The organism is Ruegeria sp. YTSA135, assembly GCF_059610165.1.
Window position 1 is genome coordinate 394306 of the sequence record NZ_JBXWNC010000001.1, and the last position, 215197, is coordinate 609502.

205 protein-coding genes, 3 tRNA genes and 2 pseudogenes (1 of these 210 cut by a window edge) are annotated in these 215197 nt (G+C 56.6%); 102 read left to right on the forward strand and 108 right to left on the reverse strand.

Features of this window, described 5'->3' with window-relative positions; genetic code table 11:
* Positions 1 to 1142, reverse strand: partial view of a PQQ-like beta-propeller repeat protein gene (locus tag AC2FIT_RS01950; RefSeq protein ID WP_496826117.1) — the 5' portion only. It extends 181 nt beyond the left edge of the window; the window shows 1142 of its 1323 coding nt (coding positions 1-1142); it begins with the start codon at positions 1140 to 1142; its stop codon lies off the left edge, out of view.
* Positions 1143 to 1181: 39 nt separating this feature from the next.
* Positions 1182 to 1853 carry a hypothetical protein gene (locus AC2FIT_RS01955; protein WP_496826119.1) on the reverse strand — a complete coding sequence of 224 codons (672 nt, stop codon included), beginning with the start codon at positions 1851 to 1853 and terminating at the stop codon, positions 1182 to 1184.
* A gap of 225 nt (positions 1854 to 2078) precedes the next feature.
* Between AC2FIT_RS01955 and AC2FIT_RS01960 the strand changes: the two genes are divergently transcribed.
* Both AC2FIT_RS01960 and AC2FIT_RS01965 read left to right on the forward strand, forming a co-directional pair.
* Positions 2079 to 3311: an efflux RND transporter periplasmic adaptor subunit gene (locus AC2FIT_RS01960; RefSeq protein ID WP_496826120.1), complete on the forward strand. Its 1233-nt coding sequence runs from the start codon at positions 2079 to 2081 to the stop codon at positions 3309 to 3311.
* Positions 3308 to 7105 (forward strand): efflux RND transporter permease subunit, encoded by a 3798-nt coding sequence (locus AC2FIT_RS01965; protein ID WP_496826122.1) that lies wholly within the window; start codon positions 3308 to 3310, stop codon positions 7103 to 7105. Before AC2FIT_RS01960 ends, AC2FIT_RS01965 begins: the two co-directional genes overlap by 4 nt.
* 85 nt (positions 7106 to 7190) lie before the next feature.
* On the opposite strand, the gene AC2FIT_RS01970 is transcribed toward AC2FIT_RS01965, so the two are convergent.
* Together AC2FIT_RS01970 and AC2FIT_RS01975 are read right to left on the reverse strand one after the other, a co-directional pair.
* Positions 7191 to 8996 (reverse strand): ABCB family ABC transporter ATP-binding protein/permease, encoded by a 1806-nt coding sequence (locus tag AC2FIT_RS01970; RefSeq protein ID WP_496826499.1) that lies wholly within the window; start codon positions 8994 to 8996, stop codon positions 7191 to 7193.
* A 77-nt stretch (positions 8997 to 9073) separates the two neighbouring features.
* Positions 9074 to 10351, reverse strand: coding sequence for a LysM peptidoglycan-binding domain-containing protein (locus AC2FIT_RS01975; RefSeq protein ID WP_496826124.1), 1278 nt, complete (start codon positions 10349 to 10351; stop codon positions 9074 to 9076).
* Positions 10352 to 10477: 126 nt separating this feature from the next.
* On the opposite strand from AC2FIT_RS01975, the gene AC2FIT_RS01980 reads away from it, so the two are divergent.
* Positions 10478 to 11029 carry an LOG family protein gene (locus AC2FIT_RS01980; RefSeq protein ID WP_068332092.1) on the forward strand — a complete coding sequence of 184 codons (552 nt, stop codon included), beginning with the start codon at positions 10478 to 10480 and terminating at the stop codon, positions 11027 to 11029.
* Between the two features lie 36 nt (positions 11030 to 11065).
* Here the strand turns inward: AC2FIT_RS01980 and AC2FIT_RS01985 are convergent, their stop codons facing one another.
* A complete protein-coding gene (locus tag AC2FIT_RS01985; RefSeq protein ID WP_496826126.1) occupies positions 11066 to 11515 on the reverse strand; it encodes a host attachment family protein in 450 nt (149 codons plus the stop codon).
* Between the two features lie 374 nt (positions 11516 to 11889).
* The gene (locus AC2FIT_RS01990; RefSeq protein WP_224889338.1) at positions 11890 to 12489 is read right to left on the reverse strand and encodes a superoxide dismutase; all 600 of its coding nucleotides are present in this window, start codon (positions 12487 to 12489) and stop codon (positions 11890 to 11892) included.
* 100 nt (positions 12490 to 12589) lie between these two features.
* Between AC2FIT_RS01990 and AC2FIT_RS01995 the strand changes: the two genes are divergently transcribed.
* The gene (locus AC2FIT_RS01995) at positions 12590 to 13351 is read left to right on the forward strand and encodes an FkbM family methyltransferase (RefSeq protein WP_496826129.1); all 762 of its coding nucleotides are present in this window, start codon (positions 12590 to 12592) and stop codon (positions 13349 to 13351) included.
* Between the two features lie 867 nt (positions 13352 to 14218).
* On the opposite strand, the gene AC2FIT_RS02000 is transcribed toward AC2FIT_RS01995, so the two are convergent.
* The 4 genes from AC2FIT_RS02000 to AC2FIT_RS02015 all read right to left on the reverse strand — a co-directional run bounded on the left by AC2FIT_RS02000 (position 14219) and on the right by AC2FIT_RS02015 (position 19471).
* Entirely contained in the window at positions 14219 to 14785 is a 567-nt protein-coding gene (locus AC2FIT_RS02000; protein WP_496826131.1) for a sarcosine oxidase subunit gamma, read from the reverse strand.
* Entirely contained in the window at positions 14778 to 17792 is a 3015-nt protein-coding gene (locus AC2FIT_RS02005; protein WP_496826133.1) for a sarcosine oxidase subunit alpha family protein, read from the reverse strand. Before AC2FIT_RS02005 ends, AC2FIT_RS02000 begins: the two co-directional genes overlap by 8 nt.
* A gap of 43 nt (positions 17793 to 17835) precedes the next feature.
* The gene (locus tag AC2FIT_RS02010) at positions 17836 to 18165 is read right to left on the reverse strand and encodes a sarcosine oxidase subunit delta (RefSeq protein ID WP_068332111.1); all 330 of its coding nucleotides are present in this window, start codon (positions 18163 to 18165) and stop codon (positions 17836 to 17838) included.
* 61 nt (positions 18166 to 18226) lie between these two features.
* A complete protein-coding gene (locus AC2FIT_RS02015; protein ID WP_068332668.1) occupies positions 18227 to 19471 on the reverse strand; it encodes a sarcosine oxidase subunit beta family protein in 1245 nt (414 codons plus the stop codon).
* Between the two features lie 195 nt (positions 19472 to 19666).
* On the opposite strand from AC2FIT_RS02015, the gene ccmI reads away from it, so the two are divergent.
* From ccmI to AC2FIT_RS02030, 3 genes are read left to right on the forward strand one after another with little or no spacing between them, the layout of a single operon-like run.
* Positions 19667 to 20887 carry a c-type cytochrome biogenesis protein CcmI gene (gene ccmI / locus AC2FIT_RS02020; protein WP_496826136.1) on the forward strand — a complete coding sequence of 407 codons (1221 nt, stop codon included), beginning with the start codon at positions 19667 to 19669 and terminating at the stop codon, positions 20885 to 20887.
* Positions 20884 to 21348, forward strand: a complete 465-nt coding sequence (ruvX, locus tag AC2FIT_RS02025; protein ID WP_496826138.1) for a Holliday junction resolvase RuvX — start codon at positions 20884 to 20886, stop codon at positions 21346 to 21348. The genes ccmI and ruvX overlap by 4 nt, the downstream gene beginning before the upstream one ends.
* Positions 21349 to 21364: 16 nt before the next feature.
* Complete coding sequence (locus tag AC2FIT_RS02030) at positions 21365 to 21598, forward strand: DUF1289 domain-containing protein (RefSeq protein ID WP_496826140.1); 234 nt, start codon at positions 21365 to 21367, stop codon at positions 21596 to 21598.
* Between the two features lie 238 nt (positions 21599 to 21836).
* Here the strand turns inward: AC2FIT_RS02030 and AC2FIT_RS02035 are convergent, their stop codons facing one another.
* The 5 genes from AC2FIT_RS02035 to AC2FIT_RS02055 form a co-directional block, all read right to left on the reverse strand.
* Positions 21837 to 22565, reverse strand: a complete 729-nt coding sequence (locus tag AC2FIT_RS02035; RefSeq protein WP_496826142.1) for a SpoIIAA family protein — start codon at positions 22563 to 22565, stop codon at positions 21837 to 21839.
* Positions 22566 to 22600: 35 nt separating this feature from the next.
* Entirely contained in the window at positions 22601 to 23383 is a 783-nt protein-coding gene (locus AC2FIT_RS02040) for a hypothetical protein (RefSeq protein WP_496826144.1), read from the reverse strand.
* Positions 23380 to 24204, reverse strand: coding sequence for a sulfite exporter TauE/SafE family protein (locus tag AC2FIT_RS02045; RefSeq protein ID WP_496826146.1), 825 nt, complete (start codon positions 24202 to 24204; stop codon positions 23380 to 23382). Before AC2FIT_RS02045 ends, AC2FIT_RS02040 begins: the two co-directional genes overlap by 4 nt.
* Before the next feature lie 39 nt (positions 24205 to 24243).
* The gene (gene dusA, locus AC2FIT_RS02050; protein ID WP_496826148.1) at positions 24244 to 25281 is read right to left on the reverse strand and encodes a tRNA dihydrouridine(20/20a) synthase DusA; all 1038 of its coding nucleotides are present in this window, start codon (positions 25279 to 25281) and stop codon (positions 24244 to 24246) included.
* 156 nt (positions 25282 to 25437) lie between these two features.
* Positions 25438 to 26352: a LysR substrate-binding domain-containing protein gene (locus AC2FIT_RS02055; protein ID WP_496826150.1), complete on the reverse strand. Its 915-nt coding sequence runs from the start codon at positions 26350 to 26352 to the stop codon at positions 25438 to 25440.
* A 172-nt stretch (positions 26353 to 26524) separates the two neighbouring features.
* Between AC2FIT_RS02055 and ugpB the strand changes: the two genes are divergently transcribed.
* The 5 genes from ugpB to AC2FIT_RS02080 are packed head-to-tail and all read left to right on the forward strand — an operon-like array spanning position 26525 to position 31628.
* Positions 26525 to 27832, forward strand: coding sequence for a sn-glycerol-3-phosphate ABC transporter substrate-binding protein UgpB (gene ugpB / locus AC2FIT_RS02060; RefSeq protein WP_496826152.1), 1308 nt, complete (start codon positions 26525 to 26527; stop codon positions 27830 to 27832).
* A gap of 57 nt (positions 27833 to 27889) precedes the next feature.
* Positions 27890 to 28771 carry a sn-glycerol-3-phosphate ABC transporter permease UgpA gene (gene ugpA / locus AC2FIT_RS02065; protein WP_496759321.1) on the forward strand — a complete coding sequence of 294 codons (882 nt, stop codon included), beginning with the start codon at positions 27890 to 27892 and terminating at the stop codon, positions 28769 to 28771.
* 20 nt (positions 28772 to 28791) lie between these two features.
* Positions 28792 to 29628, forward strand: a complete 837-nt coding sequence (gene ugpE, locus AC2FIT_RS02070; RefSeq protein ID WP_170346227.1) for a sn-glycerol-3-phosphate ABC transporter permease UgpE — start codon at positions 28792 to 28794, stop codon at positions 29626 to 29628.
* 3 nt (positions 29629 to 29631) lie between these two features.
* Entirely contained in the window at positions 29632 to 30687 is a 1056-nt protein-coding gene (locus tag AC2FIT_RS02075; protein WP_496826155.1) for a sn-glycerol-3-phosphate import ATP-binding protein UgpC, read from the forward strand.
* Entirely contained in the window at positions 30687 to 31628 is a 942-nt protein-coding gene (locus AC2FIT_RS02080; RefSeq protein ID WP_496826157.1) for a glycerophosphodiester phosphodiesterase family protein, read from the forward strand. The genes AC2FIT_RS02075 and AC2FIT_RS02080 overlap by 1 nt, the downstream gene beginning before the upstream one ends.
* A gap of 95 nt (positions 31629 to 31723) precedes the next feature.
* Here the strand turns inward: AC2FIT_RS02080 and AC2FIT_RS02085 are convergent, their stop codons facing one another.
* On the reverse strand, positions 31724 to 32332 hold the full coding sequence (locus AC2FIT_RS02085; RefSeq protein ID WP_496826159.1) for a TetR/AcrR family transcriptional regulator: 609 nt from the start codon (positions 32330 to 32332) through the stop codon (positions 31724 to 31726).
* A 139-nt stretch (positions 32333 to 32471) separates the two neighbouring features.
* On the opposite strand from AC2FIT_RS02085, the gene AC2FIT_RS02090 reads away from it, so the two are divergent.
* The 7 genes from AC2FIT_RS02090 (at position 32472) to AC2FIT_RS02120 (ending at position 41335) form a co-directional block, all read left to right on the forward strand.
* A complete protein-coding gene (locus AC2FIT_RS02090) occupies positions 32472 to 32936 on the forward strand; it encodes a (2Fe-2S)-binding protein (RefSeq protein WP_496826161.1) in 465 nt (154 codons plus the stop codon).
* Positions 32937 to 32939: 3 nt separating this feature from the next.
* Entirely contained in the window at positions 32940 to 35126 is a 2187-nt protein-coding gene (locus AC2FIT_RS02095; RefSeq protein ID WP_496826163.1) for a xanthine dehydrogenase family protein molybdopterin-binding subunit, read from the forward strand.
* Between the two features lie 139 nt (positions 35127 to 35265).
* Complete coding sequence (locus tag AC2FIT_RS02100; protein ID WP_496826164.1) at positions 35266 to 36585, forward strand: glutamine synthetase family protein; 1320 nt, start codon at positions 35266 to 35268, stop codon at positions 36583 to 36585.
* A 70-nt stretch (positions 36586 to 36655) separates the two neighbouring features.
* Positions 36656 to 37336, forward strand: coding sequence for a type 1 glutamine amidotransferase (locus AC2FIT_RS02105; RefSeq protein ID WP_496826166.1), 681 nt, complete (start codon positions 36656 to 36658; stop codon positions 37334 to 37336).
* The gene (locus tag AC2FIT_RS02110) at positions 37336 to 38694 is read left to right on the forward strand and encodes a glutamine synthetase family protein (RefSeq protein ID WP_496826168.1); all 1359 of its coding nucleotides are present in this window, start codon (positions 37336 to 37338) and stop codon (positions 38692 to 38694) included. Before AC2FIT_RS02105 ends, AC2FIT_RS02110 begins: the two co-directional genes overlap by 1 nt.
* An 8-nt stretch (positions 38695 to 38702) precedes the next feature.
* A complete protein-coding gene (locus AC2FIT_RS02115; RefSeq protein WP_496826170.1) occupies positions 38703 to 40007 on the forward strand; it encodes an NAD(P)/FAD-dependent oxidoreductase in 1305 nt (434 codons plus the stop codon).
* A 113-nt stretch (positions 40008 to 40120) separates the two neighbouring features.
* On the forward strand, positions 40121 to 41335 hold the full coding sequence (locus tag AC2FIT_RS02120) for a DegT/DnrJ/EryC1/StrS family aminotransferase (protein WP_496826172.1): 1215 nt from the start codon (positions 40121 to 40123) through the stop codon (positions 41333 to 41335).
* A 3-nt stretch (positions 41336 to 41338) separates the two neighbouring features.
* Here the strand turns inward: AC2FIT_RS02120 and AC2FIT_RS02125 are convergent, their stop codons facing one another.
* The 4 genes from AC2FIT_RS02125 to AC2FIT_RS02140 form a co-directional block, all read right to left on the reverse strand.
* Complete coding sequence (locus AC2FIT_RS02125; protein WP_496826501.1) at positions 41339 to 42100, reverse strand: trypsin-like serine peptidase; 762 nt, start codon at positions 42098 to 42100, stop codon at positions 41339 to 41341.
* A gap of 11 nt (positions 42101 to 42111) precedes the next feature.
* A complete protein-coding gene (gene phaR, locus AC2FIT_RS02130; protein ID WP_068332171.1) occupies positions 42112 to 42663 on the reverse strand; it encodes a polyhydroxyalkanoate synthesis repressor PhaR in 552 nt (183 codons plus the stop codon).
* A 135-nt stretch (positions 42664 to 42798) separates the two neighbouring features.
* On the reverse strand, positions 42799 to 43245 hold the full coding sequence (locus AC2FIT_RS02135) for a phasin family protein (protein WP_496826174.1): 447 nt from the start codon (positions 43243 to 43245) through the stop codon (positions 42799 to 42801).
* A 129-nt stretch (positions 43246 to 43374) separates the two neighbouring features.
* A complete protein-coding gene (locus AC2FIT_RS02140; protein ID WP_496826176.1) occupies positions 43375 to 45171 on the reverse strand; it encodes a PHA/PHB synthase family protein in 1797 nt (598 codons plus the stop codon).
* Positions 45172 to 45283: 112 nt separating this feature from the next.
* Here AC2FIT_RS02140 and phaZ point away from each other — a divergent pair, with 112 nt between their 5' ends.
* Both phaZ and AC2FIT_RS02150 read left to right on the forward strand, forming a co-directional pair.
* The gene (gene phaZ / locus AC2FIT_RS02145; RefSeq protein WP_496826178.1) at positions 45284 to 46555 is read left to right on the forward strand and encodes a polyhydroxyalkanoate depolymerase; all 1272 of its coding nucleotides are present in this window, start codon (positions 45284 to 45286) and stop codon (positions 46553 to 46555) included.
* A gap of 3 nt (positions 46556 to 46558) precedes the next feature.
* Entirely contained in the window at positions 46559 to 47143 is a 585-nt protein-coding gene (locus AC2FIT_RS02150; RefSeq protein ID WP_496826180.1) for a DUF6151 family protein, read from the forward strand.
* Here AC2FIT_RS02150 and AC2FIT_RS02155 read toward each other — a convergent pair.
* From AC2FIT_RS02155 to AC2FIT_RS02170, 4 genes are all read right to left on the reverse strand, one after another.
* The gene (locus AC2FIT_RS02155) at positions 47134 to 47850 is read right to left on the reverse strand and encodes an alpha/beta fold hydrolase (RefSeq protein WP_496826182.1); all 717 of its coding nucleotides are present in this window, start codon (positions 47848 to 47850) and stop codon (positions 47134 to 47136) included. The two genes, AC2FIT_RS02150 and AC2FIT_RS02155, sit on opposite strands and share 10 nt — an antisense overlap.
* A gap of 82 nt (positions 47851 to 47932) precedes the next feature.
* Positions 47933 to 48547 carry a hypothetical protein gene (locus AC2FIT_RS02160; RefSeq protein WP_496826503.1) on the reverse strand — a complete coding sequence of 205 codons (615 nt, stop codon included), beginning with the start codon at positions 48545 to 48547 and terminating at the stop codon, positions 47933 to 47935.
* Positions 48548 to 48567: 20 nt separating this feature from the next.
* A complete protein-coding gene (locus tag AC2FIT_RS02165) occupies positions 48568 to 49563 on the reverse strand; it encodes an alpha/beta hydrolase (RefSeq protein WP_496826184.1) in 996 nt (331 codons plus the stop codon).
* The gene (locus tag AC2FIT_RS02170) at positions 49563 to 50312 is read right to left on the reverse strand and encodes an alpha/beta fold hydrolase (protein ID WP_496826186.1); all 750 of its coding nucleotides are present in this window, start codon (positions 50310 to 50312) and stop codon (positions 49563 to 49565) included. The genes AC2FIT_RS02165 and AC2FIT_RS02170 overlap by 1 nt, the downstream gene beginning before the upstream one ends.
* Positions 50313 to 50527: 215 nt before the next feature.
* On the opposite strand from AC2FIT_RS02170, the gene thrS reads away from it, so the two are divergent.
* The 5 genes from thrS (at position 50528) to AC2FIT_RS02195 (ending at position 55219) form a co-directional block, all read left to right on the forward strand.
* Positions 50528 to 52486: a threonine--tRNA ligase gene (gene thrS, locus AC2FIT_RS02175; protein WP_496826188.1), complete on the forward strand. Its 1959-nt coding sequence runs from the start codon at positions 50528 to 50530 to the stop codon at positions 52484 to 52486.
* 219 nt (positions 52487 to 52705) lie between these two features.
* Entirely contained in the window at positions 52706 to 53008 is a 303-nt protein-coding gene (locus AC2FIT_RS02180) for a BufA1 family periplasmic bufferin-type metallophore (protein ID WP_068332193.1), read from the forward strand.
* 71 nt (positions 53009 to 53079) lie between these two features.
* A complete protein-coding gene (gene bufB / locus AC2FIT_RS02185; RefSeq protein ID WP_496826191.1) occupies positions 53080 to 53937 on the forward strand; it encodes an MNIO family bufferin maturase in 858 nt (285 codons plus the stop codon).
* Positions 53934 to 54695: an HvfC/BufC family peptide modification chaperone gene (locus tag AC2FIT_RS02190; RefSeq protein ID WP_496826193.1), complete on the forward strand. Its 762-nt coding sequence runs from the start codon at positions 53934 to 53936 to the stop codon at positions 54693 to 54695. Before bufB ends, AC2FIT_RS02190 begins: the two co-directional genes overlap by 4 nt.
* Positions 54692 to 55219, forward strand: coding sequence for a DoxX family protein (locus tag AC2FIT_RS02195; RefSeq protein ID WP_496826195.1), 528 nt, complete (start codon positions 54692 to 54694; stop codon positions 55217 to 55219). The genes AC2FIT_RS02190 and AC2FIT_RS02195 overlap by 4 nt, the downstream gene beginning before the upstream one ends.
* Position 55220: 1 nt before the next feature.
* On the opposite strand, the gene AC2FIT_RS02200 is transcribed toward AC2FIT_RS02195, so the two are convergent.
* Both AC2FIT_RS02200 and AC2FIT_RS02205 read right to left on the reverse strand, forming a co-directional pair.
* Entirely contained in the window at positions 55221 to 55589 is a 369-nt protein-coding gene (locus tag AC2FIT_RS02200) for a hypothetical protein (RefSeq protein ID WP_496826197.1), read from the reverse strand.
* A 41-nt stretch (positions 55590 to 55630) separates the two neighbouring features.
* Positions 55631 to 55948, reverse strand: coding sequence for an ArsC/Spx/MgsR family protein (locus AC2FIT_RS02205; protein WP_496826199.1), 318 nt, complete (start codon positions 55946 to 55948; stop codon positions 55631 to 55633).
* A gap of 216 nt (positions 55949 to 56164) precedes the next feature.
* Here AC2FIT_RS02205 and AC2FIT_RS02210 point away from each other — a divergent pair, with 216 nt between their 5' ends.
* Positions 56165 to 56371: a cold-shock protein gene (locus AC2FIT_RS02210; protein WP_008758035.1), complete on the forward strand. Its 207-nt coding sequence runs from the start codon at positions 56165 to 56167 to the stop codon at positions 56369 to 56371.
* A 74-nt stretch (positions 56372 to 56445) separates the two neighbouring features.
* On the opposite strand, the gene AC2FIT_RS02215 is transcribed toward AC2FIT_RS02210, so the two are convergent.
* Together AC2FIT_RS02215 and thyX are read right to left on the reverse strand one after the other, a co-directional pair.
* On the reverse strand, positions 56446 to 56763 hold the full coding sequence (locus AC2FIT_RS02215) for a hypothetical protein (protein ID WP_496826200.1): 318 nt from the start codon (positions 56761 to 56763) through the stop codon (positions 56446 to 56448).
* Positions 56764 to 56816: 53 nt separating this feature from the next.
* Positions 56817 to 57728 carry an FAD-dependent thymidylate synthase gene (gene thyX / locus AC2FIT_RS02220; protein ID WP_496826202.1) on the reverse strand — a complete coding sequence of 304 codons (912 nt, stop codon included), beginning with the start codon at positions 57726 to 57728 and terminating at the stop codon, positions 56817 to 56819.
* A 175-nt stretch (positions 57729 to 57903) separates the two neighbouring features.
* Here thyX and AC2FIT_RS02225 point away from each other — a divergent pair, with 175 nt between their 5' ends.
* The 3 genes from AC2FIT_RS02225 to AC2FIT_RS02235 are packed head-to-tail and all read left to right on the forward strand — an operon-like array spanning position 57904 to position 59740.
* Entirely contained in the window at positions 57904 to 58332 is a 429-nt protein-coding gene (locus AC2FIT_RS02225; protein ID WP_496826204.1) for a VOC family protein, read from the forward strand.
* A 17-nt stretch (positions 58333 to 58349) separates the two neighbouring features.
* Positions 58350 to 59033 carry a DUF1194 domain-containing protein gene (locus AC2FIT_RS02230; protein WP_496826505.1) on the forward strand — a complete coding sequence of 228 codons (684 nt, stop codon included), beginning with the start codon at positions 58350 to 58352 and terminating at the stop codon, positions 59031 to 59033.
* Positions 59030 to 59740, forward strand: a complete 711-nt coding sequence (locus tag AC2FIT_RS02235) for a DUF1194 domain-containing protein (RefSeq protein ID WP_496826206.1) — start codon at positions 59030 to 59032, stop codon at positions 59738 to 59740. The genes AC2FIT_RS02230 and AC2FIT_RS02235 overlap by 4 nt, the downstream gene beginning before the upstream one ends.
* Here AC2FIT_RS02235 and AC2FIT_RS02240 read toward each other — a convergent pair whose 3' ends face one another.
* From AC2FIT_RS02240 to AC2FIT_RS02250, 3 genes are all read right to left on the reverse strand, one after another.
* Positions 59741 to 60238, reverse strand: a complete 498-nt coding sequence (locus AC2FIT_RS02240; protein WP_496826208.1) for a MarR family winged helix-turn-helix transcriptional regulator — start codon at positions 60236 to 60238, stop codon at positions 59741 to 59743.
* Between the two features lie 78 nt (positions 60239 to 60316).
* Positions 60317 to 60574, reverse strand: coding sequence for a succinate dehydrogenase assembly factor 2 (locus AC2FIT_RS02245; RefSeq protein ID WP_205626520.1), 258 nt, complete (start codon positions 60572 to 60574; stop codon positions 60317 to 60319).
* Complete coding sequence (locus AC2FIT_RS02250) at positions 60571 to 60963, reverse strand: helix-turn-helix domain-containing protein (RefSeq protein ID WP_475183264.1); 393 nt, start codon at positions 60961 to 60963, stop codon at positions 60571 to 60573. The genes AC2FIT_RS02245 and AC2FIT_RS02250 overlap by 4 nt, the downstream gene beginning before the upstream one ends.
* Positions 60964 to 61054: 91 nt before the next feature.
* Between AC2FIT_RS02250 and AC2FIT_RS02255 the strand changes: the two genes are divergently transcribed.
* Together AC2FIT_RS02255 and AC2FIT_RS02260 are read left to right on the forward strand one after the other, a co-directional pair.
* Complete coding sequence (locus tag AC2FIT_RS02255) at positions 61055 to 62257, forward strand: pyridoxal phosphate-dependent aminotransferase (RefSeq protein ID WP_496826210.1); 1203 nt, start codon at positions 61055 to 61057, stop codon at positions 62255 to 62257.
* A gap of 13 nt (positions 62258 to 62270) precedes the next feature.
* Entirely contained in the window at positions 62271 to 62672 is a 402-nt protein-coding gene (locus AC2FIT_RS02260; protein ID WP_496826212.1) for a hypothetical protein, read from the forward strand.
* A gap of 7 nt (positions 62673 to 62679) precedes the next feature.
* Here AC2FIT_RS02260 and AC2FIT_RS02265 read toward each other — a convergent pair whose 3' ends face one another.
* Positions 62680 to 64044 (reverse strand): MATE family efflux transporter, encoded by a 1365-nt coding sequence (locus AC2FIT_RS02265; RefSeq protein ID WP_496826214.1) that lies wholly within the window; start codon positions 64042 to 64044, stop codon positions 62680 to 62682.
* Between the two features lie 94 nt (positions 64045 to 64138).
* Complete coding sequence (gene ppk2, locus AC2FIT_RS02270) at positions 64139 to 65062, reverse strand: polyphosphate kinase 2 (RefSeq protein WP_496826216.1); 924 nt, start codon at positions 65060 to 65062, stop codon at positions 64139 to 64141.
* Positions 65063 to 65183: 121 nt separating this feature from the next.
* On the opposite strand from ppk2, the gene AC2FIT_RS02275 reads away from it, so the two are divergent.
* The gene (locus tag AC2FIT_RS02275; protein WP_496826218.1) at positions 65184 to 66062 is read left to right on the forward strand and encodes an alpha/beta fold hydrolase; all 879 of its coding nucleotides are present in this window, start codon (positions 65184 to 65186) and stop codon (positions 66060 to 66062) included.
* Here AC2FIT_RS02275 and AC2FIT_RS02280 read toward each other — a convergent pair.
* Positions 66059 to 66667, reverse strand: a complete 609-nt coding sequence (locus AC2FIT_RS02280; protein ID WP_496826220.1) for a carboxymuconolactone decarboxylase family protein — start codon at positions 66665 to 66667, stop codon at positions 66059 to 66061. The genes AC2FIT_RS02275 and AC2FIT_RS02280 overlap by 4 nt on opposite strands.
* A gap of 157 nt (positions 66668 to 66824) precedes the next feature.
* Here AC2FIT_RS02280 and parE point away from each other — a divergent pair, with 157 nt between their 5' ends.
* The 4 genes from parE to AC2FIT_RS02300 all read left to right on the forward strand — a co-directional run bounded on the left by parE (position 66825) and on the right by AC2FIT_RS02300 (position 70199).
* The gene (gene parE, locus AC2FIT_RS02285; protein ID WP_496826222.1) at positions 66825 to 68783 is read left to right on the forward strand and encodes a DNA topoisomerase IV subunit B; all 1959 of its coding nucleotides are present in this window, start codon (positions 66825 to 66827) and stop codon (positions 68781 to 68783) included.
* Positions 68780 to 69310: a DUF5677 domain-containing protein gene (locus AC2FIT_RS02290; protein ID WP_496826224.1), complete on the forward strand. Its 531-nt coding sequence runs from the start codon at positions 68780 to 68782 to the stop codon at positions 69308 to 69310. The genes parE and AC2FIT_RS02290 overlap by 4 nt, the downstream gene beginning before the upstream one ends.
* A gap of 53 nt (positions 69311 to 69363) precedes the next feature.
* Positions 69364 to 69663 carry a hypothetical protein gene (locus tag AC2FIT_RS02295; RefSeq protein ID WP_496826226.1) on the forward strand — a complete coding sequence of 100 codons (300 nt, stop codon included), beginning with the start codon at positions 69364 to 69366 and terminating at the stop codon, positions 69661 to 69663.
* A 254-nt stretch (positions 69664 to 69917) separates the two neighbouring features.
* Complete coding sequence (locus AC2FIT_RS02300) at positions 69918 to 70199, forward strand: DUF1496 domain-containing protein (RefSeq protein ID WP_496826227.1); 282 nt, start codon at positions 69918 to 69920, stop codon at positions 70197 to 70199.
* A 126-nt stretch (positions 70200 to 70325) separates the two neighbouring features.
* Here the strand turns inward: AC2FIT_RS02300 and AC2FIT_RS02305 are convergent, their stop codons facing one another.
* The 8 genes from AC2FIT_RS02305 to AC2FIT_RS02340 all read right to left on the reverse strand — a co-directional run bounded on the left by AC2FIT_RS02305 (position 70326) and on the right by AC2FIT_RS02340 (position 79037).
* Positions 70326 to 71165, reverse strand: coding sequence for an EamA family transporter (locus AC2FIT_RS02305; RefSeq protein ID WP_496826229.1), 840 nt, complete (start codon positions 71163 to 71165; stop codon positions 70326 to 70328).
* Positions 71166 to 71234: 69 nt separating this feature from the next.
* On the reverse strand, positions 71235 to 72380 hold the full coding sequence (locus AC2FIT_RS02310) for an iron-containing alcohol dehydrogenase (RefSeq protein ID WP_496826231.1): 1146 nt from the start codon (positions 72378 to 72380) through the stop codon (positions 71235 to 71237).
* Positions 72377 to 73759, reverse strand: a complete 1383-nt coding sequence (locus AC2FIT_RS02315; RefSeq protein WP_496826233.1) for an aldehyde dehydrogenase family protein — start codon at positions 73757 to 73759, stop codon at positions 72377 to 72379. Before AC2FIT_RS02315 ends, AC2FIT_RS02310 begins: the two co-directional genes overlap by 4 nt.
* 94 nt (positions 73760 to 73853) lie before the next feature.
* Positions 73854 to 75206, reverse strand: coding sequence for a glutamine synthetase family protein (locus AC2FIT_RS02320; protein ID WP_496826235.1), 1353 nt, complete (start codon positions 75204 to 75206; stop codon positions 73854 to 73856).
* Between the two features lie 91 nt (positions 75207 to 75297).
* Entirely contained in the window at positions 75298 to 76332 is a 1035-nt protein-coding gene (locus AC2FIT_RS02325) for a TRAP transporter substrate-binding protein (RefSeq protein ID WP_496826237.1), read from the reverse strand.
* A gap of 52 nt (positions 76333 to 76384) precedes the next feature.
* Positions 76385 to 77704, reverse strand: coding sequence for a TRAP transporter large permease (locus tag AC2FIT_RS02330; RefSeq protein ID WP_496826239.1), 1320 nt, complete (start codon positions 77702 to 77704; stop codon positions 76385 to 76387).
* A complete protein-coding gene (locus tag AC2FIT_RS02335; protein WP_496826241.1) occupies positions 77701 to 78285 on the reverse strand; it encodes a TRAP transporter small permease subunit in 585 nt (194 codons plus the stop codon). The genes AC2FIT_RS02330 and AC2FIT_RS02335 overlap by 4 nt, the downstream gene beginning before the upstream one ends.
* Positions 78282 to 79037, reverse strand: coding sequence for an N-formylglutamate amidohydrolase (locus AC2FIT_RS02340; protein ID WP_496826243.1), 756 nt, complete (start codon positions 79035 to 79037; stop codon positions 78282 to 78284). The genes AC2FIT_RS02335 and AC2FIT_RS02340 overlap by 4 nt, the downstream gene beginning before the upstream one ends.
* 155 nt (positions 79038 to 79192) lie before the next feature.
* Between AC2FIT_RS02340 and AC2FIT_RS02345 the strand changes: the two genes are divergently transcribed.
* Both AC2FIT_RS02345 and AC2FIT_RS02350 read left to right on the forward strand, forming a co-directional pair.
* Positions 79193 to 80062 carry a MurR/RpiR family transcriptional regulator gene (locus tag AC2FIT_RS02345; RefSeq protein WP_082677364.1) on the forward strand — a complete coding sequence of 290 codons (870 nt, stop codon included), beginning with the start codon at positions 79193 to 79195 and terminating at the stop codon, positions 80060 to 80062.
* Between the two features lie 67 nt (positions 80063 to 80129).
* Positions 80130 to 80885 (forward strand): annotated as a pseudogene (locus AC2FIT_RS02350) (hypothetical protein); the annotation flags it as partial.
* Positions 80886 to 80892: 7 nt separating this feature from the next.
* Here AC2FIT_RS02350 and AC2FIT_RS02355 read toward each other — a convergent pair.
* Positions 80893 to 81567, reverse strand: coding sequence for a TIGR04283 family arsenosugar biosynthesis glycosyltransferase (locus AC2FIT_RS02355; RefSeq protein WP_496826245.1), 675 nt, complete (start codon positions 81565 to 81567; stop codon positions 80893 to 80895).
* Between the two features lie 73 nt (positions 81568 to 81640).
* Between AC2FIT_RS02355 and ygfZ the strand changes: the two genes are divergently transcribed.
* Together ygfZ and AC2FIT_RS02365 are read left to right on the forward strand one after the other, a co-directional pair.
* Entirely contained in the window at positions 81641 to 82378 is a 738-nt protein-coding gene (gene ygfZ / locus AC2FIT_RS02360) for a CAF17-like 4Fe-4S cluster assembly/insertion protein YgfZ (RefSeq protein WP_496826507.1), read from the forward strand.
* Positions 82379 to 82483: 105 nt separating this feature from the next.
* Positions 82484 to 83428, forward strand: coding sequence for an ABC transporter transmembrane domain-containing protein (locus tag AC2FIT_RS02365; RefSeq protein ID WP_496826247.1), 945 nt, complete (start codon positions 82484 to 82486; stop codon positions 83426 to 83428).
* A 54-nt stretch (positions 83429 to 83482) separates the two neighbouring features.
* Here AC2FIT_RS02365 and efp read toward each other — a convergent pair whose 3' ends face one another.
* Positions 83483 to 84046, reverse strand: coding sequence for an elongation factor P (gene efp / locus AC2FIT_RS02370; protein ID WP_068332270.1), 564 nt, complete (start codon positions 84044 to 84046; stop codon positions 83483 to 83485).
* 217 nt (positions 84047 to 84263) lie between these two features.
* Here efp and AC2FIT_RS02375 point away from each other — a divergent pair, with 217 nt between their 5' ends.
* Together AC2FIT_RS02375 and AC2FIT_RS02380 are read left to right on the forward strand one after the other, a co-directional pair.
* Complete coding sequence (locus AC2FIT_RS02375; protein ID WP_037310273.1) at positions 84264 to 84584, forward strand: DUF6280 family protein; 321 nt, start codon at positions 84264 to 84266, stop codon at positions 84582 to 84584.
* 161 nt (positions 84585 to 84745) lie between these two features.
* Positions 84746 to 86203 (forward strand): cobyric acid synthase, encoded by a 1458-nt coding sequence (locus tag AC2FIT_RS02380; RefSeq protein ID WP_496826249.1) that lies wholly within the window; start codon positions 84746 to 84748, stop codon positions 86201 to 86203.
* A gap of 3 nt (positions 86204 to 86206) precedes the next feature.
* Here the strand turns inward: AC2FIT_RS02380 and AC2FIT_RS02385 are convergent, their stop codons facing one another.
* The 3 genes from AC2FIT_RS02385 to AC2FIT_RS02395 all read right to left on the reverse strand — a co-directional run bounded on the left by AC2FIT_RS02385 (position 86207) and on the right by AC2FIT_RS02395 (position 89193).
* Positions 86207 to 86950, reverse strand: a complete 744-nt coding sequence (locus AC2FIT_RS02385; RefSeq protein WP_496826251.1) for a hypothetical protein — start codon at positions 86948 to 86950, stop codon at positions 86207 to 86209.
* Between the two features lie 74 nt (positions 86951 to 87024).
* Positions 87025 to 88443 carry a TolC family outer membrane protein gene (locus tag AC2FIT_RS02390; RefSeq protein WP_496826253.1) on the reverse strand — a complete coding sequence of 473 codons (1419 nt, stop codon included), beginning with the start codon at positions 88441 to 88443 and terminating at the stop codon, positions 87025 to 87027.
* Between the two features lie 96 nt (positions 88444 to 88539).
* Positions 88540 to 89193, reverse strand: a complete 654-nt coding sequence (locus tag AC2FIT_RS02395) for a protein-L-isoaspartate O-methyltransferase family protein (RefSeq protein WP_224889403.1) — start codon at positions 89191 to 89193, stop codon at positions 88540 to 88542.
* 228 nt (positions 89194 to 89421) lie between these two features.
* Between AC2FIT_RS02395 and AC2FIT_RS02400 the strand changes: the two genes are divergently transcribed.
* Positions 89422 to 89495, forward strand: a tRNA-Cys gene (locus tag AC2FIT_RS02400).
* Positions 89496 to 89717: 222 nt separating this feature from the next.
* Positions 89718 to 90701 carry a hypothetical protein gene (locus AC2FIT_RS02405; RefSeq protein WP_496826255.1) on the forward strand — a complete coding sequence of 328 codons (984 nt, stop codon included), beginning with the start codon at positions 89718 to 89720 and terminating at the stop codon, positions 90699 to 90701.
* Between the two features lie 173 nt (positions 90702 to 90874).
* Here AC2FIT_RS02405 and AC2FIT_RS02410 read toward each other — a convergent pair whose 3' ends face one another.
* Positions 90875 to 91831: an NAD(P)-dependent oxidoreductase gene (locus AC2FIT_RS02410; RefSeq protein WP_496826256.1), complete on the reverse strand. Its 957-nt coding sequence runs from the start codon at positions 91829 to 91831 to the stop codon at positions 90875 to 90877.
* Positions 91832 to 91933: 102 nt separating this feature from the next.
* Here AC2FIT_RS02410 and AC2FIT_RS02415 point away from each other — a divergent pair, with 102 nt between their 5' ends.
* The 8 genes from AC2FIT_RS02415 (at position 91934) to mdoH (ending at position 103019) form a co-directional block, all read left to right on the forward strand.
* Positions 91934 to 92818, forward strand: coding sequence for a LysR substrate-binding domain-containing protein (locus AC2FIT_RS02415; protein WP_496826258.1), 885 nt, complete (start codon positions 91934 to 91936; stop codon positions 92816 to 92818).
* A gap of 702 nt (positions 92819 to 93520) precedes the next feature.
* Positions 93521 to 93979: a DUF302 domain-containing protein gene (locus tag AC2FIT_RS02420; RefSeq protein ID WP_496826509.1), complete on the forward strand. Its 459-nt coding sequence runs from the start codon at positions 93521 to 93523 to the stop codon at positions 93977 to 93979.
* Positions 93980 to 94058: 79 nt separating this feature from the next.
* The gene (locus tag AC2FIT_RS02425; protein ID WP_496826260.1) at positions 94059 to 95678 is read left to right on the forward strand and encodes a thiamine pyrophosphate-binding protein; all 1620 of its coding nucleotides are present in this window, start codon (positions 94059 to 94061) and stop codon (positions 95676 to 95678) included.
* Positions 95665 to 96849: a CaiB/BaiF CoA transferase family protein gene (locus tag AC2FIT_RS02430; RefSeq protein WP_496826511.1), complete on the forward strand. Its 1185-nt coding sequence runs from the start codon at positions 95665 to 95667 to the stop codon at positions 96847 to 96849. The genes AC2FIT_RS02425 and AC2FIT_RS02430 overlap by 14 nt, the downstream gene beginning before the upstream one ends.
* A gap of 185 nt (positions 96850 to 97034) precedes the next feature.
* Positions 97035 to 98405, forward strand: coding sequence for a tetratricopeptide repeat protein (locus tag AC2FIT_RS02435; protein WP_496826262.1), 1371 nt, complete (start codon positions 97035 to 97037; stop codon positions 98403 to 98405).
* 35 nt (positions 98406 to 98440) lie between these two features.
* Positions 98441 to 99658 (forward strand): OpgC family protein, encoded by a 1218-nt coding sequence (locus AC2FIT_RS02440; RefSeq protein WP_496826264.1) that lies wholly within the window; start codon positions 98441 to 98443, stop codon positions 99656 to 99658.
* Complete coding sequence (locus tag AC2FIT_RS02445; RefSeq protein WP_496826513.1) at positions 99655 to 101154, forward strand: OpgD/OpgG family glucan biosynthesis protein; 1500 nt, start codon at positions 99655 to 99657, stop codon at positions 101152 to 101154. The genes AC2FIT_RS02440 and AC2FIT_RS02445 overlap by 4 nt, the downstream gene beginning before the upstream one ends.
* Entirely contained in the window at positions 101151 to 103019 is a 1869-nt protein-coding gene (gene mdoH, locus AC2FIT_RS02450; RefSeq protein ID WP_496826266.1) for a glucans biosynthesis glucosyltransferase MdoH, read from the forward strand. The genes AC2FIT_RS02445 and mdoH overlap by 4 nt, the downstream gene beginning before the upstream one ends.
* Here mdoH and AC2FIT_RS02455 read toward each other — a convergent pair whose 3' ends face one another.
* Positions 103020 to 103835, reverse strand: coding sequence for a CE1 family esterase (locus tag AC2FIT_RS02455; RefSeq protein ID WP_496826268.1), 816 nt, complete (start codon positions 103833 to 103835; stop codon positions 103020 to 103022).
* Positions 103832 to 104305 (reverse strand): rhodanese-like domain-containing protein, encoded by a 474-nt coding sequence (locus tag AC2FIT_RS02460; RefSeq protein ID WP_496826270.1) that lies wholly within the window; start codon positions 104303 to 104305, stop codon positions 103832 to 103834. Before AC2FIT_RS02460 ends, AC2FIT_RS02455 begins: the two co-directional genes overlap by 4 nt.
* Positions 104306 to 104525: 220 nt before the next feature.
* On the opposite strand from AC2FIT_RS02460, the gene AC2FIT_RS02465 reads away from it, so the two are divergent.
* From AC2FIT_RS02465 to selD, 7 genes are read left to right on the forward strand one after another with little or no spacing between them, the layout of a single operon-like run.
* Positions 104526 to 107393, forward strand: coding sequence for a monovalent cation/H+ antiporter subunit A (locus AC2FIT_RS02465; protein WP_496826272.1), 2868 nt, complete (start codon positions 104526 to 104528; stop codon positions 107391 to 107393).
* Complete coding sequence (locus tag AC2FIT_RS02470) at positions 107393 to 107752, forward strand: Na+/H+ antiporter subunit C (RefSeq protein ID WP_068332315.1); 360 nt, start codon at positions 107393 to 107395, stop codon at positions 107750 to 107752. Before AC2FIT_RS02465 ends, AC2FIT_RS02470 begins: the two co-directional genes overlap by 1 nt.
* Complete coding sequence (locus tag AC2FIT_RS02475; RefSeq protein WP_224889415.1) at positions 107749 to 109290, forward strand: monovalent cation/H+ antiporter subunit D; 1542 nt, start codon at positions 107749 to 107751, stop codon at positions 109288 to 109290. The genes AC2FIT_RS02470 and AC2FIT_RS02475 overlap by 4 nt, the downstream gene beginning before the upstream one ends.
* Positions 109290 to 109787 (forward strand): Na+/H+ antiporter subunit E, encoded by a 498-nt coding sequence (locus AC2FIT_RS02480; RefSeq protein ID WP_496826515.1) that lies wholly within the window; start codon positions 109290 to 109292, stop codon positions 109785 to 109787. Before AC2FIT_RS02475 ends, AC2FIT_RS02480 begins: the two co-directional genes overlap by 1 nt.
* Positions 109784 to 110053 (forward strand): K+/H+ antiporter subunit F, encoded by a 270-nt coding sequence (locus AC2FIT_RS02485; RefSeq protein WP_068332324.1) that lies wholly within the window; start codon positions 109784 to 109786, stop codon positions 110051 to 110053. Before AC2FIT_RS02480 ends, AC2FIT_RS02485 begins: the two co-directional genes overlap by 4 nt.
* A 7-nt stretch (positions 110054 to 110060) precedes the next feature.
* Entirely contained in the window at positions 110061 to 110447 is a 387-nt protein-coding gene (locus tag AC2FIT_RS02490; protein ID WP_496826275.1) for a Na+/H+ antiporter subunit G, read from the forward strand.
* A 6-nt stretch (positions 110448 to 110453) separates the two neighbouring features.
* Positions 110454 to 112613, forward strand: a complete 2160-nt coding sequence (gene selD / locus AC2FIT_RS02495) for a selenide, water dikinase SelD (RefSeq protein WP_496826277.1) — start codon at positions 110454 to 110456, stop codon at positions 112611 to 112613.
* Here selD and mnmH read toward each other — a convergent pair.
* Together mnmH and AC2FIT_RS02505 are read right to left on the reverse strand one after the other, a co-directional pair.
* Positions 112604 to 113656 (reverse strand): tRNA 2-selenouridine(34) synthase MnmH, encoded by a 1053-nt coding sequence (mnmH, locus tag AC2FIT_RS02500; protein ID WP_496826279.1) that lies wholly within the window; start codon positions 113654 to 113656, stop codon positions 112604 to 112606. The genes selD and mnmH overlap by 10 nt on opposite strands.
* A gap of 44 nt (positions 113657 to 113700) precedes the next feature.
* Positions 113701 to 114366: an SOS response-associated peptidase gene (locus AC2FIT_RS02505; RefSeq protein ID WP_496826281.1), complete on the reverse strand. Its 666-nt coding sequence runs from the start codon at positions 114364 to 114366 to the stop codon at positions 113701 to 113703.
* A 55-nt stretch (positions 114367 to 114421) separates the two neighbouring features.
* Here AC2FIT_RS02505 and AC2FIT_RS02510 point away from each other — a divergent pair, with 55 nt between their 5' ends.
* Positions 114422 to 116074: a tetratricopeptide repeat-containing sulfotransferase family protein gene (locus tag AC2FIT_RS02510; RefSeq protein WP_496826283.1), complete on the forward strand. Its 1653-nt coding sequence runs from the start codon at positions 114422 to 114424 to the stop codon at positions 116072 to 116074.
* A 59-nt stretch (positions 116075 to 116133) separates the two neighbouring features.
* Here the strand turns inward: AC2FIT_RS02510 and AC2FIT_RS02515 are convergent, their stop codons facing one another.
* Complete coding sequence (locus tag AC2FIT_RS02515; RefSeq protein WP_496826285.1) at positions 116134 to 117711, reverse strand: bifunctional metallophosphatase/5'-nucleotidase; 1578 nt, start codon at positions 117709 to 117711, stop codon at positions 116134 to 116136.
* 109 nt (positions 117712 to 117820) lie between these two features.
* Here AC2FIT_RS02515 and AC2FIT_RS02520 point away from each other — a divergent pair, with 109 nt between their 5' ends.
* From AC2FIT_RS02520 to arsC, 4 genes are read left to right on the forward strand one after another with little or no spacing between them, the layout of a single operon-like run.
* Positions 117821 to 118159, forward strand: coding sequence for a DUF952 domain-containing protein (locus AC2FIT_RS02520; protein WP_496826287.1), 339 nt, complete (start codon positions 117821 to 117823; stop codon positions 118157 to 118159).
* The gene (locus AC2FIT_RS02525; RefSeq protein ID WP_496826289.1) at positions 118156 to 118587 is read left to right on the forward strand and encodes a DUF1330 domain-containing protein; all 432 of its coding nucleotides are present in this window, start codon (positions 118156 to 118158) and stop codon (positions 118585 to 118587) included. The genes AC2FIT_RS02520 and AC2FIT_RS02525 overlap by 4 nt, the downstream gene beginning before the upstream one ends.
* The gene (locus tag AC2FIT_RS02530) at positions 118584 to 119642 is read left to right on the forward strand and encodes a quinone-dependent dihydroorotate dehydrogenase (protein ID WP_496826291.1); all 1059 of its coding nucleotides are present in this window, start codon (positions 118584 to 118586) and stop codon (positions 119640 to 119642) included. The genes AC2FIT_RS02525 and AC2FIT_RS02530 overlap by 4 nt, the downstream gene beginning before the upstream one ends.
* The gene (gene arsC / locus AC2FIT_RS02535) at positions 119639 to 119980 is read left to right on the forward strand and encodes an arsenate reductase (glutaredoxin) (RefSeq protein WP_496826293.1); all 342 of its coding nucleotides are present in this window, start codon (positions 119639 to 119641) and stop codon (positions 119978 to 119980) included. Before AC2FIT_RS02530 ends, arsC begins: the two co-directional genes overlap by 4 nt.
* Here arsC and AC2FIT_RS02540 read toward each other — a convergent pair.
* The 3 genes from AC2FIT_RS02540 to AC2FIT_RS02550 are packed head-to-tail and all read right to left on the reverse strand — an operon-like array spanning position 119977 to position 122237.
* Positions 119977 to 121293 (reverse strand): MATE family efflux transporter, encoded by a 1317-nt coding sequence (locus AC2FIT_RS02540; protein ID WP_496826295.1) that lies wholly within the window; start codon positions 121291 to 121293, stop codon positions 119977 to 119979. The two genes, arsC and AC2FIT_RS02540, sit on opposite strands and share 4 nt — an antisense overlap.
* 6 nt (positions 121294 to 121299) lie before the next feature.
* Positions 121300 to 121818 (reverse strand): PaaI family thioesterase, encoded by a 519-nt coding sequence (locus AC2FIT_RS02545; RefSeq protein WP_496826297.1) that lies wholly within the window; start codon positions 121816 to 121818, stop codon positions 121300 to 121302.
* Entirely contained in the window at positions 121818 to 122237 is a 420-nt protein-coding gene (locus AC2FIT_RS02550) for a PaaI family thioesterase (RefSeq protein WP_496826299.1), read from the reverse strand. The genes AC2FIT_RS02545 and AC2FIT_RS02550 overlap by 1 nt, the downstream gene beginning before the upstream one ends.
* A 113-nt stretch (positions 122238 to 122350) precedes the next feature.
* Here AC2FIT_RS02550 and AC2FIT_RS02555 point away from each other — a divergent pair, with 113 nt between their 5' ends.
* The 8 genes from AC2FIT_RS02555 to AC2FIT_RS02590 all read left to right on the forward strand — a co-directional run bounded on the left by AC2FIT_RS02555 (position 122351) and on the right by AC2FIT_RS02590 (position 130162).
* A complete protein-coding gene (locus tag AC2FIT_RS02555; protein ID WP_068332359.1) occupies positions 122351 to 122719 on the forward strand; it encodes a MerR family transcriptional regulator in 369 nt (122 codons plus the stop codon).
* A 270-nt stretch (positions 122720 to 122989) separates the two neighbouring features.
* A complete protein-coding gene (locus tag AC2FIT_RS02560) occupies positions 122990 to 123391 on the forward strand; it encodes a MerR family transcriptional regulator (RefSeq protein WP_068332361.1) in 402 nt (133 codons plus the stop codon).
* 46 nt (positions 123392 to 123437) lie between these two features.
* On the forward strand, positions 123438 to 125219 hold the full coding sequence (locus AC2FIT_RS02565) for an acyl-CoA dehydrogenase C-terminal domain-containing protein (RefSeq protein WP_496826302.1): 1782 nt from the start codon (positions 123438 to 123440) through the stop codon (positions 125217 to 125219).
* A gap of 56 nt (positions 125220 to 125275) precedes the next feature.
* On the forward strand, positions 125276 to 125488 hold the full coding sequence (locus AC2FIT_RS02570) for a hypothetical protein (RefSeq protein ID WP_068332367.1): 213 nt from the start codon (positions 125276 to 125278) through the stop codon (positions 125486 to 125488).
* A gap of 130 nt (positions 125489 to 125618) precedes the next feature.
* Positions 125619 to 126257 carry a glutathione S-transferase family protein gene (locus tag AC2FIT_RS02575; protein WP_496826304.1) on the forward strand — a complete coding sequence of 213 codons (639 nt, stop codon included), beginning with the start codon at positions 125619 to 125621 and terminating at the stop codon, positions 126255 to 126257.
* A gap of 11 nt (positions 126258 to 126268) precedes the next feature.
* A complete protein-coding gene (locus AC2FIT_RS02580) occupies positions 126269 to 127480 on the forward strand; it encodes an acetyl-CoA C-acetyltransferase (RefSeq protein ID WP_496826306.1) in 1212 nt (403 codons plus the stop codon).
* The gene (locus AC2FIT_RS02585; RefSeq protein WP_496826308.1) at positions 127480 to 127968 is read left to right on the forward strand and encodes a cupin domain-containing protein; all 489 of its coding nucleotides are present in this window, start codon (positions 127480 to 127482) and stop codon (positions 127966 to 127968) included. The genes AC2FIT_RS02580 and AC2FIT_RS02585 overlap by 1 nt, the downstream gene beginning before the upstream one ends.
* A complete protein-coding gene (locus AC2FIT_RS02590; protein ID WP_496826310.1) occupies positions 127961 to 130162 on the forward strand; it encodes a 3-hydroxyacyl-CoA dehydrogenase NAD-binding domain-containing protein in 2202 nt (733 codons plus the stop codon). The genes AC2FIT_RS02585 and AC2FIT_RS02590 overlap by 8 nt, the downstream gene beginning before the upstream one ends.
* Positions 130163 to 130228: 66 nt before the next feature.
* Here AC2FIT_RS02590 and AC2FIT_RS02595 read toward each other — a convergent pair whose 3' ends face one another.
* A complete protein-coding gene (locus AC2FIT_RS02595) occupies positions 130229 to 130987 on the reverse strand; it encodes a Hint domain-containing protein (RefSeq protein WP_496826312.1) in 759 nt (252 codons plus the stop codon).
* 173 nt (positions 130988 to 131160) lie between these two features.
* On the reverse strand, positions 131161 to 131823 hold the full coding sequence (locus AC2FIT_RS02600) for a sulfotransferase family 2 domain-containing protein (RefSeq protein ID WP_496826314.1): 663 nt from the start codon (positions 131821 to 131823) through the stop codon (positions 131161 to 131163).
* A gap of 159 nt (positions 131824 to 131982) precedes the next feature.
* Between AC2FIT_RS02600 and AC2FIT_RS02605 the strand changes: the two genes are divergently transcribed.
* Positions 131983 to 132999, forward strand: coding sequence for a hypothetical protein (locus AC2FIT_RS02605; RefSeq protein ID WP_496826316.1), 1017 nt, complete (start codon positions 131983 to 131985; stop codon positions 132997 to 132999).
* A 6-nt stretch (positions 133000 to 133005) separates the two neighbouring features.
* Here the strand turns inward: AC2FIT_RS02605 and upp are convergent, their stop codons facing one another.
* From upp to AC2FIT_RS02640, 7 genes are all read right to left on the reverse strand, one after another.
* The gene (gene upp / locus AC2FIT_RS02610) at positions 133006 to 133638 is read right to left on the reverse strand and encodes a uracil phosphoribosyltransferase (RefSeq protein WP_496826318.1); all 633 of its coding nucleotides are present in this window, start codon (positions 133636 to 133638) and stop codon (positions 133006 to 133008) included.
* Entirely contained in the window at positions 133635 to 134621 is a 987-nt protein-coding gene (locus tag AC2FIT_RS02615) for an adenosine deaminase (RefSeq protein ID WP_496826320.1), read from the reverse strand. The genes upp and AC2FIT_RS02615 overlap by 4 nt, the downstream gene beginning before the upstream one ends.
* On the reverse strand, positions 134618 to 135829 hold the full coding sequence (locus AC2FIT_RS02620; protein ID WP_496826322.1) for a phosphopentomutase: 1212 nt from the start codon (positions 135827 to 135829) through the stop codon (positions 134618 to 134620). Before AC2FIT_RS02620 ends, AC2FIT_RS02615 begins: the two co-directional genes overlap by 4 nt.
* Positions 135826 to 137133, reverse strand: a complete 1308-nt coding sequence (locus AC2FIT_RS02625; protein WP_496826324.1) for a thymidine phosphorylase — start codon at positions 137131 to 137133, stop codon at positions 135826 to 135828. Before AC2FIT_RS02625 ends, AC2FIT_RS02620 begins: the two co-directional genes overlap by 4 nt.
* Positions 137134 to 137137: 4 nt before the next feature.
* Positions 137138 to 137554 carry a cytidine deaminase gene (locus AC2FIT_RS02630; protein WP_496826326.1) on the reverse strand — a complete coding sequence of 139 codons (417 nt, stop codon included), beginning with the start codon at positions 137552 to 137554 and terminating at the stop codon, positions 137138 to 137140.
* 66 nt (positions 137555 to 137620) lie between these two features.
* Positions 137621 to 138718, reverse strand: a complete 1098-nt coding sequence (locus AC2FIT_RS02635) for a cupin domain-containing protein (protein ID WP_496826328.1) — start codon at positions 138716 to 138718, stop codon at positions 137621 to 137623.
* On the reverse strand, positions 138687 to 139382 hold the full coding sequence (locus AC2FIT_RS02640; RefSeq protein WP_496826330.1) for a hypothetical protein: 696 nt from the start codon (positions 139380 to 139382) through the stop codon (positions 138687 to 138689). Before AC2FIT_RS02640 ends, AC2FIT_RS02635 begins: the two co-directional genes overlap by 32 nt.
* Positions 139383 to 139564: 182 nt before the next feature.
* Here AC2FIT_RS02640 and AC2FIT_RS02645 point away from each other — a divergent pair, with 182 nt between their 5' ends.
* From AC2FIT_RS02645 to AC2FIT_RS02655, 3 genes are all read left to right on the forward strand, one after another.
* Positions 139565 to 141838: an NADP-dependent malic enzyme gene (locus AC2FIT_RS02645; protein ID WP_496826332.1), complete on the forward strand. Its 2274-nt coding sequence runs from the start codon at positions 139565 to 139567 to the stop codon at positions 141836 to 141838.
* Positions 141839 to 142099: 261 nt separating this feature from the next.
* Positions 142100 to 143989: a propionate-CoA ligase PrpE gene (prpE, locus tag AC2FIT_RS02650; RefSeq protein WP_496826334.1), complete on the forward strand. Its 1890-nt coding sequence runs from the start codon at positions 142100 to 142102 to the stop codon at positions 143987 to 143989.
* Between the two features lie 93 nt (positions 143990 to 144082).
* Complete coding sequence (locus AC2FIT_RS02655; RefSeq protein WP_496826336.1) at positions 144083 to 145522, forward strand: amidase family protein; 1440 nt, start codon at positions 144083 to 144085, stop codon at positions 145520 to 145522.
* 253 nt (positions 145523 to 145775) lie between these two features.
* Here the strand turns inward: AC2FIT_RS02655 and AC2FIT_RS02660 are convergent, their stop codons facing one another.
* Entirely contained in the window at positions 145776 to 146537 is a 762-nt protein-coding gene (locus tag AC2FIT_RS02660) for an NAD kinase (protein WP_496826338.1), read from the reverse strand.
* A gap of 167 nt (positions 146538 to 146704) precedes the next feature.
* Between AC2FIT_RS02660 and glyA the strand changes: the two genes are divergently transcribed.
* Entirely contained in the window at positions 146705 to 148000 is a 1296-nt protein-coding gene (gene glyA / locus AC2FIT_RS02665; RefSeq protein WP_496826340.1) for a serine hydroxymethyltransferase, read from the forward strand.
* 59 nt (positions 148001 to 148059) lie between these two features.
* Here the strand turns inward: glyA and AC2FIT_RS02670 are convergent, their stop codons facing one another.
* Positions 148060 to 148434 (reverse strand): hypothetical protein, encoded by a 375-nt coding sequence (locus AC2FIT_RS02670; RefSeq protein ID WP_496826342.1) that lies wholly within the window; start codon positions 148432 to 148434, stop codon positions 148060 to 148062.
* Positions 148435 to 148483: 49 nt separating this feature from the next.
* On the opposite strand from AC2FIT_RS02670, the gene AC2FIT_RS02675 reads away from it, so the two are divergent.
* A complete protein-coding gene (locus AC2FIT_RS02675; protein WP_496826344.1) occupies positions 148484 to 149284 on the forward strand; it encodes an alpha/beta fold hydrolase in 801 nt (266 codons plus the stop codon).
* Between the two features lies 1 nt (position 149285).
* Here AC2FIT_RS02675 and AC2FIT_RS02680 read toward each other — a convergent pair whose 3' ends face one another.
* The 5 genes from AC2FIT_RS02680 to AC2FIT_RS02700 all read right to left on the reverse strand — a co-directional run bounded on the left by AC2FIT_RS02680 (position 149286) and on the right by AC2FIT_RS02700 (position 157911).
* The gene (locus tag AC2FIT_RS02680; protein ID WP_496826346.1) at positions 149286 to 149663 is read right to left on the reverse strand and encodes a rhodanese-like domain-containing protein; all 378 of its coding nucleotides are present in this window, start codon (positions 149661 to 149663) and stop codon (positions 149286 to 149288) included.
* A 79-nt stretch (positions 149664 to 149742) separates the two neighbouring features.
* The gene (locus AC2FIT_RS02685; RefSeq protein ID WP_496826348.1) at positions 149743 to 151095 is read right to left on the reverse strand and encodes an HlyD family type I secretion periplasmic adaptor subunit; all 1353 of its coding nucleotides are present in this window, start codon (positions 151093 to 151095) and stop codon (positions 149743 to 149745) included.
* 11 nt (positions 151096 to 151106) lie between these two features.
* On the reverse strand, positions 151107 to 153455 hold the full coding sequence (locus AC2FIT_RS02690) for a type I secretion system permease/ATPase (protein ID WP_496826350.1): 2349 nt from the start codon (positions 153453 to 153455) through the stop codon (positions 151107 to 151109).
* A 36-nt stretch (positions 153456 to 153491) separates the two neighbouring features.
* Positions 153492 to 155438 (reverse strand): type I secretion protein, encoded by a 1947-nt coding sequence (locus tag AC2FIT_RS02695; protein ID WP_496826352.1) that lies wholly within the window; start codon positions 155436 to 155438, stop codon positions 153492 to 153494.
* A gap of 130 nt (positions 155439 to 155568) precedes the next feature.
* Entirely contained in the window at positions 155569 to 157911 is a 2343-nt protein-coding gene (locus AC2FIT_RS02700; RefSeq protein ID WP_496826354.1) for a hypothetical protein, read from the reverse strand.
* Positions 157912 to 158511: 600 nt separating this feature from the next.
* On the opposite strand from AC2FIT_RS02700, the gene AC2FIT_RS02705 reads away from it, so the two are divergent.
* The 3 genes from AC2FIT_RS02705 (at position 158512) to AC2FIT_RS02715 (ending at position 161268) form a co-directional block, all read left to right on the forward strand.
* Positions 158512 to 159264 (forward strand): helix-turn-helix transcriptional regulator, encoded by a 753-nt coding sequence (locus AC2FIT_RS02705; RefSeq protein ID WP_496826356.1) that lies wholly within the window; start codon positions 158512 to 158514, stop codon positions 159262 to 159264.
* Positions 159257 to 159754: a hypothetical protein gene (locus AC2FIT_RS02710; RefSeq protein WP_496826358.1), complete on the forward strand. Its 498-nt coding sequence runs from the start codon at positions 159257 to 159259 to the stop codon at positions 159752 to 159754. The genes AC2FIT_RS02705 and AC2FIT_RS02710 overlap by 8 nt, the downstream gene beginning before the upstream one ends.
* 380 nt (positions 159755 to 160134) lie before the next feature.
* Positions 160135 to 161268 carry a response regulator gene (locus AC2FIT_RS02715; RefSeq protein ID WP_496826360.1) on the forward strand — a complete coding sequence of 378 codons (1134 nt, stop codon included), beginning with the start codon at positions 160135 to 160137 and terminating at the stop codon, positions 161266 to 161268.
* A 58-nt stretch (positions 161269 to 161326) separates the two neighbouring features.
* Here AC2FIT_RS02715 and AC2FIT_RS02720 read toward each other — a convergent pair whose 3' ends face one another.
* Positions 161327 to 162664, reverse strand: a complete 1338-nt coding sequence (locus tag AC2FIT_RS02720) for a cytochrome P450 (protein ID WP_496826362.1) — start codon at positions 162662 to 162664, stop codon at positions 161327 to 161329.
* 296 nt (positions 162665 to 162960) lie between these two features.
* Between AC2FIT_RS02720 and AC2FIT_RS02725 the strand changes: the two genes are divergently transcribed.
* Positions 162961 to 164373, forward strand: a complete 1413-nt coding sequence (locus tag AC2FIT_RS02725; protein ID WP_496826363.1) for a sensor histidine kinase — start codon at positions 162961 to 162963, stop codon at positions 164371 to 164373.
* A 45-nt stretch (positions 164374 to 164418) separates the two neighbouring features.
* Here the strand turns inward: AC2FIT_RS02725 and AC2FIT_RS02730 are convergent, their stop codons facing one another.
* The gene (locus tag AC2FIT_RS02730; protein WP_496826365.1) at positions 164419 to 165066 is read right to left on the reverse strand and encodes a class I SAM-dependent methyltransferase; all 648 of its coding nucleotides are present in this window, start codon (positions 165064 to 165066) and stop codon (positions 164419 to 164421) included.
* An 87-nt stretch (positions 165067 to 165153) separates the two neighbouring features.
* Here AC2FIT_RS02730 and AC2FIT_RS02735 point away from each other — a divergent pair, with 87 nt between their 5' ends.
* Complete coding sequence (locus AC2FIT_RS02735) at positions 165154 to 166059, forward strand: LysR family transcriptional regulator (protein WP_496826367.1); 906 nt, start codon at positions 165154 to 165156, stop codon at positions 166057 to 166059.
* Positions 166060 to 166215: 156 nt separating this feature from the next.
* On the opposite strand, the gene AC2FIT_RS02740 is transcribed toward AC2FIT_RS02735, so the two are convergent.
* The 3 genes from AC2FIT_RS02740 to AC2FIT_RS02750 all read right to left on the reverse strand — a co-directional run bounded on the left by AC2FIT_RS02740 (position 166216) and on the right by AC2FIT_RS02750 (position 168324).
* A complete protein-coding gene (locus AC2FIT_RS02740) occupies positions 166216 to 167337 on the reverse strand; it encodes an adenylate/guanylate cyclase domain-containing protein (RefSeq protein WP_496826369.1) in 1122 nt (373 codons plus the stop codon).
* A 70-nt stretch (positions 167338 to 167407) separates the two neighbouring features.
* Positions 167408 to 167815 (reverse strand): universal stress protein, encoded by a 408-nt coding sequence (locus AC2FIT_RS02745; protein ID WP_496826371.1) that lies wholly within the window; start codon positions 167813 to 167815, stop codon positions 167408 to 167410.
* Positions 167816 to 167874: 59 nt separating this feature from the next.
* Entirely contained in the window at positions 167875 to 168324 is a 450-nt protein-coding gene (locus AC2FIT_RS02750; RefSeq protein ID WP_496826373.1) for a hypothetical protein, read from the reverse strand.
* 642 nt (positions 168325 to 168966) lie between these two features.
* On the opposite strand from AC2FIT_RS02750, the gene AC2FIT_RS02755 reads away from it, so the two are divergent.
* Positions 168967 to 170187, forward strand: a complete 1221-nt coding sequence (locus AC2FIT_RS02755) for an APC family permease (protein WP_496826375.1) — start codon at positions 168967 to 168969, stop codon at positions 170185 to 170187.
* A 45-nt stretch (positions 170188 to 170232) separates the two neighbouring features.
* Positions 170233 to 171849: an MFS transporter gene (locus AC2FIT_RS02760; protein ID WP_496826377.1), complete on the forward strand. Its 1617-nt coding sequence runs from the start codon at positions 170233 to 170235 to the stop codon at positions 171847 to 171849.
* Here the strand turns inward: AC2FIT_RS02760 and AC2FIT_RS02765 are convergent, their stop codons facing one another.
* The gene (locus AC2FIT_RS02765; protein WP_496826379.1) at positions 171850 to 173442 is read right to left on the reverse strand and encodes a trypsin-like peptidase domain-containing protein; all 1593 of its coding nucleotides are present in this window, start codon (positions 173440 to 173442) and stop codon (positions 171850 to 171852) included.
* Positions 173443 to 173616: 174 nt separating this feature from the next.
* Positions 173617 to 174120 (reverse strand): Hsp20/alpha crystallin family protein, encoded by a 504-nt coding sequence (locus tag AC2FIT_RS02770; RefSeq protein WP_496826381.1) that lies wholly within the window; start codon positions 174118 to 174120, stop codon positions 173617 to 173619.
* 269 nt (positions 174121 to 174389) lie between these two features.
* Here AC2FIT_RS02770 and AC2FIT_RS02775 point away from each other — a divergent pair, with 269 nt between their 5' ends.
* Complete coding sequence (locus AC2FIT_RS02775; RefSeq protein ID WP_496826383.1) at positions 174390 to 175694, forward strand: ferredoxin reductase family protein; 1305 nt, start codon at positions 174390 to 174392, stop codon at positions 175692 to 175694.
* A gap of 212 nt (positions 175695 to 175906) precedes the next feature.
* On the opposite strand, the gene AC2FIT_RS02780 is transcribed toward AC2FIT_RS02775, so the two are convergent.
* The 9 genes from AC2FIT_RS02780 to AC2FIT_RS02820 are packed head-to-tail and all read right to left on the reverse strand — an operon-like array spanning position 175907 to position 185209.
* The gene (locus tag AC2FIT_RS02780) at positions 175907 to 176731 is read right to left on the reverse strand and encodes a 3-oxoadipate:acetyl-CoA acetyltransferase (RefSeq protein ID WP_496826385.1); all 825 of its coding nucleotides are present in this window, start codon (positions 176729 to 176731) and stop codon (positions 175907 to 175909) included.
* Position 176732: 1 nt separating this feature from the next.
* Positions 176733 to 177617 (reverse strand): intradiol ring-cleavage dioxygenase, encoded by an 885-nt coding sequence (locus AC2FIT_RS02785; RefSeq protein WP_496826387.1) that lies wholly within the window; start codon positions 177615 to 177617, stop codon positions 176733 to 176735.
* Between the two features lie 39 nt (positions 177618 to 177656).
* Complete coding sequence (locus AC2FIT_RS02790) at positions 177657 to 179414, reverse strand: FAD-dependent oxidoreductase (RefSeq protein ID WP_496826388.1); 1758 nt, start codon at positions 179412 to 179414, stop codon at positions 177657 to 177659.
* 13 nt (positions 179415 to 179427) lie between these two features.
* On the reverse strand, positions 179428 to 180513 hold the full coding sequence (locus AC2FIT_RS02795) for a branched-chain amino acid ABC transporter permease (RefSeq protein WP_496826389.1): 1086 nt from the start codon (positions 180511 to 180513) through the stop codon (positions 179428 to 179430).
* The gene (locus AC2FIT_RS02800) at positions 180513 to 181376 is read right to left on the reverse strand and encodes a branched-chain amino acid ABC transporter permease (protein ID WP_475183544.1); all 864 of its coding nucleotides are present in this window, start codon (positions 181374 to 181376) and stop codon (positions 180513 to 180515) included. The genes AC2FIT_RS02795 and AC2FIT_RS02800 overlap by 1 nt, the downstream gene beginning before the upstream one ends.
* The gene (locus AC2FIT_RS02805) at positions 181373 to 182083 is read right to left on the reverse strand and encodes an ABC transporter ATP-binding protein (RefSeq protein ID WP_496826391.1); all 711 of its coding nucleotides are present in this window, start codon (positions 182081 to 182083) and stop codon (positions 181373 to 181375) included. The genes AC2FIT_RS02800 and AC2FIT_RS02805 overlap by 4 nt, the downstream gene beginning before the upstream one ends.
* Positions 182083 to 182802, reverse strand: a complete 720-nt coding sequence (locus AC2FIT_RS02810; protein WP_496826393.1) for an ABC transporter ATP-binding protein — start codon at positions 182800 to 182802, stop codon at positions 182083 to 182085. Before AC2FIT_RS02810 ends, AC2FIT_RS02805 begins: the two co-directional genes overlap by 1 nt.
* 45 nt (positions 182803 to 182847) lie before the next feature.
* The gene (locus AC2FIT_RS02815; RefSeq protein WP_496826395.1) at positions 182848 to 184122 is read right to left on the reverse strand and encodes an ABC transporter substrate-binding protein; all 1275 of its coding nucleotides are present in this window, start codon (positions 184120 to 184122) and stop codon (positions 182848 to 182850) included.
* Between the two features lie 25 nt (positions 184123 to 184147).
* On the reverse strand, positions 184148 to 185209 hold the full coding sequence (locus tag AC2FIT_RS02820; protein ID WP_496826397.1) for a maleylacetate reductase: 1062 nt from the start codon (positions 185207 to 185209) through the stop codon (positions 184148 to 184150).
* A 104-nt stretch (positions 185210 to 185313) separates the two neighbouring features.
* Here AC2FIT_RS02820 and AC2FIT_RS02825 point away from each other — a divergent pair, with 104 nt between their 5' ends.
* From AC2FIT_RS02825 to AC2FIT_RS02835, 3 genes are all read left to right on the forward strand, one after another.
* Complete coding sequence (locus AC2FIT_RS02825) at positions 185314 to 186240, forward strand: LysR family transcriptional regulator (protein WP_496826399.1); 927 nt, start codon at positions 185314 to 185316, stop codon at positions 186238 to 186240.
* A gap of 203 nt (positions 186241 to 186443) precedes the next feature.
* Positions 186444 to 187163: a vWA domain-containing protein gene (locus AC2FIT_RS02830; protein WP_496826401.1), complete on the forward strand. Its 720-nt coding sequence runs from the start codon at positions 186444 to 186446 to the stop codon at positions 187161 to 187163.
* A complete protein-coding gene (locus tag AC2FIT_RS02835) occupies positions 187163 to 187837 on the forward strand; it encodes a DnaJ domain-containing protein (RefSeq protein WP_496826403.1) in 675 nt (224 codons plus the stop codon). Before AC2FIT_RS02830 ends, AC2FIT_RS02835 begins: the two co-directional genes overlap by 1 nt.
* Before the next feature lie 137 nt (positions 187838 to 187974).
* Here the strand turns inward: AC2FIT_RS02835 and AC2FIT_RS02840 are convergent.
* The 3 genes from AC2FIT_RS02840 to AC2FIT_RS02850 form a co-directional block, all read right to left on the reverse strand.
* Positions 187975 to 188060: transfer RNA gene (locus tag AC2FIT_RS02840), tRNA-Leu, on the reverse strand.
* Positions 188061 to 188472: 412 nt separating this feature from the next.
* Entirely contained in the window at positions 188473 to 189783 is a 1311-nt protein-coding gene (locus AC2FIT_RS02845) for a GH1 family beta-glucosidase (protein WP_496826405.1), read from the reverse strand.
* A gap of 1 nt (position 189784) precedes the next feature.
* A complete protein-coding gene (locus AC2FIT_RS02850) occupies positions 189785 to 190816 on the reverse strand; it encodes a LacI family DNA-binding transcriptional regulator (RefSeq protein ID WP_496826407.1) in 1032 nt (343 codons plus the stop codon).
* Between AC2FIT_RS02850 and AC2FIT_RS02855 the strand changes: the two genes are divergently transcribed.
* From AC2FIT_RS02855 to AC2FIT_RS02900, 10 genes are all read left to right on the forward strand, one after another.
* Entirely contained in the window at positions 190815 to 191018 is a 204-nt protein-coding gene (locus AC2FIT_RS02855) for a hypothetical protein (RefSeq protein WP_496826409.1), read from the forward strand. The genes AC2FIT_RS02850 and AC2FIT_RS02855 overlap by 2 nt on opposite strands.
* A gap of 14 nt (positions 191019 to 191032) precedes the next feature.
* The gene (locus AC2FIT_RS02860) at positions 191033 to 192391 is read left to right on the forward strand and encodes an ABC transporter substrate-binding protein (RefSeq protein ID WP_496826411.1); all 1359 of its coding nucleotides are present in this window, start codon (positions 191033 to 191035) and stop codon (positions 192389 to 192391) included.
* A 54-nt stretch (positions 192392 to 192445) separates the two neighbouring features.
* On the forward strand, positions 192446 to 193471 hold the full coding sequence (locus AC2FIT_RS02865; RefSeq protein WP_496826413.1) for a carbohydrate ABC transporter permease: 1026 nt from the start codon (positions 192446 to 192448) through the stop codon (positions 193469 to 193471).
* Positions 193472 to 193474: 3 nt separating this feature from the next.
* Positions 193475 to 194623, forward strand: coding sequence for a carbohydrate ABC transporter permease (locus AC2FIT_RS02870; RefSeq protein WP_496826415.1), 1149 nt, complete (start codon positions 193475 to 193477; stop codon positions 194621 to 194623).
* A 9-nt stretch (positions 194624 to 194632) separates the two neighbouring features.
* Complete coding sequence (locus AC2FIT_RS02875; RefSeq protein ID WP_496826417.1) at positions 194633 to 196288, forward strand: alpha-amylase family glycosyl hydrolase; 1656 nt, start codon at positions 194633 to 194635, stop codon at positions 196286 to 196288.
* Between the two features lie 3 nt (positions 196289 to 196291).
* Complete coding sequence (locus AC2FIT_RS02880) at positions 196292 to 197377, forward strand: ABC transporter ATP-binding protein (protein ID WP_496826419.1); 1086 nt, start codon at positions 196292 to 196294, stop codon at positions 197375 to 197377.
* A 554-nt stretch (positions 197378 to 197931) separates the two neighbouring features.
* A tRNA-Thr gene (locus tag AC2FIT_RS02885) sits at positions 197932 to 198007 on the forward strand.
* Positions 198008 to 198290: 283 nt separating this feature from the next.
* Entirely contained in the window at positions 198291 to 199319 is a 1029-nt protein-coding gene (locus tag AC2FIT_RS02890; protein WP_496826421.1) for a DUF262 domain-containing protein, read from the forward strand.
* A complete protein-coding gene (locus AC2FIT_RS02895) occupies positions 199316 to 200026 on the forward strand; it encodes a hypothetical protein (protein ID WP_496826423.1) in 711 nt (236 codons plus the stop codon). Before AC2FIT_RS02890 ends, AC2FIT_RS02895 begins: the two co-directional genes overlap by 4 nt.
* Entirely contained in the window at positions 200023 to 201078 is a 1056-nt protein-coding gene (locus tag AC2FIT_RS02900) for a DNA cytosine methyltransferase (protein WP_496826425.1), read from the forward strand. The genes AC2FIT_RS02895 and AC2FIT_RS02900 overlap by 4 nt, the downstream gene beginning before the upstream one ends.
* 213 nt (positions 201079 to 201291) lie before the next feature.
* Here the strand turns inward: AC2FIT_RS02900 and AC2FIT_RS02905 are convergent, their stop codons facing one another.
* The 14 genes from AC2FIT_RS02905 to AC2FIT_RS02970 form a co-directional block, all read right to left on the reverse strand.
* Entirely contained in the window at positions 201292 to 201441 is a 150-nt protein-coding gene (locus AC2FIT_RS02905) for a hypothetical protein (RefSeq protein ID WP_496826427.1), read from the reverse strand.
* Between the two features lie 50 nt (positions 201442 to 201491).
* The gene (locus AC2FIT_RS02910) at positions 201492 to 201836 is read right to left on the reverse strand and encodes a hypothetical protein (protein WP_496826429.1); all 345 of its coding nucleotides are present in this window, start codon (positions 201834 to 201836) and stop codon (positions 201492 to 201494) included.
* 205 nt (positions 201837 to 202041) lie between these two features.
* Complete coding sequence (locus AC2FIT_RS02915) at positions 202042 to 202329, reverse strand: hypothetical protein (RefSeq protein WP_496826431.1); 288 nt, start codon at positions 202327 to 202329, stop codon at positions 202042 to 202044.
* 1 nt (position 202330) lies between these two features.
* Positions 202331 to 202768: a hypothetical protein gene (locus AC2FIT_RS02920; protein WP_496826433.1), complete on the reverse strand. Its 438-nt coding sequence runs from the start codon at positions 202766 to 202768 to the stop codon at positions 202331 to 202333.
* A complete protein-coding gene (locus AC2FIT_RS02925) occupies positions 202765 to 203424 on the reverse strand; it encodes a hypothetical protein (RefSeq protein ID WP_496826435.1) in 660 nt (219 codons plus the stop codon). Before AC2FIT_RS02925 ends, AC2FIT_RS02920 begins: the two co-directional genes overlap by 4 nt.
* A 169-nt stretch (positions 203425 to 203593) precedes the next feature.
* Complete coding sequence (locus tag AC2FIT_RS02930; RefSeq protein WP_496826436.1) at positions 203594 to 203968, reverse strand: hypothetical protein; 375 nt, start codon at positions 203966 to 203968, stop codon at positions 203594 to 203596.
* Between the two features lie 199 nt (positions 203969 to 204167).
* Positions 204168 to 205514 carry a phospholipase D family protein gene (locus AC2FIT_RS02935; RefSeq protein ID WP_496826438.1) on the reverse strand — a complete coding sequence of 449 codons (1347 nt, stop codon included), beginning with the start codon at positions 205512 to 205514 and terminating at the stop codon, positions 204168 to 204170.
* Between the two features lie 169 nt (positions 205515 to 205683).
* The gene (locus tag AC2FIT_RS02940; RefSeq protein WP_496826440.1) at positions 205684 to 205971 is read right to left on the reverse strand and encodes a hypothetical protein; all 288 of its coding nucleotides are present in this window, start codon (positions 205969 to 205971) and stop codon (positions 205684 to 205686) included.
* Positions 205964 to 206605 carry a hypothetical protein gene (locus tag AC2FIT_RS02945; protein ID WP_496826442.1) on the reverse strand — a complete coding sequence of 214 codons (642 nt, stop codon included), beginning with the start codon at positions 206603 to 206605 and terminating at the stop codon, positions 205964 to 205966. The genes AC2FIT_RS02940 and AC2FIT_RS02945 overlap by 8 nt, the downstream gene beginning before the upstream one ends.
* A 591-nt stretch (positions 206606 to 207196) precedes the next feature.
* A complete protein-coding gene (locus AC2FIT_RS02950) occupies positions 207197 to 209482 on the reverse strand; it encodes a VapE domain-containing protein (RefSeq protein WP_496826444.1) in 2286 nt (761 codons plus the stop codon).
* A 1-nt stretch (position 209483) separates the two neighbouring features.
* Positions 209484 to 209723, reverse strand: a complete 240-nt coding sequence (locus AC2FIT_RS02955; protein WP_496826446.1) for a helix-turn-helix transcriptional regulator — start codon at positions 209721 to 209723, stop codon at positions 209484 to 209486.
* Between the two features lie 181 nt (positions 209724 to 209904).
* Entirely contained in the window at positions 209905 to 210318 is a 414-nt protein-coding gene (locus tag AC2FIT_RS02960) for a hypothetical protein (RefSeq protein WP_496826448.1), read from the reverse strand.
* On the reverse strand, positions 210318 to 210506 hold the full coding sequence (locus tag AC2FIT_RS02965; RefSeq protein ID WP_496826450.1) for a helix-turn-helix domain-containing protein: 189 nt from the start codon (positions 210504 to 210506) through the stop codon (positions 210318 to 210320). The genes AC2FIT_RS02960 and AC2FIT_RS02965 overlap by 1 nt, the downstream gene beginning before the upstream one ends.
* Before the next feature lie 102 nt (positions 210507 to 210608).
* The gene (locus AC2FIT_RS02970) at positions 210609 to 211727 is read right to left on the reverse strand and encodes a site-specific integrase (RefSeq protein WP_496826452.1); all 1119 of its coding nucleotides are present in this window, start codon (positions 211725 to 211727) and stop codon (positions 210609 to 210611) included.
* Positions 211728 to 212018: 291 nt separating this feature from the next.
* On the opposite strand from AC2FIT_RS02970, the gene AC2FIT_RS02975 reads away from it, so the two are divergent.
* Positions 212019 to 212528: a hypothetical protein gene (locus AC2FIT_RS02975; RefSeq protein WP_496826454.1), complete on the forward strand. Its 510-nt coding sequence runs from the start codon at positions 212019 to 212021 to the stop codon at positions 212526 to 212528.
* Positions 212529 to 212653: 125 nt separating this feature from the next.
* A pseudogene (locus AC2FIT_RS02980) lies at positions 212654 to 212896 on the forward strand (IS6 family transposase); the annotation flags it as partial.
* Positions 212897 to 212951: 55 nt separating this feature from the next.
* On the opposite strand, the gene AC2FIT_RS02985 reads toward AC2FIT_RS02980, so the two are convergent.
* From AC2FIT_RS02985 to AC2FIT_RS02995, 3 genes are all read right to left on the reverse strand, one after another.
* On the reverse strand, positions 212952 to 213377 hold the full coding sequence (locus tag AC2FIT_RS02985) for a MarR family winged helix-turn-helix transcriptional regulator (protein ID WP_496826456.1): 426 nt from the start codon (positions 213375 to 213377) through the stop codon (positions 212952 to 212954).
* Positions 213378 to 213440: 63 nt separating this feature from the next.
* On the reverse strand, positions 213441 to 213929 hold the full coding sequence (locus tag AC2FIT_RS02990; protein WP_496826458.1) for a nucleoside deaminase: 489 nt from the start codon (positions 213927 to 213929) through the stop codon (positions 213441 to 213443).
* Between the two features lie 326 nt (positions 213930 to 214255).
* Positions 214256 to 214858 carry a DsbA family oxidoreductase gene (locus tag AC2FIT_RS02995; protein ID WP_496826460.1) on the reverse strand — a complete coding sequence of 201 codons (603 nt, stop codon included), beginning with the start codon at positions 214856 to 214858 and terminating at the stop codon, positions 214256 to 214258.
* Positions 214859 to 215197 lie beyond the last annotated feature (339 nt).

A 215197-nucleotide genomic window follows, 5' to 3' on the forward strand; every position in this document is an offset into this window, starting at 1 on the left:
ATCGGGCCATAATGTGCAAAGACCGGACCGCGACGATTCGGCCTGTCCTTTACGAAACCCGGCAAGTCTTGCGTCCAAATGACAGAACCGTCCGAGATGTCCAACCGCACCAACTGGCTGCGGTCACTGATCAGGAACAGGCTGTTGCCCGCAGGCCAAACGGTATCCACGGCACCTTCGTTCGCAGTCCACAGTCGCTCGCCCGATCCGGCGTCAAATGCAACGGTACGGCCCGAATGGTTACCGATATAGATCGTGTCGCCCACAACCATCGGCCCCCCGGTCACGTCCACGATCTGCGCCGCCGCACGTCCGCGGCGTCCCCCCGCGACCGAAGCGTTCCAGCGCCGAATTCCACCCCTGCGGAAGGTTGCTGCAATATCGCCAGAGCCGAACGCAAAGACCGAAAGATCAGACGCAATCACCGGGGCCGGAGCCCCCAAAACGTTACCAACGCTGGGCGAGCCCTGAATCTGCCAGGCAATACGACCATCTTTTGTACTCACCGCCCAGCCGGTTTCATCGCCCGCAACAAGGTACAGCAGACCGTCATTGACCAATGGTGCGCCGCTGCCGGTGGCGTTCAGGCGGTTCTGCCACCTGATCGCTCCGGTTTTTGCATCCAGCGCCGACAGCCGGCCAAACCCTGAAGACACGTAAAGAGCACCGTTGGCATAGGCCATCCCGCCGCCCGTCGCATCCGAGTCACCGTCAGATGCCGGGATCAGGTTCGTGCTCCAGGCGACCTGCCCCGCGGGTGTGACGGCGGAAACGGTCGCGCCAGCGTCCAGCGTATAGATCAGCCCCCCGGCGACGACAGGCTCAGCCGTGATGCGGCGCTTGCGGGAATCCCCGTCTCCGATAGAGGCAGACCAAATCCGCTGTGGCGTCGCGCGCAGGGCCGCGTTGTTCGTCCGATATGCAGGAGTGCCGGGGCTTTGCGACCACCCGGCATTCGCAGACTGTGCGGGCAGGCTTATCGGTTTCGAGCCACGTGTCACAACCGCAGCATTGTCCGACGTGGGGCGAATATCCTCGCGCGGACCGGGCAAGATAACCTCGGGTTCTTCACAGGCCGCGAGCACCATCAGAGATAGCGCCCCAACCGACAATCCAACGCGGGAGAAAAGACTTGTCACCATGATGCTCCGAACTCGCCTGTCATTCTTTTTGCCACCGCGTCAGCCCTGCTGGGCCACCAGCGGCTCCGGTTCGCCGCCAAGGGCAACAATCAACTGAGCCGCGCGCTGCTGAAGATCCACGCCGACCTCTGCATCCTGTCGTATTGCCTGCAGGCGGTCGATTGCAGCGTCAGCATTCCCCTCAGCCATGTCGATGAGCGCCAGCTGTTCTTCGGCCAACAATCGCAGCGGTGCGCCGGGAGCGGCCAGGGCTTCGAACTGCTGCCGGCGGTCCGCCACCGGCAATGTGTCATTTTGCAAAAGCAGTGCCTTGAACGAAGCGATAGCGCGGTAGATTTCCGGCAAATCCCCTTGAACGGAAATCGCGTTCAGGCTTTCAACCGCTTCCTCGCGTGTCCCTGCTTCGATCTGAGATGAAGACAACAACATGTTCAGAACCGCAACGCCACCGGGTGTGGGTGCATCAATACTTGCAAGGCTGCTGGCGCGTTCAACTGAGTCATTCTGCGACAAAGCGCTGAGAATCTCATCACCAAGCTGCTCTGCCTGACTTGTCGCGCGCGCTTTTCTGAACTCGTTGAATGCAGCCCCACCCACAATCAGAACAACGGCCAGAACTCCGATCCAACCCCATCGACGCAGCAACAGAAACAAACGATCGCGCCGGACCTCTTCGGTCACTTCATCAATGAAACTGTCGACGTCGCTCATGCCTGCTCCTCGGGCTGCGTGCTTTTCGTATGGCGCCATGTCATACCCCGGCGTTCCCGCCAAGCCAAGGCCCGGAATTCGCGCATTTTCGCGTCGTCATGCCGCCCTTGCGAAAAAAAGCAAACCAAACTATTCAGTTCAGCGTAGAAAAGGTGCATGCCTGACCCCAATTATTAACATGCGCGCCACAGTAAAAATGGCATATAGTTCCAAACGAGGCCCCGTATGCGTCTGATTTCATTCATAAATGCGATTTTGGTAGTTGCAGTATTATTTTTGCTGATCTTCGAACGCGACGCATTGTTTGCCTTTGCAGGTCGCGGTGAGGCTGCGCCAGACGCAGCAAACGCCAGCGAATCTGCTGCTGATCCCACTTCGGAGCAGCAAGCCATTGGCGTGGTCGCCCTGCGCTCGGTTGCACGAGAAATTGATAGTGCCCTGACGTTGCGCGGCCAGACGAAGGCCAATCGCCAAGTCGAAGTGCTGGCTGAAACGAGCTCAACCGTGATTTCAGAACCCAAGCGAAAAGGCGCGTTTGTCGAGGCAGGCGATCTGCTGTGCGAACTGGACCCAAGCACCCGCCCTGCCGGCCTGGCCGAAGCCAGGGCTGCCAGGCTAGAAGCTGAAAGCCGCATCCCCGAGGCCGAGGCGCGTCTGGAAGAAGCGCACGCCCTTGTGGCCGAGGCACAGATAAATTTGACCGCCGCCCAGCGCCTTTCGGAAACCGGATTTGGTTCGGAAACCCGGCGAATTTCCAGCGAGGCTGTCATGAGGTCAGCTGAGGCCGGTGTAAAAACTGCTGAGGCCGGACTGGAGGCAACACGCGCCGGGATCGAGGCCGCCACGGCCGAGGTCGAGGCCGCGCAACGTGAGATCGACCGCCTGACCATCGAAGCGCCTTTCCGGGGGGTTCTGGAAAGCGATACCGCTGAACTGGGCAGCCTGATGCAGCCCGGATCGCTTTGTGCAACCGTTATTCAACTGGACCCGATCAAGCTGGTTGGGTTCGTGCCCGAAGTTGATGTGAACAAAATCATTGTCGGTTCCGAGGCAACGGCGCAACTGGTCACTGGCCTTCAGGTCACAGGCCGCGTGACGTTCCTGAGCCGGTCCGCCGATGAAACGACACGTACGTTCGAGGTCGAGATCACCGTGCCCAACCCTGAGCTGACGATCCGCGACGGTCAAACTGCCGATATCCGCATCTCGGCCGAAGGGACTAAGGCCCATCTGCTGCCTCAATCTGCGCTGACCCTGAACAACGAAGGGCAGGTCGGTGTTCGCACCGTGGGCGCAGGAAACATCGTCGAATTTATGCCGATCAAGCTGCTGCGGGACACGGCCGATGGGGTCTGGGTGGACGGTCTGCCGGAGACATCTGATATAATAGTTGTCGGGCAAGAATTCGTGACACAGGGTGTTATGGTCAATCCCACTTTTAGGGAACACACGCAATGACAGGTCTTGTCGCTTGGGCCGCCAACAGGGCCCGTATGGTTCTTGCCTTCATCGCGATCTCGCTAATCGTCGGTGGGTTTGCCTATGTCGGCCTACCCAAAGAGGGCGAACCGGACATCGAAATCCCGGCCCTGTTCGTGTCGGTCCAGTTTCCCGGTATTTCTGCCGAAGATTCTGAAAACCTTCTGATCAAGCCGATGGAAACCGAACTGGCGGATCTGGACGGTTTGAAAGAGATGACCGCCACCGCCGCCGAAGGTTATGCCGGGATCGCGCTTGAGTTTGATTTCGGCTGGGACAAAACCGCGATCATGGCAGACGTGCGCGATGCAATGAATACCGCGCAGGCAGATTTCCCCGAAGGCGCCGAGCAATACTCACTGACCGAGATCAACCTGTCTGAGTTTCCCATCGTCATCGTAAACCTGACCGGTACCGTACCTGAACGCACAATGACGCGCATCGCCAACGACTTGCAGGATGATCTTGAATCGTTGGATTCCGTGCTCGAAGCAGGTATTGCCGGTGATCGTGACGAGTTGCTGGAGGTCATCATCGACCCCCTTCGGCTGGAGTCCTACAACGTGTCAGCCGATGAGTTGATCAACGTTGTGCGGAACAACAATCAGTTGATTGCCGCGGGTGAGGTCGATACCGCGCAGGGGACATTCTCGGTCAAGATCCCCTCTTCGTTCAAAACCACCGAGGATGTGTACAGCCTGCCCGTAAAGGTCAACGGCGATCGCGTTGTAACGATGGGTGAGCTTGCGCAGATCAACTACACATTTGAAGACCGGGAAGGTACGGCGCGTTTTGACAACGAGTCCACTGTGGCTTTGCAGGTGGTCAAGCGCAAAGGTTTCAACCTGATCGACACGGTTGCCGACGTGAAAACAACCTTGGCCGCTGCGCAGGAAAAGTGGCCCGCAGAACTGCGTGCCGCTGTGGACGTTGGAACATCAAACGACCAAAGCCGCATCGTCGATTCAATGGTGCGCCAGCTTGAAGCCTCGGTCCTGACGGCTATTGCGCTGGTGATGATCGTGGTTCTGGCGTCGTTGGGAACGCGCGCTGCGCTGTTGGTGGGTTTTGCGATCCCGACCTCATTCCTTCTGAGTTTCGCGTTTCTGGCCGTTATGGGCGTCAGCATTTCGAACATGGTGATGTTTGGGCTGATCCTGGCTGTGGGTATGCTGGTTGACGGGGCCATTGTTGTGGTCGAATACGCAGATAAACGTATCAAGCAAGGCATTGGCCCGATGCACGCCTATGTCGAAGCCGCCCAACGGATGTTCTGGCCCATCGTGTCGTCGACTGCCACCACGCTCTGCGCCTTCTTGCCCATGCTGTTCTGGCCGGGCGTTCCGGGCGAGTTCATGAAGATGCTGCCGATCACGCTGATCTTCGTTCTGTCGTCATCGCTGATCGTTGCATTGATTTACTTGCCCGTCGTGGGCGGTGTTTCCGGTCGTCTGAGCCGGGTTTTTGACCGTACCTCCAAATGGCTGCGTGCCGTTGCTCCTTGGTGGGTGCGCGCGGTTATGGTGCCCCCGGCGCTCTACATGATTTTCCTTGGGGCGATGCAGATGTTAAACCCCGGCTATCTGCTGCCCGAAAACGCGCCCGGCGGTGTGATCTTTGGTGCCCTTCTGTTTATCGCGGGCGGGTTTGCCGGATCAGTCACCCTCAGCGCGGCCCGGATCGAACGCAAGCGCGAAGAACGCGTACACAGCGCACGCGAGCGAACGCCGTTTGGCCGAGTGATCAAGTTCCTGGTGGGCAACCCGATCATGCCAATCGTCTCGATTGTGGTCGTCATCTTCGGCGTGATGGGCGTGATGTCATATTACATGGCCAACAACCGGGGTGTTGAATTCTTCGTTGAAACCGAGCCAGAGCAAGCGACAGCCTACGTTCGCGCGCGGGGCAACCTGTCGCTACAGGAAAAAGACGCGCTGGTCGTGGCTGCCGAAGCGGTGATCAGCGCCCATCCGGCTGTCACAAACGTGTTTGCCTTTGCCGGTGAAGGTGGTTTGAGCCAGAACGATGGGGGCCTTTCCGCACCTGCTGACACGGTAGGACGTGTTCAGTTCGAGATTACACCGTGGGAAGACAGACCCAATGTGTCTGAGCCTGTGTTCTTTGGCCTGTTCGAACGTCAGATCATCGACCCGGAGTATGACGGTGATTACGTTCTGGATGAGTTAAACGCCGAGCTTGCAAAGCTGCCGGGTTTCATCGTCGAGATTCAGCCGCTGGAACAAGGTCCCGCCTCGGCCAAGCCCGTGCATCTGCGCATAAAGGGTGACGGGTGGGAAGAGCTGACCGCTGCTGCCCAATCCGCCCGCGCGATGTTTGAGGAAACGCCGGGCCTTATCAAGATCGAAGACACCTTACCCCTGCCCGGCATCGACTGGCAGATTGACGTGGACGTCGCCAAGGCGGGTCGCTTTGGCTCTGATGTCGCCACTGTGGGCGCGATGGTGCAGCTTGTCACGCGTGGCATCCTGCTGGGTGAGATGCGCCCCGATAACACCGATGAAGAGGTTGAAATCCGCGTGCGCCTGCCCGAGCAGGACCGGGTGTTGTCGACCCTCGACTCGCTCAAGGTTCGCACGCCTGACGGCTTGGTGCCGCTGTCCAACTTCATTACCCGCCAGCCGGTGGCCAAACTGGCCGAAATCAACCGGATCGATCAGCAACGGTATTATGATGTGAAAGCGGATGTGGAACCCGCGCTATCCAAGGTAGTCGTTGACGGTCCAGGTGGACAAAAGCAACAATTGGCCGTCATCCGCGCGGTTGAAGACGACGCAGAGCCCAACGGCGCAGCCATCATCGGCACCAATGGCGCGACGTATGAGCTGTTTCAACTGACTGAAGCAGAGACCGTAGAAGATGTGCGTGATGCGATCGAAACAGGCGCTGCACGTCTTGAGCTGATCAACCCGAACGAGCGGATCGCGGCCCTGACTGAGTGGCTGAACACCGGTCCCTTCTCGAACGCGATCAGTTGGGAATGGACAGGTGATCAGGAAGATCAGGCCGAGTCCGGTGCCTTTTTGGTAAACGCCTTTATGGGCGCGTTGGGTCTGATGTTCGTGATCTTGCTGGCGCAGTTCAACTCGTTCTACAACTCGGTTCTGGTGCTGTTGGCGGTCGTGTTGTCGACCACTGGGGTGCTGATCGGCATGATTGCGATGCAGCAGCCATTTTCGATCATCATGACGGGCACGGGCATCGTCGCGCTGGCAGGGATCGTGGTGAACAACAACATTGTTCTGATCGACACCTACCAAGAATACAGCCGCTATATGCCCCGGATTGAGGCGATCATCCGCACGGCAGAGGCGCGTATTCGCCCCGTCCTGCTGACTACATTGACCACGATGGCTGGTCTGACGCCTATGATGTTTGGCCTTTCGCTCGATTTCATCGGTGGTGGGTATTCGATCAACAGCCCCACCGCCCTATGGTGGAAACAACTTGCCACTGCGGTTGTGTTTGGCCTTGGCATCGCGACGGTTCTGACACTGATCGTGACGCCCTCGTTGCTGGCGCTGCGGGTGTGGGTGTCCACCTATATTGTGTGGCTGGGTAAACTTCTGGCGCGTGCGACGGCCGGCCGGTCCAGCCAGATTGCGCAGGACATGGCGATTGGCAAGGCGGCGCGTCAGGCGCAAACGACCGAGGTGATATGGGAAGATGACGCTCCGCCAGAGTACGACCCGCACTCAAAACCCGAGTGGGACCCGGCCCAACCGCCCACATCACCACTGAAAGCGGCAGAGTAAAGCAAACGGCGAACCTTCGGGTTCGCCATTTTCCTTTGTGTCACGCGCCGGATTACCTTAGCCCGGCCAGAACGGGTCAGTTCGATTAAACGGTTTCGGCGTCAGATTGCTGGCGGCGCCACAATTGTGAATAGCGACCTTCGCGTTGCAGCAGTTCATCATGGGTGCCTTGCTCAATGATCTCACCCTGTTCCAGCACGACAATTACGTCCGCCTCTGCAATGGTGCTGAGACGATGCGCGATTGTCAGCACCGTGCGCCCTTCCCCAGCCCGCGCCAAAGCGTCCTTGATGTCTTGCTCGGTATCCGTATCCAACGCCGAAGTTGCCTCATCCAGCAACAGGATCGGCGGGTTCTTCAACAGGGTACGGGCAATGCCGACCCGCTGCTTTTCACCGCCCGACAGCTTCAACCCGCGTTCCCCAACTTTGGTGTCGTAGCCCTCGGGCAATGAAATAATGAAGTCATGAATTTGGGCGGCTTTTGCGGCGGCCTCAACTTCGTCCTGTGTGGCCCCGTCGCGGCCATAGGCAATGTTATAGCGGATCGAGTCGTTGAACAGCACCGTATCCTGCGGCACCACGCCGATAGCGGCGTGCAGGCTGTCCATAGTCACGTCGCGCACATCTTGCCCGTCAATCTTCAACGCCCCGCCGGTCACGTCATAGAATCGAAACAGCAACCGTCCAATGGTGGATTTGCCCGAGCCTGTCGCTCCCACTATGGCAACGGTCTGCCCCGCAGGCACGGTTAGCGAGATGCCTTTCAAAATTTCCCGACCAGAATCATAACCAAAATGAACGTTGTCCAACGTCACTTCACCGCCTTTGACAACAAGATCCGATGCTCCGTCCTTGTTAGTGACCTCTGCAGGTTGCTCAAGCAGGTCGAACATCTGCCCCATATCCACCAACGACTGCCGGATTTCCCGGTACACCGTGCCCAAAAAGTTCAGCGGCACAGTGATTTGGATCATGTACGCATTTACCATGACGAAATCGCCAACCGTCAGGGTTCCCTTTTGCACCCCCAGAGCCGCAAGCACCATCACACCTATCAATCCACAGGTGATCAGAAACGACTGACCGAAATTCAGGAAAGCCAGCGAGTATGCCGTTTTCAACGCTGCCCCTGCATAGGCTTTCATCGACGTATCATACCGTTGAGCTTCGCGCTGTTCTGCATTGAAATACTTGACAGTTTCAAAGTTTAAAAGGCTGTCGATCGCGCGCTGGTTGGCCTCGGTATCCTGATCGTTCATTTCGCGTCGCAGTTTTACCCGCCACTCGGTCACTGCGAAGGTGAACCAGATATACAGCGCGATGGTGACAGCCACGACAACCAGATACCACACGTCGAACATCCACATCAGGATGATCGCAACCAGCAGCAACTCAAGGATCAGCGGTCCGATAGAGAACAGCAGGAACCGCAAGAGGAACTCGACGCCCTTGACGCCACGCTCGATAATCCGGCTGAGTCCTCCGGTCCGGCGCGTCACGTGGTAGCGCATTGATAGCTGGTGAATGTGCTGAAACGTTTCCAATGCCAGCGCACGTAAGGCCCGCTGACCCACCCTGGCAAACGCAGCATCGCGCAACTGCTGAAAGCCAACAGTCATCATTCGCGCAACCCCATAAGCCACCGTCAGGCCCACGGCACCCAAAGCCAGCGGTGGAACACCTTCGCCTGCCAGCCCGTCAACCGCACCCTTGTACAGGATCGGTGTGTAAACGGCGATGAGCTTAGCCAGAATCAGCATCGCCATGGCAATGCCGACCCGACGTTTTACCCAAGGCTCATCCTCGGGCCAAAGATATGGCGCGACCTTACGAATCGTGCGCCATCCGGACTGGCGCTCGTCAACTTCTTGAAGGTCATTTGAATACATCGGGGCTATCGTCTCATCACGGTTCTGATCTGCGATCAGAGATAGCCCAGGCCCATCCAAGGGCCAAGGGCGCAGGATTAATCAGGTATTGTAAAAATCTGGCCGGGATAAATCAGGTCCGGATCACGGATCGAGTCCCTGTTGGCTTCGAACAGCCGCACATAGAGGATACCGTCGCCGAACCGTTCACGCGAAATGGCCCACAATGTGTCGCCCCTTTGCACAGTGACCGACCGGATTGGCGCGTCATTCGGATCAATCGCGGGCTCGTCCGTCGCCTCAGCGGCGCGCAGGATTTCCGGCGATTCCCGCTTGAACGGGGTTTCCAGTCGGCTGACCACGGTGCCATCTGCGCCAACCTCATCTACCCGCAGGGTATAGACGCCGGGTTCTACGCCTTCCAGTTCACTGCGCCATTTGCCATCATTCGCCGGGGATTGATCATCCACAAGCCGGTTGTTGAGGTAAAGACGCACCACCGAGCCATCCGGCACCCGCCCGGTCAGTTCCACCTCTCCCGCATCGGAATAGCCGATCGTGTCCAGCGCCACCTGATCCGGCGCTTGCGGCAGGCTGGTCGGTCCCTGTACCAATTCGACACCGTCCTCACCCGAGCGCAGGATGGCAACCTGTTGGTCCGTCGCCTCTGGCGTCGGCGCCTCAGCAACTTGTGGTGCCTCATCCTCGACCAACTGACTATCGGTGTCGGCTGTGCTGGAAGTCGCGGATTGATCCGTTTCAGCAACTTCGGCGACCTCCGCCGTATCAGCCTCGACTGCTTCAGCGGTTGAAACCGGTTCCTCTACGGGCTCTGGCCGCGGTAAGGCTGCGATTACGTAATCATCCGATCGTACAGGTTCCTCACCCCGCGTTTCCAGCGTCAGGCCACGCGCACTATCGGAAAACGGGATTGAAACGAACTCGGCAAACTGCCCGCTGGCGTCGACCGTGAAGCTGTGCACCGTCTCACCATCCAGCAGCACGTTTACCTCGGCACCTGGATCGGCAGAGCCGGAAAGAACCGCAGAGCCATCCGGTTCGACAAAAATCTGATCTAGCAAAAGCGTCACTTGCGGCGCGACGTCGTCCTGCGTGTTGTCATCCGGCGGGGTTTCGGTTGCCTGCTCTTCCTCGACGGGTGTTGTGGGTTCTTCTACCGCCGGATCGGTCGCTACCGGCTCGGTGCTGTCCTCTTGGGATCGGGCCGCAACTTCGGTCTCTGGCGCTGGCGCGTCCGGGCCGCCACCGATCATGCCGGTCAGATACAATCCACCGGCCCCGACAACAACTGCGATACCGGCGATCAAGCCCCAGACAAAAGTTCCTGAGCTTCCGCTTCCCGACTCGGCGTTCATTTTTTTCCTTTCACTCCGCAGCGCAAATGCTTTGACTGTAATACATTCTGCCTGACGGTTGAGCCAATCTATCAATCCCGCTATCAGGGGTCAAAACCTCAGGCGCAACCCCGGAGAGCGATCACAATGTTTCAGAAGTCTGTTTGTGTGTATTGCGGGTCACGAAATGGCACCAATTCCACCTATGCCAACGCCGCAAGAACATTTGGGACGATGCTGGCGCAAGAAGGTTGGCGATTGGTTTACGGAGCGGGGGACGTTGGCCTGATGGGCGAGGTTGCCCGCGCTGCGCAGGCCGCCGGGGGCGATACATTTGGCGTTATCCCTGTTCACCTGTTGCAACGCGAGGTTGGCAAGACCGACCTGACCCGTTTTGTGGTCACGGAAACCATGCATGAACGTAAAAAAGTCATGATCATGAACGCGGACGCCGTTGTCGTCCTTCCAGGAGGGCCGGGGTCACTGGACGAACTTTTCGAGGCACTGACTTGGCGGCAGCTTGGCCTTCACGACAAACCGATTCTGGTAATGAATGTGGATGGATACTGGGACGCGTTGCACGAGCTTGTACAACGTGTCATCGGTCAAGGCTTCGCGGATGGATCGCTGGCCGAGTTCATCACATGGGTCGATGATCCGACATCGGCGATGACTACGCTGCGGGGCTACCTGACCTAAACGGATTGTGATCGACCACCAGCCGCACGACCGCGATCAAACCGCAAGACCTGGGCGGTTTCTCAACAGGTTTTCAACTTTGTGCAAGGGCTGATTGGTGAGGGATTTGTCGACCTCGGCCACGACTTTGGCCAGCACGTCGCTGTGCAGACGTCGGCGCAGCAGGCCCAGCACGTGCGGACTTGCGACCAGAACCAGCTTGTTGAAAGCACCCTTCAGGCCATTTCGGTTCAGCAGGTTGGCGACGTCTTGCACAAAGAGGGATTTGGCGTGGATTTTCCAGTTCGGCTCTTCCATCTCGGTATCCTGATGCGGCCCAGTATCCAAGCGCTGCCCAGCCCGGTCTGCGCGCCCAGCGAGCGCATCCCGTTCCTCGACCGAGACAACAACCAGATTGGGGTCTTCGGCATCGGTGATGTTCTCAACAAACAGCGCCTTCTCTCCATCAGAAATGACAATCCAAGTTCCCTGTTCAAGTGCGACCATCGCGCCCTCCGTTTATGAATTGTATGGCCATCGCTTTTGCATCAAATCAGGCTCGACTTTTCCACGCACGCCGATGCGTTGCGTGTTGCCCGAATGAATTTTTGTGCAGCGGAACTCTCCCCCCGCTTAACCTTAGGTAAGCATTGCCGGGCCGCGTACAATCCCGTCTCAGAATGAAACTGCTCTAATCGGCAGGTTTATTCCTGTCAGTCAAAGGGCATGTTGTCTGCTCAACATAAAAAAACCAATTGCGCTGCTTGCCTTAAGTGTCAGCGCCCTCTCGTTTGTTTCAAACTATGGAAACGAACTTCGCACAAAAAAGCCCGCCGGCGTTTCCGCCAGCGGGCCCCGAACAAACCCCGATGGGGACGGATTTACATCCGCGAGGCGACGTTTTCCCAGTTCACCAGATTGTCGAGGAAGTTCGACAGGTAAGCCGGACGCTTGTTGCGGAAATCAATGTAGTAAGAGTGCTCCCACACGTCGCACCCCAGCAGCGCGGTCTGGTTGAAACACAGCGGGTTCACGCCATTCTCGGTCTTGGTGACAGCCAGCGAGCCGTCCGCGTTCTTGACCAGCCACGCCCAGCCCGAACCGAATTGACCGGCACCGGCGGCGCTGAACTGCGACTTGAACTCATCAACCGAGCCAAAGCTTTCAACCAGGGCTTTTTCCAGCTCACCCGGCATGGCGTTGTCGCCGGGGCCCATCATTTCCCAGAACTGGTTGTGGTTCCAAAGTTGGCTGATGTTGTTGAAGATACCATTTTGCGCGACGGCCGACTTGTCGTAGGTGCCAACGATGATCTCTTCCAGCGACTTGCCGTCCCATTCGGTCCCGGCGATCAGCTTGTTGCCGTTGTCCACATAGGCCTTGTGGTGCAGGTCATGGTGATATTCCAGCGTTTCCGCGGACATGCCCTTGGCTGCCAGCGCGTCATGTGCATAAGGAAGATCAGGAAGTTCAAAAGCCATCTCGGCCCCCTGTAAAATAAAAGTTGCGGTTCGCAAGGGTTAAATGCTTTGGCAACCGCCTTAGGTCAAGGGGCGAGACAAGAAAACCCGGAGGTCCGCGATGCTGACACAGGCGCGCAAGATGTTCTACCGCGCCCGCGGATACTATGCGGGCAACCTGAACGGAGAACCGTTTCGTCTTGATCCCTATCATTCGAAATTCTGGCGCAAGGCCTCGGCCGGTGCATGGGAGCCAGAGACATTTGCCGTGCTGGATCAGTACCTGAAACCCGATAGCGACTATCTGGATATCGGCGCCTGGATCGGGCCTACGGTCCTCTACGGTGCCCGGCGCGCACGCCATGTCTGGTGCTTTGAGCCCGACCCTACGGCGTTCCGCCATCTGGCGTGGAACCTGGACTTGAACGACATCCACAATGTCTCGGCCTTTGGAGTTGCCTTATCAGATCGCTTTGGGGTGGCGCGTATGGCCTCGGTTCGCGGTGAGCCGGGAGACTCAACCAGTTCACTGCTACATGACGGGGCGCACGGGTCCGATGCACTGACCATTGCCTGGGACCAGTTTGAGGCAGCAAACGATCTGTCAAAGGTTTCGCTGGTCAAGATGGACATTGAAGGGGCCGAGTTTACGGTGCTACCAACCCTGGTACCCTGGCTGAAAACTCACCGTCCTGCGCTTTATCTTTCGACACATGCGGGTCTGCTTGATCCGGAAACACGACAGGATCGCATGGGGGGAATCGCAGACGTTCTTTCCTTCTACTCTATTTGCCAATCAAGCGCCAAATCCTGTCGAGGCTTTGAGTGTCTAACCGAAGGCTCAGCCCTTTCCGGGTTTGAGACATTTTTGCTGACAGGCTGAGCGCAGCAATAAGCCTGTCAGCAGTGTGACGACCTAGTATAGGCTTTCAGAAGGGATCGGTTTACAGGCGCCCTGACCATGTGGACGCATCACAACGTTGGCCTGCGGGAAACTGGCCCTCATCATTATGGCGTTGCTTTGCGGATTTAGTGTTGCTGTATAAGCAACCCTGTAGTCGCCTGTCGCCTGCGCACGCAACGTAAGGCGCCACGACAAGCGGTATTCCCCTTTTCGCGTTTTCTTGAAATCCACGTCTGCCGGAGTTGCCGAAGCAATATTTGCCAGTTCATTGGACGCACGAATTGCCCCATCATAGGCCCTTGCGCGCTTGTTTTCTACATCAATGCTCTAAAGAACCTTGCGCGGAATCCATCCGCGATCCTGCGTACTTCTGAGATCGCATTCGTAGCTTTTAACTTCCGCTTGAACGGCGACCGCGGACAAACCAAAAGCCAACACAACAGAAATAAGTTTCACTATATCTACCTCTTTCTTGCGTCTTTCCGCCTTCACTCTGCGGTCCTCACTCGCCCCATTGCGGGTGCAAAACTTGAAGGAACAGATGGATTTGAAGGGTTGTTGAGGCTACTCATCACACTGCCCAGCGAAACCCTGAGCTTGGTCCAGAAACTGGTCACACCACAAAAAAGTTAGTTTCCCATTTTAAGATCAAATTCTTAGGATTGACGCTATTTCGCATCAAGCGCGAGTTGAAAGGAACACCTTCTGCTAATAGATGCAAGAAAATTTTCTCAGGACCGCAGGCGCAGATGCGGGCTGATCTGGGTCGACTGAATTTGACTGCCCCTGACTAAAAAACCGCCCGGGATTAGCGGGCGGTTCCATTTTGCAATAATAAGGTAAAGGTCAGTAAAACCCAACCTCACTGCCCGGTTGGGCCGCGACCTTCAGCAGCTTGAACACATAATCCGCAGCCGACCGGAAACAGACGACGTGGAAAGTTTCAGCGTCCTCCATCCAGAACGCGCCTGCCACTTGTGCCAAACGCGAACGGCGAATTTGACCGGGCTGGAATATGTCGGGCGACAGATCGACCGGTGCCAGTTTACCCAGCACTTCGCGCGCATTGGGTCCGGAAACACGGAATACCGCCCGTGCGTCCGAGACGTTCACCGCCAATGCGTGGATTCCACTCAGCGCGCCCGCGATATCGGCCACCTTGGCGTTCACTTCGGCGTAGGGAACAAGCACAAGCAACTCGTCCGGTGACATCCAGCAAACGCCTGTGTCGCCTTTGACCAGAGCCTCACGCTGCCCGGGCACTTTTTGGCCAGTGGCATCCTTTACGGCTTTGGCCAATACCTTGTCCGACAAGTCGCCACGTAAGGTTATCATTCCCTGCAGGCCGCATTCCTCGACCCTAGCGATGCCTTCATAGCTGGCGTGGTTCAGTGCGCTGATGGGTTCAGACATTCTGCTTCTCCCCGTCTTTGTCATAGAAGATCGGGTCCACGATCTTGGCTTTGTAGGTTTTGCCGTCAGTGCCCGGGAACTCGACAATCTCGCCCATACGGTCCGGGCCGTGCTTGATCAGGCCCATGGCGATACCGCGGTCCAGATTGGCCGAATAATAGGTCGATGTCACACGCCCGATCATGTTGCGCTGGCCGTTGGCGTTGACGCCCGAACCGACTGCGTAAGCTCCGTCGGGGATGACAGAACCATCCACAGTCTCAAGACCTACCAGTTTCCAGCGGTCGGGATCGGCCATGTGGGCGCGCGAATGGGCGCGTTTTCCCAGATAGTCCTCTTTCTTTTTGGACAGCGCCCAGTGCAACCCCAGGTCCTGCGGGATTACTGTGCCGTCGGTCTCGTCCCCGATCATGATAAAGCCCTTTTCGGCCCGCAGGATGTGCAGACACTCGGTGCCGTAAGGCATCACGCCGAACTCTTTTCCTGCGTCCATCAAAGCGTTCCAGAACGCCTGCCCCTGCGACGCGGGAACGGCAATTTCAAAGGACAGCTCACCCGAGAACGAGATGCGGTACGCGCGGCAGTCAAAGTCACCGATCTTACCATCGCGCCACTCCATGAACGGCAACGCATCCTTGCTGACATCCATACCGCCCAGCTTTTCCAACACCTTGCGGGCATTGGGGCCGACAACAGCCACCTGCGCATATTGTTCTGTCACGTTGGCGACATAGACTTTCCAGTCCCACCACTCGGTTTGCAGCCACTCTTCCATATGAGCATGGATACGTTCGGCTCCGCCAGTGGTTGTGTGACATAGCCACGTATCCTCGTCGATCCGGGCAACGACGCCGTCGTCAATCAGGAAACCGTTTTCGGAACACATCAGGCCATAGCGGCATTTGCCGACCTTCAGCGTGGACATCATGTTGGTGTACATCATGTCGAGGAACTTGCCTGCATCCGGGCCTTTGACAATCAGTTTGCCCAGCGTCGACGCATCCAGCAGGCCAAGGTTCTCGCGCGTATTTTTAACCTCGCGATTCACAGCATCATGAACAGATTCCCCGGGGCGAACGTAAGCATATGTCCGGCGCCAGTGGCCAACAGGTTCCCAATCCGCGCCGTTCTTGTCATGCCAGTCATGCATCGGAGTCCGGCGGATCGGCTGGAACACCTCACCGCGCGCCTCGCCGCCAATCGCGCCCATGGAGATCGGCGTATACGGCGGCCGGAACGTGGTGGTGCCAACCTTGGGAATTTCTGCATCCAGCGCATCAGCAAGGATCGCCAGTCCATTGATATTGCTCAACTTACCCTGATCAGTCGCCATGCCCAGAGTGGTGTAGCGTTTGGTATGTTCAACGCTCTCATACCCTTCGCGCGCAGCCAGTTGGACGTCAGAGACTTTGACATCGTTCTGGAAGTCCAGCCACGATTTCATGCGCAGGCCGATCTCGGCATTGGCGGGCATCAGCCAGACCGGCTCCATTGCGGCTTCAGACGTGCTTTCGCCCTTTGGCGCTTTGGTACTTTTTGGTTTGAACCCGGCGGCCTTGGCCGCAGCTTTGCCTGCCGCGTCAGCGTCGGTCAGAACCTCGGGCAGTGCCAGAGGTCCATTTGAGCTGCCAGCCGCCAGAACAAACCCCTCGCCATTCGCACCCAGCGGAGGGCGCGAATGATCGGGGCGGAAGTGCGCCTGCGCCTCATCCCAGATCAGTTTGCCACCGCAATGCGACCACAGATGCACAACCGGAGACCAGCCACCCGACATGGCAACAGCGTCGCACTCAACCTCTTCGCGTGCGCCGCCGATCCCCTCCTGATTGCAAATCGCAACCTTTTTGACGCGCTTGCCACCTTTGACCTTCGCGATGGCTTTACCGGGGTCGACCCGGATGCCAAGTGCGCGCGCCTCTTCGGCCAAAGGGCCGGCTGTCGGACGCGCATCCACGACACGCAGAACGTCAACTCCGGCCTGTTTCAGGATGATCGCAGTGCGGTAGGCGTCGTCATTGTTGGTTGCGACAATCACCCGCTCACCCGGAGTGACGCCCCAGTTCACAACATAGTCGCGCATGGCCGAGGCCAGCATCACACCCGGCACATCGTTGCCCGCAAAAGACAACGGACGTTCGATTGCGCCGGTCGCGGTGACGACCTGCTTCGTGCGAATGCGCCACAGGCGGTGACGCGGGCCTTGCGTACCGGGCGCGTGATCGCTCAGGCGTTCGTATCCCAGCACATAGCCGTGATCATAGACGCCCGCCCCCATGCAGCGATTGCGCATCGTCACGTTATCCATTGTTTCCAGTTCGGAAACCAATTGTTCCACGAACTTATCCACAGGGATACCATCAACTTCCCCGCCATCCACAGGCGCGCGCCCGCCCCAATGCGCGGTCTGCTCGATCAGCAGAACCTTGGCACCGGATCCGGCCGCGGTCTTCGCCGCCTGAAGGCCCGCGACACCGCCGCCGATCACCAGGACATCGGTGAAGGCGTAGAAATGTTCGTAAGTGTCCGCGTCACGACTGTCCTTGTCGGGCGCCTTCCCCAATCCTGCAGATTGACGAATGAACGGCTCATAGACGTGTTTCCAGAACGGTTTGGGGTGGATGAACGTTTTGTAATAGAATCCGGCAGGCAAGAACCGAGCCAGCGCGGTGTTCACCGCACCGATGTCATATTCGAGGTTCGGCCAGTGGTTCTGCGAATTTGCCGTCAGACCGTTGAACAGTTCGGTCGTTGTGGCGCGCTGGTTCGGCTCGAACCGGTTCCCCTGCCCCAGACCAACCAGCGCGTTCGGCTCTTCTGCGCCGCTGGCGACCACGCCGCGCGGACGGTGGTATTTAAACGACCGGCCCACCATCATCTGATCATTGGCCAGCAAAGCCGAGGCAAGCGTGTCGCCCTCATAGCCCTGCATTGAATTGCCGTTAAAGGTAAAGGTGACCTTTTTCGACCGGTCAATCAGCCGGCCTTGTTTTGCGAGACGGGTGCTCATGTTGCGGACCTTTCGCAGGCGGAATTACGGATGGCGGCGCGGATCATTCAAACTCTCTCCAGGACCAGCCGGGGCGCTTGGCGGTAATCGCGTCCTTGATGTCTTGCGGGGGTTCCGTTGTCTGTGCCGGGTAGGTTCCATAGACTTCCAACGTTTCCGTGTCGCGCGCAGCAATAAACCATTTGCCGATACCATAGGCATGCAGCCAAAGTTCGAAATGCACGCCTTTACGGTTTTCACGAACGAACATGTAGGTTTCAAAGTCCTCGTCCGAAGACCCCGGACCAAAGCGTTTCCGATGCGCTTCGCCACCGCAATGTAGTTCGGTTTCATCCAGCATGGCACCGGTGAACGGGCATTTGAGTGTCAGCATATCGCGGTCCCCTTTTCGAAGCAGGAGCAAGAAATCGAGGTGTAGGTGCAGAGCGACGACATCAGTGCGCCACCCCTGCGGCTACGCTTTCGTCGATAAAGCGACCCTCTTTGAAACGGTCCATCGTGAAGGCTTCTGTCAGAGGTGAATGGCCGGTCGCCATCAATTGCGCCATCCCCCAGCCCGAGCCCGGAATGGCCTTGAACCCGCCTGTCCCCCAACCGCAGTTGATAAAGCAGTTGCCCAGCGGCGTCGTCGAAAGGATGGGCGAGCGGTCGCCGGTCATGTCCACGATCCCGCCCCACTGGCGCAGCATCTTTAGGCGCGAGATCATCGGGAAGGTTTCGACCAGTGCCCGCACGGTTTCCTCAATATGGTGGAAGCTGCCGCGTTGGGTGAAATTGTTGAACCCGTCAGTGCCGCCGCCGATCACCATCTCGCCCTTGTCGGACTGAGACATATAGCCGTGCACGGTATTGGCCATCACGACCACATCCATGCAGGGCTTGATCGGTTCAGACACAAGCGCCTGAAGCGCCACAGACTCCAAAGGCAGGCGGAAGCCCGCCATCTCGGCCAACTGGCCGGAATGTCCCGCAACAACGATGCCCAGCTTTTCGCAGTCAATCGCGCCTTTGGTGGTATCGACGCCGACAACGCGGCCATTTTCTGACCGAACACCGGTGACTTCGCATTTCTGGATGATGTCCATCCCCATGGCCGAGCACGCACGGGCATAACCCCAGGCCACCGCATCGTGACGCGCTGTACCGCCGCGTTCCTGCCACAACGCCCCCAGAACCGGATAGCGGGGACCGTCAATATTGATGATCGGCACCAGTTCCTTGACACGTTCGGGTTCGATCCATTCGGTCTTGACGCCTTGCAGGGCATTCGCGTGCGCCGTACGCTGATAGCCGCGGATTTCATGCTGAGTCTGCGCCAGCATCATCACGCCGCGCGGGCTGAACATGATATTGTAGTTCAATTCCTGGCTCAGGTCCTCGTACAAACCGCGCGCCTTTTCGTACAGCGCTGCTGAGGGATCCTGCAGGTAGTTCGACCGGATGATGGTCGTGTTCCGGCCGGTGTTTCCGCCGCCCAACCAACCTTTTTCGATGATAGCGACGTTCTGGATACCGTAGTTCTTTCCCAGGTAATAAGCGGTCGCCAGACCGTGCCCCCCGGCACCGACGATTATCACGTCGTACCGCTTCTTAGGTTCGGGCGAGCGCCATGCGCGCTCCCATCCGGTGTGATAGCGCAGAGCCTCCCGCGCCACAGCAAAGGCTGAGTAATGTTTCATGAGCGAATCCATCCGGTTCGATAATTGGCGCAGATATGCAGCGTGTGAACAGTTTACCCGTGCCGGACAACGCCACAATATCGAACTATTGCGACATGGTGCCCATTATTGCGCAATCTGAATGGCTCGCGGCCATTTGTCCCTTTTTTCGGCGGGCCTACAGGTCTAAGTCAGGGCAGCCATATCGGAGAAGCCATGTCGTTCCTGGTCGTAACAATTTCAAGCGCCCTGCTGATAGCGGCGGTATTGGGCTTTTCTTTGCTTCGCGCCCGAAAATCGCGCGAGCCTGCTGCGGCCTATGACATGCGCGTCTACCGCGAACAGTTGGCAAGCGTGGACAAGGATCTGGCCAGAGGGGTCATCAGCGAGGCCGACGCAGACCGGGTACGAACAGAAATCTCTCGTCGCATTCTGGCAGCAGATGCCCAGATGCAGACTGCCAGCCAGGAAACGGGGCCGCCACGCTGGGCGAGCCTGGTTGCGTTTTCCACAGTTGCGCTTGTCGTGGTGGGCGGGGCCATCGTGATGTATCAGCAGATTGGCGCCGCCGGACGGCCGGACCTGCCCCTGACCCTGCGCGTTGAACGGGCTGAAACCCTCCGGGCTGAGCGCCCCAGCCAGGCCGAAGCCGAGGCTGCAACCCCGCACGCACAACTGCCGCAGTTGGATGAGAATTATGCAAATCTTCTGAACCAGTTGCGCGAAACCGTTGCTGCACGTCCTGATGATTTGCAGGGCCACATCCTTCTGGCCCAACATGAGGCGAACGCCGGAAACTTCCCTGCGGCCTATAAAGCCCAGCAACGCGTGATCGAACTGTCGGGCGAAGCGGCACCGGCAGATGCCTATTCGTACATGGCAGAAATGATGATCCTATCCGCCGGCGGCTATGTCTCGCCCGAGGCGGAAGAGGTACTGAGGCAGACGCTCAGCCGCGATCCCCGCAATGGCCCGGCGCAATATTACCTTGGGCAAATGATGGTGCAAGTGGGCCGCCCGGACATCGGCTATCGGATCTGGGTTGACGCGCTGCGTAACGCGCCCGCCGGTGCCCCGTGGGCTGACGCGATCCGCGAGCAGCTTGACGAACTGGCCTTCCGCGCAGGCGTCTTCAACGCACCGGATATTCCTGTCGCATCCGGCCCCAGTCAGGATGACATCGACGCCGCCGCCGAACTCAGCTCCGAGGAGCGGCAAGAAATGATCCTCGGCATGGTCAACCAGCTTTCGGATCGACTTGCCACCGAAGGCGGACCGCCGCAAGACTGGGCACGGTTGATCGCAGCCTTGGGTGTTCTGGGCGAAGGGCAGCGAGCCATCGAAATTAGAAACGAAGCCATGGACGTTTTTGCGGGCGATGCAGACGCGCTCAAAATAATTGACGCCGCCGCATTTCAGGCCGGAATCGCGCAATGATTTACAACGAATTCGAAGAGTTCGCAGCGGCGCTGCCGCCAATGACTGCCCTGATCGGGTTGGACTTGGGCGAAAAGACGATTGGCGTTGCCGTCTCAGATCGGATGCGCGGCGTGGCCAGCCCATTGGAAACCGTACGGCGCAAGAAGTTCACCCTCGATGCCGCTCGCCTGCTTGAAATCATTGCAGATCGCGAGATCGGCGGTGTCATTCTGGGCCTGCCAAAAAACATGGACGGGACCGAAGGCCCAAGATGTCAGTCAACCCGCGCATTTGCCCGCAACCTGTCGCGCCTCACCGAAGTTTCCATCGGTTTCTGGGACGAACGGCTAAGCACGGTTGCGGCAGAAAAGGCACTGCTTGAGGCGGATACGACACGAAAACGTCGCGGACAGGTTATCGACCACGTCGCTGCCGGTTATATTCTGCAAGGAGCGCTGGATCGGCTGCGCTTTCTGTAATGGGCGGAGTACGTCAATGACGAACATGGTTTGGAAAAGGAACGAGGTCGAAAGCCCTTGCGTCCAACTGTGCGTCGTACATCCGGCCGAGCGGATCTGCACAGGCTGCTACCGCACCTTGGACGAAATCTCGCGTTGGTCCAAGATGGACAGCGCCGAACGCGCAGAAATCATGGAAGAGCTGCCATCGCGCAAGCCTCGTCTGGCAAAACGCCGTGGCGGTCGCGCGGCGCGCCAGAAGCAGTCATAGCCAGTATCTCGGATAGCAGGTTGTCCCGACCGGCGCCGCTGTAGGTTTGTCTGAACTTCGAGGGGAAAGTTCGTAACACTTGTGCTGAGTGAGTGGCAGCCCACAGCGGCGCTTTCGATATGTATTCCGCCGAGTGGTAGATCGGAAGAATGCAATTGACGTAGACTTTTTCGACCCACCGATCAATCATCGGAAAGCTCACCGATCGGTAAACCTTGCGTGAGTGTCATGCGCGCCCTCATCCTGCGGCTAGCCAAGATTTGGCATTCTCAATGTCTTCGGATGCAAAGAACTGCGTTCTCGCTCCAAGTACATGGCTGGCTGCCCTTTGTGCCATGCGCTGCCACGCCTTGTCGCCGACGATGGCCGCGCGATCCAGCAGGCCGACATGCTTTCGGACCAGTTGAAAATGCGATGCAAGCGCTGTCAGCCCCTGCCAACCGTCAAACTCGCGCAGGTCGACCAACAAACGAAACGCAGCTTTGCCCTGCAAGATGTTGTCCATATCCAGCTCGGCCCGTGCGTATTCCTCTGGGTCGAGTTTTCCCAGCAGGCTGACCTGGATACAAGAGCCGCCCAGATCAATCACGTGGATCGCGCCCAGTGACTCGCGCATCCAGCGGCGCGCCGCTTCCAGTTCGGACAGTTCAAAAACCTGAACGGGGCATGGCAGGATCGGAGCAGCCAGGCGGACACTTGTCTGCACCCAGCTTTGATCGGCAGCGACCGCGATACGGTCGAACCCACGCCAATGACTGAGACCAAGCTTCGTATCTGCCCAGGCTGCACCAAAATCATAGCCCTTGAATTCCGACTGTACCACGGCCAGCAGACGCACCGTGTCATGCTCGGCCAAAGCGGCCTCGATTGCGGGCACCAGAACCGTGGTGTAATCGTTGCTGCTGACCTCGCCGGACAGTTCGACTTCGATCAGCGCGCCGTCAGAGCTTGTGTGAACAGTCATCATCGAGAACACCTCCAAACCTTAAAAATGGCGGAAGGTTAGGCGGTTTCGATCCATTCGGCCACTCCCCCGGCGCATTCCGGGCGAAAATAAGCGATCATTCGTCCGTCTGCCCCAGCCGAGGCATTGCTACCCCACGGGGCCACCCCATGCAGGCAATGGCGGTGCAACACATAGGACTCGCCCGGTTTCGCGGGCAGTTCTATGCGGGGGCAAGTTTCGAACACCTTACGCCGCGCGGCTTGGTAGATATTGGTCACATCAATTTCATGCAAACTGCCCCGCGCGTGTCCGTCCAGCGCGCGTCGAAAAGCGGACCGCAGGATTTTATGGCTACCCTCCCAAAAAACCATGGGGGCTGCGTCTTTGCTGGCGGCATTCAACGGTATGCCCAGTATCCAGGCGTGGGGTTCATCGACGCGCCGCCGACGGTCTGGCCCCATCGGCCTGAGCCCGTCAACATGAGCCGCATCGCGCTTTAACCGATACCGCCCGGCACCTTCACTTTCACCATGCCGTGGGCGCGGGTAGCCTGGATAGATGACCGAGACCTGGCCCTTGTGCAATGGAAGTGTGCCATACTGCTCGGTCAAGAAACTCATTGCCTGCCCGGACAGCGGTGCTGACTGTCCCACCCTGCCCTGCGGGTCGTTGTCAAGTGCGTCAACACCGATGAACCACGTCCCCTCGCAGTCGAGCCATTGAGCATGTGCCGGGTCGGTGACAGACTTGCGCGCTGCGGGCAATGCATGCCCGACCCAATCCGCCAGCAAAGGATCGTAGGGAAACTTGACCCAGCCCTTTTCATCAAAATCACTCATAGCCCCAACGCCTTTCGCAACATGTTCAGTGCGACCAGCGTCAGGAACACAGCAAAAACACGCTTTAGTGGTTTGGGGTCCATCGCATGGGCCAGCTTAACCCCCAATGGCGCAGTGATCGTGGTCATGGCCACAACAATCGTAAAGGCGACCAGATTGACCGCACCAATAGTCAGAGGCGGGCGATGTTCCGGCGCGATTTCCAGAAAAAGGAAACCCAAAACCGAAGGCACCGCGATGATCACACCAAACCCTGCAGCCGTGGCAACTGCCCGATGAATAGGCGTGTTGAACAGGCTCATGAGCGGCACGCCAAAACTGCCACCCCCGATCCCCATCAGCACGGAAAGAAACCCCACCAGCGGCGACAGCACCGCGCGGCGGATACCTTTGGGCATGGCATCGCCCAGACGCCACTCGGACTTGCCCAGCCCCAGATAGGCACCGATGACCATCCCCAACACACCGAATAAGGCTTGCAAAGCCTCGGTCCGCAGTGCCGATGCCACCAAAACACCGATGATCGCACCAATCGCGATCCCAAGCCCCCAGCCGCGCAGAATATCCCAATCCACTGCGCCTTTCTTGTTATGCGCCAAAACCGAGCGGATCGACGTGACGATGATCGTAGCCAGCGACGTCGCCAAACACATTTGCATCAATTGCGGGCCACCGTAGCCCAGCGTTTGGAAGGCATAGAAGAACGCCGGCACCAGCACGATACCTCCGCCGACCCCCAGTAATCCGGCCAGCACACCTGCCAGCGCCCCGATTACAAGCAAAAGGCCCAGCATCTGGGCCAGCAACATCGTCTCGGGCATTCTTCCCCCATACCGGCCCTTGGCCGTATTTTAGTTCGTTCAAACCTCGGCCAAAGGCGCAACGTGCTCTAACGCTTGCATCATCACCTCGGGACCTGCGCCCTGATGCACAGCGCCCTCGGATAAGGCCCGGCGCCACGCCCGCGCTCCGGGACGTCCAGCGAACAAGCCCAACATGTGACGGGTGATTTGATGCAAACGGCCGCCCGCGGCAAGGTGTGCTTCGACATAGGGCACCATTTTTTGAACAACTTCAATCGGGTCCGTCGCCTGACCGCATCCGAAGATCACAGGATCGGCCGCGGCCAGAATATCGGTTGGCTGGTGATACGCCGCGCGGCCGATCATCACGCCGTCCAGTCCGGCCTCAAGATGCGAGCGCGCCTGTTCCAAGGACGTAATCCCACCGTTGATCGAGATATGCAGATCGGGAAACGCCGCCTTCATCCGATGCACCAAATCGTAGTCCAAAGGCGGAATGTCCCGGTTCTCTTTCGGGCTGAGGCCTTGCAGCCACGCCTTGCGGGCATGAATCGTCACCCGCTCGCAACCTGAAGCGCGGATCTGTTCCAGAAATGCGGGCAGAACCTCGTCCGGGGTCTGCTCATCCACGCCGATGCGGCATTTGACGGTGACGTCAACTCCTACCACCTCACGCATTGCAGCGACACATTCCGCAACCCGGGCAGGATCTTTCATTAACACCGCCCCGAACGTGCCAGATTGCACCCGATCCGAGGGGCAGCCGCAGTTCAAGTTGATCTCATCATACCCAGCATCGGCCCCAAGCCGCGCCGCCTGCGCCAGTTCCTGCGGGTCCGATCCACCCAATTGCAGGGCGACCGGATGTTCCTGAGGACTATAGTCCAACAAGTGCATCGCCCCACCGCGAACCAATGCGGGTGCAGTCACCATTTCGGTATATAACAAAGTCTGCCTGCTAAGCAGTCGATGTAAGTATCGGCAATGTCGATCCGTCCAATCCATCATGGGTGCAACGGACAGGCGCGTAGACTCAAGGACAGTGAGGTTTTCGGCCGATTGCCCACGTACTTCAGTGTCTGACGGTGCGGGCATGACTGGTTACCGGTTTAGTCTCAAAATGGCTTAAAAGGGTGGCGTCGTGGACGGGATACTGCACCGGGTCAAGTTCTGCAACTCACGAACCAGTGCTGTTAGCGTGGAAAGCCCACCTTCAGTCATGCAGCGCTCTGCGATCAGACTGAACCTGTTTCACTGGTTTCGTGAGTCAGTCCTGAATGGCTCCAAGCTGTCGCTGAAATACTCGATGAATTCCAGCGTAACCAAGGACGGCTGCTTTAGCACTGGTCGCACCAATGAAAGAGTATGGGTCAACACCGGCCTGAATGGTCGATAGCTTAACCCCCTCCCCTTGTATTGGATCGCATCCAATTCGCTTACAATGGAAACACCAACGCCCTTGATCGCCAGCTCACAAGCCGCAGTGAACTGTCTGACTTCGATATGAGAGTTCAGAGCGACACTAGCGGCTTGGAACGCCTTTGAAATACGTCCGAAAAAGTCGCTGTCGCGCCGGGTGTGGATAATGTTCTGATCTGCAAGGTCCGCCGGCGTGACTTCCGAGAGATTTTCCAGCTTATGATGTGATGGGAACACGCAGACGGTTCGCACGTCTATATCCCTGCTTTCAACGGCTGGATGACCGTTGAACCCATCGGTGATTCCGAAGTCATATTGCTCACCAATCATCCATTCCAGAATGCGCTCTGGCCTGTCTGGTTCAATTGTCATGGTGACGGCTGGTCGGTCTTTCAGAAAACTGGCGACGACCCCCGGCAGGTGGCTGGTGGCAAACCCGGGCAAACAGGCAACACGGATATGCCCCGCCTTTCGTTGCGTAATATCCTGGCTGACATCTGAAATCTGCCCCATCAATTCCAGCACACGTTCGACGCTGGGCTGAAGATACCGTACCTCTTGGGTTGGCACCAAACGGCCCTCGCGACGGTCAAATAGCTGAAAACCCAATGATTTTTCGAGGTCCGACAGCAATCGACTGACCGCAGGCTGGCTGACCCCTAGATCGGCCGCCGCTGCCGTGACCGAGCCATTGGTCGTTACGGCCATCAAAGCCTCTAACTGGCGAATTCTAAGAATTTGACTCATCCCCAATCCAAATCTGCCGCTTTACGCCATAACATTATGTTATTTTTTTATCCAGTAGAATGGTCTTGAATTATATTTCTGTAACGTTAACGTCGTGAAATCGTCATGTGTGCCGTTTACCCGTTGCGGTCGGTATTCAACGAAGCATCACACCTGATGCATGGGAGGAATCATGAAAAAGAATCTGCTTGGCGCTCTTGCCGTAACAACTGCCTTGTCCCCAGTGGCGGCAATGGCGCAAACCGAAGTTCAGTTCTGGCATGCCTTCACAGGCCGCCTGGGTGAGCTTGTGAAAGCTCAGGTTGAAGAATTCAACGCCAGCCAGGATGAGTTTGTCGTGGTCGAAAGCCACAAGGGCAATTACTCGGAAACACTGAATGCAGGCATTGCCGCGTTCCGCGCGGGTGAGCAGCCGCACATCCTGATGGTTTTTGAGGTTGGCACCGCAACGATGATGTCAGCCGAAGGCGCGATCAAGCCGGTCTATGAGGTGATGGCTGAAAGCGGTGCGTCGTTTGACTCGGATGCCTATATCGGCGCTGTCAAAGGCTATTACACGACCACCGATGGCGACATGCTGTCCCTGCCCTTCAACTCTTCGACCCCGGTGCTTTGGGTTAACCGCGACGCGATGGAAGCCGCGGGCGTCGATCCAGATACCGACCTTTCCACCTGGGAAAGAGTCGGCGAGGTTCTTGATCAGCTCAAGGCCGGAGGCGAGGAATGCCCGCTGGTCACTGCATGGCAAAGCTGGATCCATCTTGAGAACCTGTCAGCATACCACGATGTTCCTTTCGCATCGCAGGACAATGGTTTCGCCGGTCTGGATACCGAGCTGATGCTGAACGGTCCGGTTCAGGTTGCGCATCTGACGGCGATGGGCGATTGGGCCAAGGATGGGAAGTTCATCTACACCGGTCGCAGAAATGAAGGTGGAGCGAACTTCCGAGCCGGGGAATGCGCGCTCTTCACCGAAAGCTCGGCCGGGTATGCCGGTATCAGCTCGGAGGCTGAATTCGAGTTTGACGTGCGTCCATTGCCCTACTGGGAAGCAGTCGTGAGTGAGCCGCAGAACACCATTATCGGTGGTGCCTCACTGTGGGTGATGGAAGGCCACGAAGCTGACGAGTACAAGGGCGTTGGTGAATTCCTCAGCTTCCTGTCATCGTCGGACGTTCAGGCGGCATGGCACCAGAACACCGGTTACCTTCCGATTACAGCGGAAGCTGGTGAAGCCACGCGAGCCGCTGGCTTTTATGACGAAAACCCCGGCACCGATATCGCCGTGATCCAGATGACAGCGAAAGAGCCGACAGCAAATTCGAAAGGTCTGCGTCTGGGGTCGTTCGACCAGATCCGTGGCATCATCGACGAAGAGCTTGAGGCCATCTGGTCCGGTGAAAAGACCGCTCAGGAAGCAATGGACAGCGCAAAAGAACGCGGTGACGCGCTGCTGCGCCGGTTCGAATCTGCCAATTAACAAAACGCAATCCGGTGCGGGCTCTTCGGAGCCCGCATTTGCTAGTGGGACATCAGGATGGAAAAACGCGTCACCTTTCGCGGCTGGCTTTTGCCATTGGCGCTGATCGCCCCTCAGGTCATTATTTCCGCTGTTTTCTTCTTTTATCCCGCAGGACAGGCTGTTTGGCAGTCTTTGTTCATCCCCGACCCGTTTGGGCTATCGTCTCAATTCGTCGGCCTGGGCAACTTTGAATTCCTGCTGAGCGATAAGTTCTACCGCGCATCCTTCGTGACGACTGCAGTTTTTTCAACGCTGGTCACCTTGTGTTCGATGATCCCCGCCTTGTTTCTGGCGGTCATTGCGGATCGCCTGATCAAAGGGTCGGGCGTGTACCGTACGCTGCTGATCTGGCCCTACGCTGTCGCCCCTGCGGTTGCGGGCGTGCTTTGGCTGTTCATGTTCAACACGCGCGTCGGCGTCGTGTCGTGGTATCTAGGGCAACTCGGCTATGACTGGAATCACGTTTTGAACGGGACCGAGGCCATGGGTCTTGTGGTTGTTGCTTCGGCTTGGGGGCGTATCAGTTATAACTTCCTGTTTTTCTTCGCCGCCCTCCAGTCCGTCCCGAGATCGGTGATTGAGGCTGCAGCGATTGACGGCGCGCATTTCTGGCGCCGGTTCTTCACGATCGTGCTGCCGTTGCTGTCGCCGACGGCGTTCTTCTTGCTGGTGGTGAACGTCGTTTATGCCTTTTTCGAAACCTTTGGTGTGATCCACACAATCACCGGTGGCGGGCCGCAACAATCGACGACAATCCTTGTCTACAAGGTTTTCTCGGACGGGTTTGTGGGGCAGGATCTCGGCTCGTCTTCGGCGCAATCGGTCATCTTGCTGATCGTCGTGGGCCTGTTGACGGTCATCCAGTTCAAATACGTGGAAAAGAGGGTGCATTACTGATGGCAGCCCAACAACACGGAATGGTCGAAAAACGCGGCGCGGGCATCTGGTTGTCCCATGCTTTGATGATCCTCGGTGTCCTGATCATATTCTTCCCGATATGGCTTGCCTTCGTGGCTTCGACCGTGACCCAGGCCGAGATCGTCTCACCGCCGATGCCAGTCGTGCCCGGCGATCAGTTCTGGGTGAACTACAAGGCGGCGCTGTTCTCGGGGGTAAATGTGCCCGTGGCCACGATGCTGTTCAACAGTCTGGTGATGGCAATCGGAATTGCAGTCGGCAAAATCATCATCTCTCTGCTGTCGGCTTTCGCGATCGTCTATTTCCGCTTTCCCGGACGAACGACGTTCTTCTGGCTGATCTTCCTGACCCTGATGCTGCCGGTCGAAGTCCGCATCGTACCGACGTTCGAAGTTGTCGCCGGGTTCGGCATGCTCAACAGCTATTACGGGCTGATCTTTCCCCTGATCGCCTCGGCCACGGCAACCTTCCTGTTCCGTCAGTTCTTTCTGACCATACCCGACGAACTGGCCGAGGCCGCCCGGGTCGACGGCGCGCGACCGATGCGGTTCTTTGTTGATATCGTCGTCCCCATGAGCCGGACCAACATCGCCGCACTGTTCGTGATCCTGTTCATCTATGGGTGGAACCAGTACCTTTGGCCGCTGCTGATCACGACCGATCCCGAGATGAATACCATCGTGATGGGTATCAAACAGATGTTTCCGTCCGGTGACGACTTTGCACATTGGCCGACGATCATGGCGACGTCCATTCTGGCGATGATCCCGCCGGTCATCGTGGTGGTGTCGATGCAAAAGCTCTTTGTCCGCGGCCTTGTCGATAGCGAGAAGTAAGAAATGGCGACAGTTACCCTAGAGAATGTCAAGAAAAGCTTCGGCCCGACGGATGTTATTCATGGCATCGACATTGATGTGTCAGATGGCGAGTTCATCGTGATCGTCGGACCCTCAGGATGCGGGAAATCCACGCTTCTGCGGATGGTGGCGGGTCTTGAAACCGTATCATCCGGCGAAATCCGGATCGGGGCGGAACGGGCCAATGACAAAGAGCCAATGGATCGTGACATCGCAATGGTGTTTCAGAACTACGCGCTCTACCCGCATATGTCCGTGCGCCAAAACATGGGCTACGGCCTGAAGATCGCCGGGTTGCCCAAGGCTGAGATTGATCAAAAGGTGACCAAGGCCGCAAAGCTGTTGCAACTGGAACCATTGCTGGACCGTAAGCCCAGGCAGCTTTCCGGTGGCCAACGCCAGCGGGTTGCAATGGGCCGGGCGATTGTACGCGAACCGGCTGTTTTCCTGTTTGATGAACCGCTTTCAAACCTGGACGCCAAACTGCGTGTGCAAATGCGCCTTGAAATCCGAGAGCTGCAGGAGAAGCTGGGGATCACCTCGCTTTACGTGACGCACGATCAGGTCGAGGCCATGACAATGGCGGACAGGATGATCGTGATGAATGGCGGTATTGCCGAACAAATCGGCACGCCGCTTGAGGTTTATGAAACCCCGCAAACTCTGTTTGCTGCGCAATTCATCGGTAGTCCGGCGATGAATGTGTTTGATGCGCATCGTACGGATGGCGCGATCAGGATTGGCGATATCGCGGTTGGCCCCTCTCAGGGTCCCGATACTGCGTTAAAGCTGGGGATACGGCCAGAGCATCTGTTACTGGATGAAAACGGTCCGCTTGAGGTCACGGTTCAAATGGCCGAACCCCTGGGGGCAAACACCCTGTTTCACGGTCACCTGACCGGAACCGAAGGCGCGATCACGATTAGCCTGCCGGGCGTGCATCTGGTCGAGGGCCATCATTCAACAATGCGTTTCACTGTCGCGCCAGAACATATGCATCTGTTCGACGCCACATCCGGAAAAAGGCTGGAAAGCTGATGGCGTTCCCGCAGGTCGAGGCATTTCGCGGCGGTGAAAACCTGATCCGTGTCGTGGGCCATCGCGGCGCGCGCGGCATTTTACCCGAAAACAGCATGATCGGGTTCGATTTTACACTGTCGATTGGCGTTCCCCTGCTTGAGTTTGATGTGGTCCTCACGGCGGACAACGTGCCGGTCATCACGCATAACCACCATCTTCACGCCCCGACATTCCGCGATGCTGACGGTCAGTTCCTTATCGGAGAAGAGACCGAGGTCTCCTCTCTGACGTTCGAACAGATCCAGAAGTTCGACATCGGTCGATTGGACGGGCAAACAGCCTATGGCCAGCGTTTTCCGGATCAGGCCCAGTTGGACGGGGTGCGTGTTCCAAAACTTGTGGACCTGCTCGATCTCATCAACGCCCCCGAACACGGCAATGCCTATCTGATGCTGGAACTCAAGTCGGACCCTGACTTGGCTCATGACACATCGTACAGAGAAAGCTTTGTTGGGCGTGTACTCCAGGATGTCCGTGGCACTGGCTTATCGTCGCGCACGATTATGCACAGTTTCGATTGGAATCTGCTGGCAGAGTGTCAGCGACAGGCTCCGGACTTTCCTTCGTCTTATCTGACGCAGCTTCCCGAAAACGCCGATGATCCCGGCGAAGATTCATCGAAAACCATTTGCCCGGATTTTCGCGGTCGACGAGATGACATCCCTCATTTGGTCAAAGACGCAGGGGGGGCGTTTTGGTGTCCTTATTTCTCGGATGTGACAGCTGAAAGCGTGGCGCTTGCCAAGGACCTTGGGCTTTGCGTTGTGGTTTGGACGGTAAACGAGCCGGAAGATATCAGCAGGATGATCGATCTGCGCGTGGATGCAATCGTGACGGATTATCCGGGGCGGGTACAAAGGCACCTATCGGATTTGGGTATGAATTGGCAGACTGCATAACTGGTGCAGGTTTTTCAGTATTGAACTCGCGGATGTAAACGTAACCGTGCCACCACGGAGTACCTTGGCTCGCATAGGTCGCAAGAGGGTTAATTCTACTTTTGAACGCCATAGCGGCTGATCATCATTTCAACGCTGCTTTCTATGGTCTCGGCCATCTCGGCCTCGCTCAGAACTGCGCCGGTGAACAAAAGTGGCCAGAAGGCACGTGCCTTGATGAGGCCAATAAACTCATGCCCCGCTTGTACCGGGTCGTCGATCCGTAGCTGGCTATCCTCCGCCGCGTCCCGCAGCATGGCGATGAACGCCGCGGTCTTGTCCAGCTTGCTTTGCGCTTCGGCGGCCAGGGCCGGACTGCGCAAGGTTTCGCTTATCACCATTCGGGCCATCGCGATCACTTCCGGCATCATCAGGATACGGCCTTCGGCCCAGGCGAGCGCGGTCAGTTGTTCACGGATATCACGGCCTTTTTCATACCGTATTTCCACCACTTCGGCAAAGCGGCTGGACAGCTCGACCACGATGGACTGAAACAGGTTTTCCTTGCTTTCAAAATACTTATACAGCGTTCTTTTGGACACCTCTGCCCGTGCCGAAATGCGATCCATACTGGCCGCAGCAAAGCCCTTGTCCTGGAACTCGGCCACGGCAGCTTCAATGATCTGCGCGTACTTGGACGCGTTCGGAGCACTGCACACAGTCATATCAAAGCTATAGACCTATTGACGAATGATCGTCAAACACCAAGTAAACTTATGAGTTTACAGTGATGGCCTTTTGTGTCACTGGTAAACCCGCCAGTTTACCGATTCAGGTAACCAGCCCAACACGGAGAGTCCTCTCATGGCATTGACATTGAAATTAAATGGCGAGACCCACACGGTTGACGCCGAACCCGGCACGCCCCTGCTGTGGGTTATTCGGGATGAACTGAAGCTTACAGGAACGAAATTCGGCTGCGGTGTCGCCTCGTGTGGCGCGTGCACCGTGCATCTGAAAGGCGAGCCTGTACGCTCGTGCCAGACCTATATTGAAGACGTTGAAGACGCAGAAATCACCACAATCGAAGCCGTTGGTCAGGACAAGATCGGCGCGGCAGTTCAGCAGGCTTGGGTCGAATTGGACGTGGTTCAGTGCGGCTACTGCCAGTCTGGTCAGGTGATGTCCGCAGTCGGGCTGCTATCCGAAAACCCCAAGCCTTCGGTCGAAGAAATCGACAGCTATATGTACGGCAACGCCTGCCGCTGCGCCACTTATCAACGCATTCGCGCCGGTATCCAGCGCGCGTCCGAAATACTGGAGGCCTGATCCATGACCATCAACACCGCTCGCCGTGGGTTTCTGAAGGGTGCCGCGGCTGCCGGTGCCGTGCTGCTGGTTGGCGCTCGCCCTGATGGTGCGCTGGCGGCTGCCTCGTCCGAGGCCACTCAGTTCAACCCTTTTGTAAAGATCGACGCGGATGGCACAGTGACTGCCATCGTCAAACACTTTGAAAAAGGACAAGGCCCGGCAACCGGTCTGCCGACGCTGATCGCCGAAGAAATCGGCCTTCGCATGGATCAGATCAAGTACGACTTCGCGCCCTCTGATCCTAATGTCTACAACAACCTGTTTTTTGGCCCCTTCCAGGGCACCGGCGGATCGACCGCGATGGCAAACTCTTGGCTGCAATACCGTCAGGCGGGTGCCGCCGCGCGCGAAATGCTGATCAATGCAGCCGCCCAAAGCTGGGGTGTTGACGCCTCTGGAATCTCAATCGAAGAGGGCATCGTCAAAGCCCGAGACAAGTCCGCACCGATAGCGGAATTTGTTGCCGCAGCCGCTCAGCTGGACGCACCTGCCGAACCGCGTTTGAAAGATCCGTCCGAATTCCGCCTGATCGGCAATGACGCCGTGCGGCGCAAGGACTCGGCCATCAAGGGGAACGGTCAGGCCATCTATGGGATGGACCTGCATTTGCCCAACCAGATGGTTGCGATGATAAAGCGCCCTGAATCGCGTGGCGGGATTGCCAACGGTTTTGACGACAGCGCCTCGAAAGAGGTTAAGGGCTATATCAGTGCAGCCGTTTTGCCGAACAAGGCCGGCGTGGCCGTTTTTGCCGAAAACACCTGGGCCGCAATTCAGGCGCGCGACGCGCTTGCGGTCGACTGGGATATGTCCGGCGCCGAGACCCGTAACTCAGATGACATCAAGACCGAGATCATGGCCGCGCTGGACGCTGAGCCGACCTACAATGTGAACAAGGCGGATGTTGCAGCCGTGTCAGCAGCCATCGACGGGGCGGACAAGGTGATCGAAAAGACCTTTTACTTCCCGCTGCTCGCACATGCGCCGATGGAGCCGCTGAACTGCACCATCGAACAAACGGCGGATGGCAGCATCGTGTTGCATGACGGAGCGCAAATGCCGACCGGCCCGCACATGGCTTATCAGCAAATCTTCGAGCTTCCGCCCGAAAAGATTCAGATCAAAACGATGCTGGCGGGCGGATCGTTCGGGCGGCGCGCAACACCAGATGCGGATTACCAGGTCGAGGCTGCATTGGCATTTGCCGTCACCGACCGTTCGCGTCCGGTAAAGCTGGTCTGGACACGCGAGGATGACATCCGCAGCGGCTACTACCGCCCTGCCTTCGGCCACAAGGTCCGGGTGGGTCTGGACGCCGATGGCAACATCGTGGGTTGGCAGCATCAGATAGCGGGGCAATCCATCATCAAAGGCACTCCGTTCGAATCTGTTATGGTGCATGACGGCGTTGACCACAGCTCGGTCGAGGGCGTCGCGGACAGCCCCTATGCCATCCCCGGCATGGCTGTAGGTTTGACGGATACACCCAAGGCTACGACCGTTCTATGGTGGCGGTCCGTCGGGCACACGCACACGGCCTACACGATGGAAACCATGATGGACGTGGTGGCCAAGGCCGCAGGCCGTGATCCGGTTGAATTCCGTCTGGCGCACCTGTCGGACGCCAGCAACCCGGATCAGGCGCGGAAGGCCGCCGTGCTGAGACTGGCAGCTGAAAAGGCTGGTTGGGGCAACGTCCCGGAAGGGCGGTCTCTAGGTGTAGCGGTGCATAAATCCTTTGGGTCCTATGCAGCTGAAGTCGTTGAGATTTCGGGTGATCCGGACAGCGGCATCAAGATCGAAAAGGTTACCTGTGCTGTCGATTGCGGCATCGCGGTAAACCCGGACATCGTGCGCGCACAGATGGAAGGCGGCATTGGTTACGGAATCGGCCACGTCATGCGTGATCAGATCACGCTGACAAGCGGAGCCGTAGACCAGTTCAACTTTCCGGACTATGAGCCGCTACGGATCGGTGATATCGCCGCGATCGACGTACATATCGTACCCTCCGCCGAAGCGCCCACCGGCGTGGGTGAGCCCGGCACGCCGCCTTCCGCCCCCGCGCTTGCGAACGCAATCAAAGCCATGTCAGGTATGCATGTCGCTGTGCTGCCCATGGATGAAAACGGCATAACCTTCGTATAAAGCCCGCGCTCTGCGCCCTGCCCTTTGGGCGCAGAGCATTTTTCGCTGCTGAGTCGCTGCACTGATAATTTGATCAAATTTAGTGACAAGACACGCGGTCTCGATTACATCTCGGACAAGATGATGGATGGAGACCCCGATGGACCTGAGCACTCTGCACAGTTTTCGCGTTGCTGCCTGCGATCTGAATGGTCAAATGCGCGGCAAGCGCGTGCCGCCGTCATATTCGGACAAGCTATCCAAAGGGGCAGTGCGGATGCCTTTTTCTGCGCTGAACGTCGACCTTTGGGGCGCGGATATTGCTGGCAGCCCGCTGGTCTTCGAATCCGGTGATGCGGATGGAATGTTGCTGCCGACAGATCGCGGGCCGGTGCCGATGCCCTGGCTGGCCGTGGACACAGCTCTGGTACCAATGTGCCTGCATGATGATTCCGGTGCGCCTTTCGCCGGAGACCCCCGGCACGCCTTAGCCTCGGTACTGCAACGCTACGCCCAACGCGACTGGTCCGTCGTCGCCGCAACCGAGCTGGAGTTTACGCTGCTGGACGCCTCTGGCCCGCAGCCTCAGCCCCCGGTCAACCCGGTTACCGGGCGTCGGTTGACGGACGAGGCAGTGCTGTCCATGGCAGAAATGGATGCTTTCGATTCCTTCTTTACCGACCTGTATGACGGCTGTGCCGAAATGGGCATTCCCGCACAAACCGCCATTTCCGAAAGCGGCATTGGCCAGTTCGAAATCAACCTGAACCATCAAGATGCCATGCGGTGTGCCGATGATACATGGCTTTTCAAGGCGTTGACGCGTGGTCTGGCACGCAAACATGGGTTCACTGCCACGTTCATGTCCAAGCCTTACGCCGAAGACGCAGGAAACGGGATGCATGTCCATTTCTCTGTCGTGGACGGCAAGGGCCGGAATGTATTCGACAATGGCGGCCCCAAAGGCACCGATTTTCTACGCTGGGCTGTTGCCGGGTGCCTGGCAGCAATGCCGGGCAGTACGCTGATATTTGCACCCCACGGAAACTCTTACACCCGTCTCGTACCCGGTGCACATGCGCCTACCGGCGCAAGTTGGGCCTATGAAAACCGAACCGCCGCCGTGCGCATTCCCGGAGGAGCCCCGGCCGCGCGTCGGATCGAACACCGCGTCGCGGGTGGCGATATCAACGCTTACCTGATGCTGGCCGCCGTTCTTGGTGCCGCGTTGAACGGGATTGAGGACGAGGTCGACCCCCCTGCCCCCATCTCGGGCAATGCGTATGAGATCGACGGCCTGCCGCAATTGGCAACAGACTGGGCGGACGCCATTGCAGCCTTTGAAACCGATCCACAGGTTGCGCGCATCTTCTCGGCCGATCTGATCCGTTTTTTAGCCATGACAAAGCGGCAGGAAATCCGACGCTTTGGCGACCGCCCGCCCGAAGACCACTGGCTCAGCTATCTTGAGGCGGTGTGACCCCTCTTGCCCGCTTGAATTGGGTGGGCTACAGTAAATTTGATCAAATTTAGCGACCCGTGATACACTCATGAAAATCGGCATCCTTCTGACCGGCCACCGACCGGACGCATTGCAAAACGAGTTCAGCGAATATGACGCGATGTTTCGCGACCTTCTGGATGGCAATGGCTTTACTTACGAAACCTTTGCTGTCGTGGATGGCCATTTCCCCAAAGATGAATCTCAGGCCGACGGCTGGATCATCACCGGTTCGCGCCATGGCGCATACGAGGATCATCCCTGGATTCCACCGCTGGAAACCCTGATCCGCGACATACAGAAAAGCGGCCGTCCTTTGATCGGTGTTTGCTTTGGCCACCAGATCATTGCGCAGGCCTTGGGTGGCAAGGTCGAGAAATTCAAGGGCGGCTGGGCCGTCGGGCGCACTGACTACGCATATGACGGTCAGACTGTGACGCTAAACGCGTGGCATCAGGATCAGGTGGTCGCCCTACCCGAAGGCGCGCGTGTTCTGGGCTCGAACGCGTTCTGCGAAAACGCCATGGTGGCCTATGGCGACAATATTTGGACTGTTCAGGCGCATCCCGAATATGGCGACGGGTTCATTCAGGGCCTGATGGACACGCGCGGCAAGGGCGTTGTTCCCGATGATCTGATGCAAGCCGCCGCAAATCGCCTGCCCGCCGCAAACGACAACCCGAAGATCGGACAACTCATGGCGGAGTTTCTGAAGAAAGAGAGGGCCTGATGGCCGACTGGAAAGATCAACTGCCGCAGGCTGCACGCACCTATATCGAAGGTCAGCGTCTGGATGAGGTCGAGTGCATCATCGCTGACCTGCCGGGCATCGCGCGTGGCAAGGCTGTTCCGGCATCCAAATTCGCCCGACAGGACTATTTCCATTTGCCTGACAGCATCTTCTACCAGACCATCACAGGTGACTGGGGCGAAGCCGCGGGCGAGGATGGGTTCATCGAACGCGACATGATCCTGAAACCCGATTTCTCGACCGCATCAGCCGCCCCTTGGACTGGCGACTGGACGCTTCAGGTGATCCACGACGCCTATGACCGGGATGGAGAGCCTATCCCCTTCAGCCCCCGCAACGTGCTGAAACGGGTGGTGCAGCTGTACCGCGACAAGGGCTGGAAGCCGATTGTTGCGCCTGAGATGGAGTTCTTTCTGGTCGCACCCAACGTCGATCCGGCGCAAGGCATCAAGCCGATGATGGGCCGATCGGGGCGTCCCGCAGCGGCGCGGCAGGCGTATTCAATGACAGCAGTGGATGAGTTCGGCCCGGTCATCGACGACATCTATGACTTTGCCGAACACCAGGGGTTCGAGATCGACGGCATCACGCAAGAAGGCGGTGCCGGTCAGTTGGAAATCAATTTGCGCCACGGTGATCCTGTCAAACTGGCTGATGAGGTCTTTTATTTCAAACGCCTGATCCGCGAGGCCGCGTTGCGTCACAATTGCTTTGCCACCTTCATGGCAAAACCAATCGCGGATGAACCCGGCTCGGCCATGCACATCCACCACTCGATTACCGATATTGAGACCGGGCAGAATATCTTTTCTGGCCCGCAAGGGGGCGAGACTGACGCGTTCTACAACTTCATCGCCGGGTTGCAAAACCATCTGCCTGCAGGTCTGGCCGTAATGGCGCCTTATGTGAATTCCTACCGACGCTACGTGAAAGACCACGCCGCGCCGATCAATCTTGAATGGGCCCGCGACAATCGCACCACCGGTATCCGCGTACCTCTGTCCGGACCCGAGGCGCGGCGCGTGGAAAACCGCATCGCCGGGATGGATTGCAACCCCTATCTGGGAATCGCGTTGTCGCTGGCCTGTGGCTATCTGGGGCTGACCCGTCAGGAACGCCCCCGCCGTCAGTTCTATGGCGATGCTTACGAAGGAGAAGGCGACATCCCGCAGGTAATGGGCAACGCGCTGGATCTGTTCGACGAAGCAACCGCACTGCACCAGGTTCTTGGCCCCGAGTTCGCCCGCGTCTACGGCATCGTGAAACGGGCTGAGTATGAGGAGTTCCTGCAGGTGATCTCTCCGTGGGAGCGTGAGCATCTGCTGATGAACGTCTGAGGCACGTAATGAACCTGCTTTATTCCAACGACCGAAAGGCCGAGTATCCGGCCAGTTGGTACGCGGCGACCGCAAATCCGATAGATCGGTTTCCGGTCTTATCCGGCGATGCCAAAGCCGATGTCTGTGTCGTCGGTGGCGGCTATACCGGCCTGTCCGCGGCGCTGCACCTGGCAGAGGCCGGGTTCAACGTCGTACTGCTTGAGGCGCACCGCGTAGGCTTTGGCGCCTCAGGTCGCAACGGTGGCCAATTGGGCAGCGCCCAGCGGATGGATCAGGAGGATCTGGAACGGTTGGTCGGCGATGAGGATGCCGCCAAGCTTTGGGATCTGGCCGAGGATGCGAAAGATCTGGTGAAATCGTTGATTGCGAAGCACCGGATCAACTGCGACCTGAAGCCCGGCGTCGCCGTTTTGGGCCTGTCGACCTCTGAGCGGAATGAGTTGCATGAACACGCTGCCCATTTGTCGGATCGGTATGGCTATGACCAGATCGAGTTACTTGACGATGCGTCCGGGCACGGGCTTTGCCCTTCACCAACCTATCGTGGCGGGTATTTGGACATGGGCGCCGCGCATCTACATCCGTTGAACTATTGCCTGGGGCTGGCGCAAGCGGCGGTAAAGGCTGGGGTGTCCATCTTTGAAAGCACCGAGGTCACCGCTATTGAGGAAGGGCAACCTGCAAAACTGCGTACTGCGAATGGCACGATCAGCGCGGATCACGTCATTCTGGCCTGCAACGGGTATCTTGGCGACCTGAACCGCAACGTGGCCGCGCGGGTCATGCCGATAAACAACTTCATCGCAGCGACTGAACCTTTGGGTATCGACGCGGCGCGTATCTTGACCAAAGATATCGCGGTGGCCGATACTAAATTCGTTGTGAATTACTTTCGACTCAGCGCCGATGGCCGCCTTTTGTTTGGGGGTGGCGAAAGCTATGGATACCGTTTTCCCGGCGACATCGCGGCCAAGGTCCATAAACCGATGGTTGAGATTTTTCCGCACCTGCGCGATGTGAAGATCGACTATGCCTGGGGCGGGACGCTGGCCATCACTATGCGGCGTATGCCCTATCTGGCACGGGTCGGGTCAAATATCCTTTCCGCGTCGGGATATTCCGGCCATGGGGTCGGTACGGCCACTCATGCTGGTCAACTGATGGCACATGCCATTCAGGGGCAGGCCGAAGGCTTTGATACACTATCGCGCGTACCCGCCCTTCCGTTCCCCGGCGGCCCTGCGCTGCGTAGCCCGCTTCTGGTCCTAGCGATGACGTGGTTTGCCCTGCGGGATCGCCTCGGCCTGTAACCTCAGCGAAGTACGACAGATTGGTGAAAATTCGCCCACATGGCGATTGAGGGGTTTCTTTGTCTCAGGATTAGCTTTATCTTTCCCAAAGATAGAATTCGGGAAAACCAAATATGACGCTTCCTCCAAACGTTCATGATGCCGAACCCATCCCCGCAGCCGCAAGAGAAGCCATTGACGCCCTGATGCAGTCAGGCGACCTGTTTCGCTATACCGCGCCACAGGATGCGCCGGTGGCATTGCTCGAAGCGGAGTTCGCAGAACTTCTGGGCACGAAATACGCGCTGGCGGTTTCGTCCTGCTCTGCCGCTTTGTTCCTGTCGCTCAAGGCACTTGGCCTGCCACGCGACGCACGGGTGCTGATCCCCGGCTTTACATTCGCTGCCGTACCGTCCTCGATCGTGCACGCAGACTGTATTCCGGTGCTGTGTGAAGTTGGCGATGACTATCGCATCGACATGACCGATTTCGCCGCCAAGCTGGACAATGTGCAGGCGGTCATCATCAGCCATATGCGTGGCCACACTTCGGACATGGACGCGATCATGGCCCTGTGTAACGCACGCTATATCCCGGTGATCGAGGATGCAGCGCATTCGCTGGGAACCACCTGGCATGGGCAGAACATCGGCACCATTGGCAAGGTCGGCTGTTTCTCGTTCCAGTCTTACAAGATGATCAACGCTGGCGAAGGTGGCATTCTGATCACCGATGACGCCGACCTCGTGGCCCGCGCCGTGATCATGTCGGGCGCTTACGAGCATAACTGGAAGAAACACAAAGGCCCGCGCGGCGACAACTCGCCCGAGTTAGAGCAAGCCTTTGCCCGCTGGCAGAACCAAGTGCCGCTGTATAACCTGCGGATGAACAACCTGAGCGCAGCCGTGATCCGCCCGCAATTGCCGGAACTGGCGCGCCGCGTGCGCGATGGCCTTAGCAACCACGATTATGTGGCCGAGCGCTTGAACACGTCGCCCCATATCGACGTCCCTGCCCCGCTGGACCCTGAACGTCGCGCACCGGACTCGATCCAGTTTAATCTGGTTGGAATGGACGAAGGTGAAATCCGCGCTTTTGCCGCCGCTTCCGAAGCTCGCGGTGTTAAGGTTCAGGTCTTCGGGCTTAGCGAAGACAACGCGCGTGCGTATTGGAACTGGCAATTCCTGCCTGAAAAGTTCGATTTGCCGAAAACGCGCGACATGTTGATGAGGGCGTGTGATGTCAGACTGCCCGTGCGGTTGACGCGGGCCGAACTGGACGTGATCGCCGATATCCTGCTGGCCTCGGTCGGTGAGGTAACTGGCCCGGTTCCCGCCTACGGCACGTGAAGCCTATTCAGCGTCAAGGCCAAAACCATCGACAGATAAGAACAGCGCCGTAACCCCGTCCGGGGTTGCTGCGACTGAAGACAGAATTGCCACAACCTGAGGGCCGGTTGGTGTGTCCGCCAATAGCGGTGCACCTGAGTCTCCCATCATGACGGGACAGACGGCCAGCAGAACCCCTTCGGCGACGGTTTGAGCGCGACAGTCATCGGTCCGGCTGAGCACGTGGGGCCGCAATCCGGGATAGCCAGCCACGAACGTGGTCGCACCATCCGGCTCCGCAAGCGGCAGAAACCCTACGACCTGCCCAAGCGGCTCGCTGAGTTCAAGAATGGCCCAGTCCAATTCCGCACGGCTTTCGAAAGCGCCTTCTACACCCTGCTCAGGATGCGTCCGGTAGTCCTGAACAGCTGAGACAGCAACAGCTTTCCCGCGTTGATAACCAGCCGCAAACCGAATGCTGGCCGGTGGAATCCATCGCTTGCGTTGCGCATTGTAAAGGCAATGAGCCGCAGTCAGAACCAGCCGGTCCGACACCAGAACACCTGTGCAATGGGACCGCTGATCCCGGCTGGCAAAATTTATCCGCCCAATCGCATACCAAGGCGCAGTGTCTGCATCCAGAATCTCGCGTGCGCGAATGGCGTCGCACCCGTCAGCAGACTTTGTACCCAGCGTGCATACCGAAGACCAATTTTCCGAGAAAACGCCCTGCGACAGCACGGGCTGGGTCCAAAGTACAGCAGCACCCAGGATCAGCCAGCGCATCACCCCACGCGTCAGTTCAATTTCGAGAGCTTTTGCTGCAATTCAGCCAATTGCTTCTTTATATCGTCCAGATCTTCTTTGGATTCGGGCGCATCGCCCTCTTTATCCGGTCCTGACCAGGCACCCGAAAGACCGCCCGTCATCGCCTTTAAAAAGGCCTGTTGCTGCGCTTTCATGGCTTCGAAACCCGGCATCTGTGACATCGGGTTCATCGCGTTCATGTTTTCCATCATCTTGCTCTGGCTTTCGCGCAGCATCTCGAACGAGCTTTGCAGGAACTGCGGCATCATCCCCCCACCGGGGATCATGTAGCTGCGAACCAGATCATTCAGAACATTGACGGGAAGGACATTTTCGCCCCGGCTTTCATGCTCGGCAATGATTTGAAGTAAATACTGCCGGGTCAGATCATCCCCGGTTTTCAGATCAATGATCTGCACTTCACGACCGTCGCGGATAAACGCCGCGATATCTTCGAGCGTGACGTAGTCGCTGGTCTCAGTGTTATACAGCCGACGGCTGGCATAGCGCTTGATCAACAGCGGTTTTTCTTGTTCTGACACCGTTTACCCTCCCCAAGGATGATGCGTTGCAGCAGAGGTTATGCGAGCGCAGAACAAAAAGAAAGGGCAGGTCAAAGGACCTGCCCAACGCGATTGCACCAGATGGGAGGAACGGGTGCGCTTCGCGGCCTTATCTTACTTGGCAGTTGCCGCTTTCTTGGCAGCAGCTGTCACGTCGTTGGTTGCTTTTTTGACGACAGCGGTTGCGTCTTCAGCAGCTTCTTTGCCGGCAGCCATCAGCAGCTCGATGGTTTCGGTCTGCAGCTTCTTGGCAACCTCAGCGAAAGCGGCCATGTTTTCAGCAGCAACTTCAGCCGACGCGCTTGCGAAATCTGTTGCAGCTTTTGCGTAGTCAGCAGGCTCTGACTTTGCTTTCGACATTTCAGTCAGTTTAGCCAGGGTGTCTTTGGTCCATTTGCTCGAAATCTCAGCCGATTTCTCGGCGGCTTCCAAAGCAACGCCCGACAGTTTTTCGTTCAGCGACGCTGTCGATTTGAACGCACCTTCCAGTGCGGTAGTGTCAACTGGGAATGCGCCCATCATGTCTTTCAGAGTGGCGGTAAAGTCTTGAGTCTTTGCCATTGTCCTAATCCTTATTGCCGAACCGAGCCCACCCCGGTTTTCTTCAGCTTGAGGACAATATGAATGCTGCGACGCAGCATTTCAAGTATTTTTTGCTGCACCGCAGAAATTTTTTGTTTCAGAATGGAATCAGGCGTTTGGGTCGGCCACTACATACGTTCCGGGTGCCGGCGCCAACCGAGGGTGTTTCGAATCACCAGTATCGCGGGCAGGAACCTGCTTGCCTGAACGCTTCTTGAGCCAGGCCTCCCACATCGGCCACCAAGAGCCTTCGTGGAAGTCCGCCTCTTTCAGCCACGTATCTGCCTCTGCCGTCAGATCCGGGTTCGTATAGTGGCCGTACTTCCTTTTGCTGGGCGGATTAACGATCCCTGCGATGTGACCGGATTCCGAGACAACAAACGTCTTGGACCGCGACCCCATCATCTGCACCCCGCGGTAACAGTCTTTCCACGCCGCGATGTGGTCCGTCTCGCAGGTGATTGCCATAATCGGCACATCCACGTCACGAACATGCAGCTTGTGGCCCAAAAGCTCGAATCCGTCCTCGGCGAATTCGTTGCGCTGGCAAAGGCCACGCAGATACTGAACTGTCATCTTGGCCGGAAGGTTGGCCCCGTCCCCGTTCCAGAACAGCAGATCAAAGGCCGGCGGCACCTCTCCCATCATATAGCTGCGGATCGCCGGGCCGTAGACCAGGTCGCGCGAGCGCAGAAACGACATGGTGCGCCCCATAATCCAGGATCGCAATACGCCTTTCTTGGTAACTTCTTCCTCGACCCCGTCTATGAAATCATTCTGCAGGAAGGGCGTGAACTCACCCTGATCGGAAAAGTCCGTGAGCGCGGTAAAAAGGGTCGCCGATTTGATCGACTTGTCGCCGCGTTGTTTCAGCAACGACAGAGTCAGACTCAGCGTCGTGCCCGCGATACAGTACCCGATCGCGTTAACCTGTTTGACCTTGCAAATCTTCTTGGCAACATCAACCGCAGTCAGGAAGCCGTCCTGGACGTAATCCTCCATCCCCGTATCTGCATAGCTTTCATCCGGGTTGACCCAACTAACCACGAACAGGGTATAGCCCTGTTCGGTGATCCATTTGATCATGCTGTTCTGTGCCTTGAGGTCGAGAATGTAGAACTTGTTGATCCAGGGCGGGAACAGCACGACCGGCGTTTCATGCACGGTCTGCGTTGCAGGCTTGTACTGGATCAGTTCCATCATCCTGTTGCGATAGACCACGTCGCCCGGTGTGGTCGCCAAGTTTCCACCGACCTCGAAAGCGTCCTCATCGGCAAGCTTAACAACCAATTCGCCATCATTGGCCTCAAGGTCCGCAACAAGGTTTTCCAGCCCCTGAATGAGCGACTGCCCTTCTGTCTCGACAGCCTTTTCCAGCGCATCCGGGTTGGTCGCCAGAAAATTCGTCGGCGCCATCATGTCGATAATCTGCTGCGAGAAATACTGCAGACGCCGTTTGTCCTTGGCATCGAGATCCTCAACCGAAGCCACCGCCTGCGCGATGGCTGCTGAATTGGTCTGGTATTGCTGGCGGATCAGGCGGAAGTAAGGGTTTGTCTCCCACATTGGGTTGGAAAACCGCTTGTCTTCCAGTGGGATCTCATCGACCTCGCCGGTTGTGATCGCCTGCTGCGCCTCGGCAAAGTTCAATACCGACTTGCCCCAGTACTCAATCTGCTGTTCAAGCAACTTGGCGGGATTATGCCATGCCTCGGACCAATATGCCGTTGCTGCTTTTGCAAAAAGCTCTTGATTCGGGGCGTCCAAGGCCGGGGTATGCGGCTGTTTTACCGCCATGACTTCGATCAGCCGCTTGGAAAGCTGTTCGACCTTTTCCATATTTTCTTTAAGTCGTTCAATGTTTTGTTCAGTAACTTCTGGCATTTGGTCTTCACTTATTGTCATTTTAACAATTCCCCCCTAACCTTGCTGCTATGCAGAATAACGCCGTGGGTGTCGGGGGGCAAAGCGGTGAATGGTCCGAACTTTAAGGCTGACATTCAGGAGGCCCCTTTCCATGCGCTATATGATGACGTACGACCTGATGGAGACGGTGCGCAACACTAACCAATGGATGGGTGCAACCGCCAGCGCCATGGCATCCTACCCCGCTTTCTCTATGGCACCCAATCCTGTCTTTAGCATGATGGCCGCCTGGGGCGAAGTGACCGAGCGTACGTTCCAGCGCATGGTAGTCAAACCGGACTGGGGCATTCGCACCTTTACCTGCGAGGATGGGAAGGACCACCTTGTAGATGTCACCACGGTTGTTGAACGTCCGTTTGGTGACCTTGTGCATTTCCGTGTGAACGGCCGCGAAGAGCAGCCGCGCAAGGTGCTTTTGGTTGCGCCGATGTCCGGCCACTATGCGACTCTGCTTCGGTCGACCGTGAAAAGTCTGCTGGTTAACTGCGAAGTCTATATCACTGACTGGCATAACGCGCGCGACATCCCCGTGTCCGAAGGTAAGTTCGATGTAGAGGACTATACACTCTATCTTGTCGATTTCATGAAAGAACTTGGCCCTGACACGCATGTTGTGGCCGTTTGCCAACCTGCGCCTCTCACATTAGCCGCGACTGCCTACTTGGCTGAGGTCGAGCCAAAGGCACAACCCAGTACCCTGACCTTGATTGGCGGGCCCGTCGACCCGGACGCCACACCTACCGATGTCACCGATTTCGGTCGTCGTGTCACTATGGGGCAACTGGAAGAGACGATGATCCAGCGCGTCGGTTTCAAATACAAAGGCGTTGGCCGGATGGTCTATCCGGGTCTTCTTCAATTGGCGTCCTTCATGTCCATGAACGCGGAGCGCCATTCTAAGGCGTTTTCTGACCAGATTCAGCGGGTTATGCGGGGTGAGGCCTCGGATCACGATGCGCATAACCGGTTTTACGACGAATACCTCGCCGTCATGGATATGACCGCTGAGTTCTATCTTTCGACGGTCGAGCGCGTGTTCAAAAACCGCGAGATTGCCCGAAACGAATTTGTCGTCGCTGGTCACAAGGTGGATATCGGTAAGATCACCGATGTCGCGGTAAAGACCGTCGAGGGCGCGAATGATGATATCTCGGCCCCTGGTCAGTGTATCGCGGCCCTTGATCTGTGCACCGGTCTGCCGGATTCCAAAAAGGCCAGCCATGTCGAACCCGGTGCCGGCCACTATGGTATTTTCGCTGGCCGCAGCTGGCGCGACAATATCCGGCCGCTAGTGATTGATTTCATGAACGCCAATACGCGCAAACCGCGTCGGCGGGCCGCCAACAAGAATAAAGTCGCTTAAAAAATGGGGTCAACAGCGGGCGAGGGAATGGCCTTCTCCTGCAATTGCGGCGCGTTGCAAGGGCATATCACGGCTACCGGCGTACAATCTGGCACTCATGTCGGCTGTTTCTGTCGTGATTGTCGCGCGGCCCAGTTGTATTTTGGGCAACCTGATCCGGCCCCCGGCCCTGTCGATATCCTGCAAATGAGCCCGGAAGAAATCCGGATCGACAAGGGGGCTGAGTATATTGCGTTAATGCAACTCAGCCCCAAGGGAATGTTGCGCTGGTATGCGAAATGTTGCAATGCGCCGCTTGCAACCACGGCGCGCACGGCAAAGGTTCCGTTTGCCGGATTTATCACAAATCGGATCGTCGACCCCAGCGGGCTTGGCCCAATGACCACGCGGGGATTTGTGCCCCAGCCAGACGGTAAGCAGAAACACGAAAACCTACGCTATGCGGCGGTTGGGATGCTCAGGCGCCTCGCCAAGTCCTGGGTGTCCGGCAATTGGAAAAACACGCCGTTCTTTGATTGTGACAGCGGTGAGCCGGTCGCCAAACCAACCATACTCAGCAAGGCTGAGCGGGCAAAGCTCTATACATAGGCCGCCCGTACCGGTGTACTGAGCCATTCCGTCAGCGCCTGATTTACAACTTGTGCTGCTTCGAGCGTTGGAAGGTGCCCAGCCTCCTCCACAACCCTAAGCTCGGCATCTGGAATAAGTTCAGCCATGAAGGCGTGCTTTCGCTGCGGTGTTATCGTGTCATATGCACCGCAAAGCACCAGCGTTGGCACCTTGATGTGTCTTAATTCGCCCTGCTGATCCGGTCGTCTTTGCATGGCTCGGATTTGACGTTCAAAAACCTCAGGTCCGAAGTCCAACGCCATCAAAACGACCTCGTTCAGAATTGGAATACGCTGAGGTCCGGGTGCCAAAGCCTCAGACCCGATGATCTTGCGCATCACCTCTTCAAGCCGGCCCATTTTGGCCCCCACCACCAGTTCTTCGCGCGCCGCCGCTGCCTGCGGAGCATCAGCCTGTGCATCGGTCGCCATCAGACACAGCCGAGACACCCGATCCGGTGCGCGTCGAATTAGCTCCAACGCAACCACACCGCCCATGCCCAAACCGCCCAGAGCAAACCGATGTGGCAACTGATCCAGCAAGGCCGATGCAATTTCTTCGACGCGTTCGCCTATTGAAATCGGTGCAACTGTTACGGCGCGGGATCGTGACAAGCAGGTGAGCTGAGGTTCAAAAAGACGTGCATCGCACATCATTTCAGGCAGTAAAACCAGCGGCTCGATCACGCGGGGCCTCGTAACACTTCCGATATTCGAATAGTCTTTCCCAACAAGATGAGAGGTTTTGCACCCCCGGGCAAGTTAAACTTCAGGGATAAGAAATACCTCGAAAGGGTGGGAAATCCGAATATCTTGCGCGGCGTGCCTTTCGGTTTTCACCCGGCTCCTCTCCGGGACGCAGCAGACAGCCGCGCGGTGCGATATAGCTGTCGATGCGACGATGCGGCTTGGGCCGCCAAACCAGATTAAAGGCGCAGAGCTTGGGAAAGAACCAAATCTCGGAATAGTCCAGATGATCATGCATCCACCATGCCAGATCACGCCAATCGCGCCCGGCATCGTATTGGTCGGCAAACCACGGAATAACAATCGAGGCCCCGGCAATGCGCGCGTCGCCCTCTCCCCTGTCCCAGATGTGACATTCCAGCGGGTTATCGTTGCGGGCGCAGTTCAGCCGGTTTTCATTCCCGAACCGGTTCAAAGAGGGTGAGCGATACCCGGACCGGACCGCCACCCGCCCGAAGGTTTCCGCCAACGGGTCCAGCAAGGTTTGACATAGTGCGCGCCCGGTTTCGATGGCAAGATCAGGATTGTCGGGAAGGTTTTGTTTTTTATGGAAATTCCCGATCTCTGAATACAGGAAATCCCGCATGAAAAAATGCCGGGACAGGCGCACGCGGCCGAGCGTCTCAAGGCTCCACATGCTGCCCGGTTTACGCATCTCTACTCTATACCTATTCCGTTCAGCCACTCCAGAATGCCCGTCACAGCGGCGTCAGTCTGCCCCGGAGACATCAGCCGCCCCGCGATCACATGCGATGCAGGATCATCCCCCGGCCCCATCGTCACCAGCTCTACCGTCGCAGGGCCGCCCCATGCCTCGGCCACTTTGTGGGTCAGGTCGGGCCGCACCACCTGATCGTTATCCGAGAACCAAAATAGCGCCGGCACCTTTGTGCCTGAAACGTCCTGTGCATAGACGGTTTCGACCAACGCTGTCATCGGCACCACCGCCTCCCACGGGTAGACCGATGTCCAGTACGTGTTCTTTTCCGGGTCTGGGCCAGAGACATCGCGGGTTTCCCCCATCACCATCGGCAGCCAGCCGCGTGCCCAAGGCAAACCAGGTATCCAGGCGCCCGGCGTGTTCACACCGAAGTTGGGCGAGACAAAGACGATCCCGGCTACGCCCTTACTCAGCCCCTCATCCAACGCGGCAGCTACGGCCAAGGTGCCACCGGTCGAGGTCGAGATGACAACAACCTTATCGCCAACCGCCCGCGCCGCTGCTAATCCTTCGGCCATGTCAACCATCCAGCCCGATGCCGTTCCTTCGGCCAAGGCATCGCCGTGCTGTCGCCCGTGGCCTTGCAAGCGGGTATAGACAAGGTTGGCCCCCAGCGCGTCTGCCACCAAGTCGGGCACCGGGCGGATTTCCTCGGACGAGGCCGAGAATCCGTGAACGTAGAGCACCGATACCGGCGTGCGCTGCTCTTTAAAGCCGTCTTGCCAGATCACGCGCTTTTCAACGCCCGGAACGATGTCGTCATAGGCAGACTCGGTACTTTCGAAGTAAACTTGGACGCCTTCGCCAAACTTGCGCGGATCAAAGCGCGGGTTCAGATTAACTTCTTCACGCGGGCCAAGCCAATAGATCAGCCCGCAAATCACAATTAGCGCAAGCAGCGCGCGCCCAAGAAGCCATCCGATACATTGCATCAGCCTTTCCCCATGACTTCAAGCACGGCCTGTTCGATCAGGCTCAAACAGGGGCCATCGGAAAAGCGGTGATCCGCATCCTTGACCAAAAGTAGCTGCATATCCGGTCCAGTCGCGTGGTTCAGCAACCGCACGGCCGTTTCCGTTGACACCGCCGTATCCGCCGTTCCTTGCAAAAAACGCACCGGAAAAGGCAAGCTCAAAGGGTCACGCAACACAAGGCGCTGCCGCCCATCCGTGATCATCCGTTTGGTGATAATGTAAGGCTCCATGTAGTCCGAGGGCAGCTCAACGTGACCGACGCTATCCAGCGCCGCCTTTTGCTCATCACTGAACGACGCCCAATACCCATCCTCGGTAAAGTCCGGTGCAGCGGCGATGGTGACCATGCCCGCAAACCGCTCGGGCATCGCCTTGGCCAACAACAGCGCCTGCCACCCTCCCATGGATGATCCTACAACGATCAAAGGCCCGTCAGTTAGTGCAGTAACAGCAGCAACCGTATCCTCGTGCCAATCCCCGATACAGCCATCGGTAAACGCCTCAGAGCTTTCGCCGTGGCCAGAATAATCAAACCGCAGGAACGCCTGCCCGCGAGCCTGCGCCCAGGCGTCAAGATGCACCGCCTTGGTGCCCTCCATATCCGATTTGAGGCCACCTAGGAAAACAATAGTCGGACCTATGCCCTCGCGCTTGTGATAGGCCAACCGTCGTCCCTGCGATGTTTCCAAAATTTCCGCTGCTGGCATGAAACCCTCTTTTCTTTTGCAGCATCATGCACGCAACGCGCCCAAGCGCAATTCCCGGATCCCACTTCATCTGGCCCTAAATATCCCGGGGAGCGCGAGGGGCTGGCCCCTCGCCACCACCCTTGACACACACGCCACCACCTGCCACATGGGCCGAACACACATAACCCGCAACCGGGCGTTCAGTGGGCGCCAAACCGACGAGGAGAGCCGATATGGCCCTGGATGCAAAATCCGTCTCACTCACCTTTCCCGATGGCAATGCACGATCATACGACGCAGGCGTTACACCGGCGCAGGTGGCTGCCGATATTTCAACCTCGTTGGCGAAAAAGGCCATCTCGGCCACGGTGAATGGTCAGCACTGGGATCTGCAATGGCCCATCGAAGCCGACGCGGACATCGCCATCCACACCATGAAGGATGAGGTTCAGGCCAATGAACTGATCCGCCACGATCTGGCGCATGTCATGGCCCGCGCGGTACAGGAAATCTGGCCCGCGACCAAAGTCACTATCGGCCCCGTTATCGAAAACGGCTGGTACTACGACTTTGACCGCGAAGAGCCTTTTACGCCCGAAGATCTTGGCCTCATCGAGAAAAAGATGAAAGAGATCATCAATAAGCGCGATCCCGTCACCACCGAGGTTTGGGACCGTCACCGCGCGATCGAGTTCTACAAGGCCAATAATGAGCCCTACAAGGTCGAGTTGATCGAATCGATTCCGGGCGATGAGCCGCTGCGCATGTACTGGCACGGCCATTGGCAGGATCTGTGCCGTGGCCCGCATTTGCAACACACCGGCCAACTTCCGGGTGATGCCTTCAAGCTGATGTCTATCGCGGGCGCATATTGGCGCGGCGATAGCGACCGCGCGATGCTGCAGCGTATCTACGGCGTGGCATTCACCGGCAAAGAAAAGCTGAAAGCCCACCTGAATATGCTGGAAGAGGCGGCAAAGCGCGACCACCGCAAGCTGGGCCGCGAGATGAACCTCTACCACATGCAGGAAGAAGCCCCCGGTCAGGTCTTCTGGCATCCTAACGGCTGGAAAATTTATACCACCTTGCAGGATTACATGCGCCGAATGCAGGAGCGTGACGGTTATGTCGAGGTGAACACACCCCAGGTGGTCGACCGCAAATTGTGGGAGGCTTCGGGCCACTGGGACAAGTATCAGGAGAACATGTTCATCGTCGAAGTGGACGAAGAGCACGCCCGCGAAAAGGCAATCAATGCACTGAAACCGATGAACTGCCCATGCCACGTGCAGGTGTTCAATCAGGGCCTGAAATCTTATCGCGACCTACCCCTGCGCATGGCCGAGTTCGGGTCGTGTGCGCGGTACGAACCTTCTGGCGCCTTGCACGGCATCATGCGCGTTCGTGGCTTCACGCAGGACGATGGACACATCTTCTGCGCCGAGGATCAGATCGAATCCGAAACCGCCAAGTTCATCGCATTCCTGTCCAGTGTCTATGCCGATTTGGGTTTCCACGACTGGACGATCAAACTTTCCACTCGCCCGGAAAAGCGGATTGGTACAGACGAAAGCTGGGATTTCGTGGAAAAGGCTCTGGGCGATGCCTGCAAGGCGGCAGGTTATGACTACGAACTGCTGGAAGGCGAAGGCGCGTTTTATGGTCCCAAGCTGGAATTCACGCTAACCGATGCCATCGGCCGGACATGGCAATGCGGCACCTTGCAAGTCGACCCGAACCTGCCGGAACGGCTGGATGCCAACTTTATTGGCGCCGACGGGGCAAAGCACCGCCCCTACATGCTGCACCGTGCGTGTTTGGGCTCGTTCGAGCGCTTCATCGGCATCCTGATCGAAGAACACGCGGGCAAGCTGCCCTTCTGGCTTGCGCCGCGTCAGGTTGTTGTCGCCTCGATCACGTCCGAGGCCGACGACTACGTCATGGAAGTGGTCGAGGCCCTCAAGTCAACCGGTGTGCGTGCCGAAGCAGATATCCGCAACGAAAAGATCAACTACAAGGTCCGCGAACACTCGGTCAGCAAGGTTCCGGTTATCCTGGCCGTGGGTCACCGCGAGGTCGAGGAACGTACTGTGACAGTCCGCCGTCTGGGTGAAAAACAAACGCAGGTTCAATCGCTTGAGGCTGTAACAAACGAGCTTTCCAACGCCGCCACCCCGCCTGATCTGATGTAACATTGGCACCAAATTGCCGAAAATCCGGCCCTGATTGCGGGGCCGGGTTGAAATATTTGTCATTTTTCAATTCTAAAACAGTCTGTTAACTTGCAATAGGGCATGACTTATCCTGACGGGCTTGTGAGACACGGGCTCGTGAATTCAACTCTGCCCGACAAGCCATTACCTTTGTTATCGTTAAAACAGACATACGCAGTCACCAAAAGGAACACCGAGATGTCGAACACAGCAAAAACCCTAGTTATCGCAAGCGCCGTAGCAGCAGCAGTTGCAGGCACCGCAACCACCGCAACCGCTCAGGCCAAAGAAAAGTGCTACGGCATTTCGCTGGCTGGTGAGAATGACTGTGCCGCGGGTCCCGGCACCACCTGCGCAGGCAGCTCGACTGTCGACTATCAGGGCAACGCATGGACCCTTGTTGATGCAGGCACCTGCGCAGATATCGAACTGCCGGCACAAGCCGATGGTACTCCGCGCAAAGGTTCGCTGGAAGCACAAGACCGCGACCTGCCGGCATAAGAACTTGTTCTAAAAATTCGAGGGCGGGCCATAACGCCCGCCCTTTGTTCTTCGTAATCGAGGATCTGGCAATGTTGGATGATGCACTCAGGTCAAACCGTCTGCCCGCGGCGCCGGGCGTTGGATACAAACCGCAGCATTTTGCGCAGATACTTGAACAGGCGCAGCCCGTCGCGTGGCTAGAGATTCATGCCGAGAACTATATGGGCGATGGTGGGCGGCCTCTTGCCCAGCTACGGCATCTCTCCGAAAAGTTTCCGATTTCGGTTCATGGCGTCGGCCTGTCAATCGGGGGGGAAGGTCCGCTGGATGCCGAGCATCTGGCACGTCTGAAGCATTTGCTCGGCTGGCTGGACCCTGCCAGTTTTTCTGAACACTTGGCCTGGTCAACGCATGACAGCCATTTCCTGAACGACCTTCTACCTCTTCCTTATGCGGACGCAACGCTGGCCCGCGTCTGTGAACATATTGATCAGGTACAAGAGGTTGTGGGGCGGCAAATGCTGCTTGAAAACCCCTCCAGCTATCTCGCATTCGAGGAAAGCACCTGGTCCGAACCTGATTTCCTGCGCGAGGTCTCACAGCGTACCGGATGTGGATTGTTGCTGGACGTAAACAATGTGTTCGTATCGGCCACCAACCTGGATTTCTCACCGCAGGGCTATATCGACGCCTATCCCTTAGATAGAGTTGGCGAAATTCATCTTGGCGGCCATGATGAGGATCAGGATGACCACGGCCACCCCCTGTTGATCGACAGTCACGGGCGTGAGGTTGTCGACCCGGTCTGGGCGCTGCTGGACTACGTTCTTGAAAAGTCCGGCCCCAAACCATTGCTGGTTGAATGGGACACCGATGTCCCTGACTGGCCCGTATTGCGGGCTGAAGCTGACCGCGCGCAGGCAGCACTGGATCGAGTACCGGCATGACCGTTTCTCAGACAGCTTTTCACGCTGCGCTGCTGGACCCGTCTGCAGCCATCCCAGAGGGGCTTCTGGACGCTGCCGCACACCCCGCTGGGCGCCGGTTCAACGTATATCGGAACAACGTGGCGGCTTCGCTCACAGAAGCGATGCATCAGGCCTTTCCTGTTATTGCGAAACTGCTTGGGGCGCAAAACATGGATGGCTTGTCCGGAATCTATCTGCGCCAGCATCCGCCCTCATCACCCCTGATGATGTTCTATGGCGAGGCGTTCCCGGACTTTCTGGCCGGAATAGAGCAGCTTTCACATCTTGGCTACCTACCTGATGTCGCACGGCTAGAGCTGGCCTTGCGTCGCGCCTACCACGCTGCGGATAGCCAGGCTGCCCCGGCGGATGCGCTGGCGCTTCCACCCGAGGATATCATGAACGCGCGCTTGGAATTTGCCCCGTCGATGCAGGTTCTGCGCTCTGACTGGCCAATTTATTCCATCTGGCGTTTCAACTCCGAAGAAGGCGCACCAAAACCCGAACCCGGTGCCCAGGACGTTCTGATTACACGGCCCGAATATGACCCGCTTCCACAGCTACTGCCAGCCGGTGGTGCGCAATGGATTGCGGGCCTTCAGGCCGGAAAAACCATTGGTGTCGCGTTTGAAGAAACAGCGGCACAATCCCCCGAGTTTGACCTTGGGGCCACTCTGGCGCTTCTTTTACAAGGCGGCGCAATAACTTCTGTGATTATCGAAAGGCTGGCAAAATGACTGCCCTGATCTCATTACACAACAACACTCTGGGACGACTGGAGTTGACCTCTGACTGGTTGACACCAACGTTGGCCCGGGTGGTCTTTGCGGCAACAATGCTGGTGTATTACTGGAACTCCGCAATGACGAAACTGGGCAACGGTTTCTTTGGCTTCCTGTTCCCATCCGACGGCGCCTATGTACAGATCTTCCCCAAGGCGATGGAAGCGGTCAGCTATGACAGCTCGCAATTGGGTCTTATTCACTGGGCGATCGCCCTGGCAGGCACCTGGGCTGAATTCCTGCTGCCAGCAATGATCGTTGTCGGTCTGCTGTCGCGCTTTGCGGCACTTGGTATGATCGCATTTGTCTGGGTGCAGACCATTGTGGACGTCACCGGCCACGGTGCTGCGCTGGGTAGCTACTTCAGCAATGCGACGACCTTGCTGGACGATCGTACAATCTGGTCGTTCCTGTTTCTGGTGATCGTCATCAACGGTGCCGGTCCGCTTTCACTGGACCGTATCCTAAAGATCAAGTGATCTAAAAATGCGCCTTGGGCTGGTCCGGTTTACCCGCGGCTAGCCCAAGGAGGCCCGCCACGGCCGCGAACGCAACCGGGAACATGGTAAACACGTTAAAGCCAAACGCGTAGTACATCCCGGCTGCTGAAATCAGTAACAACACGCCTCCAAACAGTGCCCGTGCATGGGCCATCGCACCACCGGCAATTGCCAGCAACGGCGCGATGATCGAAGCGATCTGTATGACCTGCGCGTTGTCGACCTGCTCGGCAAAACCCTCGATCTCTCCGTACCGGTCGATCAGTTCGACGTATCCATAGCCGAAAAAGCCAACGATCATACCGATCAGACCGGCGATGACGCCCAAAATCATAGCTGCGTTGCGCATTCATTACCCTCTTACTTGCGACAATTCACATAATTACCCGTTTACTCGACGCCAAGACCTGCCCGTGTCTGCGGCGACCATCCCAGGAAAAGCTCTCCGTCACGCTCAATCAAAGGGCGCTTCATCAGGGTTGGATGATCTGCCAGCAGCTCTAGCGGCGGCCGCGCGCGCTGAGCATCGTCCAATCCGCGCCATGTTGTTGAGCGTGTGTTGAGCAAAGCCTCGCCGAAACGATCCAGCGCCTGTTGCAACACATTCTCAGGCACACCGTCGCTGCGAACGTCGAAGAACTTGACATCTGTAAGTGTTTTCAATGCTTTACGGCAGGTATCACAGGTTTTCAGGCCAAAAAGGCGCATATCTTGGGTCTTCCTTTTTTTGATTGAATTTTCAGCATTTTTCTACGCGCACGTCGGTAATTCTTGATTTTTTACTTTACCGTGCAATGTTGAAAAAGACGAAATACGCATTTCGGGCTGTATCGCATGTGCGGCACGGCTATGATTTGCGGCGACGTCAATCACTGCCCCCACCAATTTTGTGGGACAACGTGCAAGTAGAAGGAGACACGGGAAATGCCAACTGGCACCGTGAAATGGTTTAATACCACTAAAGGCTACGGCTTTATTGCGCCTGATGAAGGCGGCAAGGACGTATTTGTTCACATCTCGGCCGTTGAACGGTCTGGGCTGACTGGGCTGGCTGACAATCAGAAAGTCTCGTACGAGTTACAAGACGGACGTGACGGTCGCCAAATGGCAGCTGATTTGAAGCCGTTGTAAAACAGCCCCGCATAGAGCGGGCGGTCAAAATAGGCCAACGGCCAATTGACGGCCGTTGACCGCTTCCCAAAAGGTCAAAGCGCCTTACCCTCGTGCCGGGTCTTCAGCGGCATGAGTGTACCAGTCGTGACCCATCGCGACGATACATGAGTTACGGTGGCATAGGTCATAAACATCGTCCAATCCCCTGATTTGCTCGTCCAAACCTCCATCACTTGCTCGGGGCTGCGGACGCCGGTTGCTGTGCGTTTTGCGCGGAATTGGCGGGTCAGTTTTTCGTGCATACGAGAAGTTGGCTCATAAATCACCTCGGCAATCGGGGATTTTGCATATGCTGCCGGTACCAACGTCAGGCACAGGCAGACCATACTTATCGCAGCAGTTCGGATCATACCTCGTTTGTAACGGTTTTACGCCGATTTGTATAGACAAACGATATGCGAAATTAAGCCTTTCGAATAACCGCCTCGAACTCACGCCATTCCCGCGCAGTCATTCTGGAATTTTCCTGTGTCACCGCCTCACCCGCCAGCATCCTGCGCAGGCAGTCGACCATTTGCGCTGAAAGATTGACCGCGCCCAGACGGTAATCTTCAAACGCTTTGTAGGCGAAGGGCACCCAGTCGGCGACGATCTTGCACATAGTCTCGGCGTAGACGCGGATTTCGTATTGGGCGTGCGGGTCGGCCCGCAGACGCAGGAAGTGGAACAGATTGTGCAGGTCAACCTTCCAGTACCACTGTGTGTAGATATTGGCGGGCAGGTTCATCCGTGCCAGTTCACGTGCCAGCCCCTGTTGGCCATCCTGGCTGATCATTGCTTCGTAATTATCATAGCAGCGCGCGCTATCCGCCTTGAGGATATCCAGAACTCGTACCGCCTCTTCACCTTCCAAAGCAGAGCCGCGGCCCTGATTGTTGACTTCGGATTGTGCTGCCACGTGATCGGGTGCCGGAATATAAAACTCACGATCCAAAATCGAGTAGCGCGCAGAGTATTCGTTCACATTCGCCGTACGATGGCGAATCCATTGCCGGGCAACAAATACGGGCAATTTGACATGTAGCTTGACCTCACACATCTCGAACGGGGTCGAATGCCAATGACGCATCAGATAGCGGATCAAGCCTTCGTCATTCTGAACGGATTTGGTGCCCTTGCCGTATGATACCCGTGCCGCCTGACAGATCGCGGCGTCATCACCCATATAGTCAATTACACGCACAAATCCGTGGTCCAGCACCTGATGCGCTGTATACAGGTGCTCTTCCATACCCGCAGCCACAACGCGGCGTGTGGGATGCGATTGCGCCCGTTGCGCTTCGATCTCGGCCAGTTGGTCAGAGGACAGCGGCATGAAATTTCCTTTCCAGCAATGAGTCGTGTACCACTATATATCGGCAATACTTCGACCGGAACCGCGATATGTGCGCTCATTTTCTGTTACGCAAAAATGTGTCCCTGCTGCCCCTCGACACCCTTAGTCCGCGCGCTAAGGTGCCCTGTATTACCTGAACAGAAAGGAAGCCACTATGGGGTTGACATATCTTCACACCATGGTCCGCGTGAAGGATCTGGAGAAGTCGATGGCGTTCTACGAACTCCTGGGTCTGAAGGAAACGCGCCGCTATGACAGTGAACAAGGGCGATTCTCGCTGATCTTCATGGCACCTCCGGGGCAAGAGGACCGGCCGATCGAGCTTACGTACAACTGGGATGGGGACGACGCGTTGCCCAGCGACAGCCGTCACTTCGGACATCTCGCCTATGGCGTCGACAATATCTACGAGACCTGCCAGCACCTTCAGGACAACGGTGTGGTTATCAATCGCCCGCCGCGGGACGGCCGCATGGCCTTTGTTCGCTCACCCGACAATATTTCGGTCGAACTGCTGCAAAACGGGGATGCGCTAGAGCCCGCAGAGCCTTGGGCCAGCATGGAAAGCACCGGCCACTGGTGAATCGGTGGCTGACAGCAATGGGGTTGGCTGCGTTGGCCAACCCGCTTCGGGCTGAAACCTGCCGCCTTGCCCTGGCCTTGGCCATGGATATCTCTACCTCGGTAGATGCGACAGAGGACGCATTGCAACGACAGGGGTTGGCAGCCGCTCTGGTCGCCCCAGAGGTAACGCAGGCGTTTTTTTCTTCCCCCATGCCCGTAGCCTTGGCCGTGTATGAATGGAGCGGGCGCACAAACCAGCGCATTATCCTGAACTGGACAATGATCAGCACTCAGGCCGATCTGTTGGCGGCTGCGGCGACAGTGCAGCAATCGGTTCGGTCTGACAGTGGATCGGCCACGGCAATGGGGTATGCTCTGGCTTTTGGCGCCACACTGATGCAGCAAGCGCCCCCCTGCCTGTTCCAGACCATTGATCTATCCGGCGACGGGTCAAACAATGACGGATACGGGCCGGCTTCGGCCTATCGGCATTTCCCTTTCGAGAACACAGTGGTCAACGGGCTGGTCATCAACGCCGCCGATTTTGAAGGTGAGTTGTACCTGATCCCGTTTTTCGAAAACAACGTTCTGTACGGCCCGGGTGCCTTTCTTGAAATTGCGCAAGGGTTTGAGGATTTTGAACGTGCCATGCGACGCAAACTGGAGCGCGAATTAACCAGCTTGCAGATCGGCGCATTGCAGGAGTTGGCGCCAAAATGATGCGGGTCTTGGCGGCATTCCTAAGTGTGATTGCCGGGTCAGCCGCTGCGGAATGCCGTCAAGCTTTGGCGTTGGGGCTGGATGTATCCGGATCCGTGGACAATGCTGAGTACCGCCTGCAAGTGGACGGACTGGCAGCCGCATTGCAACGGCCAGAAGTCACTCAGCTGATTCTGTCCGAAACTGCCCCGCCCGTACGCCTGGCGATTTTTGAGTGGAGCGAGCCCGGCCATCACCGTTTGCTGCTGGACTGGACAACCATTCAAGCAGAAGCAGACCTTGAACAGATCGCTTTGGTGCTGACCAACACACAGCGCAGTACCGCGCCACATGGAACTGCTGTTGGGGCAGCAATGCTTTACGGGGCCGAGCTGCTGTCACAGCAGGCAGGGTGCTGGAGGCGGACGCTGGACCTCTCTGGCGATGGCAAACACAACCTTGGCACCCACCCGCGCGACGCCAAGAAAACGCTTCGATCCTCAGGTGTAACCATCAATGGTCTTGTCATCGGCGCTGATGATCCAAGCCACGGTGACAAGCGTTATGTGCAGGTCGGAGAGCTTTCTGCCTACTATAATACCTGGGTCATTCTCGGCCCAAATGCCTTTGTCGAGGTCGCATTGGGGTTCGATGCCTTCGAAGATGCCATGACCCGGAAACTGATGCGGGAACTCAAAGGATTAGTCTTGTCCGACGCACGCCCCTGATCAGTAGATGTACCGGATTTGATCGGTCCAGTAGCGTTCCACCCTGCGCAGAGATGTTGTGATGTCGTCGATACCTTCCAGCCCCAAGACCCCACGGGTCTGCAACCCTTCGGCGTGGCGTGCAAACAGGTCAGATACGATATCGCGGATTTCCCGGCCGCGCGGTGTCAAGCGAACCCGGACCGAGCGCCTGTCGATTTCGCAACGTTGATGGTGCATATAGCCCATCTCGACCAGTTTCTTGAGGTTGTAGCTAACATTGCTGCCTTGGTAATACCCTCGGCTTTTCAGTTCGCCCGCCGTTACCTCATGATCGCCGATATTAAATAGCAAAAGGGCCTGAACCGCGTTGATCTCTAGTATGCCGACACGCTCAAACTCATCCTTGATGACGTCTAAAAGCAAACGGTGCAGCCGCTCAACCAAGGCAAGCGCCTCAAGATAGCTGGTCATGAAACCATTGATTGCCGGCGCGGAGACCTGCATTTCCATACTCATCCGACCCTCCGATTCAGTCGCGCTGTTTCAGGCAGCATGAAACGAATTCCCCAAGAATCGGTTAAACTGGAATTTCTTTTATTTTTGAAAAGTTTGAGCGATATCCGCAATCAGGTCCGCATAGGCCTTGGGTGAAGGAACCTGCCCTGTGACCCATTGATACAGGTCCTGATCGTTTTCATGAAGCAGTGCGTCGTACAAATCCAGACCGGCCGCGTCCATCGCCGCCAGATTGCGCTTGGCATAGGCAGAAAGGATCAGGTCCATCTCTTTGATCCCGCGGCGCATCGAACGCATCTGCATGCGCTTGATCATGACGTCCCGTGTTTCGGTCACTTTCCTTGCTCCAGCATCAAGCGAAGTTTTTTCTCAAGCCGGGCTGTTCGTTCAGCGCAAGCCCGCATCTCGCCGCGGATCGCACGCAGCTCTGCCACCGCACTTCCCAGTTCAAGATTTGTTTCACCGTCTTCGATTGGGGCTTCCATGCCCTCGCCCTCACCAGTCAGCAGCCACATGATCGACACGTTGACCATCCCGGCAATCATTGACAGGCGGTTCGCGCGCGGTTCGGACAAATCGTTTTCCCAGGCCGCAATCGTCGCTTTTTTGACCCCAAGACGCCGCGCCAATTGAGATTGTGTCATACCCGCCGCTTCGCGCGCACCCGCCAGCCGGTCGCCCAATGTTGCCGCTTCTGGTCCAAACCAATCATTTTCGTCATTCATCGGGGTCTCCAATCCAGTATTTCATATCGCTTGATCGTCATTCTGGCGCACCCTATGACAGTCAGGTTGAACATACAAACCGAGGCCTTCCATGAGTTTCCTGTCTGCGACACTGTCACGCGTAAAACCATCCCCCACGATGGCGATAACGGCCAAGGCCGCCGAATTAAAAGCAGCAGGGCGCGACATCATCGGCCTGAGCGCAGGTGAGCCTGATTTTGACACGCCGCAAAACATCAAGGACGCAGCCGTTGCAGCCATCGCAGCGGGAAAAACCAAATACACCGCTCCTGATGGCATACCTGAGTTGAAACAAGCCGTCTGCGCCAAGATGAAGCGTGATCACGGATTGGATTACACGCCAGCACAAGTCTCGATCGGGTCTGGTGGCAAACAGACGCTGTATAACGCGCTTATGGCTTCGATGAACGAAGGTGACGAGGTCATCATTCCCGCCCCCTACTGGGTCAGCTACCCGGATATGGTCCTGCTGGCCGGGGGCACACCGGTCATTGTTGAAACGGCGCTGGAAAACAGATTCAAACTGACCGCCGAACAGCTTGAGGCCGCGATCACGCCAAAGACCAAGTGGTTCATCTTCAACTCTCCGTCAAACCCAACCGGTGCCGGCTACAGCCGCGATGAATTGAAGGCGCTGACCGATGTGCTGAAGCGCCACCCGCATGTCTGGATCATGTCCGACGATATGTATGAACACCTGGCCTATGACGGGTTCGAATTCTGCACTCCGGCAGAGGTCGAACCAAGCCTTTATGACCGGACGCTGACCTGCAACGGTGTGTCGAAAGCCTATGCCATGACCGGCTGGCGCATCGGCTATGCGGCTGGCCCGGTCGAGATCATCGCTGCGATGCGCAAGGTTCAGTCGCAGTCAACGTCAAACCCCTGCTCGATCAGTCAATGGGCCGCAATCGAGGCGCTGAACGGTACACAGTCTTTCCTGGCCCCGAATAATGAAACGTTCAAACGTCGTCGCGATCTTGTGGTTGGCATGTTGAACAAGATCGAAGGTATCACCTGCCCGACACCTGAGGGTGCGTTCTATGTCTACCCGTCCATCGCCGGGCTGATCGGCAAAACGACCCCGGCGGGCACGTTGATCGACACGGACGAAGCGTTCGTCACTGCCCTGCTGGAAGAGGCGGACGTTGCCGTTGTATTCGGTGCGGCCTTTGGCCTGTCACCGAATTTCCGGGTCAGCTATGCAACGTCGGACGAGGCTCTGACCGAGGCCTGCACCCGCATCCAGCGCTTCTGCGCATCGCTAACCTGATCCGGAGACATTGATGACCGCTGAACTGCCCGAATACTACTTTCGAATCCGCGAGAATGGCGCGGCCGTTTTCAGGATCGACACTGAAAACCGCCAGCGACGGATCGAGATGGATCAGATCGCGGTCATCAATATCCGCAATGGCGAGGTTAAGCCGCAGGGCCAGCGCACCCTCAGCGAAGCCGATCAGGCCGAAATCGCACGTTGGATGGAGGAGAGAAAAGCTCTGCTTGCGCAGCGTGATATTGACGATATTCACCGCGCGGTCGACTATTTGAACCTGACCACGCAATGGGCACAATCAAAGGCCACGGATCAGCAGCTTGAGGATGTCACCGACCGATTGCTGCTGGCGATGCACGATCTGCGTTCGGTTCTGGTGCGCAAAAAGGCAGACCGTTTGAGCAAGGGCTAAGCAAAAGTCACACTGCGGGCAAGGCTATCGTTCGAACTGATCGAAGCCAGAACCGCGCCATCAGCAGAACGGCAGCACAGGCGAGGCCAAGGACTAGGCCCAGCCACACGCCGATTCCGTTCATACCCCGAACGAAGCCGAAATAGTAAGACGCGGGAATCCCCACAACCCAATAGCTGAGCCCCGCCATCACCATCGGAATCTTGGCGTCCTGCAAGCCGCGCAGCAGGCCCAGCGCTATTACCTGCGCTCCATCCACCAACTGGAACAGCGCGGCCATCGCCAACAAGCCAGTACCAATAGCCAGAATCTGGGGCCGCAGCGGGTCGTCAGGCTCCATAAACAATGAAATCAACGGCTCGGCGCAGGTCAGGAACAGGATAACCGTCAGCACGGACATAACCAAGGACATCCCAGTCACTGCAATCGCACCCTTTTCCAGATGTGGACGATCTCGCCGGCCCAGAGCGTTCCCGGCCCGGATCGTTGCCGCATTGGACAGGCCCAGATGAACCATGAATGTGGCCGAGGCGAGGTTCAGTGCAATCCCATGCGCGGCAAGCGGCACCTGCCCAAGCCAGCCCATCATGATGGCCGACATCGCAAACAAGCTGACCTCAGCAAGCGTGGTCAGGCCAATCGGCACACCAAGACGCAGAACGCTTACAAACATCTCCCAATCCGGACGCCAGAAACGCTGGAACAGGTTGTGCTCGGGCAAAACGCGCACAGCGTAGATCACAACAAAGATCAGGGACACAATCTGCGTCAAAACCGAAGCGATTGCCGCCCCCATGACCCCCAGTTCCGGCGCGCCCCAGTTGCCGAAGATCAGCGCATAGTTCGTAACCGCATTGACCACAGCAGCGGTAACGGTGATCCATAAAACGATCTGGGTGCGTTCCAACGCGGCCAGATAGGACTTCAACACCATCACAATCAGCGCGGGAAACAGCCCCCAGCCCGCAATCCGCAGGTATTTCGACGCGGTTTCAGCAACTTCCGGTTCCTGTTTCAACGCAATCAGGATTGGGTATGACCACAATAAAAGGGGTATCATCAGGGCCGCATAGATCAACGACAACCACAACCCCATACGGGTCGAGCGTCGGATGCTGGTCTCATCCTCTTCGGCCGCTGCGGTTGCGACCATGGGCATCACGGCCCACCCAAATCCGGCTCCAAACAGGAAGAGCACGAAGAAATAGCTGCTGGCCAGCGTCACGGCGGCCAGCGCCTCGACCCCATACCAACCCAGCATGATCGTATCGGTCAGGCCAATTGCGAACTGCGCCAGGTGTCCACCGATCAGCGGCAGACCCAAAACGGCTATGGCCCGGAAATGTCCGCGATATGTCATGACCTTGTTCATTGGCTCAGCCTTATGCCCGGCCAATGGCCGGGACAAGAGGCGATCAATGAAATTTCAAGACCAGCCTATTCTCGCAATGAGGTGGCGCAGTTTGTTAACGCGCATCGGGATGGAGGGAGTTTCCCAGAATATGTTCGGACCGATGGATGACGTGATGTGCCTGTCCCACGATCAGCGGATCAGGTTGCCCGACGATATCGTGATCCTTGTCAGGATAGTCAAGCGTCGACAGAAAATGGCGCATCGTGTTCAGACGGGCGCGCTTTTTGTCATTTGATTTAACGATTGTCCAGGGCGCATCGGCGGTGTCGGTGTAGAAGAACATCGCCTCTTTCGCCTCGGTATAGTCGTCCCATTTATTAAGGCTGGCCTTGTCGATCGGTGACAGTTTCCACTGTTTCAGTGGGTCGGTCTCACGGCTTTTGAAGCGTCTCTGCTGTTCCGACCGTGTGACCGAGAACCAATATTTGTACAGCTGAAGCCCGGATCGCACCAACATCCGCTCCAATTCAGGCGTTTGCCGCATAAACTCCAGATATTCGTTTGGAGAGCAAAAGCCCATCACGCGCTCAACACCTGCGCGATTATACCAAGAGCGGTCGTAAAAGACCATTTCACCGACGGTGGGGAGTTCTTGAATATAGCGCTGATAGTACCACTGCCCCTTCTCCTCCCACGTAGGTTTATTTAGCGCCACGACACGCGCCTGACGGGGGTTCAGGTGCTCCATGAACCGTTTGATCGTGCCGCCCTTGCCTGCGGCATCGCGACCTTCGAACAACAGAACAAATCGCTGCCCCGTCTCTTGTGCCCAAAGCTGCACCTTAAGCAGCTCGGCCTGCAATTGGGCTTTCTGCGCCTCATAGCTGCTGCGTGCCATCTTGCGGCCATAAGGGTATTTGCCGCTTTCGAATGCCTGCCGAATACGCTCGGGGCTGGGCTGCGATGGCTCAGGTGTGGGTTCGGGGTTAATTTCGACAGACAGGTCTGCATGTTCGATTGGTGTCGCGGCGTCCATTCAGTTCTTCCTTTTTTGCTATCCGACCGAACCCCTAGCAGAAGAAGCGATTCTGCGCTTTGACGCGGGTCAAGTTGACAATTGCTTCTACACAGTGAGGCTACCTGCGGGAGATCACAGCATGGATGCAAAACTCATCGACCTGAACGGCCGGTCCTTCTATCTGCGCAGTTGGGGAAAACCCGACTCGCCGCCCCTGCTGATGCTGCATGGCTTTCCCGAATACGGCGAGGCGTGGAGCGATCTGGCCCCGTATCTGTGCGACCGGTTTCATTGCCTTGCCCCGGATCAACGCGGCTATGGGCAAAGCTGCTGTCCGGAAGGTACCGAGAACTACACGCTGTCAAAGCTTGTTTCTGACATGGCAACTCTGGCCCAGCGCTTTAAGACACCACTTACCGTTCTTGGTCACGACTGGGGTGCATCGGTTGCCTATGGGCTGGCCATGTTCCGACCCGATCTGGTCAGCCACCTAATCATCGCCAACGGTGTCCATCCGGCACCGTTTCAGCGGGCTATGGCTGCCGGAGGGGCACAATCCAAGGCGTCGCAATACATCAACGCGTTTCGCAAACCGGATGCGGCGGCGCAGTTCTCGGCGGATAACTTCGCCCAGCTTGAGGTTTTCTTTCGTCACGGCGTGGGCGTCGATTGGCTATCAGAGTCTCGGATGCGCGCGTACCGCACCGAATGGGCCCGGCCAGGCCGGCTTGAGGCAATGTTGAACTGGTACCGCGCATCCCCTCTGGTCGTCGCGAAACCCGGATCGCCGCGCACTGACCTGCCCAACCTGCCGGCAGAGCGCCTTATGGTGCGCTGTCCGCACCTGCTACTATGGGGGCCGAAGGACAAAGCCCTTTTACCAGAGGCAACCGCCGGGCTTGAGGTCTTCGCCCCCGACCTGACCCGAATCGACATCCCCGACACCGACCACTGGCTACATCATCAGCGGCCCGGGGCTGTCGCGCAGGCTATTCTGGGCTGGATGGCGACAGCCTAGCGGTGCCCCCAATCCGCGGGATCGTCCGAGTTGTTGGGCGACAAGCCCAGAATGTCGCCTTTGGTCGAGCATCCCAATCCAAGAACCGTGCGGTTTGCATAAGAAAAATAGGCGCAGACCTGATTGATCTCGAGGATTTCGCCGTCATCCCAGCCAGCGTCCCGCAGGGCTTGGATATCTGCGTGAACCATACCTGCCGGTGTTTCGTTCAGTTTTCGCGCATAGTGCATCGCGGCGATCTGCGCCCCATCCAACGGCGCAGTTTCCGGCGTCTGGGCCTCAATCGCTGCACGGATGGCATTGCCCCGGTCCGTATCCGCCAACAACCGTTGCAAGCCGCTGAAATGATGCTCAACGCAATATGTGCATTGGTTCAGGGAACTGACCCAAACACCCAACGCCTCAAGAAACCACTTCGGGACCTTGTTGGCTGAATGGTGCAGCACGTTTTTGTACAGTGCCATATGCCCTTCCATCGAATGCGGGCGCAGGGAATGCGCCATCATGATGTTGTCCACGTTGTTGTCTGGCCCCGTGACCCGCTCATATAGCTTCCTCAGCTTGCCCGTCGCGTCCTGAAACGGAATGGTCTTGATCCAGCTCATCGCCTGCTCCTTCAATTGCAAGGGGCAGATGACCGCGCTGAAACGGGAATTGCAAGCCATCCAATGCGCTTTGTTTCACACAACACCTCGGGCCCCTCTTCCCCCGGACCACATCACCTGCCATAATGGGAGACAACCTAAAAACAAGAGCAGCACCATGCCCGACGATCTGTTGACGCCCAGCGCGACCTCTACCTACGACGCCTCTTCTATCGAGGTGCTCGAAGGTCTTGAACCGGTTCGCAAACGCCCCGGCATGTATATCGGTGGCACGGATGAACGCGCCTTGCACCACATGGTCGCGGAAATTCTCGACAACTCGATGGACGAAGCGGTCGCCGGTCACGCCAACCGGATCGAGGTTGAGTTGCACGCCGATTACGCCCTGACGGTGCGTGACAACGGGCGCGGTATCCCGATCGACCCGCATCCGAAGTTTCCCGACAAATCCGCGTTGGAGGTGATCCTCTGCACTCTCCATGCAGGCGGCAAGTTCTCGGGCAAGGCCTACCAGACCTCGGGCGGTCTGCACGGTGTGGGCGCATCGGTCGTGAACGCGCTATCGGATTCGATGGTTGTGCAAGTGGCACGGGACAAAACGCTGTTCGAACAACGCTTTTCGCGCGGTATCCCACTTGGCCCAGTGGAAAAGGTCGGCGCGGCCCCGAACCGGCGCGGTACCACTGTCACTTTCCACGCGGATGAGGACATCTTTGGCCACCACCGGTTCAAGCCCGCGCGGCTGTTCAAATCCATCCGTTCAAAGGCCTACCTGTTCTCGGGTGTTGAAATCCGCTGGAAATCCGCCATCGACGACGGCGAAACCCCGACCGAGGCAAGTTTTCACTTCCCCGGCGGTCTGTCCGACTACCTCAAGGAAACGATGAACGGCTCGTCCACTTATGCCGAGCAGCCCTTTGCCGGCACCGTGGACTTTCAGGAAAAGTTCAGAACCCCCGGCAAGGTTGAATGGGCGATCAACTGGACGCCTTCGCGCGACGGGTTCATTCAGTCCTACTGTAACACCGTCCCCACGCCCGAAGGCGGCACCCACGTGGCCGGATTCTGGGCGGCGGTTCTCAAGGGGATCAAGGCCTACGGAGAGCTGATCAACAACAAAAAGGCCGCGCAGATCACCCGTGATGACCTGATCACCGGCGGCTGTGCGTTGGTGTCGTGCTTTATCAGCGAGCCTGAATTCGTGGGCCAGACCAAGGACCGCCTTGCAACGGTCGAAGCACAGCGGCTGGTCGAAAACTCAGTCCGCGACCATTTCGACAATTGGCTGGCAGCGGACACGAAATCCGCCGGGGCGATCCTCGACTTCCTGATCCTGCGATCCGAGGAACGGTTGCGCCGCCGTCAGGAAAAGGAAACCGCCCGTAAATCTGCCACCAAGAAACTGCGCCTGCCCGGTAAGTTGGTGGATTGCTCCAGTTCGACCCGCGACGGCACCGAACTGTTCATTGTCGAGGGCGACTCGGCGGGTGGTTCCGCTAAGATGGGCCGGGACCGCAAGACACAGGCGCTGTTGCCGCTGCGCGGCAAGATCCTGAACGTATTGGGCGCGGCCTCTTCCAAGTTGGGCACCAATGCCGAGATCAACGACCTGACCCAAGCGCTGGGCGTGGGGCTTGGCACCAAGTTCAACGTCGACGATCTGCGCTATGACAAGATCATCATCATGACTGACGCGGATGTGGACGGGGCGCATATCGCCTCGCTGCTGATGACGTTCTTCTTCACCCAGATGCGACCGATGATCGACGCGGGCCACCTGTATCTGGCCTGCCCGCCTTTGTATCGCCTGACCCAAGGCGCCAAGCGCGTCTATTGTCTGGACGAGGCCGAGCGGGATGAATGGCTTGAGAAAGGACTGGGCGGCAAAGGCAAGATCGACGTCTCACGCTTCAAGGGTCTGGGCGAAATGGACGCCAAGGACCTGAAAGAGACCACGATGGACCCGGCGTCGCGCAAACTGATCCGCGTCACCATAGACGAGGACGAACCCGGCGAAACCGGCGATCTGGTTGAGCGCCTGATGGGCAAAAAACCCGAACTGCGGTTCCAGTACATTCAGGAGAACGCGCGGTTTGTGGAGGAGTTGGATGTTTGAGTAAAGCTGCAGGCTTTTCCAAGCAAACTCCAACACTGCATGGCGTTCAATCTGCTCAATTGACTGCTGTCTCGAAAATTCGAGAGCAAATTCTCTCGTATTTTCGAGATACTCACATTGTGTCGCCAGCCGTAGGCACACTGTATCGGTTGATGACGTTTGCTAGCGAAAGAAGTCAAAGCATATCTTTTTTGACCAGTTGGGGGTACATCTGGGATGCCGAAATACTTCTACGCCCTTTCACAGAAACCTGCTCCAAGATTTGGTTTATTTGTTACACCCCAACCGCTGAACAGCCGGAATTGGTCGAAGAGTTTTGGACGGACCTTGAACACGTTCACGCACATCAACAAAGACATAAGGCTCAATTTGCTCAGAGTTTAGCGAACGAACACGGGATGCATCTCGATCAGCGTATTTTTGAAGCCCTCCGCGATGACACAATTTTCGAGTTTGGTGGCCAGAACAAGCAAAAACGAAAACAATTAAAGCAAAAAAGTCATTTTCCGAAATTATTGATTTCTTAGATAAGCGCAGCTTTGAAGGTTCCCCGACAATAGGTTTTCGCGCCTTGGCCCACATGTACGGACTTCAAAGTCATTTGGTACATGGCGACAACAAAGCACTCGATTTAATGCTTGATGAACAACTGCGCGACCCGTCAGAAACAAAACTGAAACAGGATGCACAAGTCTGTCGGATAATGTCAGATCAACTACATTTTTGGATGTTTTGCCAAATGGCTCTATCAAAGCACTTCGGCAGGGAGATAAAGTTCTCGGAATTCCAACCTTTACTGGATGGCTTTGAAAGCGAAGCCAAAGTCTTTAGGCAAGCATTCTCCGATTCACAGGAGCAATTCTATTCAAGTTATGAATAGAAAGACTTCAAACTACAGGAGAAAACTGCGCCCGCCCATGGGAACGGGTCGGGCGCTTGCTTGACGCTTTACATCAAGCATTGGCCGGATAGCGCGAGACCGCCTCACCGGCCACCCTCCAACACCCCCCCTTACCTAACCCGTTGATCCCGTTCACAGTTACCCTCAACCCGTCATCCAAGAACGACATTTGAGGTTCTCGAGCGTCCACGACCCAATTTGAACACGAACAGATTTTCGAACGGGAGGACGACATGAAGACACCAACTCTGGCACTGGCTTTGACCCTGCTGGCCGCGCAAGCGCCCGCGCAGCAGATGCTCAGCACCGCATCCCCTATTCCGGAGGGCGCGGAATCTCGGTTCTGCTATTACGACGGCATGGCCTATTCCGAGGACGCCTTTGTTCTGATGGTCGGCGACAACACCGTCACCAGCACGGTCAGCACGGTGCAAGAGCGTCTGCTGCGCTGTCATCGCGACGATGACGGCACGTTGAAGTGGCGACCGCAAAGCACATTCTCGACCAGCAACTGACCGCCTTAGCCCGGTTTGCTTTTCAGCCAGTCCGCCGATCTACGCGGCATATGTTGGGTGACACGACCTCTCCTGCGACCTGACTAGCCAGATTAGGTGCACGTTCGGCACGGCCACCTTACACGGCTAAACCGCCAAGCCGATCAGCGCCACACCAATGGCCATCAGGATCGCAGCGCCCAGACGCCGTATCCAGTTGCCCTCGTTCAGAAAGATGAAGCCGATCAGGGCCGCAAATATAACCGAGGTTTCCCGAAGCGCAGATACAGCACCCAGCGGCGCGAAGTTCTTGGCATAGAGCACCAGCCCATACGCCGCCATTGACACCAAACCGCCCAACAGGCCAACCACCCAGACTTTCAGGGGAAGGTTTGCAAGTGCTTTGCGCCTGCGGATACCTACGAAACCGGCAATAAACAGGTGCAGAAACGCCCCCCACGCCCAATAGCTGAGCGTATTCCCCGACAGCCGCACGCCGATCCCGTCAAACACGGAATAGATCGAAATACACACTCCAGTCCCCAGCGCGAACAAAAGGGCCGAGCGTCCAACACCTGATCGAAGCGCATTCCAGTTGCTAAGCTGAATCCCTACCGCGATGAGTGCAATTCCGAGCCACGCTTGCAGCGGCAGCACCTCGCCCACCAACGCCATTGCCCAAAGCGACACCAGTGCCGGCACGATCCCCCTGGCAATGGGGTAAACGACACTCAGGTCGCCATGCTGATAGGCTTGGCCCAGCATGTAGTAGTACCCGAAATGGACAACGGTCGAGATCAGGATGTAAGGGACGCTTTCTGCACTCGGCAACGGCAGCGCCAAAACCATCGCACCCCCGGCGATGACGTGACCCAGCGCCACCAGCCCCAATGTCGTCGTCCGGTCGGCTGCGGATTTCACGATTGCGTTCCACACAGCATGCAACAGAGCTGCCGCCAGGACTATGGCGATGACAAACGGGGTCACATGTGAACCTTTCGCGCAAAACCGGCCCGCAAGACGGACCGGTTTTTTAGTGGCACACTGGTGAAAAGATCACAACGCGGCTTTGAACAATGCGGTCAGGTTCTCTTCGGTCAACTCAATCGGGTTTCCGCCACAGGACGGGTCGATAATCGCGCCCTTGACCAGTTCGGGGATCGAAGCCTCGGTCACGCCCAGATCGGACAGCTTGCGCGGAATGCCCAGAGCATCGTTAAAGTCCTGCACAAACGCCCGGAAGCCGTCGAACCCGCCGTCAATGCCAAGATAGGCCGCTGCAGCGCCAAACCGGTCGGCGATGGCGGGTGCGTTGAACTCCAGCACGGCGGGCATGCAAACCGCGTTAGTGGTGCCGTGGTGGGTGTTGAAGACTGCGCCAATCGGATGGCTCATGGCGTGGATCGCACCAAGACCTTTCTGGAAGGCGGTGGCGCCCATGGCAGCCGCGCTCATCATCTGGGCGCGGGCTTCGATGTCGGTGCCATCGGCATAGGCGCGCGGCAGATATTCCTTGACCAGCCGCATACCTTCCAGCGCGATGCCCTGGCTCATCGGGTGGTAGTGCGGGCTGGAATAAGCCTCAACGCAGTGCGCAAAGGCATCCAGGCCGGTCCCGGCGGTGATGAATTTCGGCATGCCCACAGTAAGTTCGGGGTCGCAGATCACCACGGTCGGCAGAACCTTGGGGTGAAAGATGATCTTCTTGGCGTGAGTTTCGGAATTGGTGATGACGCTGGCGCGGCCCACCTCAGACCCCGTCCCGGCGGTTGTGGGCACGGCGATGATTGGCGCGATGGCGTCGGCATCGGCACGCGTCCACCAATCGCCGATATCCTCGAAGTCCCAGACGGGCCGTGTTTGACCGGCCATGAAGGCCACCATCTTGCCCAGATCCAGACCCGAGCCGCCGCCAAAGGCGATCACACCGTCATGGCCGCCCGCGTTGTAAGCCGCAACCCCGGCAGCGAGGTTCTGTTCATTGGGGTTCGGGTCCACTTCGCTGAACAGGCCATTGCCCAGACCGGCAGCCTCCATGATATCCAGCGTGGCTGCGGTGATTGGCAGATCGGCCAGCCCCTTGTCGGTGACCAGCAGGGGCTTTTTCATGCCAGCGGTTGCGCAGGCCTCGGGCAATTCCTTGATCCGGCCAGCGCCGAACTTGATCGCGGTCGGGTAGGACCAGTTTCCAACAAGGCTCATGATGTCACCTTTTTCAGATGGTAGGATTTGGGACGGGTCAGGTTGTGATAGCCGATCACGGACAACCCACCACCGCGCCCGGTGTTCTTGCACCCTGTCCAGCACAGTCCCGGATCAAGGTAATCCGCGCGGTTCATGAACACTGTGCCAGTCTCAACAGCGTCGCCCACCTGCGCGGCGCGGTCCACATCGCGCGTCCAGAGCGAGGCGGTCAGCCCGAACTCGCTGTCATTCATCAGCGCAATCGCCTCCTCATCCGAGGATACTTTCATGATGCCGACAACCGGGCCAAAGCTTTCATCCCGCATCACCCGCATGTCGTGGGTGACATTGGTCAGGATCTGAGGAGTCAGATACGCGCCGCCGTCATCTTCAGGGAAGGTGTCGATATGGGGCATGGCCCCGGCTTCAACCGCCTCGGCGATCTGGGCGCGCACCTCTTTGGCAAAACGCACATTGGCCATGGGGCCAATCGTCGTTTCAGGGTCCAGCGGATTGCCCAGCTTGTACCCCTTCACGATCTCAACCGCCTTGGCGACAAACGCGTCATAAAGGCTCTCATGAACGTAAATCCGCTCGATCCCGCAGCAGCACTGGCCCGAGTTGAACATGGCACCGTCGATCAGCGTGTCGACCGCAGCATCCAGATCGGCATCCTCCATGACATAGCCGGGGTCCTTGCCACCCAGTTCGGTACCCACGCCGGTAAATGTTCCCGCCGCCGCGCGTTCCATCGCCTGACCACCGCCCACTGAACCGGTGAAATTCACAAAGTCGAACGCATTTCCCGCGATCAGATCGTTGGTCACATCATGGCTCAGAAACACGTTCTGGAACACATCCTCGGGTACGCCCGCAGAATGGAAAGCCCGCGCCATACGCTCACCTACCAGCAACGTCTGCGTCGCATGTTTCAAGATCACCGCGTTGCCCGCGATCAGCGCAGGCGCAACCGTGTTGATCGCCGTCATGTACGGATAGTTCCAAGGCGCCACCACGAAAACCACGCCATGCGGGATACGCTTAATATAGCGCTTGAAAGTCTCATCCTCACTCACCGGGATATCCGCCAGCGACTCCTGCGCGATCTGGGCCATATGGCTGGCGCGCTCGTTGAAACCGCCGAACTCACCGCCATAGCGCACCGGACGGCCCATCATATGGGCTAGTTCGAGCACGATCTCGTCATTCATCGCACCAATTGCAGCCACGCCTGCCATCACCAGGTCGATCCGCTCTTGCAGGGGCCGAGCAGCCCAACCTGCCTGCGCCGCCCTCGACCGCTGCGCTGCCTCAAGTGCCGCCGCACGCGACAGCGTTTCGCGCTCGGCAAAAACCGACCCATCGATCGGCGAGATGCATTTCAACATCTGACCCATGGTCACTCCATTCTATATTGAAACAGGTCCCCTGCTTCATCTGGCCAAAAATATCCCGGGGAGCGCGAGGGGCTGGCCCCTCGCTTCCGCCAGTTCAGGCCCGCTCAAACCCGCGGGTAACTTCCCAATCCGTCACGACACGCTCAAATTCCTCGATCTCGACCTCGGCAGCGCGTGTATAGTGATCGACAACATCATCCCCAATGGCCGCCCGCAACATGGCCGAGCCATGCAGCGCATCCCGCGCCGCACGCAAGGTGCCGGGGATAAGCCCGGTTTCGCCTTGGTAGACGTCCCCCTTGGTGGGGGGTTGCAACTCCAGTTCTTCTTCGATGCCCGCAATCCCTGCGGCCAGCATCCCGGCTATCGCCAGATAGGGGTTCATGTCCGAGCCCGGTATACGGCATTCGATGCGAACGGCCTTGGTCCCGTCACCGCACAGGCGGAACCCAGCCGTGCGGTTGTCCACCGACCAGATAATCCGTGTCGGGGCAAAGGTGCCCTTCATGAACCGTTTGTAGCTGTTGATGTAGGGCGCCATGAAATAGGTATAATCGGCAGCGTACTTCAGCAGGCCGGCCATATAGTGTTTCATCAGCGTCGACATGCCCAATTCGTCCGCCTCATCAAAAAACGCTGGCCTGCCGTCGGCCCATAGTGACTGGTGCACATGGCTGGAACTGCCAACCTTGTCATGATGCCATTTCGGCAGGAAGGTGGCCGCGTGACCATGTTGCCAGGCGATCTCTTTCACCGCGTTCTTGGCGATCGAATGATACTCGGCAGTCTCCATCGCGGGCGCGTATTTGATGTTCAGTTCTTCCTGCCCGGTCTCAGCTTCGCCCTTGGAGTTCTCGACAGGAATGCCCGCGTTCCACAGGTGGTTGCGGATCGGGCGCATTACGTGCTCTTCCTTGGTGGTCTGAAGGATGTGATAGTCTTCGTTATAGCCCGAGATCGGCTCAAGATCGCGGAACCCTTCCTTGCGGATCTGGTCAAAACTTTTCTCGAACAGGAAGAATTCCAGTTCGGTCGCGCACATCGCGTCATAGCCCATCGCCTTCAGACGGTTGACCTGCTTTTTCAGGATCGACCGGGGCGCGTGCGGCACTTCTTCGTGCGTGTGATGATCCAGCACATCGCACATCACCATCACCGTCCCTTCAAGCCAAGGCACCGGGCGCAACGTATCCAGGTCAGGCTTCATCACATAGTCGCCATAACCACGTTCCCAGCTGGTCGAGGCATAGCCATCAGGCGTCGCCATCTCAAGATCGGTGGCAAGCAGATAGTTGCAGCAATGCGTTTCCTCCCACGCGCCAGCCACGAAATGACCCGCATGAAACCGCTTGCCCATCAAGCGACCCTGCATATCCACCATACACACCAGAACCGTGTCCACGGACCCATCAGATACCTGCGTCTTGAGATGTTCAAACGTGAGCATGTGCCACCCTTATCCTTGCCGATGCCTGATCATCAGCCCTGTTTTCCGTTTGACCCACCCCGAAACCGGGGCGGGTCGAATTGGCGACCCCTTAACCGTAACGGTAGGGGCGTCCAGCTTTCTGCATATCAGCGTTGTACTTCTTGATGATTTCGACAACCTTCGCCTTTGTCTCAGATTCGGCTGCGATTTCATCCCAGAACGCCACGGCGGCGGCCTCGACCTGTGCCCATTCCTCGTCCGGGATCGAGGTCAGCTGCATCTTGTCGCCATTCACTCGCAGCGATGCCTCGCCGCCCCAATACCACCACTGACGGTAGTAATGCGACTGGTCGGTGCAGACGCGGAACAGCGTCTGCAGGTCTTCCGGCAGTTCATTCCAGCGGTCCATGTTGGCAAAGAACGACCCTGCCCAAGCACCCGAGATGTTGTTGGTCAGGAAATAGTTGGTCACATCGGCCCAACCAACAGTGTAATCTTCGGTGATGCCCGACCATGCGATGCCGTCCAACTCGCCCGTCTGCACGGCGACTTCGATATCTTCCCACGGCAACGTGACAGGCACCACGCCGAACTGGGACAGGAACCGGCCCGCAGTCGGGAAGGTAAAGACGCGCTTGCCCTGCAAATCCGCAAGACTGTTGATCGGATCCTTGGTGGCAAAATGGCACGGATCCCACGCACCGGCACTGATGTGTTTGACGCCGACCTTTGAGTATTCTTCGTCCCAGATCTCGTTCAGACCGTACTGGTTGAACAGCACGGGAACATCCAGAGAATAGCGGGATGCAAACGGAAAATACCCGCCGAAAACGGTAACTTCGGTGGGCGACGCCATCGAGTCATCGTCCGATTGAACCGCGTCGATGGTTCCCTTCTGCATGGCACGGAACAGCTCGCCGGTGGGAACAAGCTGATCGGCGTAGAACAGCTCGATCTGCATCCGGTCGCCGGCGATCTGGTTAAACATCTTGATCGCCGGGTCGATCACATGCTCAGCCAGCGCCGGACCAGCATAGGTCTGCATCCGCCATGTGATCGTGCTCTGCGCCAGCGCGGGCGTGGCCAAAGGCGCAGCGGCGACGCCAACACCGGCAGTCTTCAGAAACTTGCGTCTTGTAGTCATGTCAATTTCCTCTCTGTTGAAATTACCTGTGCCCATTCACCGGGCATTCTTGTTAGTTTCCATAGACATAACCGGGCAGCCAAAGGGCAATATCCGGAAATACCATTATTATTATCAGGGCCAGCACCATCACACCGACAAACGGAATGATCGAGCGGTAGATGTCCTTCAACCCGATTTCGGGCGGCGCCATTGCACGCATCAGGAACAGGTTATAGCCAAACGGCGGTGTCATATAGGCAATCTGAGTGGTGATCGTATAAAGCACCCCGTACCAGATCAGATCAAACCCCAGCGCGCCCACCAGCGGTACGTAAAGTGGGGCAACGATAACCAACATGGCCGTGTCGTCCAGAAACGTACCCATGACGATAAAGCTCAGCTGCATCAGGATCAGGATCATCCACGGCGACAAACCAAGCTGTTCGGTAAACAGGTTCTCGATGGCCTTGACCGCACCCAGCCCGTCAAACACCGCCCCGAAACCCAGCGCCGCCAAGATGATCCACATAAACATGCAAGAGATCGCGAGCGTCTGCTTGGTGCAGTCTTCAAAGATTTTCCATGTCATCCGGCGTTTGATGACTGACACGACCAAAGCGGTCAGCGCGCCGATGGCCGAGCTTTCGACCAGCGAGGTCCAACCATTTACAAACGGCACCATCATCGCGGCGAAGATGATCAGCGGCAGCGCTCCTGCCCCCAGAAGCCGGATTTTTTCGGACCACGGCACCTCATGCGCGTCTTCCATCGCAGGGCCAAGCTGTGGCTGAATGCGGCAGCGAAGCCAGATATACACGATAAACAGACCCGCCATCAGCAAACCCGGCAAGATACCGGCCAGCCAAAGCTGCCCGACCGGCTGTCGCGCGATCATGGCGTAAAGCACCAGCACGACCGAGGGCGGAACAAGGATACCAAGGCTTGACCCGGCCTGGATGACCCCGGTCACCATCGTCTTGTCATAGCCACGCCGCAACAGCTCGGGCAACGCGATGGTTGCACCAATGGCCATACCCGCGACACTCAGACCGTTCATGGCCGACACCAGAACCATCAGGCCAATGGTTCCAATCGCCAGCCCGCCATTTACTGGCCCCATCCAGACATGAAACATTCGGTACAGGTCATCGGCCAAACGACTTTCCGACAGCACATAGCCCATGAAGATGAACATTGGCAGTGTCAGCAGTGGATACCACTTCATCAATTTCATCGCCGCGGAAAACGTGATGTCTTGCCCCCCGGTTCCCCACAGCGCCAACGCAGCGATCGTCGCAACCGCACCGATTGCACCAAACACACGCTGCCCGGTGAACAGCATCAGCATCATCAAGGCAAACATGAAGATGGCGATAAATTCCTGGCTCATGCCCGCTGCACCCCGATCTCCTGCCCGTTGAGCCGGGCTATGTCTTTGAAAAACTCCGATATCGCCTGCAGCAGCATCAGGAAAAAGCCGAACACCATGATGGCTTTGATCGGCCAGATATAGGGGCGCCACGCTGTCGAGGATCGCTCAAGCCGTCCGATCTCTTCGCTGCCCGTCAATAGGCCTATGAAGTACGAAAGTGGCTGATCCCCCCAATACCCAAGACTATACGCGGTTGAGCCCAACCCGCCGTATAGAAGAACACCCAGATAAAGGATCAACAGAAGAACCGTGAAAGCGTCGAACCACGCTTTCTTGCGCGGGCTCCAGTTGTGATAAAACAGGTCCATCCGTACATTCGACCCCATCTGGATCGAATATGGCCCGCCCACAATGTAATAGGTCACCATCGCGAACTGCGCCATTTCAAGCGTCCAAAGCGATGGCAAAAAGAAGGTCTTCGAGATCGAGGACCACAGCAGGATTCCCATCAACGCGAACAGGCCCCACATCATCACGCGACCGATCCGATAGTTTACCGCGTCAACAACGCGCACATATGCCGCCATCGCCCCGATCATGCCGCTCCCCTGTCCTGGAACCCTGCCAGCGTTTGGGTGACCCAGGACACAAGATGCTCGGCCATTATGCGTTGCTGGTCCGGTGTGCGGATCAAATCATTCCGAACCTCGATCATCACATTCGGCAACCCGTTCGGCAGAGCCTGCGCATTCAATGTGTGCGCCACCCCGTCAGCGGCCGAATAGGGTTCGTTCAAACGCGTTACATATGGCAGATCATCAGGCACCGTTGCCATCATCGCCGTTGCGAACCGGTCGTCGCGCCCGTGCAGGATGCCCAGCTCAACATCCCTTTGGCGGCCATGATAAACCGGGGTAAAGCTGTGCACAGTTACCATCAGCTTTAGCGCGGGACGGTGTTTCTTGATCTGGTCTGACACTGCAGTCGAAAACGGGATGTAGATGTTTTTGATGCGGGCTTGCCGCTCATCCGATGTCATCGCAATGTTGGCAGGAATGTCGTAGTGTTCGCTTTTGACCGGCATGGCGCCTGCGGCCTCAGGAGGGCGGTTGCAATCATAAACAAGCCGCGAAACTCCACCGTGGACCAAGGGCGCTTGCAACAGTTCCGACATGTACTGCGCAACACCCAACGCACCCGGGTCCCAGGCGATGTGACTGCTCAGCGTTTCGGACGACAGTCCCATATCACCCAGGTATTCAGGGATGCGGTTGGACGCGTGTTCGCACACCAGCAGCACCAAAGCTGTGCCGTCCGCCTTATCCGTGTGAACAACAGTTCCAAAGTCCAATGTGTCGTCCTGCGATTCCGTGAAAGAAGCTTGCGGAAAAAATTCCACACGATGCATTCCCCTGTCAATAATTTTCCTGTACAAATTCGATCACACCTTATCGTGCTGAAAAATTTTTGACATGCGCGATTAAAACCCATGCAGGAGGACCCAGGGTGCGGGTAACGGACAGGCTGCTGGCCCATCGGGATGAAATGACCCCATCCGAAAGGCAATTGATAAGCGTGCTGCTGGACGACTATCCCATGGCTGGTCTGGGCAGCATCACCGAACTGGCCAGTTCGGCCTCGGTTTCCACCACGACCGTCGCGCGCATGCTGCAAAAGACCGGGTTCGATGGCTATCCGCAGTTCCAGGCCGCCCTGCGCGGTGAAGTGAAAGAGATGATCTCGGGACCCGCTGCAAAGCGGAACGTCTGGCAGAACGACCTGCCCGAGGAACATATCCTGAACCGTTATTCCCAGCAGGCGCTGGCCAATCAAAAACGCACGATTGATGAGGTCGACCCGGCAGAGTTCGACAGTTTCTGCAATCTGCTTAGCGACCCCAAGCGGCGCATCTTTATCACCGGAGGCCGTATCACCGGGGCGCTGGCGCAATACCTGTACCTGCATCTGCAAATGATACGCCCTGACGTGCGGATGCTTCCCTTTGCAGCCTCTTGGACGCATGACCTGCTGGACGTGCGCAAAGATGACGTGTTGATCGCGCTGGATGTGCGGCGCTATGAGAATTCGACAATGTTGATCGGGCAATTGTGCCAAGAGCGTCAGGCCAAGATCGTTCTATTCACTGACCAGTGGCGTTCACCCATTCACAGGTTGGCCGAGCATACTTTTGCCGCACGGATCGCTGTGCCTTCTGCGTGGGATTCGATGTCTGCCATCCTGATGCTGATGGAATGCGTGATAGCCGAGGTTCAGGAACGCCTATGGGATTCGGTGAAAGAGCGCACAGACGAGCTGGAACAGGCGTTTGACCGTACAAAACTGTTCCGGAAGTTCGGACAAAGCTCTGGGCCTTAGTTCCAAACTGATACAATAGAATGTGATGACTGTTGCCACCGGGCCGGTGGGTCGTCACTTTGGGCGCATGACCTTTGTGACCGAAAATCAACTGCCGCTACTGCTCCTGTCCTTTCTGATCGGGACAGTGGGCACTGCTTTTCTGTTTCGCAAGCCAGCCGGACACCGGGCATGGAAACTTGCAGACCTCGTGTGGGTCGTTCTGGGCGGGATCGGTGCACTGGTTGCGGTTTTGGCAGGTCTGTACACGTCAGATAGCTCACGGCTGGATAGGCAGATCGACGTGGCCTATGCCGCGACGCTGGCCTTTGACCGCGACGCCGCCCGGTTCCGTTTGCGGTTCTGCGACCCGGCCTACGACCGGGACATGGCCGTACTGTGTGACAAGGTCGAGTTCCTGTCGGCCTCAACCGCCAACAATGCCGATCTGCCCTTGTTTATTGCTGTGACGAACGAGGTCGCCCCGCTTCAGGGCATACAGTTTCTGTTCGGCCGCAAGGCAAAAAAAGAGCATGATGATCTGCGTACCATGGCTGCAAAAGCTGATGCGTTCGACATTGATCAATTTCTGGTTTTCACCACGCTCGACGACGAAACCCAAGCCGCAATTGACAACATGCGTCGCAAAGTGCCTGCAATTGCAGGGGATTACCTGATCCTCGCCCAAAGCTACGATGACCTGATTGCACAGGTCGGCAAGCTGAAGGATGAATGGGAATACCTGCAGGCCAATGCGCATATTCTGGTGCTACAGATCGTTGCCCTGTGTCTGGTCAGCTTTGCCGCGCCCTTCCGTCTGGGCAAGTCCATCGTTGAACTGCGCACAGTTTTCAGCGCCGATACGCCTGCGCAAGCTTATTCGGATCAGCCCCAAGAAAATACCGCGTCAGCGTCCAAAGATTCCGCGCGCCCCGACGCAGCCAACCCGCCCGTGCATAGCGGTCCGCACTCGTGACCGCGTGGGGACTCAGCAAGGTTATTCCGGGCAAAACCCGCACCAGTGCGACATCCTCCATCAACGGCTGATCCGGGTAACCCCCGACCGTTTCATACAATCGACGCGGCACCAGCAATCCCTGATCACCGTAAGGCAGGCCAAACATTCGGCTGCGCAGATTGGCCCACCCGGCAACCCAGCGCGGCATGAAACCCTTTGCCTGAAAAGCAAGGCGAAAAGCCGCGGATTTGCCCGAGGGTAAATGTGCGCTGACTGCGGTGCTCCACCCCTGTTGCAACTGCGTATCAGCATGCAAGATCAACATCCAGTCACCTGAGGCCTCGGCGCAGCCCCGCCGCAACTGCCCCCCGCGTGAGGTCGCGCCGGTGACGATCTTGGCGCCCGCCGCATTTGCAATTTCAAGTGTCAGATCGGTCGATCCACCGTCGGTTACGATCAGTTCTCGGATCAGCCCTGCGTGTAAACCCTCGGTCACGGCTGACAGAGTATCCGGCAAGCTGTCAGCCGCATTCAAAGTTGGAATTACAATGCTGATCGGTGCTGGCACGGTGGATACCCTCTGGTCATGGCGGCGCGAACTCATATATCACGAGGCCAAGGAAAAACACGAGGACCACCCAATGCCCAATCGCCGCATCCTACGCCTGAGCGGGTCGGACACTGACAGCTTTCTACAGGGTCTGGTCACAAATGACATTGCCGGTCTGGAAAACGGCTTGGTTTATGCGGCTTTGCTGACCCCTCAGGGCAAGTATCTGGCGGATTTCTTCCTCAAACGCGATGGCGACACGGTGCTGCTGGATGTGGCCGACACCATTGCTGACGACTTCATCAAACGGCTAACCATGTACAAGCTGCGTGCCGATGTCAGCATTGAAGACAGCGGTCTGAGTCTGCAACGCGGGACCGGTGCCCCGCCCGCAGAAGCCCTGCCTGATCCACGCCACCCGGATATGGGCTGGCGGGCCTACACGGACCAGGCCGAAAGCGACGACGGCACCGATTGGGACGCCATTCGCGTGCGTTACTGCATCCCCGAAACCGCGATCGAACTGACCGCCGACAGCTATATCCTTGAATCGCGGTTCGAAGACCTGAACGGTGTCGATTTCAAAAAGGGGTGCTACGTCGGACAGGAAGTCACCGCGCGCATGAAGCACAAGACCGAACTGCGCAAAGGTTTGAGTGTCGTCCGGGTCGACGGCTCTGCTCCGGTAGGGACCGAGATCACATCTGGCGGCAAACCGGCTGGTAAGCTATTCACCCAATCGAATGGCCGCGGAATCGCCTATTTGCGCTTTGATCGTGCGACCGGAGAGATGCAGGCAGCAGACGCCACAGTCACATTTGACCGATGATATGTTGCCAATCCGGCACGACTTTTACGCGGCCAATCGCAGCACCGTTTGAACCGGACCCGCGACACTGACAAACTGCGACAAGTTCACTGAACGGGTGCGCATATGTTAAAGTTGTATCAGGCAATCTGGCGAGCCAGCGCCGGGCGGCAGATCATCCTGATTATCCTGTCGATTGCCATCGCGGGGCTGGCGGCCGTACCGCTGGAGTTTCAGCGCGATATCATTAACCACCTGACATCGGACAGTATCGAAACCGAACGTCTGACCTATCTTGCCGGAGGCATGATGTCGGTCATCCTGCTGAGTCTTGCCTTGAAATGGTTACTAGGATTTAGGGCGGGCACACTTGGCGAAGATATGATCCGCCTGATCCGTCAACGCCTGCTTGCTCGTGCATCAGACGTGGAGGACACGGAAGGCTCGGTGAAAAAGGGCACAATGACCACTGCCATCTCGGCCGAGGCGGAAGAGCTGGGAAAGTTCGCAGGCGGAGCTTTTTCGGACCCGGTGGTGCAAATCGGAACGCTTATCAGTGTTATCGGCTACATCTCATCCACGCAGCCGTGGCTTGGCCTGATTGCCTTGTCCATGATCATACCCCAGATAGTCATCGTGTTGATATCGCAACGTAAAGTGAACGTTTTCGTCGCCGATCGTGTCCGAATTCTACGCAATGCCACTGACAAGCTGACGATCGAGGACGTCGACTCGGTCGCCCGCGACATTGATGCCCGGTTTGACGAAATCTACGAAACCCGCCGCCGCATGTTCTTGTGGAAATTATCCGCGAAATTCCTGCTCAGCGTCATTAACGGTGCAGGCACTGTGGGCGTCCTGATGCTGGGTGGCTTTCTGGTTTTGCAGGGCAAAACAGACGTCGGGACCGTAGTCGCCGCCACCAGTGGCCTTAGCCGCATTCAGGGGCCCACCGGTTTTCTGATCGCCTTTTACCGGCAGGTCAGCGCCAACCGTATCAAGTATGAATTGATGCTGGAACTGTTCGGTCCGAACCCCGAACGCTATCGGCTTCGCAAGCAAGCACAATAAAAGACCGCGCGCCTCTGGCCTTCGCGGTCTTTTCACCTTTCGGCAAATGCGGGCTTAGGCGCGTTCCGAGTATTCCATGGTTTCGGTATTCACGACAATCGTTTCGTCCTGGCCGATGAACGGCGGCACCATGACCTTGACCCCATTGTCCAGGATCGCAGGCTTGAACGAGTTCGCAGCAGTCTGCCCTTTGACCACCGGCTCAGTCTCAACAATTTTGCAGGTGACTTTTTGAGGCAAGGTCGCGTTGAGCGCCTCGCTTTCATAGAACTCAACCACGATGGTCATGCCATCCTGCAGAAACGGGCGACGCTCACCCAGCAATTCGGCAGGCAGTTCGATCTGCTCATAGGTCTCAGAATCCATGAACACCAGCATCCCGTCGGATTCGTAAAGAAACTGCTGATCCTTCTGTTCAAGGCGCACACGCTCAACCTTGTCGGCCGAGCGAAATCGTTCGTTCAGCTTTGAACCATTTCGCAAGTTGCGCAGCTCAACCTGTGCAAAAGCACCGCCTTTACCGGGCTTTACATGGTCAACTTTTACCGCGGCCCATAGCCCGTCGTTATGCTCAAGCACATTGCCGGGTCGAATTTCGTTCCCATTTATCTTGGGCATTACATAAATCCTTTACAAACGGTTGATGCGTCAGTTCCCGTCCCTATATCTGCCGGGATAATTCGTGGCAAGAGAACCAGATTTGGCGCTGCACGGCAGCGAGCTATGCAAATGACGCAACGCAACTATGCATTTTAGATGTATCCGAATCGCACCTAATAGGTCATAAGGACCGTCACGCCGAAAACGCAAGAGCAAGAACAACAAGGAAAACGAGATGAGAGATTTCGTTGACGGCACTGCCTTTAACAATGAGCAAGGCAATCGTGCTCGGAAACTTTTCGCAGCCGTGGTGTTGGCTGCACTTGATGACGCCATTGCTGACGACAAGAAATATGGCAATGGACCGGAACAAATTGCCCGCTGGGCACGGTCGCGCGATGGGCGCGAGGTGCTTTCCTGTGCGGGCATTGACCCAAATGAACGGGTTGTAAGCGGATTGATGGAGTTCGTCGGACGTGGTGTGCGCACCTCGGTCGCGCTGTCGCGTGAAGAAAGCGAACGCCGCAATGCCGCTCAGCAGGCTGAGGCTGCCTAGACTAAGGCGTCCTTTGTATGAAAAAACGCGCCCCTACTCATTGGGGCGCGTTTTTCTTTTGCGGTCCTGAATGGACAAAACCACTGCGAAAAAGCTGGTATCCGGGGCTTTCCCTTTGACATCAAGTCAGGTCATCTGCGCTCAACGCACAGGAGACGACCATGGTTCGCGCCATTATGATTCAGGGGACCGGCAGCAATGTCGGGAAATCGGTTCTGGTGGCCGGGCTGGCGCGGGCGTACACCCGGCGTGGGCTCCGGGTTGCACCGTTCAAACCCCAGAATATGTCAAACAACGCCGCCGTAACCGAAAACGGGGGTGAGATTGGGCGCGCGCAAGCCCTGCAGGCACGTGCCGCGATGCGCCCGACGCATACGGATATGAACCCGATCCTTTTGAAGCCCGAGACCGACACCGGTGCTCAGATCATCGTTCAGGGTCAGCGGAAAGGGACAATGAAGGCCGGTGACTATCGCAAAGATAAATCCAAATTGCTGGGCGCTGCGCTTGAAAGCTTTGACCGGCTATGCAGCGATGCCGATCTGGTTCTGGTTGAAGGTGCGGGCAGCCCGGCTGAGACCAACCTGCGCAAGGGCGACATCGCCAATATGGGCTTTGCCTGCGTTGCCGGTGTGCCCGTGGTTCTGGTTGGTGACATTCATCACGGTGGCGTTATAGCGCAGATCGTGGGTACGCAGGCGGTTCTGGACGCCGGTGATCTCGCGATGATCAAGGGCTTTGCCATCAATCGGTTCAGGGGCGATGTAAGCCTGTTCGACGAGGGGCGTGATGACATTGCTGCGCGCACGGGCTGGCCCTGTCTGGGCGTCGTGCCGTGGTTCAACGACGCGTGGCGCTTGCCTGCCGAGGATATGATGGACATCCGCTCACACAGCGGCGGCACCTGCAAGGTCATCGTGCCGCAGCTCGAGAGGATGGCCAATTTCGATGACCTTGATCCGCTGTCAGCCGAACCGGGTGTCACGGTTGAAATCATACCCCCTGGACGCCCCCTGCCCGGCGACGCCGATCTTGTGCTGCTGCCAGGCAGTAAATCCACAATCGGTGATCTTGCGTTTTTTCGCGCGCAGGGCTGGGATATCGACCTCTATGCCCATGTCCGTCGGGGCGGTCATGTACTGGGCCTGTGCGGCGGGTTTCAAATGCTGGGCAAAACCATCGCCGACCCCGAGGGGGTCGATGGCAGCCCGGGCACAGTTGATGGGTTGGGCCTTTTGGACGTAACCACCACTATGGCAGGAAAAAAGCAGGTCACGTTGCGGACCGCACGCTCGGTTCCCGACAACGATCCAGTTACCGGATATGAAATCCACATGGGCCGAACCGAAGGTCCCGATTGCAATCGCGCCTGGCTTGAGATTGATACCCGTCCGGAAGGCGCCGCCGACAAAACAGGCCGCATTCGCGGCAGCTATCTGCACGGCATATTCTCATCCGACGCCTTCCGCGCCCGCTACCTGAAGGAACTGGGCGCGGTATCCGACCTACTTTATGAGGATGGGGTCGAGGAGACGCTGGACGCGCTGGCCGACCATCTTGAACAGCACATGGATCTTGACCACCTGCTGAATTTGGCCCAGCGACCCAAACGTCCGTAGGATTTACTCCACTTCCTGTTCGGCCAGCACGCGATAAATTTCGCGCCGCACCATTTTGCGCACGTTGCGAGTGATGCGCTGGCCTAAAACACCCTGCAATTCTTCCCGTACAACCTGGGCAATCAACTCTCGCAAAGCGTCATTGTCCAGTTCCGGCGCGGTTTGGTCTACATCGACCGTGGGAGCTTCTGCAGCTACAGCTTGCGGGTCGCGGACAAAAGTGGCCTTGGTTTCAGACTTCTGCTCTTCTGGCTCAGGATCCGACAAGCTGGAGCTGTCCGAGACGATAAACTCGTCTTCCAAATGCCAGCGAAGCGGGGGAGTCGTCGTGCCAGAGTACGCGTCATCGCTGTCGCCGTCCGGCTCCCACTGATCCTCGGTATGGGCAATGGCAGCCTCCAACGCTTCGATCTTGGCGCTCAGGCCACCAGAAGCGTCAAGCTCGGGCTCGACTTTGATCTGCTGTTCTGCTGCTGGCTCGGCATGATTGATGATGTCAGAGGTCCGCAAAAGCATCGGCTGAACAGAATCCTCTGCCCTATAGCCGGGTTCTGGATTTTCGCGCTTCGGGTGTGCGTCCGGTGTCATTTCGCCAACACGCAATGCGTCTGTAAGCACCAACCTGCCGGGCTTTCGCGACCCAACCGGCGCAAAAGCACTTTGGGCATCCCTGCTGTCTTCGCTGACCAAACGTTTAATCGAGGACAAGACGTCCTCGATTCCCGTTTTTACGACTTTATCCGTCATTGTTCTCTACCGCTCTATCCTCAGGATAGAGTGTAGCTAATCAAGTCGGGCGTCACAACAGGTAGTATCGGGCCTCAGTCGCGACGCAACGCTTTGAGGACGCGATCCAGATCTTTGCTCTGTCGGCTGACCTGGGCAGGAGCCTTTTTCACCAGGTTGTAGTAGAGCGTGGGATCATAAATCTGTACAGCCAAGCCCAGACGTTCCGCCGTCAGCAGACCCTGTGCCTGCAAAAGCTGATAGGCTGATCGTGTGCGTTCAACACGTGATCTTACCTCGGCCAGCTGCGCATCCAGCAAGTCCTGCTGCGCATTCAAAACATCCAAGGTGGTCCGTGCGCCAAGTGTCGCTTCTTCCCGGATACCATCAAACGCGACCTGTGATGCACGAACACGTTCCGTCGAAGCCCTCAAACTGGCGGAAGCTGCCTGAAACGAGGCAAAAGCATCGACTACGCCTTGCGTAATGTCCTTTTGTACGTTCAGAAGGTTGGCGCGTGACGCATCCCGTGTTGCCATTGAGCGACGCACGCTGGCAGCCAACCGGCCACCCGCATAGATCGGCTGCTCAAAGCGCAGAGCGATTGATGCATCTTCAAGATTGTCGTCATTGTCATAGCTTTCACGGATGCCAGCATCCGCAAAAAGCCGGACATTTGGTCCAAGATTGGCGCGTTGCTGCTGCACCTGCAAGTCAAGAGCGCGTACTTCGTGCTGCGCAGACAGAATGGCAGGGTGGTTTCTTTGTGCCAGTGCAACCGCCTCAGCCTCGGACCCTGGCAAACTGGGCAAACCCGGCAGGCCTGCCGTGCGCCCCGGCGCGTTACCTACTGCATTGACGTATTCCGCCTGAGCCTGCGCTAGAAACCCGCGTTCAACCGCCAGATCAGCCTGTGAGCTTGCAAGCTGTGCTTCGGACAAAGCGACGTCAGTACGAGTAACCTCACCCACATCGAACCGATCCTGGGACGCCCGCAATTCCTCGGACGACACGTCGACGTTGTTCAGACGAATCTGAACCGCCTCTTCTTGTTCGAGAACAAACAAGTAGGCGCTTGCCGCACGAAACAGAACAAATTGCTCAACATCCAGCAGAGCTTGTCGGGTCGACAAAACGATTTCCTGCGCAGACTGCTTGCCCAACACCGAGAAGCCGCCATCATAGACCAACTGGCTCAACGTGAGTCCGGTGAAAAAGGTAGACGGCTCGTCGCGCGTGACAACATCACTCACTGTAGAGCGCGTATAGTCCTGACTAACCTCGACCGCCCAGTTGATGATCGGACGCAGCGCAGATAATGCAATCGCTACATCTTCGTCAGCCGCACGCAGCAACGCGCGGTTTTGCTCCAGCAGACCGCTGGTGTTATAAGCCCCGATAAAGGCGTCTGTCAGGTTATCAGCCCAAACCGCACGCCCCGGCACAGCACTGAGCGCGATCCCCGCAGTCAGTGCAAGTGCCTTAACAAACCTTCCCCCTGTCCTTGAACGCATACCCAATTCCTTCTAAAAACAAAATTACGCTGCCCTGAGCGCAGTTTGCGCGTTTGTTTTCAACTAATCAAGGCAGCAGAACAATATGCGTAAGAACTATAGCGAAAATGCACACTCAGTGCAAAATGCCTTTAAAACCGGGGCATTGGCATTGAATGCGTAGCGCCACGTTACTTGTCCGCCAGATTTGTGGCCGATCCGAACGGTGCCAAGCTTTCCTTCCACGAACAAACAGGCGATGCGCCCACGATCTTTCAACTGTTCGATCAGCGCGTCGGGTACTTGCTCGACCCCGCCCTGAATCATGATGACATCATAAGGTCCGTGCTCGGTCGCGCCTTGTTCCAACGGACCGACGTGTACAATCGCGTTATCCGCTTCGGCTTCCATCAAAAGGGTCTGAGCCTCTGCCGCCAGAGCCTCATCCTCTTCCACAGCAACGACCAACTGCGCCATGCGGGCTGCAACGGCGGTTGAATAGCCCAGCGCGGGGGCGATATCCAAAACCACCTCGTCGTTCGAGATGTTCAACGCATCCAGCATTTTTGCAAGTGTCCGCGGCTCAAGCAGACAACGTCCGCCCCCAAGATCGATGATACCCTCGGCATAGGCCGCTTCGCGATGCGAATCCGGCACGAAATTCTCCCTCTGGACGGTTAGCATTGCGTCAATGATGGGGAATTTCGTGACATCCGAAGGTCGGACCTGTGTATCAACCATCGTACGGCGTCGGGTTGCGAAATCTGTCATTTGATCGCTCATGTTAGTCCCAAGGATGCTTGGCTTGTGCCATATCCGGACAAAACCGGCAACGGCTGTGATGTCGAAAGTTGAACCGAAGTCCAGACGCGTAGAGTTCAACCTTAGTAAGCCCAGACACATGAGCGCGGATTTTTACATCCAACCCACTGGACGCCCCCTGAGAAAGGTGTTAAAACGCCTGACACACCACGTCAAGTAATTGATTTTACTTAAAAAGGCGAGTTGGCGGAGTGGTGACGCAGCGGATTGCAAATCCGTGTACACCGGTTCGATTCCGGTACTCGCCTCCATAAAAGTTAACACCGAAAAATCCTAACCATCTGATACTGTTTGATTTCAAGCGGTTGTCCTGTTTTTATGCGTTAACTTTCTCAAAAATCCCGCAACATTTCCCGCAACAAGGTTTTGATTGACTATTTCAGAAACCACCCCCTCAAAAATTACCACTTCTTATTGATCGAAGAACGGGCAGCCGCCCTACCAACAAACACTCAACATCATCGGCTTAATCAATGACTGAACTTCTACTTATGGAAGGTTACATCGGCGGAACCGTCATCGAAATTGAAGAGAAACGTTTCAACGAAATCCTTCATGCAAAAAACGTCATCAAACCTATTTGGGATGTCGAAGACACCTTCTCTCTTTTGGCAAATGCTTTCCTAGAATTTGAAGAATTCCTTCTGAGCACGGGCATGAGGTATTTCTATCAAAGAGACATGCAGCGCGATGTTGATCACTTCTTTGACGATGCCAGGCAAAAAGTGAATCTGAAGCTGATCTCCGTTCTAACGGCATCCCGTGTATATGAAGAACAAATGCACCGACGAATGTCAGCGCTATCCAAACTTATAGGAACGGTGATTGATCTTAGCGGCAGCTTCTCGTCTGTTTTTGATGACAGCCTAGAATACCGCGTAATGTACGCGCTTCGGAACCATGCATTGCACAACCAACTTCCGCTGGGCGGCATCACCTTTAGCAATTCAAACCTGTCGTCTACCGGTGACATAAGAGACGACGCTCCTACTCGGCATCGCGTTACAGTTGATCCTCGAATTTCTGTAGAAGAATTCTGCAACTCCGACAAAGTGAGAGCATCAACTCGGAAGGAAGTGGATGACTTGGGTTGCGAATACCTGGATCTAAAGTTTTTTGCGCGGGGGTTCGTTTCCTGTCTCGCCCGCTGCCATGCTGATTTCCGAGCAGCCACCGAGGCAGTACTGGGGGAATCTTTGAGGGCATTACAGTTTGCTAACAATGACTTACAAAGTGCAAAGGGTGACGAGCCTAGGCATGCGTCGATAGTACGACGAATTGATGGGCGCAAAGTCGAGGACCACTACATCGACTACTCCAAAAAATCTCGGATTAGGGATGTTCGAAAGTACTGGACTGGATTGCAGTGGCTTCAAAGGGCCTACGTGTCATCTGAAGTAAGACAGGCAAAAGACACTTACCCTAATCAACATGAAGAGATTTGGATCGCCAAATAAGCGATCCAAATCCCGCAACAAATCCCGCAACATTTTGGACGACACCAAACCAAAGAAACAGTGTTAACATTTGATATAAAAAGATAATTTCATTGCGGTAGTTCGATTTCAGAACAGGTACTCGCCTCCACTCCTCTGAAAACACTGACTGTTTCAAAACCACGTGTGGTGCGTCATTCGGCCCGGCGTCCTTGCGGAATGACCTCGTAACCGGGCATTTCCGGCTCGTCATCCGTCATTTCGGTTGGAAATCCCGGAGCGGTGATGTCCAGCCCCGTGGCTTCTTCCAACCGCTTGATAATATTTGGCGACAGTTCACGTTCGCCGTAGCGGGCGATCCCATCATTGAAGATTTGAATCATCACCGGATTGATTTCCAAAGGCACACCAGCGCGGTCGGCAACGTCCTGAAACAGGCCGATATCCTTTTTCACAAGGTCCATAGTGAAAGATATGTCACGGGACCCGTTCAGAATGACCTGGCTTTCGGTTTCATGGACAAACGAAGTGCCCGACGAGATCTTGATCGCCTCGAAGGTCGTGTTCAGGTCCATTCCGGCAGCCTTTGCTGTCACCAGCGCTTCAGCGCAAGTGATCAGGTTGGCTGTGGCCAGATAGTTCGTAAGCACCTTGAGGACCGAGGCAGTTCCCAGATCACCTGTATGCAGCACGCGCCGCCCCATCGTGGTCAAGAACGGTAAAATACGCTCAAAGGTTTCCCGATCGCATCCAGCGAAGATCGAGATATTGCCCGTCGCCGCCCTGTGGCATCCACCTGAAACGGGGCAATCCACGGCTGCACCTCCGCGTTCGATGACCATCGCGCCAAGGCGTTTGACTTCAGCCTCGTCCGTCGTCGACATCTCCATCCAGATTTTGCCCGGCCCGACTTCGGGCAACATTTCCTGCATCACCGCGTCCGAGGCTGCGGGCGACGGCAGGCAGGTGATGACTGCATCGCAATCCCGCATCATCTGCGCGGGGGTTTCTGCCGCTTTTGCGCCCTTGGCCACGAATTCGGCCACCAGATCGGGGTTAAGGTCATGGACCGTCAGGTCAATTCCGTTTCGCAACAGCGATCCCGACAGCTTGCCGCCCACATTTCCTAAACCGATAAAACCGACTCGCATCTCTTCCTCCTGACGGTCGCAGTTCGGGCAAGTATCCGTTTTGCTTGCTGGGAAAGAAAATGAATAATAAGTCAAGTTATGGTCAAAAAATTTTGGTGATAAATGGACCGGCTACCGAACCCCGCATGGCTACGCAGTTTCGAATCGGCCGCGCGGCACCTGAATTTCACGACGACAGCGCGGGAGCTTAGGCTGACGCAGACGGCGGTCTCTCTTCACATTCGTTCGCTCGAAGCCGAACTGGGGCAGAAACTGTTCACCCGAAACGCGCGAAGACTGGAGCTGACTGAGCTGGGGCAGTCCTATTCCCTGACGGTCCGACGGGCCTTGGCCGATATCGCACTGTCGACCAACAGCTTGTTCGGCCCTGCATCCCACCAGACCCTGACAATCCGCGCTGCGATTTCCACGGCGACCTACTGGATCGCCGCTGAACTGCCGGGATTTACCGAACAACATCCGGATATCCCTGTTCGCGTGGTCTCACACATCTGGAATGACAGCGTGGCGCCCGGTGATGTAGACGTGGAAATCCGGCTAGGATACGGAGATTGGCCGGGGGTGCGGTCCGAAAAACTGACCGAAGAAAAACTGGTTCCGATATGTCGCGCCACGGGCCGTACACCGGACCTTGAGAAGCTTAAAGACGCGCCGCTCATTCACATCCTCGGATATGAGGACAATTGGGCGCGCTACTTTCAGGCCAATGGCATTGCTGCACCGGATAAAGCGTCGCGACATTCGGTGGATACATCAGTCGCAGCCCTGCAACTTGTGATGGCAGGCGCCGGGTTCGCGACAATTCTGGAAAGGTTTGCCCGAAACGCGATCCGGCAGGGCGTGCCGATTGCCATCGCGGGCCCGGCGGTTCCCTTTGCGCAGTCGCACTATCTGATCAGTTCGCATGCGACGTCCCAACCAACGGCGGCCGCCGGTTTGTTCTGTTCCTGGCTGCGCGACGGACTGGCCGCAAACGTCACTGATTGACACGGGCTTGTTGCTTTTCCGACCCGAAAGAATTCACTTTGCGCCTCGCGCTCGACGACCCCGCGGCCGGCACCGCACGTGCGATACGTTTTGTCCGTTCATTTGTGGATGAAAAGGGAATGCGTCAGCAGATCGACCGTCAAACGCAGCCGCCGCTTTGTCTGTGAAAATCTTGATAAAGCCGAACATGTCGACATCTTCATCGAAGGTGTCACCAAATACCATGCAACCGAACACGGCCCGGTCAAATGGCGCGAAAGACCTTAGCATTTCTGCAAAAAAACTGCGCGGCCCTTAGCTGCGCAGGCGGCATTGGCGCAGATGTCCCAAATCTTCGGGCTGACTACACCGCGGAACTGGCGGCCTAACGGTTGTCCGACTGACGCGGTGCAACAGGTCAAAAAATAACTTGGCAATACTCACCCGAATGCCCGGTATGAAGCAGGAGCTGCTGATCACGGGGGCGTTTGCAGGGTGTGGCTGAGTAAATCCCGGCAAGCCGCTTAAGGGCTCGGGTCCAACATGGCTGGATCATGGATATTTACTTGCAGAAATAGCACGAGCGCTGGGTTGCAAAGCTGTTTGCCGCCCTTGATCCATCTATCGGCACTTGGCACCAGCCTGAATGCGCGCGGAAATGTGCGTGCGCTGCTCGTCGTTTTCTGGCACAACCACATATAGCTTACTTAACGAGGCACTATGATGCGCGCGCTTTGGGGTTTTCTCTGCCTTCTGGCCCTGCCCGTCTGGGCCGAGGAGCCACTGCCAGGCTGGGCGGTTTATCCAACTGGCAAAAGCTTTGGTGATCTTGTTACCGACACCAAGGCGGCTGTGAAGGACAACGGATTGATCGTTGTCACCCAGGCCGGCCCTACCAACGCTGCCGCTGCGCGTGGGATTGTCATTCCCGGAAATCTTGTAATCGGCGCGTTCAATAATGACTATGCCGTGCGCGTTCTGGAAACCTCGGTCGACGCGATGATCGAGGCTCCGATCAGGTTCTACGTGACCGAAAATGAAGACGGGACCGCAACACTGTCTTACAAAACCCCCAGCTTTGTGTTCGCACCCTATGCGGACGAGGGCGGAGAGACCCTGAAACACATTGCACAGGAACTTGACGCCAAGTTTCAGGCGGTGGCGGACTCAGCAGTCAAATAGTCACACTGCCGTGAACCTGCTTGCGCCCGGGCGCGTCCTCCGCATTCTCCTGTCTAACAGAATTTTCGGAGCATGACTGATGCAAGACCTTCCCCCCCGTGCGGCTGATCTTTTGGCCCAACGACTCTACGAGGCAGGATGCCGCCACGCGTTCGGTATGCCAGGGGGCGAAGTGCTGACCCTGGTGGATGCGTTGGAACAGGCGGGGATCACCTTTCACCTGACCAAGCACGAAAACGCGGCCGGGTTCATGGCCGAGGCCGTTCACCACCGCGATCGCGCGCCTGCCATTCTGGTCTCCACCCTCGGCCCCGGAGCCATGAACGGGATTAACGTTGTCGCCAATGCGCTGCAGGACCGGGTGCCAATGATCGTGTTGACAGGTTGCGTAGATGCAGATGAGGCACTGACCTACACCCATCAGGTCATGGATCACGCGCAGGTTTATCGGTCGATCACGAAAGGGACGTTTACGCTGACCGCGCAAGGGGCGGATATCATTGCTGACAAGGCGGTTTCCCTCGCGAACCAACCTCGCCCGGGGCCGGTGCATATCGACATTCCGATCTCGGTCGCGGATACGCGCGTGTCTGGCGTCAAACGCCGTCGTCTGGCAAAGCCTGCCGCCGTCGCACCCGAGGGCAATTGCGTAGAGAAAGCGCGCCGCTGGGTGGCCGAGGCGGAACGACCAATCGCGATCATTGGTCTGGATGTGCTCTATGACAACTCGCGAAATGTGGTGCAGGCGTTTCTGGAGCATTTCAACATTCCGTTTGTGACCACATACAAGGCCAAGGGCGTCCTGCCCGAGGATCACCTTCTTTGCCTTGGCGGTGCGGGTTTGTCGCCGCTGGCCGACAAGCATCTGGTTCCATTGGTCGAACAAGCCGATCTGGTGCTTTGCCTCGGGTATGACCCGATCGAAATGCGCCCCGGCTGGCGCGAAATCTGGGACCCCGCGGAAAAGCGCGTCATCGACATCTCAGCCATGGTCAACGATCACTACATGCATCAGGCCGGGTTGAACCTTGTGGCCCACACCGGTGCCACGCTGGAAGCCATCGCCAAGGGCAACCCCGCCCGCTCGACCTGGCCTGAAGGCCAGCCCCAGCAAGTCAAGGCTGCGTTGGCAGAGGCCTTTCCCACGGATGATGACTGGGGCCCTGCGGCCGTCATCGCCGAAGCGCGCGCCACTCTGCCTGCGCATACTCTGGCAACTGCTGACAGCGGCGCGCACCGCATCCTGCTGAGCCAGATGTGGGATTGCCATGAAGAGCGTGGGCTAATTCAATCCTCGGCCCTTTGCACCATGGGATGCGCGGTTCCAATGGCCATTGGCCTGAAGCTGGTCGAGCCAGACCGCCCCGTGATCAGCTTTTCGGGCGATGCCGGGTTCCTCATGGTCGCCGGAGAGCTATCGACAGCTGCCGAGATGGGGGGAAATCCGATCTTCCTGGTTTTTGTCGACGCTAGCCTGGCCTTGATCGAACTGAAACAGCGGAAGCGTCAGATGGGCAATACGGGCGTGGACTTTGACCGTCACGACTTTGCCGCCATGGGCCGCGCATTTGGCGGAAACGGTCGCACCGTCCGCAACAGGGAAGAGTTGCGTGCGGCGCTGAACGAAGCCATGAAGGCCGAAACATTCACCGTAATTGCGGCTGAAATTGATCGTGGGGGATATGATGGCCGGATCTGAAGGACCGCTGAAGGGTATCAAGGTTCTGGACCTCAGCCGCATTCTGGCAGGGCCGACCTGTACGCAGTTGTTAGGTGATCTGGGGGCCAGCGTGATCAAGATCGAAAACCCCACCACAGGAGGTGACGATACGCGGCAATGGGGCCCTCCTTACGTTGAGGACGCGGATGGCAATCGCTCGGACCTAAGCGCCTATTTCATGGCGGCCAACCGCAACAAGAAATCCGTGGCCATCGACATCGCCACACCCGAAGGTCAGGCGCAGGTCAAACGGCTGGCCGCGCATGCCGACATCTTTATCGAAAACTTCAAACCCGGCGGGCTGGCGAAGTATGGGCTGGATTATGCGTCCTTGTCACAGGAATTTCCCAGCCTCGTGTATTGCTCGATCTCCGGCTATGGCCAAACCGGACCGAACGCCTCCAAACCGGGCTACGACCTGATGGCGCAGGGCTATGGCGGGATCATGTCGCTGACGGGTGACCCTGACGGCGCGCCGATGAAAGTGGGTGTTGGAATTGCGGACGTTATGTGCGGAATGTACGCCTCGGTCGGAATTCTGGCCGCCTTGCGGCACCGAGATCAAACCGGCGAAGGTCAGCAAATTGACCTTGCTTTGGTTGATACCCAGATCGCGTGGTTGATCAATGAAGGCGTGAACTATCTGACCTCGGGTGATGTCCCGCAGCGGCGCGGCAACGGGCATCCCAACATCGTGCCTTACGATGTCTATGAAACCGCCGACGGCCACGTTATTCTGGCTGTTGGAAATGACGGTCAGTTCCGCCGGTTTTGCGATTTCATCGACCACCCCGATCTGGCGGATGACCCGCGCTATGCCACGAATCCTGCCCGGCTGGAGCATCGCGAAGCGCTGAACGCGGTTCTGCGTCCCGCGCTGCAATCCCGCGACACCGCCGCTGTCATTGCCGGGTTGGAAGCGTGCAAAGTACCGGTTGGCCCGGTCAAGACGCTGGATCAGGTTTTCGCAACGGATCAGGTCGCTGCCCGGCAGATGCAAATCGCCATGCAGGCCGGACCGGGCGAGGTTCAATTAATCGGGAATCCACTTAAACTTTCGCGCACGCCGGTCACCTATCGCAACGCGCCGCCAGAATTCGGGGCGGACACACAAGCTGTTCTAAACGCTGAAAATCCGTTCGATGACTGAAACACTGTGCCTAATTCGGCGGCATGTTGCTGAAACATGCCGTTGAATCGGCGGTTTTTTTCAAGTTTTCCACACACAGCCTTTCACCAATTCGAGAGCGATGGCGATACTGATACGACGCCGTCGGAGTCTCTGCTACATCAACGAGTATAGATGCTCTTGCTTGAATGGATCGGACCAAACGCATGAAACAAGATGTTTTCGGACAGATGAACACCCTAAGCCACCCGGCGAGCGTCGAGGCGTGGAACGGTGTTCTGCTTGGGTTCATGGCGCATTCGGCCAGTACCCCCCAGCATTTGGGGAAAGTGCTTGAGCTTGAGCCCGACTTTGCCTTAGGTCACGCGATCAAAGGCCTGTTCATGGTTCTTTTGGGTCGGCGTGAGATGATGGCGGTTGCGGTCGATGCGCTGGCGGCCGCCAAGGCCGCGATGGAAAAGCAACCGGTCTCGGCGCGTGAAAGCCTCTACGTGCAGGCACTTGAACTCTACCTTGCGGATCTGCCATCGCAATCCATCCAGAAATTCGAAGAAATCCTGCTCGCCCATCCCCAAGATACTTTGGCGATGAAGCTCAGTCACGCGACGCGTTTTGTTCTGGGCGACGCGACCGGGATGCGGCGGTCGATTGAGCGGGTTTTGCCAGCCTACGAGGCCAACCATGCCGGACGCGGTTACCTGCTGGGCTGTCATGCCTTTGCGCTGGAGGAAACTGGCGCCTACGAGCAGGCCGAGATTGCCGGGCGCCAGGCGCTTTGGATGGTTTCGGACGATGCATGGGGCTTGCATGCGGTGGCCCATGTGCACGAGATGAAGGGTAACGCTCAGCTTGGTCTGGATTGGCTGGCCGGGCGCGAAGAGGCATGGGCGCATTGCAACAACTTTCGTTATCATGTCTGGTGGCACAAAGCGTTGATGCACTTGGATCTGGGTCAGGTCGATCAGGTGATGGAGCTGTATGACAACTACATCCGGCAAGACAAGACCGACGACTACCGCGATATTTCGAATGCCACCTCGTTGCTGTCGCGGCTTGAGTTGGAAGGCGTCGATATTGGCAACCGCTGGGAGGAACTTGCCGACCTCAGCGCCGCGCGAACCGAAGATGGCTGCCTGATTTTCGCCGATCTGCACTATTTGCTGGCCCTGACGGGTGACAACCGCAGTGAAGCGACGAGCAAAATTTTGCATCGAATTCAAAATGACGCTCAACGCAACCAAGGGGACACGCCGATCCGCATGTCCGACCCGGGTATCGCGGCTGCCAAAGGGCTTGAGGCCTTTGGCGAGGGCCTCTACGGTGCCGCGTTCGACTTTTTGTCAAGCGCGCGCAATAGTATGCAACTGGCAGGTGGCAGCCACGCCCAACGTGATGTCTTCGAGCGTATCACGATTGACTCAGGCCTGCGTGCAGGCCGTCTGGATGCTGTCGAGCGTATCCTGGACGATCGCCGCACCAAACGGTCTGGGGGCGAGGATAACTTTGCCTTAGCGCGCCGCGCATTGATCGACGCGGCCCGCGGCAACCGCGACGCACAAAGCGTCCCTGCGGAATAAAAAACAAAAAAAGACCAAAGAAGGACAGACTACGCATGGCGACTGCATCGCCCGTCTCTGATTTTGCGCCTGTGACTGCTTCGGCAGCCGCACCCGTCCGCGTGCGTGACCCAAGGCTGGATTTCTATCGCGGCATCGCGATGTTCATCATCCTGATCGCCCATATTCCGAATGATCCGTGGGCCAAGTGGATTCCGGCACGGTTCGGCTTCTCGGACGCGACCGAAATCTTCGTGTTCTGCTCGGGCATGGCCTCAGCTATCGCATTCGGCGGCGCGTTTGCTCGGAGAGGCTGGTGGATGGGCACGGCTCGCGTAGCCTTCCGCACCTGGCAGGTCTACTGGGCGCATATTTGCCTGTTCTTCTTTGTCGCCATGAGCATGGCCGCACTGGATCAGACGGGTTTCTTTGAGAAAACATACATTTCCTCGCTGAACCTACAGCATTTTTTCAACGATCCTGCTCCTCAGATTGTTGGGCTGTTCACGCTGACCTATGTGCCGAATTACTTTGATATCCTGCCGATGTACCTTGTTGTTCTGGCGATGATGCCCCTGTTCATGGGGTTGTCTCGTATTGGGTTCTGGGCCGTGGCTGCTACGTCTGTCGCGATCTGGTTGATCGCTCAGACCGGCGTACTTGCGTTGCCGGCTGAGCCGTGGTCGGACCGCCAGTGGTTCTTCAACCCGTTTGGCTGGCAATTGCTTTTCTTCACCGGGTTCGCCTTCATGCGCGGCTGGATCCCGGCCCCACCTGTGTCAAAGACGCTGATCTGGGCGGCGACCCTGTTTCTGATTTTCTCAATGCCATTCGGCTCGTGGAAAGTGTTTACGTGGATCAACGGAGTCGCTCCCGACCTGGCCGATGAAATCCGCAAGGTTTGGCCCGTCACCAAGGAATTCCGTAACAAGACCAACTTCGGTCTGTTCCGCTACATTCACTTCCTGTCCTTGGCCTACCTGGGTTGGGTCGTGGCCGGTGAACATGGCCGCCGTCTGATTGCAACTGGCCACGGCGCGGCTGCGAAAATTTGGCAGTTCCTGCTGACCGTTATCACAAAGGTTGGGCAGCAATCGCTGGCCGTATTCGTATTTTCCATGGCAGCAGCACGACTTATCGGCGTGGGTCTCGATCTGAGTGGGCGGAATGTTGCCAGTGTCTTTGTCGCCAACATGATTGGCTTTGCGATGATCATCGGCGTGGCATACATGGCAGCTTGGTTCAAGTCACATCCATGGAAGACAAAGAAATGAACCTGACTCGTCGCGCATTTCTGGCCTCAACTTCGGCGCTTGCTTTCGCCCCGGCCACGTTTGCCTCTGGCGGAGAAATTCCTTTTGACCGCAATGCTGTTATCGAGATGGCCCTTGATCTGGCAAGCCGCCGCTATGCCGAACGCGAGATGGTGCCACAGGAATGGCTGGACCTGACCTATCAGCAATACCGCTCGATCCGGTTCCGGCTAGACCGCGCGCTTTGGTACGAAACCGACACGCCGTTCAACGTCGATTTTTTTACGCCCGGCCTGTACTTCCCACGCACGGTTAAGGTCATGACTGTCGAAAACGGTGTGTCCGCTCCGGTCGCCTTCGATCTGGGGATGTTCGACAAATCCGAAGACGTACCGCAACTGCCGATAGACGACACGCTGGGCTTTTCCGGCCTGCGTCTGCGAACGGAAATGCACCGCCCCGGCAAGACCGATGAGTTCTGCGTGTGGCAAGGTGCCAGCTATTTCCGGGCGATTGGCCTGCATGAGGTGTACGGGCTATCCGCCCGCGGCCTTGCCCTAAAGACCGGCGATCCTGATGGCGAGGAATTTCCCGAATTCATCCGCTTCTGGCTGGAACGCCCGAAGCCCGGACAGCGTAACATGGTAGTTCACGCGCTAATGGACAGCCCCAGCGTGACCGGTGCCTACCGGTTCAACGTCACGGCAGGTGCGGATTGCGTGATGGATATCGAAGCCACGCTTTTCCCGCGCGAGGATCTGACGCATGTGGGCATCGCACCGGGGACGTCAATGTTCCTGTTCGATCAGACCAACCACAGCCGGTTTGACGATTTCCGTCCCGCAGTGCACGACAGTGACGGGCTGCTGATACGAAATGGTGCCGGAGAGGTGCTTTGGCGGCCACTGGCGAATCCGACACGGCTGCAGATTTCTTCATTCGTCGATACGAACCCGCGTGGGTTTGGCCTGATGCAGCGCAAGCGCGCATTCTCGGACTACGCGGATCTTGAGGCGAATTACCACAAGCGCCCCGGGCTGTGGGTCGAACCCAATGGCGACTGGGGTAAAGGCACAGTCACACTGGTCGAGATTCCGGCGGATCAGGAGATCTATGACAATATCGTCGCCTATTGGCGGCCCTCTGAACCCTATGCAGCAGGCAGTCAGGTCGATCTGTCTTACCGCCTGATCTGGGGCGAAGAACCGCAGCGGACATCAATGCCGCGCGTCATCAACACCGCAATGGGCGAGAATACATTCGGCGAAGGACGTCTGGCTGTCATCGACTTTGAAGCCTCTGACCTGTTCGACGACCCCGAGGAGATGACCATTTTCGTGGATTCGCCACATGCCGAAACGTCCGAGGGCGTTCTGCAGCGCAACCCTGACACTGGTGGGCTGCGGCTGGCATTTTCGTTCGAACCGGGCGATCGGGACCACGTGGAATTGCGCGCGCAGCTTTTGAAAGACAAAGAGCCGGCCTCAGAGGTCTGGCTTTATCGTTGGACCACATGACACGCGACCTGCATATCATGCCACCCAAGGCACCGCTGCCTATGCCTGCGCAGAACTTTAGCGCGGGCTTTACAGATGCGCAGGTGCCTACCGGGAAACAACCCTCAGCCGGGTTTTGGCGCGCACTGGCGTTTTCGCCAGCTATGGCGGCCACACTGGGCCTGTTGTGGGTCATGACCGATTGGTTCGGCGCCGAAGGGATCAACCTGATCGAGGCTATCCTTCTGGCATTGATCTCATTCAATTTCTTCTGGATTTCCTTTACCGTCTGCACCGTGCTGCTGGGCATGTTGTCCTTGTCACGGCAGGAGCAGCCTAAACGTGAAAGCCGTCCGCAACCATTGCGCGTCGCGTTGTTAATGCCGGTTTACAACGAGGTACCGTGGAACGTGCTGGGCAACGCCCGCACGATGCTTGAGGATTTGCAGGCACGAGGCGGACAGCACCACTATGCCATGTTTATCCTGTCGGACACCCGTGACCCTGAAATCGCGGCGCAGGAACAGGCCAGTATCGAGGCATTGCGCACCACCCTCGCCCCCGGTCTGGAACTCTATTTCCGTCGTCGCGCGGAAAATACTGACCGCAAGGTCGGTAACATCTCTGACTGGGTCAACCATTGGGGTGCCGACTGGGATGCAATGCTGGTGCTGGATGCCGACAGCCTGATGACCGGTCGCGCCATCCTGCGTTTGACGGATGCGCTGGCCCGCGACCCCGGTGCGGGATTGATCCAAAGTTATCCGCAATTGATCGGTGCGCAATCTGTCTTTGCCCGGATGCAACAGTTTGCCAACGGCGTCTATGGCATTGCGTTCGCCGAAGGTCTTGCTCGTTGGTGTGGCCAAGAAGGCAACTACTGGGGCCACAACGCGATTATCCGCACCAAGGCTTTTGCCTCAAGCGCCGGTCTGCCCAAGCTTCGTACGTTCAACGGTCAGGAAAAACTGATCATGAGCCATGATTTTGTCGAGGCCGGACTGCTGCGCCGTGCGGGTTGGGGTGTTCGGTTCCTGCCGCGAATTCGTGGGTCCTACGAGGAAACACCACCAACGCTGATCGACCACGCATTGCGCGACCGTCGATGGTGCCAAGGCAACCTCCAGCATCTGAAATTGCTTGGCGCAACCGGTTTCCGCGCGGTGTCACGGTTCCACATGTTCCATGGTGCAGTGGGTTACCTCATGTCCCCGCTTTGGTTTGCGCTGCTGGTGATGTGGGCGCTGATTGGTCAGGGGGAGGACGCCTCGGTCCTGCATTACTTCAGCCCCGACAACCCGCTGTTCCCACAATGGCCCGAAATGTCGGAAACGCGGCATGTGCTGATTATCCTGGTCATGTATGCGATGTTGCTGGCACCAAAGATCTTGGGTGTTTTGGCCCTGCCCCTCAGCGGTGTGCACTATGCGGAGTTTGGTGGCCGATCCAAGTTTCTGACCTCATTCCTGGCCGAAGTGATCTTGTCGATCCTCTATGCGCCAATCCTCATGGTACAGCAGATGATCGCGGTGTTCCGCACCGTTTTGGGCATTCAGAACGGCTGGTCCCCTCAGATGCGTGACGGCGGCAGCTATAACCTGCGAACCTTGATCTTGTGTCATGCGCTGGAAACGGTCAGCGGCATTGCGCTTAGCGTTGGTATTCTGTCAGGTCTCGTATCGATATGGCTGGCCCCGATTGCCATCAGCCTTGCGCTGGCAATTCCCTTATCCGCGCTGAGTGGCGTTTCGGCCGGCGCCGCGCGGCACATGGTCGGGATGAAAGAGGATTTTCGAGAGCCAGCTATTACCCGGATGGCCCGGCGTCACCGGAATGAGTTGAAGCGGTTTATCGAAGGCAAAGGCACTATGACTCCTGCCGAGTGATTAGCCACCCGGCAGACCTTCGTACCAGTCCACCATCATGTCAGCCCATCCCTTTGGTACAGTATGTCCGCCGGGGAACAGCGCGAGTTCCAGCATGCTGCCATCGCTGCATCCACTCCAATAGCGGCGCATAAACTGGCCAGTGACTGAAAAGCCACTTGGTTTGCTATCGACGCATTCGTTAGCGATCCGCCAGATTTCCAGACCTGCGAAAATATCGCCTTGATGAAACCGGCCACCACCTAAGATGCGGCCCTCTAACGGTACAACGTTGTCCGTCCAGCCATGAGTATGAAACATCCGAACCGGTCCGTTGCAGTTTTCAGGTTGCGGGCGCCAGAATCCCCCTGACACGGGCACATAGGCCGAAAACGTGTCCGGTGCCGCGCAGGCAAGATAATAGACCATGAATGCGCCAGCCGAGAACCCGCCCAAAACGGTTTGATCAGCATCTACCCCGAATCGGTCTGAGGCATCCTGAACAACTTCGGTCAAAAAGGCGGCTTCGTCGCGCCCTTCCCAACCCGGAAAGAAATTCCAGCTTTTGCGGCCATTGCGGTCTGATCCCTCGGGCGCCATCACCGCATAGCCACGCGCCAGCAGCGGCTCGACCAAATTGCGGTTTTTCAAGATTCCTTTGGCTGATCCGCCATACCCGTGCAAGAACACCAAAAGCGGTGGGTTTTCCGCTTTGGGCAGTTCGATATGATAGCCGCCCGAGGCGGTTTCGCAGATGCCCTCGCGATCTGCGCAAGCGGCAATGCCTGCTTGTCCGGTCATTGCCAGTATCGCAGCAGTAGTAAGTGTCCGGATCATCCCCAGTCCCCTACGTCTTGTTGAACCGGCAACCCGGCGCGAACCCATCCCGGCCCCGCCGCGGACCCTAGCATGCCTTCTGGCACATCGATTACGTTTGTAAATCCTGCCTCGGTCAATCTGTTGCTCAGCCTGGCCGACCGAACGCCACGGGCGCAGATCAGCGCAACCTTGGCACCCCGGTTGCCGCCCGTCAGTTGCGCCAACGCCTGTACGAAATCATCGCGGCGCATGTCCAGTGGATGCGCCCCTTGTCCGACGCCAGTGGCCCGCCATTCGCGCGGCGTCCGGATATCGACCAACAGAATTTGACCAGAGACCGCCTGTTTGTGCGCGTCCGCGGCACTAATCGTGCCACCGGCATAGTCAGGCGGGATCAGACGGTACTCCCGGACAGCAAACCCACCGGCGATCAGTGTCCCTGCCCCCAGCAAAACCCACCTTCGAGATCGATTTACCTTACCCGTCATGCGGTACCCTTTTACGCCGATAGGGCGTTCTATCACGACACTGAGCTTTGCGCTGTGATGGAATCCGGCCCATGGATCAAGTTCGCGTCATTGTAGCGCAGCTATAATGCAACCAATATGTACCTTTTAGAACAGGTCGAAACCTTGCATTTTCTGAACAGTCATTAAATTATCCATTCTAAATCTATAACATTGACCGCACAGCCCCGGAGTATCGCAGTTGTCCCTATTCCTTATCGCGGCCCTTCCCTTCCTCGGAGCTGTACTACCAGCCCTGCTGATCCGGGCAGGTCGAAACGCAGCAGCCTCGGCCGCGGGGCTTACGACCTTTTTGGCCCTTATGGGTCTTTTGATCCACATACCGTCCGTCATGCGCGGAGATGTCGTGACCGCACGGTTCGAGTGGATACCTGCGCTGGGACTGAATGCGAATTTCATGCTGGACGGGCTTGGATTTCTGTTCGCGCTTCTGATCCTCGGGATCGGATTGCTAATTATCCTGTACGCTCGGTTCTACCTGTCTCGTGAAGACCCGATGGGGCAGTTCTACACCTATTTGCTGCTGTTCCAAGGTGCGATGGTCGGGATCGTTCTGTCGGACAATATTCTGCTTTTGCTTATTTTCTGGGAGCTTACCTCGCTCAGCTCATTCCTGCTGATCGGCTATTGGAAGCACCTGCCTGAAGGGCGGCAAGGCGCGCGAATGGCGTTGGCCGTAACCGGTGGTGGCGGGTTGGCGATGATTGCCGGGATGCTGATCCTTGGCAATATCGCAGGATCTTTTGACCTAAGTGTCATTTTGCAGAACAAAGAGCTGATTCAGGCATCGCCCTATTACTTGCCAGCCTTGATCCTGATCCTGCTGGGCTGTTTTACCAAATCTGCACAGTTCCCGTTTCACTTCTGGCTGCCGCACGCAATGGCAGCACCTACGCCTGTTTCGGCCTATCTGCATTCGGCAACGATGGTGAAGGCCGGACTGTTCCTGATGGCGCGGATGTGGCCGGTTCTGGCTGGGACGGACGCTTGGTTCTACATCGTGGCAACCACAGGCTTGATCACAATGCTGCTGGGCGCATGCATTGCCCTGTTCAAAGATGACCTAAAGGCGCTACTGGCGTTCTCGACCGTATCGCATCTGGGCCTTGTGACGATGCTGCTGGGTTTTGGCACGAAGTTCGCCGTTGTGGCGGCTGTGTTCCACATCATCAACCATGCAACCTTCAAAGCCGCGCTATTCATGACTGCCGGGATCGTGGATCACGAGACGGGCACCCGCGACATCAAACGTCTGGGCGGGCTGCGTCACCTGATGCCGTTAACTTTCACCATTGGCACCACTGCCGCCCTGTCAATGGCTGGCCTGCCACCGCTGAACGGGTTCCTGTCCAAGGAAATGATGTTGGAAGAGACGGTTCACACCACGTGGCTCAATTCGCATTACGTGGTACCCGGGCTGGCCCTGCTGTCAGCACTGTTCTCGGCGGCATATTCCTTCCGCTTTGTCAGCCACGTCTTCCTTGGACCGGAACGCACGGATTATCCCCATCATCCGCATGACCCGCCTGTTGGCTTATGGCTGGCCCCGGCTTTCCTGGTGGTGCTGGTTGTTCTGATCGGACTGTATTCGGCAGCCATCGTAGGACCGCTGGTTGCAGTTGTCTCTAGCGCCGTGCTTGGCGGGGCGGAACTGCCTTACTACTCGCTGAAACTGTGGCACGGCTTTACCCCGGCGCTTTACATGTCGGTCGTGGCCGTTGTCGGAGGTCTGGTCCTGCTGTCCCTGTATCGCCAAAGCAATGCCCTGTGGAACGCTCTGCCCCGACCCGAAGCCAAGGTTATCTTTGAGGCCATCATAGGCGCGCTGACCACACTCAGCCGTTGGATCACTGACACACTGCATAACGGCGTGCTCAGCCGATATGCTATCATCGTTGTCGCGTTTACCGTTGGACTTGGCTATTACGCCTACGCGTCAGGCACAATTAGCCCGGTAACACGCCAGCCACTGCCAGCTCCGCCTCTTCCTATTATCGGCTGGATATGTCTGGTCGGTGCGACGTTGGCGATCATGTGGTTCCACCGCAACCGCCTGCTGGCGCTGGTGCTGATCGGCGTGGTCGGTTTGATCGTCTCGATGGCGTTCAACTACCTGTCGGCACCGGATCTGGCGCTGACGCAGATTTCGGTCGAAGTGGTCACGATGATCCTGCTGCTGCTGTCGCTGAATTTCCTGCCCACAGATACCCCGCGGGACAGCAGCCCGGCGCGACGCTGGCGTGATGCGGCGATCTCGGTTGTGGCGGGTGTTGGTACCGGGGCCTTAATCTATGCCGTGATGCTGAGAGATTTTGCCTTCCCGACGATCTCGGACTTTCATCTGGCCAACTCGTACAAGGGGGGCGGTGGCACCAACGTCGTCAACGTGATCCTCGTGGACTTCCGGGGTTTTGACACCTTTGGCGAGATTATTGTTCTGGGCATCGCCGCCCTGATCATTTTTGCCCTGACCGAGTCCGTTCTAAGCACAAATGTTCGCGGTTATCTGCTGAACCGCAAGCCGCACTGGCCGCAGTCGGGGGATTCACATCCCCTGATGATGGTGGTAGCAACCCGAGTGATGATGCCGATCGCCCTGATGGTTGGCGCTTATATCTTTTTCCGCGGCCACAACCAGCCGGGTGGTGGCTTTATCGCAGGACTTGTCGTCGCAATCGCATTCCTGATGCAATACATGGCCAGCGGCTATACCTGGGCGATTGAGAGGCAACGGTTTTTCTACCATGGCACCATTGGCTGGGGTGTTCTTATCGCAGCTGCGACCGGGATCGGGGCATGGTTCAACGAACGCCCATTCCTGACCAGCGATTTTGGTTATATCCACTGGCCGCCGCTGGAAGAGTTCGAATGGGCCACCGCACTGCTGTTTGACACCGGTGTATTTCTTGCCGTGCTCGGCGCGGTGATGTTGGCGCTGGACAGCCTCTCGCGGCTGGCATGGCAACCCGGAATGGCACAAGAGTTCCCAATGGATATCAATCCGCTGAGGAACGACCCTAAAGTTGACGAATTGAAGGAGCAGGCCTGATGGAAGCGCTCGTTGCCTCTGCCGTAGGCGTCATGACCGCTGCGGGGATTTTCCTGATCCTGCGTCGCCGCACATTCCCGGTGATCCTGGGGCTTTCCCTGATCACATACGCCGTGAACGTGTTCCTGTTTGCTACCGGACGTCTTGCGTTGGATGCGCCCGCCGTTCTGAACAAATACGAAGAGGTTCCCTATACCGATCCTCTTCCGCAAGCGCTGGTCCTTACGGCAATCGTTATTTCTTTTGGAATGACGGCTGTGGTCGTGATGGTCGCGCTGTCTGCCTATCTGTCCTCGAAAGATGACCACATCGACATGACTGCTCAAGACAGCGTAGACGCGCCGGGAGAAGACGCATGAACCATTGGATCGTTGCGCCGATCGTCCTGCCCGCGATTCTGGCTCCGTTTATTATCATGGTGTTGCGGTATCACCTTGATCTTCAGCGCATCTTCTCGGTCGCGGGTGTTGTGGCCTTGCTGGGTATCGCGCTGACCATCACCGCGCAGGCCGCAGGCGGCGATATTCAGGTGTATGAGCTGGGCAATTGGCCCGCACCGTTCGGCATCGTTATGGTGCTGGACCGTCTGTCGGCAATGATGGTCCTGTTGACCGCGCTGATTGCCCTGCCGATTGTTCTCTATGCTATAGCATCGGGGTGGGATGATCGTGGCAAACACTTTCACGCCCTATTCCACTTTCAGCTTATGGGCGTCTGTGGTGCGTTCCTGACCGGCGACGCCTTTAACCTATTTGTGTTCTTCGAGGTGTTGCTGATTGCCTCTTACGGGCTGATGACCCACGGTGGCGGCTCGGTTCGGCTAAAGGCCGGAGTACAATATGTTGTTTACAACCTGATTGGCTCGACCCTCTTTCTGTTTGCGCTTGGTGTACTTTACGGTGTCACCGGCACGCTGAACATGGCGGATATGGCGGTTCGCGTGGCGGAACTACCTGCCGAGGATACCGCTTTGCTGCGTGTGGGTGCGGTGCTTTTGCTGCTGGTGTTCTGCATCAAGGCCGCCGTGTTGCCACTGCATTTCTGGCTGCCAGCCAGCTACGCAAACGCACCGCTGCCGGTGGCCGCGCTGTTTGCAATCATGACCAAAGTGGGCGCGTATTCCATCGTGCGGATGTACACGCTTGGGTTCGGTCCAGAGGTCGAAGCGACCCAAGGCCTTGTCGGGACATGGCTGCAACCCGCCGCTCTGCTCACACTCGCCGTTGGGGCAATCGGTATTCTTGGCGCGCAGCATATTGCACGGATGGTGGCGTTTTGCGCCATCGCTTCGATGGGTACCCTTCTGATCGCGATCTCATTGTTTACGGAAACTGCCACTGCTGCTGCGTTGTATTACATCTTTCATTCGACACTTGCGACGGCGTTGCTTTTCCTTGTGGCCGATCTGGTGATGGAGCGTCAGGGCGGCGCCATTGAACCAAAGGCTCCGATGCCCCAAAGCGGGCTTGTCTCTGCCCTGTTTTTCGTCGGTGCAATCGCGTTGGCGGGCATGCCCCCGCTGTCAGGCTTCATCGGCAAACTGCTTGTGCTGGACGCAGCGCGAGACGCCCCCGATGCGGGTGCGATCTGGGCTGTGATCCTCATCGGTTCGTTCATCACCATCGTCGGCTTGGCACGTGCAGGCACCATGATTTTCTGGAAAAGCCACGATGCCCAATACAATCCGGTCCCTAAGGTAGAAGGTGAAGAAGCCCTTGTCGCTGCCCCGCCCGAGCCAAACCCCGGATTGGCCTTTACAGCCGTGTTCGGCGCGGTTCTAGGCCTTGTGATGCTGACCCTGTTCGCTGGTCCTGCATTGAACTACGCTGGAAAAACAGCCGAGCAATTGTTTACACCCGAAGACTATATTTCGGCCGTTCTGGGAGGAGAAGAATGATGAGACTTCTGCACCGGATTTTCCCGCACCCTCACCTGACCTTCCTGCTGACAGTCGTGTGGGTTCTGCTGGCCAATAACGGGTCACTCAACTCGGTCGTGTTTGGCCTGCTGTTGGGGATCATCATTCCATTCATCACGCAGCCCTACTGGCCCGATCGCCCCAAGCTGCGCAACTGGCCGATGGTTGCTGAGTATATGCTGGTGGTCCTGTGGGATATCGTAATCGCCAACATCACCGTCGCCCGGATCATCCTGTTCAAACGCGACGCGGACCGTCAGCCCAACTGGGTCCGTATCCCACTGGAACTGCGCACGCCCGAGGCGATAACCGTTCTGGCCGGAACCATCACCATGACCCCTGGCACGGTCAGCTGCGATTTGTCCGCGCAAGGGCACAGCCTACTGGTCCACTGCCTGGATGCCCCCGACACAGACACGGTGCGCGACCAGATAAAAAACCGGTATGAACGTCGCCTGAAGGAGATATTCGAATGATCGAAGTTGCCATCTGGTTTGCTTTCGCCTGTTTTGGCGCAGCCATCATGCTGTGCCTGTGGCGGATCATTTCGGCTGAAGGTGTTGGCACGCGCGTTCTGGCGCTGGACACGATGGTGATCAACACCATCGCTCTTTTGATCCTCTACGGGCTTCACTTGGGAACCGAGGTCTTTTTTGAGGCCGCCATGATCATCGCCATGCTGGGTTTTGTCTCAACCGTGGCCTATGCGCGTTTCATGCTGCGCGGCAATATTATCGAGTGAGGGCGACATGGAATTTATCTTTGAACTGCTGATCGCCTTCTTTCTGGTCATCTCGGGCATTTTTGGCTTTGTCGGCTCGTACGGAATGATCAAGCTGAAAGACCCGATGTCGCGCCTGCATGCGCCGACCAAAGCAACAACGCTGGGTGTCGGCGGCGTTTTGCTCGCGTCGATCTGCCACTCGGTCTTGCTTGAGGGGAAGCTGTCCCTGCATGAGTTGCTGATTACCTTGTTCCTGTTTCTGACTGCACCGATCACGGCTCTGTTCATTGCCAAATGGCACATACACCGGCATGAAAAACCCGATGATCTGCCGAATGCCGGCGAGGATGAGCGTTGGGCCACCCACGCGGTTGAGCAGGTCGAAGACGTCCCAGACCACAGCAAGACCTGAGATTCCATGCATCACCCTCCGCTGTCCCTGACCCGTGATCTGGTTCTGATTGGCGGAGGTCATACGCACGCGTTGGTGCTGCGCAAGTGGGGTATGAACCCCCTACCCGGCGCGCGGGTAACGGTTATCAATCCTGGCCCTACAGCGCCCTATTCCGGGATGCTGCCCGGTTTCGTTGCGGGACATTACGAGCGCTACGAGCTGGACATTGATCTGGTGCGCCTGGCCCGTTTTGCAGGTGCTCGCGTTATCCTTGGGCCGGTTGAGGGCATCGACGCCGAACAGCGGCAGGTTCACGTGCCAGGAAGGCCGCCTGTTGAATTTGACGTGGCTTCGGTCAATGTGGGGATCACATCCGATATGCCTGCCCTGCCGGGCTTTGCCGAAAACGCGGTTCCGGCCAAACCGCTGGGGCCGTTTGCATCCCGTTGGGCAGACTATCAGAATGGCAGCGGCCCCGCCTCGGTTGCCGTGATTGGCGGCGGTGTCGCGGGGGTCGAGCTGGTGATGGCAATGGCCCACGCCCTGCGGTCCAAGGGCCGTGCGGCGCAGGTAACACTGATCGACAATGCCGATGCACTGACAGCAACAAAAGCCAAAGCAGCAGCAACGATCCGTCAGGCGATGACCGATCTAGGCATAGACGTGATCGAACAGACATCGATTGCGCGTATCGAGAAGGATCATATCATCCTTGAAACCGGCCAGCACGTTCCTGCTGCGTTCGTGACCGGTGCCGCCGGTGCCCGCCCGTATGACTGGGTTGCGGATACCGGGTTGGATTTGCAGGACGGCTACATCCGGGTGAATAGCTATCTTCAATCCAGCGAACCGGTCATCTTTGCCGCTGGGGATTGCGCCCATCTTTCAGAAAACCCACGCCCCAAGGCCGGGGTCTATGCGGTGCGTGAGGCTCCGGTTCTGTTCCACAACTTGCGGGCGGCTTTAGGGGCCGGGGAGATGCGGCGATACAAGCCGCAGAAAGACTATTTGAAGCTGATCTCGCTGGGCGGTAAATCCGCGCTGGCCGAAAGGTTTGGCACCTCGTTCAGCGGTCCGTTGATGTGGAAATGGAAAAACCATATCGACCAGAGCTTCATGAACAAGTTCCGCGATCTACCGGCAATGGCGCGCCCGGATTTGCCGCGTCACCATGCAGACGGGTTGCAAGAGGCATTGGGCAACAAGCCAATGTGCGGTGGCTGCGGGGCAAAGGTCGGACGCGGCGCGCTGCAATCCGTTCTGGGCTCCCTGCCCTCTCCAAACCGTAGCGATGTGATACCTTTGCCCACCGACGACGCGGCCTTGCTGACAACGGGTGGCGCGCGTCAGGTCATGACGTCTGACCATTTGCGCGGGTTTACGGATGATCCGGTGTTGATGACACGTATCGCTGCCGTACACGCGCTGGGGGATATTTGGGCCATGGGCGGCAGCCCGCAAGCGGCAACCGCGACGATCATCCTGCCACGCATGTCGCCCGATCTTCAGCGCCGCACCCTAGCCGAGATCATGGCCACCGCCGCAGAGGTGATGGGCGATGCAGGGGCCGCGATCGTGGGTGGTCACAGCTCGATGGGGGATGAGATGACCATCGGCTTTACCCTGACCGGCCTGTGCGAGACCGATCCGATTTTGCTGTCCGGCGCGCGCGCCGGCGACGCCTTGATCCTGACAAAGCCGCTGGGCAGCGGCGTGCTGATGGCCGCCGAGATGGCAGGTCAGGCAAACGGCGCCTGGGTTGCCAGCGCATTCCGGCAAATGGTCCAGCCCCAGGGTGAGGCGGCGCGCATTCTGGCCGGAGCGCACGCGATGACGGATGTCACCGGGTTTGGTCTTGCCGGGCATCTGCTGGGCATGTGCGAGGCGTCGGATTGCGGCGCTGTGCTGGATCTGGACGCGATCCCATTAATGACCGGCGCGCTGGAATTGTCTAATCGCGGTGTCAGATCCACGATTTTCGATGATAACCGCGCAATCGCGCCGGATCTGCGCACGGGCGGCAAAGCCGACTTGTTGTTCGACCCGCAAACCGCCGGAGGTCTGCTGGCTGCCGTTGCCACCGAACAGGGGCAGGCGCTGTGTGAAAAGCTGCGGGACGCGGGCTATCCGGCAAGTGTTGTTGGCCATGTAACCAGCAAACCTGGCCTGCGCCTTCAAAGCTGATCCAGAAATTGCCCTATCCGCACGGCGGCGTCATTCAGGCCCGCCTCATCCAAGGTGGGTATGTTCACCTGTGCGAGTATCTCTGCATTTTGAGAGCGGTTGGATTTTGAATATGACAGGTCGTAATGCTGTTCCATCAACGCCCGTGTCAGCGCCTGCTTATCCCCGGCGTCGATCAGGGCAAGCCAGCCGTCGACGACTGCTTGCCCGCGATGAACGCGCAGCAGAGACAGGCGTTCCCGCAGCCGATCCGCGTCTGACAGGATATCGTCATAGGCACTGGCCAGATAAGCGCTGCGTGCCGCAATCGGCGCTGATATCCAGATACGCGGCGCGGCGCGCAATGCTGTCCAAAGGCTTGGTGGCAGGATACGCGCACCGATCTTGGACGACTCGGCCTCGACCACAACCGGGTGCGCTGGATTTAAAGCGTTCAAAGCCGCGGCCAGAGCGGATTCGAACGCTTTCTGGCTGGGCTGACCGCCCGGCATCTCGCCCAAAAGCGAGCCTCGGTGATTGGCCAGCCCTTCAAGGTCAAGCACCTGCACATCGCGCGATTTCAGATGCCCCAACAAGTCGGTCTTGGCCGTACCCGTATACCCATCCAGCGCAACCAGCTTATACGGCAAGGGATCGTCGTAAAGGTATCGCTTCACCAGACGGCGATACGAGCGATAGCCGCCTTCGACGACTTCTGCCCGCCAGCCGATCTGTTGCAGCATCCAGGTAAATGACCCCGACCGCTGCCCGCCGCGCCAACAATAGACCAGAGGTTTCCAGCCGCCGTCATGATGCGACAGGCTGTGTTCGATATGATTGGCGGCATTTCGAAAAACCAAGGCCGCGCCCAGCTTACGCGCCAGAAACGGGCTTTCCTGCACATAGATGGTACCCACACGCGCGCGCTCTTCGTTGTCCAGAACCGGCAGGTTAATCGCGCCTGGCAAATGGTCTTCGGCATATTCGGCCGGGCTGCGCACGTCGATCACCGTGTCGAACGCGTGCGCATACAGGTTTTGCAGGTCAGCGAATTTCAGAGCCATTCAAACGGTCTATCCTGCGATCAATGGAATAGGAAGGTGCGCCGTTAGGCTGGGATCGGTTTAATCAGGTCAGGCCCGCTGGCGCGGTTCGAGTTCACCGCAGGGTCAACGCGGTAGAAATCCAAAACATCTTCGGCCCCGGGTTTCATCAAACGCGCGGCCCCCTTGCCAGCCTCACCCAGCCAAAGCGGCCAGTCGTCCTGATCGAGGATGAGTGGCATCCGATGGTGAATGGCGCTGAGATGGCGATTGGCTGGCGTTGTTACGATCGCGCAGGTGCCTTGGCGCGCGTCTGCAGCGCCCCAATCCTGCCAAACCCCCGCGAAGGCAATCGGCGCGCCGTCTTTTCGATGAATGTACCAGGGCAGACGCGAACCCTGTTCGGTCTTGGTCCATTCGTAGAACCCCGTCGCCACGATCAGGCACCGCCGGTCACGACAGGCCGCCCGGAATGCAGGCTTTTCCGCCAGCGTCTCGGCCCGTGCATTGATCAGCAATGGCCCTGCGGTCTCGGTCTTGTACCAATGCGGCAGAAATCCCCAGCGTAGGGGGTCCAGCCTGCGCCCGGTCTCTCCGCTTCGCACGACATGGACCTGATTTGTTGGGCATACGTTGAAGTTTGGAACGGATGGCAGCGTATTCGCTGGCCGCGCAGAAAACAGCTGCGCCATCGCGTCGTTGGGAAGGGTTATTGCAAACCGTCCGCACATGAGTAATGAACCATCAATAGTTGTTTCATAAAGGCACAGGGTGTCACGGGGTCTCATGCAGAATCAAACAGCGAAAACCCTTAAAGGCAAGGCAGTAGCGGCTTTGGACGCAGGCAAGCTGCAGCAGGCGTTGAAAAAAGCGCAGCTCGGCGCAAAGAAATTCCCCAATGACGCGGATTTTCACGCGATTTCGGGCTTTGTGCTGACCGAGATGAAGCAATACAAGAAGTCCATTCCTCACTTCGTTGAGGCGTCGCGGATGAAGCCCGACGATCCGCAATTCGTGGAAAATCTGGCCAACGCGCTGATGCAGACAGGGCAAATTACCAAAGCGCTGGAGTATATTGAGCAAAAGCTGGAAAAGTTCCCCAATAATCAGGAACTGAACCGCGTTCTGGATGAAATTCATCTCAAGGGCGACAACTGGCGCATGATGATCGAACATGCGAGCAAGAAGCTGGAAAATGAGCCCGATGACGTGAAACTGCTGGCCAAGCGCGCGCGGGCTTACGCAAAGATCGGGTTTGTCGAGGAAAACACGCGCGATATCGCCCGAGCGTTTGAACTGGCCCCGGATGATATAAAGATCGCCTTCCAAAAGTCTTTGAACCTTCACCAAAGCGGTGACAAGAACGGATCAAAAGACCTCTTGCAAAGCATTTTGCAGAAGGAACCGGGGCATATATCGGCCCTGCTGCAACTGTCGACGGTTGCCACCAAAGAGGACGCGCCACAGCTTTTAGACGCAGTTGAAACCGCAGTCTCAAACAGCGAGATTCAACATCACGAGCTGGCGTTTGCACAGGCACATCTGATCTCGAAGATCAGCGGGATGGATGCGGCGATGCCGGCGTTTGAGCAGGCCAATGCCCTTCAGCATGAGGGGAATCCCTATAACGTCGACGCCGAAGAGGAAAAGCTGAACAGGGTTATCGGCCTGTTCCCGGTGGATCAACCGATTCCCAGCTCGGGTATCAGCGACGTGCCGGTTCCGGTGTTTGTCGTGGGGCAACCCCGATCAGGCACGACATTGATGGAAATGATGCTCAGTTCGGCCCCGGATATCGCCGGCTGCGGGGAATTAACAATCGGGGCAGACCTTGCCCGCGAATATACGTCGCAAGGTAAAAGCTTTGGTTCGGAAGACGCAGCAAAATACGCAGAGGATTTCCGCAAGCTGATGCCGCCGATCCCCGACGGATCGGTCGCTTTTGTCGATAAGCTGCCGCATAACTATCAGATCATCGGCTTCCTTTTGTCTGCCTTCCCCAATGCAAAGATAATCAATATGTTGCGTGACCCGCGCGATGTTGGATTGTCCAAGTGGATCAGGCGGTTCCCGGCGGGTGGGATGCGGTATGCCTCGAACCTGTCGGCAATCGCGCATTCTGCGAATATGTACCGCCGTTACATTGCCCATTGGAATGCCGTCTTCCCGGGCCAAATTCTGACCGTTCCATATGAAAAACTGGTGGCCGATCCAAAGACCTACAGCCAGAACGTCGCCGAATTCTGTGATCTGGAATGGAGCGAGACCATGATGCACCCGGAAAAAAACACCAAACAGGTTCGAACAGCCAGTATCGATCAGGTGCGCAACAAAATTTCGACCAAATCAGTCGGCGGGTGGCAGAGCGTTTCCGAGCACCTTCAGCCCATGCTAGACGGTTTCGACCCAAAGCTCTGGCCGGAATACGATTTGGCGTAACTGGCAATGACGAAGGCCGCAACCAAAGTTGCGGCCTTTTTCTTTAACTTCGCGTGGGCTTATTTCTGCTTGATACGCCCGTCGACGTAAGGTTGGTAAGGCGCGTTTTGCGCCAGATACTCAGCCGTCACATCCGCCAGATCTGGTCCAAAATCATAGGCGTTTTTGTCTTCGCCTTCGAACATATGATAGCCGTCTCCACCGTTGCGGACATAGTTGTTCGTGACCACCAGATAGGTCGCCGCCGGATCAATCGGGACAAATCCGTCACCATCTGCCACCATGACCTCGGTAATCCGGCCTTCGTTCGGTGCAACCGAAGGGTCCCACGTGAACGTCATACCTGCAACTTGCGGAAAGCGGCCCTTGACCTCTTCGACCTGGCTGACGCCGTTTTCCAGTGCGTCAACAACGCCCTGACCGCTGATCTCGAAAGTTGACAAGGTGTTCTGGAAGGGTAGCACCGTCAGCACCTCACCCATTGTCACCTCACCCGAGTCAATCGAGGCCCGCAATCCGCCCGAGTTGGCGATGGCGATCTGTGCACCCTGATCGGCAACCCGTGCCAACATGGCATCAGCCACAAGATTGCCCATCTCACACTCCTGAACGCGGCAGATCGAACGGTCACCTTCGATCGAAGATGCGGCGCTGGCCACAACCTTGTTTCGGATTTCATCCAGTGGAACAGCAAGTTCGGCGATGCGATTCAGCGCGGCCTGATCCTCTGTCACGGTATTGTCCATGATCAACGGTTCACCGACGGCAGAGACGACATTGCCGTCATCATCAAAGGTCACGTTTAACTCACCCAGGAATTTGCCATAGGCATAGGCCTGCACAATCTGCACGTTGTTCACCACTGTTGGATACGGCCCTGCGGCCTTGTCGGATGTGTTCGACAGATAGGTGTTCGAGTGTCCGCCCACGATCACGTCTACCCCGGTGGTTTTCTGTGCAATGCGCCGGTCAACCCCAAAGCCCGAATGACTCAGTACGACGATCTTGTTCACGCCTTCCCCGGTAAGTTTGTTCACCTCGGCCTGGACTGCGGGCACCGGGTCAGAAAAACTGATATTCGGGCCGGGCGAGGCGATGTCGTGCGTATCTTCGGGCGTCAAACCGATTAGGCCGATCTTTTCGCCGCCCACCTCGATCACAGTGGATTTCTTGATCTTGTCGGTCAGCAGTTCCTCATCCGCTATATCCGCATTGGACATCAGCACAGGAAAATCCACGGAATCGATGAAACCGCGCAACACCTCGGGTCCGTCATCGAATTCGTGGTTGCCGACGGTCATCGCGTCATAGCCCAGCTTGTTCATGAACTCGGCCGCGACTTTGCCCTTGTAGTAGGTATAGAAAAGCGAGCCCTGAAACTGATCGCCCCCATCCACGAGGATTGAGTTTTCGGCCCGTCCGCGCGCCTCTTCCACCGCCGTCACAAGGCGTGCCGAACCACCGAAACACTTCCCCTCGGTGTTGTCTTCATCGCCGCAAGCACTGTCATATTTGTTGATAGGCTCAAAGCGCGAATGAAAATCGTTCGTATGCAGGATCGTCAATTTGTATTCGGCGGCGGCCATGCCTGCAGTCAGCCCCAGAACCGCGACTGACGCCAGAAAACGGGTGAACATCTTCATACTCCTTGTTTTTTGATTGGCGTGATGTTGCGCGCCCTGACAGGAAGAGTCAAAGGGGGAATACCACCTTGATTCTACCCATCTTGCGGGGCATCACGGCAGCATGCTGATTTACAAGATTTTCCGGTCCGGTGAATGGGCTGCGTTACAGGAACAAGGCGCGTCGGACGGCGCACCGATTGATATCGCTGACGGCTATGTTCACTTCTCGACCGCCGAACAAGCTGCCGAGACAGCCGCCAAGCATTTTGTCGGGGTCCAGGGGCTTACCCTGTCGGCCTGCGACGCGGATGCGATGGGCGACGATCTGAAATGGGAGGTTTCGCGCGGCGGTGCCCTGTTCCCTCATCTCTACCGCCAGATTCGGATGACCGATGTTGTCTGGTCGCGCCCCTTGCCCTTTGACGGGCAAGCCCATCGATTCCCAAAGGAGATGGAATGACCACTTTCATCGACCCCGACCGCGCCCAGTTCGAAGCGTTCAAATCGCTGGACCGCGACCATCCGATCGAAATGCTGAACCTTGTGAAGTTTCGTGAAAACGCCGAGTATCCGACCGGGCACGAACTGGCGGATGCCGGGCTGAGCGGAGCGCAGGCCTATCGAAAATACGGGTCCGAAACGGCCCCGATCATCGCCCGCCTAGGGGCGTCGATCCTGTGGCGCGGGGCATTTCAAACCACGCTGATCGGTCCACAGGATGAAACTTGGGATGCGGTCTTTATCGCCCGCTACCCAACGGCACACGCGTTCTTGGAAATGGTGACTGACTCGATCTATCAGGCCGCTGTCATTCACCGGCAGGCCGCAGTAGAAACCTCACGCCTGATCCGGTGTGCGCCGACAGAGGGTGGAGAGGCTTTCGGATGAAGCTGACTGAGAAACTAGGTCTTGCTGTCCTGCACAGAATGGACCCCGAAGCCGCCCATGGCATGTCGATCAAGGCATTGAAAGCCGGATTGGCCCCGATGCCGGGGGCAGTAACGTCGCGGCGCCTGAAAACAACCGTGGCAGGGCTGGATTTGTCCAATCCCGTTGGTCTGGCAGCAGGTTTTGACAAGAACGGGGAGGCTCTGGCGCCGTTATCCCGCACCGGCTTTGGCTTTATCGAAGTTGGTGCCGTCACGCCTCGCCCACAGCCCGGCAACCCCAAACCTCGCCTGTTCCGTCTGTCCGAGGACAAGGCCGCCATCAACCGCTTTGGCTTTAACAACGAAGGGATGGAGGCCATGGCCCTCCGTCTGGCCAGTCGCCCCAAAGACGCCGTGATTGGCCTGAACCTTGGTGCAAACAAGGACAGTGATGACCGCCCCGGTGATTTCGCCAAGGTGTTGGCCCGTTGCGCCGCGCATCTAGATTTCGCCACGGTCAATGTTTCTTCGCCCAACACCGAGAGACTGCGGGATTTACAAGGCAAGGCGGCGCTTGGCGCGCTGTTGGGCGGTGTGATTGAAACCCGAAACGACTTGCCCCGCCCCATCCCGATTTTTCTGAAAATCGCGCCTGACCTGTCCGAGGCCGAGCTGCAAGACATTGCCGATGTGGCGTTGGAAACCGGTGTGGACGCGGTGATCGCCACCAATACCACCCTCAGCCGCGACGGTCTGGTAAGCGCTCACAAGGGTGAAACAGGTGGTCTTTCCGGCGCTCCCCTTTTTGAAAAATCGACGCGGGTTCTTGCGCAGCTCAGTGCACTGACCGGGGGTAAAATCCCACTGATCGGTGTCGGTGGCATTAGCAGCGCACAACAGGCCTATGCCAAGATTTGCGCCGGGGCATCTGCCGTTCAGCTATATACCGCGCTGGTCTACGGGGGTATCTCATTGGCGGCTGAGATTGCTGAAGGGCTGGATGAACTTTTGGCGCGCGATGGGTTTAATTCTGTCGCGCAAGCTGTTGGAAGCAAAAGAGAGGACTGGATATGATCACGTACTGGCACAATCCCCGCTGTTCGAAATCCCGTACCGGGCTGGACCTGCTTGAGCAGAACGGCGCGCAAGTTGAGCTGCGCAAATACCTTGAGGATGCACCCTCGGTCGGTGAACTGCGCGAGGTGCTCAACAAACTTGGCATCGAACCAATCGACATGATGCGGACGGGGGAAAAGCGGTTCAAGGAACTGGGTCTGACCGAATCCTCACCGGCGGATGAATTGATTTCCGCAATGGCCGAGAACCCAATCCTGATTGAGCGCCCCCTTGCCATTGCAGGTGACAAAGCTGCCATCGGGCGTCCACCGGAAGAGTTGCTGTCGCTGCTTTAACCCACCTGCGCCTCAAGCCTTGGATAGCGCCAGCCCAAGGTAACACCGCGCGCGATGTTCAGCACCATCAGCGCGGCCCAAAGGCCATGGTTGCCCAGCGCCGGCACCAGAACAAACAAAGCGACCACGTAGATCGCAACCGACTGGATCATCGCGTCGCGCATGGCGCGGGTCCACGTGGCACCGATATAAATACCATCGAACATCCAACTGGTCACACCGATGATTGGCGCCAGCGCGACCCAGATCAAATATTCGCGCGCGGCGATGCGCACCTCGGATGAAGTCGTCATCACGTCGATCAAGACCGGCCCGGCAAAGAAGAATGCTGATCCCAGCAACACCGCGCCGCCTACCCCCCATTGCGATGTCATGATCGACGCACGCCGCACCCGATACCGGTCGCGCGCACCGACTGCACTGCCGACGAGCGCTTCGGCAGAAAAAGCGAACCCATCCAATGAAAACGCTGTGATTTCAAGAAATTGCAGCAACACCTGGTTGGCGGCGAGGTTCACATCCCCCAGATCCGATCCAACAAACAGAAACGTGGTGAACGAGCCGGTCAGCAAGACCGATCGGATCATGATATCGCCATTCACCTGCATCATCCGACGCAGCCGCGCCCCGTCGAATATGCGCGGCCAGTCGCGCCATTGGTTCCCACCGAACGCATTGCGACATAACCAAAGGCCCAGCGCCAGCCCGGTCCATTCGGCAATCAGAGTGGCGATTGCAACCCCCTCAACCCCCCAGCCAAGGCCCAGAACGAACCACAGGTTCAGCACGACATTCAGCCCGTTCATCCATACCTGCAAAACAAATACGCCCCGGGTCCGTTCAACCGCGATAAGCCAGCCCGTGACGGCATAAAGAGCAATCGTCGCTGGTGCGCCCCAAATACGGATCTGCAGGTAATCGCGCGTCAACGCTTCGACCTCGGGGCTCGCAGGCGACAGGGCAAACGCACCCAGGAACACCCACACCTGGACAAGGATAAACACCATCCCTGCCGAACCGCCCAAGAGCAGCCCGCGCATCAACAGCGCGCCAGTTTCCGCCGCATCACCGGCCCCGCGTGCCTGTGCCGCCAGGCCCGTCGTACCCATGCGCAGAAAACCAAAAATCCAGTAAATACTTGCCAGAATGACAGCACCCATTCCCACCGCTCCGATCGGTGCCGCCTGCCCCATCTGACCAACCACACCGGTATCGACCGCGCCCAGAATTGGGACTGTCGCGTTGGACAAAACGATCGGAATTGCGATCTTCAACACCCGTCTATGCGTAAGGGGTGCCGAGGTATCCTGCATCGCAGTCTACTCTTTTTTCGGATCGGATTGCGGCATCAGGAAATGCCCTGTGGCCTGCGCAATCGGGCGCGCGTGATTGTCCTGCCAGGCCTCAACCCGGACCGAAGCGTATCTGCGGCCAGACCGGCTGACGAAAGCCCGGGCATAGGCATCCCGAGGCAAGCCAGAGCGCAGGTAATCAACAGTGAAATCGACGGTTTTCGGGAACCGTATCGTTTCAGCCTCGAACAGGTCTTCAGGATCAATCTCACCGCTTTCGATACGGGGAAAGAAATACTCCCAACTCAGCGTAATCACAGCGGTGACTTCCAGGAATGCCGCCGTGACGCCCCCGTGCAGTGCGGGCAATAGCGGATTTCCAATCAGCTTATCGTCAAAGTTCAACACGCCTGTCAGCTCATCCCCGCGTCGGTCGAAGGTAATGTTGAGAAAGCGGATATAGGGCACCCCCTCGACAATCGCGTTCAGGGCCGCGTCACGGCGTTGCTTGACAACCTGCATGGGTTCGGGACGAAGGCGCGCCATCACAGCCCCTCCACCGTGAAGGCTCCTGCGGCGGTCGCCACCGGTCTGTCCCGATCATCGTCCATCGCAGTTGCACGGACAAAGGCGACGTTGCGGGTAATGTGATAGCAGATGGCGTGGGTCGTTATGTTTTGCCCCGGCGTTGCGGCGCGCATGTAGTCGATCCGCAGGTCTATCGTGGCCGTCGCGCCCGGGGCCGAGGGGTGGCTCATGACAGCAGCACCACAGCAGGTATCCAGCGCCGCGAAAACGGCCCCGCCGTGGATCACGCCGGTTCTGGGATCTCCGACCAGATCAGGGTTGTATGGCATGGTGATTTCAGCCTCACCTTCGCTGATTGTGGACAAGTTAAGCCCAAGCGCCTTGGCATGCGGGATCGCCTCAATGAACCGGCGCGCAATCGCTACTTTGTCGACCATGTGTATGTATCCCTTCGATTTCACCCTTTATGAGCCTGTGCCCAGCAAAAGAGCAAGGCCGCCTGTTGCGCTTGTCGCCACGACGCCCTAGTTTGCAGGCGAGGAGACCCGAAATGACTGACAACCGTTTGTCATTAAACGAGATGTGCGAAAAGTTCGATGTAACTAAGCGCACCTTGCGATATTATGAATATATCGAGTTGTTGAACCCCGAGCGCGAAGGCCGCACCCGTTACTATGGGCCACGTGAATGCGCGCGGATGAAATTGATCATGCGCGGACGGCTGTTTGGCTTTTCATTAGAAGAAATTCGTCAATGGCTGTTGATTTACGAAGATCAAGGGAACCGCGCTCAGATGGCCGAGTTCATCAAGCTGGCTGACCGGCAAATGCCGGAGCTGGAAAAACAGCGTCAGCAATTGGACGAGGCGATGGAAGAACTCCAACGCCTGCGCGAACAGACAGCTAAATCCCTTGGCTGATCCCTTTCGGGGTTAGAATACCGGTATCGCTTGCCTATCCGCCTGGGCTTTTGGCCCTGTCTGACGCTGTGTGTCGCTAAGCCATCCTTTAAAATTCCGTTACGTCACGCCTTGAACCGAAGGCAAACCGCATCTTGACGCAAGAGGAAGTTACGTAAACTTTCAGAGTGACGTAGCGTTTGCATTACGTGAACGTCATCTACGTGTTGTAACCTGCGCATCAACTGCGCACCTGACTGTTTAGACGCCAGTGACGAAAGTACTGAAACCATGACCGAAGATCTTATGACCATCCGTGAAATGTGCGAGACATATGATGTCACGCCGCGCACCTTGCGTTTTTACGAGGCCAAGGAGCTTTTGTTTCCAATCCGCGAGGGGCAGAAACGTCTGTTCACCAAACGTGACCGGGCGCGTCTCAAGCTGATCCTGCGCGGCAAGCGTTTCGGTTTTAGTCTGGAAGAGATCCGGCAGCTACTGGACCTGTACCATGTGGGCGACCAGCAAATGACCCAGATGACCCGGACCTTCGAAATCGCAAGGGAACGTCTGGCAGATATGGAAGCCCGCCGTGAAGAGCTGACCCAAGCCATTGACGATCTGAAAGAACAGCTGCGCTGGGGCGAGAAAGTCATCGCCTCGATGAAGAATGAGAAAAAGGCCGCTGAATAACCCTCACGGCCTTATCCCCGGACATCTGAATTTAAGGGAGCTTCAAATGCCCGTCTATAATGCGCCTACCAAAGACACTCAGTTCATTTTGCACAATGTTCTGAAAGTATCGGAATCTGACATTCCGGGATACAGCGAACTGGAGGCTGAATTCACTGGCGCCGTGCTTGAAGAAGCCGGCAAGGTCGCCACTAATGTTCTGCACCCGCTTAACGTTGTGGGTGACACCGAAGGGTGTCGGCTGGAAAATGGCATCGTGTACACGCCCACAGGATTCAAAGGTGCCTTCGAGCAGATGAAAGAAGGCGGCTGGACCGGTCTCGACATGCCCGAGGAATACGGTGGCCAGAACATGCCATACGTTATCGGCACCGCAGTGGGCGAGATGTTCTCGGCCGCGAACCAGGCCTTCACAATGTACCAGGGTCTGACGCACGGTGCCGCATCCGCCATTCTGGCGCACGGCACTGACGAGCAAAAGAACAAATACCTGCCCAATATGGTTAGCTGTGAATGGACCGGCACCATGAACCTGACCGAACCGCATTGTGGCACGGATCTGGGCCTGATGCGCACCAAGGCGGAACCGCAGGGTGATGGCAGCTACAAGATCACCGGCCAGAAAATCTTTATCTCATCCGGCGATCACGACATGGCCGACAACATCGTTCACCTGGTGCTGGCCAAGATCCCCGGCGGCCCCGAGGGCATCAAGGGCGTGTCGCTGTTCATCGTGCCCAAGTTCATCGTCAATGAAGATGGGTCTCTGGGTGAACGCAATGGTGTTTCGGTCGGCAAGATCGAAGAAAAAATGGGCATCCACGGAAACTCGACCTGCGTCATGAATTACGACGACTCCACAGGATGGCTGCTGGGCGAGGAACACAAGGGCATGCGCGCCATGTTCACAATGATGAACGAAGCGCGTCTGGGTGTGGGCATGCAGGGTTTGGCCCAAGCCGAGGCTGCGTTCCAGAACGCACTGGAATATGCCAAGGATCGGCTGCAGGGCCGCGATGTGACAGGTGTGAAAAACCCGGACGGCCCCGCCGACCCGCTGATCGTACATCCCGACATCCGCCGCAACCTGATGGATCAGAAAAGCTTTACCGAGGGCGCACGCGCGTTCATCCTTTGGGGTGCGACCATGATCGACAAGGCGCACAGGTCGAGTGACAAGGATGCGGATGGTCTGATCTCCTTGCTGACCCCGGTCATCAAGGGCTTCCTGACAGATCAGGGCTATGAAATGACCGTTCAGGCCCAGCAGGTTTATGGCGGGCATGGCTACATCGAAGAATGGGGCATGTCGCAATACACGCGCGACGCCCGGATCGCGATGATCTACGAAGGTGCAAACGGCGTTCAGGCGCTGGACCTTGTGGGTCGAAAACTGGCGCAGGACGGCGGCAAGCACGTCATGGCGTTCTTCGAAATGGTCAAAACCTTCTGCAAGGAAAACGGTGGCCAAAACGAAGCCTATGACAAGGCGTTTATCGAACCGTTGAAAGCTGCGTCGAAAGACCTGCAAGCCGCTGGCATGTACTTCATGCAGGAAGGTATGAAGAATCCGAACAACGCGCTGTCTGGCTCTTATGACTTCATGCATATGTTCGGCCATGTCTGCCTGGGCCTTATGTGGGCGCAAATGGCAAAAGCCGCGCAAGACGCTCTGGATGGCGGTGCCTCGGACACGGAGTTCTACGAGACCAAGATCAATACGGGCCGTTTCTACATGGCGCGTCGCCTGCCCGCCACGTCCATGCACCTTGCGCGCATTCAGACTGGCGCTGATACGGTCATGGCGCTTGAGGCAGCAAACTTCTGATCGCAGCCCGGCCCGTGGGCACCCGCCCCCGGGCCGGACTTTCGGAGGAGAGAGAAATGCCGAAACGATTTCGCCTGACACGCCGCTTTCCCGTCGCCATGACCGAGGACGGATACCGTAAGCTTCGCGGCTTCGCCCATGAAGCTGGTCTTGACGAAGGTGAGGCGTTGTCTTTCCTGTTCGAAAACTTCGACAACATCATTCATGAGGATAAACTGACCCGCCGACTGCGCGCCTTCAATTCCGAGCTAGAGGCGCGCAAGCGCTGACAGCTTTCGTCAAACTTGCTTTCGATATGCGTGTTTTCAGCAAGACGAACCCTGCCTACCTGAATGGTTCAGCTTTCTCGAAATACGCGTGTTTCGGCACCGCACCACACGCCTTTGGAAGGACGATCCTATGACCATCAAACTTCACTGCTTCGGAGAAAGCGGGAACTCTTACAAGGCCGCTTTAGCGCTCGAGTTATCCGGCCTTGAGTGGGAACCTGTGTTTGTCGATTTCTTCAACGGTGCAACGCGCACGCCCGAATATCGGGCCGAAGTCAATGAAATGGGCGAAGCGCCCGTCATGATAGATGGCGATTTCCGCACCAGCCAGTCCGGAGCCATTCAGGCCTATGTGACCGAGAAATCGGGTAAGTTTGGCGGCAAGGACCGGGATGAGAATTACGAAATCTTCCGCTGGGTTCTGTGGGACAACCACAAACTCAGCTCGATGGCCGGGGTCACCCGGTTTCTGATGAACTTTCTGCCACCCGAGCACCGCAATGCCGACGTGATCGCATTCAACCAAGGCCGTCTGAAAGGCGCGTATCAAGTTCTGGAGAGCCACTTGAGCGGGCGCGACTGGATCGTCGGTGACGGTGTCACCAATGCCGATATCAGCTGTTGCGGCTACCTGTATTATCCGGAACCGTTTGGCTTTGACCGCGCCGACTGGCCCAATATCAACGCCTGGCTGACCCGATTGTCGGAACAGCCCGGCTGGAAACACCCCTATGACCTGATGCCCGGCAACCCGTCGGATCGAGCTTAAGGAGAAGACCCATGACCGAAGCTTATATTTATGACGCCCTGCGCACCCCGCGCGGCAAGGGCCGCAAGGATGGCAGCCTGCACGAGGTAACCTCGGTGCGCCTGTCCGCCTTGACCCTGAACGCGATCAAGGAACGCAACAACCTTGAAGGCCACGCCGTTGAGGATGTGATCTGGGGCAACGTCACGCAGGTGATGGAGCAAGGCGGCTGTCTGGCGCGCTCGGCGGTTCTGGCCTCGAATCTGGATCAGTCGATCCCCGGCCTGGCAATCAACCGCTTCTGTGCCTCGGGCATGGAAGCCGTGAACCTGGCCGCGAACCAGGTCAAAGGAGGCGCAGGCGAAGCGTATATCGCGGGCGGAGTCGAGATGATGGGCCGTGTGGCCATGGGCAGCGACGGTGCTGCGATTGCCGTTGATCCGACGCTGGCGATGGAGACCTATTTCGTGCCGCAAGGTATCTCGGCCGATATCATTGCCACCGAATATGGCTTCAGCCGCGACGACGCCGACGCACTGGCTGTAGAATCTCAGAAACGCGCGGCAGCGGCTTGGGAAGACAACCGTTTCGAAAAGTCGGTAATCACCATCAAGGACCAGAACGGCCTGACCATTCTGGACCGCGATGAATACATGCGCCCCGGTACCGACATGCAGAGCCTCGGCGCGTTGAACCCGTCCTTCCAGATGATGGGCGAGCAGATGCCGGGTTTCGACAAGGTGGCGATGCTGAAATACCCGCACCTGGAAAAGATCAACCACATCCATCACGCGGGCAACAGCTCGGGCATCGTGGATGGTGCGGCGGCTGTTCTGATCGGCAACAAGGAATTCGGTGAGAAATACGGCCTGAAACCGCGTGCTCGCATCAAAGCGACCGCCAAGATCGGCACTGACCCGACTATCATGCTGACCGGCCCGGTTCCGGTGACCGAAAAGATTCTGGCCGATAACGGCATGAAGATCAGTGACTTGGATCTGTTCGAAGTGAACGAAGCCTTCGCCTCGGTCGTGCTGCGGTTCCAGCAGGCGTTCGATGTCGATCCCGAACAGGTCAACGTCAACGGCGGTTCAATCGCGATGGGTCACCCGCTGGGCGCGACCGGTGCAATGATCATCGGCACGCTTTTGGATGAGCTGGAGCGTCAGGACAAGGAAACCGGTCTAGCCACGCTCTGCATCGCGTCCGGCATGGGTGCCGCAACCATTATCGAGCGGGTCTGATGCCCAAGCTGGATCCCTCTCAGATCCCTTTTCAAGGGGGATCGTCCTATCCCGGTAAGCTGGCCGAGGCGACTGCAGGTCGTTTCGTTCAGCGGATCGGGGATGCGGGCGGTCTGACCCAATACGGGGTCAACATCGTGCGGCTGGAACCGCAGGGCATGTCCTCGCTGCGCCACTATCACATGCAGCAGGATGAGTTTGCCATCATGCTCAGCGGCACATGCGTGCTGATCGAAGACGATGGTGAGCATGAGATGCAGCCCGGTGACTGCGCCGCTTGGCCTGCAGGTGAGGCCAACGGCCATCAGCTTGTGAACAAAACCGATGCGCCCGCGACCTTTCTGGTGGTGGGCACTCGGACCCCGACCGAGACCGGCTATTACAGCGACATAGACATGATGGTGAAGGATGATGAGAACGGATTCTCTTTCACCCGAAAAGACGGTAGCCCGCTGACGGCTGACCAGATTGGAGATGACAATGACTGATTTCACTCTGACCAAAGACGCAGACGGCGTCGCATTCATCACCTGGGACGCGCAGGGTAAGTCCATGAACGTGCTGACCCGCGAGGCCTTTCAGGAGGTCAGCCAACTGATTGATCAGGCGCTGGAGGATGACGAGGTCAAAGGCATTGTGATTACCAGCGGCAAGGAAGGCTCGTTCGCCGGCGGTATGGACCTGAATACCTTGGCGACCATTCGTCAGGAAGCTGGTGACGAACCGGCGCAGGCTCTGTTCGATTTCGTGATGGGCGGCCACCATATCCTGCGCAAGATGGAATTGGCGGGCATGGACCCCAAGACCAAGAAGGGCGGCAAGCCGATTGCCTGCGCAATCAACGGCACCTGTGCCGGGATCGGGACCGAGATCGCTCTGGCCTGTCATCACCGCGTCATGACCGACAACCCGAAAGCCAAAATTGGCTTGCCGGAAATCCTGTTGGGAATTTTCCCGGGTGGCGGCGGCACTATGCGCTATAGCCGCATGGTTGGCGCGATGGCGGCGGCCCCTGTCCTGCTGGAAGGCAAGATGATGGACCCGAAGAAAGCTAAGGGCGCGCAGCTGATCGACGCCGTGGCTGATGATCCGGTTGCGGCCGCGAAAGAGTGGGTTCTGAACGCCAAGGATGCCGATCTGGTCAAGCCTTGGGACGCGAAGGGTTACAAAATGCCTGGCGGGGCACCCTATCACCCTGCTGGCTTCATGACCTTTGTCGGCGCCAGCGCAATGGTGCACGGTAAAACCCAAGGTGCTTTCCCGGCGGCCAAGGCTCTGTTGAGTTCGATCTACGAAGGCGCGCTGGTCGATTTTGACACCGCCCTGCGGATTGAGGCGCGGTGGTTCACCTCGATCCTGATGAACCCATCCTCGTCGGCCATGATTCGCTCGCTTTTCCTGAACAAGGAAGCGTTAGAGAAAGGCGCAGTCCGTCCCAAGGATGTGCCCGATCAGCGCGTCAAAAAGGTTGGCGTTTTGGGTGCTGGCATGATGGGCGCTGGTATCGCGCTGGTTTCGGCTCAGGCTGGGATGGAGGTTGTTCTGGTCGACCGTGATCAGGCTGCCGCCGACAAAGGCAAGGCCTACAGCGAGGCCTATCTGGACAAGGGCATCAAGCGCGGTAAAGCCACGCCTGAGAAGAAAGAAGCCCTGTTGTCCCGCATCACAGCCACACCGGATCTGGATCACCTGAAAGGCTGCGATCTGATCATCGAAGCCGTGTTCGAAGATCCGGGCGTAAAGGCCGAGATGACCAAGAAGGTCGAGGCGATCATCCCGGAAGACTGCATCTTTGCCTCGAACACCTCGACCCTGCCGATCACCGATCTGGCCAAAGCATCCGCACGGCCCGAGCAGTTTATCGGCATCCACTTCTTTTCACCGGTTGAAAAGATGTTCCTGGTTGAGATCATCAAGGGCAAGGAAACCGGTGATCGCGCCGTAGCCAAGGCGCTGGACTACGTGCGCCAGATCAGAAAGACCCCGATCGTCGTCAACGATGCGCGCTTCTTCTACGCGAACCGTTGCATCATCCCCTACATCAACGAAGGTGTTCGGATGATTGCCGAGGGTGTGAACCCGGTGCTGATCGACAATGCTGCGCGTCAACTGGGTTTCCCGGTTGGTCCGATCCAGCTGACCGATGAGACCTCGATTGACCTGGGCGCTAAGATTGCGCGTGCCACAAAGGCAGCGATGGGCGATGATTATCCGGAAAGCCCATCCGATGACGTCATCTTCTGGATGGAGGAACAGGGCCGTTTGGGCCGCAAGGCCAATGCGGGCTTTTTCGACTATGACGAAAAGGGCAAGCGCGTCGAATACTGGAAAGGCCTGCAAGAGAAATACCCGCATGCCGAAGACCAGCCCGACCTGATCGAAGTGCAGGAACGCCTGATGTTTGCGCAGGTGCTTGAAGCGGTCCGCGCGCTGGAGGAAGACGTTCTGGAAGACATCCGCGAAGGCGACGTCGGCGCGATCCTCGGTTGGGGCTTTGCACCGTGGTCGGGCGGCCCCTTCAGCTGGTTGGACATTATCGGTACGCCTTATGCCGCGGAGCGTTGCGATCAATTGGCCCAAGCCTATGGCGAACGGTTCGCCTGCCCGCCGTTGCTGCGCGAAATGGCTGAAAAAGGCCAAAGCTTCTATGGTCGCTTCAACCCCGAAGCCAAGGCCGCCTAAAGAAAAACGCTGGCGCGTGCCCCCTCGCGCCAGCGTTTGCTTGCTGTCTCAGATACAGCTTCCCATTCAGGTTCTGATCACGGGACGACCCGGGCGTCCGGGACGACGAGCCCCCCTGACCGGCCTTGCCGGAACAATGGCGTGATCGAAAATCGGTGCGGGCAAAGACCCCAGAGAATTCGCCAGAACGGCAACATCTCTGCGCTTTGCTGTCAGAGAAATCAATTCCGCTGCAGCCTCGGACCCGACAACCTTATAAGACGCGCGACCGGGAATGTTGCGCGATCCAAAACGCCCCGAGGGGCAGAAGGCGCGAAACCCGCCTTCGATATAGATCACCTCATCCTGATCGAAGAACAGGGTTGAGATGTCAAAATACGATGCTGGAACATCTGAAGTGATCCGAAACATACCGCGCAGCAACCGTGCCGATACAACCGGCAGACTAAACGGAAGCGCGATAAGGTCATGATAGAGCTTGGTAGTGTCCAAAGCCACGCCCTGCTCAGGCATCAGCCAGACCGGCCGGTCATTATAGGCCATGTGCGATGGCACGCGGATCGGCATATTCTCGGCCTTGGTTTCATCCGGTGACACAGTGATGCAATCCGTTGCAACGCGGCTTACCGCCTGAAACCCATTATCCATTGTGCGTATCAGGTCACCGGGCTGTATTTGTTCTACAGGCTTCCACCCACCATTCGTGGAAACCCTGGTTCCATGGACCAGACCGCCCCGGCGCGCACTCAACGCGGCCTGCGGTTCAGCCGTACCCCGGGCGTCAGGGCGTGGGGGAAAACTTATGACACTCTCAACTTTCTCCAAAAACCGAACTCACTATTTACTCAAAACAACTAAGAACGATGAGTACCATAGGACCCGACGCGGTGACTTATTTTTGACATATTAAGGACAGATTTAGGCCATTTCTGCCGCCATATGCACAGAAAATCCAAACAACATTAGAGGAAAAATGCTCATTAGGATAGATTTGGAAACTATGCGTCGCTCGCCGGATCAAACGCATACCCGAATCTTGCGATATCCTCATTGCAGGCTTCGGCGACAACCGAAGCCGACCGATCGGTGTAATAGTGACGATAATCTTTCTGTCGCTGTGACCGGTTCAACCCAGGCAAGGTCAGGTGGAACCCAAGGTGATCGAACAAGGCGTTCGCATCCTGAGTGAACTGTTCCAGACGGATATAGAACCGACACTGCTCGACCCCATCAGCGCGGGTCATGTACCGCCGGGCGGGGTTCCGTCGAAATGATCGTACCGTTTCAGGGTGCAGAACAAACTCATCAAATTTCAACCTCTGCACCAGCGAAACTGCGGGGTGGTCAAAGCGTTGAACACGCAGCCAGTAATAGTAACTGACGATCCGGTCCCACGGGTTACGCACCATTGTGAACGTGGTCAGGGATTGAAGTTCGTCTATCGACAGAACCCCGTCGATATCGGCCAGGGTTGAATGCTTCCACAATCGTCCCCTACCCGTCAAAGCCTTGGCCCTTTTGCGTCGTTTTACAGCTTTGGGCGTATCTCCCAACAGGATGTCATCTTTCATCGCACGATCTTCCAAAGCCTGCGCCAAAGACGTGCCGCCCGTCTTTGGAATATGAACAAAGACGTAGCGACGCCCGCGCGAAATGATCATGCTGCCTCTCCGAGTGCTACGGCGCTTTTTGACCGCCAAACATACATCGCGACCGCGCGTTGCGATATCCAGCACATTTTCAAAACGGCGCGCAACAGGTTTGCGCCTTTGGATTTTCGCATGTTAAGCTGACGAAAAATAATCACGAGCACCCTCACCTTGAAAACGGCCCTTAAACAGTACCAGCGGATCGAGGCCACCGGTCTGTGGCGCCCCTCGCCGGATATGCAACGGCGCGAGGTGGTGGTGTCAATTGGCGAGGCCACACTGACGATCTCGGACTTCAACGAACAGGCGTTGACGCATTGGTCGCTGGCTGCGCTCGAGCGGCAGAATCCCGGTGGGTTTCCGGCCATATTCAACCCGGACGGCGATCCGGCTGAAACGCTGGAACTGGCGGAAACCGAGACCACGATGATCGAGGCGATCGACCGGCTGCAACGGGCCATCGAACGGGCGCGGCCGCATCCCGGCCGGTTGCGTTGGGTCACCGTCGCAGGGGTGTTCGCCGCCGTGGCCGCCTTGTTGCTGCTGTGGCTACCGGTTGCCTTGCAGAACCATGTCATCTCGGTTGTGCCGAACATCAAACGGCAGGATATCGGAAATACGATCCTTCGCCGCATCGAACGGGTCTCGGGCCGCGCTTGTACGTCAAACGACGCACAGGCCGCTTTGGGCCAGTTGGCTGCCCGCACTGGTGTTCGGAAAATCGTCATTCTGCCCGCGGGGGTGCAAACCACTCTGAGCCTGCCCGGAGGAATTGTTCTGCTGAACCGGGCGCTGGTCGAAGATCACGAGGACCCCTCGGTTGCCGCAGGCTATATCATCGCAGAGCGTGCCCGTACTGAGGCGCAGGATCCGCTGGATGACCTGTTGGATCGTACCGGCGTCACAACGGCTTTCCGGCTGCTGACAACCGGAGAACTGACGCCTGAGATCATCGACACTTATACCGAGCAGGTTCTGTCAGAACCACGCCCATCCTTGCCCGACGATGATGTGTTAGAGGTGTTTGCACAAACGGCGCTTCCTTCAACGCCATATGCCTATGCGGTGGATGTCACCGGTGAAACGGTTCTGGGCCTGATCGAGGCGGACCCAATGGCCGGCCGCCCTCTGCAACAGGTTCTGCCGGACCGCGACTGGGTCCGGCTACAAAATATCTGCGGGGAATAAGCGAATCTATTTGGTACCGAACATCCGGTCCCCTGCGTCACCGAGACCGGGCATGATGTAACCTTTCGAGTTCAACTCGCGATCAAGTGCGGCAGTTACGATCTTAACATCGGGATGCGTTTCTTTCATCCGCTCCACGCCCTCGGGCGCGGCCAGCAGACAGAGAAAGCGGATATCGGTGGCCCCGGCCTCTTTCAGCAGGTCAATCGCAGCAGCCGAACTGTTGCCCGTGGCCAACATCGGATCAACGGCGATGACCAGACGGTCCTTGAGCCCTTCGGGCGCCTTGAAGTAGTATTGAACCGGTTTCAGAGTTTCTTCATCGCGATAGAGCCCTACAAACCCAACACGGGCCGAGGGGATCAGTTCCAGCACCCCATCCAGCATGCCGTTCCCTGCCCGCAGGATGGAAACCAGGGCCAGCTTCTTACCGGCCAGAATTGGGGCATCCATTTCTTCCATCGGGGTTTCGATATTACGGGTGGTCAGCTTTAGCTCACGCGTTACTTCATAGGCCAGCAGCAGGGTGATTTCACGCAACAACTGACGGAATCCGGCGGTTGACGTGCCCTTGTCACGCATGAGCGTCAATTTGTGCTGGACCAACGGGTGGTCAACGACGGTCAGGTGTTCGCTCATGTTCTCTCCAGTCTTTTCTTGACCCGCGCACGGGTGTCTTCATCGCAAAAAGCAGCCGCCAGGGCGGTGTGGTTTATGACAGCAAAATCCTCGGCTTTCCAATCGAAGGCTTTGCCCAGCATTTCATATTCGCGCCGCATTGTGGTGTGAAAAAACGGCGGATCATCCGTGGAAACGGTGACTCTGACACCCGCATCGCGAAGTTTCGCGATCGGGTGGGTGTCAAAATCGGGAAACAGGCCCAGAACCACGTTTGAACCCGGGCAGACCTCAAGCGTGATCCCGCGGTCTACCAGTTCGCGGACAAGGTTCGGGTCCTCGATGGCGCGAACGCCGTGGCCGATCCGTTCGACCCCCAAGTAACGGACCGCATCGCGCACACTTTCGGGGCCGCCGAATTCACCGGCATGCGACGTTAGCCGCAAACCGGCTTCGCGGGCGCAGTCAAAGGCCCATTTGTAGTCGCCTTGTGCACCAATGGATTCGTTGCCCCCCATCCCAAATCCGGTGATCCAGCTTCCGGCAGTTTCAGCAGCGCATCGGGCACTGATCTTTGCTTGTTCCGGCCCGAAATGGCGGACGCATGTAACGATTCCGCGCAGGGTGATATCGAATTTACGCTCGGCCTCATCTGCCGCGTCCTGAATAGCGCTGAGGTAGTCGCGCCAGGCGTTCACGTCCCCGCCACCACAAAAATCGGGGCTGAGGAAAGTTTCCGAATAAACCACACCATTTGCCGCGCTTTCTTCGAGGATCGCCAAGGTCAGGCGGTGGAAATCTTCGGGTGTCTTCAGCACCTCACACGCAGCTTCGTACACGCTGAGAAAATGTGTGAAATCGCGAAAGTCATAGCTGCCGTCCGGCTTGAAGATACCGCTCAGGTCGATGCGTTTTTCACGCGCAAGTTGGCGGATAAAGGCGGGCGGTGCCGCGCCTTCGTGATGCAGGTGCAGCTCGATCTTTGGCAGGTCTTCTATGGTCATAGGAAGCTCTTTCCCGGCCCCTGTGCCGGAATTTTCAAATGATGCGCGATGCTGGCGGCGATGTCGGCGAAATTCACCGCTCCAATCTGGCCCGCCTGTTTTCCAGCGATCAGAACCGGCACTTGTTCGCGTGTGTGATCGGTGCCGACCCAGCTGGGATCATTTCCGTGATCGGCGGTCAGCAGCATCAAGTCACCGGGGCGCAGCTTTTGCAGGATCGTGCCAATCTCGTGGTCAAACCATTCCAATGCGCGGGCGTATCCGCTGATGTCTCGGCGATGGCCATAGAGGCTGTCGAACTCAACAAAATTGGCGAATGTCAGGCTCCCCTCTTCGGCCTCATCGACCAGATCGGACAGGTGGCCCATCAAATCGGCATCCGGTCCTTTGTGCAGCGTGTCGATCCCCTGCATCGAGAAGATGTCGCCTATCTTGCCGACCGCATGCACGCGCCGCCCGGCATCCTGTGCCCAATTGGTCAGAACCGGTGCGGGCGGCAGGATGGCAAAGTCCTTGCGGTTGGTGGTACGGGTGAATCCCTCTTCCGGTGACCCGATGAAAGGCCGCGCGATAACGCGCCCCACTTTCATCGCATGCAGGCGCGGCGCAAGCGTTTTGCACATCTGCAAAAGCCGGTCGAGGCCAAAGCTTTCCTCATGCGCGGCGATCTGGAACACGCTGTCGGCGGAGGTATAGCAGATCGGCCAGCCAGTTCGCATGTGCTCAGCCCCCAGTTCTGCGATGATGGCGGTGCCAGAGGCATGGCAGTCACCCAGAATACCCTCGGTTCCCGCGGCCTCAGCAGCGGCGCGGCTGAGTTCGGCCGGGAAAGACGGTGTCGTGTTGGGGAAGTAATGCCAGTCCCAAGGCACCGGCAGCCCGGCCAGCTCCCAATGACCCGAAGGGGTGTCTTTGCCCGCCGAATGCTCGCGCGCGCACCCCCAAAGGCCTGTTGGCGTGGCCTGCAAACCGGGCGTCTCCTCACCCGAAGCAAGACGTGTCGCGGCCCCCAATCCCAAGGCATCAAGATTTGGCACGGACAGCGGACCCGATCGGCCCTGTTCCGCCCGACCCTCAGCACAGGCCTGCGCAATATGAGCAAGAGTATTTGCGCCGGTATCGGGCGTCTCACCGTTGAAGAAATTGCCTGCGTCCGGCGCACCACCGATGCCCACCGAATCCATCACGACCAAAAAGGCTCGGGTCACGGGGAAATCCTTTCGTGGACAAGCGTTGGGGACGTGATCGCGTCCGGGCCAATCGTGATGGCGCGCAACACCGTCTGTGCGACTTCCCGTGCTGCGTCCTCACGCGCGGCATGAACAACCGCCAATGGTGCGCCCCGATCAACTTTGTCGCCCAGCCGAACAATGCCTGACAGGCCAACGGCCGGGTTTATCACATCATCTTCAACCTGCCGCCCGCCGCCCAGCGCGACCACCGCAAGGCCAAGTGCTTCGCCATCTATTGCAGAGACATAGCCGCTTTCAGGGGCAGGAACTTCTAGAATCACGCTGGCTTCGGGCAGGTAACGGCTCCAGTTTTCAACGAATTGCAGCGGCCCGCCAACTGCTGCCATCATACGGCCAAAGCGCTCGGCCGCGCGACCGTCACGTATCACGTCCGTGATTTTGTCGCGCCCCTCGTCCACCGTTTCGAACATCCCGGCATCCGCCAGCAAAACCCCGCCCAGCTCTGCCGAGATTTCGACAAGAGGTGCGTCATGCGCTTGAGTCAGAACCATCATCACCTCGGCCACTTCCAACGCATTGCCCAGCGCCGGGGCCAGCGGTTGATTCATATCGGTGATGACCGCCGAAGTCCGGCATCCTGCTGCATTCGCCGTCTCGGTCAGTGCCTGCGCCAATTCGCGTGCGTCCTGCAGTGTTTTCATGAACGCACCCGATCCGACCTTAACGTCCAGAACCAACGCCTCGGGGCTGGCGGCCAGCTTTTTTGACAGGATGGAGGCGGTGATCAGATCAAGGCTCTCTACCGTTGCGGTCACATCGCGGATTGCATAAAGCCGTTTGTCCGCAGGCGCGATCTGCCCGGTTGCGCCAACAATGGCTGCGCCGGTGTCGCGCAAGATCTGCATCAAACGGTCTTGTCCGATCTGAGTGGTAACGCCGGGAATAGCCTCAAGCTTGTCCAGCGTCCCCCCGGTGTGCCCAAGCCCGCGACCCGAGATCATGGGCACATATGCTCCAAGCTCGGCCAGCGCAGGTGCTAGGACGAGGCTGACACTGTCGCCCACCCCACCGGTCGAGTGCTTGTCAACCACCGGACCGTCGAAATCCCAGCTCAGCACATCGCCGCTGTCGCGCATGGCAATGGTCAGGTCAGCGCGCCCCTGCTGACCCAAGCCCCCCATGCAGACCGCCATTGCAAAGGCTCCGGCCTGCGCATCACTCACGCCACCATCGGCGAGACCCTGCGCGAACCAACGCAGTTCTTCACCATTTGGTACTTGCGACCTACGAAGCTTGGCAATGATCGAGCGGGCGTCCATCTGCTCAGACGTCTTTCATATGCGAGGCGTCAAAGGCACCCGGCAACAGATCACCAATCGTTGTTTCGAATTCGACCCCGTCGACGGTCGCAAGCGTCACCTTGACGTCACGCTTGCCAAACTCGGCCATTTTCTGACGGCACCCACCGCATGGCGGCACAGGTTGCGGAGATGACGCAACAACGTAAACCTCGGTCAGGGAAAGCTCACCCGCAGCCACCATGGCCGCAATTGCGCCCGCCTCGGCACAGGTGCCTTCGGGGTAGGCTACGTTTTCGACGTTACAGCCGGAAAAAACCTCACCTGACGCAGAGCGGATCGCTGCGCCGACCTTGAACTTGGAATAGGGAGCATAGGCTTTTTCCCGAACAGCCAGGGCTGCGTTCTTCAGCGGCATTGTGATTCCCCAATTTTTGATCATCTGGTCAGAAGTGCATACACTAAATGCATTCGCCCAAACAGTTGAAGCCCCCGGACAGATGTTTCCTTAGCCAAGCGTCGTATTGAACGTGCCCGGAAGCGTCACCTCAAGCAGCTCGACATCTTCTGACGGATCAGACAGGCGCGTGCGCATACCGGGCGGGATCACGAACGCATCGCCTTGTTCCAACCGGTACGGTTCGCGGCCTTCGCCTTCAAGCGTGACTTCTCCATTCATGACAAAGGAAAAGTGAATATCCGTATCGTGGGACGCCCAGACCGGATCGCCCTGCCCTTTGCGCACAACCTGCACCCCGGCAACGCCCTTGGTGTTTTCGGCAATCGTCGTGTCGCGGCAGATATAACCCGGCAGTCGGAACGGCCCCCATTCGGCACCCTCGGCCTGATTAAAGACGAATCGCTGGCCCTGCCATTCCCGATCGGGACGGTAATGTGGCGTGGGCAATTCCATGTCGTGATCAATTTCGGTAACGTGTTCGGCCGGAACGCCGATCTCGATCACCTGCACATTGTCTGACGCTTCAAGCACACGATGGCGAATTTCGGGGGGTTGGATAAAGCAGTCGCCTGCGGTCAGGCGCATCTTATCACCCTGATCCTCGTACACCACGTCAACCCAGCCGTGGATGCAGAAGATCAGTTGAAACCCGACCTTGTGGAAATGCACCATGTCCGGCACCGGACCCCCGTCAGGGATACGGATATGACTTGCGATGATAGACCCGCCCAGCCGATCCGGCACCAGATCGCGATAGTGCATCCCTGCCCGCCCGATAATCCACGGTGCCTGATCCTTGAGCCTGCGTACGACGAAAGAATGCACCGTATCAGGCATGACCAAAGGCGGGTTCAGCTCGTCGATTTCAACCCGTGTGCCATTGGGGGCCACCAAGCTGCGCTTTCCGTCCGCAAACTCATCCGGAGCATCTGTCAGGATTCTGACTGTCCCGGGCGCTTCGGGCGCGTCCTTGACAATTCGCACGCGCAAACCGTGACCGGAAAAAACGGCAATACGTGGGTCATCGGCGGGATAGATCATGTCCATCCGCATACCCAGAACCTTGGTGTAAAACGGAATATCGTTGCGCAGCTCCTGCGTTGGCAGGCGGATTTCAGCGCATGTTGTCTTTGGCGATTTGCTCATCTGATGTCTCGTCGATCTTGGTTTTCGGCCATCCGATCAGAACGGCAGCCAAAATGCCAATCGAAAAAAACATCTCAAGCGTTTCTTCCAGAGCGAACAGGCGGATTACCATGACCATTGTCATTTCGTCAACGAACGCACTGCTGATTTCTTCCAAGCCCTGCGCAACAACAGCCAGCATGCCAGCCAGAATGAAGACCATAAGAAACGGCGCGCGGATTTTTAGCGCCCGCCAAGCATTTGGTGCGCCGTGCCAGAAAACACCGCCCAAAACGACAGCGGCAAGCACTACCCGTACAAGCGTCATATCCAGCATGACATCGAGGCCGTTTAGAATCTGATATGGCAAGCTGCCCGTTGCATAGACATCGGCCTCAAGCTCTCGCTCCGCCAACAAAAGGCAAACCACGCCTATGTAAAGACGGCTAATACCACGGTACCGAACAAGGGCCGCCACGCCAGCAGCCAACAACGCCGCGGCCGAACCTGTTTCGATCAGACCGCCTTCTTGATTGAATGTGGCAGCCTGCTCCGGCCAGATCGAGATCGCACAAAGGATTCCCACAGCCAGGGCGAGGACAGCGTAAAACGCAACGCGACCGGCACCAAACCCGTTCTTACTAGTAAGGGCGGTGTCCGGCCCATGGTCTTCACTATAGCTCATACCGGCCTTCTCGAAACGTAACGGCGAGGATACAAAAGTTGCCGGAATGTAATAGTTCTGCGACTGAAATCAACCGAAACGACTGAAATCGGTACATCCATCCGATGAGGTGACCTGACGTAGCCAAGCTAAGAAAAATAGTTTAAGGCTAAATCAAATTTTTGAACGGAAGTGAATCGTCAATGTCTGATACACCCAGCCTGCGGCAGGCCGCGCTTGAATATCACGCCAAACCAAAGCCCGGAAAGCTGGAGATCAAGGCGACAAAGCCGATGGCAAACGGTCGTGATCTGGCGCGCGCCTACTCCCCCGGTGTGGCTGAGGCCAGCCTTGAGATCAAGGCGGATGCGGCAAATGCCGAGCTTTATACCGCGCGCGGAAACCTTGTGGGCGTTGTTTCCAACGGAACAGCGGTGCTGGGGCTGGGCGACATCGGCGCGCTCGCGTCAAAACCGGTGATGGAAGGCAAAGCGGTCCTGTTCAAAAAATTCGCCGGCATTGACTGTTTCGATATCGAAGTTGACCAGTCCGACCCGGAAAAACTGGCCGAATTTGTCTGCGCGCTGGAACCGACATTTGGCGCAATCAACCTTGAGGACATCAAAGCCCCCGATTGCTTTGTTGTTGAGAAAATCTGCCGTGAGCGGATGAATATCCCGGTTTTTCACGACGACCAGCATGGCACAGCCATCGTTGTAGGGGCCGCCGCCAAGAATGCTTTGCATGTGGCAGGCAAGAAGTTCGAAGACATCAAGGTCGTCTCGACCGGTGGCGGTGCGGCAGGGATCGCCTGCTTGATGATGCTGGTAAAACTGGGGGTGAAGCGCGAGAATATCTGGCTCTGCGACATTCATGGTTTGGTCTACGAGGGCCGCGCCGAGGACATGAACCCGCACAAGGACCAGTTCGCTCAGAAATCTGATTTGCGGACGCTGGACGATGTGATCGGCGATGCAGATTTGTTTCTTGGTCTAAGCGGGCCGAATGTTCTCAAGCCCGAAATGGTCGCAAAAATGGCCAAAGCACCGATAATTTTTGCCCTAGCCAACCCAACCCCCGAAATATTACCCGAAGCCGCGCGGGAAGTTGCCCCGGATGCGATCATTGCAACTGGTCGCAGCGATTTCCCCAATCAGGTCAACAACGTTTTGTGCTTCCCCTTCATCTTCCGGGGCGCGTTGGACGTCGGCGCGACGGAAATCAACGACGAAATGCAGATCGCCTGCGTTGACGGCATCGCCGAGATGGCCCGCGCCACAACCAGCGCCGAGGCTGCTGCGGCTTACAAAGGTGAGCAACTGACCTTCGGACCAGACTACCTGATCCCGAAACCGTTTGACCCGCGTCTTGTGGGGGTCGTTTCTTCTTCCGTGGCCAAGGCCGCGATGGAAAGCGGGGCCGCCAAACGTCCGATCGAAGATATCGAGGCGTATAAAGAGAAACTGAACCAGACGGTGTTCAAATCTGCCCTGCTCATGCGCCCCGTGTTTGAAGCTGCTGCAGCGGCTTCGCGTAGGATCGTGTTTGCCGAGGGCGAAGACGAACGCGTTCTTCGCGCGGCGCAGGCCATTCTGGAAGAAACCACTGAAACCCCGATTCTGATCGGTCGTCCCGACGTGATCGGCACCCGGTGCGAGCGTCTGGGCCTGAAGGTGCGTCCCGGTGAAGATTTCCAGATCGTGAACCCACAAGATGACCCGCGATACTACGACTACTGGAGCTCGTACCACGAGATCATGCAGCGCCGTGGTGTCACACCTGATCTGGCCAAAGCCATCATGCGCACGAATAATACCGCCATTGGAGCGATCATGGTGCACCGAGGTGAGGCCGACAGCCTGATCTGTGGCACATTCGGTGAATATCGCTGGCACCTGAACTATGTTGAGCAAGTCCTGGCGGATGGCGAGCTGCGCCCGCATGGCGCCTTGTCTCTTATGATTCTGGAAGATGGCCCCCTGTTCATCGCCGACACCCATGTTCATCAATTGCCAACGCCGGAAGAACTGGCTGAAACCACACTTGGCGCAGCCCGCCATGTTCGTCGGTTTGGGATCGAACCCAAGATTGCCTTTTGTTCGCAATCGCAGTTCGGCAATCAGGCCGAGGGCTCTGGTAAACGGCTGCGCGCTGCACTCAAGATTCTGGATTCCGAACCTCGGGACTTTACCTATGAAGGTGAGATGAACCTTGACGTGGCTCTGGACCCGGAACTGAGGTCTCGGATTTTCCCGAACTCTCGCCTTGAAGGGGCGGCGAACGTTTTGATCTTTGCCCATGCGGATGCGGCCAGCGGGGTGCGCAACATCCTCAAGATGAAGGCCGACGGGCTTGAGGTTGGACCGATCCTGATGGGCATGGGCAACAAGGCACATATCGTGACCCCGTCCATCACGGCACGCGGATTGCTAAACATGGCGGCGATTGGTGGTACCCCGGTTGCGCATTACGGTTGATCTGTAATGGCTCAATTGGCCCACGGGTCGTTGAGCCTGCCCCATTGGTGATTCTTTGCACGCGAAAGTTTGCAGTTTTGCAAAACTTGTCAGCCAGTGCCCCAAAAAATGACCCGAGCAACTTGTTTGCAAAACTTTGCAAGTGTCTCAGGCAAATTCTGCAAATATTTTGCGATAAAGTGACGCTTCGTCATTTCCGTTGCTTGTGTGGTGCCCCCCCGCAGCCTTACACAACTTACGGAGATTAAGGAGGAGGTCATCGTGGCATATCAGGACGTATACGAGAGCTGGAAATCCGACCCCGAAGCATTCTGGATGGAAGCCGCCAAGGGGATCGATTGGGTTCAACCACCGACCAAGGCGTTGTTTGACGAAAACGCGCCGCTTTACGAATGGTTCTGCGATGCCAGGGTCAACACTTGCTGGAATGCTGTGGACCGCCATGTCGAAAATGGCCGTGGAGAGCAGACAGCAATCATTTATGACAGCCCGATCACCCACACCAAGCGTGAGATTTCCTATGTCGAGTTGCGCAACCGTGTCGCCACACTGGCCGGAGCGTTAAGGGCCAAGGGCGTCGAAAAAGGCGACCGGGTCATCATCTACATGCCCATGATCCCCGAGGCACTTGAGGCGATGCTGGCCTGCGCGCGTCTGGGCGCGGTGCATTCGGTGGTCTTTGGCGGGTTTGCAAGCAATGAGCTGGCCCTACGGATCGACGACGCCGAACCCAAGGCAATCATCGCCGCCTCATGCGGGATGGAACCGGGCCGCGTGGTGCACTACAAACCCCTTCTGGACGACGCCATCGAGATGGCCAGCCACAAGCCTGATTTCTGTGTAATCTTCCAGCGCGAACAAGAAGTCGCGCACTTGATCGAAGGTCGGGATTACAACTGGCATGGGTTCCAGTACGGTGTGGAACCGGCTGACTGCGTGCCGGTGGATGGCAACGATCCGGCCTATATCCTCTATACATCTGGCACCACCGGTTCGCCCAAGGGGGTTGTCCGTCCGACCGCGGGGCATTTGGTGGCGCTGAACTGGACGATGAAGAACATTTATGACGTCGATCCCGGCGATGTATTCTGGGCGGCGTCAGATGTTGGCTGGGTCGTCGGGCACTCGTACATCTGCTACGCACCGTTGATCCACGGAAACACCACGATTGTTTTCGAAGGCAAACCCGTCGGCACCCCTGACGCCGGCACCTTCTGGCGCGTGATCTCCGAGCACGAGGTCAAAAGCTTTTTCACCGCCCCCACCGCCATCCGTGCCGTGAAACGCGAAGACCCAAAAGGCGAGATGCTGGCAAAATATGACCTGTCGAACCTGCGCGCCCTGTTCCTTGCGGGCGAGCGCGCTGACCCGGACACAATCGAGTGGGCTCAGAAATCGCTTGGGGTTCCGGTCATTGACCACTGGTGGCAGACAGAAACCGGCTGGGCCATCGCCGGTAACCCTTTGGGGATCGAGGAATTACCCATCAAGCTCGGCTCGCCTGCCAAGGCGATGCCCGGCTATGACGTGCAGATCCTGGACGAAGGCGGCCACCCGATGAAACCCGGCGAACTGGGTGCAATTGCCGTCAAACTACCGCTGCCGCCCGGCACTCTGCCAACTTTGTGGAACGCTGAAGAGCGCTTCAAAAGCTCTTACCTGAACCAGTTCCCCGGCTATTATGAAACCGGTGACGCGGGCATGATCGACGAGGACGGTTACCTGTATATCATGGCGCGCACTGATGACGTCATCAACGTAGCGGGTCACCGTCTGTCCACCGGCGGGATGGAAGAGGTTCTGGCCGCCCACCCGGATGTTGCCGAATGCGCCGTGATTGGCGTGTCGGATCAACTCAAAGGTCAGATGCCGGTTGGCTTTCTGTGCCTGAATGCCGGATGTGACCGTGATCATGGCGAGGTCGTGCAGGACGTGGTCAAACTGGTGCGCGAAAAGATCGGCCCTGTCGCGGCATTCAAGCAGGCTGTTGTTGTGGATCGTCTGCCCAAGACGCGGTCGGGTAAAATTCTGCGCGGGACGATGGTGTCGATTGCGGACAGCAAAGAATACAAAATGCCCGCAACTATCGACGATCCGGCCATTCTGGACGAGATCACTGCCGCACTGAAATCCATCGGGTTCGCGCAGTAAGAACATTTCAGGCGGCTATGGCCGCCTGACCCGCGCCTTTCGCTTGCAACGGAATTCAACGCGCCTACTGTCTGATCAAGACAGTGAGGCCAAATGACAACCGAAGACTACTGGCGCCTGAACGCCACCGACCTGACCACCCTGACCCGCACCGGAGACATCAGCGCCGAGGACGCCGTTCAAAGTGCGATTGACCGTATGCACGAGGTCAACCCAGACCTGAACGCCGTCGTCGAAGACCTAAGCACCGAGGCACTGGACAGGGCGCGTTATCTGGATCGGTCGCGAGCGCGCGGAGCACCTGTCGGGCCGCTACACGGTGTGCCCGTAACGATTAAAATCAACGTCGACCAAAAAGGTCATGCCACGTCGAACGGCGTTGTCGCGCTGAAGGGCTTGATCGCGCCAGATGATGCGCCAGTGGTGAGAAATCTGCATAACGCCGGAGCCGTTGTGATCGGCCGGACGAATACGCCGGAATTCTCGTTTCGCGCGGACACCGACAACCCGTTGCACGGCAGGACCCATAATCCGTGGGGTCGGCATATCTCGCCCGGCGGGTCCTCGGGCGGTGCCGGTGCGGCGGTGATGGCGGGGATTGGCGCTTTGGCGCATGGCAACGACATCGGCGGCAGCCTTCGGTTTCCGGCGGCGGCCAACGGGGCGGTCACGATCAAGCCGGGTCTTGGCCGCGTGCCAGCATGGAACCCAAGCCAACAGGCCGAGCGCGGGCTACTGGCGCAATCCATGTCGGTTCAGGGTTTAATCACCCGCTCTGTTGCGGATCTTCACCTGTCGATGCCCAGCCTGATCGCCGCAGACCCGCGCGATCCTTTCCACGTTCCGATACCTTGGCGCGGCGAACCCTTGGACGGCCCGATCAAGGTTGCTTTCACCAAAGACACTTTTGGCTATGCCCTTCACCCCGAGGTCGAAAAAGCCCTGGACACCGCGCGCGACGCGCTGTCAGACGCCGGATATCAGGTGGAAGAGGTCTCGCCCCCAGATGTGTTCGAATGTGGTCGGACTGGATACCGAACCCTGATGGGTGAGGTCCTGACCCTGATGAAAAGCGATATTGAGTCTTCGGGCTCGGAAACCATCCGGGATATTTTTGACGTCTACTTTCAGGAATTCCCTCCCATAGTCGGCACCGAACTGGTTCAGATGTTGGCCAAACGCAGCCACTACGCGCGCGAATGGTCCCTGTTCATGCAAGACTATCCACTGGTCCTGTCGCCTTTCTTACCACAGCCATTCTTCAAACCCGACCGTGACACCGAAGGTGCTGAAGGCGTGCATGAGGTTCTGGGGTGCGCCGTCTATTCCTATGCGATGAACTTCCTTGGGCTGCCCGCCGCCTGCGTGCCTGCGCGGTTGGCTGAGTTGCCTAGTGGGCCGCAACCAATCAATATCCAAATCGCCGCACGCCGTTGGCGCGAGGACTTGGCCGTTGATGCCGCCGCAGCGATCGAGGCGCGGGTCGGTCAGATGCACCTGCTCCTTTGGAAAAGGATAAGCGCAGCCAAGTAGACCCGGTCAACAAAATAGACCCCGGGGTTTTCACCCAGGGTCCTCTTACTTAAATAAGCCCGGAATTCTGACGACGAGCGTAGCACCACCCACCCTCGTCGGCGCGAAAACTGCGCGATCATTCGACAACGCCGTCTGGTGGCCACTCACTCCCACCAAGGCGTGTTCCCAAGCAAGACCACAGTAGCAAAGAAAAAACGGACCGCCTGTGAACTGGTTCACACAAGGCAAATAATCGTTTGTTTCTAGGGTTCTAATTGAACTGCTCTGAGATCAGCCGTTCCTCAAGCCCGTGGCCGGGGTCGAATAATAAACGATGCTGGATCGAGGGTTCGGACCGTATTTCAACCCAGTCTATATCCGGAAAAGAAACGGAATCCGCGTCCGCCATGACAGGGCGTTTATCTGCATCCAAGACATCAATGCGAACCTTTGCATTCTTGGGCAACAGCGCGCCGCGCCATCGACGGGGGCGGAACGCTGCAATTGCCGTCAGGGCCAGAACATCCGCCCCGATCGGCAGAATTGGCCCGTGGGCTGAGTAGTTGTAAGCGGTCGAGCCCGCTGGTGTGGACAGCAACGCGCCATCACAAACCAGTTCAGCCATCCGTACACGCCCGTCGACGCTGATCTTTAGCCGCGCTGCCTGAGGACCGGCCCGCAGCAACGATACCTCGTTGATGGCCAACGCTTCGTGCAGTTTTCCGGACTGATCCAACGCCAACATCGCCAAAGGGTTGATAACCTCTTCCACGGCTGTGGCCAGACGCTCCATCAAGTCGGTTTCATGGAACTCATTCATCAGGAAACCAATGGTGCCGCGATTCATTCCGTAAACGGGTGTATCAAGGTGCTGCATGTTGTGCAGCGTATGTAGCATGAACCCATCCCCGCCCAAAGCAACCACAACATCCGCGTCCCTGGGAGCGGCATTCCCATATCGTTTCACAAGACTGTCCCGTGCGGTTTGCGCCATTTTGGCGTCGCTGGCGAGAAAAGCGATTCTCTTTGTCATCTTTTCCGGTTTCCGGTGCTGCACATTTGGTTCCGAAACAAACATACCTTTCCCCAATAGACCAGACTTGACGCCGCAGCGGCTCAAATCGTCGCTTTACACCTTTTGCATATGACCGGTTTCCGATAGGAAATTCGCCAGAAACAGCTCAGCCAATTGGAGTCCCCATGAACGTCAATATTCGTGACAACGGTTTCTTCACCCAGTCCCTTGCGGATCGTGACCCCGAGCTGTTTGGCTCGATCACATCCGAGTTGGGCCGTCAGCGCGACGAGATCGAGCTGATCGCGTCCGAGAACATTGTCTCTGCCGCCGTGATGGAGGCGCAGGGCTCGGTCATGACAAACAAATACGCCGAAGGATATCCCGGACGGCGCTATTATGGCGGTTGCCAATTTGTCGACATTGCCGAGAATCTGGCCATCGACCGTGCCAAGCAGCTATTTGGCTGCGAGTTTGCCAACGTCCAGCCGAACTCGGGTTCTCAGGCGAACCAGGGCGTGTTCCAGGCGCTGATTCAGCCCGGCGATACGATTTTGGGGATGAGCCTGGATGCGGGTGGTCACCTGACCCACGGCGCAAAACCCAACCAGTCGGGCAAGTGGTTCAACGCTGTACAATACGGTGTGCGGAAACAAGACAACATGCTGGACTACGATCAGGTCGAAGCACTGGCGAAAGAGCATCAGCCCAAGCTGATCATCGCCGGGGGCTCGGCCATCCCACGCCAGATCGACTTTGCCCGCATGCGCGAAATTGCTGACATGGTTGGCGCCTATCTTCACGTAGACATGGCGCATTTTGCCGGTCTGGTTGCGGCAGGCGCGCATCCCAGCCCCTTCCCCCACGCGCATGTGGCGACCACGACGACCCACAAGACCTTGCGCGGTCCGCGTGGCGGCATGATTCTGACCAATGATGAAGGTATCGCCAAAAAAGTGAATTCGGCGATCTTCCCCGGCATTCAAGGCGGCCCGCTGATGCATGTGATCGCCGCCAAGGCCGTAGCCTTTGGCGAGGCGCTGCGCCCCGAGTTCAAAAGCTATATCCAGCAAGTTGTGACCAATGCGCAGGCGCTGTCGGATCAGTTGATCAAGGGCGGTCTGGATACGGTGACCCACGGCACCGACACCCATGTGGTGCTGGTCGACCTGCGCCCCAAAGGTGTCAAAGGTAACGCCACCGAACAGGCCTTGGGTCGCGCGCACATCACCTGCAACAAGAATGGTGTGCCGTTTGACCCGGAAAAGCCGACCATCACCAGCGGCATTCGCCTCGGGTCGCCCGCTGGCACCACGCGCGGGTTTGGTGAGGTTGAATTCCGCCAGATCGCCGACTGGATCATCGAAGTGGTCGATGGTCTGGCCGCCAATGGCGAAGACGGCAACAGCGCCGTCGAAGCCAAGGTCAAGGCTGAGGTCGCAGATCTCTGCGCCAAGTTCCCGATCTACCCGAACCTGTAGTATGGTTTAAATCTTACGACCTAAGCGGCGCCTGATGGGCGCCGTTTTTCGTCTGCCGGTCAAATAAAGCCCTGCCACCGCAAGAGAATAAGTAGCAGGACGGACAGGGCCAGCAGGTTGAACGCCAGACCGCCCAGCATTCCCAAAAACCAACCCAATCGCCGGTCTGCAAGGTTGATACCGCTCAAATGCTCCTGAACCTGCTCGGACGCGCGCGCCAGTTTCTGAGCGTCCAATGTCAGCCGTAGCCTGGGATGGTCCGCCAAAGGTTCGGCACGCGCCAATAGCAACGCTTGCTTGTAAATTCGGCGGGGCAGACGCCGCTTGGCCTTTCGGATCGAGGTTGTCAGAGTCGTATCTTTCACACCCAACTTCTTGCGCAGCAACTCAACCGTCTGCGCAATCTGGGTTTGGATATCTATGTTTTCCGACATGGGCGAGCCTCCGAGCCTGCCAATCTAACCGCCGATTTCGGAGGCGACAATGGGGCTGGTTGTTTCTGTTCTTGGCGGGTATCACGGCGCTATGCTGAACACGATCTTACATGGCCGACCTACGGCGAAACCTCCTGTTTTGATTGCCCACGGGCTGTATGGCTCTGCGCGGAATTGGGGTGTCATCGCCCGGCGGCTGGCCGATGAACGGCAGGTCATCGCCGTCGACATGCGCAACCATGCCTACAGCATGTGGACCGATCAGCACAGCTATCCCGATCTTGCTGGTGATCTTGCCGAGGTGATTGCACATTTCGGCGGGCGTGCGGATGTAGTTGGCCACTCAATGGGTGGCAAGGCGGCGATGATGCTGGCCCTTCAACACGGTGATCTGGTGCGCAGGCTTGTGGTGGCGGACATAGCGCCCGTCGCCTATTCCCACAGCCAGATCCAATTCATCGAAGCGATGCGTTCGGTTGATTTGACCAAGGTTGAGCGTCGTTCGGACGCATCCGAACAACTGGCCGCACTGAATGTGGAAAAATCACTGCAAAGCTTTTTCACACAATCGCTGGACATCAAAGGACAACGCTGGTTGCTGAACCTGGATGTGCTGGCAGCCGAGATGCCCAAAATCATGGGCTTTCCACAAGTGGATGCAAGCTGGCACGGTTCAGCGCTTTTTCTGTCGGGGGCCGAGTCTGACTATGTTCTGCCTCAGCACCGCGATTTGATCCGCGCGCTGTTTCCAGCAGCTAAATTAGCTAAAATTCCCGGCGCGGGCCACTGGCTGCACGCCGAGAAGCCGAGAGAGTTCGAGGCAACCGTCAGAACATTTCTAAACGCCTGAGTCAGCCGTTAGAAACGTCGCCCCCACCGTTGATCCAGTCGGTGAGACCGCCAAGGTTGTAGACCTGCTCATATCCCATATCTTTCAAAAGCTTACCGGCCAGCGCCGCGCGACCACCAGCAGCACAGTATAAGACAATTGGTCGGTCTTTCCGAAGCTCAGCGTCATAGGACTTCAGCGTCTCGTCAGCACGGAATTCTAACCCCCCACGGGGGATATGATGCGCACCACTGGCCCGCCCGGTCTGCTGCAGCTCGACGGCATCGCGCACATCCAGCAGCAAGCCGCCCTGCTCTATCAACTGTTTCGCTTTGCCTGTGTCGATTCGCTCGACCGCCGCGTTTGCGGCCTCCATCATGCTTTTTACTGTAAGGGCCATGCACTGTCCTCCGATGAATTTCAGCGGACGTTAGCATGTGAAAAATAGAAGATGTAGACTGGCCGTGCAGCCAGCCCCATTATTGTTCGCGGAAGGCGCGCGACATGCTGTCGGTCACTGGTTTCGCGATATAGGCCGCAAATGTCCGCTCTTCCGTCTGAATCATGATTTCGGCGGGCATACCCGGTGTCGGGATAAAGCCGCGCACACGCTCAATCTCTTCGGGCTGCAACGAGATACGGGCCAGATAAACCTCTTGCGGTGCACCGGCGTTGTCTTCCATCACCGAGTCCGCCGACAGATAGAATACCTGACCGTTCAGCACCGGCGTGGTCCGCTGATTCAGGCTAACCAAACGCACTGTTGCATCTTGACCGGTCACGACACTGTCGATCTCGGTGCGAGGAATCTGTGCTTCGATGATCAGGGGCGCGTCCGCAGGCAGGATTTCAGCGATCGGCTCGCCAGTCTCAATCACGCCGCCCGGAGTGTGATAATGCAGACGTATCACAGTCCCCGAGACCGGAGCCCGCACAACCGCGCGATCCAGAACACTGCGGGCCTGACGGGCTTTTTCACGCACACTTTCAAGGTCGGCTTCGATGACGCCCAACTCGTCCAATGCGGCCTCACGATAGGCAGCCCGAGTGCGGTCAATCTGTTCCTCGTATTTCAACAGCATCTGGTTGATCTCAGAGGCTTCGGCCTGCAAACGGGCCTGCTGTCCTTCTGCTTCGGCCTGAACGCGGCGGATCGTGTTCAGCTCACCTTTACGCACCAAGCCTTTTTCGAACAGCGCCTGTTTCGTCTCAAGCTCTTCCTGAAGGATTTCGGATCGCCGCACCATGCTGTCCAACTGCGCCTCGAACCCGCTTGAGCGGATTCTCAGGGCTTCCATATTCCGCTCCAGCAAGGCGATATCATTCAGCAACGTTTTACGGGACAGATCAAAGGTGATCTTTTGACCATCCAGAATGGCCATCACTTCGGTGTCGTCCGATTTAGCAACTAATTCGGGGGGAAACTCCAACCGCTGTAGTTCATTATACTCTGCATGCAGACGCTCGGACATGGCCTGAAGGCGGACTTGCCGGATGAATAGCTCGCGCTCATTGGCTTCGGCCGAGGTCTGATCCAAGGTCATCATTACCTGCCCGGCCTGGACAGATTGACCTTCGACAACCTTGATATCCTGAATAATCCCGCCTTCAAGGTGCTGTACGATCTTATTGCGCCCCGTGGCGACAAAGCTGCCCTGTGCAATCACGGCAGCAGCCAAAGGCGCCCGGAAGGACCAGATACCAAAACCACCAAAGCAGACAACAAGCATAACCATTCCAATGACGACGAAGCGGCTGATAGAACGCGGAACTTCGGCATACCAAACCTCGGGCGAGTTGGGATCGTTGTTCACGGGCACCAGTTCATTCATGTCGTACCCCCTTACTGCTTTTGAATGCCGGGCTGATTACCGCGCGGTCCATTCAGTTGTTGCAGAACTTGTTCGCGATGACCAAACAGCGCCACACGGCCATCCGTGAGAAGCATGATCTTGTCCACCACGTTCAATAGCGTAGGCTTTTGCGTAATAACTACAACCGTAATCTTGCTCTCTTTCGCCTGTTCGATGGCCCGTGACAAAGCCTTGTCCCCAGCGACATCCAAGTTCGAGTTCGGCTCGTCCAAAACCACCATACGCGGATTGCCGAAGAAGGCCCGTGCCAGCGCGATACGCTGCTTTTGACCGCCGGACAGGGGCGACCCATCGGCGGCCACCACGGTCTCATACCCTTGCGGCAGAGTTGCGATCATATTGTGCACATCGGCCAGGACGGCGGCATCGTGGATTTGCTCATCCGTTGCATCATCCCGCATCCGGCCGATATTGTCCTTGATCGTACCGGGGAACAGCTGCACGTCCTGCGGCAGATACCCGATGCTTTCGCCAAACTGGCGCGGGTCCCAGTTGCGGATGTCCATCAGGTCCAGACGAACACTGCCCGAGGTCGGAAGGATTGATCCGACCAGGGTCTTACCGAGCGTGGTCTTTCCCGCACCCGAATTACCAATAATGGCCAACGTCTCACCCGGGTTAAGCGAAAAACTAATGCCATTCAGCACGACGCGTTTGGTGCCGCCGGGTACATATAGCAAGCGCTCTACGTCCAAACGGCCCTCGGGGCGCGGCAGCCGCAACTTTTCGAATTGCAGTGCCGAGTTGGATAGAAGCTGATTGATCCGGCCATACGCCGCGCGGGTCAGCAAAAAGCCGTTCCAGCCTTCGATCGAGCCTTCGATCGGCGCAAAGGCCCTGCCGGCGATAATCGAGGCGGCAATGACCATCCCGCCTGTGATTTCACCCTGTAGCGCCAAAAACGCGCCCCAGCCCAGAATGGAAATCTGCGTCAGCAGGCGAACGGCGCGAGAAATGGCCGCAAAGATCACGTTCCGGTCCTGCGCGCGAACCTGCCATGTCAAAGATTGCGCGGTGTCCCGCCCCCAGATTCGCACGGCTTCCGGGATCATGGCCAGAGCATTGATGATCTGACTGTTTCGAGACATCGAGTCGAGGTGCATGTTAGCCATGGACTGGGCCTTGTTTGCCTCGGCAAACGGTTTAGCCGTCATACGCTGGTTGACGAAGGCAATAACCATAAGCACCAGCGCCGTGACAATCACGATCGTGCCCAATTGAGGGTGTACCAAGAAGATCATCAGGATGAACAAGGGCGCGAAGGGCACATCCAGGAAGGAAATCAGCGTACCCGAGACCAGAAATCCACGCACTTGCTGTAGATCGCCCAGCGTCTGGTATTCACGCCCAGTGCCGTGCAGCGAGGCGTGCGCGGCCGCACTTAGGATCGGGGCGCCAAGACGGGCCGCGACCTCGACCGCAGTTCGCATCAGCATGAACCGTCGGACGGCATCAAATGCCGACTGGAAAATCACCGCGCCAGCCACAATGGTTGTCAGCATGATCAACGTGTCCAACGACCGGCTGGTCAGGACGCGGTCACTGATCTGAAACAGATAAATCGGGATCGCGAGGATCAGGATGTTCGTGGCGCAAGTCAGAACCAGCACGAAGGACAGATTGCGATAGATCGCGCGCAATGACGTGCGCAGCGTTTTCTGAAAGTCCTCGGGCGGGGTTCGCTTGTGAAATGTTTGGGGTGGCCCTTTACCATCACCGCCGCCTGAATTGCTGCGCAGCATTGGCTCATTCGCCTTGGCCTCGATAGTGGCACCCATGCGATCACCGCCGCCCGAGCGCGACGCGGGGGGTAAACGGTCGCTCGTTTTGTTGACGGGTTCTGGATCGGGGCTCTCGACGTCGGCCACCCCAGCACCGCTGCCCTGTTGGTCACTGTCCTTGGCAGGCTGCGGCTGCTTGCGCCGAAAAGATGGTTCGGCGCGCAGTTTTGGTTCCTTTTTTTCTACTTTAGGTGCGGAATTTTTCTTTGCTTCCTGAGGTGCGGAGTCCGCTTTTACTTCCTGAGTTGCCGAATCCTTTTTTTTCGCTTCCTGAGCTGCGGAGTCCTTTTGTTTCACTTCCTGAGGTGCGGGATCTTTTTCTACTGCCTTATCGGCACCCGCATCGCTCTTGGCGGTTGCATCTGTATTGCCGTCTTTCGGATCACTGATGCGTAAGTCTTCACTTAGGCGTAATCCGGGAATCTTTTTCTGTTTCAATTTGGATTTGCTCGCACTTGGCGGCTTTGAGACAGCGCCACCGTTGCGATCCAACGGGCTGGCGTATCGTCTAGGACGCGACAGAAAAACAATCGACATGTCAAAACTTTCAGGTCACTCGTAACAAACAGAATACTAGGCTAGCATAGTTTGCAGCCCGTCGTCGATGCTCGCCGCCTCAGAAGGTGTCAATTTGCTATGGCCAGGTGCGTGCTCTGAATTGCCTGGCGCATCAACTTCTTCCATAAGAACCGCAATCGCTTCATTGATCAACTCGGGGTTTTCGTCTTCTGGGCTGTCAAACATGCTTGCCTGATGCAGCATCAACTCTGAATATTCACCCTCTTGCGCCATCACTACCGAATCAACACCCAGTTTGGTCACACTTGCCTTGTTCAACAGGGCATTGCCGGCACCAAGCCCGGAAACCTCTTGTCCGCCTGGGTTTACGACATGGATATCGTCGTCATCCTGCAACATGGTGACCTGATCAATGACGTTGACCTGCAACAGATCGCCCTCGATCTTGAGCACCCGGACCAACTCAGTTCCGGCAAACATCGGATCGTTCAGCAACGCATCTTCCAGCGCGTCCGTGTCCACTTCTTGCAGGTCCACAGTTGAGGCTAGATTGGCGCTAATCTCGGTATGAGAGTCTTCACCCTCCGTCGTCAACGATACCTGATTCATGACAAGATTGTCTTCGGCATCGGTAGTATGTGCGCCGTGAATCACATCGTTGTCCGTGAAAACGATGGTCTGGGTTACGACATCAACCGAGATCATATCGCCCCCGATGATGATCATGTCGTAATAGCTGCCCAACTGAAGGATGTTGGTCACGTTGGTCAGGATGTTGTCCCCCAACGTGTAAGCCGTAGACGACGAGGTGATTTCGGTTGCGATGTGGTCGATATCTGTCGCGTCGATAAGCTGCTGTATGAAGTTGGTGACCAGCAAGTCACCCGAAATCCAGTCGATTGAGACAATCGGATCCTGTTCGGGATCTTCGGCCACATTCAATTCCAACCACGCTGCCTCGTTGGCCTCTGTACTTATGTCCGAAGCCTGAAGCACTTGCGTTTTACTTTGCGCGCCCTCGCCCTGATCAACATCTTTGACGACTGCGACCTGGCTGACGAAGGTCAGGTTAACAGCTTGCCCCCCAACAACGATATTCGGGGCATCAACCCAGCCGACGGTCACTGCAACCTCGTTTACGGCGAAGTTGCCGCCCGCGACGATCGAGTGGCCGTCTTCAAATTCTTGGTCTTCGGACTGATCCCATTCGGCTGGCAAGTCGTCTGAGATACCGTACTCGTCCTCTTCCTCTTCCAAGTCCTTTTTGTGATGTTCCGGCATCAATTCCAGAAAGTCGGGCATTTCATCAACATGCTCGCCATTCACGATGATGCCTGTTGCATCTTCACCGTGGAACTGATGAACGGTAACGCCTTCGATATCGATAGTTACAGGCGACTGCATCTGTTCGATGAGTTGCTCAATCGCCTCACCGGACTGGTAATCCTGGATGTGGATCGAAGGGGTCGAAACAGCATGCAGCGACATCGCCACAGCTTTCAACGCCTGGCCCTGTTCCATCAGGGCTTCGGCATCGCGGAAATTGCCTTCACCCACGACGTCGTTGTCGTTGAGGTGAATTTTCTGCACGGTGTAGGTGACCGCCGAGCCGATCAACTGATGGATAAACTCAGGCTTTAGGATCACGTTGAACTGTGCGCCGTCCCCGAAACCCAGCGTTTCTGGAAAGAACACGTCTGGGCCGAACGCCGGATTCGACATCAGGACGGCATCTTCAACCGGTCCTGGGCTCACGGCTGGAGGGGGAAGATCAGACTTTAAAGGGGCAAACTTGTAGGATATCGGGTCATAATCGCCCGGGTTCATTTTCAAAGGTGCTTTTACTTCAATTCTTGTGGGGTCTTCCAGGTTCTCGAGTTCTGCCTTGCGCCGCAATGCAACAAATTCTTCGTACTGGTCCCGCCACCGGGCCTGCTCGGTCGTAAGTTCAAATGTTCCAACAAAATGTGCGATTTGTTCCGTAATACTGTCGAGCGACATACTGGTTCCCTTTCCCCGCGCCAGCCTAAAATTTCCGGCTTAGGTTAAGTTGGGCCGAGGCCGCCCAGTTGCGGCCCCTGCGTTTTCTTGAGAGGGATCAGAGCCCGCCATAGCGGGCTCTGCCTCTTGATTACACGTCGGTGTCGTCGCTGGCGTAGCTGGACGACATGTTGCCACCAACCATCGTGGTATCGACCGAGTTGCCAAGAACGTTGGCACCCATGACGATCGACTGGTTGAAGGCCGCCGTGTCGACAACTGCCGCTGCGGATGCATGCGACTCGCCGTTCACGATGCCGTCGCCACCGTTGTTCGAGCCCCAGGTTCCAGCATTGCCGCCGGCACCACCCGCGCCCGAGTTTGCACCCGTCGCGTTTCCGCCTTCCTGCATGCCACCTTTGACATCACCGATATCGACGAACCCGTGGGCGTTTCCGCTTTCGCCGCCCGCGGCCCATGCAGCGCCGCCGCCGCCACCGATGCCCGTTTCCGTCGTGCCGTTCGAATAGGCAGTTCCGTCCGCGGTTGCATCGTTGTCGGAGCTTCCGGCACCACCGTAGCCTGAGATTGCCTCGGCCAGGCTGTCAGCAGATCCGTCAACGTCGGACATTGCGAACACACCGGAGTCTCCGCCGTTACCGGCGTCGTTGTCAGCGTCAGCTGAGCCAGTGCCGCTTCCGGTAGAGGTCGCATCCAGATCGATTGCACCGCCGCCGCCGCCAACACCGTTCGCTGTCGCAGTACCGGTACCATCAGCATCGGCACGACCGTCGGTGTCGTTGGTTCCGCCAGCGCCACCATCCGAGTCAGCGTCCTGTTCGTTCTTGGCAAAGCCGTCGGCATCACCCGCAGTCGGTGTAACGACCGAACCGGTTGCATCCTGGTCACCAATACCTTTGGCGAAGGATTCAACATCTGCGTCACCGCTGTCTGCGTCACCGCCAGGGCCGTTTCCACCAGCACCTTCACCGCCAGTACCGTCACCGCCTAAGCCTAGGCCACCGTCTCCGGCACCAGCGTTGACGTTGCCACCTTCGTTGGTGTCACCACCACCGGTGCTGGCATCCGTTCCCGCCAAGTTCAGGCCAGACAGGCCATTGCCTTGGTTGGTTGATGCAAGGGCTGCGTCGATTTGACCTGCATCACCGGCTTCACCACCGCCGCCAGTGCTTTCGCCGCCGTCACCGTCACCGCCGTCACCGTCGCCGCCGTCACCGTCGCCGCCATCACCTTCGCCGCCATCGGCATCCGTTCCAGCACCAGCAAGGCTTCCAGCATTACCGAGACCGATGTTGCCACCCGAGGATGTCTCACCAGTTTCGTTTTCGCTTTCCGACTCGTTCTTGGCCAGGCCAATGTTGCCCGCGCCGCTGTCGCCGCCATCTGCGTCACCAGCCGATGCGTCAGTGGCCGCAAGCGCGCCGCCTTTGGCAGCTGCTACGCTCTCATTGTCACCACCGGTTGAGTCGCCTTCGTTGCCGGCACCGGACAGACCCAGACCCAGGCCCAGACCAATCGATCCAGCGTTGCCGCCGTCACCACCGTCGCTGTCAGCTTCCGAAGAGTCTGCAGTGCCTTCGTTGTCAGCGCTGGAGTCTGCATCAGCGTCGCCGCTGTCGCCACCATCGCCGCTACCGTCAGCTTCTGCATAGCCTTTACCAGCGTTCAGGCCCAGCGTTGCCGCATCACCCGAGTCGCCGCCGTTTCCAGCGTCTGCATCAGCGTCAGCATCACCAGTTTCACCACCGGCTGCAAGTGCGCTGCTACCTTTGGTGAACGACAGTACGCCGCCACCGCTGTTCGAGCCGCCGGCACCGGAGTTGCCACCGTCTGACTGCGTGTCGATACCATCGTCAGCAAATGCCACGCCACCCTTGGCGTCGCCGGACTGACTAAACTCGCCTTCGTTCTTGACATTCGCGGACCCAAGGTCGTCAGCGTCGTTCAGTTCGGCCAACTGGCTGTTGATTGCCAGCATGTCGTTGCCTTCACCGTTCAGCGAGATGTCCAGGTTCATGTCGTCGCCCGGATCATAGTCAAAGTCGTTGCCGACAGTGATGACGTCCTCGACGGAACCACCTTTGCTTACATCGACGTCGACCAAATCGTCATCGCGCGGAATCCACTCTCCTCCACCAAAGTCGATGTTGACCTTGTTGGTGTTCTCGTTGCTGTCGTTACCACCGTTACGCTGCTGTTGACCTTGGCCTTGGTCCTGACCTTGGCCCTGATCCTGACCCTGATCTTGACCCTGGCCCTGTTCGTTGTTCGTGGCGACATCAGCCGACTGGCCCTGAATTTGACCCTGATCGTTGTCGTTTTTGTTGTCGGTGTCTTGCTGATTTACATTTGCTTCGACTTCGACTTCAGCATTCTCAACGTTCACATCGGCATCGACCGGCACATATGCCGTATCGACATTCACTTCGCCGATCGCCGTAATATCGTTGTGCGGTTGTTGACGTTTAACCATTTCAAAATTCCACTTACTAAGCGCCCGACCGTCATTCATCTACAAAACGGCTACTGGCGCGGTTGAAACAAAATTCAAGCTTACAGGCGCAAAACGCGCTTGAAGCGGTCTTGTTCAGTGAACTCGTCTCCCACCTTCCTTTCCCGGCCAAGCCGATGGTGTGTCAGCGGTGCTACAGATTCGCGCAAATTCGCGATTCGCGGACACGTCAGGAATTACGCTTCCCAAATTGAAGCAGGATCATGGTCGCATCAGGAGGATGGGCTGAATAGCTGCCCTAAAGCATTAGATAATATAAATATATGATTTAATTATATTATCTTTGAGAACTTTCTGCGGCCGGCGGGTAAATACACGAAAATGCGGCCAAAATTCGGCAAAACGCTTAAAACTATAGTTTTCCTTTGTTTTTATTGGAAAACTGATGGCGAACCTAAACGAAAGTACTAGGCCGAACAGACAGGGGACCACAAAATGTTGATGAAAATTAGTCTTTCAGGTATGGTCGTTACAGCAGTTCAATTTTCGTACGACTGCGTGCTGCTTGTGTTTTTACGATTTCGCCACTGATTTTGTGGCGTGGTTTCATAGGGGGAAGTAATGAACAATCCGTTACAGGATAGTGTTGCTCGAATAAATGTATGTACCGAAGACTTCTCGATCAATTTCATTGGCAAGGAACTCTTCTTTTCAAACCAGACCCTGCGAAGTGTTGAGTCAGAGTTCGGCGTTGCCGCTCACAGGTATGAAGACGTTTCTGAGTTAAGTGCCAGCGTTTCAGGCGGGAGGACTGGAAAGGTTGTCGTTGTCGATCAGATCATGTTGGACGATCTTCTCAGCCGACCGGAAGTCTATACCGAAGTAGCTGGTACCGGCTGTCTCGCCTTTGCATATCGTAAAGAGGACGCGGCGCGTTCGCTTTTCGAGAACTGGAATCGGCACCAATTCGGGGATATCGGATATCTACCAATGAATGTCGCACCGGATGTGTGGCGGTCCATTCTGCGGCTGTTGATGCATGAAGAGCTGTATCTGCCAAGCTTCGTGGCCGATTGCGTGTTGAAGCCACAGAATCACAACAAGCCTTGTCTGGTGACAGACAACCAGGCAGAACCAAAAGAACCCAATCCGCTGTATTCACGACTGACGCGTCGGGAAAAGCAGGTGCTGCAACTGGCGTCCAAAGGACAGAGCAACAAGATCATCGCCTCTAACCTTGGCATTACTGAGCACACTGTAAAACTGCACATGCATAACGTTGCGGGCAAGATCGGTGTCAGCAACAGAACGGCCGCTGCGCAGTTCTATTTCGAGGTAACGTCAGACGAAGCGCGCGGCCAGACAGTTGACTGAGACATTGGAAACCCGATTTGACCGTCTGATCTTGCTGGTCGGCAAGCTGAACTACATGTGGACCAACACCGAAAGCCTGTTGATCCACCTGATTGCCGGCCTGAGCGGCACCAACAAGGATGTTGCTGTCATCATCTTCCTGACGCTCAACACCACGCGCGCGCGGATTGATCTGGTTGAGCGCCTTGCCAAGATGGAGGGGCGTCCGACCGAGATTCGTGATCCGATCCTTGAACACACGCAGCGGCTCAGCAAGTTGTCATCGATCCGGAACCGATACAATCACTGTATCTATTCATTCGATGCTGAAAGCGGGAATCCCAAGACGATCTTAATGCGCATTGCGGACCGAAAAACCGATATCAAACTCGGACGTTCCGACACGGTTGATGAGCAAGCCATTAAAGAGATCGAAGACATCGTAGCGCAGCTGTCTGCCGCGAACCGTGATATCTGGCGCCTTATCAGTACGCTTGGTTTCCCTGTCTGATCATATCAACACCGACGCCCCCACGTTGCTGGGGTCGTCGGAAATTGATGTTTTTTTTAAAGAACTCTCGAAGCTTTAAAGTCTGGTTTCAAATCAACGCAGGGCAGCAACCTTCCCTCACTGCGCCCAAGATGATATCCTCTGTGCCATAGATGAATACAAACTCGTTTTTTTTGAATTGCCGCTGGATCCGATTGCCTTAACACGGCCCTAAGGATTCGACATTTTAGAACCCGAAGTTGGCGTAGAGACGACATTTGCCAAAATAAGGTCAAGAAAATACCGCGTTTCATGCAGGTTTTCTGCTGTTATGCCGCTGTTTCGTCTCACTCGCCTACTAACGTGAGCCCGATAGGCAGAGTAATCGCGGTTAAACAGTCATGAGACATTCCACGCTCGACAATGATCGGTTCCAAAGAAAGCTGGATCTTCAGGCGCTCAAGCAGGTGACGCTCAACGTTTTGGTTGTCGATGATGAACCAAGTATACTTGAGCTGCTACAGTCGGCGCTGCCCGAGCTTGAAAACTGTAATGTGTCCGTCGCCGACTCGGCGGCAGCGGCACTTAAAAAGATTCAGGCCGCAGAAGCCCCTTTCGATTGTCTGCTCTTAGACATCCAAATGCCGGGTACCACCGGGATCGAATTGCTTAAGCAACTCAGAAAAACACCTGATTATATGGATACACCGGTGATCATGCTGACCGCGATGGCAGATCACAGCCATATCGAAGAGGCGTTTTTAGAAGGTGCGTTTGACTACATTACCAAGCCGTTTGACTTTTTCGAACTCCGCAGTCGAATGAACGCAGCCCATGTTTTGATGATGGAGCGGATAAGGGCAAAGACTTCGACGGCGTCAATACGAAATCTTCGCGAAAAACTTGATTTCAATCAGCAGTTCAACTTCGAGGACCCGCTTTCGATAGAAGGGTTGGAGCGGTGTTTGCGCTATGTCGAATTCGACAATTACGTTGATCAGCTTTCAAGGGGGCGCCGCTTTGACACCTGGGTGACTGCGGTCAAACTTCTGGGGGCCGAGTACCGTTTTGACATGAGTGACTTTGGTATGTTTCGCCGCGTGATTTCTGACATCGGCAAATGCATCGAAAAGACATCAAAGAAAGCAAATGGGGTATTCTCGTACCGGGGGAGCGGCGTTTTCCTGGTTGTCACGCATGGACGCAATCGTACGAACCAACTGCCAACCGAAGAAGTCCTTAACCGAAAACTAAGAATGGTTCTGAGCAGCCGGCTTACCTCGTCGCATTTAAAGGTCGCGATGAGTCCGCCTGTATCAATGCGGTCATTCTCGAAATCAGGCGCGATCTCAGCTTTGAACCTGGCATGCGAAAAAGTAAACGGCAGAGAGAGGGCAATGACCAAAAGCGTTACAGTACAATCCCACGTTCGTCCAAAAGAAGAACCCGTGCGCGAAGAACACATGACAACAAGACTGTATGACACAGTTTTACGAGAGCTTTACGGCGACAACACCTATCTGAACGGAAAATAGCCGATAATCAGATAAAAACATGCTTTTCCAAGGCTCTGCAGGATACCCACCCACCACGTTACGTAGCCCGTTCGGCTTCAAGTACGAGCGGGCCACTGGTGCGCATGGTGAATGTCAAAACCGGTTCAGGCATTTTCGCCTCACCCAATGAAAAATGCACGCGCCGCAAGACCGACGCCATCAGAACCATGATCTCTGTCTCCGCGTACTGAGCACCAATGCAGATTCTGGGCCCATCACCGAATGGAATGTACTGGCCGCGCGGCAGAGTAGCCCCCAAAAACCGCTCTGGCCGGTAATGTTCCGGGGCATCCCACAGTTTTTCATTCCTGTGCAGCGAATAGACAGGGAAAAACAGCGCGTCGCCCTTTTCAATCTTTACCCCCTTGATTTCGACGGTTTCCGCTGCATCCCTGGCGAAAAACGCGGCAGATGGGTAAAGGCGCAGTGTTTCCTTCACATGCGCACGCAGAAGTGGCATGGATTCAAGGTCAGAAAACTCGACCAAGCCTTCGGCGCGTACTGACCTGATTTCCCTACGAATTTTGTTCTGCATTTCGGGGTTCAGTGCCAACAGGTAATATCCCCAAGCCAATGCATTGGCCGAGGTTTCGTGCCCTGCAACAACGAAGGTCAACAGATTGTCGACTGTAGTCTCTTCGTCTTCAAAGTCGGTTTTCAATGCCTCAATCATAAAATCAAGAAAGTCTCGGGGTTCGCTCCGGTTTTCAAGCCGGCGTTGCTCGATCACTTGCCGGGCAAGTTCACGCATCGTGGTCACGGGTGCCTTGCTGGCCAGCCATTTCTTTCGCGGCATCCATTTTGGCAACCCCATCAAGTCAAACAGAGAAATATCTGAGATATACTTGAAATACTCGATCAACCCCACACGGATTTGTTCCGAACTGACTTCTTTATTGCCTGAGAAAATCACCCGAGAGATATTCGTCAAAGTCGATGCAGGGGCAACCTGGGCTACATCCACAGGGCCTTCGTTTTCCACCAGTGACTCAGCGACCTCGGATCCGGTTTCCGCGAAGTAACGGGCAAGCGTCGGCAGGTTTCTGGCTGCAAACAAAGGGGAGTACCGCCGTCGCTGCTGGCGCCATTTCTCACCTTCGGAAAGGATCAATCCGTTACCGACAGCCGATCCAATGATATCCTTGGTAAACTTGGCTTTCGGAAATGACCGCCCCTGCCCAACCAATAATTCAGTGATCATTTCCGGGTCGCAGAAATAATGAATGTTCAACGGGCCGCGAACATAGGTCTCGCGCAGAGTTTCGGCTGGTATGACTTCGAGCATGTTTCGCCCTGCCGACCTTGCGAACTGAAGCAGTGTCACCGGTTTTTCCGCAAGCCGCGCCGCAACCGGAGTGACGTCGAACTGCTTCATTTTCGTCATTCCAAACGCCGTCAAAACGCAGCTCCTTGGTGTATCTCAGCCTAACCTCGCCTCAATTTAGGTGGAAAATCGCCATATTAGCAACAAAATCATAGGCTTTTGGCGGCAATGTCGGCAGTTGCGCAACATTAATGCCACCCATAATACCTGTCGCAACTTGCTTTGAACTCAACAATTTGGCGGTGCGCGACTGGATTATTGCCAAACTGTGAACCCAATTCCGACCAACTGCGTCCTCATTGTTCCGCTATCGCAGACCTGTGAGTGTCAGAAATGAAGACTTTAGAATGACGGCTATCGATCTAGGGCAGCTGGACCGGTCACCCGGCGAGCCGGAAAACCGGCTTCTGCAAAACATCAAGGACTACACTGCCATGAGCTTTGCGCTTTTGTGGCAGCGACAGGCTATTTTTCTGGCGACGACAATCCTGACCGGGTTCTTTTTCGACCCCATGAACGCATTCTTGTTCTATGGAACGATCCTTGTCTGCGAAGCACAGGACTTGATGCTTGCCAAACGTGTGCCGCGCCTAAAGCCGGACCAGCACAAGGCCATTGCAATGATGGTCGCCTGGATCATCCTGAATACGATCCTAAGTTCATTTGCGATATGTGTTTATGCCATTTCAGTGGCTTTGAAACAGCCTACTGGCGGACATTTTACACCCCTGTTCTTCCTATTCGCCGCAGCGTTGTTTGCAGCGATGAACAATCACCAGTTTGTCTGGGCAATGATTGTGCGCCTGACGATGTACGGTGTTTCGTTCATGGTGATTGTCGTAAGCGATATTTGGATTGTGCGACCCGAGCTTTCCTCTGATCTTTGGTTGCAGTTTTTCACAGTCATTTTTGTCATGTACTTCCTGATCGACTGTTCCTTGGTGTTTCTCAAACTCTACCGCAGAAACCTGGAGCAGCTTGAAAAATTAAAAGAAGAACATGAGAGAACAAAAGCAGCGTATGTTGCCAAATCTCAGTTCATTTCAACCGTCAGTCATGAACTACGCACCCCCCTGACCTCCATCAAAGGCTCACTTGATCTGATCAATTCCGGCGCATTGGGTGAGGTTCCTGACACAATGCAAAACCTTGTTCAACTGGCAAGCAAAAACAGCGAACGCCTCGCTTCACTGATCAACGACGTGCTGGACATTCAGAAAATGGAAGCCGGAGAAATGAGCTACCGTGAGGGCACGATCGACGTACACGAACTGATCCGCGAAGCAATTGCGTGTAACTTGGGATATGTCAGCGCTCATAACGTGGAAATCACCGAGGATATTCGCGGCAAGGACAAGGTCTTTATCAAGGGGGATGACTCGCGGCTGCTTCAAGTGTTGGCGAACATGATTTCCAACGCGGCCAAGTTTTCCTTTGAAGGTGGTACAGTCACCGTCGGCTGCGAAAAAATTGGGACGCATATACGAATTTTTGTAAGAGACCAAGGCGTCGGTATTCCAAAAGGCAGCCGGGAAAAGGTTTTTGACCGTTTCTCGCAGATCGACTCATCAGATGAACGGCACGCGGGTGGCACTGGGCTTGGGATGCATATCTCGAAGGAAATTGTCGAGCATTTTGGTGGCCGAATTGATTATCACAGCGTTCTTGGCAAAGGCTCGGTGTTCTATATTGAGCTGCCCATCCTGAAAAGCAGCGCAGCGGAACCTAACGAACCGGCGCGCGCCATGCAGATCGGTTAGGCGTCGCCGGTATCGTCGAGGTGTTTCGGATATCTGCCAGACCGATCACAGTTTTCGTGCGACTACATAGTGGCTTGTTAGCATTCCGGTCTTATCCCCGGCCTCAGCGATGTCGAAGCCCGCGGTTTTAATTTTCTGTTCAAGAGTGTCTGGGGTAATGAAAGACACAAACGGAGCCTTCCCAATGGCCTGCATCACCGGAATCGCGACCTTGCTAAGCAAGGTGTATTTCCAGCCACCATGCGCAGGGGCGCACACGGTTTTCGAGATGAAAAGACCGCCGGGTTTAATCAGCGCGGCTATGGATGCAAGAGCGCGGTCGAGCTCAGGTAGAAGATGCAACAAGTTATGCGCCAGCACGGCATCGTATGGTGCTTCGGCATTTGAATGATCAGGAACCTCCGCCACTTTGAACGTGACATTTTTCAATCCTTCGCTTGCCAGCTTTTCGTTAGCAATCTCGATCATTCCCGGCGCAATGTCAGTGGCGGTGATGTGCGCAACATCTGGTGCGATCAGAAGGGCCGTCGATCCGGTGCCGCATCCGATTTCCAACACGTTGTCTTTTGGTTCCAGATAGGATTTCGTGCGCGCAAGCGTCTTGAGATACCCGTCCATGTCCCGGATCGGGCTGGACGCATATTTACGGGAAATTCTGCTCCAGAATGCGGCGTCTTTGGGTGGTGCCCCCATTTTATACTCACTTTTATGATATGCAGTGTATGCGCCTGATACGCTGTCCCATGGCTTTATGGAATTGCGTCTGTTTGCAGTAGTGATATGCATAAATGCATGAATTGGGGGGCGATCAACTTTGACTGGAACCAGGTGCGTTCGTTTTTGGCAACGGCCGAAAAGGGGTCTTTTTCTGCGGCCGCGCGTGTGCTTGAGCAATCCCAACCAACCGTTGGTCGTCAGGTTGCTGCGTTGGAGCACTCACTTGGGGTGACATTGTTCGAACGTGTCGGCAAGTCGCTGAACCTTACCAGCGCTGGCGAGGAATTGCTGGTTCATGTTCGGGAAATGGCCGATGTCGCAAATCGGATTTCCATAACTGCGACAAGCCAGTCTAACACCATTGAGGGACAAGTCAGGATAACGGCATCCGACGTCATGTCCGCCTACCAACTGCCGCCCATCATAAAGCAAATACGCGAAATGGCCCCGCGCCTGGAAATCGATGTCGTCGCAACCAACGACCTACGTGACATCCAACGTCGCGAAGCTGATATCGCCATCCGGCATGTTCGCCCGAGCCAGCCGGATTTGATCGCAAAGCTGGTTGCCGAGGCGACCGCGCATTTCTATGCCGCCTCTTCTTACCTTGATCAGGTCGGGCGTCCGAAAACCGAAGAAGACCTCGCCAAGCTTGATTTCGTTGGTTTTGGGGATGTGACAACGATGATTGGCCTTCTTAATTCTGCCGGGATTCCTATCACTGCGCAGAATTTTCGAGCAGGATCGAAAACCGGGATCGTTTCTTGGGAATTGGTGCGCCACGGCCTGGGTGTAAGCGTGATGGCGGACGATGTCGCCGCAATGACAACCGGCGTCGAAAGAGTACTTCCAAATCGTGAGCCCTTTAGATTTCCGATCTGGCTGGCAACGCATTCTGAACTGCATACCGCACGGCGGATAAGACTGGTTTTCGACCACCTGGCCAAGCAATTGCGCAACTACGCATGATCGCCCGACGATGGGTGCGGATACCCAAACTGATCTGCGTTCGACACGAACGGCTTCGGTTGCTGACCAGAGGTTGCGCCGTCCGTGGAAAACGGTCGGAGCCAACGGAAAATCAGTGAAAGCGGCAGTTTTCAGATCACGTCGAAGTCCGTCAGGTCAGTTCGTAAAGACATCAATCTCTCCAATGTTTTTTGCGCGAACGCGGAATTGGCTGCTAAACCGTTGCCTCTGGAACTCGTTTAACTCATCCCAAAACTCCCGGCTGAGTCTTATCCCGCCCAAAACACCATTCCCTTGCACGATGTCATCAGAGTGAGCCTGCTCCAACCTTGCCGCCTTGTTGACTTCGGGACCAATCATCGTGAATTGGTGGCGTGTTGCCGACCCGAAATCCCCGCTGACGACTAATCCCAGGTGCAACCCGATCCGTAACGACAAGGGCTCGTTGCCAATTCTGATTTTTTCAACATTCCGGGCTGCTTGCTCTGCTGCATTAAGAGCTTCGGCGCAAATTGCTGTGGCACTGTTACTTTTGTCTTTCATGACCCAAAACGCCATCAACCCGTCACCGATAAACTTGTCTATGTGACCGCCAGCATCCAGAACCGGCGTCGTTTGTGCGTTGAAGAAACGTTGGACGACATCCGCAACCCGCTCGGGCGCTGTCTTCAACGTGAACCTGCTGAAATTCACCACATCTGAAAACCAGATGACCGCACGTTCAACAACGTAGTCGGCCTGATGCTCACTGCCTGACTGCATTCGGCGGCTCAGGGCGTACTGGTTTGTATAGGCATGAAGAATGCGCGTGTCGTCTGCCAGTTGACGACCCAGAGAAGCCGTCTTTCTGGTGGCGTTCCGCAGCTTGATCGAGATGATTTTTGCGATGTTTCGCCAAATAACACCCGCTTCGGGATGTTCCTCGATTTTCGATTTGTCGATGATCAACACTTCGACGTTGCTTTCGTCGGCGACCAATTCATAAACGCGGCGATATCCGTTCCCTGCCAAATGCTGCTCGCCGATCACTTCATTTCGGTGCCTGACGAACAACGTCTGGTGGTTCAGCCTTACGGCAACCGAACCGGTTACGATAATCCAAAGGCAATCGGCCGGATCACCGGGCTGGCAGATACTTTCACCTTCAGCATACCTGTATGGCCGCGGTTCCAGCGCCAGCGGGTCTTTGACATCGTCCACCAAACCGCAAAGAAACAGAGCTTCCTCATGATCTGCGTTGAGTTTCTTGATCCGGGTAATCGATGACTTGGCAGCCATTTCTTACACTCCTCAACCGCTCTGCAGCTAATGAACTGCTCGGAAACAAAAGCGCGTCACCAACATGGGTTTAGCGGATTACGTGAACCGAGCACTTCGCATGATGAACGACCCTGTTAGCAGTTGTACCCAGGAATATGTCTTCAAAACCGGGTTTGTGCGACGCCAGGATAATGCAGTCGATGTCGTTTTCATTAGCAAAATCGACAATCGCCCTACCCGCATGCCCGGATATGAGATACGCCTTCGCACCGGGAAGCTCCTTGGCGTTTTGATTCAACTGCTCCTGAATCTCATGCCGCGTGCGCGCAAGAACGTCATTCGGAATCTGAGATGCCGCGTAAGCTGGGATCGGTTCTTGGACATGCACGACGGAAAAAACCGCGTCTGCATCAGCAAGCAGGCGCGCTGCTTGAAATGACGCCTGCGTGTCGTGGGCTTTGTCCAAAACAACCGGGACCAGGATGTTTTTGTACATTTGAATTAATCCTTCCTGCTGCCGATGACTTCAGCCTGACTGGTGTGACAACAAAAGCCCTACACCGGTTCAGACTTTGAAGATTTACCAACTTTCTTTGCGGCCGAAGTAACGTCATCAACCGTTTTCTCGACTGCCTCCGCCTCGGTTTCGGCAACATAGGCGGCACAGCGGGTCACGGTTTCGAACCATTCCTGGGCATCCGCAACCAACCGTTCGGCTGAATTGCGCTGCCAATCCGCCATACTCTGCAAGGCTTTCGACGGGTCAGACGGGTTCGCGGATGACGCCGTGCGCGCTGCTTGCAGCGCAGAGCGAACGGCTTCGTGACGTCGTTCGAACCAGTGCTTGGCAAAAACCTCGGTCTCACCGAGCATTTTTTCCTGCGCGTCCCAAAACTGTTCAATCTGCGCGCTGAACGCAGAACTGCCCAACGAGGGCGGCTGCATTTGCTTGAACACGTCGACAAGATTGGTCGGGTAACTTGTGCTGGGCTTCTTGTTTGACATCGAAAGTTACTCCTTATCCGTTGAAAAGGGCATTTTATCATATTCTACGTTGTTGCGTCTTATCTCAGATCAGCGACCATTGTTGTTTGCGTGCCTCGAAAGGACACGGGACGGGTCAGCTATCTTCATTTTCAAAAACTCCCCGCAGATGCGCGATTTTTTGCTCCCACAATACGATGCACCACGACCTTTGCTTCACCATCCGGTACCTCCGGCGAGTTTTGCACCGGGCGATCGTACGAAACCGACACCCCAACGTCGCTGTCAAACATCGAGGCTGGAAAAAGCGAACGTATCCAAAAATTAGACTTGCAGACGCTGCAAGCATCTTGATTGACATAGATCAAAGCGACCAAAACATTCACATAGTGTTATCAGATTGTTTTAAAGTGATCTACGTTCGCTCAGCTATCCCCAAGCAAAAACAACGGCGAACGGAATTGCAAAAGCGTGGACGTTCCACCATGGGGCTCGGCAGGAGTGGGTCCGGGCCCCTTTTTGTTTACCGGCATGCTAATGGCTCATGCGTTAAGGCAAAAATTGCGCGGCGCGGCATTCTTCGGTGTCTTGAGCAACGAAAAGAAAAACGATTGGCAGCAAATTTTCCTTATCAGACTGAACAGCAACCGAAGATTACGTCTAATGAGCACGGGTGAAGCAACGGAACAAAAGCTAAAAAGGGCGCTTACGACTCCGATGCTTACGCTCTACGGGCTTGGGGTAACGGTTGGTGCGGGAATTTACGTGCTTGTTGGTGCAACGGCGGAAATAGCAGGGCCCTATGCTGCATTTTCGTTTGTTGTTGCTGCGCTTGTGGTGTCACTTACCGCGCTGTCCTATGCGGAACTTGCAACGCGCTATCCCGTCAGCGCAGGTGAGGCCGCCTATGTCGCTGCCGGATTTCAAAGGGACTGGATGGCAGTGGTTGTGGGCCTTGCGGTCGCGGCATCAGGAGTGATTTCCGCCTCTGCCATCGCGATTGGCGCCGCATCATACCTGCACGCGTTGACGGGTTTTGGAACACCCCTTCTATCTGTGGGCGTTGTTCTGATTATGGGACTGATCGCGCTATGGGGCATCACTGAATCCGTGTTCATTGCAGCCGTCATTACGATCATCGAAATAGCCGGGCTTCTTTTTGTGATTGGTTGGGGCGTGTCGATAAACGACCCTCAGGGATATGCGGTCACCTCGATGATCCCACCGCTGGAGCCCGGCGCATGGAAAAGTATATTCGCGGCCTCGCTTCTGGCATTTTTTGCGTTCGTCGGCTTTGAAGATATGGCAAATGTAGCCGAAGAGGTAAAAGAACCTACCCGCACAATTCCCAAAGCGATCTTGCTCACACTTGCTCTGGCCACGGTACTGTATCTCGGTACGTCAATCACCGTTTTGAACGTCGTGCCTATCGATGTACTCGCAAACTCTGCGGCCCCTCTTGCATTGGTGTTCTCAGAGTCTCCCGAGACCATCAAAAAAGGCTTTTCCGCAGTCGCAATCGTGGCAACGGTCAATGGTGTCCTGATCCAGATGATAATGGCGTCTCGGGTGATCTATGGACTTGCAGACCGGGGCCATTTGCCGAAAATCTTGGCAAGTGTACCCAAAGCGACCCGCACGCCCGTCGTTGCGACGCTGTTGGTTGTCGCAACGATACTGCTACTGACCCAAACCCTTCCAATCGGGCTTTTGGCAGAACGAACGTCGCAGATCGTTCTGGGCGTGTTTGTTTTGGTCAACCTTTCGCTGATCCTTCTAAAGAGGGCTCCGGCCAAAGCCGAACAACACTTTGATGTGCCTCTTATTGTGCCCGTACTGGGTGTCTTGACCAGTTCACTGCTTTTCGTAGCCGGATTTCTCTGAATAAATGCAACAGACCGCGACTTTAACCAAGCGACTTTAGGGCATATGAACACCGACCATTCTTCCATAGGCACGCAGGTTTCAGCTTGGTGGCACCGGACCTTTGTTGATCTGGCGCAGCAATTGCGGTGGTCTTACCTGCCGCCTTTGATGGTCTATTTTGCTGCTGGCGTTTCTGGCCTGACCTCGGTCGTCGGTGCGTTTTTTCTGAAAGACTATCTAGATTTATCCGCGTCGTTTGTTGCCGGGCTGGCGTTTTGGGCCGGTCTTCCGTGGATACTAAAAATGCCACTGGGGCATGTGGTCGATCTGTTCTGGCGCTGGAAGTCCTTGTTGATCTTGCTGGGCGCTTCGCTGATTGCACTGTCGCTCGTCATAATGTACGGGCTTGTGACCGCGCCAGCGCTTATGTCAAGCACCATGCCGTTGGAAGATTGGTATGTGGTCGCCCTGCTGCTGGCCCCCTCAGGCTATGCAATCCAGGATGTTGTTGCCGACGCCATGACGGTCGAAGCGGTTCCAAGTTTCGACCAGGATGGCCGCCCTTTTACACCAGAGGAAGCCCGCGCGCAGCACACGACCATGCAAACCTTGGGTAGGGTCGCAATAATCTCGGGGTTTGCTGCAGTTGCGGCAGTGAACATCTGGATTTTCTCTGGTGCGGAAGAGCTGCGAAATTCGGATCGGCTTGATCTATATGGCCAGGTCTACCTGATCGCGCTCATCATTCCGCTGCTGTCGGTTAGCGGCGTGGTGCTACACACGTTGATCCAGCGTCAGCGCCGCCTCCGGGGTCACTCAGCACACGATCCCGAAGACGTCACCGAGGTCAAATGGTCGATCTTGCTGGGTGGCCTCGCGTTTGTTGCACTCAGCATAACGCTGGGAACAGCGGAATTCGCGTTTGCACAAGAATCCATTTTTGCGGTGTCCCTGACGGTCATCCTCTACCTCATGTCGCGCCTGCTAAAAGAGCTGGAGCCAGCACAGGCGAAAGCTCTGATTGGGACGGCAACAATCATTTTCGTGTTCCGCGCCGTCCCCCTGCCCGGCCCCGGACTGACTTGGTTTGAAATTGACGAGTTGGGCTTTGACGAACAGTTCCTCGCAATCCTGGCCCTTTTGACATCCCTGCTCGCGTTGCTTGGCCTATTCATCCTGAGGCCCTTCATGGCCAATCGTTCCATTGCCCATGTTGTTGTTGTGCTCACGATCGCTGCGGGTATCCTCGCCCTGCCCAACCTTGCGCTGTATTACGGCGTGCATGAATGGACGGCAGCCCGTACAGGCGGGATCGTGGACGCAAGATTTATCGCCATACTTGATACGGCCGTTGAATCCCCGCTTGGGCAAATTGCGATGGTCCCAATGCTGGCGTGGATCGCGCGCAACGCCCCCACGCAGTTGAAAGCGACTTTCTTTGCTGTCATGGCATCGTTTACCAACATGGCCCTGTCGGCCAGTAGCCTCGGCACAAAATATCTGAACGAAATATTCGTCGTCACGCGTGCGGTGACAAACCCGGAAACCGGTGTCGTAACCTCAACCGCTGATTACAGTGAACTGGGCTACCTGTTGATCACAGTTGCCTTGATCTCTGTGATTGTACCGTTGGTCATGGTTTTGTTTGTCCAAAATTCTCGTTTCCATACGAGCGATTGACTACTGACCTTCCACCTCACCCAGCAGAGCAACGAGACCCGACACTGGTACACCGATATTCGAGCCGCCAAATTCCGGCAGAATCGCAGCATTGATTGCCACGACCTCACCCCTTCGATTCAGAGCCGGCCCCCCACTGCCGCCAGTTGTGGTTTCGGCATCATAGACAACGGAACCCGGATTTGTTCGCGCAACGATCCCGCGACTGGCCAGCGGTTGGATCTTGCCTTCGAAGGAAAGCCGGGATGCGATCGACCAGAAGTTTAGTGTTCCTTCCTTCTCAAGCGTTTGTAGGAATCCCGGCCCGGCCTGCGCGATCAAGGCCTTCAAACCCGTCGGATAGCCCAGCAAGTAAACCTCTTCACCCGCACGCGGCGCGGCATCCGACAACGGCAATCCCAGCCCCTGAACACGGTTGGCATCCACTGACAACAGGGCCAAATCAGCCGTTTTACTATACCTAACCAATGTCGCCTCTATCGGCTCGGCTTCACCCGGCAGGTAGGCCAGTAAATTCAACATCTCCGCCCCAAGACCCGCAGCCTTAAGGGCTTTTTCGCGATCCGCCGAGGTCCAGGGCAAAGCGACATGTCGGTTTGTGACTATCAACGGTACACCCTTAAGCAGAAAACCGGTGCCCGTGAACTGGAACTCAGCAGGTTCTCCGGTTCCATCCGGCTCGATCCACGGTTGCCCGAACGGAGTTTGCAGCTTTTCTCCGTTCGGACCCAAGACGTGCCGCAAAAGCTTCCCACTCTCGATGTGGCGCAATCCGTACGCCCCTTGAATGAAAGCAACAGACCGTGTCGAGGCAGTAATCACCCGAGTTGGCGCGCCTGCTCTTTTCTCCAGCGTCCCAAGCCGCTCTTCGGTCGAAATGACCTGATTTTCAAACGCGTTTCTCAGCGCATTCAGATCTTCCGGTGTAAGCGCGTCCTCTCGGGTCTGCGCAAGCATGACGGCAACGGCTTCGATCTTGCGAGACTCCTCGTCGATACTTTCCGCCAATCTCTGGTCGTTCTGGTACAGCAAGTACACAAGGCCCGCGATAAGAAACAAAGCAGCAAGTACCGTGATCCGGAAAAGGATAGTGGTCTGCGATGCAAGGCGACGCCCACTGTCGCGCAGCGCACCGGACATCCGTTTGGCAAAAGGTCGTCTGCTGGACCTGGCGTATGCGTAGGCGTCACTCAGAATATCTTCGACGGTATGATGCGTGGGAAACAAGTGGTTGCATATTCTGTACCGGGTCATCGGACCTTTTTCGCCAAACTCGATCATGTCGCCATGTCCAAGGCGTTCTGACGAAACCAATCGCCCGTTGACCCATATCTTGTTGCCAGAGAACGCGGTAATCGAATAGCCATCGCCGACCCATTGCAGCGCGGCAACATCGTTGTCATGGGGCGGGTTGTCATCTTTCAGCCGCAGGCTCAGCGCTCTGTTCTCACTAACCGAAACAGTCAGCGCATTGTCGACAAGCCAGATCACGTTGCCCCGTGACGGTCCGGTCAAACTTTCCAAAAAGGCGCGTACGTCACCGCCTTTGACGTCCTGCGGTGGTCTTATTCCATTTGCGTCCGGTTTCCGCATCCAAGTTCCCTGTCAAAGGCTACACTTGCACTTTATCACGCATTCAGGGCGTCTCGAATGCTCTAGTCGCAACACTTCAAATCCGGCTTTGGACAGGGCGACAGATGTCGCCCAATCGAAAGAAGGCCGCCCAATGGCCAGCCTTCTCTACGATCAAATGCCAGAGCGTGAACACTACTTAGAAGAAACCTTGATCTTTCGACTTGGGTCCCGTGGTTCGGTTTTTGGCATGTTTATGTGCAGAACACCCTTGTCGAACGTCGCTGAAATCCCCTCGATGTCGACGTTATCCGGCAGTGTCATGGCACGCGAGAAACTGCCATAACTTCTCTCGCTCACACGCAGGTCGCCCGTTTCGTCATGCGCGATCTTCTTCTGACCACGCAGCGTAAGCCGACGGTCTTTGATTTCGATTTCAACGTCCTCTTCTGTGAGACCCGGCAGTTCGGCCGTCAGAACTATAGCGGTATCCATTTCCTGAACATCAATCGCAGGAGAAATCGCGCCCGTCATGTCCAGAGACGGGAACCCAGAGCGCTGCGCTGCTGTTTCAAGCGGCAGGAAAGGTGGCCCGCCGCCGAAGAACCGCGACATCATGGATTCCATCTCTCGCCGGAAATTGTCCGGGAGGGAATGCGTACCAGCAAAAAGTTGCGGGGTCTTTTTGTCTTCCAGCATTTTCCAAACCTCCTTCGTTTGTGCGACTTCACAGAGGCGATATTATGACTGAAGAAAAAGCCGTGGACCTTGATCTTGCTCAAGCCCAAGCGGCAGATTTTTTGATTACCTCAACCGCAGAGCGTGCCGGAAATTTTGTGGATAATGACTGACCGACAAATAGTAACAAACGGCCGACCAAAGAGGCCCAGATCAACGACTGTGGGCTTCCTGGCTTAGCTAACTCAAAAGCAGGAACCGCCTAGTTTCAGCATATTGGAGCATATTTGATGAAATGGCCGTATCTGGTGCTGGTCTACATGGCGCTGATCCTGGCGCCGCTGGGGTTGTCATGGTCCCTTGATTGGCCGCCGCGATCTTTTCATCAAGAACTTGCATCCGCGCTTGGAATGCTTGCGTTTTCGATAATCTTAATGGAGTTCCTGCTATCCGGACGCTTTAGATTTATCTCTTCCGGTGTTGGTATGGACGTGACAATGCGGGTGCATCAGGTGATGGCGCGCACGGCGCTCGCGTTTGCGCTGTTACATCCGCTGCTGTATCAGGGCACACCCTCTGGCGGTCAACGCCCTTGGGACGTATCTTCCCAACTGACGATTACGACTGACTTTTTTGCGCTGGCTTCGGGGATCGGTGCCTATCTCTTGCTGTTCATTCTCGTCATCTCGGCGATCGCGCGGAAGACACTTGATTACAAGTACGAAACCTGGCGTCTCTTGCATGGTATAGGGGCCTTGTTCCTTGCTTGTCTTTTGCTGCATCACACGGTTTATGCCGGTCGCTACGGCGGGCATCCTGCAGTGGCGTATTTATGGATCGCGATGACTGGCATTGCTGTGGGCACTTTGCTGTATGTCTATATCGCCCATCCTTTGCTTCAAATGCGAAGGCCGTGGCGCGTGGCTTCGATCAATCGGCTGACGCCAAGGCAATGGGAACTCAAGGTCAGACCAGATGGTCACAATGGTTTAACCTTCGCTGCGGGCCAGTTCGCGTGGCTGAATGTTGGTCACAGCGCGTTTTCTCTGCACGAACATCCCTTTTCGATCAGTTCCGCCCCTGACGACAGCCCTGCCATTTCTTTCTTGATAAAAGAGCTTGGCGATTTCACCCAAACGCTGGGACAGATTAAGCCGGGTACGTTAGCTTATCTTGATGGGCCGCACGGAAATCTCTGTGTGGATGATCGCCCTGAACGCGGCATTGTTCTTGTGGCAGGTGGCGTGGGCATAGCACCGTTGCTGAGCATATTGCGCCAAGTCCGTTCGAACGCAGATCAACGCGACATCAAATTGATTTACGGAAATCGTCTGGAAGAGCAGATTGTTTATCGGCAAGAACTGTCCAGGGAAGACACGGTTTTTGTTTTATCTGAACCGCCAGATAACTGGTGCGGGGAAACAGGTTGGATTGACGGCCAGCTTCTGGATCGCACGTTGTGTTCCGAACACTTTGACAACTGGCTGTTTGTGCTCTGCGGGCCGACTGCCATGATGGATGTTGTCGAAGATCACCTTATTGCCAGAGGCACTTCATCACAGCGGATTCTGTCTGAGAGGTTTGACTATGATTGATCCGCTAAGAAATCTACCGGTACGTCGCAAGGTTGAGCTGTCAGTTTGGGTTGTAAATATCGTGGTTTGCGCCGCACTCCTGTGTTTTTCCCTCAGGTAGTCAGCGACCTGTTGGATCATCGCCTGTTTCTGCGCAATGCGGTCGCGCAGCAGGTTTAAATGCAAGGAGCGACGCATCGCTCCTTTGCCATGGTGACCGTGGCGGGTCAGGGTCAAGCCAACCCAAGTATCGCCCGGGCTTGTGCAGGTGTCGCGACCGGGCGCTCGTACTGCGCGCAGATGTTTGCAGTGCATTCGACCAGAGCGGCATTTGACGGGGCCAGAGTATTTCTGTCCATTCGAACGTTGTCTTCCAAACCTGTTCTGGCGTGCCCGCCCGAAGAGATCGCCCACTCGTTCAAAACGATCTGCTGCGGACCAATCCCGGCAGCGCACCAAGGGGCTCCGGGGAAAAGTCTATTCACCGTTTTCACGTAAAAATCGAACACGTCCCGATCAGCTGGCATCGCGTTTTTGACACCCATCACGAACTGCACATAAGGCGTATCCTTTATCTTTCCCTTTTTGTGCATCTCCGCGGCCATTAGAATATGGCTCAAATCAAAGGCTTCGATCTCTGGCTTGACATCATACTCAATCATCTCAGCCGCTAGCCAATCAACAAGGTCAGGCGGGTTTTCATAAACGCGCGTTGGGAAATTGTTCGATCCAACAGATAACGAGGCCATATCCGGCCGCAACGGAAGCATACCGCCCCGTGTCTTGCCGGCGCCGGAACGCCCACCCGTGGAAAACTGGATGATCATACCTGGGCAGTGCTTTTCCAGCCCTTCTTTCAGCCGGGCAAATTTCTCAGGATCGCTCGAGGGCGTTTCATCGTCGTTGCGCACATGGGCATGGCAGATCGCGGCCCCTGCCTCGAACGCTTCCTGCGTGCTTTCGATTTGTTCTTCCACAGTTGTGGGAACGGCTGGATTGTCGGCCTTGGTGGGCACAGACCCCGTAATTGCCACACATATGATACACGGTTCCGCCATTTTACGCCTCTTTTGGTGCGAGTACAAAGTCGAACTCAACATCCCAATATGGCCCGTCAAAGCCAACCTCTTTTGACCGCGCCGGGTCATCGACGCGCTTGAATTCAGCGATGAGACTTTGTTTGACCCCAAAAACCGCGTCAGAGTCTATGTACTCGTCGTCGGGGTCAAAAATGTGGGTTGTCAGTTCATCAAACCCTTCTTTCGAGACGATATAGTGCAGATGCGCGGGCCGGTAGGTGTGTCGGCCAAGACGATGCAACAGGTCGGCAACCGGGCCGTCATCTGGGATCGAGTAGTTCTTGGGCCGAACAGCGCGGAACCAATAGGTCCCGTCAGCCCCGGTCGTGAAGACGCCGCGCAGGTTGAAATCTGGCTGAATGCCCTTTTGCTGGACGTCGTAGAAGCCGTCATCATTGGCTTGCCAGACATCAATCTTGACGCCTTCCAGCGGGTTCCCATCCACGTCGGTAACGCGCCCGCGAACGACCATGTCCTCGCCCTTCTGGTCCAGGCAGATATTGTGCCCCATCTCATATTCCGGCGCGCCGCCCACATGGAAGGGGCCGAGCACGGTGTTCTCTGACGCTCCGGTAGGACGGCGCGAGTTTACGGCGTCCACCAACATCGACACGCCCAGCACGTCAGAAAGCAGAATGTATTCCTGCCGCCAGTCATCGCACATGTGCCCCACCTTGGTCAGGAACATGATCGCCTCGAACCACTCCTCCTGTGTGGGTTCAATTTCTTTTACGGCTTCATGGAGCTTGCGGATAACAACCTCCATCACCTGTTTGAGCCGTTCGCTTTCCGCATTCTTGTTGCGCGCAGAAACAACCTCGGCCGAGTTTTCCTCGGTAAAGTATCCCAACTCATGCGTTTCCATAGTAACCTCCAAACCTGTGTAAGCTTGATCCGACTTCGCTCAGCGCGAAAGGATTGCGCTCAGCGCGCGTCTTAATTCGGCTTCGGCATCGGCGGGCAGTTCTGCGGAACGCCACGCGACGTGTTGATCGGGACGAACCAGCAAACAGCCGGTATCTGAGATTTCGGATGCTCTTGCCCAATCCCCTGTATGGTCAACATAGGTTTGGCGCGGCCCGATGACATGGCACCGAATGGGCATTCCGAACTCAGCGGACACGGCCCGGGCCGCTGCCACCCACGCTTCGCCACCTATGCCGGTGAAAATTGTGAACTCTCCGCGACCGCACAGATCCAGCGTTGAATGCTGGTTGCCCGTGTCATGATCAAAAACCCAGACATGCGGAATGCGCGCACCCGGCCATGTTGTCGGCTGATAATGCAGCTCGGCGTCTTTTTCGAAGCCGGGATCAGGTTGGCCGTCTTTTTCAACCGCGCAGGAGTCGTAGCGTTGGTTCATTTCGACGCCATGCGCATCAAATTCATACTTCTTGAACGCAATGGCCTCGCGGATCGCCTGCCGCTGAGCCTGTGCGTCGGGCGTCGAGCCGGTGCGTGCCTCAAGATTACTTTGCATGACCTCTGGATCAACCCCTTCGGCCATTCCGAGCGCTTCAAAAATGGGTCCGAATTCGCCAATAGACTGATTGGCCCGCGTCACAATTTGCTTGGCAACCGGCGTGCGTTCTTCGCTGTAGCTGTCCAGCAACTTTGCCCCGGCATGTCCTTTCAGGACAGCAGCCAGCTTCCACGCCAGGTTAAAGCTGTCCTGGATCGACGTGTTCGAGCCCAACCCGTTCGAGGGCGGGTGACGATGCGCCGCGTCGCCCATGATGAACACACGATCCTTCTGCATGTGTGTGGCGTACATGTTGTTGACGGTCCAGGTGTTGGCGCTGATCAGCTCGATCTCAAGCTCGGGATCACCAACAAGCTGGCGTGCAACCTGCGTTGCCATGGCCTCATCGACCTCGGGCGCTGGTTGATTGATGTCATAGCCCCAGACAATCAGCCATTCGTTCCACGGCCTGACCATCCGCACCAATCCCATGCCGATACCACCCACATTCGCGCCAGGTTGCATAACCCAGTACAGCACCGACGGGCGATGCGCGACGTATTTGCTGAGGTCAGCGCGGAACAGAATGTTCATCGACCCGCCGACACCCATCTGCCCCTCGAACGGCAGACCCGCGTGTTCGGCGACAAGCGAGTTACCACCATCGGCGCCCACCAGGTATTTCGACCGCACCGTGAGGGTCTCACCCGACAGGCGATCAAGACACGTGGTCGTGACACCGTCTTCATCCTGTTCGTGGCTCAGGTACTCGGTGCTCATCCGTGCCTGCGTGCCACGGCGGCAGGCAGTGCCAAACAGGATAGGTTCCATGAAGGTTTGCGGCAGGTCATTCATCATGGTCGGGCTGGACAGCAGATGTTCAGCTTTCGAAAGCGGGTGATTGCCCCAGCTTTTCATCCGCCCGATTTCTTCACCGGCCAGGCTTTCGCAGAACACGTTTTCACCCATCAGATCCTGATGTGCGGCATGCATGTAGGCTTCGGCCTCAACCTCGTGCCCGAGATCCCGCAAAACCTCCATCGTGCGCTGGTTGGTTATGTGCGCCCGCGGTGTATTGGCCAGCCAGCGATAGCGGTTGATGACCATATTCTCTATGCCATAGCTTGCCAGCAAAGCCGCCGTGGCTGATCCCGCCGGGCCAGTGCCAATGATCAAAACATCTGTTGTGATGGTGGCCATGTTGCGCTTCCTTCTATTTGTCAGTTTTTGATGTGTTGGCGCCGTCTTGCGGATTGGTCAGCACAAGGCGACGGCGTACGGGAAACAGTTGCAGCCCGGTTTTTTCGGAGATCAGCCCCCACAGACCGCGCGGAGCAAAGAGCATGACCACGATCCCGATCAGCCCCAGAACCATAAGGTACCAAGAGCCGTAATCCGCCAGCAGACTTTGCAGGATAAAAAACACGAGCACGCCAAGGATCGGACCTTCGATTGTGCCGATCCCCCCGATCACGACGATGAAGATTACGTAAGCCGTCCAATCGGTGACCGAGAACGCGGCGTCGGGCGAAATGCGGACCTTTTGAACATAGATCAATGCTCCGGTCAGGCCGGTTCCAATTGCTGATACAAGGTAGACCAGCCATTTCATCCGCGCCGCATCAACGCCAACCGATTTGGCGGCTTCGACATTGTCGCGCACAGCAGCCAGCGCCAGACCGCGCTTGGTTCGCAGCAACCAATAGATTCCAGCAATCGTGGCAATCACCAACCCAAGGGCCAACCAATATGTCAGGATATCCCGCGCGGCAGCCCCACGGACATCAAAGGTGGCCTGTATCCACTCGGTCGCCCACATCTCACGCGTTGCCGTGCGCGGCAGAGAGGTGCCGGTGCCTCCACCCAGCAGCTTCCATTGGGCGACCAGCAGGCGCATCACCTCGGCGATCACCCATGTGCCGATGGCGAAGTACGCCCCTTGCAGGCGGAAGGCAAAGAACGCCGTGGGAATGGCGACAATCAAGGCCGCAACTCCGCCCAGAAGGATCGCGGGAACCGGGTCCATCCCCCAAAGGATCACGCCGCCGAACATGGCGTAAGCTCCCATGCCGACAAAGGCCTGCTGACCAACGGAAACAAGACCACCATAGCCCGCAAGCAGGTTCCAGAACTGCGCCAGCACCAGCATCGTGAAGATGAAAAACAGGTCCTGGATCAGACCCCTGCCGGCAAAAGCCGGAAGCAGGATGAACACTGCGATCAAGGCAATGCAGACTGCCCCTGCGCTGTACGAGGCGCGCGTTTGCGTCTTGACGCGATACATCGAGATATCAGCCATCAGTCCACAGCCCTCGGAAACAGACCTCTGGGTTTGATCAGAAGCACGATGAGAAAGGCCAGATGACCAGCGAGGATTTGCCATTCGGGATTAATCGCGGCGCCCAGTGTTTGCGCGACACCAATGATGACACCGCCCACAAGCGTACCCCATAGGCTACCCAGTCCACCGATGATCACCGCTTCGAACGCATAAATCAGGCGTGCAGGGCCGATATTGGGGTCGAAGTTCGCCCGCATTCCTAGGTAAAGGGCCGCCAGCGTCACCACCAGCATCGCAATCGCTGTTGCGGTGGCAAATATGCGTTCCGGACGGATTCCCATCAGACCGGCGGTAACGGCATCATCCGATGTGGCACGGAAGGCTCGACCCAGTTCGGTACGATAGAAAAGCTGGTTGAGACCCACGATCACAAGGATTGCCGAAGCAAAGGTCAGCAGCGGCAGCACACCCAGGTTCAAACCGCCTAGCTGAACCGAGGCCGTGGCGATCTCACCGGCTGGCAGCCGTTGGCTATCTGCCGAAAACCCTTCCAGTAAAGCGTTTTGCAAGACGACAGACAAGCCGAAGGTGACCAGCAAGGGCGGCAGGATATCAGGCCCAAGCACCCGGTTCAGAACATGCCGCTGCAAGGCCCAGCCGACGCCAAACATGATCGGTGCGGCGATGATTGCTGCCAGAAATGGGGAAAGTCCCAGCAGCGATACAAGCAGAAGGATCAGGTACGCGGCGAAGATGATCAGGTCGCCGTGGGCAAGGTTGACCAGCCTCATGATCCCGAACACAAGGCTCAGCCCGGCGGCGAAAAGCGCATAAAGCCCGCCCAGCAGCACACCCTGAATGATGGTGTCGATCCAGATCATATGGTGGCTCCTCCAAAATAAGCATCATGGATGGCCTCGCGGCTGAGCGTGTCCGCTGCCCCCTCGAGGGTGACACGGCCTTCCATCATACAGTAGACGCGATCCGAGACCTTCATCGCTTGCCCGATATCCTGTTCGACCACGATCAGGCTGGCCCCTGCGCCCTGAATGCGGGGGACGGCGGCGTAGATGTCCCTAATGACCACGGGGGCCAATCCAAGGCTGATTTCGTCACAAAGCAGAACGCGCGGATTGCTCATCAAGGCACGGCCAATCGCAACCATCTGCTGCTGACCGCCCGAAAGTGCGGTTCCCGGATGGTTTCGGCGCTCTTTCAAGATCGGGAACAGGTCGTAGACAGTTTCAAGAGACCAATGTCCCGCGACTTTCCGGCCATAGGTTCCAATAAGCAGGTTTTCTTCGACACTCAGCGAAGGAAACAGCCGGCGGCCTTCGGGTACCATTGCAACACCGCGTGCCATGATCTCATCCGCGGTCAGGTGGCCGATGGGCTGACCGTCAAACTGCACCTGATTGGTTTCATTGATCAAAACGCCTGAGATGGATCGCATCAGGGTCGATTTTCCCGCGCCATTTGCACCGATGATCGCAACGGCCTCGCCCTCTTCCAGACGGATATCCACGCCGAACAAGGCCTGAAAATCCCCGTAAGAAGCCGTCAGCGCATGGGTTTCCAGCAAACTCATCAGACTTCGATCCCCAGATAGATTTCCTTGACTTCGCGGCTGTTCATGATCTCGTCCGGGTCACCCAGGCCAATTACCTTGCCGAAATCCAGAACCAGAAGCCGCTCGACCACGGATGTCAGCGCATGAAGGACATGCTCGATCCAGATGATCGTCACACCGCTGGCGTGCAGGCTTTTGATTGTGTCAATCAGGGCAGTGCACTCAGCATCCGTCAGCCCACCGGCGATTTCATCCAAAAGCAGCAGCTTTGGACGGGTCGCCATCGCCCGCGCCAGTTCCAGACGCTTGCGTTGCAGCAGCCGAAGGCCACCTGCGGGGTTATTCGCCTCCTCCGACATTTCTGTTTGTTCCAGAATTCGCACGCAGTCTTGTTCGACCTCGTGCTCTGACTTGCCCTGCCCGTGTGTTGCCGCGACAAGCAGGTTTTCAAAGACGGTCAAGTGATCGAAAGGCTGGGGAATCTGGAAAGAGCGCCCAATCCCCGACAGGCACCGCTGCATCGGCGGAACGCGGGTCACGTCAGCGCCATCGAAATGGATCGACCCCGCATCAGAGGTTAGGTTTCCGGTAATCAAATTGAACAGCGTCGATTTACCGGCGCCATTGGGACCAATGATCCCAAGCGCCTGCCCCGCCGCGACGTCAAAACTGACGTCGTCTGCAACCGTCAAAGCTCCAAAGCTTTTCGAGACGTTTCTAAGTGAAAGAATTGTCATACCGGTATTCCTGCCCCGGAAACCGGGGCTTTGGTTTTGAAATGATCAGGAGATTTCTTCCATGACGCCGGCTGTTGGAATCTCGGGCGCAGAAGAATTGTCGACGATCACAAGGTCGTAGCTGCCATCGTCAAGCAATCGCCACTGCCCACCGACCAACGGCGTTTTTGCGACGTTCTGTGCGGCAAAGGGTGGCAGTCCCGCGCCATCAAACGCAATCCGGCCAACGATCGACTCCAACTGCGTTGCGGCAATTGCTTCTGCCACGGCGTCTCCGTCACCGGCGTCATCGACGCGGCCCATGACATTGGCTGCCATTTCGAACAGCGCATGTACAAAACCGATGGGTTGGGTCCATTGCCGGTTAGTGGCGGCCATGTAGCCTTGTGCCAGTTCCGCCGAACTCGACCCCGTCAACGAGGAGGAGAATGGATGCGTCGGAGACCACCATACCTCGGAACTCAGGTTATTGCCTGCGGCGCCCAATGCCTCGACCGCTTGCGGAAACAGGATCGCCTTGCCGATGCTTGCGGCTTTGGGTGTGAACCCTTGCTGTTTGGCCTGGCTCCAGAACGTTGTGAAATCAGGCGGGATCGGAACGCCGGTTACGATTTCAACATTCGCCTGTCGGAACGCGTTGATCTGGGCCGAGAAATCGTCGGTCAGGTTTTGATAACGCCCCGGGTCCGTCAGGGTGTATCCCAGCTCGGACAATACGGGCGGGAAGCCAACATTCGGATCACCCCAGGCGTTGCCGTCACCGTCGTTGGGGAACAGGCCGCCAACTTGTTTGTTGGTCTCCAACTGTCCCCACATTGCAGTGAAAACTGAAATCACATCTTCCAGACCCCAGAAGAAGTGGTAGGCGTAGTAAAAGGGCTCCCAGCTTGACGGGTCGCCAGGGTTGCCTTGCTGCCCGATGAACCACGGCTGCCACGGGGCGACGGTTGAAATGCACGGCATCTCTTCAGCCTCGCATGTCGCGGCAACGGGGTTTGTTGTTTCGGGCGTTGAGGCGACAAGCATCAGGTCAATCTCATCATCCACAATCAATTCACCCGCGACATCCGCGGCCCGGTTCGGGTTTGATTGGCTGTCTTTGACGATGACTTCAAAATTCGCGCCAGCCTCTGACGCGGCAAAGTTGTCCAGAATGAATTTGTCCGCCTCGGAAAACGCAGCCAGCGGCCCGGACTGAGGGCTGACATATCCGAGTTTGATTTTTGCCCCCTGCGCGATTGCAGGTGCGGCCAGTGCGCCAGCGGCAAGGCCAAGGCCGGTTGCAGCGCTGGATTGTAGCAGTTTGCGTCTTGTGATCATGTGTCCCTCCCTTGACACGGTGAACTCAAATGCCCGGGGCGTTTCCAGCCCAGGCGTTTTGCAGCAGCGCCCGCAACCCATCAGCGGTTATTGGCCGTGGGTTCCAATACGGGTTCCTGAGTGCAATCTCGGTCGCGCGATCCAGATCGGCTTCGGAAATTCCAAGATCCTTCAAAGCCATTGGCGCGCCCATTTTCTTGGCAAAATCCCAAAGCGCCTGCCCTGGCTCGCCACCATCCAGTATTTGCGAAACTGGCGTCAGCAGTTCAGGCACACCCACGGCGTTGTAAGCAATGGCATGCGGCAGAACGATTGCGTGGGTTTCGGCATGCGGCAAGTTGAAAGAGCCGCCCAGCGTGTGACAGAGCTTGTGATGCAGCGCCATTCCGACCTGACCAAGAACGGTGCCGCAAGCCCATGCCCCACGTTGCGTTTCTTCTCTCGCCTTTAGATCGCCTGGGTTTTCGACAACGTTTGGCAAACCCTCGGCAAATGCTTTGAGACCATCAACGGCAAGTTCGGTCGTCTGATCCGTGCGGTCCTTGGCGTACAGCGCTTCGGCTGCGTGGGCCATGGCGTTCAAGGCGCTGGTCACGGTCATCGCGGGCGGCAGTGACGCGACAAGTTCGGGATCGTAAAGAATGACGCGCGGCAGAACCTTCGCATCTGTCAGGGTTGTCTTTACCCCACCCTCTGTCTGTCCCAGGATGGGGGTGGCCTCACTGCCGGCATAGGTTGTTGGGATCGCGATCTGCGGCAACCCGGTGCGAAGGGCAATTGCCTTACCCAAACCGATGGTTGAACCACCGCCAATTGAGACAACGCTATCGGCTTGAATGGACAGGGCATGCTCAACCGCTTCTTCGGTCACGTCGACCGGTGTGTGCATTGTTGCACGGGTGAAGACGCCCGACGCACGATCACCAATCGCGGTCGCCAGTTCCATCGCCATATCCACCTGCTGAGGTGTCGAAAGCACAAGCGCTTTTTCAGACCCCAGCTCTGACAGCTCGGAACAAATGTCGTTACGCAAACCAACACCAAACCGGACCTTCTGACCATTGATGCTGGTGATGCCAAATGCCATTGAAGTTCTTCCTGACGTGCGCGGACTCATCGTGTTAGGGAAATCCTAGCAGGTTGCGAATTCACTCTTGATCGAATTTTGGACGATCAATATAACTTTGGGTTATGAAGCTCGACCCAAGACATCTTGAAATACTTGCAGCTATTGTTGAATCCGGCGGGTTGACCGAAGGCGCCGCTTTGCTGGGCAAATCACAGCCAAGTGTTTCACGAAGCGTTTCCTTGCTGGAAGACCGCGTGGGTGAGCCCCTGTTCCTTGCCGCCCGACGACCGCTTCAGCCTACAGAACTTGGACTGGCGCTTGCCCAGGAAGGCAAAAGGATTCTTGAGGCTGGCCAACACGCCAGCCGGCTGGTGGATGAGCACCGTCAGGGGCTGTCCGGCGCAGTCCGGGTTGCGGGCACGCCGATCTTCATGGATGGTGTAATCTCTAGTGTTATCGCAGAATTCCAGGCCGAGCATCCAAACATCCGGATTGATCAGTCATATGGCTACCCCGCCGAGCTGTTATCCAAGATTTCCAACGAAACGCTTGATGTGGCAATTCTTCCAATTCGGCCAGCCGACCTGTCAGAAGAGTATGAGTTCCGGCAAATCCTGCCCGGCAGAAACGTCATTGCCTGCCGTGTCGGTCATCCATTGGCGCGCAAAACCGAAGTAAAGCTTGAGGACATCACCGACTATTCCTGGATTGCTCCGCCAGCGAACAGCCCGCTATTCCGCGACCTGCGGAACACGTTGGACGGCATAGGTGTGCGGGAACTGAAGATCAGTTTCACCGGAGGCTCGCTGAGTGCTGTTGTTAACGTTCTGGCGGGATCAGATTCACTGACAGTCCTGCCATTTTCGGTCGTTTTCATGATGCAACGGCAGAATATGATGACATTCCTACCGATTAAAATCGGAGACCCGGACCGCCATTTAGGGTGTGTCATGCGTCGCGATCGCCGGATGTCGGCAACCTCCAACCGTTTTCTGGCTTTTGTCGAACGGAAGTTCGAACTGCTGGACCAGTTGATATGCAAGGCTTGACGCGCGTTTGCGTTAGCGTGTGCACCGCTGCCGGGTGGCAAAGGGTCTTTCAAATCGGGCAGATCGCGCGTTAAAAGTGGAAGCAACAGACATCCAGCAAGATGCCTTCTGTTCTCACCGTCAAATCGGGCTAATATCCCAAGCACCACCTCAGAACGCTCAAGAGCGTGTACAGAATCGCCCGCAACAAATACCCTAGTGTTATGCAACGCAACGACCTTTCACGTCAGAAAGAAACCGACCTTCCGGCTGCGCGCAAATCAACTGAAACAGAGATCAGCGATTTTCTGTCTCAGGCCAAACAGCTGGCCGCGACGCAGTCCGCGTCGCCCGGGCGGATGATTTTTGCGTTGGATGCAACCATGAGCCGCCAACCGACGTGGGACATGGCCTGCGCCCTTCAGGGCGAGATGTTCTCTGCCGCTGAGGCGGTCGGCAACCTGTCTGTGCAGCTTGTCTATTTTCGCGGCAATCAGGAAGCTCGCGCCTCTCGGTGGGTCAATGACGCAAACAGCTTGCGCGCGATGATGGAGAAAATAGATTGCCGGGGCGGTTTGACCCAGATTGCCAAGGTTTTTAAGCATGCCAGGAAAATGGCCGAGCAGGAGCCCCTGACCGCTTTGGTATATGTCGGCGACTCAATGGAAGAAGACGTGGACAAGCTGTGCGGGTTGGCCGGTGAATTGCGCCTGAACGGTGTTAAAGTGTTTGCTTTTCATGATGGCGCTGACCCAACAGCCGCAGTCGCGTTCCGCGAAATCGCGCGGCTAACCGGGGGTGTCTACCTGCCGTTTAACGCAGGGTCGGCCGATGAACTGAAGGCGCTTCTTGTTGCGGTTGCCACATATGCGGCTGGCGGTAGGAAAGCGTTGGAGGCGCTTGATAACTCGCAGGCCAAACAACTTCTGTCAGACATGCGCTGATGCCTCCATTCCTGACCGTTGTCGCCAGTGCTGTCGGTTTAGCGTTTTTGCTGTGGGTTCTTACGAACGTGGCCCGGTCTATCCTAGGCAGCCGCGCGCAAAGGGCGATGGGTTTTGCATTGATCGCGATTGGTGTGGCGCTGATGACCACACGTGCTTTTGCGCTGGCAGTGCCTCTCATAATCTTGGGGGTCAGTTTGGTTCTGCTCAGAGGATCGTCGCTGGGCCGCACCAGCAGAACACGCACATCACAGGTTCGCTCAGCGCGACTGGAAATGACGCTTGACCACCAGTCAGGAAAGATAGACGGGCGGATTCTGACCGGTAAACACGAGGGCCAGCTGCTTTCAGACCTCGACCTCACAGAACTGGTGTATCTGCACGCGGCAATTGGTGATGATGATGAAACAGAGCGATTGCTCGAAGCTTACCTTGATAATGCACACCCCGATTGGCGCTCTTACACCGACGAAGACAGACCCCAAAAAGTGCACCCGCTCAGCAAAGAAGAGGCGTACAAGATTCTTGGCCTGAATGCGGGTGCCAGCGCCGAAGAAGTCCGCGAGGCGTACAACCGGCTGATTAAACGCGTACACCCTGATCAAGGCGGCTCAGCTGCGTTGACTGCGCAAATTACCGAAGCAAGAAACATTCTGCTTGGCGACCAGAATTAAGGGGTTTTCGCCTACCCAAAAGGTTCAGAGCCCAGCGCGCGACTCGACGAGCTTATGGTAGGCGGTGAATGCGCGAGACGCACATGCCCGAAGGATCACACCGCAAGTAAAATTGGGATTCTCGTTTTGTTTGAGTGTGGTACCCGCGGCCGGACTCGAACCGGCACGGCCTTTCGGCCCAGAGATTTTAAGTCTCTTGTGTCTACCATTCCACCACGCGGGCAAAGCGTGTCAGGCCTTAACCGGGCCTCAAAACTCACTACGGCCATTAGGCCTTAGAAACAATGGCATCCCGAGAACGCGGCAGGAAATTAAGCCTGTTGCAGTCAGAGGTTTAGCCACATTTGATTGCCATCAACCCGGTTGAGCCGCTGACGTCAGAAACTCTTACTGCCAACCAGTCTGATTGAAAAGCCGCTAAGTTGAAAAGCCCCCATCTAATGGGCCAACGGCCGCGAACACGACCAAAGCACGTGCCGTGAGCGGCGCCTCTGCGCAACCTTTTTCGCAAGCCGAATCTTTACCTCGGGCGATTCAAACGCAGTTGCGTCACAAGTCATTTTCTACCCAAGCGCAGACCAGTTTGCACAACTCAATCAGCCTGCGCATATGATCCGCCATCAGGTGCCAATATTTCACCCGCTGGCAAGGGCTTGTTTCAGGGCAAAATAAGACGCCTTGGGCGTTCGTTTCAGGGTATCGAAATCCACATCCACCAACCCAAAGCGTTTTTCATAGCCCAAGGCCCATTCGTAGTTGTCCAGCAAAGACCAGACAAAATACCCCTTGGCCGGAACGCCGTGGTCAAGCGCCGCCTGAACGGCAGACAGGTGCTGATCCAAATAGTCGATACGATCATCGTCCTGGCTACGCTGCGGGCTGGCCATACCGTTTTCCGTCACATAGATCGGCAGATCACCCGTATACTCTGTGGCCGTACGAAGCAGAAAACGGGATAAGGCCGCCGGATCAATCTCCCATCCCATCTGTGTCTTGGGCAGCGGGCCGGGAACCTCACGCAAGCTTGGCCATGGCGTTTCCGCAGGCGCGATCAGCTTGCGGGTATAGTAGTTTATACCGCACCAATCCACCGCAGCACCGATTGTATCGAAATCATTCTGCCACCCATCCGGTAGATAGGGTTCAAGCCCGTTGAGAACTGTATCGGGATAGGACTTATTGAACACGCCGCCCATAAAGAAGCGGTTATAGATACCGTCATAGCGTGCAGCCGCCTGTTGCGCCTGTGGGCTGTCATCAGCCGGTTCGGCCCATTCCAGATTAAACACGGCGCCCAGATTGGACATGCCCATCCCCCGCATCACTTCGATCGCGCGGCCATGGGCCAGCAGGACATGGTGCATCGCGCGGGCTGTCGCGCGAATATCTCGCAGGCCGGGGGCGTGGTGACCTTCAAAATGGCTCAGCCAACTGACACACCACGGCTCATTGATAGGGGCAACACTGAACATGCGATCACCGATACGGCGCATGACGATTTCGGTGAAATCTGCGAACCACCCGGCGATATTCCTGTTCCGCCATCCCCCCAGATCAGCCAGCGGGGAAGGCAGCTCCCAATGATACAAGGTTGCGCAGGGACGGATGTCGCGCTCTAACAGGGCATCCGTTAGCCGGTCGTAGAAGTCCAAACCTTCCTGATTGACCGGGCCGCGCCCCTCTGGCAACACACGCGCCCAACTGGTCGAAAAGCGATAGCAGTCGAAACCTGCCCCCTTTATCAGGTCCAGATCATCTTCGAACCGATTGTAGTGGTCGCAGGCCACATCCCCGTTTTCCGCGTTTACGACATTTCCTGGTGTGGCTGCGAAACTGTCCCAGTGGGTCATCCCAGCACCCCCCTGCCCATGCCCTTCGATCTGATAGGCCGAGGTTGCGACGCCAAACAGGAAATCGTCTGGAAAATCACTTCGCTTGTGCTTCATTTTACAACCTCTGCCGAACCGGACCTGTTGAATTGCCGACCACAAGCTCTGCTTCAAGCAGGCATGACTTTGGCGGATCATCGGGTGCGTTTATTCGCTCGATCAACATCTCAGCCGCAAGTTCGCCGGCACGGCGCACGGACGACCGTGTGGCGGTGAAAATCGGAACGTCCTGGCCGTTACGCATGTAAGACAACTCATCATCATGCGCGATGACCGATATATCGCGACCCATTTTCAACCCGTTTTCCTCTAACGCGCGGCGGACACCAACCGCCGAGATAATGGACGAGGCCAGAATGGCAGTGGGCGGGTTATCTAGCTTCAGCATGTCACATACGGTCTGATACCCGTAAATCTCGGTCATCTCTGCACTGCGCAGCAAAGCCGGATCGGGTGTAACCCCTGCCCTTTGCAGCGCCGCCATGTATCCGTTGCGACGGCGTTGCGCAAAATCCATCTCTTCCAAGCCGTTGATCAGCGCAATACGCCGATGCCCCAGATCAATGAGAAACTGTGTTGCCCGCTCGAAAGAACGTTGGTTGTTAACGTCGATCCAATCATAGGGTAAGTCCACACCGGTCGAGCGGCCATGCACGATAAACGGAACGCCCATATTCGACAGCACGGAAATCCGCGGTTCGTTCACCTTGGGCCCCTGCAGAACAACGCCATCAACCGCACCGCGTGAAAAAAGGCTGCGATAAGAATCCTCGATCGAGGTGTCCGGCGCGTGGGTAAACATCATATTGTAGTTTTTTTCGGCATAGGTCCGGGCAGCGCCCGCGACAAAGTCGCCAAAAATCGGGTTCACCATCTCGTGCCGTGACGACGTTGGAATCACGTGCCCGATCACCATCGAACGCCCCGTCGCCAGCCCTTTGGCACGGATGTTTGGCCGGTATCCATGCTTGTCCGCCGCCGCCTGCACACGAATGCGCGTACCCTCGTTCACCTCGGGGTATCCGTTCAGAGCGCGGCTAACTGTGGTCTGCGACAAGCCGAGGATTTCAGAGAGCTGCTTGAGGTTCATGGCTTTCAAAGCGCCTTCAATTTTTTTGCCAATTACGTTTTCATTCGATTTTTATTCTACGTCAACCCGCCTTGACGCTTATGCTAAACGTCAACAAATAAACTTTCCTGTTCCAGATATTGACAGAAACCCGATGTTAGCGGATAAAGCAGGGTATTCAAAGCGCTTTGAAAACCGAGTCTCAAAAGGCGCTGGAAAGTGATGGGAGGAGAAATCATGAAACACTCGCTATACGCAGGTGCGGCCGTGTTTGCCTTGATGGCCGGTTCGGTTCAGGCACAAAGCGATCTGCTGTACGCCGTCGGGGACGGCAGTTTTGACTGGGATGGATACCAGGCCTTTGCAGATGCGCATGACCTGAGCGGAGAAGACCTGACTATTTTCGGGCCTTGGCTGGCGGGTGAAGGCGAAGCATTCGAAAACCTTGTGGCGTATTTCAATGCAGCGACGGGTGCGAATTCCAGCTATGTGGGATCGGACTCGCTGGAACAGCAAATCCTCATCGATGCCGCGGCAGGGTCGGCGCCGAACCTGACCGTGTTCCCCCAACCCGGCCTTGCCGCCAATATGGCAAAGAACGAATACCTGACACCCCTGGCCGAGGGATCGGCAGATTGGATCAAAGACAACTTTGCCGCCGGTCAGTCTTGGGTGGATCTTGGAACTTTCGAAAACGCCGAAGGCAACCAGGATTTCTACGGCTTCTTCTTCAACGTGAACGTGAAATCCCTGGTCTGGTACATCCCTGAAAACTTTGAAGATTTCGGATACGAAGTTCCTCAGACCATGGAAGAATTCAAGGCGCTGATGGATCAGATGGTTGCTGACGGCGAAACACCGCTGTGTGTCGGTCTTGCATCGGGTGGTGCGACCGGATGGCCCGCGACCGACTGGGTTGAGGACCTGATGCTTCGAACGCAACCGCCCGAGGTTTATGACCAATGGGTCTCGAACGAAATGAAGTTCGATGATCCGCGCGTGATTGCAGCGATTGAAGAATATGGCAGCTTTACACGCAACGATGATTATGTCGTGGGCGATGCCGACGATACCGCCGCGATCGACTTCCGCGACAGTCCGAAAGGTCTGTTCGACAGCCCGCCCGCCTGCATGATGCACCGTCAGGCCTCGTTCATTCCGGCCTATTTCCCTGAAGGAACCGAGCTTGGGGTGGATGCCGACTTCTTTTACTTCCCGGCCTACGCTGAAAAAGACCTGGGGACACCGGTTCTGGGGGCGGGCACGTTGTTCACTATCACCAATCCAAACCCCGCCGCCGAGGCGTTCATGGAATTCCTCAAGACCTCGTTTGCACATGAAATCATGATGTCTCAGGATGGTTTCCTGACCCCGCATCTGGGGGCAAATCCCGACAATTATTCCAACGACACGCAGCGCGGGCAAGGCGAGATCCTGACCAACGCAACCACTTTCCGTTTTGACGGGTCCGACCTGATGCCGGGCGCGGTTGGTGCGGGTACCTTCTGGACCGGAATGGTCGATTACTCGTCAGGCGCGAAAGACGCGGCCACTGTCGCTGGTGAAATCCAGTCCTCGTGGGACGCGGCAAAGTAACTGACGCGCGGGGCGGCCACCGCGTCGCCCCATTGCACAGCGAGTGAGGGCATCATGACACCGGCACTTCAAGGCCTGCTGACCATCGCCATCGGTGTGTTGGGTTGCGTGGGATATTTTTATCTGTCCAATCAATTTCTTGACAAGGTTCTGTGCCCTCCGCGCGGACCAAACGCGGGCCGCAATATCAACCGGGCGAACATGATCCGACCGTGGCTGTTCTTGTTCCCGGCGATAGCAGCACTTGGGTTGTATCTGGCCTATCCGGTGGTTGAAACGCTGCGCCTGTCTCTGACTGAACGCGTGCCAGGGGGTGGCTACCAATGGGTTGGCCTCGACAACTACGTGCAGATGGCGGCTGAGCCCAAGTTCTGGGAAGCGATGCGCAACAACATGCTCTGGCTCATCGTCGTCCCCGCGATGTCGACAGCGTTTGGCCTGCTGGTGGCGCAGCTAACGGACCGCATCAGATGGGGTAACGTCGCGAAATCACTGATTTTCATGCCGATGGCGATTTCATTTGTGGGTGCCTCGGTCATCTGGAAGCTGGTCTACGACTCACGCCCAGAAGCCGAGGATCAGATCGGCATCCTGAATGCCCTGTACCTGTTCTTTGGCGGTACCGACCCGCAGACATGGCTTACTATTCCGTTCTGGAACAGTTTCTTCCTGATGATCGTTCTGGTCTGGATTCAAACCGGTTTTGCCATGGTTATCTTGTCCGCCGCGCTGCGTGGCATCCCTGAAGAAACGATTGAGGCGGCAATCCTGGACGGCGCAAACCCATTCCAGATTTTCTTTCGTATCAAGGTGCCTCAGATCAAAGCGACTATTCTGGTCGTCTGGACCACGATCACCATCACCGTGCTCAAGGTCTTTGACATCGTTTTCGCGATGACCAACGGCCAATGGGAAACGCAAGTTTTGGCCAACTACATGTATGACAAGCTGTTCCGCGCCAATGACTGGGGTGTCGGTTCGGCGTCGGCGATGGTGATCATGCTGCTGGTTACTCCGATATTGATCTGGAACGTCCGGCAGGTCCGAAACGAAGGTTCGCCTTCTATGGGTGGAGACTGATAAATGGATAGCTTTGCAGGTGAAAAACCGGCCCTGAGATGGGTTGTCCATGCCTCGGTTCTGTTTCTGGTGGTGTTGTGGGTGGTTCCGACGCTGGGACTTTTGATCTCGTCCTTTCGCACTGCGGATCAGATTGCGACAAGTGGTTGGTGGCGAGCACTATTCCCGTCCGAGCAGAACCTGACCCTGCGCAGCGCCGCGCCTGAAACACAGGTGCTGGAAGATGGGCTGTATGTCATTCAGGGCAAGCTGTTCGGCGACGATCAGACAGTGAAAATCTCAAGATGGGGTATCAGTTCGCGTGAAGTTGATGCCTTCACACCCGCTGATACAGCCGAGCTTCGCCGCGGCGGGACAATCACTGTTGACGCGGACGGAAACTACCGGATGGCGAATGCAGAGGAGTTTACCGGCAATCGCGGCGCTCGGATTTTCGTGACTGCCGAGCTGCCGCCAGAGTTCACGTTCGACAACTACCAAACGGTTCTTTTCGACAAAGGTAGCTCCGACAGTATGGGCCGGGCTTTCTTCAGTACGTTGACCGTAACAATCCCGGCGACGATCATCCCGATCCTTGTCGCGGCTTTTGCTGCCTATGCCCTCGCTTGGATGGATTTTCCAGGCCGGGCGCTGCTGATCGCCGCTGTGGTGGGCTTGTTGGTCGTGCCGCTGCAACTGGCGTTGATTCCGCTACTCAAGTTCCACCTGAATATCGGGATCGGCAAGGGTTATCTGGGGGTCTGGCTGGCCCATACCGGTTTTGGGATGCCGCTGGCGATCTACTTGCTGCGAAACTACATGGCCGGGCTGCCCCGCGACCTGATCGAAAACGCGCGCGTCGATGGCGCGACCGAGTTCCAGATATTCACAAAGCTCATCCTTCCGCTCAGCTTTCCGGCGCTGGCATCTTTTGCAATCTTCCAGTTCCTTTGGACATGGAATGATCTGCTGGTCGCAAAGGTGTTCCTGATCAATGCTACGGGCCAGACCACGGTCATGACAAACCGCATCGTCGAACTGCTGGGCACTCGTGGCGGCAACTGGGAAATCCTGGCCACGGCGGCGTTCGTCTCAATCGCGGTGCCGCTGGTCGTCTTCTTTGCAATGCAGAAATATCTGGTCCGCGGACTGCTGGCCGGATCAGTCAAATAAAGGCGTGTTATGAACGTGCAGAACATCACAAAACAACAAGATGCAACCCAGGTTTCGTCCGACTGGTGGCGAGGTGGCGTTATCTATCAGATCTACCCTCGTAGCTTTCAAGACAGCACCGGCGACGGAATCGGGGACCTGAACGGGATTACGCAGCGCCTGCCCTACATCGCTTCGCTTGGGGTGGATGCGATCTGGATTTCGCCGTTCTTTAAGTCTCCGATGAAAGATTTCGGCTATGATGTCAGCGACTACCGCGCCATTGACCCAATGTTCGGCACGATGGAGGATTTTCGCGCCCTTCTGGAGCAAGCTCATGCACAGGGTCTGAAGGTGATGATCGACCTCGTTTTGTCGCACACATCGGACAAACACCACTGGTTCACCGAAAGCCGCGCCAGCCGGGATAATCCTAAGTCAGACTGGTATGTATGGGCCGACCCCAAACCGGATGGAACTCCGCCCAACAACTGGCTTTCGATTTTTGGCGGGTCCGCGTGGCAGTGGGATACGCGGCGTCAACAGTATTACCTGCATAACTTCCTTACATCCCAGCCCGATCTGAACTTTCATTGCGTCGATGTACAGGATTCGCTGCTGGACGTGGCGCGGTTCTGGCTGGACATGGGGGTGGACGGGTTCCGCCTGGATACGATCAACTTCTACTTTCACGACAGTCAGCTGCGCGACAACCCTGCCCTGCCCCTTGATCAGCGCAACGCCACAATCGCGCCGCAGGTAAACCCGTACAACCACCAGGACCACCTGTATTCCAAAAGCCAACCGGAAAACATCGCATTTCTTGAACGCCTGCGGGCTTTGACAGATCAATACGAAGACCGCGCTTGCCTGGGTGAGGTTGGCGATGCCCAGCGCGGGCTGGAGCTTATGGGGCAATATACCAGCGGCGATAAACGGATGCATATGTGTTATGCCTTTGAGTTTCTGGAAAAACGCGCTTTGACTGCAGCTTATGCCAAACAGGTTTTCGATCAGCTTGAAGACAAGGCCGGCGATGCATGGCCCTGCTGGGCTTTTTCCAATCACGACGTCCAGCGCCACGGCACGCGGTGGGGACTGGACGATGCAGCCTTGCGCCAGCACGCGGTGCTAATGATGTGCCTGCGCGGCTCTGCCTGCCTGTATCAGGGTGAGGAACTGGGCCTACCCGAGGCCGACGTGCCCTTCGAAAGTCTGCAAGACCCTTATGGCATCGAATTCTGGCCCGAGTTCAAGGGCCGTGACGGTTGCCGTACGCCAATGGTCTGGGCGGCCCAGGACGAACACTCTGGTTTCAGCACTACCGCCCCGTGGCTGCCGGTAAGCCAAACGCAAGCGGAACGTGCCGTAGACCGGTCCGAACGGGACCACGATTCGATCCTGCACCACTATCGCCGCGCGATTGCCCTGCGTCATGCACATACGGCCCTGACATCGGGGGCGCAGGTTAAAATGACCCAAACAGGTTCCGTGCTGACGTTCATACGCGAGGATGCGACAGAACAGGTGTTTTGCGCGTTCAACCTCGGCCCTGACACAGCCGAGTTCGCCTTGCCGCAAGGCGATTGGCGCGTAATTGGCGAGGATTTAGGGGCAGTGGATGCAATCGGAACCGCCGTTCTTGATGCCGCACAATTCTGCTTGCTGACCAGGGAAAAGAGGTAAGCCATGTCGGAACTCAAGCTCACGGATGTGGCCAAGACCTATGGGTCGGTTGACGTTCTCAAGCATATCGATCTTGACATTGAAACCGGCGAACTGATCGTGTTCGTCGGGCCTTCGGGCTGCGGGAAATCCACTCTGCTGCGTATGATTGCGGGTTTGGAAAAGATCTCAGGCGGAACGCTGGAGATTGAGGGGCAAGTCATGAACGACGTCCCCCCCGCCCAGCGTGGCATAGCGATGGTGTTTCAATCCTATGCTCTGTATCCGCACATGACTGTGCGCGAAAACATGGCCTTCGCGCTGAAGATCGCAAAAATACCCAAGGCTGAGGTCGATGCCGCCGTCGACCGTGCCGCCAAAATTCTACAGTTGGAACCCTTTCTGGACCGTCTTCCCAAGGCGCTGTCGGGCGGGCAACGTCAGCGCGTCGCCATCGGACGGGCCATTGTGCGCGACCCCAAGGTTTACTTGTTTGACGAACCCCTTTCAAACCTCGATGCCGCCCTGCGCGTTGCCACTCGTATCGAGATCGCGCGCCTGAAAGAAGCGATGCCCGACAGTACGATGATCTACGTCACCCACGATCAGGTAGAGGCCATGACACTTGCCAGTCGTATCGTTGTTCTGGCCAATAAAGGGATCGCGCAAGTTGGCACGCCGCTTGAACTGTATGAAACACCCGATAACGAATTTGTCGCACAGTTCATTGGCTCACCCGCGATGAACTTACTTCCCGGCGTGATCTCCAAGACAGGGGAACAGACCGCGGTCACACTTGAGGCAGGCGGAACAGCCATTTCCTCCATTGCAACCGACCCCGAGCAAATGGGCCTAAAGGTCAATATCGGTGTGCGGCCCGAGGATTTCTTTACCGACAACGACTCCGGCTTCATGGAAGGAGATGTCGACTTCATTGAAGCCTTGGGGGAAGTCACCTTGTTGTATTTCGCAAGTGAGCCTGGGTCGGACGGGATTGTAGCAAAGTTTCCAGGCATCGGAAAAAATCTTCGGGGTCAGACCCTTAAACTAAATGCCGACCCTGCCAAAGTGCACCTGTTTCACAATGGCCTGTCGATAAGAAAGAGATAACAGAGCCCTGTCCCTGCACAAGACACGGGACCTTGTGTTACTTCATAGCCCGAAATCAACCGCTGTAGATAGACAGGCTGTGGTGATCTCTCTCTTAACAAGTCGCGCCAGCAGGATCTTTGATGGTCTGTGCATGTATTCCTGCAAGCAAATGCTGAGGCACGATCAGCGCGTGTTTTGACCTTCTTTAGTGGCCCAAAGTGCGCCTTCCGTGCAGCAATCTCTGCGCGTTGTATCGCGATCTATTCTTCTGCGGTTGATACAGTTCAAATCAGCCGCAGCTCACTACCGAGTCCACGCCCAAACTCTTGGCGCAGTCACCACATGTTCAACATTGGGTAATTGAAAAGGGGTGCGCCACAACGCGACGAACGCGCGCGCCGGTTTCTTTCAAAAACAAGCGAACAAAATGTCACGGCAGGGGTTGTAGGGTCGAAAAAAACTCGCTAAATGCGGCTGCACTGGAAATGGTGGAAGTCACATAGCCCATTTGCTGACCACAACGCAGTTGGTGATGGGAAGACTTCCAAAAAAAGCCCAGTTTAAACAACGGTGCCCCTATAGCTCAGCTGGTAGAGCAACTGATTTGTAATCAGTAGGTCCGCGGTTCGAGTCCGTGTGGGGGCACCATTTAAATCAATAAAAACAGATTCTTAGGGTGATTTTGGTCGCGGGTTGGACTCGACGTTCGCGACAAGAACAGTATAAGTACAGTGTTCGACCCAAAATCGCCCAGAATCTGAAAGTCTGCGTTGCCCTGCTGGTGATGAAATCGGTGGACGATCTGGTGTCCTTTGTGGTTAGATAACGCAAGATATGGGGTTTGCATATGGTCCGGAAGACTAAGAGAAAGCTACCCGACCCGGCGCAGATCGACGAGGCGGAGAAGCAAATCAGGGAGTATTCACGCACTGTGAAATTCACGGTGGTTGAATACTCGTTTGAATTTATTGTGCAAAAGCTCAATTCTGATCGCTACTACGTCCCAGATTACCAACGTAACTTGATCTGGAAACCCAAAGAACAATCCAAGTTCATTGAATCAGTCCTGATGGGGTTGCCGATCCCGTTTGTTTTCTTCTGGCAAGACAATGAAGGCCGGATGGAAATCGTTGACGGCTCCCAACGCATTCGGACCATCCGCGATTTCATGAATGACAAGATCACCCTCCGAAATCTTGAAGCTTTGCCGGCCGCAAATGGTTTGGTTTACAGTGATCTGCCTCCGTCGAGGCAACTGAAGTTTGCAGACAGTTCGCTTCGTGTAATTATCTTGGACAATTCCACTGATGCCATTACTCGTACCGAGATGTTCACGCGCATCAATACTGGTGGCACGCAGGCCAATGAAGCCGAAGTGAGACGCGGTAGCCTGCCTGGACCATTTATGGACCTTATCATTTCTCTTTCGAACTCGCCCGAGTTTGTGGAAATGACTCCGATTAGTCAGCCGTTGATTGATAAACGGGAGCGTGAGGAGCTCGTTACACGCTTCTTCGCGTATCTTGGCAGTTTTGTATCAGATGAAGATGGTGACATTCCGACTTACAAGGAAGAGCCAAGGCTTTTCTATTTTGCGTATGTTCAGAAAACCGGGGAGCAAATCGCTGCTGAAATCGCCGCAAATGGTACTTCGGCCACTGCTGATGCGATGAAACTAGAGTTCGAAACGATGCTTCAATTCGTGTCGGCTGTTTCTCCGAACGGTTTCACCAAGTCCGAGACAGGCAAACAAGTGCCGCGTGTTCGTTTTGAAGCGATCGCTGTGGGATCAGCGTTGGCCTTGCGGGCCGACCCATCACTTCTTCAACGCGCGCCGGACCTGACTCCACTTTTGGAGTCTGATCCGTTCAAAGATGCGACCAAGTCGGACGCTGCGAATGTCAAAAGCAAGCTTCTGGGCCGCATAAAACTGGTCAGAGACTGGTTGGCGAATCAATGAACGACGTACTTGCATATCTTGACGAGCGCGAAGAAGAGTTCGAGCGACATCTGACGATTGCCAGAATGCTCCAGGCTCGGGTCGATGATGTTGAAGGCGATGGGCAAGTTGAAGTCCGCCATGTAAACACGATCAAGTCAGGTTTGCTTATTCACCTCTATAACATCGTTGAAGCAATTACGACGCGGACGCTTGAAACCGTTGGCAGAACAGTTGTGGCTGAACGACCACGGCGATGGACAGAAGCGGTCCTGAAAGAATGGGTGCGAGCCGAGATTTGGGGTGGCGAAGAACGTTTGGGAGATGGAGCTGTTCGGCGACTTGCCGAGGTCAGCGGGACGCTAGCATCGGGAAACAGCCCCACTGCTTTTGTCGTTAAAGGCGAGCCGGGTAGCTGGAATGATAAATCAATCAAGAAGGTTGCTGAACGCTTGGGATGCCCTCTCAATCTTGACGCCGAGGTTAGCCGTGCCGCATATGAGCGCGTCTACAGGGATGAGGCTACGGCACTGACCTATCTTTCGCGTCGTCGAAATGCGATCGCGCACGGAGAAAGCACTTTCGAAGATGGTGCAAACGACATCACATTGGATGAGTTGGCCGCCCTAGGAAATCGTATTCTACCATATCTACGGGCTGTTACGGAGTGCTATCGGGACTTTTTGACAAACAGGAACTTTTTGGTTCCTGAGGAAGATGCGACATGAGCAACGAAGTTCAAATTGCGGCTGTCGATCTTTTCTGCGGAGTTGGTGGCCTGACCCACGGTTTGACTCGTGCAGGAGTGGACGTTCGTCTTGGCATTGACCTCGACCCAGCTTGCCGTTTTCCAATGGAAGCCAACAATGCCGCCAAATTCTTGGAGGCTGATGTTTCAGCGCTTATGCCATCAGATATTCTGTCGGCCTTTGAGGATTCTGACATAACGCTAATGGCGGGTTGCGCACCTTGCCAACCATTTTCGTCCTATTCACAATCTGCGAGAAAGAAAGGGCCACATGAGGATTGGGAATTACTCTCATCTTTTTCCAAACTTGTACTGAGCGTGCGCCCGAAGCTTGTGACAATGGAGAATGTTCCTCCGCTACGAAAACAGCAGATTTTCAAAGATTTCGTTTCCGACTTGCATGGCGCAGGTTACCATGTGGACTTCTCGGTAGTGGACGGTCGAGACGTTGGGCTTCCACAAAGAAGGCAGCGATTGGTTCTTGTTGCTTCGCTTCTGGGCCCGATTACCATTCCAGAGGTGGCGAAGCCTCAGGTGACAGTAAGAGATACCATTTCAGAATTACCCGAGATTGCTGCAGGAAGTGCGGACCCAAAGGATCCGCTTCATGCATCGGCGTCTCTCAGTGACAAGAACTTGGAACGCATTCGGCATTCTAAGCCTGGGGGGACATGGCGAGACTGGCCCGAAAACCTCGTTGCGGCGTGTCATTCGCGAGCGTCCGGGTCGACGTATCCGTCTGTGTATGGACGTATGGAGTGGGACCAACCCGCACCGACGATGACAACGCAATGTTATGGGTTCGGAAATGGACGTTTTGGGCATCCAGATCAGGATCGCGCAATCAGTTTGCGCGAAGCTGCAATGCTTCAGAGTTTCCCAAAAGATTATAAGTTCCTACCTGAAGATGCGCGTGTCAACTTTAACACTCTTGGCCGAATGATCGGTAACGCTGTGCCGGTAATGTTGGGAGAATTCATCGGTGAGCTATTGGTCGAGCACGTTCGGGCGCAAGGCGGCAGAAGTGAATAGCCTCATAGCTATCTGATATTTTGTTAGCGAGTGCGTCCGGCTAAGTCTCTGATTTACCGACCACTTCGGTAGAGGTCGACAGTTGGGCACAGTATCGAGCACAGGTTTCCGACTGATTTCCATCCAAAATGAAACGACGCAACGGGTCTGGCCCGCTGCGTCGCCTACGGCTATAACGCCCCAAGTGGCTGCAACCACTTGGATTGGTTCGGATCAGTCCAGAAAGTCTACGTCAGGAAATCGGTTCCTGGCCAAGACCAAAGCAATTGCCGGGGGTACAGATTTGCCCTCGGCAATCTGCTCTGCAACACCAACCAATTCGCCTTGCAACTGGATTTCCGCGTCATGGAGCTGGTCGGACAATTCATTTCGGCGTTGTTCCAATTTGACGGCGTTTGAAATCACCATGCCATTCATGCCGCTTCCTCCGCGTAATAGGGCCGAGAAAACGCGTCAATTAGACCCTGCACGGCTTCGTCAATTGCCTTCAACGGCGCCTCTTCGTCGTTGCCCGCAAAGTCCATACTGTAATGAAGGGCATAGATGAGGCCCGCTCCGTAGAGGTAGCCGTATTTCTCCACCAGGTGCTCAACCAAGCCAATAACACGCAGTTCTTCTTCATTGAGCTTGCCAGCCTTCCGCAGGCGTTCAACGGTGCCATTCTCGACACTCTTACGTGCAACAGCCAGTTTGAAATGCACAAGGTCTTGGGCGGTATTTTTGCCCTGGACGTCGCAGTTGAGGGTATCTGTAATCATCGGTAATTTTCCTTTTCATATTTGGACGCCCCATCGCGGGTGCCCGTGAAAAGGAGATTCGCAGATTTTGGGTTGTCTGTATTCCAACGTTTGCACCGCAAGGTGCAAATAATGGTGTGGCGCGCAAGACACACCACGGAGACGGGAAAAGCCCACGCCAATTCTTGACGCGGGCATTTCCCTGTTCTTCGGCGATGGCAGTTTGTCAGCCGCGTTCGTGCATGGCCAATCGGCAGACCGTGAACTCGCCGTTCCGTCCGAGTTCGCTTAGGTCGCTGATCGTTGACGACCAAGCATCAGCCTGCCCGTCCCAAGACTTGTAGCCGACCAGCTTGGTCGTCAGGAGCGGCCAGACGCCGGAATTGAAGGTGCGTTCCTGTTGCTGGCCGTATTCGTCCTCGTAGACGAGCCGGATGCTCAGATCATTCGGGCCATTGAGCACGACCGTATCCATCGGGGCATAACCCACGCCCTGCGTCGGTGCCAGGTCCATATCAGTTCCCCATTAGGTTCTTGTGGGCTTCTGCCACGTCCATGCTGGTGATACCGCCCCGCTCCAGTTCCTGAGCATCGTCACGGGTTTGCATCAGCGCCTTGCCCATATCGGTATCAAGCGCTCGCAGGTAGGCTTTCTCGAAGGTTTCGCCGTCCTGCTGCATCGATTTGGCCAGCGTATCAAGCTGGGTTTCGGCGGCTTCACGGTTCAGCCGTGCAGCCTTACGCACATCTTTGCTCATGGTCTTCTCCATATTCGCCGCCGCTCGGGCGGACTCAACTTCGCTTTCAAGCTGTTCGACCTCCAGGGCCAATTCAGCGACTTCCTGGGCTTCGGCTTCATCACGGGCCAACCGCATCAAAGCGTCTTCCAGGTCTTTCTTGCGTGCTTCCAGCCGTGCCAGTTCTTCGGCGTGGCGTTGTCCTTCCTGGCTCATCGGGTGGCCTCCATCTTTTCCAATTCGGCTTGTGCCTCGCGGGAAACGTAAGGTTGCGGGGATGATGCCTTGATGCGGAGCAATTCCACCCGGAGGCTTTCGGCTACCCGTGCCTCGGCATCGACAAGAGAAATTGCGTGGCGTTCTCGGATCGGGGTATCAATGCCAAAGGTGCGGGCGAGCTTGACGCCGCCTGACTGGATCAGAGCTTTCACCAGGGGCTCAGCGGCCCGGTTGTTCGTCAGCGCCCGCTCCACGGCGGTCAGGTCACCACCAGCACCCGAAACCTGCCCAACGTCTTTTCGCAGGGCATCGGCGTAAGCATCCCACGAAGACGCCAGAGCATTGAGCGCATCATCCACTGCGGCGGCGAGCTTGGCCCGCTTCGAGCTGGCATCAAGTGCGGCCTCGGCACGGCGCCGGCGATTGTTCCGTTCGGCACTTTCGGCAGCCCCTCGGCTGCGATCTTGAAGCTCGGCCAGGGCATCGTCCACGATTGCGATCCGTTCAGCCAATGCGGCTGCTGTCCCGCTAGGCTTCTTCCCGGCAATCATGGCCTCTCGGGCCTCGATGCGGGCTTTGTCGAGTTCCCCGCTCAGGCGTTCATGCTCGGCGTTCAATTCAGCAATGCGTTGGTCCAGTTCCTTCTTGTCCATATCGGTCCTCGGTTGGTGATCGTCGGGGAGCCGGACGGCTAGCTGAAAAGGAAAAACATGTTAGCCGTCCGGTGTCGGGAAAGGAGTTGAAATGACCCAACAGCTAAACGATGCCGCGTTTGCCTGCTGCGGGGGACCAGCGTGTGACTGTGCAGCGTGAAATGCTGGCTCAGGCTTCACCCATAAGGTCGAGTTCCATTTGCCGGATAAGATCAACCGGTGCTCCTGGGGTTGAAAGGAATTGGCCAGGGTTGTCTTTCACATCTGACCGATAAGATCGCCAGCACCGAGGATTGGGGCAATCAATCCCCCTTTGAATAAATGCCTGCATCGCTGGCGTCACCCAACCTCTGGGAAAGGACATACTGCCGTGGATGAACCACATGCCAACCAGCAACCGAACGGCATTGGCCCGCATTGAGAAGTCCGGCGACGGCGGAAAATCTTCAAGCGCCTCTGTGACCAGCGCCTTGGCGGCCTTTTGGGTCTTGGCGTAGGAGATTGAAGGCAAAGGTGGGATTGGCCGTGTCGCAGCTTCACTCATTGGCGGTTCTCGGGCATAAATGGCGTCCGGAACACCGTGCCGTTATCTCGCGGGCAAGTAAGCCAACAAGCCGCCCCTCTGACATTCAATCAATGAGAAACGCCCCTAAAACATATTGTTTTCTGAAGCATAGAGACCATCCAACTGCAGAAGCACAGAATTGAGCACAGCATCTGCGTTGGTGGCTGACCGATTCAAGCTATTGAACGTGAACAGTCACATCATATCCAAGGGCTTTCAGGGCCTTTGACGTTCTGCCATTTCTGGGCGGGTAATGGTCAGGCAATGCCCAACCAACCAGCTCCCCCAAGGCGCTGATGCCGAGGCCGTCAATCTTGAACTTCGGATCATCTATCGCCTGCCACAGACGATCTGGCAGCTCATCCAATTTGCCGCCGTAGAAGATGTACGAAAGCACCTCTTTAACATCCAGCCCGGCGTCCGTTCTTTGCTCCCAGATCGTCTTTGAGAGCGCAGCAACCTTTTGGGGAATGTCGTACGCCGCACCGGTCGACGGTAATCCGACCGAGGTATTTCTTACTCGGCGTGCATAATCTTTGATCGAATGAACTGAATAGCAAACCTCCTTGAAGTCATCGTATTTCAAGGTTGGCAGGTTCTCTTGAGACAATGCGTTTCTGAGGAACGGCGCAGTGGTGTTTAGCATGACGTCTTCGCCTTGCGGTGCAGCCTTAAGGCCAGCCCACCACCTGAGCGCTTCCGCTCTGGCTATGTCCGGATTGGATTTGTTTCGATCAAAGAAGTCCAGATAGCGTACCTTCTGCCCTTCGAAGGTCTTTTGGTAATAGAAAGCATGTAGGAATTGGTCGGCCTGTGCACCGGATGGAGCGTCGTCAGAGATCCAAGCTGGACGGTTTTCAGGTAGAATTACCTGGCTGCTAATGTCTCTGAGTATTTGAAGGGTCGAGTACCACTCGGCAAGAAAGCTATCCCTCTTTGCATCAATGGCCTTTTTAGGCGTCGTAGTGACTAAACCGTGCCAGTTGTTTACGCTGGAGTTGTTCCAAAACGCCTTGTCGTCAGGCTTATTGCTAGCCAGATATTTTTGGCGTTTGACCATCAGGTCGAACAACTCCTGCGTTAATGGCGTGGCGTGCTTGTCGAGAACAGAGAACATCTGCAATATATCGCTGGCCAAATTGTCATCAATGTCTGGCTCTTGGATAAAGAAACCGGCCTCCACATTTCTGTTCCACGCGCTATCCGTCAGATTTGCGGAGCCAACGTAAATACCGTACCCCCGCCACCAAATGACTTTTGCATGGTGTTTCTCAACAAGCTTGCAGGTGAATTTTGCCGACTTCCTAGTCAAGAACTTGGAAAGAACGTTTGTGTTGACCGCAACCTGTGAATCCAGCCGCCCATAGAATTTCAAAGGAATGTCGTGTTTGATGCACCAATCGAACAAAAGGGAATTGTCGGTGGCATAAGCTACGGCGGCCAAGACTTCCTCTGTATCTTTGGCCGCATTTTCGGTGATATTCCGAAGGTAGTTGCCGTTGATAGCTCCCAAAATCAATTCCATGAAACATCCCGCTAAAAACTTGCCTCTCAGGCAGCACGCGCCAGTTGCGCTGTGATGTCAACAGCATTTGATCGAAGATCCGCGGGACAGCTTGGGAAAATAATATACACAACAAAGACTTAACAGTCAGATTTACTGGCGAACACCGCACTGAGCACAGCCGAATGGTTCAAATATCCTCAAAATAGGGCGTGGCTACGATCCATTCGACCAATTGAGTGCGGGTTTCATCGTCAAGGTCCTTGCGTCTCTCGACTGCCCCGATTGCCTCGTCTCTCACCTTGGCGGATTGCCAGGGAACGGGATCGCGGTTGGCTTTCATCTCCGCCAGAAGACCATCGTCGGGGTCATGCAAATAGCCCAAGCAGATGCGCATCGTCTCGCCACCATCGGCAAATGCCACTGTGGCAACGCCGCCAGGCCGCACCAGGTTTATCTGGTTAATCGGATCAGTCATCAGATGTTCCCCCGGTCTCCTGTGGCGTCCCCTGGACGACTTCGGCGTCGATCGTGTCGTGTCGCTTTTCCGAGGCCGTTTCGTTCACCACGGGCCTCCGTACAGCCCCTTCAGGCTGAACGAGCCTGGGTTTGGCTGGCAGGGAGGTTTGAACGCTCGTGGAATTGTTGATCTGGACATTGGTCTGGGCGGGTCCATCCACGGAACTCATCCGCAGGGATAGGAGCTTGTTCAGGACACGGGGATCGACGCTCGCCGTCTCGAAACGATAAACTGGCTCGAAGTCGTCGTCCAACTCAGGTTCACCCGTCTCAGGGTCGAAGCACTGGACCCATTTGCCAGTCCCCATCTCCAAGGCAGTCTGGACCACCCGCATGGTCAATTCTTCCTCGAAAGCTGCCAGGGCCTCATCCCACGCTTCCGCAAAGTCAGGATGCTTTGCACGCCGGTCATAGAAGGTCCGCCGGGTCAGGCCAGTCATATTGGCCGCATAGGTGATGTGGCCGAACTGACGGAGATAAAGCAGAAATTCGTCACCCTTCTCGCCGTAGATGGGGCGGGTGATCGCTGCAATCTTGGAAGGCATCCGCGGGTCACTGGCCGGTTTGATCCGGTTCATCCTCATCAAGCTCATTTGGGTGCCTATTCTGTCTTCATCGCTGTGCTTGGCTGAGGAAGGTGCCGATGAAGCCCTTGAAGTCATTCACGCCCCAGACGCCAGAACGCCCAATTCAGTATCAATGGGGCGGCCTATCTGTGCGGGCTGATGACTTCGGATTTTTCACGGACAGCATCCACGTAGCCGTTCGAGGTCAGAATGTCGTGTTCCGTTGGGGCCGTATGCCAGCGATTTACAAGGGAGTGTGCCAGCTCACAACGTTGTGCAGTCCCGGTCTTCCAAGCTAGAAGAATTCTACGTCAACAAGGCGTTTTCGGAGCTTTCCGTAACGCATTGTTTTTATTGCCTTGTTGACGACGTTGATCTTCGTTGACCGTTTTCGCTATATATATCCGGATTGCACGCTGCCCCTATGCCCTGGTCCGTGCCCTATGCCTAATCGGCTTATTCTACCAAGATATATTGCTTTAAGATCAACATGATCAACATGATCAACATCGTCAACAAATGTTCCGAAACAAGGCCTTAGAAGCGACGCCTCAGGTCAACAAAGATCAACGACCGTCAACGCCGTGACCGAATTGATACGCTCCGATTGCCAGAACGTCACTCATCGGCTCGGACATACCCCGCTGAAACACGGCCACCCAACCTGACGCCCCGTCTGTGCTTCCAGCCCAGGGTTTCCATAGACCGCCGCAAACGCTGCGCATGGCCCTTATTCTGCCGGTCGCTTTCCAAGCCGAGATAGCTGAGCAGGTCCTGGGTATGCACCTTGTCGGCGGGGGGAGGCTCACGCAACGGCGAGGCAACCCGCTCCCCATTGATCACTTCCTCGGCGTAGTCCCCCGTGCCAGCCTCAAAGGCCTGCCGTTCAGTTTGCCGATAGCTGAGCATGGCGGCCAGCTTATCAACCCAAGGATCATCAACCGTTTCGTCAGCTTGGCGTTCTGCTGCCATCGACCACAAAGGCTCGGGCAATACGTGATCGGTGCCCGATTTGAATAAGGCGTCAGCTTCGGCCCAGAGCTGGTCTCGATGCTCAGCAATCCAGCCCAGATCAACCCTGGACCCAGAGGCCATTTCCAACGGCCAGAAACGCCGTGCACCCGTTGGGTCGCTTAGGTATCCGCCCTCGTTCACAGTACCCGCAAATACCACACGACGTTGATGATCCTCGGTGTTGCGACCATAGGGGGTCCGATACCTGTCTGTGGCTCGGGACATGAACGCTTTGAGAACGTCCATGTCACTTGCCCGAAGACCGGCCAATTCGGCAAACTCATGCACCCAGACACCTTCCAAGTTCATGGCTGCATCTTTGTTCCGAAGATCACCAAGCTCTGCGTCACTGAACCAATCCGGGGAAAACAGGTCCCGAATGCCCGTAGATTTCAAAGAGCCTTGTGGCCCCTTGATGACTGGCATCGTGTCCAGCTTGCAGCCGGGTTGCCTTTGACGAGCTACGGCCCCGACCATAAAGCATTGTGAGACGGCCTCGGTGTATTCGTCCCGGCCACATTGAAAGGCGACAGTGAAGAGTTCTTTCACCCGGCTGGTTCCATCCCAGGTCAAGCTATCCAGATAGTCCAGGATCGGATTGAACTTGTAAAAATAGGCAACCGTTGTGATTGCATCCTGCACGTTTTCCTTCGACGGCTGGTAGTCTTTACGCTGGTGCTGTTCCATCAAGAACGTGCGGGCCAACAAGAGCAACTTGTCAGTCAGCACACGGCCATAGCCTTCACCCCAGGGCAATTCACCCATCAGAACTACCCGCTGCTTTAGCTCGTCAAACCTTGGATCAAGCTTGGAGCCAGTAATTGCCTTTAGGGCATTCTTCGCTGTGTCGGGGGCTACGCCCGTCTTCTTGTTGACGATCAAACCACCTTCATGCACCGGCTTCCTCTTGGGCGTTGTTATTGCTCCTGCTGGCACTCCGGTTTGGTCCAGATCGTCGTCAAAATCATCTGCTGCCGGCGTTCTGGGAATGGCATCTTCGGCCCCAGCGTCCCTCAGCAGCTTATGCAGGGTCCGGAAGGTAATACGATTTCCGTCATTGTCGGCGTGAAGGCTGTCCCATCGGATGCCGATCAGGGTCCCGTGATCTGCATATGCGGGGTCCTGTGTGCACCAATCCACAAACTCCTGACGGCCATCTCCTGCCGTTGCATGGTGGCAAGCCTGCATCAAAGCGAGCCAATCGTCGTGGTCTGAAAAGTCGGCTGGGTCCAGATGTTCAAGCATCTGAGCCAGTTCTTCCTGATCGTGCTCGCCCCCGCCAGTTGCCACGCTGCCTGACGGTCTTCGGATTAAATCGACAAGGGCCTTAGGTGCAGCCTCAGCACCGAATGCATCAAGCTCAGGCGTGCCAGCCTTCCATGTGTAGGTTTTCTGGGTTTCGGGGTGGATCGATCCAGGAGCAACCACCTGACGGCCAACCGTCTTGAACTCAATGCCGGGGAACTGATCGTTCAGGCTGTCTCGGGTGGAAATAGCCTCTGGCTTGGTCATGTAGATGTGGAGGCCACCCGAGCCAGTTTCGACGGTTGAATAGAGGTCGGGGTCCATGCCAGTCCAAAGAACCAGTTCGACAAACGGGTTGATTGGGGACGCCAAGGTCTGTCCGTCAGGAAAGGCCCTTGGGTCCACATCCAAGACCAGTTCAAAGGGTCGCAAACGAACGCCCACATTGTTCCCCGCCTCCATATGTTTGATTTGGTCCTGGGATTTATAGTGCCGCTTCATCCAGTTGCTGTCGATCGGGGATTTACCCCGTTTGCGTTTCTTGCCCTTGACCTCATCTTCGGCCGAGAACTTATGCAAAGGGAGAAGCTGGTATCCACTGGCCAGCAAGGGCGTCAGTTGTGACGCATCGGTATGAACACCCATTTCAAGCCCCCGCACGATTGGCGTTGTAGGCCTCGATCACAGAACGTTCGTAGAAAACGGCTGTCCCAATCTTTACGTAATCAGGACCAGCATTCTTGTATTTCGTGTTGTTGCGACGGTTGCGAAAGGCCATCAGCGTGGTTGCGGGATGCCCGGTCAAGGCCGCTGCTTCCTTCGTCGTCAGCAGATCTTTTAATGGCGTGCCATTCAGCATGGCTGTGCTATTCTCATTTTCAGGCATGGTAGGCCTCCAAATTGATACGGTATTGACCGGATTGCCTTAGCCGCTCAGCCTGGCAGTCCGGTCTATCTACCAGAACAATACCGTGCCAAAATGCGCCCGTAACCTAACGTTTCGCAGGCACGAACGAACGCTGGCTCAAGGAAACCTTAAGCCAGTCGCCCAAAACTGATCGTAGGTCTTAGGTCAAATGCTGGTGGAATTGTCTTGCCAGCTCCGACTCATGGATACGCCACCTGTTCGGCTCACGTCTTGCAGCTTCGTCCCGCAAATATCCATTTTCCCAGAAATTCACGTTGTCTGCATTAGAGTTGATCGCATCCAAAGCGGTTCCGAATTGAACGGTTATTTTCCCCTGCTTGTCTTGCATCCAATCAATCGGGAAAAGACCCAGAAACTCCGCAAGCAATCGAAGACAGGCATCGTCAAAGCCGTTGAAGCCCGCAGCCCAACTTGCCTCGATCACCTGTTCAACCGGATCGGTGCTGTCCAATTCAGCCTCTTGCAGGAGCATCTTGGCCATCTCGTACCGGTCTTCTTCGTCTGAATAGTCCGGCATCGGGTCTCGGTGCTGTGTGACTGTAATCGTTCGCATTACGCTGCCCCCGACATTATGAAAGCGTCCAGGTCGTCACGGTGGTAACGAACAATCCGGCCAACCGTCCGGTAAGACGGACCAGTGCCCTTGCTACGCCAATTGTTCATGGTGCCAGGCGAGACCGAAAGGTATTTGGCAGCGGCCTCGGTTGTCATCCAAGGGGTGTAAGTTTGTGGATTACTCATGCTGATAACTCCAATATCCAAGTGCGTCCAAATGGACAGCGATGAAATCAGGTTATCTTCTTACATTACCTATATATACCAATGTGTTGACGCGGCGCGCCATCATTTAACGAATTCTAGAATATAGTCCTCTAGGGCCTGGGCGTGGGGCCTCAAGGCTTCGACAAGATGGGATTGATGGACGTATCCACCAGATGCTCCTGGAAGTCTCTGGCCTAAGAGCAAAGCCCCTTCGGCATACGGCACACCAGCTGCAATCAAAAAGGTCCTGGCGTGGTGACGAAGTGCATGGGGTGAGGGGATGCCCTTGCGTTTTGGTTCCGCAATACGACCGGAGGCAGACGTTGGCGAGGGCCAGAGCCATTCTGAAGCCAGAGGTTCATCGTTGTCTAATCTGGATTTGAGCGTTTCGGTCAACCAACGACCTGTTGGGAATGACCATGCCTCGCCGACTTTCATATGGGTGAAGGTGAGAATTGCCCGTTCTGGATCAAATTCAGTTCGCTTTACGCCCAGCAAAGAACTGCGACGGGCACCCGTCAGCAGGAACGTTCTATGCAAGTCACGCATCACATCGGATGACTTTTCCGTCTGATCCCAAAAATCTGCCACGTCCAATTCATCGACCTGCCGTCTCGCTGTTGCTGGCACTCGGACTGCATCGACGGGGTTGCCTTCAATTGTTTCATCGTGCCTGCGGGCGGTGTTGATGATCGCTCGAACGGTTCGCATCACCGAGCCACCCGTGGTCCGTCCATGCCGCTTTGTGAGTGCATCAAGGAGTTCTCGGCAGTCTTGGCGTGTTATGTCAGCCACGGCACGGCGCCGAAGACGGCCAAGATACTGGTCCATGTGATATTGGTAGTTTTTTACCGATGCGGGCGACAAGTCTCGTTCACTCAGGTGAGTGACCAAGGCCTGTTCTAACGTCATTCCCGTTGCTTCGGGACCCGCCGTGGGGTCGATACCAGATTGGATCGTTGCCATGAGTTTTCTGGCTTCGTTTCTTGCCTCTGACAAACGAACCAAATCCGTCCGGCCGATTTTCATACGGACTGTACGAACATGGCGCTTCTGGCGCCTTACATCTCCTTGGACTGCAAACGTCTTGGTGGTCTTGTGGCAGATGCAAAGTAGGCCTTTGACATCCGTATCTCTATGGATGCCTGAACCCAATTCGAGGTCACGTATCCGAGCCTCTGTGAACTTGAAGATAGCCATTTGAAAATACCGTCCTGAGTACTGTTTCTGGGCACAGCCCGGATGATCCCGAGTGAGCCGACAGGAAGTATTTTGTCTTGTTTATAAGGGGTTGTACGCCCTGAATTGGCGTGAATTGACCATGATTATGCTGCTCGTCTCGATTTGTAATCAGTAGGTCCGCGGTTCGAGTCCGTGTGGGGGCACCATTAATGCTCTGATTTTCAAAACAATACCTCAGATCACCTTTAGTGAATTGCCCATCTTGTGCATAGGGTGGGCGGAAAAAATGCATTTTAAACCAAGATTCGAATGACTGATCAAAAAAAGCCGTTTTTGCGTCCTTCAGTAGTTATCGCGGTGCTGCTGTCTTGGCTGGGACTGGCTGGACTGGCCGACGCCTTTGTTGAGTGGAAGGCGTGGTTCGACATTGGGATCATGACCCACTGGCGTGGGTTGCAGGCATGGGTGCTTCAGTGGGTTCCGTTCTACCTGCCACTTTGGGCATTTGACTACGTGATGCTCGGGGTGATTTATGCCCGAGCCTTCGTGATCGTTGAAGACTATTGGGCAGTCAAAACACTTCGTGAAACGGTTGAGGGTATTTTTGAACAGAACTCAGACAGAGGCTGGTCGTGGGCTGCATCCTTGGCTGCCGTGGCTACGTTAGTAGCCGTTCTGGTGATGTTTATTTGTTGGCCAGCCTTGTTAGCCATGGACACATGGAGGTCCGTTTCAAGTCACGAAACAAAGTCTCTCGGGCAATCGTTATTATGTTTTGGGGATCGGTCGCTGCCTTCATCCCATTGCTGTTTGTCCTGACCAATGAAATCGCACCAGCTTTAAGTATTCAGTTCACGAAGTAACTTCGACGCGGGCTTACGGTATTCCCGCATGGTTTCCAGCTTCTTTTTGAGGTCAAACGGGATGGTTCTGGGCCACTGCGTCATCGTGCGCACAAGGGCCCTAACAATCGGAGCGCAGAATCACATCGGGCGACGCGAATGCGGAAAAAGATCATGGGCCGGTTCAAGTCAACAAACCGAGCGCAACGATTCCTTGCCGCCCACGATCAGATCAACACAATCTTCAGAACCCGCCGATATCGCCTTCCCGCTCTGTTCTACCGCCGCGCGAGAACTGACGCACTCGACCTTTGGAACGCTTACGCTGCCCAGCTGTCAGTCTGATTTCACGTTTATTGAAACCGATCCGTGCAATATGGTCCCCTGCTCCGGATCCGTCTCAGCGATGCTCGCGGATATCCGCGCTGAACAATCGCGTCGCCAGAAGTTCCTCGTAATCATGCTGGTCGAAGGCGGCGTTCAGGGCAGCCTCATAGTCGGCGGATGCCCGATTGAACACTTCGCGCCCAGTGTCAGTGAGCACGGCATAAATTCCTCTTTTGTCATCGGGACATGGGTCGCGTACCACGAGTTGACGGCGTTCGAGCCGCTCCACCATACGGGAGACTGAACTCTGGTTCAGGCGAAGCTGGGAGGCGAGTTCCTGAAGGCGTAGTTCGGATGTCGGTGACATGGAAAGCGCCCGCAGGGCACGGTATTCTGAGAGGCCAAGACCATGGCCGGACTGCAGGGCAGCAGCCAACTCGGACTCAATCTCTGCGATCTGATGGATCAGCCGTTCCCAAAGTTCTCTCTTGCGGTACATCGTGAAGCAACACTCCTCTTATCGATCTCGGTGGGTGTATGTCCATGCAAATTCGAACCAAGCCTATCGTCGTGATGTTCGCAAGGCGTGGAACTCCTCGAACGGCGCGATCGCTCCCGGCACCTCCAGCCTGTCGACAGAGGGCGTGTGCCAAGTCTGCGGGTCCTGAGCGAAGAGCGAGTAGGTGAACCGATAATCAAAACCCATTCCGGCGGCTTCGTCGCGATCCACGGCATAGTGGATCTCGGCGATTCCGGCGTGGAGCGCGTTCATGTAGCACATGGCGCAGGGTTCTCCGGAGGCCAGTAGAACGGCACCCGGCAGATAGGAGGTCCGTTTCGCCCGGCAAGCGTCGCGGATGGCCTCGACCTCGGCATGTGCCGTGGGATCATTCATCGCAGTGACAGTATTGGTCCCTCGCCCGAGAACTGTCCCGTCCCGGTCAACAACCATGGCGGTGAACGGAATGCCGCCCGCTTTCACGTGCTGTGTCGAATGGGCGATGGTTTCTTTCATAAGGCGCACGAGGCGCGTCTTCACATCTTCGGTCATACTGTGTTCCCATTTGTTGGTGGCGCGCCGCGATCAATGGGCGGCGCGCCCGGATCGGCGTCAGCCGATGCAACCCATGGCTCTCTGTATCCTTGGACTATGGCGAGCTTTAGCCATATCACCCCAAGGATGATGACAGCCAGCCAAATAGCTTGAGCGAGCGCAAGCGACTGATCGAGCCGCACGTTTGCAAGATAAGCCACCCCGACAGAGCCGATCCCGACATCAATCTTCTTTAGCGCTGCGCTGAGGAAGTCGAGCGTCTGAAGGAGTGCCGAGGTATAGCCAAGACACGTTCATTCTCCGGCGAAAGGCTGCTGGTCGCATCAGGGTGCCGCATCCAGTTCGAGATCATGAATCGCGATCGTCAGGTCCTTTACCGATGGCGTGCCGCGGAATGTCCGGCGGCCGATAACGATGGTCGGAACGGACGTGATTTCCATATCGCCTTGGGCGTGTCTCAGAGCTTCGCGATGGCGCCCTGTGTATGTGCCGTTCTCCAGTGCTTTCCTGGCGGCATCGGGATCGAGACCGGCATCGGCCGCCAGATCGATCAGGACATCCGTGTCGCCTATATCGCGATCTTCCTGGAAGAAGGCTCGCATCACGCGCATGGAATAGGCATGCGCCCTATCAGCATCCTTGGCCATCTCAAGAAGTTCGAACGCTTTTGCCGTCCTGGGTTGCGGTGAGATGGATGGAAGCTTGATTGGGACCCCAAGCTGTTCGGCCATGGGGTAAACCGATTGCTCCCAGATCGCGGGCAAGTAAGGGTCTTCCGGGCGAAGTGTTGGAACGGGATCGGGCCTTAGCTCGAACGCGCGCCATTCTACATGGATGTCCCGCTCCCCGATCACTTCGGAAAGCCGTGCCTCCGCCAGGAGACAGAAGGGACAAACGTAGTCTGAATAGACTGTGATAGAGTTCACTAGAGGTCTTTCCTATGTTGGTGCGTGCGCATGCAAATAGATAAATCTATGCCGGTGATCAATCCTGCATGCACATGCAAATAAGTCACATCGCGGTGATAATGATCAGCGCTGCAAGTTGATTGCATGCATATGGTGATCGGGGGGCCTGTTCCGGTAGGGGGCAGCATAGTACGCTAAGCAGAACCCGCCAGCCCTGGCGCTTTATGTAATAGCTCCAGCGGAACTGGCCCCAGGAATTGAGTATCGCCATCACAAGAGTTTAGGCTCAGGACCCATTGATTTCCGGCCAATGTCGTGATTCACGGCTTAAACAAACGAGCGGTGACATGTCTGATC

Bases quoted from the DNA above. Each gene is read 5' to 3' on its own strand.
- AC2FIT_RS02680 (WP_496826346.1), bottom strand. From the start codon at position 149,663: ATGGCCCTTACAGTAAAAAGCATGATGGAGGCCGCAAACGCGGCGGTC.
- AC2FIT_RS02675 (WP_496826344.1), top strand. From the start codon at position 148,484: ATGGGGCTGGTTGTTTCTGTTCTTGGCGGGTATCACGGCGCTATGCTG.
- ppk2 (WP_496826216.1), bottom strand. From the start codon at position 65,062: ATGGACGCCGCGACACCAATCGAACATGCAGACCTGTCTGTCGAAATT.
- AC2FIT_RS02755 (WP_496826375.1), top strand. From the start codon at position 168,967: ATGAGCACGGGTGAAGCAACGGAACAAAAGCTAAAAAGGGCGCTTACG.
- AC2FIT_RS02945 (WP_496826442.1), bottom strand. From the start codon at position 206,605: ATGAGCTTGATGAGGATGAACCGGATCAAACCGGCCAGTGACCCGCGG.
- ygfZ (WP_496826507.1), top strand. From the start codon at position 81,641: ATGCCCAATCGCCGCATCCTACGCCTGAGCGGGTCGGACACTGACAGC.
- AC2FIT_RS02135 (WP_496826174.1), bottom strand. From the start codon at position 43,245: ATGGCAAAGACTCAAGACTTTACCGCCACTCTGAAAGACATGATGGGC.
- AC2FIT_RS02240 (WP_496826208.1), bottom strand. From the start codon at position 60,238: ATGAGTATGGAAATGCAGGTCTCCGCGCCGGCAATCAATGGTTTCATG.
- AC2FIT_RS02985 (WP_496826456.1), bottom strand. From the start codon at position 213,377: ATGTACCGCAAGAGAGAACTTTGGGAACGGCTGATCCATCAGATCGCA.
- AC2FIT_RS02915 (WP_496826431.1), bottom strand. From the start codon at position 202,329: ATGGACCTGGCACCGACGCAGGGCGTGGGTTATGCCCCGATGGATACG.
- AC2FIT_RS02045 (WP_496826146.1), bottom strand. From the start codon at position 24,204: ATGCCCGAGACGATGTTGCTGGCCCAGATGCTGGGCCTTTTGCTTGTA.
- AC2FIT_RS02660 (WP_496826338.1), bottom strand. From the start codon at position 146,537: ATGACAAAGAGAATCGCTTTTCTCGCCAGCGACGCCAAAATGGCGCAA.
- AC2FIT_RS02545 (WP_496826297.1), bottom strand. From the start codon at position 121,818: ATGGCGCGCCTTCGTCCCGAACCCATGCAGGTTGTCAAGCAACGCCGT.
- AC2FIT_RS01965 (WP_496826122.1), top strand. From the start codon at position 3,308: ATGACAGGTCTTGTCGCTTGGGCCGCCAACAGGGCCCGTATGGTTCTT.
- AC2FIT_RS02700 (WP_496826354.1), bottom strand. From the start codon at position 157,911: ATGGTTAAACGTCAACAACCGCACAACGATATTACGGCGATCGGCGAA.
- AC2FIT_RS02195 (WP_496826195.1), top strand. From the start codon at position 54,692: ATGACTGCCCTGATCTCATTACACAACAACACTCTGGGACGACTGGAG.
- AC2FIT_RS01975 (WP_496826124.1), bottom strand. From the start codon at position 10,351: ATGAACGCCGAGTCGGGAAGCGGAAGCTCAGGAACTTTTGTCTGGGGC.
- AC2FIT_RS02125 (WP_496826501.1), bottom strand. From the start codon at position 42,100: ATGCGCTGGCTGATCCTGGGTGCTGCTGTACTTTGGACCCAGCCCGTG.
- AC2FIT_RS02970 (WP_496826452.1), bottom strand. From the start codon at position 211,727: ATGGCTATCTTCAAGTTCACAGAGGCTCGGATACGTGACCTCGAATTG.
- AC2FIT_RS02365 (WP_496826247.1), top strand. From the start codon at position 82,484: ATGTTAAAGTTGTATCAGGCAATCTGGCGAGCCAGCGCCGGGCGGCAG.
- AC2FIT_RS02860 (WP_496826411.1), top strand. From the start codon at position 191,033: ATGAAACACTCGCTATACGCAGGTGCGGCCGTGTTTGCCTTGATGGCC.
- AC2FIT_RS02385 (WP_496826251.1), bottom strand. From the start codon at position 86,950: ATGACGGATAAAGTCGTAAAAACGGGAATCGAGGACGTCTTGTCCTCG.
- AC2FIT_RS02565 (WP_496826302.1), top strand. From the start codon at position 123,438: ATGCCCGTCTATAATGCGCCTACCAAAGACACTCAGTTCATTTTGCAC.
- ruvX (WP_496826138.1), top strand. From the start codon at position 20,884: ATGATTTACAACGAATTCGAAGAGTTCGCAGCGGCGCTGCCGCCAATG.
- AC2FIT_RS02770 (WP_496826381.1), bottom strand. From the start codon at position 174,120: ATGCTGGAAGACAAAAAGACCCCGCAACTTTTTGCTGGTACGCATTCC.
- AC2FIT_RS02030 (WP_496826140.1), top strand. From the start codon at position 21,365: ATGACGAACATGGTTTGGAAAAGGAACGAGGTCGAAAGCCCTTGCGTC.
- AC2FIT_RS02275 (WP_496826218.1), top strand. From the start codon at position 65,184: ATGGATGCAAAACTCATCGACCTGAACGGCCGGTCCTTCTATCTGCGC.
- AC2FIT_RS02080 (WP_496826157.1), top strand. From the start codon at position 30,687: ATGGCGTTCCCGCAGGTCGAGGCATTTCGCGGCGGTGAAAACCTGATC.
- AC2FIT_RS02120 (WP_496826172.1), top strand. From the start codon at position 40,121: ATGACGCTTCCTCCAAACGTTCATGATGCCGAACCCATCCCCGCAGCC.
- AC2FIT_RS02975 (WP_496826454.1), top strand. From the start codon at position 212,019: ATGACTGATCAAAAAAAGCCGTTTTTGCGTCCTTCAGTAGTTATCGCG.
- AC2FIT_RS02105 (WP_496826166.1), top strand. From the start codon at position 36,656: ATGAAAATCGGCATCCTTCTGACCGGCCACCGACCGGACGCATTGCAA.
- AC2FIT_RS02515 (WP_496826285.1), bottom strand. From the start codon at position 117,711: ATGTTCACCCGTTTTCTGGCGTCAGTCGCGGTTCTGGGGCTGACTGCA.
- AC2FIT_RS02310 (WP_496826231.1), bottom strand. From the start codon at position 72,380: ATGAGCCTTGTTGGAAACTGGTCCTACCCGACCGCGATCAAGTTCGGC.
- AC2FIT_RS02900 (WP_496826425.1), top strand. From the start codon at position 200,023: ATGAGCAACGAAGTTCAAATTGCGGCTGTCGATCTTTTCTGCGGAGTT.
- AC2FIT_RS02265 (WP_496826214.1), bottom strand. From the start codon at position 64,044: ATGAACAAGGTCATGACATATCGCGGACATTTCCGGGCCATAGCCGTT.
- AC2FIT_RS02935 (WP_496826438.1), bottom strand. From the start codon at position 205,514: ATGGAATTGATTTTGGGAGCTATCAACGGCAACTACCTTCGGAATATC.
- AC2FIT_RS02795 (WP_496826389.1), bottom strand. From the start codon at position 180,513: ATGGCTGATATCTCGATGTATCGCGTCAAGACGCAAACGCGCGCCTCG.
- AC2FIT_RS02110 (WP_496826168.1), top strand. From the start codon at position 37,336: ATGGCCGACTGGAAAGATCAACTGCCGCAGGCTGCACGCACCTATATC.
- AC2FIT_RS02960 (WP_496826448.1), bottom strand. From the start codon at position 210,318: ATGCGAACGATTACAGTCACACAGCACCGAGACCCGATGCCGGACTAT.
- AC2FIT_RS02075 (WP_496826155.1), top strand. From the start codon at position 29,632: ATGGCGACAGTTACCCTAGAGAATGTCAAGAAAAGCTTCGGCCCGACG.
- AC2FIT_RS02260 (WP_496826212.1), top strand. From the start codon at position 62,271: ATGACCGCTGAACTGCCCGAATACTACTTTCGAATCCGCGAGAATGGC.
- AC2FIT_RS02880 (WP_496826419.1), top strand. From the start codon at position 196,292: ATGTCGGAACTCAAGCTCACGGATGTGGCCAAGACCTATGGGTCGGTT.
- AC2FIT_RS02785 (WP_496826387.1), bottom strand. From the start codon at position 177,617: ATGGAAACGCATGAGTTGGGATACTTTACCGAGGAAAACTCGGCCGAG.
- AC2FIT_RS02800 (WP_475183544.1), bottom strand. From the start codon at position 181,376: ATGATCTGGATCGACACCATCATTCAGGGTGTGCTGCTGGGCGGGCTT.
- AC2FIT_RS02625 (WP_496826324.1), bottom strand. From the start codon at position 137,133: ATGGACGCCCGCTCGATCATTGCCAAGCTTCGTAGGTCGCAAGTACCA.
- AC2FIT_RS02300 (WP_496826227.1), top strand. From the start codon at position 69,918: ATGAAGACACCAACTCTGGCACTGGCTTTGACCCTGCTGGCCGCGCAA.
- AC2FIT_RS02920 (WP_496826433.1), bottom strand. From the start codon at position 202,768: ATGAGCCAGGAAGGACAACGCCACGCCGAAGAACTGGCACGGCTGGAA.
- upp (WP_496826318.1), bottom strand. From the start codon at position 133,638: ATGAGCGAACACCTGACCGTCGTTGACCACCCGTTGGTCCAGCACAAA.
- AC2FIT_RS02390 (WP_496826253.1), bottom strand. From the start codon at position 88,443: ATGCGTTCAAGGACAGGGGGAAGGTTTGTTAAGGCACTTGCACTGACT.
- AC2FIT_RS02805 (WP_496826391.1), bottom strand. From the start codon at position 182,083: ATGAGTTTGCTGGAAACCCATGCGCTGACGGCTTCTTACGGGGATTTT.
- AC2FIT_RS01955 (WP_496826119.1), bottom strand. From the start codon at position 1,853: ATGAGCGACGTCGACAGTTTCATTGATGAAGTGACCGAAGAGGTCCGG.
- AC2FIT_RS02670 (WP_496826342.1), bottom strand. From the start codon at position 148,434: ATGTCGGAAAACATAGATATCCAAACCCAGATTGCGCAGACGGTTGAG.
- AC2FIT_RS02600 (WP_496826314.1), bottom strand. From the start codon at position 131,823: ATGATCATTTCGCGCGGGCGTCGCTACGTCTTTGTTCATATTCCAAAG.
- AC2FIT_RS02420 (WP_496826509.1), top strand. From the start codon at position 93,521: ATGCGCGCGCTTTGGGGTTTTCTCTGCCTTCTGGCCCTGCCCGTCTGG.
- AC2FIT_RS02010 (WP_068332111.1), bottom strand. From the start codon at position 18,165: ATGCTGACACTCAAATGCCCGTTCACCGGTGCCATGCTGGATGAAACC.
- AC2FIT_RS02335 (WP_496826241.1), bottom strand. From the start codon at position 78,285: ATGATCGGGGCGATGGCGGCATATGTGCGCGTTGTTGACGCGGTAAAC.
- AC2FIT_RS02940 (WP_496826440.1), bottom strand. From the start codon at position 205,971: ATGACTGATCCGATTAACCAGATAAACCTGGTGCGGCCTGGCGGCGTT.
- AC2FIT_RS01985 (WP_496826126.1), bottom strand. From the start codon at position 11,515: ATGGTCGCACTTGAACAGGGAACTTGGATTGTCATTTCTGATGGAGAG.
- AC2FIT_RS02230 (WP_496826505.1), top strand. From the start codon at position 58,350: ATGGGGTTGGCTGCGTTGGCCAACCCGCTTCGGGCTGAAACCTGCCGC.
- AC2FIT_RS02085 (WP_496826159.1), bottom strand. From the start codon at position 32,332: ATGACTGTGTGCAGTGCTCCGAACGCGTCCAAGTACGCGCAGATCATT.
- AC2FIT_RS02330 (WP_496826239.1), bottom strand. From the start codon at position 77,704: ATGAGCCAGGAATTTATCGCCATCTTCATGTTTGCCTTGATGATGCTG.
- mdoH (WP_496826266.1), top strand. From the start codon at position 101,151: ATGACACGCGACCTGCATATCATGCCACCCAAGGCACCGCTGCCTATG.
- ugpB (WP_496826152.1), top strand. From the start codon at position 26,525: ATGAAAAAGAATCTGCTTGGCGCTCTTGCCGTAACAACTGCCTTGTCC.
- AC2FIT_RS02925 (WP_496826435.1), bottom strand. From the start codon at position 203,424: ATGGACAAGAAGGAACTGGACCAACGCATTGCTGAATTGAACGCCGAG.
- AC2FIT_RS02550 (WP_496826299.1), bottom strand. From the start codon at position 122,237: ATGGTCGACAAAGTAGCGATTGCGCGCCGGTTCATTGAGGCGATCCCG.
- AC2FIT_RS02780 (WP_496826385.1), bottom strand. From the start codon at position 176,731: ATGGCGGAACCGTGTATCATATGTGTGGCAATTACGGGGTCTGTGCCC.
- AC2FIT_RS02315 (WP_496826233.1), bottom strand. From the start codon at position 73,759: ATGGGTCAGATGTTGAAATGCATCTCGCCGATCGATGGGTCGGTTTTT.
- AC2FIT_RS02830 (WP_496826401.1), top strand. From the start codon at position 186,444: ATGCAACGCAACGACCTTTCACGTCAGAAAGAAACCGACCTTCCGGCT.
- AC2FIT_RS02965 (WP_496826450.1), bottom strand. From the start codon at position 210,506: ATGAGTAATCCACAAACTTACACCCCTTGGATGACAACCGAGGCCGCT.
- thrS (WP_496826188.1), top strand. From the start codon at position 50,528: ATGGCCCTGGATGCAAAATCCGTCTCACTCACCTTTCCCGATGGCAAT.
- AC2FIT_RS02820 (WP_496826397.1), bottom strand. From the start codon at position 185,209: ATGGCATTTGGCATCACCAGCATCAATGGTCAGAAGGTCCGGTTTGGT.
- AC2FIT_RS02705 (WP_496826356.1), top strand. From the start codon at position 158,512: ATGAACAATCCGTTACAGGATAGTGTTGCTCGAATAAATGTATGTACC.
- AC2FIT_RS02475 (WP_224889415.1), top strand. From the start codon at position 107,749: ATGAACCATTGGATCGTTGCGCCGATCGTCCTGCCCGCGATTCTGGCT.
- AC2FIT_RS02205 (WP_496826199.1), bottom strand. From the start codon at position 55,948: ATGCGCCTTTTTGGCCTGAAAACCTGTGATACCTGCCGTAAAGCATTG.
- AC2FIT_RS02255 (WP_496826210.1), top strand. From the start codon at position 61,055: ATGAGTTTCCTGTCTGCGACACTGTCACGCGTAAAACCATCCCCCACG.
- AC2FIT_RS02210 (WP_008758035.1), top strand. From the start codon at position 56,165: ATGCCAACTGGCACCGTGAAATGGTTTAATACCACTAAAGGCTACGGC.
- selD (WP_496826277.1), top strand. From the start codon at position 110,454: ATGCATCACCCTCCGCTGTCCCTGACCCGTGATCTGGTTCTGATTGGC.
- AC2FIT_RS02510 (WP_496826283.1), top strand. From the start codon at position 114,422: ATGCAGAATCAAACAGCGAAAACCCTTAAAGGCAAGGCAGTAGCGGCT.
- AC2FIT_RS02850 (WP_496826407.1), bottom strand. From the start codon at position 190,816: ATGAACCTCAAGCAGCTCTCTGAAATCCTCGGCTTGTCGCAGACCACA.
- AC2FIT_RS02460 (WP_496826270.1), bottom strand. From the start codon at position 104,305: ATGACGGGTAAGGTAAATCGATCTCGAAGGTGGGTTTTGCTGGGGGCA.
- AC2FIT_RS02235 (WP_496826206.1), top strand. From the start codon at position 59,030: ATGATGCGGGTCTTGGCGGCATTCCTAAGTGTGATTGCCGGGTCAGCC.
- AC2FIT_RS02525 (WP_496826289.1), top strand. From the start codon at position 118,156: ATGACCACTTTCATCGACCCCGACCGCGCCCAGTTCGAAGCGTTCAAA.
- ugpA (WP_496759321.1), top strand. From the start codon at position 27,890: ATGGAAAAACGCGTCACCTTTCGCGGCTGGCTTTTGCCATTGGCGCTG.
- AC2FIT_RS02745 (WP_496826371.1), bottom strand. From the start codon at position 167,815: ATGTACAAAAACATCCTGGTCCCGGTTGTTTTGGACAAAGCCCACGAC.
- AC2FIT_RS01990 (WP_224889338.1), bottom strand. From the start codon at position 12,489: ATGGCTTTTGAACTTCCTGATCTTCCTTATGCACATGACGCGCTGGCA.
- AC2FIT_RS02720 (WP_496826362.1), bottom strand. From the start codon at position 162,664: ATGAAGCAGTTCGACGTCACTCCGGTTGCGGCGCGGCTTGCGGAAAAA.
- AC2FIT_RS02100 (WP_496826164.1), top strand. From the start codon at position 35,266: ATGGACCTGAGCACTCTGCACAGTTTTCGCGTTGCTGCCTGCGATCTG.
- AC2FIT_RS02320 (WP_496826235.1), bottom strand. From the start codon at position 75,206: ATGCTCACGTTTGAACATCTCAAGACGCAGGTATCTGATGGGTCCGTG.
- AC2FIT_RS02250 (WP_475183264.1), bottom strand. From the start codon at position 60,963: ATGAATGACGAAAATGATTGGTTTGGACCAGAAGCGGCAACATTGGGC.
- AC2FIT_RS02910 (WP_496826429.1), bottom strand. From the start codon at position 201,836: ATGATTACAGATACCCTCAACTGCGACGTCCAGGGCAAAAATACCGCC.
- AC2FIT_RS02470 (WP_068332315.1), top strand. From the start codon at position 107,393: ATGGAAGCGCTCGTTGCCTCTGCCGTAGGCGTCATGACCGCTGCGGGG.
- AC2FIT_RS02435 (WP_496826262.1), top strand. From the start codon at position 97,035: ATGAAACAAGATGTTTTCGGACAGATGAACACCCTAAGCCACCCGGCG.
- ugpE (WP_170346227.1), top strand. From the start codon at position 28,792: ATGGTCGAAAAACGCGGCGCGGGCATCTGGTTGTCCCATGCTTTGATG.
- AC2FIT_RS02815 (WP_496826395.1), bottom strand. From the start codon at position 184,122: ATGATCACAAGACGCAAACTGCTACAATCCAGCGCTGCAACCGGCCTT.
- AC2FIT_RS02410 (WP_496826256.1), bottom strand. From the start codon at position 91,831: ATGCGAGTCGGTTTTATCGGTTTAGGAAATGTGGGCGGCAAGCTGTCG.
- AC2FIT_RS01970 (WP_496826499.1), bottom strand. From the start codon at position 8,996: ATGTATTCAAATGACCTTCAAGAAGTTGACGAGCGCCAGTCCGGATGG.
- AC2FIT_RS02635 (WP_496826328.1), bottom strand. From the start codon at position 138,718: ATGAGCAAATCGCCAAAGACAACATGCGCTGAAATCCGCCTGCCAACG.
- AC2FIT_RS02560 (WP_068332361.1), top strand. From the start codon at position 122,990: ATGACCGAAGATCTTATGACCATCCGTGAAATGTGCGAGACATATGAT.
- AC2FIT_RS02790 (WP_496826388.1), bottom strand. From the start codon at position 179,414: ATGGCCACCATCACAACAGATGTTTTGATCATTGGCACTGGCCCGGCG.
- AC2FIT_RS02690 (WP_496826350.1), bottom strand. From the start codon at position 153,455: ATGTCGATTGTTTTTCTGTCGCGTCCTAGACGATACGCCAGCCCGTTG.
- AC2FIT_RS02715 (WP_496826360.1), top strand. From the start codon at position 160,135: ATGAGACATTCCACGCTCGACAATGATCGGTTCCAAAGAAAGCTGGAT.
- parE (WP_496826222.1), top strand. From the start codon at position 66,825: ATGCCCGACGATCTGTTGACGCCCAGCGCGACCTCTACCTACGACGCC.
- AC2FIT_RS02615 (WP_496826320.1), bottom strand. From the start codon at position 134,621: ATGACCATAGAAGACCTGCCAAAGATCGAGCTGCACCTGCATCACGAA.
- AC2FIT_RS02455 (WP_496826268.1), bottom strand. From the start codon at position 103,835: ATGATCCGGACACTTACTACTGCTGCGATACTGGCAATGACCGGACAA.
- AC2FIT_RS02180 (WP_068332193.1), top strand. From the start codon at position 52,706: ATGTCGAACACAGCAAAAACCCTAGTTATCGCAAGCGCCGTAGCAGCA.
- AC2FIT_RS02035 (WP_496826142.1), bottom strand. From the start codon at position 22,565: ATGATGACTGTTCACACAAGCTCTGACGGCGCGCTGATCGAAGTCGAA.
- AC2FIT_RS02490 (WP_496826275.1), top strand. From the start codon at position 110,061: ATGGAATTTATCTTTGAACTGCTGATCGCCTTCTTTCTGGTCATCTCG.
- AC2FIT_RS02575 (WP_496826304.1), top strand. From the start codon at position 125,619: ATGACCATCAAACTTCACTGCTTCGGAGAAAGCGGGAACTCTTACAAG.
- AC2FIT_RS02215 (WP_496826200.1), bottom strand. From the start codon at position 56,763: ATGATCCGAACTGCTGCGATAAGTATGGTCTGCCTGTGCCTGACGTTG.
- AC2FIT_RS02415 (WP_496826258.1), top strand. From the start codon at position 91,934: ATGGACCGGCTACCGAACCCCGCATGGCTACGCAGTTTCGAATCGGCC.
- AC2FIT_RS02655 (WP_496826336.1), top strand. From the start codon at position 144,083: ATGACAACCGAAGACTACTGGCGCCTGAACGCCACCGACCTGACCACC.
- efp (WP_068332270.1), bottom strand. From the start codon at position 84,046: ATGCCCAAGATAAATGGGAACGAAATTCGACCCGGCAATGTGCTTGAG.
- AC2FIT_RS02295 (WP_496826226.1), top strand. From the start codon at position 69,364: ATGTACGGACTTCAAAGTCATTTGGTACATGGCGACAACAAAGCACTC.
- AC2FIT_RS02955 (WP_496826446.1), bottom strand. From the start codon at position 209,723: ATGCCTGAAAATGAGAATAGCACAGCCATGCTGAATGGCACGCCATTA.
- AC2FIT_RS02895 (WP_496826423.1), top strand. From the start codon at position 199,316: ATGAACGACGTACTTGCATATCTTGACGAGCGCGAAGAAGAGTTCGAG.
- AC2FIT_RS02430 (WP_496826511.1), top strand. From the start codon at position 95,665: ATGGCCGGATCTGAAGGACCGCTGAAGGGTATCAAGGTTCTGGACCTC.
- AC2FIT_RS02505 (WP_496826281.1), bottom strand. From the start codon at position 114,366: ATGTGCGGACGGTTTGCAATAACCCTTCCCAACGACGCGATGGCGCAG.
- AC2FIT_RS02165 (WP_496826184.1), bottom strand. From the start codon at position 49,563: ATGCAATGTATCGGATGGCTTCTTGGGCGCGCGCTGCTTGCGCTAATT.
- AC2FIT_RS02990 (WP_496826458.1), bottom strand. From the start codon at position 213,929: ATGACCGAAGATGTGAAGACGCGCCTCGTGCGCCTTATGAAAGAAACC.
- AC2FIT_RS02725 (WP_496826363.1), top strand. From the start codon at position 162,961: ATGACGGCTATCGATCTAGGGCAGCTGGACCGGTCACCCGGCGAGCCG.
- glyA (WP_496826340.1), top strand. From the start codon at position 146,705: ATGAACGTCAATATTCGTGACAACGGTTTCTTCACCCAGTCCCTTGCG.
- AC2FIT_RS02570 (WP_068332367.1), top strand. From the start codon at position 125,276: ATGCCGAAACGATTTCGCCTGACACGCCGCTTTCCCGTCGCCATGACC.
- arsC (WP_496826293.1), top strand. From the start codon at position 119,639: ATGATCACGTACTGGCACAATCCCCGCTGTTCGAAATCCCGTACCGGG.
- AC2FIT_RS02095 (WP_496826163.1), top strand. From the start codon at position 32,940: ATGACCATCAACACCGCTCGCCGTGGGTTTCTGAAGGGTGCCGCGGCT.
- AC2FIT_RS02835 (WP_496826403.1), top strand. From the start codon at position 187,163: ATGCCTCCATTCCTGACCGTTGTCGCCAGTGCTGTCGGTTTAGCGTTT.
- AC2FIT_RS02040 (WP_496826144.1), bottom strand. From the start codon at position 23,383: ATGAGTGATTTTGATGAAAAGGGCTGGGTCAAGTTTCCCTACGATCCT.
- AC2FIT_RS02875 (WP_496826417.1), top strand. From the start codon at position 194,633: ATGAACGTGCAGAACATCACAAAACAACAAGATGCAACCCAGGTTTCG.
- AC2FIT_RS01960 (WP_496826120.1), top strand. From the start codon at position 2,079: ATGCGTCTGATTTCATTCATAAATGCGATTTTGGTAGTTGCAGTATTA.
- AC2FIT_RS02225 (WP_496826204.1), top strand. From the start codon at position 57,904: ATGGGGTTGACATATCTTCACACCATGGTCCGCGTGAAGGATCTGGAG.
- AC2FIT_RS02845 (WP_496826405.1), bottom strand. From the start codon at position 189,783: ATGAAGCACAAGCGAAGTGATTTTCCAGACGATTTCCTGTTTGGCGTC.
- bufB (WP_496826191.1), top strand. From the start codon at position 53,080: ATGTTGGATGATGCACTCAGGTCAAACCGTCTGCCCGCGGCGCCGGGC.
- AC2FIT_RS02865 (WP_496826413.1), top strand. From the start codon at position 192,446: ATGACACCGGCACTTCAAGGCCTGCTGACCATCGCCATCGGTGTGTTG.
- AC2FIT_RS02870 (WP_496826415.1), top strand. From the start codon at position 193,475: ATGGATAGCTTTGCAGGTGAAAAACCGGCCCTGAGATGGGTTGTCCAT.
- AC2FIT_RS02000 (WP_496826131.1), bottom strand. From the start codon at position 14,785: ATGTCTGAACCCATCAGCGCACTGAACCACGCCAGCTATGAAGGCATC.
- AC2FIT_RS02405 (WP_496826255.1), top strand. From the start codon at position 89,718: ATGACTGAACTTCTACTTATGGAAGGTTACATCGGCGGAACCGTCATC.
- AC2FIT_RS02810 (WP_496826393.1), bottom strand. From the start codon at position 182,802: ATGACAATTCTTTCACTTAGAAACGTCTCGAAAAGCTTTGGAGCTTTG.
- AC2FIT_RS02760 (WP_496826377.1), top strand. From the start codon at position 170,233: ATGAACACCGACCATTCTTCCATAGGCACGCAGGTTTCAGCTTGGTGG.
- AC2FIT_RS02825 (WP_496826399.1), top strand. From the start codon at position 185,314: ATGAAGCTCGACCCAAGACATCTTGAAATACTTGCAGCTATTGTTGAA.
- AC2FIT_RS02950 (WP_496826444.1), bottom strand. From the start codon at position 209,482: ATGGGTGTTCATACCGATGCGTCACAACTGACGCCCTTGCTGGCCAGT.
- AC2FIT_RS02520 (WP_496826287.1), top strand. From the start codon at position 117,821: ATGCTGATTTACAAGATTTTCCGGTCCGGTGAATGGGCTGCGTTACAG.
- AC2FIT_RS02380 (WP_496826249.1), top strand. From the start codon at position 84,746: ATGGTTCGCGCCATTATGATTCAGGGGACCGGCAGCAATGTCGGGAAA.
- AC2FIT_RS02150 (WP_496826180.1), top strand. From the start codon at position 46,559: ATGGGGTCAACAGCGGGCGAGGGAATGGCCTTCTCCTGCAATTGCGGC.
- AC2FIT_RS02445 (WP_496826513.1), top strand. From the start codon at position 99,655: ATGAACCTGACTCGTCGCGCATTTCTGGCCTCAACTTCGGCGCTTGCT.
- AC2FIT_RS02485 (WP_068332324.1), top strand. From the start codon at position 109,784: ATGATCGAAGTTGCCATCTGGTTTGCTTTCGCCTGTTTTGGCGCAGCC.
- AC2FIT_RS02005 (WP_496826133.1), bottom strand. From the start codon at position 17,792: ATGAGCACCCGTCTCGCAAAACAAGGCCGGCTGATTGACCGGTCGAAA.
- AC2FIT_RS02055 (WP_496826150.1), bottom strand. From the start codon at position 26,352: ATGAGTCAAATTCTTAGAATTCGCCAGTTAGAGGCTTTGATGGCCGTA.
- AC2FIT_RS02730 (WP_496826365.1), bottom strand. From the start codon at position 165,066: ATGGGGGCACCACCCAAAGACGCCGCATTCTGGAGCAGAATTTCCCGT.
- AC2FIT_RS02585 (WP_496826308.1), top strand. From the start codon at position 127,480: ATGCCCAAGCTGGATCCCTCTCAGATCCCTTTTCAAGGGGGATCGTCC.
- AC2FIT_RS02695 (WP_496826352.1), bottom strand. From the start codon at position 155,438: ATGTCGCTCGACAGTATTACGGAACAAATCGCACATTTTGTTGGAACA.
- AC2FIT_RS02555 (WP_068332359.1), top strand. From the start codon at position 122,351: ATGACTGACAACCGTTTGTCATTAAACGAGATGTGCGAAAAGTTCGAT.
- AC2FIT_RS02440 (WP_496826264.1), top strand. From the start codon at position 98,441: ATGGCGACTGCATCGCCCGTCTCTGATTTTGCGCCTGTGACTGCTTCG.
- AC2FIT_RS02775 (WP_496826383.1), top strand. From the start codon at position 174,390: ATGAAATGGCCGTATCTGGTGCTGGTCTACATGGCGCTGATCCTGGCG.
- AC2FIT_RS02685 (WP_496826348.1), bottom strand. From the start codon at position 151,095: ATGAATGAACTGGTGCCCGTGAACAACGATCCCAACTCGCCCGAGGTT.
- AC2FIT_RS02480 (WP_496826515.1), top strand. From the start codon at position 109,290: ATGAGACTTCTGCACCGGATTTTCCCGCACCCTCACCTGACCTTCCTG.
- AC2FIT_RS02740 (WP_496826369.1), bottom strand. From the start codon at position 167,337: ATGGCTGCCAAGTCATCGATTACCCGGATCAAGAAACTCAACGCAGAT.
- phaZ (WP_496826178.1), top strand. From the start codon at position 45,284: ATGCGCTATATGATGACGTACGACCTGATGGAGACGGTGCGCAACACT.
- AC2FIT_RS02590 (WP_496826310.1), top strand. From the start codon at position 127,961: ATGACTGATTTCACTCTGACCAAAGACGCAGACGGCGTCGCATTCATC.
- AC2FIT_RS02630 (WP_496826326.1), bottom strand. From the start codon at position 137,554: ATGATCAAAAATTGGGGAATCACAATGCCGCTGAAGAACGCAGCCCTG.
- AC2FIT_RS02170 (WP_496826186.1), bottom strand. From the start codon at position 50,312: ATGCCAGCAGCGGAAATTTTGGAAACATCGCAGGGACGACGGTTGGCC.
- AC2FIT_RS02735 (WP_496826367.1), top strand. From the start codon at position 165,154: ATGCATAAATGCATGAATTGGGGGGCGATCAACTTTGACTGGAACCAG.
- AC2FIT_RS02395 (WP_224889403.1), bottom strand. From the start codon at position 89,193: ATGACAGATTTCGCAACCCGACGCCGTACGATGGTTGATACACAGGTC.
- mnmH (WP_496826279.1), bottom strand. From the start codon at position 113,656: ATGGCTCTGAAATTCGCTGACCTGCAAAACCTGTATGCGCACGCGTTC.
- AC2FIT_RS02140 (WP_496826176.1), bottom strand. From the start codon at position 45,171: ATGACAATAAGTGAAGACCAAATGCCAGAAGTTACTGAACAAAACATT.
- AC2FIT_RS02930 (WP_496826436.1), bottom strand. From the start codon at position 203,968: ATGAGTGAAGCTGCGACACGGCCAATCCCACCTTTGCCTTCAATCTCC.
- AC2FIT_RS02425 (WP_496826260.1), top strand. From the start codon at position 94,059: ATGCAAGACCTTCCCCCCCGTGCGGCTGATCTTTTGGCCCAACGACTC.
- AC2FIT_RS02375 (WP_037310273.1), top strand. From the start codon at position 84,264: ATGAGAGATTTCGTTGACGGCACTGCCTTTAACAATGAGCAAGGCAAT.
- AC2FIT_RS02190 (WP_496826193.1), top strand. From the start codon at position 53,934: ATGACCGTTTCTCAGACAGCTTTTCACGCTGCGCTGCTGGACCCGTCT.
- AC2FIT_RS01995 (WP_496826129.1), top strand. From the start codon at position 12,590: ATGCTGACACAGGCGCGCAAGATGTTCTACCGCGCCCGCGGATACTAT.
- AC2FIT_RS02855 (WP_496826409.1), top strand. From the start codon at position 190,815: ATGGCTTTCAAAGCGCCTTCAATTTTTTTGCCAATTACGTTTTCATTC.
- AC2FIT_RS02200 (WP_496826197.1), bottom strand. From the start codon at position 55,589: ATGCGCAACGCAGCTATGATTTTGGGCGTCATCGCCGGTCTGATCGGT.
- AC2FIT_RS01980 (WP_068332092.1), top strand. From the start codon at position 10,478: ATGTTTCAGAAGTCTGTTTGTGTGTATTGCGGGTCACGAAATGGCACC.
- AC2FIT_RS02280 (WP_496826220.1), bottom strand. From the start codon at position 66,667: ATGAGCTGGATCAAGACCATTCCGTTTCAGGACGCGACGGGCAAGCTG.
- AC2FIT_RS02325 (WP_496826237.1), bottom strand. From the start codon at position 76,332: ATGACTACAAGACGCAAGTTTCTGAAGACTGCCGGTGTTGGCGTCGCC.
- AC2FIT_RS02580 (WP_496826306.1), top strand. From the start codon at position 126,269: ATGACCGAAGCTTATATTTATGACGCCCTGCGCACCCCGCGCGGCAAG.
- ccmI (WP_496826136.1), top strand. From the start codon at position 19,667: ATGTCGTTCCTGGTCGTAACAATTTCAAGCGCCCTGCTGATAGCGGCG.
- AC2FIT_RS02530 (WP_496826291.1), top strand. From the start codon at position 118,584: ATGAAGCTGACTGAGAAACTAGGTCTTGCTGTCCTGCACAGAATGGAC.
- AC2FIT_RS02115 (WP_496826170.1), top strand. From the start codon at position 38,703: ATGAACCTGCTTTATTCCAACGACCGAAAGGCCGAGTATCCGGCCAGT.
- AC2FIT_RS02015 (WP_068332668.1), bottom strand. From the start codon at position 19,471: ATGAAACATTACTCAGCCTTTGCTGTGGCGCGGGAGGCTCTGCGCTAT.
- AC2FIT_RS02090 (WP_496826161.1), top strand. From the start codon at position 32,472: ATGGCATTGACATTGAAATTAAATGGCGAGACCCACACGGTTGACGCC.
- AC2FIT_RS02750 (WP_496826373.1), bottom strand. From the start codon at position 168,324: ATGTCAAACAAGAAGCCCAGCACAAGTTACCCGACCAATCTTGTCGAC.
- dusA (WP_496826148.1), bottom strand. From the start codon at position 25,281: ATGCCCGCACCGTCAGACACTGAAGTACGTGGGCAATCGGCCGAAAAC.
- AC2FIT_RS02640 (WP_496826330.1), bottom strand. From the start codon at position 139,382: ATGAGCTATAGTGAAGACCATGGGCCGGACACCGCCCTTACTAGTAAG.
- AC2FIT_RS02645 (WP_496826332.1), top strand. From the start codon at position 139,565: ATGTCTGATACACCCAGCCTGCGGCAGGCCGCGCTTGAATATCACGCC.
- AC2FIT_RS02765 (WP_496826379.1), bottom strand. From the start codon at position 173,442: ATGCGGAAACCGGACGCAAATGGAATAAGACCACCGCAGGACGTCAAA.
- AC2FIT_RS02540 (WP_496826295.1), bottom strand. From the start codon at position 121,293: ATGCAGGATACCTCGGCACCCCTTACGCATAGACGGGTGTTGAAGATC.
- thyX (WP_496826202.1), bottom strand. From the start codon at position 57,728: ATGCCGCTGTCCTCTGACCAACTGGCCGAGATCGAAGCGCAACGGGCG.
- AC2FIT_RS02160 (WP_496826503.1), bottom strand. From the start codon at position 48,547: ATGTGGAGCCTTGAGACGCTCGGCCGCGTGCGCCTGTCCCGGCATTTT.